The sequence below is a fragment of the Amycolatopsis camponoti genome, assembly GCF_902497555.1.
In the GTDB taxonomy this organism is placed as follows: Bacteria; Actinomycetota; Actinomycetes; order Mycobacteriales; family Pseudonocardiaceae; genus Amycolatopsis; species Amycolatopsis camponoti.
Map to the genome: position 1 here is coordinate 2782351 of NZ_CABVGP010000002.1, position 222154 is coordinate 3004504.

At 71.2% G+C, this 222154-nt stretch carries 223 protein-coding genes and 3 pseudogenes (2 of these 226 running past the window's edge); 128 read left to right on the plus strand and 98 right to left on the minus strand.

The annotated features are described in order from the left end of the window. On the plus strand, positions 1–424 hold the 3' portion of the coding sequence (locus AA23TX_RS33375; protein ID WP_230862967.1) for a hypothetical protein. 86 nt of this gene lie to the left of the window's left edge; 424 of the gene's 510 nt are visible here — the last part of the coding sequence; its start codon lies beyond the left edge, outside the window; its stop codon occupies positions 422–424. A gap of 74 nt (positions 425–498) precedes the next feature. Here the strand turns inward: AA23TX_RS33375 and AA23TX_RS33380 are convergent, their stop codons facing one another. From AA23TX_RS33380 to AA23TX_RS33395, 4 genes are all read right to left on the minus strand, one after another. After that, entirely contained in the window at positions 499–1275 is a 777-nt protein-coding gene (locus tag AA23TX_RS33380) for a hypothetical protein (protein ID WP_155546694.1), read from the minus strand. A 251-nt stretch (positions 1276–1526) separates the two neighbouring features. Next, entirely contained in the window at positions 1527–5786 is a 4260-nt protein-coding gene (locus AA23TX_RS33385) for a tetratricopeptide repeat protein (protein WP_196425644.1), read from the minus strand. 44 nt (positions 5787–5830) lie between these two features. After that, positions 5831–6163 carry a CU044_2847 family protein gene (locus AA23TX_RS33390; protein WP_155546696.1) on the minus strand — a complete coding sequence of 111 codons (333 nt, stop codon included), beginning with the start codon at positions 6161–6163 and terminating at the stop codon, positions 5831–5833. 162 nt (positions 6164–6325) lie between these two features. Continuing rightward, entirely contained in the window at positions 6326–6946 is a 621-nt protein-coding gene (locus tag AA23TX_RS33395) for a maleylpyruvate isomerase N-terminal domain-containing protein (RefSeq protein WP_230862848.1), read from the minus strand. Between the two features lie 44 nt (positions 6947–6990). Between AA23TX_RS33395 and AA23TX_RS33400 the strand changes: the two genes are divergently transcribed. Then, positions 6991–7548 (plus strand): TetR/AcrR family transcriptional regulator, encoded by a 558-nt coding sequence (locus AA23TX_RS33400; RefSeq protein ID WP_155546697.1) that lies wholly within the window; start codon positions 6991–6993, stop codon positions 7546–7548. 32 nt (positions 7549–7580) lie between these two features. Here AA23TX_RS33400 and AA23TX_RS33405 read toward each other — a convergent pair whose 3' ends face one another. The 3 genes from AA23TX_RS33405 to AA23TX_RS33415 form a co-directional block, all read right to left on the minus strand. Beyond that, complete coding sequence (locus AA23TX_RS33405) at positions 7581–8327, minus strand: GAF and ANTAR domain-containing protein (RefSeq protein ID WP_155546698.1); 747 nt, start codon at positions 8325–8327, stop codon at positions 7581–7583. A gap of 158 nt (positions 8328–8485) precedes the next feature. Continuing rightward, positions 8486–9160, minus strand: a complete 675-nt coding sequence (locus tag AA23TX_RS33410) for a class F sortase (RefSeq protein WP_155546699.1) — start codon at positions 9158–9160, stop codon at positions 8486–8488. Further along, a complete protein-coding gene (locus AA23TX_RS33415) occupies positions 9157–9981 on the minus strand; it encodes a DUF4397 domain-containing protein (RefSeq protein WP_155546700.1) in 825 nt (274 codons plus the stop codon). The genes AA23TX_RS33410 and AA23TX_RS33415 overlap by 4 nt, the downstream gene beginning before the upstream one ends. 178 nt (positions 9982–10159) lie before the next feature. Between AA23TX_RS33415 and AA23TX_RS33420 the strand changes: the two genes are divergently transcribed. Genes AA23TX_RS33420 through AA23TX_RS33430 form a run of 3 tightly spaced genes read left to right on the plus strand, consistent with a single transcriptional unit; the run spans position 10160 to position 12178 of the window. Then, positions 10160–10819, plus strand: a complete 660-nt coding sequence (locus tag AA23TX_RS33420) for an RNA polymerase sigma factor (protein ID WP_230862849.1) — start codon at positions 10160–10162, stop codon at positions 10817–10819. Continuing rightward, positions 10776–11507: an anti-sigma factor domain-containing protein gene (locus tag AA23TX_RS33425; protein ID WP_155546701.1), complete on the plus strand. Its 732-nt coding sequence runs from the start codon at positions 10776–10778 to the stop codon at positions 11505–11507. The genes AA23TX_RS33420 and AA23TX_RS33425 overlap by 44 nt, the downstream gene beginning before the upstream one ends. A 50-nt stretch (positions 11508–11557) precedes the next feature. Further along, the gene (locus AA23TX_RS33430) at positions 11558–12178 is read left to right on the plus strand and encodes a hypothetical protein (RefSeq protein WP_155546702.1); all 621 of its coding nucleotides are present in this window, start codon (positions 11558–11560) and stop codon (positions 12176–12178) included. Between the two features lie 129 nt (positions 12179–12307). On the opposite strand, the gene AA23TX_RS33435 is transcribed toward AA23TX_RS33430, so the two are convergent. The 5 genes from AA23TX_RS33435 to AA23TX_RS33455 are packed head-to-tail and all read right to left on the minus strand — an operon-like array spanning position 12308 to position 17470. Continuing rightward, positions 12308–13771 carry an amidohydrolase family protein gene (locus AA23TX_RS33435; RefSeq protein WP_155546703.1) on the minus strand — a complete coding sequence of 488 codons (1464 nt, stop codon included), beginning with the start codon at positions 13769–13771 and terminating at the stop codon, positions 12308–12310. A gap of 31 nt (positions 13772–13802) precedes the next feature. Then, a complete protein-coding gene (locus tag AA23TX_RS33440; protein ID WP_155546704.1) occupies positions 13803–14801 on the minus strand; it encodes a fumarylacetoacetate hydrolase family protein in 999 nt (332 codons plus the stop codon). A 15-nt stretch (positions 14802–14816) separates the two neighbouring features. After that, positions 14817–15686, minus strand: a complete 870-nt coding sequence (locus tag AA23TX_RS33445; RefSeq protein ID WP_155546705.1) for a pirin family protein — start codon at positions 15684–15686, stop codon at positions 14817–14819. Next, the gene (locus AA23TX_RS33450; protein ID WP_155546706.1) at positions 15686–16531 is read right to left on the minus strand and encodes a fumarylacetoacetate hydrolase family protein; all 846 of its coding nucleotides are present in this window, start codon (positions 16529–16531) and stop codon (positions 15686–15688) included. Before AA23TX_RS33450 ends, AA23TX_RS33445 begins: the two co-directional genes overlap by 1 nt. 6 nt (positions 16532–16537) lie before the next feature. Then, a complete protein-coding gene (locus AA23TX_RS33455) occupies positions 16538–17470 on the minus strand; it encodes a VOC family protein (protein ID WP_155546707.1) in 933 nt (310 codons plus the stop codon). A gap of 117 nt (positions 17471–17587) precedes the next feature. On the opposite strand from AA23TX_RS33455, the gene AA23TX_RS33460 reads away from it, so the two are divergent. Beyond that, positions 17588–18301 (plus strand): GntR family transcriptional regulator, encoded by a 714-nt coding sequence (locus AA23TX_RS33460; protein WP_155546708.1) that lies wholly within the window; start codon positions 17588–17590, stop codon positions 18299–18301. A 215-nt stretch (positions 18302–18516) separates the two neighbouring features. Here AA23TX_RS33460 and AA23TX_RS33465 read toward each other — a convergent pair whose 3' ends face one another. Beyond that, complete coding sequence (locus tag AA23TX_RS33465; RefSeq protein WP_230862850.1) at positions 18517–19581, minus strand: acyl-CoA dehydrogenase family protein; 1065 nt, start codon at positions 19579–19581, stop codon at positions 18517–18519. Between the two features lie 123 nt (positions 19582–19704). Between AA23TX_RS33465 and AA23TX_RS33470 the strand changes: the two genes are divergently transcribed. Beyond that, positions 19705–20634 carry an AraC family transcriptional regulator gene (locus AA23TX_RS33470; protein WP_155547476.1) on the plus strand — a complete coding sequence of 310 codons (930 nt, stop codon included), beginning with the start codon at positions 19705–19707 and terminating at the stop codon, positions 20632–20634. Positions 20635–20682: 48 nt separating this feature from the next. Here AA23TX_RS33470 and AA23TX_RS33475 read toward each other — a convergent pair whose 3' ends face one another. After that, positions 20683–21495, minus strand: coding sequence for an SDR family NAD(P)-dependent oxidoreductase (locus AA23TX_RS33475; RefSeq protein ID WP_155546709.1), 813 nt, complete (start codon positions 21493–21495; stop codon positions 20683–20685). Between the two features lie 54 nt (positions 21496–21549). Continuing rightward, positions 21550–22449 carry a LysR family transcriptional regulator gene (locus AA23TX_RS33480; protein ID WP_155546710.1) on the minus strand — a complete coding sequence of 300 codons (900 nt, stop codon included), beginning with the start codon at positions 22447–22449 and terminating at the stop codon, positions 21550–21552. A gap of 91 nt (positions 22450–22540) precedes the next feature. Here AA23TX_RS33480 and AA23TX_RS33485 point away from each other — a divergent pair, with 91 nt between their 5' ends. Further along, positions 22541–23293 carry an alpha/beta fold hydrolase gene (locus AA23TX_RS33485; protein ID WP_155546711.1) on the plus strand — a complete coding sequence of 251 codons (753 nt, stop codon included), beginning with the start codon at positions 22541–22543 and terminating at the stop codon, positions 23291–23293. A 34-nt stretch (positions 23294–23327) separates the two neighbouring features. Here the strand turns inward: AA23TX_RS33485 and AA23TX_RS33490 are convergent, their stop codons facing one another. From AA23TX_RS33490 to AA23TX_RS33505, 4 genes are read right to left on the minus strand one after another with little or no spacing between them, the layout of a single operon-like run. Beyond that, positions 23328–24797, minus strand: coding sequence for an aldehyde dehydrogenase family protein (locus AA23TX_RS33490; protein ID WP_155546712.1), 1470 nt, complete (start codon positions 24795–24797; stop codon positions 23328–23330). 46 nt (positions 24798–24843) lie between these two features. Continuing rightward, positions 24844–25521: a DJ-1/PfpI family protein gene (locus AA23TX_RS33495; RefSeq protein WP_155546713.1), complete on the minus strand. Its 678-nt coding sequence runs from the start codon at positions 25519–25521 to the stop codon at positions 24844–24846. Next, positions 25518–26516 carry a C-terminal binding protein gene (locus tag AA23TX_RS33500; protein ID WP_196425645.1) on the minus strand — a complete coding sequence of 333 codons (999 nt, stop codon included), beginning with the start codon at positions 26514–26516 and terminating at the stop codon, positions 25518–25520. Before AA23TX_RS33500 ends, AA23TX_RS33495 begins: the two co-directional genes overlap by 4 nt. Next, positions 26513–27964 carry an MFS transporter gene (locus AA23TX_RS33505; protein WP_155546715.1) on the minus strand — a complete coding sequence of 484 codons (1452 nt, stop codon included), beginning with the start codon at positions 27962–27964 and terminating at the stop codon, positions 26513–26515. Before AA23TX_RS33505 ends, AA23TX_RS33500 begins: the two co-directional genes overlap by 4 nt. A 110-nt stretch (positions 27965–28074) precedes the next feature. Between AA23TX_RS33505 and AA23TX_RS33510 the strand changes: the two genes are divergently transcribed. Further along, positions 28075–28755 carry a GntR family transcriptional regulator gene (locus AA23TX_RS33510; RefSeq protein WP_155546716.1) on the plus strand — a complete coding sequence of 227 codons (681 nt, stop codon included), beginning with the start codon at positions 28075–28077 and terminating at the stop codon, positions 28753–28755. A gap of 73 nt (positions 28756–28828) precedes the next feature. On the opposite strand, the gene AA23TX_RS33515 is transcribed toward AA23TX_RS33510, so the two are convergent. After that, positions 28829–29593 (minus strand): HpcH/HpaI aldolase family protein, encoded by a 765-nt coding sequence (locus tag AA23TX_RS33515; protein ID WP_196425646.1) that lies wholly within the window; start codon positions 29591–29593, stop codon positions 28829–28831. Positions 29594–29859: 266 nt separating this feature from the next. Continuing rightward, positions 29860–30459, minus strand: a complete 600-nt coding sequence (locus tag AA23TX_RS33520; protein ID WP_155546718.1) for a TetR/AcrR family transcriptional regulator — start codon at positions 30457–30459, stop codon at positions 29860–29862. A gap of 99 nt (positions 30460–30558) precedes the next feature. On the opposite strand from AA23TX_RS33520, the gene AA23TX_RS33525 reads away from it, so the two are divergent. From AA23TX_RS33525 to AA23TX_RS33540, 4 genes are all read left to right on the plus strand, one after another. Continuing rightward, positions 30559–31083, plus strand: a complete 525-nt coding sequence (locus AA23TX_RS33525; protein ID WP_230862851.1) for a cupin domain-containing protein — start codon at positions 30559–30561, stop codon at positions 31081–31083. Further along, the gene (locus AA23TX_RS33530; RefSeq protein ID WP_196425647.1) at positions 31080–31865 is read left to right on the plus strand and encodes a dienelactone hydrolase family protein; all 786 of its coding nucleotides are present in this window, start codon (positions 31080–31082) and stop codon (positions 31863–31865) included. The genes AA23TX_RS33525 and AA23TX_RS33530 overlap by 4 nt, the downstream gene beginning before the upstream one ends. Before the next feature lie 210 nt (positions 31866–32075). Next, a complete protein-coding gene (locus AA23TX_RS33535) occupies positions 32076–32738 on the plus strand; it encodes an HAD-IA family hydrolase (RefSeq protein ID WP_230862852.1) in 663 nt (220 codons plus the stop codon). 96 nt (positions 32739–32834) lie between these two features. Beyond that, positions 32835–33443 carry an NAD(P)-dependent oxidoreductase gene (locus AA23TX_RS33540; RefSeq protein WP_155546720.1) on the plus strand — a complete coding sequence of 203 codons (609 nt, stop codon included), beginning with the start codon at positions 32835–32837 and terminating at the stop codon, positions 33441–33443. Here AA23TX_RS33540 and AA23TX_RS33545 read toward each other — a convergent pair whose 3' ends face one another. After that, positions 33444–34355 (minus strand): LysR family transcriptional regulator, encoded by a 912-nt coding sequence (locus AA23TX_RS33545; protein ID WP_155546721.1) that lies wholly within the window; start codon positions 34353–34355, stop codon positions 33444–33446. Between the two features lie 54 nt (positions 34356–34409). Here AA23TX_RS33545 and AA23TX_RS33550 point away from each other — a divergent pair, with 54 nt between their 5' ends. The 3 genes from AA23TX_RS33550 to AA23TX_RS33560 all read left to right on the plus strand — a co-directional run bounded on the left by AA23TX_RS33550 (position 34410) and on the right by AA23TX_RS33560 (position 37233). Further along, positions 34410–35189 carry an inositol monophosphatase family protein gene (locus AA23TX_RS33550; protein WP_155546722.1) on the plus strand — a complete coding sequence of 260 codons (780 nt, stop codon included), beginning with the start codon at positions 34410–34412 and terminating at the stop codon, positions 35187–35189. A 327-nt stretch (positions 35190–35516) separates the two neighbouring features. Continuing rightward, positions 35517–36278, plus strand: a complete 762-nt coding sequence (locus AA23TX_RS33555) for an MOSC domain-containing protein (RefSeq protein ID WP_196425648.1) — start codon at positions 35517–35519, stop codon at positions 36276–36278. Beyond that, positions 36271–37233 carry a PDR/VanB family oxidoreductase gene (locus AA23TX_RS33560; protein ID WP_196425649.1) on the plus strand — a complete coding sequence of 321 codons (963 nt, stop codon included), beginning with the start codon at positions 36271–36273 and terminating at the stop codon, positions 37231–37233. Before AA23TX_RS33555 ends, AA23TX_RS33560 begins: the two co-directional genes overlap by 8 nt. Positions 37234–37249: 16 nt before the next feature. Here the strand turns inward: AA23TX_RS33560 and AA23TX_RS33565 are convergent, their stop codons facing one another. Next, entirely contained in the window at positions 37250–37873 is a 624-nt protein-coding gene (locus AA23TX_RS33565) for a TetR/AcrR family transcriptional regulator (RefSeq protein ID WP_439328785.1), read from the minus strand. Between the two features lie 48 nt (positions 37874–37921). Here AA23TX_RS33565 and AA23TX_RS33570 point away from each other — a divergent pair, with 48 nt between their 5' ends. Then, entirely contained in the window at positions 37922–38872 is a 951-nt protein-coding gene (locus tag AA23TX_RS33570; RefSeq protein WP_155546725.1) for an NADP-dependent oxidoreductase, read from the plus strand. An 80-nt stretch (positions 38873–38952) separates the two neighbouring features. Here AA23TX_RS33570 and AA23TX_RS33575 read toward each other — a convergent pair whose 3' ends face one another. Then, positions 38953–39573, minus strand: a complete 621-nt coding sequence (locus AA23TX_RS33575) for a DedA family protein (RefSeq protein ID WP_155546726.1) — start codon at positions 39571–39573, stop codon at positions 38953–38955. Positions 39574–39885: 312 nt separating this feature from the next. Here AA23TX_RS33575 and AA23TX_RS33580 point away from each other — a divergent pair, with 312 nt between their 5' ends. Continuing rightward, entirely contained in the window at positions 39886–41586 is a 1701-nt protein-coding gene (locus tag AA23TX_RS33580) for an AMP-binding protein (protein WP_155546727.1), read from the plus strand. Between the two features lie 200 nt (positions 41587–41786). On the opposite strand, the gene AA23TX_RS33585 is transcribed toward AA23TX_RS33580, so the two are convergent. Then, positions 41787–42398 carry a hypothetical protein gene (locus tag AA23TX_RS33585; RefSeq protein WP_196425650.1) on the minus strand — a complete coding sequence of 204 codons (612 nt, stop codon included), beginning with the start codon at positions 42396–42398 and terminating at the stop codon, positions 41787–41789. A gap of 665 nt (positions 42399–43063) precedes the next feature. Between AA23TX_RS33585 and AA23TX_RS33590 the strand changes: the two genes are divergently transcribed. The 3 genes from AA23TX_RS33590 (at position 43064) to AA23TX_RS33600 (ending at position 44649) form a co-directional block, all read left to right on the plus strand. Next, on the plus strand, positions 43064–43477 hold the full coding sequence (locus AA23TX_RS33590) for a DUF2267 domain-containing protein (RefSeq protein WP_155546728.1): 414 nt from the start codon (positions 43064–43066) through the stop codon (positions 43475–43477). Between the two features lie 77 nt (positions 43478–43554). After that, positions 43555–43926, plus strand: coding sequence for an Hsp20/alpha crystallin family protein (locus AA23TX_RS33595; protein ID WP_230862853.1), 372 nt, complete (start codon positions 43555–43557; stop codon positions 43924–43926). Between the two features lie 3 nt (positions 43927–43929). Next, complete coding sequence (locus AA23TX_RS33600; RefSeq protein WP_155546730.1) at positions 43930–44649, plus strand: type 1 glutamine amidotransferase domain-containing protein; 720 nt, start codon at positions 43930–43932, stop codon at positions 44647–44649. Between the two features lie 487 nt (positions 44650–45136). On the opposite strand, the gene AA23TX_RS33605 is transcribed toward AA23TX_RS33600, so the two are convergent. Next, on the minus strand, positions 45137–46450 hold the full coding sequence (locus tag AA23TX_RS33605; RefSeq protein ID WP_155546731.1) for a DUF4474 domain-containing protein: 1314 nt from the start codon (positions 46448–46450) through the stop codon (positions 45137–45139). After that, positions 46447–46755, minus strand: coding sequence for a hypothetical protein (locus AA23TX_RS33610; protein ID WP_155546732.1), 309 nt, complete (start codon positions 46753–46755; stop codon positions 46447–46449). Before AA23TX_RS33610 ends, AA23TX_RS33605 begins: the two co-directional genes overlap by 4 nt. 314 nt (positions 46756–47069) lie before the next feature. Between AA23TX_RS33610 and AA23TX_RS33615 the strand changes: the two genes are divergently transcribed. After that, complete coding sequence (locus AA23TX_RS33615) at positions 47070–48086, plus strand: DUF3592 domain-containing protein (RefSeq protein WP_155546733.1); 1017 nt, start codon at positions 47070–47072, stop codon at positions 48084–48086. 180 nt (positions 48087–48266) lie between these two features. Here the strand turns inward: AA23TX_RS33615 and AA23TX_RS33620 are convergent, their stop codons facing one another. Beyond that, the gene (locus AA23TX_RS33620; RefSeq protein ID WP_230862854.1) at positions 48267–48827 is read right to left on the minus strand and encodes an Ltp family lipoprotein; all 561 of its coding nucleotides are present in this window, start codon (positions 48825–48827) and stop codon (positions 48267–48269) included. A 12-nt stretch (positions 48828–48839) separates the two neighbouring features. Then, on the minus strand, positions 48840–49055 hold the full coding sequence (locus AA23TX_RS50440) for an SH2 domain-containing protein (protein WP_230862855.1): 216 nt from the start codon (positions 49053–49055) through the stop codon (positions 48840–48842). A gap of 37 nt (positions 49056–49092) precedes the next feature. Between AA23TX_RS50440 and AA23TX_RS50445 the strand changes: the two genes are divergently transcribed. Genes AA23TX_RS50445 through AA23TX_RS50455 form a run of 3 tightly spaced genes read left to right on the plus strand, consistent with a single transcriptional unit; the run spans position 49093 to position 49903 of the window. Further along, complete coding sequence (locus tag AA23TX_RS50445) at positions 49093–49359, plus strand: hypothetical protein (RefSeq protein ID WP_230862856.1); 267 nt, start codon at positions 49093–49095, stop codon at positions 49357–49359. Then, on the plus strand, positions 49317–49499 hold the full coding sequence (locus tag AA23TX_RS50450) for an aminotransferase class III-fold pyridoxal phosphate-dependent enzyme (RefSeq protein ID WP_230862857.1): 183 nt from the start codon (positions 49317–49319) through the stop codon (positions 49497–49499). Before AA23TX_RS50445 ends, AA23TX_RS50450 begins: the two co-directional genes overlap by 43 nt. Continuing rightward, positions 49496–49903 carry a hypothetical protein gene (locus AA23TX_RS50455; RefSeq protein ID WP_230862858.1) on the plus strand — a complete coding sequence of 136 codons (408 nt, stop codon included), beginning with the start codon at positions 49496–49498 and terminating at the stop codon, positions 49901–49903. Before AA23TX_RS50450 ends, AA23TX_RS50455 begins: the two co-directional genes overlap by 4 nt. Before the next feature lie 43 nt (positions 49904–49946). Here AA23TX_RS50455 and AA23TX_RS33630 read toward each other — a convergent pair whose 3' ends face one another. Genes AA23TX_RS33630 through AA23TX_RS49765 form a run of 4 tightly spaced genes read right to left on the minus strand, consistent with a single transcriptional unit; the run spans position 49947 to position 52047 of the window. Beyond that, a complete protein-coding gene (locus AA23TX_RS33630; RefSeq protein ID WP_230862859.1) occupies positions 49947–50324 on the minus strand; it encodes an STAS domain-containing protein in 378 nt (125 codons plus the stop codon). 47 nt (positions 50325–50371) lie between these two features. Next, on the minus strand, positions 50372–51115 hold the full coding sequence (locus AA23TX_RS33635) for an ATP-binding protein (protein WP_230862860.1): 744 nt from the start codon (positions 51113–51115) through the stop codon (positions 50372–50374). Positions 51116–51124: 9 nt separating this feature from the next. After that, positions 51125–51907, minus strand: coding sequence for an ATP-binding protein (locus AA23TX_RS33640; RefSeq protein ID WP_155546736.1), 783 nt, complete (start codon positions 51905–51907; stop codon positions 51125–51127). Then, positions 51904–52047 carry a hypothetical protein gene (locus AA23TX_RS49765; RefSeq protein ID WP_196425651.1) on the minus strand — a complete coding sequence of 48 codons (144 nt, stop codon included), beginning with the start codon at positions 52045–52047 and terminating at the stop codon, positions 51904–51906. The genes AA23TX_RS33640 and AA23TX_RS49765 overlap by 4 nt, the downstream gene beginning before the upstream one ends. A gap of 635 nt (positions 52048–52682) precedes the next feature. Here AA23TX_RS49765 and AA23TX_RS33650 point away from each other — a divergent pair. The 4 genes from AA23TX_RS33650 to AA23TX_RS33670 all read left to right on the plus strand — a co-directional run bounded on the left by AA23TX_RS33650 (position 52683) and on the right by AA23TX_RS33670 (position 55323). Beyond that, positions 52683–53330, plus strand: coding sequence for a GAF and ANTAR domain-containing protein (locus AA23TX_RS33650; RefSeq protein WP_230862861.1), 648 nt, complete (start codon positions 52683–52685; stop codon positions 53328–53330). 45 nt (positions 53331–53375) lie between these two features. Continuing rightward, on the plus strand, positions 53376–54116 hold the full coding sequence (locus tag AA23TX_RS33655) for a GAF and ANTAR domain-containing protein (RefSeq protein WP_155546738.1): 741 nt from the start codon (positions 53376–53378) through the stop codon (positions 54114–54116). Between the two features lie 231 nt (positions 54117–54347). Continuing rightward, positions 54348–54602 carry a hypothetical protein gene (locus AA23TX_RS33660; RefSeq protein ID WP_196425652.1) on the plus strand — a complete coding sequence of 85 codons (255 nt, stop codon included), beginning with the start codon at positions 54348–54350 and terminating at the stop codon, positions 54600–54602. A gap of 427 nt (positions 54603–55029) precedes the next feature. Then, positions 55030–55323 carry a putative quinol monooxygenase gene (locus AA23TX_RS33670; RefSeq protein ID WP_230862862.1) on the plus strand — a complete coding sequence of 98 codons (294 nt, stop codon included), beginning with the start codon at positions 55030–55032 and terminating at the stop codon, positions 55321–55323. Positions 55324–55435: 112 nt separating this feature from the next. Here the strand turns inward: AA23TX_RS33670 and AA23TX_RS33675 are convergent, their stop codons facing one another. Continuing rightward, positions 55436–56017 carry a TetR family transcriptional regulator gene (locus tag AA23TX_RS33675; protein WP_155546740.1) on the minus strand — a complete coding sequence of 194 codons (582 nt, stop codon included), beginning with the start codon at positions 56015–56017 and terminating at the stop codon, positions 55436–55438. A 277-nt stretch (positions 56018–56294) separates the two neighbouring features. Between AA23TX_RS33675 and AA23TX_RS51045 the strand changes: the two are divergent. Continuing rightward, positions 56295–57239 (plus strand): annotated as a pseudogene (locus AA23TX_RS51045) (IS110 family RNA-guided transposase); the annotation flags it as partial. 105 nt (positions 57240–57344) lie between these two features. Here AA23TX_RS51045 and AA23TX_RS33685 read toward each other — a convergent pair. Further along, the gene (locus AA23TX_RS33685) at positions 57345–58235 is read right to left on the minus strand and encodes an alpha/beta hydrolase (protein WP_155546741.1); all 891 of its coding nucleotides are present in this window, start codon (positions 58233–58235) and stop codon (positions 57345–57347) included. A 129-nt stretch (positions 58236–58364) separates the two neighbouring features. Here AA23TX_RS33685 and AA23TX_RS33690 point away from each other — a divergent pair, with 129 nt between their 5' ends. From AA23TX_RS33690 to AA23TX_RS33700, 3 genes are read left to right on the plus strand one after another with little or no spacing between them, the layout of a single operon-like run. Beyond that, positions 58365–60197: a flavin-containing monooxygenase gene (locus AA23TX_RS33690; protein ID WP_155546742.1), complete on the plus strand. Its 1833-nt coding sequence runs from the start codon at positions 58365–58367 to the stop codon at positions 60195–60197. After that, the gene (locus AA23TX_RS33695; RefSeq protein WP_155546743.1) at positions 60194–61168 is read left to right on the plus strand and encodes an NADP-dependent oxidoreductase; all 975 of its coding nucleotides are present in this window, start codon (positions 60194–60196) and stop codon (positions 61166–61168) included. Before AA23TX_RS33690 ends, AA23TX_RS33695 begins: the two co-directional genes overlap by 4 nt. Further along, positions 61165–62652 (plus strand): long-chain-fatty-acid--CoA ligase, encoded by a 1488-nt coding sequence (locus AA23TX_RS33700; RefSeq protein ID WP_155546744.1) that lies wholly within the window; start codon positions 61165–61167, stop codon positions 62650–62652. Before AA23TX_RS33695 ends, AA23TX_RS33700 begins: the two co-directional genes overlap by 4 nt. Positions 62653–62732: 80 nt before the next feature. On the opposite strand, the gene AA23TX_RS33705 is transcribed toward AA23TX_RS33700, so the two are convergent. After that, positions 62733–63320, minus strand: a complete 588-nt coding sequence (locus tag AA23TX_RS33705) for a TetR/AcrR family transcriptional regulator (protein WP_155546745.1) — start codon at positions 63318–63320, stop codon at positions 62733–62735. 107 nt (positions 63321–63427) lie between these two features. Between AA23TX_RS33705 and AA23TX_RS33710 the strand changes: the two genes are divergently transcribed. The 4 genes from AA23TX_RS33710 to AA23TX_RS33725 are packed head-to-tail and all read left to right on the plus strand — an operon-like array spanning position 63428 to position 65969. Then, positions 63428–63856, plus strand: coding sequence for an ester cyclase (locus tag AA23TX_RS33710; RefSeq protein WP_155546746.1), 429 nt, complete (start codon positions 63428–63430; stop codon positions 63854–63856). Next, entirely contained in the window at positions 63853–64323 is a 471-nt protein-coding gene (locus AA23TX_RS33715) for a DUF1772 domain-containing protein (RefSeq protein ID WP_155546747.1), read from the plus strand. Before AA23TX_RS33710 ends, AA23TX_RS33715 begins: the two co-directional genes overlap by 4 nt. Before the next feature lie 27 nt (positions 64324–64350). Beyond that, positions 64351–64668 carry an NIPSNAP family protein gene (locus AA23TX_RS33720; protein WP_155546748.1) on the plus strand — a complete coding sequence of 106 codons (318 nt, stop codon included), beginning with the start codon at positions 64351–64353 and terminating at the stop codon, positions 64666–64668. A 26-nt stretch (positions 64669–64694) separates the two neighbouring features. Then, a complete protein-coding gene (locus AA23TX_RS33725; RefSeq protein ID WP_155546749.1) occupies positions 64695–65969 on the plus strand; it encodes an alpha/beta hydrolase family protein in 1275 nt (424 codons plus the stop codon). 9 nt (positions 65970–65978) lie between these two features. Here the strand turns inward: AA23TX_RS33725 and AA23TX_RS33730 are convergent, their stop codons facing one another. Next, a complete protein-coding gene (locus AA23TX_RS33730; protein WP_155546750.1) occupies positions 65979–66533 on the minus strand; it encodes a TetR/AcrR family transcriptional regulator in 555 nt (184 codons plus the stop codon). A 111-nt stretch (positions 66534–66644) separates the two neighbouring features. On the opposite strand from AA23TX_RS33730, the gene AA23TX_RS33735 reads away from it, so the two are divergent. Together AA23TX_RS33735 and AA23TX_RS33740 are read left to right on the plus strand one after the other, a co-directional pair. Then, positions 66645–67658 carry an NADP-dependent oxidoreductase gene (locus tag AA23TX_RS33735; protein ID WP_196425653.1) on the plus strand — a complete coding sequence of 338 codons (1014 nt, stop codon included), beginning with the start codon at positions 66645–66647 and terminating at the stop codon, positions 67656–67658. Then, a complete protein-coding gene (locus tag AA23TX_RS33740) occupies positions 67655–68137 on the plus strand; it encodes a nuclear transport factor 2 family protein (RefSeq protein WP_155546751.1) in 483 nt (160 codons plus the stop codon). The genes AA23TX_RS33735 and AA23TX_RS33740 overlap by 4 nt, the downstream gene beginning before the upstream one ends. Before the next feature lie 15 nt (positions 68138–68152). On the opposite strand, the gene AA23TX_RS33745 is transcribed toward AA23TX_RS33740, so the two are convergent. Next, a complete protein-coding gene (locus AA23TX_RS33745; RefSeq protein WP_155546752.1) occupies positions 68153–69298 on the minus strand; it encodes a serine hydrolase domain-containing protein in 1146 nt (381 codons plus the stop codon). 55 nt (positions 69299–69353) lie between these two features. On the opposite strand from AA23TX_RS33745, the gene AA23TX_RS33750 reads away from it, so the two are divergent. Further along, a complete protein-coding gene (locus AA23TX_RS33750) occupies positions 69354–69722 on the plus strand; it encodes a MerR family transcriptional regulator (protein ID WP_155546753.1) in 369 nt (122 codons plus the stop codon). Positions 69723–69759: 37 nt separating this feature from the next. Here AA23TX_RS33750 and AA23TX_RS33755 read toward each other — a convergent pair whose 3' ends face one another. Beyond that, positions 69760–70704 carry an SDR family oxidoreductase gene (locus tag AA23TX_RS33755; protein ID WP_155546754.1) on the minus strand — a complete coding sequence of 315 codons (945 nt, stop codon included), beginning with the start codon at positions 70702–70704 and terminating at the stop codon, positions 69760–69762. A gap of 185 nt (positions 70705–70889) precedes the next feature. Here AA23TX_RS33755 and AA23TX_RS33760 point away from each other — a divergent pair. Together AA23TX_RS33760 and AA23TX_RS33765 are read left to right on the plus strand one after the other, a co-directional pair. Then, positions 70890–71728, plus strand: a pseudogene (locus AA23TX_RS33760) (helix-turn-helix transcriptional regulator). A 170-nt stretch (positions 71729–71898) separates the two neighbouring features. Beyond that, on the plus strand, positions 71899–72744 hold the full coding sequence (locus tag AA23TX_RS33765) for an alpha/beta fold hydrolase (RefSeq protein ID WP_155546755.1): 846 nt from the start codon (positions 71899–71901) through the stop codon (positions 72742–72744). Positions 72745–72746: 2 nt separating this feature from the next. Here AA23TX_RS33765 and AA23TX_RS33770 read toward each other — a convergent pair whose 3' ends face one another. Continuing rightward, the gene (locus AA23TX_RS33770; RefSeq protein ID WP_155546756.1) at positions 72747–73523 is read right to left on the minus strand and encodes an SDR family NAD(P)-dependent oxidoreductase; all 777 of its coding nucleotides are present in this window, start codon (positions 73521–73523) and stop codon (positions 72747–72749) included. 105 nt (positions 73524–73628) lie between these two features. Between AA23TX_RS33770 and AA23TX_RS33775 the strand changes: the two genes are divergently transcribed. Continuing rightward, the gene (locus tag AA23TX_RS33775; RefSeq protein ID WP_155546757.1) at positions 73629–74837 is read left to right on the plus strand and encodes a PucR family transcriptional regulator; all 1209 of its coding nucleotides are present in this window, start codon (positions 73629–73631) and stop codon (positions 74835–74837) included. A 65-nt stretch (positions 74838–74902) separates the two neighbouring features. Here AA23TX_RS33775 and AA23TX_RS33780 read toward each other — a convergent pair whose 3' ends face one another. Together AA23TX_RS33780 and AA23TX_RS33785 are read right to left on the minus strand one after the other, a co-directional pair. Beyond that, positions 74903–80158 carry an RHS repeat-associated core domain-containing protein gene (locus AA23TX_RS33780; RefSeq protein ID WP_155546758.1) on the minus strand — a complete coding sequence of 1752 codons (5256 nt, stop codon included), beginning with the start codon at positions 80156–80158 and terminating at the stop codon, positions 74903–74905. A gap of 125 nt (positions 80159–80283) precedes the next feature. Then, positions 80284–81126 (minus strand): TIGR03620 family F420-dependent LLM class oxidoreductase, encoded by an 843-nt coding sequence (locus AA23TX_RS33785; protein ID WP_155546759.1) that lies wholly within the window; start codon positions 81124–81126, stop codon positions 80284–80286. A gap of 100 nt (positions 81127–81226) precedes the next feature. Between AA23TX_RS33785 and AA23TX_RS33790 the strand changes: the two genes are divergently transcribed. From AA23TX_RS33790 to AA23TX_RS33805, 3 genes and pseudogenes are all read left to right on the plus strand, one after another. Continuing rightward, complete coding sequence (locus AA23TX_RS33790; RefSeq protein ID WP_155546760.1) at positions 81227–82105, plus strand: LysR family transcriptional regulator; 879 nt, start codon at positions 81227–81229, stop codon at positions 82103–82105. Positions 82106–82292: 187 nt separating this feature from the next. Continuing rightward, positions 82293–82619: pseudogene (locus AA23TX_RS51050) on the plus strand (TetR-like C-terminal domain-containing protein); the annotation flags it as partial. 218 nt (positions 82620–82837) lie between these two features. Next, positions 82838–84847, plus strand: a complete 2010-nt coding sequence (locus tag AA23TX_RS33805; RefSeq protein WP_230862865.1) for an AAA family ATPase — start codon at positions 82838–82840, stop codon at positions 84845–84847. A 9-nt stretch (positions 84848–84856) separates the two neighbouring features. Here the strand turns inward: AA23TX_RS33805 and AA23TX_RS33810 are convergent, their stop codons facing one another. Continuing rightward, entirely contained in the window at positions 84857–85360 is a 504-nt protein-coding gene (locus AA23TX_RS33810; protein WP_155546762.1) for a MarR family winged helix-turn-helix transcriptional regulator, read from the minus strand. A 247-nt stretch (positions 85361–85607) separates the two neighbouring features. Here AA23TX_RS33810 and AA23TX_RS33815 point away from each other — a divergent pair, with 247 nt between their 5' ends. Then, the gene (locus tag AA23TX_RS33815; protein WP_155546763.1) at positions 85608–86552 is read left to right on the plus strand and encodes an NADP-dependent oxidoreductase; all 945 of its coding nucleotides are present in this window, start codon (positions 85608–85610) and stop codon (positions 86550–86552) included. A 17-nt stretch (positions 86553–86569) separates the two neighbouring features. Beyond that, positions 86570–87520: an alpha/beta hydrolase gene (locus AA23TX_RS33820; RefSeq protein WP_155546764.1), complete on the plus strand. Its 951-nt coding sequence runs from the start codon at positions 86570–86572 to the stop codon at positions 87518–87520. A 78-nt stretch (positions 87521–87598) separates the two neighbouring features. On the opposite strand, the gene AA23TX_RS33825 is transcribed toward AA23TX_RS33820, so the two are convergent. Next, positions 87599–88543 carry an LLM class F420-dependent oxidoreductase gene (locus AA23TX_RS33825; protein ID WP_155546765.1) on the minus strand — a complete coding sequence of 315 codons (945 nt, stop codon included), beginning with the start codon at positions 88541–88543 and terminating at the stop codon, positions 87599–87601. Positions 88544–88624: 81 nt separating this feature from the next. On the opposite strand from AA23TX_RS33825, the gene AA23TX_RS33830 reads away from it, so the two are divergent. After that, positions 88625–89185 carry a dihydrofolate reductase family protein gene (locus AA23TX_RS33830; protein WP_155546766.1) on the plus strand — a complete coding sequence of 187 codons (561 nt, stop codon included), beginning with the start codon at positions 88625–88627 and terminating at the stop codon, positions 89183–89185. Positions 89186–89190: 5 nt separating this feature from the next. After that, positions 89191–90132 (plus strand): RNA polymerase subunit sigma-70, encoded by a 942-nt coding sequence (locus AA23TX_RS33835; RefSeq protein ID WP_230862866.1) that lies wholly within the window; start codon positions 89191–89193, stop codon positions 90130–90132. Positions 90133–90159: 27 nt separating this feature from the next. Here AA23TX_RS33835 and AA23TX_RS33840 read toward each other — a convergent pair whose 3' ends face one another. Then, the gene (locus tag AA23TX_RS33840) at positions 90160–91086 is read right to left on the minus strand and encodes an AraC family transcriptional regulator (protein WP_155546768.1); all 927 of its coding nucleotides are present in this window, start codon (positions 91084–91086) and stop codon (positions 90160–90162) included. Positions 91087–91206: 120 nt separating this feature from the next. On the opposite strand from AA23TX_RS33840, the gene AA23TX_RS33845 reads away from it, so the two are divergent. Genes AA23TX_RS33845 through AA23TX_RS33855 form a run of 3 tightly spaced genes read left to right on the plus strand, consistent with a single transcriptional unit; the run spans position 91207 to position 93444 of the window. Continuing rightward, positions 91207–92052 carry an NAD(P)H-binding protein gene (locus tag AA23TX_RS33845; RefSeq protein WP_196425654.1) on the plus strand — a complete coding sequence of 282 codons (846 nt, stop codon included), beginning with the start codon at positions 91207–91209 and terminating at the stop codon, positions 92050–92052. 9 nt (positions 92053–92061) lie between these two features. Beyond that, positions 92062–92643 carry a hypothetical protein gene (locus AA23TX_RS33850; protein ID WP_155546770.1) on the plus strand — a complete coding sequence of 194 codons (582 nt, stop codon included), beginning with the start codon at positions 92062–92064 and terminating at the stop codon, positions 92641–92643. Positions 92644–92685: 42 nt separating this feature from the next. Beyond that, a complete protein-coding gene (locus tag AA23TX_RS33855) occupies positions 92686–93444 on the plus strand; it encodes a PIG-L deacetylase family protein (protein ID WP_155546771.1) in 759 nt (252 codons plus the stop codon). Between the two features lie 7 nt (positions 93445–93451). Here AA23TX_RS33855 and AA23TX_RS33860 read toward each other — a convergent pair whose 3' ends face one another. Next, a complete protein-coding gene (locus AA23TX_RS33860; protein ID WP_155546772.1) occupies positions 93452–93658 on the minus strand; it encodes a hypothetical protein in 207 nt (68 codons plus the stop codon). Between AA23TX_RS33860 and AA23TX_RS33865 the strand changes: the two genes are divergently transcribed. Further along, entirely contained in the window at positions 93651–94244 is a 594-nt protein-coding gene (locus AA23TX_RS33865; RefSeq protein WP_155546773.1) for an LLM class oxidoreductase, read from the plus strand. The two genes, AA23TX_RS33860 and AA23TX_RS33865, sit on opposite strands and share 8 nt — an antisense overlap. Here the strand turns inward: AA23TX_RS33865 and AA23TX_RS33870 are convergent. Further along, the gene (locus AA23TX_RS33870; protein WP_155546774.1) at positions 94241–95083 is read right to left on the minus strand and encodes a helix-turn-helix transcriptional regulator; all 843 of its coding nucleotides are present in this window, start codon (positions 95081–95083) and stop codon (positions 94241–94243) included. The genes AA23TX_RS33865 and AA23TX_RS33870 overlap by 4 nt on opposite strands. Before the next feature lie 102 nt (positions 95084–95185). On the opposite strand from AA23TX_RS33870, the gene AA23TX_RS33875 reads away from it, so the two are divergent. Together AA23TX_RS33875 and AA23TX_RS33880 are read left to right on the plus strand one after the other, a co-directional pair. After that, positions 95186–96181 carry an alpha/beta hydrolase family protein gene (locus tag AA23TX_RS33875; protein ID WP_230862867.1) on the plus strand — a complete coding sequence of 332 codons (996 nt, stop codon included), beginning with the start codon at positions 95186–95188 and terminating at the stop codon, positions 96179–96181. A 39-nt stretch (positions 96182–96220) separates the two neighbouring features. Beyond that, positions 96221–96700, plus strand: coding sequence for a MarR family winged helix-turn-helix transcriptional regulator (locus AA23TX_RS33880; RefSeq protein ID WP_155546775.1), 480 nt, complete (start codon positions 96221–96223; stop codon positions 96698–96700). Positions 96701–96719: 19 nt separating this feature from the next. Here AA23TX_RS33880 and AA23TX_RS33885 read toward each other — a convergent pair whose 3' ends face one another. Together AA23TX_RS33885 and AA23TX_RS33890 are read right to left on the minus strand one after the other, a co-directional pair. Continuing rightward, a complete protein-coding gene (locus AA23TX_RS33885; protein ID WP_155546776.1) occupies positions 96720–97943 on the minus strand; it encodes an FAD-dependent oxidoreductase in 1224 nt (407 codons plus the stop codon). Positions 97944–97954: 11 nt separating this feature from the next. After that, entirely contained in the window at positions 97955–98434 is a 480-nt protein-coding gene (locus tag AA23TX_RS33890) for a MarR family winged helix-turn-helix transcriptional regulator (protein ID WP_230862868.1), read from the minus strand. 64 nt (positions 98435–98498) lie between these two features. Between AA23TX_RS33890 and AA23TX_RS33895 the strand changes: the two genes are divergently transcribed. Beyond that, a complete protein-coding gene (locus AA23TX_RS33895; protein WP_196425656.1) occupies positions 98499–99158 on the plus strand; it encodes a DUF3159 domain-containing protein in 660 nt (219 codons plus the stop codon). On the opposite strand, the gene AA23TX_RS33900 is transcribed toward AA23TX_RS33895, so the two are convergent. From AA23TX_RS33900 to AA23TX_RS33910, 3 genes are all read right to left on the minus strand, one after another. After that, a complete protein-coding gene (locus AA23TX_RS33900; protein WP_230862869.1) occupies positions 99127–100809 on the minus strand; it encodes an MFS transporter in 1683 nt (560 codons plus the stop codon). The genes AA23TX_RS33895 and AA23TX_RS33900 overlap by 32 nt on opposite strands. Positions 100810–100856: 47 nt before the next feature. Further along, a complete protein-coding gene (locus tag AA23TX_RS33905; RefSeq protein WP_155546778.1) occupies positions 100857–101339 on the minus strand; it encodes a MarR family winged helix-turn-helix transcriptional regulator in 483 nt (160 codons plus the stop codon). Positions 101340–101471: 132 nt separating this feature from the next. Continuing rightward, positions 101472–102083, minus strand: a complete 612-nt coding sequence (locus AA23TX_RS33910) for a TetR/AcrR family transcriptional regulator (RefSeq protein ID WP_155546779.1) — start codon at positions 102081–102083, stop codon at positions 101472–101474. A gap of 111 nt (positions 102084–102194) precedes the next feature. On the opposite strand from AA23TX_RS33910, the gene AA23TX_RS33915 reads away from it, so the two are divergent. The 15 genes from AA23TX_RS33915 (at position 102195) to AA23TX_RS33985 (ending at position 116593) form a co-directional block, all read left to right on the plus strand. Beyond that, the gene (locus AA23TX_RS33915; protein WP_155546780.1) at positions 102195–102773 is read left to right on the plus strand and encodes an NADPH-dependent F420 reductase; all 579 of its coding nucleotides are present in this window, start codon (positions 102195–102197) and stop codon (positions 102771–102773) included. Next, positions 102770–103771: a zinc-binding alcohol dehydrogenase family protein gene (locus AA23TX_RS33920; protein WP_155546781.1), complete on the plus strand. Its 1002-nt coding sequence runs from the start codon at positions 102770–102772 to the stop codon at positions 103769–103771. Before AA23TX_RS33915 ends, AA23TX_RS33920 begins: the two co-directional genes overlap by 4 nt. A gap of 28 nt (positions 103772–103799) precedes the next feature. After that, positions 103800–104261 (plus strand): nitroreductase/quinone reductase family protein, encoded by a 462-nt coding sequence (locus AA23TX_RS33925; protein ID WP_155546782.1) that lies wholly within the window; start codon positions 103800–103802, stop codon positions 104259–104261. 131 nt (positions 104262–104392) lie between these two features. Next, positions 104393–105712: an MSMEG_0569 family flavin-dependent oxidoreductase gene (locus tag AA23TX_RS33930; RefSeq protein ID WP_155546783.1), complete on the plus strand. Its 1320-nt coding sequence runs from the start codon at positions 104393–104395 to the stop codon at positions 105710–105712. Continuing rightward, positions 105712–106548 carry an amidohydrolase family protein gene (locus AA23TX_RS33935; RefSeq protein WP_155546784.1) on the plus strand — a complete coding sequence of 279 codons (837 nt, stop codon included), beginning with the start codon at positions 105712–105714 and terminating at the stop codon, positions 106546–106548. The genes AA23TX_RS33930 and AA23TX_RS33935 overlap by 1 nt, the downstream gene beginning before the upstream one ends. Positions 106549–106552: 4 nt before the next feature. After that, the gene (locus AA23TX_RS33940) at positions 106553–107065 is read left to right on the plus strand and encodes an MSMEG_0572/Sll0783 family nitrogen starvation response protein (RefSeq protein WP_003073383.1); all 513 of its coding nucleotides are present in this window, start codon (positions 106553–106555) and stop codon (positions 107063–107065) included. 10 nt (positions 107066–107075) lie between these two features. Continuing rightward, positions 107076–108146 (plus strand): MSMEG_0568 family radical SAM protein, encoded by a 1071-nt coding sequence (locus tag AA23TX_RS33945; protein ID WP_155546785.1) that lies wholly within the window; start codon positions 107076–107078, stop codon positions 108144–108146. 1 nt (position 108147) lies between these two features. Continuing rightward, entirely contained in the window at positions 108148–109518 is a 1371-nt protein-coding gene (locus tag AA23TX_RS33950; RefSeq protein WP_155546786.1) for an MSMEG_0567/sll0787 family protein, read from the plus strand. Next, on the plus strand, positions 109515–110345 hold the full coding sequence (locus AA23TX_RS33955) for a carbon-nitrogen hydrolase family protein (protein ID WP_155546787.1): 831 nt from the start codon (positions 109515–109517) through the stop codon (positions 110343–110345). The genes AA23TX_RS33950 and AA23TX_RS33955 overlap by 4 nt, the downstream gene beginning before the upstream one ends. Next, positions 110346–111176, plus strand: a complete 831-nt coding sequence (locus AA23TX_RS33960) for a carbon-nitrogen hydrolase family protein (protein WP_155546788.1) — start codon at positions 110346–110348, stop codon at positions 111174–111176. Continuing rightward, positions 111176–112222, plus strand: a complete 1047-nt coding sequence (locus AA23TX_RS33965; RefSeq protein WP_155546789.1) for an MSMEG_0565 family glycosyltransferase — start codon at positions 111176–111178, stop codon at positions 112220–112222. The genes AA23TX_RS33960 and AA23TX_RS33965 overlap by 1 nt, the downstream gene beginning before the upstream one ends. Positions 112223–112361: 139 nt before the next feature. Further along, positions 112362–112937: a TetR/AcrR family transcriptional regulator gene (locus AA23TX_RS33970; RefSeq protein WP_155546790.1), complete on the plus strand. Its 576-nt coding sequence runs from the start codon at positions 112362–112364 to the stop codon at positions 112935–112937. After that, entirely contained in the window at positions 112934–114364 is a 1431-nt protein-coding gene (locus tag AA23TX_RS33975) for an amidase (RefSeq protein ID WP_155546791.1), read from the plus strand. Before AA23TX_RS33970 ends, AA23TX_RS33975 begins: the two co-directional genes overlap by 4 nt. 13 nt (positions 114365–114377) lie before the next feature. Beyond that, the gene (locus tag AA23TX_RS33980; protein ID WP_196425657.1) at positions 114378–115292 is read left to right on the plus strand and encodes an alpha/beta fold hydrolase; all 915 of its coding nucleotides are present in this window, start codon (positions 114378–114380) and stop codon (positions 115290–115292) included. Then, positions 115289–116593 carry an MFS transporter gene (locus AA23TX_RS33985; RefSeq protein WP_155546793.1) on the plus strand — a complete coding sequence of 435 codons (1305 nt, stop codon included), beginning with the start codon at positions 115289–115291 and terminating at the stop codon, positions 116591–116593. The genes AA23TX_RS33980 and AA23TX_RS33985 overlap by 4 nt, the downstream gene beginning before the upstream one ends. Before the next feature lie 173 nt (positions 116594–116766). On the opposite strand, the gene dmpG is transcribed toward AA23TX_RS33985, so the two are convergent. From dmpG to AA23TX_RS34000, 3 genes are read right to left on the minus strand one after another with little or no spacing between them, the layout of a single operon-like run. Further along, positions 116767–117768 (minus strand): 4-hydroxy-2-oxovalerate aldolase, encoded by a 1002-nt coding sequence (gene dmpG / locus AA23TX_RS33990; protein WP_155546794.1) that lies wholly within the window; start codon positions 117766–117768, stop codon positions 116767–116769. Beyond that, complete coding sequence (locus AA23TX_RS33995; protein ID WP_155546795.1) at positions 117765–118700, minus strand: acetaldehyde dehydrogenase (acetylating); 936 nt, start codon at positions 118698–118700, stop codon at positions 117765–117767. Before AA23TX_RS33995 ends, dmpG begins: the two co-directional genes overlap by 4 nt. Further along, positions 118697–119488 (minus strand): 2-keto-4-pentenoate hydratase, encoded by a 792-nt coding sequence (locus AA23TX_RS34000; protein WP_155546796.1) that lies wholly within the window; start codon positions 119486–119488, stop codon positions 118697–118699. Before AA23TX_RS34000 ends, AA23TX_RS33995 begins: the two co-directional genes overlap by 4 nt. A gap of 75 nt (positions 119489–119563) precedes the next feature. Between AA23TX_RS34000 and AA23TX_RS34005 the strand changes: the two genes are divergently transcribed. Beyond that, positions 119564–120325 carry an IclR family transcriptional regulator gene (locus AA23TX_RS34005; RefSeq protein WP_230862870.1) on the plus strand — a complete coding sequence of 254 codons (762 nt, stop codon included), beginning with the start codon at positions 119564–119566 and terminating at the stop codon, positions 120323–120325. A 162-nt stretch (positions 120326–120487) separates the two neighbouring features. Here the strand turns inward: AA23TX_RS34005 and AA23TX_RS34010 are convergent, their stop codons facing one another. Then, positions 120488–121054, minus strand: coding sequence for a PadR family transcriptional regulator (locus AA23TX_RS34010; protein WP_230862871.1), 567 nt, complete (start codon positions 121052–121054; stop codon positions 120488–120490). 115 nt (positions 121055–121169) lie between these two features. Between AA23TX_RS34010 and AA23TX_RS34015 the strand changes: the two genes are divergently transcribed. From AA23TX_RS34015 to AA23TX_RS34035, 5 genes are read left to right on the plus strand one after another with little or no spacing between them, the layout of a single operon-like run. Further along, complete coding sequence (locus AA23TX_RS34015; RefSeq protein WP_155546797.1) at positions 121170–122723, plus strand: class I adenylate-forming enzyme family protein; 1554 nt, start codon at positions 121170–121172, stop codon at positions 122721–122723. Between the two features lie 5 nt (positions 122724–122728). Further along, the gene (locus tag AA23TX_RS34020; protein WP_155546798.1) at positions 122729–125167 is read left to right on the plus strand and encodes a xanthine dehydrogenase family protein molybdopterin-binding subunit; all 2439 of its coding nucleotides are present in this window, start codon (positions 122729–122731) and stop codon (positions 125165–125167) included. A 2-nt stretch (positions 125168–125169) separates the two neighbouring features. After that, positions 125170–125949 (plus strand): enoyl-CoA hydratase/isomerase family protein, encoded by a 780-nt coding sequence (locus tag AA23TX_RS34025; RefSeq protein ID WP_155546799.1) that lies wholly within the window; start codon positions 125170–125172, stop codon positions 125947–125949. Between the two features lie 9 nt (positions 125950–125958). After that, positions 125959–126849, plus strand: a complete 891-nt coding sequence (locus tag AA23TX_RS34030) for an FAD binding domain-containing protein (RefSeq protein WP_155546800.1) — start codon at positions 125959–125961, stop codon at positions 126847–126849. After that, positions 126846–128069, plus strand: a complete 1224-nt coding sequence (locus tag AA23TX_RS34035) for a xanthine dehydrogenase family Fe-S subunit (RefSeq protein ID WP_155546801.1) — start codon at positions 126846–126848, stop codon at positions 128067–128069. Before AA23TX_RS34030 ends, AA23TX_RS34035 begins: the two co-directional genes overlap by 4 nt. A 125-nt stretch (positions 128070–128194) precedes the next feature. Here AA23TX_RS34035 and AA23TX_RS50480 read toward each other — a convergent pair whose 3' ends face one another. Then, positions 128195–128347 carry a hypothetical protein gene (locus tag AA23TX_RS50480; RefSeq protein WP_230862872.1) on the minus strand — a complete coding sequence of 51 codons (153 nt, stop codon included), beginning with the start codon at positions 128345–128347 and terminating at the stop codon, positions 128195–128197. Positions 128348–128526: 179 nt separating this feature from the next. Here AA23TX_RS50480 and AA23TX_RS34040 point away from each other — a divergent pair, with 179 nt between their 5' ends. Both AA23TX_RS34040 and AA23TX_RS34045 read left to right on the plus strand, forming a co-directional pair. Beyond that, positions 128527–129426 (plus strand): MFS transporter, encoded by a 900-nt coding sequence (locus AA23TX_RS34040; protein ID WP_230862968.1) that lies wholly within the window; start codon positions 128527–128529, stop codon positions 129424–129426. Between the two features lie 146 nt (positions 129427–129572). Further along, on the plus strand, positions 129573–129992 hold the full coding sequence (locus AA23TX_RS34045) for an STAS domain-containing protein (RefSeq protein WP_155546802.1): 420 nt from the start codon (positions 129573–129575) through the stop codon (positions 129990–129992). A gap of 118 nt (positions 129993–130110) precedes the next feature. Here AA23TX_RS34045 and AA23TX_RS34050 read toward each other — a convergent pair whose 3' ends face one another. The 11 genes from AA23TX_RS34050 to AA23TX_RS34100 all read right to left on the minus strand — a co-directional run bounded on the left by AA23TX_RS34050 (position 130111) and on the right by AA23TX_RS34100 (position 140817). Then, the gene (locus AA23TX_RS34050) at positions 130111–131040 is read right to left on the minus strand and encodes a PrsW family intramembrane metalloprotease (protein ID WP_155546803.1); all 930 of its coding nucleotides are present in this window, start codon (positions 131038–131040) and stop codon (positions 130111–130113) included. After that, positions 131037–131576 carry an STAS domain-containing protein gene (locus AA23TX_RS34055; RefSeq protein WP_155546804.1) on the minus strand — a complete coding sequence of 180 codons (540 nt, stop codon included), beginning with the start codon at positions 131574–131576 and terminating at the stop codon, positions 131037–131039. Before AA23TX_RS34055 ends, AA23TX_RS34050 begins: the two co-directional genes overlap by 4 nt. A gap of 16 nt (positions 131577–131592) precedes the next feature. Further along, complete coding sequence (locus AA23TX_RS34060) at positions 131593–133248, minus strand: FAD-dependent oxidoreductase (protein WP_155546805.1); 1656 nt, start codon at positions 133246–133248, stop codon at positions 131593–131595. Next, positions 133245–133508, minus strand: coding sequence for a ubiquitin carboxyl-terminal hydrolase 14 (locus tag AA23TX_RS34065; protein WP_155546806.1), 264 nt, complete (start codon positions 133506–133508; stop codon positions 133245–133247). The genes AA23TX_RS34060 and AA23TX_RS34065 overlap by 4 nt, the downstream gene beginning before the upstream one ends. Next, positions 133505–133951 (minus strand): thioredoxin, encoded by a 447-nt coding sequence (gene trxA, locus AA23TX_RS34070; RefSeq protein ID WP_155546807.1) that lies wholly within the window; start codon positions 133949–133951, stop codon positions 133505–133507. Before trxA ends, AA23TX_RS34065 begins: the two co-directional genes overlap by 4 nt. A gap of 88 nt (positions 133952–134039) precedes the next feature. Next, entirely contained in the window at positions 134040–136670 is a 2631-nt protein-coding gene (gene clpB, locus AA23TX_RS34075; RefSeq protein WP_155546808.1) for an ATP-dependent chaperone ClpB, read from the minus strand. After that, positions 136661–136957 carry a chaperone modulator CbpM gene (locus tag AA23TX_RS34080; protein ID WP_155546809.1) on the minus strand — a complete coding sequence of 99 codons (297 nt, stop codon included), beginning with the start codon at positions 136955–136957 and terminating at the stop codon, positions 136661–136663. Before AA23TX_RS34080 ends, clpB begins: the two co-directional genes overlap by 10 nt. Further along, positions 136957–137871 carry a DnaJ C-terminal domain-containing protein gene (locus tag AA23TX_RS34085; protein ID WP_155546810.1) on the minus strand — a complete coding sequence of 305 codons (915 nt, stop codon included), beginning with the start codon at positions 137869–137871 and terminating at the stop codon, positions 136957–136959. Before AA23TX_RS34085 ends, AA23TX_RS34080 begins: the two co-directional genes overlap by 1 nt. A 6-nt stretch (positions 137872–137877) precedes the next feature. Further along, positions 137878–138435 (minus strand): nucleotide exchange factor GrpE, encoded by a 558-nt coding sequence (locus tag AA23TX_RS34090; RefSeq protein WP_155546811.1) that lies wholly within the window; start codon positions 138433–138435, stop codon positions 137878–137880. A gap of 7 nt (positions 138436–138442) precedes the next feature. Further along, on the minus strand, positions 138443–140308 hold the full coding sequence (dnaK, locus tag AA23TX_RS34095) for a molecular chaperone DnaK (RefSeq protein ID WP_155546812.1): 1866 nt from the start codon (positions 140306–140308) through the stop codon (positions 138443–138445). Further along, on the minus strand, positions 140308–140817 hold the full coding sequence (locus tag AA23TX_RS34100) for a YflT domain-containing protein (protein WP_155546813.1): 510 nt from the start codon (positions 140815–140817) through the stop codon (positions 140308–140310). Before AA23TX_RS34100 ends, dnaK begins: the two co-directional genes overlap by 1 nt. A 366-nt stretch (positions 140818–141183) precedes the next feature. Between AA23TX_RS34100 and AA23TX_RS34105 the strand changes: the two genes are divergently transcribed. Beyond that, positions 141184–142884 (plus strand): PucR family transcriptional regulator, encoded by a 1701-nt coding sequence (locus AA23TX_RS34105; protein WP_155546814.1) that lies wholly within the window; start codon positions 141184–141186, stop codon positions 142882–142884. Between the two features lie 71 nt (positions 142885–142955). Next, positions 142956–144074: a hypothetical protein gene (locus AA23TX_RS34110; RefSeq protein WP_155546815.1), complete on the plus strand. Its 1119-nt coding sequence runs from the start codon at positions 142956–142958 to the stop codon at positions 144072–144074. Between the two features lie 4 nt (positions 144075–144078). Here AA23TX_RS34110 and AA23TX_RS34115 read toward each other — a convergent pair whose 3' ends face one another. Beyond that, on the minus strand, positions 144079–144447 hold the full coding sequence (locus AA23TX_RS34115; protein WP_155546816.1) for an STAS domain-containing protein: 369 nt from the start codon (positions 144445–144447) through the stop codon (positions 144079–144081). A 143-nt stretch (positions 144448–144590) separates the two neighbouring features. On the opposite strand from AA23TX_RS34115, the gene AA23TX_RS34120 reads away from it, so the two are divergent. After that, positions 144591–145598, plus strand: a complete 1008-nt coding sequence (locus AA23TX_RS34120) for an AraC family transcriptional regulator (protein WP_196425658.1) — start codon at positions 144591–144593, stop codon at positions 145596–145598. 47 nt (positions 145599–145645) lie between these two features. On the opposite strand, the gene AA23TX_RS34125 is transcribed toward AA23TX_RS34120, so the two are convergent. After that, a complete protein-coding gene (locus AA23TX_RS34125) occupies positions 145646–146647 on the minus strand; it encodes a R2-like ligand-binding oxidase (RefSeq protein ID WP_155546818.1) in 1002 nt (333 codons plus the stop codon). A gap of 112 nt (positions 146648–146759) precedes the next feature. Continuing rightward, positions 146760–148037, minus strand: a complete 1278-nt coding sequence (locus tag AA23TX_RS34130) for a sensor histidine kinase (protein WP_155546819.1) — start codon at positions 148035–148037, stop codon at positions 146760–146762. Between the two features lie 74 nt (positions 148038–148111). On the opposite strand from AA23TX_RS34130, the gene AA23TX_RS34135 reads away from it, so the two are divergent. The 14 genes from AA23TX_RS34135 to AA23TX_RS34200 all read left to right on the plus strand — a co-directional run bounded on the left by AA23TX_RS34135 (position 148112) and on the right by AA23TX_RS34200 (position 163244). After that, positions 148112–148783: a response regulator transcription factor gene (locus tag AA23TX_RS34135; protein WP_155546820.1), complete on the plus strand. Its 672-nt coding sequence runs from the start codon at positions 148112–148114 to the stop codon at positions 148781–148783. A gap of 206 nt (positions 148784–148989) precedes the next feature. Then, positions 148990–149421 (plus strand): hypothetical protein, encoded by a 432-nt coding sequence (locus AA23TX_RS34140; protein ID WP_155546821.1) that lies wholly within the window; start codon positions 148990–148992, stop codon positions 149419–149421. Further along, positions 149418–150236 (plus strand): MlaE family ABC transporter permease, encoded by an 819-nt coding sequence (locus AA23TX_RS34145; RefSeq protein WP_230862873.1) that lies wholly within the window; start codon positions 149418–149420, stop codon positions 150234–150236. Before AA23TX_RS34140 ends, AA23TX_RS34145 begins: the two co-directional genes overlap by 4 nt. Before the next feature lie 10 nt (positions 150237–150246). Beyond that, the gene (locus AA23TX_RS34150; RefSeq protein ID WP_230862874.1) at positions 150247–151086 is read left to right on the plus strand and encodes an ABC transporter permease; all 840 of its coding nucleotides are present in this window, start codon (positions 150247–150249) and stop codon (positions 151084–151086) included. Between the two features lie 12 nt (positions 151087–151098). Then, positions 151099–151905 (plus strand): ABC transporter ATP-binding protein, encoded by an 807-nt coding sequence (locus tag AA23TX_RS34155; protein WP_155546822.1) that lies wholly within the window; start codon positions 151099–151101, stop codon positions 151903–151905. A gap of 4 nt (positions 151906–151909) precedes the next feature. Next, a complete protein-coding gene (locus AA23TX_RS34160) occupies positions 151910–153139 on the plus strand; it encodes an MlaD family protein (protein ID WP_230862875.1) in 1230 nt (409 codons plus the stop codon). Then, a complete protein-coding gene (locus AA23TX_RS34165) occupies positions 153136–154497 on the plus strand; it encodes an MlaD family protein (RefSeq protein WP_230862876.1) in 1362 nt (453 codons plus the stop codon). Before AA23TX_RS34160 ends, AA23TX_RS34165 begins: the two co-directional genes overlap by 4 nt. Next, positions 154497–155783, plus strand: coding sequence for an MlaD family protein (locus AA23TX_RS34170; protein WP_155546823.1), 1287 nt, complete (start codon positions 154497–154499; stop codon positions 155781–155783). The genes AA23TX_RS34165 and AA23TX_RS34170 overlap by 1 nt, the downstream gene beginning before the upstream one ends. Further along, entirely contained in the window at positions 155780–157114 is a 1335-nt protein-coding gene (locus tag AA23TX_RS34175; protein ID WP_155546824.1) for an MlaD family protein, read from the plus strand. Before AA23TX_RS34170 ends, AA23TX_RS34175 begins: the two co-directional genes overlap by 4 nt. Beyond that, positions 157111–158373, plus strand: coding sequence for an MlaD family protein (locus tag AA23TX_RS34180; protein ID WP_155546825.1), 1263 nt, complete (start codon positions 157111–157113; stop codon positions 158371–158373). The genes AA23TX_RS34175 and AA23TX_RS34180 overlap by 4 nt, the downstream gene beginning before the upstream one ends. Positions 158374–158384: 11 nt before the next feature. Next, the gene (locus AA23TX_RS34185; protein WP_155546826.1) at positions 158385–159683 is read left to right on the plus strand and encodes an MlaD family protein; all 1299 of its coding nucleotides are present in this window, start codon (positions 158385–158387) and stop codon (positions 159681–159683) included. Next, the gene (locus tag AA23TX_RS34190; protein WP_230862877.1) at positions 159680–161941 is read left to right on the plus strand and encodes an MMPL family transporter; all 2262 of its coding nucleotides are present in this window, start codon (positions 159680–159682) and stop codon (positions 161939–161941) included. The genes AA23TX_RS34185 and AA23TX_RS34190 overlap by 4 nt, the downstream gene beginning before the upstream one ends. Then, positions 161938–163038, plus strand: a complete 1101-nt coding sequence (locus AA23TX_RS34195) for a peptidylprolyl isomerase (RefSeq protein WP_155546828.1) — start codon at positions 161938–161940, stop codon at positions 163036–163038. Before AA23TX_RS34190 ends, AA23TX_RS34195 begins: the two co-directional genes overlap by 4 nt. Positions 163039–163046: 8 nt before the next feature. Beyond that, positions 163047–163244 carry a hypothetical protein gene (locus AA23TX_RS34200; RefSeq protein WP_155546829.1) on the plus strand — a complete coding sequence of 66 codons (198 nt, stop codon included), beginning with the start codon at positions 163047–163049 and terminating at the stop codon, positions 163242–163244. Between the two features lie 186 nt (positions 163245–163430). On the opposite strand, the gene AA23TX_RS34205 is transcribed toward AA23TX_RS34200, so the two are convergent. Further along, positions 163431–164582, minus strand: coding sequence for a LuxR C-terminal-related transcriptional regulator (locus AA23TX_RS34205; protein WP_230862878.1), 1152 nt, complete (start codon positions 164580–164582; stop codon positions 163431–163433). A gap of 78 nt (positions 164583–164660) precedes the next feature. Next, the gene (locus AA23TX_RS34210; protein WP_196425659.1) at positions 164661–165605 is read right to left on the minus strand and encodes a 3-carboxyethylcatechol 2,3-dioxygenase; all 945 of its coding nucleotides are present in this window, start codon (positions 165603–165605) and stop codon (positions 164661–164663) included. A gap of 150 nt (positions 165606–165755) precedes the next feature. Between AA23TX_RS34210 and AA23TX_RS34215 the strand changes: the two genes are divergently transcribed. Then, on the plus strand, positions 165756–166832 hold the full coding sequence (locus tag AA23TX_RS34215; protein WP_230862879.1) for a lytic transglycosylase domain-containing protein: 1077 nt from the start codon (positions 165756–165758) through the stop codon (positions 166830–166832). A 102-nt stretch (positions 166833–166934) separates the two neighbouring features. Here the strand turns inward: AA23TX_RS34215 and AA23TX_RS34220 are convergent, their stop codons facing one another. The 8 genes from AA23TX_RS34220 to AA23TX_RS34255 all read right to left on the minus strand — a co-directional run bounded on the left by AA23TX_RS34220 (position 166935) and on the right by AA23TX_RS34255 (position 173902). Next, entirely contained in the window at positions 166935–167921 is a 987-nt protein-coding gene (locus tag AA23TX_RS34220; RefSeq protein WP_230862880.1) for a dihydrodipicolinate synthase family protein, read from the minus strand. 96 nt (positions 167922–168017) lie between these two features. After that, positions 168018–168893: a VOC family protein gene (locus AA23TX_RS34225; protein ID WP_155546832.1), complete on the minus strand. Its 876-nt coding sequence runs from the start codon at positions 168891–168893 to the stop codon at positions 168018–168020. A gap of 7 nt (positions 168894–168900) precedes the next feature. Then, positions 168901–169377: a cupin domain-containing protein gene (locus AA23TX_RS34230; protein ID WP_155546833.1), complete on the minus strand. Its 477-nt coding sequence runs from the start codon at positions 169375–169377 to the stop codon at positions 168901–168903. A 10-nt stretch (positions 169378–169387) separates the two neighbouring features. Further along, positions 169388–170152: an SDR family oxidoreductase gene (locus tag AA23TX_RS34235; protein WP_155546834.1), complete on the minus strand. Its 765-nt coding sequence runs from the start codon at positions 170150–170152 to the stop codon at positions 169388–169390. Beyond that, entirely contained in the window at positions 170149–171627 is a 1479-nt protein-coding gene (locus tag AA23TX_RS34240) for a 4-hydroxyphenylacetate 3-hydroxylase family protein (RefSeq protein WP_155546835.1), read from the minus strand. The genes AA23TX_RS34235 and AA23TX_RS34240 overlap by 4 nt, the downstream gene beginning before the upstream one ends. Next, positions 171627–172484 carry an alpha/beta fold hydrolase gene (locus AA23TX_RS34245; RefSeq protein WP_155546836.1) on the minus strand — a complete coding sequence of 286 codons (858 nt, stop codon included), beginning with the start codon at positions 172482–172484 and terminating at the stop codon, positions 171627–171629. Before AA23TX_RS34245 ends, AA23TX_RS34240 begins: the two co-directional genes overlap by 1 nt. Before the next feature lie 152 nt (positions 172485–172636). Then, positions 172637–173266, minus strand: a complete 630-nt coding sequence (locus tag AA23TX_RS34250; RefSeq protein ID WP_230862881.1) for a GntR family transcriptional regulator — start codon at positions 173264–173266, stop codon at positions 172637–172639. 237 nt (positions 173267–173503) lie between these two features. Further along, positions 173504–173902, minus strand: coding sequence for an SCP2 sterol-binding domain-containing protein (locus AA23TX_RS34255; protein WP_155546838.1), 399 nt, complete (start codon positions 173900–173902; stop codon positions 173504–173506). A gap of 168 nt (positions 173903–174070) precedes the next feature. Between AA23TX_RS34255 and AA23TX_RS34260 the strand changes: the two genes are divergently transcribed. The 8 genes from AA23TX_RS34260 to AA23TX_RS34295 all read left to right on the plus strand — a co-directional run bounded on the left by AA23TX_RS34260 (position 174071) and on the right by AA23TX_RS34295 (position 180637). Then, a complete protein-coding gene (locus AA23TX_RS34260) occupies positions 174071–175465 on the plus strand; it encodes an aromatic ring-hydroxylating dioxygenase subunit alpha (RefSeq protein ID WP_155546839.1) in 1395 nt (464 codons plus the stop codon). A 5-nt stretch (positions 175466–175470) separates the two neighbouring features. Beyond that, on the plus strand, positions 175471–175989 hold the full coding sequence (locus tag AA23TX_RS34265; protein ID WP_155546840.1) for an aromatic-ring-hydroxylating dioxygenase subunit beta: 519 nt from the start codon (positions 175471–175473) through the stop codon (positions 175987–175989). 13 nt (positions 175990–176002) lie between these two features. Then, positions 176003–176275: a dihydrodiol dehydrogenase gene (locus AA23TX_RS34270; protein WP_155546841.1), complete on the plus strand. Its 273-nt coding sequence runs from the start codon at positions 176003–176005 to the stop codon at positions 176273–176275. 5 nt (positions 176276–176280) lie between these two features. After that, entirely contained in the window at positions 176281–177096 is an 816-nt protein-coding gene (hcaB, locus tag AA23TX_RS34275; protein WP_155546842.1) for a 3-(cis-5,6-dihydroxycyclohexa-1,3-dien-1-yl)propanoate dehydrogenase, read from the plus strand. 87 nt (positions 177097–177183) lie between these two features. Next, entirely contained in the window at positions 177184–177441 is a 258-nt protein-coding gene (locus AA23TX_RS34280; RefSeq protein ID WP_155546843.1) for a rubredoxin, read from the plus strand. After that, positions 177438–179225 carry an electron transfer flavoprotein gene (locus tag AA23TX_RS34285; RefSeq protein WP_155546844.1) on the plus strand — a complete coding sequence of 596 codons (1788 nt, stop codon included), beginning with the start codon at positions 177438–177440 and terminating at the stop codon, positions 179223–179225. Before AA23TX_RS34280 ends, AA23TX_RS34285 begins: the two co-directional genes overlap by 4 nt. Before the next feature lie 24 nt (positions 179226–179249). Continuing rightward, positions 179250–179801: a flavin reductase family protein gene (locus AA23TX_RS34290; protein ID WP_230862882.1), complete on the plus strand. Its 552-nt coding sequence runs from the start codon at positions 179250–179252 to the stop codon at positions 179799–179801. A 44-nt stretch (positions 179802–179845) separates the two neighbouring features. Then, the gene (locus tag AA23TX_RS34295) at positions 179846–180637 is read left to right on the plus strand and encodes a 2-keto-4-pentenoate hydratase (RefSeq protein WP_155546845.1); all 792 of its coding nucleotides are present in this window, start codon (positions 179846–179848) and stop codon (positions 180635–180637) included. A 52-nt stretch (positions 180638–180689) separates the two neighbouring features. On the opposite strand, the gene AA23TX_RS34300 is transcribed toward AA23TX_RS34295, so the two are convergent. After that, complete coding sequence (locus AA23TX_RS34300) at positions 180690–181439, minus strand: SDR family oxidoreductase (protein ID WP_196425660.1); 750 nt, start codon at positions 181437–181439, stop codon at positions 180690–180692. A 128-nt stretch (positions 181440–181567) separates the two neighbouring features. On the opposite strand from AA23TX_RS34300, the gene AA23TX_RS34305 reads away from it, so the two are divergent. Continuing rightward, positions 181568–183016 carry an amino acid adenylation domain-containing protein gene (locus AA23TX_RS34305; RefSeq protein WP_155546847.1) on the plus strand — a complete coding sequence of 483 codons (1449 nt, stop codon included), beginning with the start codon at positions 181568–181570 and terminating at the stop codon, positions 183014–183016. A gap of 16 nt (positions 183017–183032) precedes the next feature. Here the strand turns inward: AA23TX_RS34305 and AA23TX_RS34310 are convergent, their stop codons facing one another. Together AA23TX_RS34310 and AA23TX_RS34315 are read right to left on the minus strand one after the other, a co-directional pair. Continuing rightward, entirely contained in the window at positions 183033–184322 is a 1290-nt protein-coding gene (locus tag AA23TX_RS34310) for an MFS transporter (protein WP_230862884.1), read from the minus strand. Between the two features lie 125 nt (positions 184323–184447). Next, positions 184448–185359, minus strand: coding sequence for a LysR family transcriptional regulator (locus tag AA23TX_RS34315; RefSeq protein ID WP_155546848.1), 912 nt, complete (start codon positions 185357–185359; stop codon positions 184448–184450). 84 nt (positions 185360–185443) lie between these two features. Here AA23TX_RS34315 and AA23TX_RS34320 point away from each other — a divergent pair, with 84 nt between their 5' ends. Genes AA23TX_RS34320 through AA23TX_RS34345 form a run of 6 tightly spaced genes read left to right on the plus strand, consistent with a single transcriptional unit; the run spans position 185444 to position 191403 of the window. After that, on the plus strand, positions 185444–186406 hold the full coding sequence (locus AA23TX_RS34320; RefSeq protein WP_155546849.1) for a cyclase family protein: 963 nt from the start codon (positions 185444–185446) through the stop codon (positions 186404–186406). Positions 186407–186433: 27 nt separating this feature from the next. Next, positions 186434–187558, plus strand: coding sequence for an FAD-dependent oxidoreductase (locus AA23TX_RS34325; protein ID WP_155546850.1), 1125 nt, complete (start codon positions 186434–186436; stop codon positions 187556–187558). 16 nt (positions 187559–187574) lie between these two features. Next, complete coding sequence (locus AA23TX_RS34330) at positions 187575–188513, plus strand: VOC family protein (protein WP_155546851.1); 939 nt, start codon at positions 187575–187577, stop codon at positions 188511–188513. A 7-nt stretch (positions 188514–188520) separates the two neighbouring features. Then, positions 188521–189480 (plus strand): fumarylacetoacetate hydrolase family protein, encoded by a 960-nt coding sequence (locus AA23TX_RS34335; protein ID WP_155546852.1) that lies wholly within the window; start codon positions 188521–188523, stop codon positions 189478–189480. Then, on the plus strand, positions 189477–190241 hold the full coding sequence (locus tag AA23TX_RS34340; protein WP_230862885.1) for an SDR family NAD(P)-dependent oxidoreductase: 765 nt from the start codon (positions 189477–189479) through the stop codon (positions 190239–190241). Before AA23TX_RS34335 ends, AA23TX_RS34340 begins: the two co-directional genes overlap by 4 nt. A gap of 16 nt (positions 190242–190257) precedes the next feature. Continuing rightward, complete coding sequence (locus AA23TX_RS34345) at positions 190258–191403, plus strand: alpha/beta hydrolase family protein (RefSeq protein ID WP_155546853.1); 1146 nt, start codon at positions 190258–190260, stop codon at positions 191401–191403. A 22-nt stretch (positions 191404–191425) separates the two neighbouring features. On the opposite strand, the gene AA23TX_RS34350 is transcribed toward AA23TX_RS34345, so the two are convergent. Then, the gene (locus AA23TX_RS34350; RefSeq protein ID WP_155546854.1) at positions 191426–192178 is read right to left on the minus strand and encodes an IclR family transcriptional regulator; all 753 of its coding nucleotides are present in this window, start codon (positions 192176–192178) and stop codon (positions 191426–191428) included. A 95-nt stretch (positions 192179–192273) separates the two neighbouring features. Between AA23TX_RS34350 and AA23TX_RS34355 the strand changes: the two genes are divergently transcribed. Together AA23TX_RS34355 and AA23TX_RS34360 are read left to right on the plus strand one after the other, a co-directional pair. Beyond that, positions 192274–193233, plus strand: coding sequence for a PDR/VanB family oxidoreductase (locus AA23TX_RS34355; RefSeq protein ID WP_155546855.1), 960 nt, complete (start codon positions 192274–192276; stop codon positions 193231–193233). A 17-nt stretch (positions 193234–193250) separates the two neighbouring features. After that, positions 193251–194471: a cytochrome P450 gene (locus tag AA23TX_RS34360; RefSeq protein ID WP_155546856.1), complete on the plus strand. Its 1221-nt coding sequence runs from the start codon at positions 193251–193253 to the stop codon at positions 194469–194471. On the opposite strand, the gene AA23TX_RS34365 is transcribed toward AA23TX_RS34360, so the two are convergent. Genes AA23TX_RS34365 through AA23TX_RS34380 form a run of 4 tightly spaced genes read right to left on the minus strand, consistent with a single transcriptional unit; the run spans position 194463 to position 198900 of the window. Beyond that, the gene (locus tag AA23TX_RS34365; protein ID WP_155546857.1) at positions 194463–195830 is read right to left on the minus strand and encodes a UDP-glucose dehydrogenase family protein; all 1368 of its coding nucleotides are present in this window, start codon (positions 195828–195830) and stop codon (positions 194463–194465) included. The two genes, AA23TX_RS34360 and AA23TX_RS34365, sit on opposite strands and share 9 nt — an antisense overlap. A 9-nt stretch (positions 195831–195839) precedes the next feature. Beyond that, on the minus strand, positions 195840–196709 hold the full coding sequence (locus AA23TX_RS34370; RefSeq protein WP_155546858.1) for a glycosyltransferase family 2 protein: 870 nt from the start codon (positions 196707–196709) through the stop codon (positions 195840–195842). After that, positions 196706–197731, minus strand: coding sequence for a glycosyltransferase (locus AA23TX_RS34375; RefSeq protein ID WP_155546859.1), 1026 nt, complete (start codon positions 197729–197731; stop codon positions 196706–196708). The genes AA23TX_RS34370 and AA23TX_RS34375 overlap by 4 nt, the downstream gene beginning before the upstream one ends. Continuing rightward, on the minus strand, positions 197728–198900 hold the full coding sequence (locus tag AA23TX_RS34380) for a glycosyltransferase (protein WP_230862886.1): 1173 nt from the start codon (positions 198898–198900) through the stop codon (positions 197728–197730). The genes AA23TX_RS34375 and AA23TX_RS34380 overlap by 4 nt, the downstream gene beginning before the upstream one ends. 400 nt (positions 198901–199300) lie before the next feature. Here AA23TX_RS34380 and AA23TX_RS34385 point away from each other — a divergent pair, with 400 nt between their 5' ends. The 3 genes from AA23TX_RS34385 to AA23TX_RS34395 are packed head-to-tail and all read left to right on the plus strand — an operon-like array spanning position 199301 to position 202541. Continuing rightward, positions 199301–200263, plus strand: a complete 963-nt coding sequence (locus AA23TX_RS34385; RefSeq protein ID WP_230862887.1) for a glycosyltransferase family protein — start codon at positions 199301–199303, stop codon at positions 200261–200263. After that, the gene (locus AA23TX_RS34390) at positions 200260–201249 is read left to right on the plus strand and encodes a glycosyltransferase family protein (protein ID WP_155546862.1); all 990 of its coding nucleotides are present in this window, start codon (positions 200260–200262) and stop codon (positions 201247–201249) included. Before AA23TX_RS34385 ends, AA23TX_RS34390 begins: the two co-directional genes overlap by 4 nt. Continuing rightward, positions 201243–202541 carry a glycosyltransferase gene (locus tag AA23TX_RS34395; protein ID WP_155546863.1) on the plus strand — a complete coding sequence of 433 codons (1299 nt, stop codon included), beginning with the start codon at positions 201243–201245 and terminating at the stop codon, positions 202539–202541. The genes AA23TX_RS34390 and AA23TX_RS34395 overlap by 7 nt, the downstream gene beginning before the upstream one ends. A gap of 6 nt (positions 202542–202547) precedes the next feature. Here the strand turns inward: AA23TX_RS34395 and AA23TX_RS49775 are convergent, their stop codons facing one another. From AA23TX_RS49775 to AA23TX_RS34405, 3 genes are all read right to left on the minus strand, one after another. After that, positions 202548–203327: an FkbM family methyltransferase gene (locus tag AA23TX_RS49775; protein WP_196425661.1), complete on the minus strand. Its 780-nt coding sequence runs from the start codon at positions 203325–203327 to the stop codon at positions 202548–202550. Between the two features lie 41 nt (positions 203328–203368). Continuing rightward, a complete protein-coding gene (locus AA23TX_RS49780) occupies positions 203369–203719 on the minus strand; it encodes a hypothetical protein (protein ID WP_196425662.1) in 351 nt (116 codons plus the stop codon). A gap of 86 nt (positions 203720–203805) precedes the next feature. Next, positions 203806–204981, minus strand: coding sequence for an MFS transporter (locus AA23TX_RS34405; protein ID WP_155546865.1), 1176 nt, complete (start codon positions 204979–204981; stop codon positions 203806–203808). Between the two features lie 89 nt (positions 204982–205070). On the opposite strand from AA23TX_RS34405, the gene AA23TX_RS34410 reads away from it, so the two are divergent. Then, complete coding sequence (locus AA23TX_RS34410) at positions 205071–205637, plus strand: TetR/AcrR family transcriptional regulator (RefSeq protein ID WP_155546866.1); 567 nt, start codon at positions 205071–205073, stop codon at positions 205635–205637. Between the two features lie 9 nt (positions 205638–205646). On the opposite strand, the gene AA23TX_RS34415 is transcribed toward AA23TX_RS34410, so the two are convergent. From AA23TX_RS34415 to AA23TX_RS34435, 5 genes are read right to left on the minus strand one after another with little or no spacing between them, the layout of a single operon-like run. Beyond that, positions 205647–206552 (minus strand): acetamidase/formamidase family protein, encoded by a 906-nt coding sequence (locus tag AA23TX_RS34415; protein ID WP_155546867.1) that lies wholly within the window; start codon positions 206550–206552, stop codon positions 205647–205649. A gap of 10 nt (positions 206553–206562) precedes the next feature. Further along, positions 206563–206877 carry an NIPSNAP family protein gene (locus tag AA23TX_RS34420; protein WP_155546868.1) on the minus strand — a complete coding sequence of 105 codons (315 nt, stop codon included), beginning with the start codon at positions 206875–206877 and terminating at the stop codon, positions 206563–206565. A gap of 22 nt (positions 206878–206899) precedes the next feature. Continuing rightward, positions 206900–207394, minus strand: a complete 495-nt coding sequence (locus AA23TX_RS34425) for a nuclear transport factor 2 family protein (protein WP_155546869.1) — start codon at positions 207392–207394, stop codon at positions 206900–206902. Then, the gene (locus tag AA23TX_RS34430) at positions 207391–209145 is read right to left on the minus strand and encodes a CocE/NonD family hydrolase (protein ID WP_155546870.1); all 1755 of its coding nucleotides are present in this window, start codon (positions 209143–209145) and stop codon (positions 207391–207393) included. The genes AA23TX_RS34425 and AA23TX_RS34430 overlap by 4 nt, the downstream gene beginning before the upstream one ends. After that, entirely contained in the window at positions 209142–210251 is a 1110-nt protein-coding gene (locus AA23TX_RS34435) for an FAD-dependent monooxygenase (RefSeq protein WP_155546871.1), read from the minus strand. Before AA23TX_RS34435 ends, AA23TX_RS34430 begins: the two co-directional genes overlap by 4 nt. A gap of 101 nt (positions 210252–210352) precedes the next feature. Here AA23TX_RS34435 and AA23TX_RS34440 point away from each other — a divergent pair, with 101 nt between their 5' ends. The 9 genes from AA23TX_RS34440 (at position 210353) to AA23TX_RS34480 (ending at position 220129) form a co-directional block, all read left to right on the plus strand. Continuing rightward, the gene (locus AA23TX_RS34440) at positions 210353–211255 is read left to right on the plus strand and encodes a LysR family transcriptional regulator (RefSeq protein ID WP_155546872.1); all 903 of its coding nucleotides are present in this window, start codon (positions 210353–210355) and stop codon (positions 211253–211255) included. Between the two features lie 206 nt (positions 211256–211461). Next, on the plus strand, positions 211462–212385 hold the full coding sequence (locus AA23TX_RS34445; protein ID WP_155546873.1) for an ABC transporter permease: 924 nt from the start codon (positions 211462–211464) through the stop codon (positions 212383–212385). Next, positions 212385–213380: an ABC transporter permease gene (locus AA23TX_RS34450; protein ID WP_155546874.1), complete on the plus strand. Its 996-nt coding sequence runs from the start codon at positions 212385–212387 to the stop codon at positions 213378–213380. The genes AA23TX_RS34445 and AA23TX_RS34450 overlap by 1 nt, the downstream gene beginning before the upstream one ends. A gap of 10 nt (positions 213381–213390) precedes the next feature. Further along, entirely contained in the window at positions 213391–215064 is a 1674-nt protein-coding gene (locus AA23TX_RS34455; protein WP_155546875.1) for an ABC transporter substrate-binding protein, read from the plus strand. Then, complete coding sequence (locus AA23TX_RS34460) at positions 215061–216770, plus strand: ABC transporter ATP-binding protein (protein ID WP_155546876.1); 1710 nt, start codon at positions 215061–215063, stop codon at positions 216768–216770. The genes AA23TX_RS34455 and AA23TX_RS34460 overlap by 4 nt, the downstream gene beginning before the upstream one ends. Positions 216771–217012: 242 nt before the next feature. After that, entirely contained in the window at positions 217013–217498 is a 486-nt protein-coding gene (locus AA23TX_RS34465; protein ID WP_155546877.1) for a GNAT family N-acetyltransferase, read from the plus strand. Further along, positions 217495–218418 carry an amino acid ABC transporter permease gene (locus tag AA23TX_RS34470; protein WP_155546878.1) on the plus strand — a complete coding sequence of 308 codons (924 nt, stop codon included), beginning with the start codon at positions 217495–217497 and terminating at the stop codon, positions 218416–218418. The genes AA23TX_RS34465 and AA23TX_RS34470 overlap by 4 nt, the downstream gene beginning before the upstream one ends. Next, the gene (locus AA23TX_RS34475; RefSeq protein WP_155546879.1) at positions 218415–219182 is read left to right on the plus strand and encodes an amino acid ABC transporter ATP-binding protein; all 768 of its coding nucleotides are present in this window, start codon (positions 218415–218417) and stop codon (positions 219180–219182) included. Before AA23TX_RS34470 ends, AA23TX_RS34475 begins: the two co-directional genes overlap by 4 nt. Positions 219183–219190: 8 nt before the next feature. Beyond that, the gene (locus AA23TX_RS34480) at positions 219191–220129 is read left to right on the plus strand and encodes an ABC transporter substrate-binding protein (RefSeq protein ID WP_155546880.1); all 939 of its coding nucleotides are present in this window, start codon (positions 219191–219193) and stop codon (positions 220127–220129) included. Between the two features lie 9 nt (positions 220130–220138). Here the strand turns inward: AA23TX_RS34480 and AA23TX_RS34485 are convergent, their stop codons facing one another. Beyond that, on the minus strand, positions 220139–222154 hold the 3' portion of the coding sequence (locus AA23TX_RS34485) for a helix-turn-helix transcriptional regulator (RefSeq protein WP_155546881.1). 936 nt of this gene lie beyond the right edge of the window; only the last 2016 of its 2952 coding nucleotides appear in the window; its start codon lies off the right edge, out of view — the gene reads right to left on this strand; it ends in the stop codon at positions 220139–220141.

Sequence of the window (222154 nt, forward strand, 5' to 3'; positions counted from 1 at the left end):
TCAGCTCGTCTTCGGGCTGTCCTGGTTGATCGCGACCATCGTGGTCCCGGTGGCCAGGCACCAATCGCTGTCGTTCTTGGCCTGGGTCGTCGGGGTGGGAGGTGTCGCGTCCCTCTGGGTGCCGGTCGTCGTCAGGTTGCGGGGGCGGCGCGGTGTCGAGTACGTCGTGACCGACCGGCGGATCGTGCTGGCCGATCGCTTCTCGGGGAGGACGCGCGCATCGGCGTATCTGGGCACGTTGCCGCCGCCGGTGGTCCGGATCCGGCGAGACGGCAGCGGAACCATCGTCTTCGGCAGGTTCTCGCGTGCCCGTGTGATGCCCCCTCCTTCGTTGGGGCCCCTGGTGTTGACGGGACTGGTCGCCGTGCCGGAGGCCGGGCGTGTTCGCGATCTGATCGCGTGGGCGCAGGCCGGGCAGGCCTGACCTCACCCGGCATCCGCCCATCGGCGTGAGCGTGCGTCGTGGCAGGATGACGGGCACCTTCCGCGCCGCACCGGTCAACGAGCTGAAATCCGCCGAGTTTCGATCACCTTGGTGTTGTAGTAGGCACCGTTCACGACCGTCGTCTCGACAAGGACCTCGAAATGTTTCATCTTTTTCAGCCTGCGGAGGAGCTTCCGGTCTCCGAGTTTCTCCGCTGCGGCTGCGGTGCCATGTTCCCAGCAGCCCGCCACGATGACGATTTCCGACGTATCCGGAGCCAAGGGGTTCGGCGTCCGGATGATCAAGGCGTGGTCTCTGACCGGATAGCCTGACTCCTCGTACTGCGGCGCCAGCGTTCGGCCTGATCTCAGGTCGTTCACGACGTGCGCCTCGTGGTCCGGATCTTCGGCGAAAGCGTAGGAGACTACTCCGTCCAGCTTCGCCAGCATGGTCCTCGTCACGTCGTTAGCCACCGGCCCGCCGATCAGGACGAGGTCGGAACTCAGTTCACGCGGGGTCAATTGCTTCGACTCGGTGATCTTCCCGGCGAAGCCCAGCTTGCGGAGCTGGGCTTCGATTTCAACGAGGGCCTGGATGTCACCCATGCCGACCACGCCGGCTCTGGCCCACCGTTGCCGCGGTCCGAAGTCGTGGGCTCCCAGGACGATCAGCGGGTGGCGGCCACCCAGCGCCCGCCAGAATCTGCGCGCACGGACCAGCTTCAGGCGTCGTCTCGCGGTCGTCGTCGACCAGACCAGCACGCCCCCGATGGCTGCCGCGATCAGATTGCTGGAGATGTCGGGGAAGGCTTGGACCAGCCAGCCACCGATTCCTCCGACAGCCGGCTCCATTCACAACACCCCCATCGACACGAGTCCGCTTACCCAGTCGCACTCAGCCTAGGTCCTGTTACTGCCTGCTTAGCTGCTCGGTCAGCACCGCGCGGAGCTTGCCCGGGACACAGCAGCTGCACCCGCCGCCATCAGCCACAGTTCGGCCGCGTCGGTTATAGCACGCTCTGCGGCCTGAGCGGGTGTCGGTATAGCAGGTCGAGTAGATGGTCAACATACTGAAAGTGGTGCACCAGCGAGGTGCCCAGTGGCTATTCGTTATGCCCATAGATTTCCAAAACAGTAGTGAGTGCAGTAGCCGCGTCTTCGCCGATAGCTCCTCGAACTGCCTCGTCAAATCTTTGTGCCCCTACCACATCGCGCAGGGACTGAAGTCGGCGAAGATCAAAAACCTGTTCGTGCAGATTCAGCTGAACGCGCACGTGGGCGGCGTGCGCGTGATGCGCGACAGCACCGATATGGTCGTTCATTGCTTCAGCGAGAGTTCCAAGCTGACTGGTTGTGATGGCCATGCCGGGGCGGTCGCCGAGCTCTTCGTCGATGGTAAGTGCGTCGGTGTAGCGGCGTTCGGCTTCGGTGTAGTCACCCCGGGCTTGGGCAAGGATGCCGAGTTGGTAGTAGGTGATGGCCATGCCGGCGCGGTCGCCGAGCTCCTCCAGGATGGTGAGTGCGACGGTGTAGCGGCGTTCGGCTTCGGTGTAGTCACCGCGGGCCCGGGCAAGGATGCCGAGCTGCCCGTAGCTGCGGGCCATGTCGGCGCGGTTGCCGAGCTCCTCGTTGATGGTGAGTGCGTCGGTGTAGCGGCGTTCGGCTTCGGTGTAGTCACCCCGGTCCTGGGCGAGGGTGCCGAGTTGGTGGTAGGTGCTGGCCATGCCGGCGCGGTCGCCGAGCTCCTTTTTGATGGTGAGGGAGTTGGTGTAGCGGCGTTCTGCTTCGGTGTAGTCACCCCGGGCTTGGGCGAGGGTGCCGAGTTGGTGGTAGGTGATGGCCATGCCGGGGCGGTCGCCGAACTCCTTTTTGATGGTGAGGGAGTCGGTGTAGCGGCGTTCTGCTTCGGTGTAGTCACCCCGGGCCTGGGCCAGCATGCCTAGCTGCCCGTAGCTACTGGCCATCCTGGCGCGGTCGCCGAGCTCCTCCAGGATGGTGAGTGCGTCGGTGTAGCGGCGTTCGGCTTCGGTGTAGTCACCCCGGGCTTGGGCGAGGATGCCGAGTTGGTGTTGCCACGGTACTTGCTGATCTACTGTCCGTGCCAGGACAGCGAGTGTGTGATGGATAAGTGCCAGTTCGTGATCCCAGCCGCCCACAGCATGAAGTCGGCGAGCGATGGTCCAACTAATTGCTTCTGCCTCGTCTAGTTGGTCGCCTGCGATGAGGTGGTGGCGCGCTTCCAGAGCGTCGTGCAGATCCGCCTCGCGGTCCTGAGGCCAGACCCTGATGCGCCAGTTCCAGTATTCCGCGGCCTTGCGGTGCGCTTGCCGCAGCTCGTCGTCGCGGCAGCGGCGTTCGAGAGCGGAGGCGGTCCAGCGATGCACGAACACCACCCCGGCCTCAGAATCCACGGTCAACAGACTGGTCGCCGCCAATGCCGCTACGAGGTCGCCAAGGTCGTATGAAGATGACCGTGGTGGCATCGGCACAGCCGCGAGCTCGTCGAGATCGGATTGAACCTGGGCCAGCACGTGCGCCGGCAGCTTGCCGATATCAAACTCGGCCAACGGGATATGTTGCTGCTCAAGCACATCCGAGATGTGTTGCTGTGCGCCTTCATATTCCGGTACATGTGCGGCGTCCTCGTCGACGTCGCCGATCTGGAACAGCAGCGCATCAAGGCCGAACGGTTCCCGGTAGACGGATGCGCCGAGCAGCAGCTCGCGTGCACCGGGGTGCTTCTCGAGCGTGCGCAGGAGTGCGTCGAGCAGAACGTCATCGGCGATCAGCGTCACCGTCTGCGCCAGCGCAGCGTCGAGCGTGTCGGCAGTCACGGCAGCTTGAGCCTTGGGGTGGGCCTGCAGCGCCTTGCTCAGGCGTGCGGTGACGTCGTGGTAACGGGCGTGGCCGTGGTTGAGGAGGGCGTCGAGGTATTCGAGGCTGCGGGGATGCCCGCCGACCAGTCGCCACACCTTCTCGAGGTCGTCATCGTCCAGCCGGTCCAGTGCCGGCAGCGACCAGATCAGCTTGAATGTCTCGGCCATCGACATCGGCCCGACCAGCGAAGACCGCAGATGCCGGTGCGCGTCGCCGGGCAGGCTGAACTCATAGCGGGACGTGACCAGCAACCGGCTCTCACCCGGATCCGTAGCCCAGCGCGCCAGCAGATTTGCTAGCGCGTCGTCGCCAAGCCGGCGGTTGGTGAGGTTGTCTTCGAAGTTGTCGAGCACCAGCAGGACCGGGACCTGACTGAACACTTCTTCGCATAAGGCGAGGAACCGGTCTTGCCACGCCTCGCTGACCTGGCTGGCATAGCCGACAATGCGCAGCAGCTGTTCGTAGCCGCCCTGTGTCGCCAGATGACGGCGAAGCGCGCCGGTCACCGCGGCGAGCACGTCATCCACTGACACTTCGCCCGTACAAACGGCGACCACCGGAAACTGCAGATGTTGTAGAAGTTCCGCGGCCAAGGTCGTCTTCCCGACGCCGCCGATACCGTGCAGGACGACACCGCTGACCGCACGCCCCGCAAGAGCGGCCGGCAGAGCTCGCTGCTCGCGACGACGGCCGACGAACTCGCCGTGACCACGCCACAGCAACCCACCCACCGACCTGCTCCTCGGCCACGACACCCGTTCCTGCTCTGCCGGATCAAACACCCTCATCGAGCCGGAACCCGCCAGAACAGTGACGACGCTCCATTCGTCCAGCGCCGCCAGGATGCTCTCTCGCGGATGCTCCGAGGCCGCCAGGTACAGCTGGACGATCCGGCGGGCATCGGCGACCGCGGCGACCACGTCCGGGACCGACGACTGCGCGAGTTCCTGATAGACGCGGGCGAACAGCGCGGTGGCGTACCAGTCGGTCACCGAGGTTTCGGTCCCGATGATGGCGCTCGCGCCGTGCTCGATCAGGTTTGCCGCCAGCGACGGCGCTCCTTCCTCGCCGGGAACGTCGGTGTAGCAAGCGGCCAGGCAGATCACCGGCGGCATCATCCCCGGCGGGACCGCCTCCTCCACCAACTCCTCTCCAGTCACCGCCCGCGCTGCGCCGTCGTCGTCTTCGAGCACGAGGACACCGGGGCCACCATGGCATGACAGGTGCAGAACGTGCGCTGGTGCCTCGTCCAGGGCGGCGCGGATTGCCGCGGTCGTCGCGAACGGCACCACCCGCACGTCCGCGTCACCGGCGCGGGCGCCGCGGACCGCGGCGACCACGTTGCGGAGTTCGCGTTCGTAGTCCAGCAGCGCACCGCCGCCGCGTTCCGGGGCGGAGATCGCGACCAGGATCCGCAGCGGCCCCGGAATCTTGCGGACCTTCGGTGCCTGCACCTGACGGAACACGGTGACCAGCGGACACAAGGCCAGCGGTCGCGACGTCACCGGGTCTGGCAGCGACTCCCACGGCAGTCCAGGCCATCCCGGCGCGTCGATGCCGAGACGGACCGGCACATGTTCGGTTGTGGCGCGCCGCAGCATCCGCGCCAGCGCGTCCGCGATCGGCGCGGGCAGGAACGATTCCGCCAGCAACTGCCCGGCCCGCCGCAGCGACACTGCTCCTATCGACTCGGCACGTTCCGCGTCGGGCGCGATCGTGCGGTCCACGGCGCCGGCGCCGGCGCCGGCGCGGGCCCGGGCGCGGTGCGCGTCGCCCAGCACGGCAGCAAGGCCCTCGCTGACCCCGCGATGGGGTGCCGTGATGGCGATGTTCGGGCCGGTCAGTCGGACCTCGGTCTCCGACATCGACAGCACCAGATCGACGGCCTCGCCCAGATCCGGCGCGCCGTCGACCACGACGTCAACGACGCCGGCCAGGAGGTTCTCGATGTCTTCAGTGCGGGCCACCCACACCGAATGCTCCAGCCAGCCGTCCGCCGCGTTGTAGCGGGCCGACACGACCCCGACCACCCGATCGTCGGAGATCCGCCGGACTGGGGCGCCGCTCATGCCTTTCATGACGTCTTTCGCCGACAACCGTCCCAGCGGGACTTGCCGGTCCCGGGTCGTCCCGCCCGCCCAGTGTCCGGGTGCGTCGAGGTGCCGGTACTCGTGTTCGGGGTCGTCTACCTCGACGACCCCGGTGACCACGACGGGATCGTTGAGTTCCGTCCAGTCGGTCGCGAACCACCCGGTCACCGACCCGGGTAACGGCTGTGACGCCCGCAGTACGGCTAGATCGTGCAGCGGATCGGTCCGGATGACCTGCGCTGTGGTGGGTTCGATCGCGCCGTTGAGCGCGTCGATGCTGACCGTGTCGTGTTCGGCGCCGCGGCCGAGATCGTTCAGGACGTGCCACGCCGTGACCAACACACTCGGCGACACCTGGAAACAGGTACCTACCGAGGCACCCTCGTCATTGAGCACCCGCCCCAGATAGGCACGTATGCGCGAGTCCGGCGGCATCAGGGTTACTTCGCAGCGTCGGGCTCGTAGGTCAGCTTCACCTTCAACGTTGCGTCCACAGAGCCGCCCGCAACGATCACATTGCCCTTGGCCGAAAACCCGAGCCCGAACTCGACCTCCAGCTTTGTTGGCCGCGCCGACTCCGCCGTCAGCTTGCCCAGCACCTCGACCGTCGACGCCGCCGCACCCACGATCACCTCATGCGCGCGACCGAACGCATCCAGCGCCTTCGCGCCAGCGTCTCCGAGCTTTGACGTCGGTTCCGTCCCCGCCACCGGCACCGTCGCTACCAGTACTTCGACCCCACCGAAACGCATCGGCACAACCTGACCAGCCACCGTGGCTCCTCCCTCGGGCTACCACAAACAGTCGCTTCTTCCGTCCGCACTGTTACGCAGGGTGCTGATCAACACCAGTGCCGTGGGCAGATCGCGTCCGCTCTTCGGCACGAGCGGGCATATCGGCTACTGGCAGACGACCGGTGCTTCACAGGTGCGCGGTTACGCGTCCGGCTCCCAGGCTGCGAGCTGCTCCACCGGCTCGATGTCGCCGGTGATTTCCAGGCTGTCGAGCGGGACGTGCTCGTAGAAGCAGAGGACCAGTTCGCTTGCTGTTCCTCGCATCGCCGCGTCGCCCGGTTCCGCGTCGGCGGCGAGGTCGCCGCGGCGGACGCCGTCGGCGTCGAGGGTCAGGCGCCAGGAGCGGCCCTCGGTGGTGTGCAGGTCGATGGTCGCCGGGGTGAACGGCCAGGGGACAGTCGTCGCCGAGACGGTGGTCAGGAACTCGTCGACGCCCTCGACCGCGACGTCGGTCGGCAGCGGCTGCGCGGCCCCCCGGGTGAGCTGGGCGTCGTAGGTGTGGACGGCGATCTCCTGGAGCTGGTGCCGGGCCACGGCCCCGCTGGTCTGCGGGGCCTGCGAGCGGGGCCACCACGTCCAGCAGCCGCGATCCGGGCCGGCGGCGCGCAGCGCGCCGAGCGTGAGTTCGGTCGACTCGGCGAGCCAGGCGTCCAGGGCTTCGAGGTCGCGGGGCGCGCTCGGGGCGGCCTTCGGGTCCGTCTTCGCCGGGGGCTCGGCGCCCTGTCGGTGGCCGGTGAGGGTGAGCCGATCCTGCTGTTGCACGGTTTTCCGCAGAGCCGGGCGTCCTGGACCGGTGGGAGAGTTCGATGGCACGCCAGCGGGACGAGCGGATCGACCAGGCCGTGCTGGCCGCCGTCACCACGCTCTTGCGCGAGGTCGGCTACCCGGGCCTGACCATGGAGGCCATCGCCCAGCGCGCGGGCACCACCAAGCCCGCCGTCCGCCGCCGGTGGAAAAGTCAGAAACACGTCGTCGTCGCCGCGCTGGCCGAGGAGCGCGCCGGGGTCGTGGAGGTCGACACCGGGTGCACCTGCTGTGACCTTTTCGGACATCTCGAGGCGCTCCGGCTCGGGATGGCCGACCTGGCCGACGATCCGGAACTGCGGGAGACCTTTCTCGCCGTCGTCTGGGAGCCTCGCCGGGAGGCGTGCGTCGAGTCCTTGAAGAAGGGTGAGGCGCGTGGGGAGATCCGCCCCGGACTCGACGTCGTCCTCATCGACCTCTTCGCCGCTCCGGTCGTGTTCCGCGTGCTCTTCGGGCATCGGAAACTCGACCAGGAGTTCGTGCGGGACGTCATAGGCGGCGTCCTGTCCGGAGTGGGCACGGCCGACGGCGGCCGCCTCTGTGCGCACATCGGTCCTTGATGGACATCAGCGGTTCGTCGCGCCCGACCTGGTCAGTGCCGGCTCGGGGAAGCCGTGGTCTCGGCGACGAACTTTTCGGCGACGTCGCGCAGTTTGACGTTCTGGTCCTGTGACGCCTTGACGAGCAGGTCGAACGCGTCGTCGGACGGGATGCTGTGCAGGGCCATGAGGATGCCCTTGGCCTGGTCGATCACCGCGCGGGAGTTGAGCGCGGCGCGTAGTTGTCCCATGGTCTCGCGGGCGGTGTGGTGCCGGAGGGTGCTGCGCAGCGCGGATTCGGCGGCGGCGGTGTAGAGGCCCAGCAGCGCGGCGTCGAGCGCGCCGAAGCTGTTGCCGCCGGTGTCGTAGAGGTTGAGTGAACCGTGGTAGTGGTGGTCGACGAACAGTGGGGCGGACAGGTAGGCGACGACTGAGTGTTCGTTCGCGGCCGCGGTGAATTCGGGCCATTGTGCTGCGGCTTCGGTCACCCTGACGCGTTGGAGTTCGCCGGTGCGGGCGGCCTCCAGGCACGGGCCTCGCCCGGCGTCGTACTGAGCCTGGTCGACGTGGTGCGCGCTGTCACCGGTCGCTGTCGCGGTGTACGGGGCGCCGTCGCGCAGCAGGGTGATGCTGGCGATTTCCGCGTCCGGCACCGCATGCATGACCTGCCGGCACACTCGCTGCAGAACGACCAGCAGTTCCTCTTCTTCGGCGATGGTGCCGGTCAGGCGATCCAGCGCGTCGGTCACGTCGTCCACTCTTCGTGCGGCGTCCCGCTCGGACAGCAGGTTGTCTTCCATGTCGTGCTCCCTCGCGGCGGGCTCGGCGTCTCCGACCACAGTAAGCGTCGCCTGGCGGCCCAGGCAGGGTGGGCGTTGATGCCGGGCCTCCGCTCACCGCGGCGGTCCTGCCGCACCGGACTCGGGAACGCGACTCGGCCACCTTGATCGCCGGGGTGTTATCGGGGAATCGCCGTGACCACAATGTTGTCCAGGTAGTTCCTCGTCTTTCGGTCGAACGTGCCACCGCAGGTGAACAACGTGACGCGAGGGCTGCCCTCGGTGTCGAAGTAGGTCCGCAGGTCGATGTCTTCCTTGGGAATCTGCTCGCGCGCGGTGACGACGTAAGTGCGTGTCTTGCCGTCGTCGCCAATGAGTTGCAGTGACGATCCGGGCCGCACTCGGTGCAACTGGAAGAAGGCGCCGGGGCCGGATTCCGCGCTGTCGACGTGGCCGCCGATGACCAGCGACCCGGTATTCGCGTCGAGTCCGGGGCCGTACCGGTACCAGCCGACGGCGCCTACGTCGCGGGGCGCGTCGAAGGCGCCGGTCTCGTCCACTCCCGCGGGCAGCACCGTCGCCGTCACGCCGATTTCCGGCAGCTTAAGCACCGTCGGGTTGATGACCCGCGTCGGCGTCGGCAACTCGGCGGCACTGGTCGGCGGTGCGGTGGTTTCCGGGGTGACCGAGGGCGGCGCCGTGGTGGCGAGGGCGACGACTTCTCGCTGTGGTTGTGAGGTCGACGCAACGGTGCCGGCCACCGCGAGGACGACTCCGGCGGCGACGAACGTCGCACCGAGGTGGCGGTGCGCCCCGGCGAACCGGGACGCACCGCCATGCGCGGGTCCGCTCATCGCGACGTCGGGTCCGGACGCCGGCGGACCAGCAGGGCGGTGCCGAGGAGCGCCAGCAGCACACCACCCGCGGCCAGGAGGGACCAGCCGCCGGCGACCTCGTCGGTAGCCAGACCGCCCGAGCCGGTCGGCATCGACGAGGGTGCGGAACCCAGGTTCTTGATCGTCTGGGCGGCGAGAGCGAGGGTTTTGGCGTCCGCGGAACCGATCGCATAGACGATCGTGGCCGTTCCGGCGGCCAGGTCGAGGTCCTTCGGCCCGAGCACGACGGTGGCGGTGCCGGCCAGGGTCACGTCGGCGTTGACGACGCCGGCGGGAAGGTCGGCCATGACTTCGTTCGGGTTCGTCAGCCCGGTGAACACCGGCTTTCCCGCGGCGCGCACGTCCACGGCCGGCGCGGCGGCGGTGTGCCGGACGACCACCCGGGCTTTGCCCGGCGCGGTCCGGCCGGTGTCGTTGACGAACGCGGTCAGCGCGGGCTTCGCCGCAGTGTCCAGGTGAGCGACGAGGCTGAGGTTCTTCCCGCCGGGGACGGCGAGGGTCTTGTTCTCCAGCAGCGCGCTGGAGACGGGCTCGCCGGGCTTGGTCAGCGCGACGTCGTAACTGCCCGCGGCCAGAGACAGCGGGCCGGCCACGCTCGCCGGTTGGAAGTTGTCGAGGGTCTTCTTCCCGTTGACGTAGACGTCGACCGGCTGGCCGGGGATGCCGTGGACGACCGAGACCATGGATTCCGTGGCCGCGCCGGCGGGAACCTGTGCCGAGAAAGTGGCCAGGACCCCGGCGGAGACGACCAGGGCGAGCGAACGCAGTGATCTGGGCATCGACTGCTCCTTCGGATCGGTGGCTCGTGCATCCGGTGGTTCGCCGCGGAGCGGGCGAACGGATGCGACGCGGAAGAAACAGCCGGTCGCCGGGGGTGAATCCGCCGGGGCCGCCGCGGGCGTACTGCTGTTCGCCGGGATCTGCCGGCCCGGGGACCGGAACTCGAGGTGCACGAGGATGCTGCTGGTGGAAGGTGTTGCGTCGACCGGGAGTGCGGTTACTGTGGCGCCCGTGTCCGATGACGCCGAGATGGCCGGCGAGCTCGCCCGCCGGTTCGCCGACGGGGAGCCGGATGCCTTGCGGGCCGTGTTCGACCGGCACGGCCCGGCGGTGCAGCGGCTGGTGCGCGCCAGCTTGCGTGACCAGGCCGACGTCGATGATGTCGTCCAGGCCACCTTCGTCTCCGCGTGGAACGGGCGGCACAGCTACGACCCGGACAAGGCCGGCCTGCTGGCCTGGCTGCTGGGCATCACCCGGCGTCGCATCGTGGACCTGCTGCGCGCCCGGGGCCGCCGGCAGCGCGACAGTGCCGCTGCCGCCGCGACGGCCCCGGCCGAGGCGCCCTCGGCGGAGTCCCCGGAGCGGATCGTCGACCGGTTGATCGTCGCGGACGGTTTGCGCCGGTTGCCGGACGCGCAGCGCGAGGTGCTCGAACTGGCCTTCTATGCTGACTTGACCCACACCCAGATCGCCGAGCGGACGGGCCTGCCGCTCGGGACGGTGAAGAGCCACCTGCGCCGCGGCATGCAGAAGTTGCGCTCCGATCTCGACAGCGCGCCGGAGGAGGTGCCCGATGACGCATCCCGATCGCGATCACCTCGTCCTGCTCGCCCTTGACGATCAGGAACCCGGCGCGGCGGACACCGCTCACCTCGACAGCTGCGCCGACTGCCGTGAAGAGCTCGAATCGCTGCGAGCGGTAGCGGGCCTCGGCCGTGAGGCGGCGGCGGAGACGGCTCTACCACCGGTGGCGGAGGCGGTGTGGGAGCGGATCGCGGCCGAGACCGGTCAGCCGTCGCTCGGGGCCGCGCGCGAGACGGCGGAATCGGCACACGATGCCGATCGTCGGGATGTCCTGCGGCCTCGCTTCAGCCGGGCCGTACGGTACGGCGTGGTCGCGGCGGCCGCCGCCGCGGTGGCCGCCGTGGTGACGGTGGCTCTCACGGGCGGTGGCCCGGATGAGGGCCGGGTGATCGCGCAGGCGCAGCTGAACCGGCAGGTGGCCGCGCCCGCCGAGGCAGCCGGTCAGGTCCGGATCATCGACAGCGGCGGCGGCTCGCTGCGACTCAAGCTCGAGCTGACCGGCATGCCGGCGCCGGCGGGCCTGTACGAGATCTGGCTCTACGACGGCAAGACCACCATGATTCCGCTCGGGGTCGTCGCCGGCACAGATGCCGACGTCGCCATCCCCCACACCCTGACGCTGCAAGCCTTCCCGATCGTCGACGTATCGGCGCAGCAGCTCGGGCAGCAGGAGCACGGCACCAGCATGGTTCAGGGAACCCTCCGCGTCGAAGGGCCGTAGCCGAGCGAGAGCGAAAGCCACCGCGAATTCTCGTCCGTGGTGCATCCGGCATGGCCGCTGTCGCCGTACCAACTGCGTCCGGAAGCATCGAGAATGGAGCTGTTATGCGTCTTCGCGTGGTCGGAGTATCGATTGCCGCAGCGGCGATCATGACTGGCGCCGTGGCAGCGCCGGCTCAGGCCGCTCAGCCGGCCGGCACCACGGCAGCGTTTCATGCCGCCTCGCACCACCACGGGTTCCACTTCGGGAAAGGCCGCACCGACCTGACGCTGGACCCGGCGGCCGCCGGCGCGCTCACCTCGCTCGGGGTGCGGGTTTCCCCGGTCCTCGCCAAGGTCAGCCACCCCGGCGGCAAGACCGTGTTCGGATTCACGATCGTCGGAAACCCCAAGGACGGCACCATCGAGCACGTCGGCGGGCTGCTGCTGCGCGCGGGCGGGACCTGCCTGTACCTGACCAGTTACACGATCGACCTCAACCGCGGCGTGCTGAGCGGGCGGGTCGACTTCGGCACCCGGGCCGACTTGTTCACCGTCGGCGCCGCGACACCCGATGGCGTCACGCTGGCGTTGACCGCCCCGGCGGCGGCGCTGCTGAACAAGACCTTCAAGGTCAGTGCCTTCACCGCCGGCCTGGTCATCGGGTACGGCAATCCCATGATCCGCAAGTAGCACCGGTTCTCGGCCGGGGGAGTGGCCTCGCCACTTCCCCGGCGATCTGGCCAGGAGATCACGATGGCTTCTTCGAACCTGCACGCTTGTCTCAGCCCATAGTCACGCCCGTTTCCCGGCCGACCGGCGTCAGCTGTAGGCGAACAGGTTCTGCTGGACGTCCGCTGCGCGGAACAGGTGATCGCGGGACCGCTCGAGCTCACCGCGCAGGCGGACGAGGTCGGCTTCGAGCAGGGATCCCTGCCACTTGCGGATCTTGCCGGCGACGATGACGGTCTCGACGTTGCTCCGGTCCATGAGCGACACCACGGCTCCAGGCACACTGTTGAGCGGGGTGACGTTGAGTGCGGTGGCGTCGAGCAGGACGATGTCGGCTTCTTTGCCCGGCGTCAGTGAGCCGGTCTTGTGGTCGAGACGCAGGTGTTCGGCGCCGTTGATGGTGGCGAACCGCAGGACATCCCGGACGGTGAACAGCTGCGGAGTGCCCGGTGCGGGCGCCGGGTAGTGGCCGGGCGGGGTGAAGCCTCCCTGGGCGAGGACGCTCTCGTTGACCAGCATGCGCTGCATGGTCATCGTGGAGCGCATGAGCGTGAAGGGGTCGGGTGCCATGGTGGTCTCGACGTCGGAGCTGAGAGAAGGTTCCAAGCCCAGTTGCTGCAGCTTCAGCAGCGGAGGGGTGCCGTGGCGCATGGTCATCTCGATCGGTGTGGACACCGAGACGTGGACACCGGCGTCGCGGACGCGCTCCCACGCGAAGTCCGACATGCCCGTCATGTGGATGAGGAGCACGTCCGGACCGAAGCCGATGTCTTTTCCGGTCCCGCCGCGGCCGTGGGCGAGGTCGTCGAGGAGCGGTCGCATGCCGAACGCACCCACGGCGTGGGCGGCGATCTGCAGGTCCAGCTCGCGGGCGATGCCCCAGGCGTTCGAATACAGCTCCTCGCCGAGGTAGAACTCGCCACCCATGACCATGGTCACCAGCTGGTCGTCGGAGGAGAACCACTGCTTGCGGACGCGGTAGGCGTCCTGGGGGTAGCGGGCTTCGGCGCGGCCGTCGCCTTCGAAATAGCCGAAGGCCGCGCGACGGCCGGCGTCGGCCAAGGCTTCGATCGCGGCGTCGGTGTGCTCGGGGGAGTGGTGGATCTGGGAGACGTCGAGCACGGTGGTGACGCCGGCGTCGAGCTGAGCGAGCCCACCGAAAAGCGTGGTGATGTAGACGTCCTCGGGCCGGTACACCGGCGCGAACCGCTGCAGGACGTGGCCGACATACGTGGGGTCCGCGCTCGGCGTGCCGGATCCGTCGTCGACCAGCAGGCCGTTGGCGAGGAACGAACGCAGCGCGGTTTCGAACAAGTGGTGGTGGGTGTCGATGAAGCCGGGCATGACGATGCGCCCGCGTGCGTCGACGACGTCCACCCCGGGTGCCTCGATCGCGGGAGCGATGGCGGCGATCTTGTCACCGTCGACCAGGACGTCGGCGATCTCGAAGTCGCCCACCTCCGGGTCCATGGACATGACGGCTCCGCCGCGGATGAGGTAGCGCCGACCCGGACGGCCGGTGTCGACCGGGGCGGTGGCGGGGTTCTCGGGCATGGCTGTACTCCTTCATGACTGGTTCGATGGGTTAGGAAGACGCGGGGGCGGCGCGCGGCGCCCCGGTGTAGCTGGGCAGCCCGGCGCCGGGCGGCGGGACCTGCCGGGCACCGACCGGGTTGCGCAGCACGCCGACGCCGGACGCTTCCAGCTCCACGACGTCACCGGCCTGGATCCAGCGGTCCAGTTCGAGACCGCAGCCGCCACCCACGGTGCCGAGCGCGAAGAACTCGCCAGGATGCACGGGTTCATCGAGGGAGGCCCAAGCCAGCACCTCGGCGAAGGAGAACTGCCGGTCGGCCGTGGTTCCGCTCGCCCAGGTTTCGCCGTTGACCCGGGCCGCCAGCCCGATCGACCATTCGTCGACTTCGTCCATGGTGAGCACGCTCGGCCCCATCGCGGTGCAGAAGTGCTTTCCCTTGGACGGCCCGATGGTCAGGCTCATCTCGAAGAACTGGATGTCCCGTGCGCTCACGTCGTTGAAGATCGTCACGCCGGCGATCAGGCGGCCCGCCTCGTCGGGAGTGAGGTTGACCCCGCCGCCCGAAGTGAAGAAGCCCAGCTCGAGTTCGAAGTCGAGTTGTCCGGTGTAGGACGGCCACAGCAGCGGATCACCAGGTCCGACGACCGTCTCGGCGTTGCCCTGGTAGCAGATCGGCATGGCGGTGAAGGCCGGTGGAACCGGTAGCCCGGATCCTGCCGCGTGGTCGGTGTAGGTCAGGTAGTCGCGGATGCGGCGCGGGCGGGGGACCGGTGCCAGCAACCGCACGTCGTCGAGGGGGAAGACCGCCGGTGTCCCGTCCGGCGCGCTCAGCTCGGGTCCGCGCTCGTCGGCGAGGAGCAGTGCGTGCGCGCCGAGGTCGAGCCCGCGAGCACCTTCTCCGAAGAAGGCCACCATCTCGGTGGGAAGGCGTGGTGCATCGCCCCGTGTGGCGCCCCGCAGCGCGCGGTCGGGGTCGACGACGACGTCGCCGTGCTGGATGCCCACCCGCGGCAGCTCGCCGGGGGCGACGTAGGTGACCAGGCGCATGGTTCCCCCGTTCGGTCAGCGGTACTGGAGGCGGGCTTGGCGGGGGACGTCACCGAAGTCGCCGCGGTGGAAATCACGGAAGGCCTGGGCGATCTCGTCCTCGGTGTTCATCACGAACGGGCCGCCGACGGCGACGGGCTCGCCGATCGGTTCTCCGCTGCAGGCCATGACGACGACAGGTGTGTCTCCCCGTGCCTCCACGGCGATCGATGAGACGAGCGCATGTGGGGCGGGGTCGGACCAGGCGATCTGACCGGCTTCGACAGCGTGTCCGGCGATCGACGCTCGGCCGGAGAGGACGTAGAGGAACGCGCGGTCGCGGCCGGGCAGGAGGTGGTCGAGCCGGTGACCCGGTTCCAGCGTGAGAATCGCGCCGGAAATGGGCCACTCGGTGACAGCGGGTCCGCTGAGCTCGCCCACCTGGCCCGAGATCACGTCGATCCGAGTCCCGTCCTGCTCGATGACAGGGCGTTGTCCGGCGAGCAGGTCCTGGTAGCGCGGACCGGTCAGCTTCCGGTCGGCGGGAAGGTTCACCCACAGCTGCAGGGTGTGTGCCCGTTCGTCGCGGAAGGCGAGCTCGCGGTGGATGATGCCGTGGCCCGCGGTCATCCACTGCACGTCGCCGGTGGTCAGCGCGCCGCTGTTACCGGCGCTGTCTCCGTGCTCGAGGACGCCGTCGACGACCAGGGTCACGGTTTCCACGCCGCGGTGCGGGTGCCATTCGAAGCCGGGAGAAGAGAACCAGTCTTCGCTCAGGACGAGGAAGGGATCGGTCAGCTCCGGACGGGCTGGGCCCATGACGAGGTACCGGTCGTCCACTTGGGCGTCCGGCCCCAGGTGCGTCTTGCTTTCGATCCGCGCGAGAGCGCGTTGCGGGATGGTCATCAGCGCGCCACGAAACGCTGCCGCAGCTCGCCGATTCCCTCGACCCAGCTGCGGAGCTCGTCTCCGGGCCGCAGGTACCGCTCGGGTTTCCGGCCCATGCCCACGCCGGCCGGCGTGCCGGTGAAGATCACGTCGCCGGGATAGAGGGTGACGACCGACGACAGGTGTGCGATCAGCTCCGGGACGGAGAAGATCATGTCGGCCGTTCGGGCCTTCTGCACTTCCTCGCCGTTGACCGTGCACCCGATCTCCAGGTCGTCGGGGTCGGGCAGCTCGTCCGGCGTCACGAGGACCGGGCCGGTGGGGGAGAAACCGGCGTGGGACTTGGCCAGGCTGAACTGCGGGACCGGGCCGCGCAGCTGCGACCGGCGCTCCGAAAGGTCTTGGCCCACGGTCAGCCCGGCCACGTGGCTCCAGGCGTGCTCGAGGTCGACGTCGCGGGCCGTCCGGGAGATCACCGCGACGAGCTCCACCTCCCAATCGACGGCCGCGGTCGGCAGGCGCACCACGCTGACCGGCCCGGAGAAGGAACTCGCGAACTTGGTGAAGACCGTCGGCTCCTCCGGGAGCTGGGTGATACCGCCCTCGGCGGCGTGGTCTGCGTAGTTGAGACCGATCGCGAAGACCTGCCGGGGTGCCGGCGCCGGCGAGCCGAGCGACGCCGGGTCCAGCTCGGCCGCGTCAAGGTGGTCGTCCTGTCCGGCTGCCCACTGCTTGAAGTCGTCGAAGACCTCGTACACGGCTTGCGGATCCGCGGCGAATCGGCCCTCGCTGGCACTGGCGACGTCGATGGCACGGTCGGCGATGAGGAGCTTCAGGCGTCCTCCGACATTGGCGATACGCATGGTCGATCAGGCTTTCTCGTGCGAGTCGGTCATCAGTTCCGCGAGGTCCTCGGGTTTCAGGAACGACGGCGGGGGCGGCGGTCCCCAGGCGTACAGGCTCTTCTCGCCGGCGATGACGCCGGGCTTCCAAAGCTGGTCGTCGACGATGCAGTCGAGGTCGGAGTAGTACTCGGAGAAGTTGCCGGCCGGGTCGCGCAGGTACCAGAAGAAGTTCGAGCCGATGTGGTGCCGGCCCAGCCCCCAGGTGTGCCGCTCCGGGTGACCTTCCAGCATCGCGGTCGCACCCCGGCCGACCTCGTCGACGTCGTCGACCTCCCACGATGTGTGGTGCAGGAAATTGACGGGCGCCTGCTGGACGAGGACGTTGTGGTGGTCGGTGGAGCAGCGCAGGAACGACGCGAGTCCGGGGGCCTCGTCGCTGACCTTGAAGCCGAGGCCTTCGGTGAAGAACCGCTGGGTCGCGGCCTGGTCGGCGGATCCGAAGACCACATGACCCAGCTTCCGGGGCCGGACCGGCTCCTGCCGCTCGACGCCGGGTGCCCGCACGTCGGGTCTGGTGACCGCGCCGGGCGTGTTGTACAGGGGAGCGGGCGTCGGCTTCTGCTGCAGCCGAGGCGCTATCGACACCACGACCTCGAGGCCGGTGACCGGGTCGGCGGCGCGGAGGGCGTCGCCTTCGCGCCGGGCATCGACCTCGAGCCGGTTCAACGACGCCTTGACGCGCTCCAGGTCGTCCGGGTCGTCGACGCCGACGCCGAGGGTCAGCAGCCGTCGGCGCGGGCTGTGCCTGATGTGCAGTTGGTCGCCTCCGTCCGTGGTGGCGAACCGGTGCCCGTTGCCCTCGCCGGAGGGAGTGAGCCCGAACTCCCGGTAGTAGCCGGCGGTTTCCTCGACGTTCGGCACGCCGACGGTGATATCGGTCAAGCGGTGCAGCCCCATCGATGGCCTCCTTGCTCAGCTGGGTGACGACCTCCGAGATTTCATACTCCACCGCAAACTCTCGATCGTCAACAAGAGAATCGATTCTGTGGGGTAGAGTGTGGTATCGTTGCCGGCATGGTGAAGCGTGCGGGTGGAGAGAGCCTGGCCGTGGCCGTGTACGAGCAGGTGCGGTCCGCGATCCTCAACAGCGGCGAACTCCTCCCGGGGCAGCGGCTGAAGCCCGCAGACCTCAGCGGCCGCTATGGCGTGAGCCTCAGCGTCGTCCGTGAGGCGCTCGGAATGCTGGCCGCCAAGGGGCTCGTGCGCATCGACCGCAACCGCGGCTTCCACGTCACCCCGCTGACCGAGGAGACGCTGGCCGACTTGACCGAGGCGCGGCTGATCAACGAAGGCGCGGCGGTGCGGCTGTCAGTGCAACGGGGCGACGTCAGCTGGGAGTCCGAAGTCCTGGCCGCGCACCACCGGCTGGCCAGCCAGCCGCTGTTCCTGCCCGGCGACCCGCCACCACGCAACGAGGAGTGGGCTCAGGCGCACATCGACTTCCACCACGCCCTGATCAAGGCCTGCGGCAACCCGATCCTGCTCGACATCTGCGCGCGGTTGACCGACACCGCCGAGCTCTACCGGGCATGGTCCGCCGCCGGAACCCGGCAGGTGCACCGCGACGTCGCCGCCGAGCACCGGGGCCTGCTCGAGGCCGCGCTCGCGCGCGACGCCGACCTGGCCGTAGCGCGGTTCGAAGCGCACGTGACCCGGACCGGCCAGGTCCTCGCCAGCTCCGGTCTGCTCGCGGCCGACGGCGAACCCGCAAGCGGTGCGGCGAGCTGATCCAGGTCCACGACGTCGTCCATCGGGCAGCGGCGATTGCGCGCCGCATCACGGGTGCGGAACGCCTCGACGCTTCTGGACGTCGACACCTGCCCCAGCGTGGCGCCCGGTGTTCCCGTATGCCGCGGTCGAGAACCAGAGCCTCGATGCCGGTGTCACGCTACAGCGCTGTTGGCTCCGCTTGCCGCCGCAGCCTAGGTCGTCGTTGCAGAGCTTCAGGTGGCGTCGCTCAGCAATCGGCCGAAGCCTTCGACAGCGAGGTATGGGTTGAGTTGCGGGTGACGGCCGGCCACCGCCACGTCGCGCCAAAAGCGCTGCAGCGCGTTGCTCGTGGCGAAGCCGCTCGCGCCGTGGAGGTCGAGCATGCGCTCGATCGCCGCGCGGCAATCCGTTGCGGCGTCGGCCCGCTCCTGCTGCATGCGGCTGTTTTCGAGGGGCGTGACGGCCGGCTCCGCGTCGATCCGCGCCGCCAGGGCCTGCATCGTCCGCTCGGCGCGCTGCGCCAAGGTCGTCGCCTCCGCCAGCCAGTGCCGGGCGCCCGGCGAGTCGCTCATTCGCGTGTACGACGTCATGAACGGCTTGCGGGGTGAGGCGAACATCGAGCCGATGACGTCCAGTGCGCCGAACGTCGCGCCCACGACCGTCGCGAGCACACTGAGCCCCCACAAGTTGATGGCTTTGGGGTCGGGTGGGTAGTGCACCCGATGGCCCGACGCCACCTGATCAAGGGGAACCAGGATGTCGTCGGCCACGAGTGAATGGCTGCCGGTACCGCGCATGCCGGCCATGTCCCACGTGTGATCGACGCTCAGCTCGGCCGTCGGGACGAGGACGAGCGCGAACTCACCGTCGACGATCGTGCCGAGGCTGGCCCACGTGGCGTCCTCGCATCCGGAGACGGCCGCCCACCGGCCGCTGACACGCACGCCATCCGGGCCGCTCTCGCCGCGACCGGTCGGCGCGCCGACCCCGCAGAACAGAGCGTCGGGATCCGCGAACAGTTCGTCGAGGGTGTGGTCGGGGAAGTCGCCGAACGTGATCATGTTCTTGCTGACCAGGCAGGTGCTCACGATCCAGGCGGTGGACGGGCAATCCCGGGCCATCGCGGCGATCACGTCCGCGACGGTGGTGGCCGTCGCCCAGGAGCCGCCGTGCGTGGCGGGCGTACGGAGGGCGAACGCGCCGACCGCCTTCGCGGCCTTCAGGCTGGTCGAAGCCAGCCGACCGCGTTGTTCGGTTTCCGCAGCGTTGGCGGCGAGGATTTCGATCACGATGTCCACCGAAGCGCGGTCGGTGGCACGCTGCCATAAGCGCACGGTCCGGATTCATAAGAATTCGGACGGCATCGGAGCCCGCTGCGCCTGTCGTCGCCGCGACGGCGAGCTACGATCGTCTTCGTGGACATGATCAGCGAGGTGATCAGCGCACTCCACGCAGGGAGGCCGTCCGCGGCGCGGGTCAGCCAGTCCGGAGAGTGGGGCTTCCGGCTTCCGGATATCGAGGGCATGGGCTTTCACGTGGTGCTCGGCGGCGAAGGCTGGTTGACCACAGGCGGCGGTCCGCCGGTGAGGCTGCGACCCGGAGATGTGGTGCTCGTGCCGTACGGCGCGGAGCACGGGCTCAGCCATTCGGCCGCGGCCCGGCTCGGGAGCCTGCCGATGATGCGGCAACCGCTCTGGACCAGGCCCGCCGAGGGATCCGCGCACATCGACTTGATCCTCGGGTGCTACCACGTCGGGCACACCCGGACCCACCGGTTGCTTCGAGACCTCCCGCCGGTCGTCGCCGTTTCGCCGGACTTCGAGCGGCACCCGGAGCTGCGGGCGCTGATGGAATTGCTCTCGGCGGACGTGTCCGAAGGCGCGTCGGGCATGGCGACGGCTCGGGCCGCGCTGGTCGACCTGACGCTCGCCCACGCGCTGCGCCACGGATGGCAGCAGTCCCGTGACACGGAGTGGCCCGATGTCACGGATCCGGGCATCGCCGCGGCGATCGACCAAATGCACGCCAATCCGCAGCAGCCGTGGACGTTGAAAAGTCTCAGTGAAATCGCGGGCATGTCGCGCACCGCGTTCAAGCAACAGTTCACCGCTCTGGTCGGTACGCCGCCGATCACCTATCTCATCGATTGGCGCCTGACGCGCGGCGCGCGTGCACTGCGCGATTCAACGGCGCCGCTGGCGGTGATCGCGCGTCAGGTGGGCTACTCGAGCGAGTATGCCTTCGGAAACGCGTTCCGGCGCAAATTCGGCGTGTCGCCGGGCCGATTCCGCCAGCAGGTGACTCGCGAACTGACGCCGGTAGGTGAATCGGCCGTCCCGACCCGGACTTGACCGCGGTCGGGGCGTCCGATGACCTGCTTTTCAAGAGGGGCCACAGAACTACCGGGCGGTGACGCGGCGAGGATCGAAGACACGCGCCATCGTCGAGGCAGCTCGCCGGTGGCTCAGGAGCCGGCTCGCGAGCACGCCGAGGCGGTTCGCGCGGCCGTCGATCACGACCGGGCCCGGGTCGCGGCTCTCCAGGTGGTTCAGTGCGGTGGTCACGACGTCGTCGGGCCGGCGGAGTTTTCCGGCGGTCAGCACCGCCGCGTCCGGGCCCATGCTCGACGTGAAGTCGGTGGCGGTGGCGCCGGGGCAGACGGCGAACACAGTGACGCCCGTGCCGCGCAGTTCGGTCCACAGCGATTCCGTGAAGCTGAGGGAAAACGCTTTCGTGGCGCCGTAGACCGCCATCCGGGGTGCGGGCAGGTAGGCGGACACGCTGGCGAGGTTGATGACGAAGCCGTGGCGGGCGTTCACCATGCCGGGGAGGAAGGCGGCGGTCAGCCGCATCGGTGCCAGGGCACCCACGGCGACCTCGGCGGAGAGCCGGGCGGGTTCTGATTCGAGGAACGGGGCGAACGATCCGGACGCGGCGTTGTTGATCAGGCCGGTGACGTGGATGCCCTGCCCGGTGACCGTTTGGTGCAGTTCATCGGCGGCGTCGGGCCGGGCGAGATCCGCCGGGACCACGTCGACGCGGGCGTCGGCAGTGCGGCGGAGTTCCTCCGCCAGCGAGGTCAGCCGGTCGGCGCGGCGGGCGACGAGCACGAGGTTCGCGCCGCGGGCGGCCAGTGTCCGGGCGAACGCGGCTCCGATACCGGAGCTCGCTCCCGTGAGCAGCACGGTCTGGGCGCGGTAGTCAACGGTCATGCCCCCAGCGAACCGGCGGCCGGCGCGCGCGTCCAAGACCTGTTCCGCACCTGGTCATGCACGAGCGGCATCGCGGACGAGCAGCCTCTCCGCGGAGCGGATGAACTCCGCGACGAGCGGGTCGGTTTCCCCGGCACGGCTGGCGACGACGACCCGGCTCGGCTCGGCCCCGTCGACGGGAACGGCGACCAGGTCGGGACGCAGGGTGAAGCGCCGGTCATCGGCGGGGACGACCGCGATGGCGGTGCCCTCGGCGATGGCCTCGAGTTTGTCGTCGTAGGTGTCGGCGAGGGTGGGACCCAACGGGGCCGCGCCATTGCCTTCGCGGGGTTCGAGACGCCAGAAGCCGGTCCAGTCCTCGCCCATGCCGGTGCAGCCGACGAGCGGCTCCGATCGGACGTCCGCGACGTCGATGGACTCCTTGCCCGCGAAGCGGTGGGCGGTCGACACCAGCGCGACCAGAGGCTCGGTGTAGAGCGCTGTCACGGCGAGGTCGTCTTCGGGGATCGGCAGTGGTGCGCGGATGACCAGCGCGTCGATCTGCCGGGCCACCAGCGCACCGGCCTCCCGTGAGCTGAGATGACGGGTGCGGACGTGGGCGCCGGGACAACGGTTTCGCAGGTCGCGGACGGCGGGGGTGATGACGAGGTCGTCGGCGTACCCGACGGTGATGGTCCGGGCCGGCGCCGCCGCGCGCGCGGCGAGCACGGACTGCTCGGCGTGGTGCACCAGTTGCTGTGCCTGGGGCAGGAACGCCGCGCCGGCGGCGGTGAGCCGGCTGCCCTGGCTGGTGCGTTCCAAGAGACGAACCCCGAGTGCGTTTTCCAGCCGCTGGATCTGGCGGCTCAGGGACGGCTGGGCGACCCGCAACTGCTCGGCCGCACGGGCGAAGTTCAGCTGCTCGGCCACCACCAGAAAGTACCGGACCAGCCGGAGGTCCAGGTCGGGGAGCATGTCCGCAGGCTACTCCGTCATGCCGTCCCGGTATGGCGACGTGCGAACGAGGTCTTGGACCCACGGCACGGTGTGGTGGTGTCTTGGGGACATGACCATAGCTTTCGTCAACGGCGTTCCGGTGACCCCCGCGGTGTGGACGCCTCTGATCGACGAGTTGCCCGAGGCCCGGCAGCGAGAGGCGGTCCTGCTCGCACCGCCGGGCTTCGGTGCACCCCTCCCCGCGGATTTCGCGGCCACGTTCGACGACTACCGGGATTGGCTCATCGATGAGCTCTCGCGGTTCGACGCGCCGGTCGACCTCGTCGGCCACAGCTTGGCGGGCGGGTATGTGCTGGAGGTGGCGATGAGCCGTCCCGACCTGATCCGCAGCTGGGTCAGCGACACCGTCGCCGGTTACGAGCCGGACTACACCTGGCACGACCTCGCGAAACTGTGGCAGACACCCGGCGAGGGGGAACGCCACGTCGACGAACTCTTCTCGGGGGATGCAGGTGACCGGGCGGCGCGCATGGTCGGCTGGGGCATTCCGGAGCCGACCGCCGGCGAGATCGCGCTCGACCAGGGCGAGGAGATGAGCAGAGCGATTCTCGCGCTGTACCGGTCCGTGCCCCAGCGGGTGCTGGTCGAGCGAGGCCGCGATTTGTCCGCGGCGGCAACGAGGCCCGGGTTGGTCCCCATCGCCTTGCAGGACGACACCGTGGGCAGTCCCGCCCTCCGCCACCGAGCCGCCGAACGGGCCGCCGCCCGCACCGCGGACCTTGATGGGCTCGGCCACTGGTGGATGCTCGACGACCCGGCGCGGGCGGCCGCCATGCTGATCGACTTCTGGGACAGCCTGTGAACTCCGGGGGAGTGCGGCGCTCGCCGGGGTGAGTTCAGCTGATCTCTCCGCGGACGTCGGTGTCGGCGCCGTCCTGGACGGCGTGGACGACATAGCTGACCGACGTGGGACGCGTCATGGCGTCCAACGCGTACACGCCACCGGAGGCACCCATGCCGCTGACGCCGGCGGGCTCGATGAGCCGGCCCAGGTCGCCCAGCTGCCACCCGCCCAGCCACAGCACGCCAGTGGGGATGGAGCAGGCCAGCTTCCGGTGGTCCGCGTCGGCCGTGTAAACCGTGGCCGCCAGGCCGAACTCGGTGCGCTTGGCCTCCTCGACCCCGGCCTCGAACGACGGCACGACTTGCACGGCGGCGACGGGACCGAACGTCTCGGCGCACATCAACTCCATCTCGGGGCGCACGTCGACCACCACGGTCGGCGGGTAGAACCAGCCCGGTCCCTCGGGGACCTCGCCGCCGACGAGCACCCGGGCACCGGCGGCGACCGCGGCCTCGACCTGCCGGTGGACCAGCTGCCGCTGGTCCCCGTCGACCATGGGGCCGATCTGGGTCCCGGGGTCGGCCGGATCCCCGACAACCTGCCGGCGGGTGGCCGCCACGAGCGCGTCGACGAAGGGTTCGGCCACGTCCTGGTGGACGTAGATCCGCTCCATGGCCGTACAGATCTGGCCGCTGTTGAGGTAGGAGCCGACGGCCACCTCCTCGGCGACGGCGTGCACGTCGACGTCGGAATCGACCACGACCGGGTCCTTCCCGCCCAGCTCCAGCAGCGCCCGGTTGAAGTTCGCTGCGGCCGCCGTCGCCACCGAGCGGCCTGTGCGCACCGAGCCGGTGAAGTGCACGAGGTCGATGCCGGGGTGCCCGGCCAGCGGAGCGCCGGAGTGCCCGTCACCGAGGAGGAGGTTCACCGCGCCGGCGGGCAGGCCCGCCTGGTCGACCAGCTCGAAAAACCCGACGGCGGAGATCGACGCCTTCTCCGACGGCTTCACGACCACCGTGTTCCCGGCGGCCAGTGCCTGCCCCAGCGTCATGAGGATCGTCGTGACGGTGAAGTTCCACGGGACGATCAGCGCAACGACACCCACGGGGAACCGCTGGACGTCCGTCGCGACCCCGTCGACGACCTTGACCCGGTGGGCGAACCGGTAGCTCTCGGCGTGGTGGAGGGCGTCGGTGAAGGCGGTCAGGCCGGCATGGATGAACTGCGCGGCGATCTGGCGCGGCTTGCCCATCTCCTCGGTCTCCATGGCCGCCAGGTCGTCGACGTTCTTCTCGACGAGAGCCGCGAGGTGCCGCAGCCGGGCCAGGCGGTCCGGCAGGTTCAGTGCCGCCCATGCCGGCTGGGCGCGCTCAGCGGCCCGGACCGCGGTGTCGGCGTCCTCGGCGGTGCCGGCGGGCAGCACCGCGACCGGGGTCTCGTGGTACGGGTTGAGCCGCGTGATGGTGTCGGCCCCGGACGAGTCGACCCACCGCCCGTCGATGTGGTTCTGCAGCGTTCGCATGGTCGTGCCCTTCTCTCGTGACGTGTGGCGAACCGACCGGTGGAGATCAGGTCAGGGCGGTCGTGGGCACGACGCCGCCGATCTTGCCGAGCTTCTCGCCGAACCGGGCTCGGAGCGCCTCGACGACCTCGGCGGGCGCGGTGCTGGGGTGCCCGGAGCCGAACGGCGGAGCCGGGTTGTACTCGATGTAGAGCTGGATCATCTGGGCGTAGGTGGGGTCCTCGATGTCCGCCATCAGCTCCAGCGCGAAGTCGACGCAGGCCGTGACCCCACCACCGCTCCAGAACTTCCCGTCACGGACCGTCCGCGCGGGGTCCGGGATCGCGCCGTACTGTGCGAGCTGGTCCAGGAACGCCCAATGGGTGGCGCTGCGGCGGCCCCGCAGCAGACCGGCCTGGCCGAGGATCAGTGAGCCGGTGCATATGGAGGTCACGTAGCGCGCGTCCTCGCCGAGCCGCCGGAGCTGCTGGAGCATGCCGGGTGTGGTCGCCGCGCTCATGTCCGCGGTGCCGCCGACGAACAGCAGGTCGCAGCGCTCGATGTCGCTGAGCTTCTCGACGTCCCGCAGCGGGAGGCCGAGAGCGCCCGTGAGGTCGCCGCCGTGCTCGCTGGCGAGCCGGAGGTTCGCCCCTGGCAGGTGCGCGAACACCTCGTAGGCGCCGAGGAAGTCCAGCTGCGCGCACCGCGGCCAGAGCGCGAACACGATGTCGAAGGTCTTGGTCATTTCGATGCTCCTGTGGATCGCTGCGCCCGGGCCGCGGCGCTCGGCAGCCGGTTCACCGGTGAGCGCGGTGCCTCGCCGCGCAGGATGCGGGCCGACTCCTCGACCACCTTCCGCTTCAATTCGGCGAGCGACTCCTCGCTCCAGTGCGCCGCGTGCGGGGTGAGGATGGCCGACTCGCAGCTCAGCAGGGGGTTTCCCGGGTCGACCGGCTCGGCGTCGAAGACGTCGATGCCGGCGCCGAAGAGATGCCCCGAGCGCAGCGCGTCGGCGAGCGCGACCTCGTCGACGAGGCCGCCGCGCGAGACGTTCACCAGCACCGCGCCCGGCTTCATCCGGGCAAGGGCGGCGCGGTCGATGACGTTGCGGGTGGACTCGAGCAGCGGGACGTGCAGTGACAGGACGTCCGACCGGGCGAGCAGCTCCTCGCTGCCGACCAGCTCGATGTCCAGCGACTCGACGTCCGCCTGTCCGACCGCCGGGTCGTGCCCGATGACCGTGTAGCCCAGAGAGCCGGCGATCTCGGCTACCCGCCGACCGATGCGGCCGAGCCCGTACAGGCCGAAGGTCTGCACGTCGGGCCGGTGCACCCCCGGCACGGCCCAGTCCGCCCAGCCCGTGGCGCGCATCCCGGCGTCGAGAGCGGGGAGGCGCCGCTGCACGGCGAGAGTGAGCGCGATGGCGTGGACGGCCACCTCGCGGTAGTTCGCGTCCGGCACGTTGCTCACCCAGATGCCGCGCCCGGTGGCCGCGTCCAGGTCGACGGTGTCGAACCCGATGCCGCACCGGCCGATCGCCTGGCACCGCTCGAGTCCCTCGATGACCGTGCGGCTGATCTCCTCGACGACGACGATGAGCGCGTCCGCGTCCGCGGCACCGGCGAGGATGGCCTCCTCGCTCGACCCGTCGATGACCTGGAAGTCGACGTCGAGGCCGTCGTAGGCGCTCAGGTCTTCGTCGCTGAACTCGATCAGCTTGCTGGTGCAGACGACCTTCACCGTGCACCGCCAACGGCGGTCGGGGTAGCGGCGTAGCCCTTGAGGGCCGGGGTCTCGGCGAGCTCCTCGGCGCTGAAGAGGGGCCGGCCGAGGAAGATGCCGGCGAGCGTCATGAGCTGGGCGGCCGCGAGGATGCCCGCGACGATCCACGGTTCCCCGCCCAGCTGGCCGACGAGGAAGGCCGCGAGGAGCGGCGTCGGGCCGGCGATGAGCGCGCCTTGCAGCTCGCGGGACGAGAACAGCCCTGAGGAGCGGTACTCGGCCCGGAACAGGGCCGGCATGAGCACGGTGTGGGCGGCCGCCACGCCGGCCCACCCGAAGGCGTTGAGGGCCACGCTCGCGATGATGATCGGCACGATCGCACCGGCCTTGAGGATCGCGACGTACGGGACGGCCAGCAGCAGCGCGCCCGCGATGCCGATGAACATGACGCGGCGGACGCCGATGGTGTCACCGAGCCGGCCGAACACCAGCAGCGCCAGGAACCCGCTCCCGAAGACCGCGCAGGACATCAGCAACGCGTAGCTGCCCGGCAGGCGAAGCGCGCCGCTGATGTAGCTGATGGCGAAGGCACTGGTGATGTAGCTGGTGACGTTGAGGCCGGAGGGTACGAGGAAGCCGGCCACCCAGTTGCGGGGACTGGCTTTGACGGCTTTCGCCATCGCGACGAGTGGGTTGCGGTGCGCCTGGGCGAGCTCGCCGCGCTGCCGTTCGTGCTGGACCTCTTCGAACTCCGGGGACTCCAGCATCGACCGCCGCAGGACGAGTCCGATGCCGGTGAAGACCGCGCTGAGCAGGAACGGGATGCGCCAGCCGAAGCTGAGGAAGTCCTCGGCGGAGAACACGGCGCTGGTCACCGCGAAGAGGACCGAGGCGGTCAGCACGCCGAAAGTCGCGCCGGCCATCGCCAGCGAGGACAGGTAGGACTTGCGCCCGGGCGTCGCGCTCTCGTTGGCGATGATGATCGCCCCCGCCATCTCGGCGCCGGCACCGAACCCCTGCGTCACCCGCATGAGCAGCAACAGGAGGGGTGCCCAGATGCCGATGGCCGCGGACGAGGGGAGCAGGCCGACGATCGTCGTGGAGGAACCGACGAGGATCAGCGAGAAGATCAGCACCGGCCGGCGGCCGAAGCGGTCGGACGCGGCGCCGAGCACGATGCCGCCCACCGGACGCGCGACGAACCCGACAGCGAACGCGGCGAAGGTCGCGAGCAGGGCCACTTGCGCGGACTGACCGCTGAAGAAGACCTTCGAGATGACCAGGCCCGCGGCAACGGTGTAGAGGCCGTAGTCGTACCACTCGATCGCGGTCCCGACACCCGCGGCGACCGCGGTACGGGTGCCGGAGCGCGCCGGTCGCCGCGGGACGGCGACCGCCTCCGCTTCGGTGGCGGGTGAACTCGGCGCCGTCTGGGGTGACGGGGTCATCGATGGCTCGCTGGTCATCGGAGTTCCTCTCTCGTCGGCGGTGACGTCGGCTCGGGCTTGCTGAAAAGCTACGGGCTCGTTTGCGTTCTGTCGACAGTCCACAGAATATTTTCCGGTAAGGTTCGGCCATGACCGCGACGGACCCCGCAGCCGAGTTCGAACGCATCCAGGTGGGCTCACTGGTCGATGAGGCGCGGCGACAGATCCGGCGCAACATCCTCACCGGTCACCTGCGCCCGGGAGAGCGTCTCCGGGACTCGGTGCTGGCCGAGGAGATGGGCGTGAGCCGGTCGCCGGTCCGCGAGGCCCTACGTCTGCTCGAGCAGGCGGGACTCGTCGAGAAGACGAACAACCGCTCGTACCGGATACCGGCGTTCGCCCCCGAGGACGTCCATGAGCTGGCCGCGCTGCGGGCGGCCGACGAGATCCTCGCCATCCGCACCATCGTGACCAAGCGGCTGCCGCTGGACTCCCTCGCCGCCGCCATCGAAACCATGGCCGCGGCCGGGAACGATCCGACGAAGGGACTCGCCGCGGATGCCGCCTTCCACGCCGAGGTCGTACGCCTGTCCGGCCTGCCTCGGCTGGTCGAGCGCTATGAGGTGCTCATCGACCAGATCCGGCTCGTGCTGCGAGCGAACGAGATCGAGACCTGGCAGCGGACTCCCTCGATCGCGGCAGCCCACCAGCGGCTCCTCGACCTGATGCGGGCCGCCGTCGAGGGCGGCGACGTCGCCGAGCTCGTCCGCGTGTGGGAGGACCACGTCCTGCGCGGAATGGCGGCACCGCAGGTGCTCGACCCGCTCTGAGGCCGCCCGTGGCGTCGGGGGAGCGGGGGCAGGCACCTGGTCCCCCGCTCCTCGCCGATTTACGGCAAGATCCTCAGACCGCGCTCCGGCTTCGGATCCGCCCGATCGCCTCGATGTCGGCCGCGGCACCCGCGCCCACGTAGCCGATGTCCGTGCTGAACAGGACGAAGTCCGCCCCGTGGTCCACCATCCGCTGCGCCACCTCGGCGGTGAAGACATACGCGCCGTAGTGCTTCCCCAGCCGCTTGGCGCTGTCGCCGATGGTCTCGAAGGCGTGCCACACCTGCGGGGCGTCGATCCCCGCCGCCACATCGGCACCCATGCTCAGTGCCATGTCCGACGGTCCCATGACCGCTCCGTCGATTCCTTCCACGGCGAGGATCGCGTCGATGTTCGACAGCGCGAGCGGCGTCTCGATCATCACCAGGGTCAGCACGTCCTCATTGGCCGCCGCGGGCGTGGCGTGCAGTCGCGGCGCCCCCCACGAGCGGGCACCGAGCGGGGGGAACCGAGTGTTGTCCCGCACCATCTCCGCCTGCTCCGGCGTGTTGACCATCGGCGCCACGATCCCCCGGGCGCCCAGGTCCAGGGCGCGCTGGATGCCTATGGGGTCGTTCTCCCCGATGCGCACGAACGGGGTGGTCCCGCCGAGCTCCAGCGCGTACAGCAGCGCCGGGATGCTGTCCTCGGTCACGTACGCGTGCTGCTGCTCGATGATGACCCAGTCGAACCCGGCATCGGCCATGGCGTGCGCGGTGGAGATGGCCGGGATGCCCAGCATGGCGCCGAAGGCGGGCTCGTGGTCGCGCCACCGCCGGCGGACGATGTTCTCGGTCATACGCACCTCTCGTCGATTCGCGCAGGTGGCGGGGACTCTCGGTCCGCCTCCGCGGGGACGGGTCCGTCCCCCGGGCATCGACCCTACGGTTTGGTCTGATTTCTGTCGACAGTATTCATTTTTGTCGATGCCTGGCGAGGTCGCCGGTGCGGAATGCGGTCCGTCCGCGCGTCGTCCGCCTGCCCGTGATTTCGTGCTGGCGCACAAAGTCGCGAGCCGCGCCGCGGGTACTGCGCGAGGATTGCCGGGGAGGGTGCGTGCGACGGTCAGCCGCACCCGAGCGTGAGGACCTCGTCGAACGCGGCGCTTGACTCGCTGACGAGGTCGGCGGCGGTACGGGCACGACGTCGGGCCGTCTCGTAGCAGGCGAGCGCGATCTGCCCGGCGAACACGGCGATGGTCTGCGCGGTGCCGCGGCTTCGCAGCACCTCGGTGAGGTTCGACGCGAGCTGCTGGGTCTTGAGTGCTTCACGTGCGCGCAGCTCGAGGTGCTTTTCGACCAGGTCGGTGTGGTGCTGGTACGCGTCGAGGTCGTCCGTCACCTGAGCGAACAGGCGCAGGACGATCGGGCGCAGCTGTTCAATGGCCTCCCGGTGGTCGCTCGCGGCGCCGACGGTGTCGTCTGCGCCCGCCGAGGCGATCGTGTCGAGCAGCGCCTGCTCCTTGGCGAAGACGACCTCCGTCTTGTCGCCGAAGTAGCGGAAGAACGTCGTGCGGCCCACCTCGGCGCGAGCGGCGATGTCGGTCACCGACACCGCGTCGTACCCGTGCCTCGCGAAGAGCTCGTCGGCGGCATCGATGATGCGCTGCCGTGCGCGCAACTGCTTGCGCTGGATGAGGGAGTCAGGCGCCTGTTCCGGTGTCACCGAACCAGCATACGCGCATCCGGATCCCAGGCTCATTTGGAACGCGGTGTGCTACGGTACTGAGTACCAACACGAACTCCGCTGCGAAAGGACACGATCGTGATCGAAGAAAAGGACACTGCCGCTGCCGTGGCGCCTCATGGGGTGCCGTTCCTGGCCGGGAGGGACACGGCCCCGGCGTACTGGGCGTTCGGTGTTCTCTGGGTCGTCTTGGCGGATTCCGAGCAGACCGGGGGAGCGTTCTCGGTGATGGAGCAGTGGATGCCGTCGGATGGCGGCCCGCCGCCGCACGTCCACCCGATCGACGAATGGTTCAACATCCTCGAAGGCTCCATCGAGTTCCGCGTCGAGGACGAGCCGCCGATGCGGGCGACGGCGGGTGACTCGGTGTGGATTCCGCGGGGAACGGTGCACAGTTTCACGACGAAGAGCGCCGCGCACGTGTTCAACGGCTACACGCCGGCCGGTTTCGAGCAGGTCATCATGGGGCTGGGCACTCCTGCGGAGCGCCGCGAACTGCCGCCGGAGGATCTCGGGTTCGAGCCTCGTGCCGCGGCGCAGTTGATGGACAACTTCTGGTCGGCGAGCGCCGACACCGGCTGGGCCAAGAAGTGGATCCAGTGAGCGAGCGGACGGTGTCGCCGGAACTGGACGCTCTGCTCGACAGCGTCGCGGCGACGGTTCCCGTCCGGACGGAGACGGCCCGGTTCGGGACGGCGGGAACCGAGTACGAGGGTTTCTTCGCTCGTCCGGCCGGCAACCCATCGCTCGCGCGCCCTGGCGTGCTGGTGCTGCACGATTGGTTCGGCCGCAGCGACCACGTGCGGGTGCGGGCGCGGATGCTGGCCCGGCTCGGATACGTCGCTCTGGCCGGAGACGTCTACGGAGCGGCGGTGTCGGTGGAGGGCCCGGAGCAGGCGATGGCCCTGGCGTCCACCTACACCGGCGACCCGGCGTTGTTCCGGGAGCGGGTCGCCGCGAACCTCGCGGCGTTGCGGGCGGACCCGCAGGTCGACGCGTCCCGAGTTGCCGTCATCGGCTACTGCTTCGGCGGAACGGGGGCGCTCGAACTCGCTCGGTCCGGCGCCGAGGTCTCGGCGATCGTGACGTTCCACGGGAACTTGGAGACCCGGGCGCCGGCGCGTCCCGGCAGCATCGTCTCGCCGATCCTCGTCCTGACCGGGGCGGACGACCCGGTCGTGCCTTCGCCCGTGCTCGCGGCCTTCGAGGAGGAGATGAGGGCGGCCGGCGCGCCGGATTGGCAGGTCGTGACGTACTCCGGTGCGATGCATGCCTTCGCCGTCCCTGGTACTGATCTGCCCGAGCACGGGGCCGCGTTCCACCCGTCGGCGAACCGCCGCTCCTGGGTTGCCATGGCGGACTTCCTCGAAGGGGCGTTCACCTAGCCGGACGTCGTCCCGGGTCGAGGTGACTGGTGGCGGCCTGGCGTGCGGACAGGTGAAGGCCTCCGGCGGTGAAGTGGACCTGTTCGGGAACCGCTTCACCGATTGGAGGCCTTCATGTCCCCACCCTGACCCACGCACCCGGTTGCCACTCGCGTGCCTGATCTTTCACGTAACCTCTTCGCATACCGCGACAGAACAGGATCCGTAGCTGTGACCCACCCGTTCAGCGTCAACGCCGACGGCTTCCTGTTCGACATGGACGGAACGTTGGTCGACTCGACCACCGTGGTCGAAGCCGTCTGGACGCGGTTCGCCGGCCGGCACGGACTCGACGCGGAGACCGTCATCCGCTTTTCCCATGGGCGTCCCTCGATGGACAGCCTCGCCGAGTTCCTGCGCGGCCACAGCATCGAAGCGCGTGAAGCCATCGCCGCGGACCTCGCCCGGCAAGAACTCGATGACACCGACGGCATCGTCGAGATCGTCGGCGCCGGTGCGCTCATCACGGCGCTCCAGCAGGTGCGAGCACCGGTGGCCGTCGTGACCAGCGCGCCACGGGACCTCGCCCTGCTCAGGCTGAAGGCAGCCGCCGTTCCGGTACCGGACGTGCTCGTCTCCGCCGACGACATCGCGCGCGGAAAGCCTGATCCCGAAGGCTTTCTCAAAGCCGCCGACCTCCTGGGCGTCTCGGTCGCCCAGTGTGTTGCGTTCGAGGATTCCGAGGCCGGCGTGCTCGCCGCATGCGCGTCGGGCGCCACGACGATCGTGGTCGGCACGCACACCTCCGCGGCCACAACGGGTCTTGTCCGCATCCCGCACTATGCCGACATCGCTCTCACCACCGATGGCGACCAGTTTTTCCTGCATGCCTGACAGCCGCTGGGCCGCGACGCCGATTGCATGACGGTAAATAATCCCTTAACTGACATGCACTTGCTGTTAAATCGCGGGCTCCGTAATGTTTCCGGCATGAACCTCACCGTCCTCGCCGCGTCCGGCCGAACCGGACTCGCCATCACTCGAGAAGCCTTGCAGCGTGGCCACACCGTCACGGCGATCGCGCGTGACCCCGCGCGCATCGCCCTTCCCGAATCACCCGAGCTGCGCAAGGTCGCGGGCGATGTGACCGATCCCGGCAGCATCGCCGCCGTCGTCGGCGCGGATTCCGTCGTCCTTTCCGGACTGGGGACGGAACAAGCGGGAATCCTCCTCGCCGGCGCCAAAGCGCTCGTCGCCGCCGGACCGCGGCGCATCGTCTGGCTCGGCGCCTACGGCACGGGCAAGTCCGCGGAGGTGGCCGGGGAAGGGGCCGCGGTGCTCGGAAAGCTGCTGGGCGACCGGCTGCCGGACAAGATCGACGCCGACAACACCATTCTGGCCGCCGGGGGAACGGTTTTCCACGCCGGCCTCCTCGACGAAGGTCCGGAGAGTGCCCACCGGCGCACGGTCGGGCTGGACGCCGCGCCGCCCTTCGACCTCACCGCGAAAGTCAGCCGGGAAACCGTCGCGGCCGCGATGCTCGACGAAGCCGAGACGCCGCGTTTTCCCGGCGCGGTCGCGTTGCCGCTGGCCGGCTAGTCAAGCCGCGACGGCCTCCTCGATGGCTTCCTCGATGGCCGCGCGCACCTGGTCGCGAAGCCAGGAGTGCGCGGGATCCGAACTGTAGCGCTGATGCCAGTTGCAGATGATCGCCGCGGGTTCGGACTCGACCGGGAGCGGCCGCGTGATCAGGCCGAACGCCTCGACGAGCGGACGGCTGAGGATCGCTGTGCTCGTGACCAGTACATCGCTGCTGCTCGCGATCTGCAGCGCCACGGCGAGGGTGGCGACCGCGGCCACCACCCTGCGGTCGAGGCCTTCGGCCGCGAGCAGATCGTCGATCGGTGCCCTGAGACGACCGCGCCGGGAGACCAGCACGTGCGGTTGTTCCGCGTACGCCCGGAAGTCGAGGCCGTCGGCGCAGGGATGCCCCGGTCGCATCGCCACGACGAGCGGGTCGTGCCCGAGCGCCGCGGACTCTATCTCGGGCGATTCCGGCCGGCCACCGCCGAGTTCCATGTCGACGCGGCCCTGCCGGAGGTCGTCGGTGTCGGCCGAATTCTCCGCCAGCACACGCAATTGCACGCCGGGGGCCTGCCTTTGCACCCGTCCGACCAGGGCCGGGACCAGTAACGCGGCCAGCGTGTCGTGGCACTGGATCGTGAAGGTGCGTTCCAGGGTGGCGAGGTTCGGCTTGCGGGCCGGCAGGAGCACCTCGTGGGCCATCCTGACCAGGCCGTGAACGTCCTCCCGGATCGCCGTCGCATACGGGGTCGGCACCATCGCGTGCCCGGCACGCACCAGGATGTCGTCCCCGGTCACCTTGCGCAGCCTGCCGAGCGTACGGCTCACCGCCGGCGATGAGAGGTGCAGCCGCTCGGCCGCGCCCATCACGCTGCCCTCCTCGAGCAGCGCGTCGAGCACCGTGAGCATATTCAGATCTACCTGCATGACAGTAAATAGTAATGGAAAACCAATGCGTCCAACGCAATTGAAGGAGTACCCATGACCACCGAACTGCTTCCCGCCGCCACTGCCGCTGTCCGTCGCGCGGGCGAACGGCTGCTGACGCGCTACTCCACCGAGACACGTCAGTCCGGTCGCGCCGAACTCCTCGCGGCCGCCTACGACAACGACGCCGCGGTGGTCGACGTGCTGCGGCCGGCGCTGGCCGAGATCCGCCCGCAGGCGAGCTGGCTGAACGACGAGCACGGCTTCGGTCCCTTGGACGAGGGCGAGTGGTGGCTCATCGACCCGGTCGGCGGCAATGTCAACACGGTGCACGGAATGACCGACTGGAACGTCGGGGTGAGCCTCGTTCGCGATGGACGCCCCGTGCTGTCGGTGCTCTACGTTCCTTTGCTGGATCAGATGTTCACGGCCACGGAGGGTGGAGGGACGTTTCTCAACGGCGTACGGCTGCGGGTTTCCGACAAGAAGTCGCTGGACGGCGCCCTGGCCGGCACCGGGCAGTCGAAGCCGAACCAGGACCCCGAGATCGCGGAGCGGATGGGGGCCTCGTTCACCGCGATGATGAAGTCGACCATCTACGTCCGGATCTCGGTGCCGGCGACCCACCAGCTCGCCCAGGTCGCCGCGGGCCGGATGGATCTGCACTGGAACTTCGAGAACGTCCGCTCGCAGGTCGCCGGTGTGCTGCTGGTCCAGGAGGCCGGCGGTGTCGTCACCGACTTCGACGGCAAGCCGTGGACCCTCACCAGCACCGGCTACCTCGCGGCTGCCCCGGGCGTGCACGCCGCGGCGTTGGAGGTCCTCACCGCCTGACCGAAGGGCGCTGAGTGCGAGCCTGCTGCACCAACCCAGGGTGTCCGGTGCCTCGGCAGCCGCTGCCGAGGCACCGGAGGCCCAGCGTGACGGCCAGGGCCGACGACGATCTGCGCGGATCCGGCCCGGGACACGCAGGCCAGCACGCTCCCCTTCGGTTCGACCGTTTCGGTGCGAAGACCGGGCGGATTCCGGAAAAGTGAATCGTGGGTTGCCGAAAGTGCACTTGTCGTCCACTCCGGATGTCCTTAGCCTCGGCCCTGACGCGATCGCCAGTAGCATCGAGACAGCGGGGTGGGCGCCTCCATGGTGAAGGAACGAGGCTCGGTGAAGGCGCTGTTCTGCTATCCGGTGAAAGGGCTCAGTGCGCAGCCGCTGGGCCGTGTCGAACTCCGGCCCGGCGCGGGAATTCCGAACGACCGGATGTTCGCCTTCGCCCGTCCGGACGGCAGGTATCGGCCGGGAACTCGTGACGGACTGCCGAAGCAGGAGTTCTTCGCCCTGGTCTCGGACTGTCGCCTGGCCGGACTCGACACGCATCTCGACCCGGAGACCGATGTCCTCACCGCACGAGTCGCGGGGCACGAGGTGCTGAAGACCGACTTGACCACTGAGGACGGTCGCGACACCGCGGTGCGTTTCTTCACCCGCGTCCTCGATATGCCTTCGGGTGCCGCGCCGTTGTTCGCGCGGGAAGCAGGTAGGCGTTTCACCGACGCTGCCGCGGCTGGGGACGGACCGATGAACTGGCTCTCGTTGGTCAACCTGGCCTCGGTCCGTGACCTGGAGCTCCGTACCGGCACCGTGGTCGATCCGATGCGCTTCCGGGCCAACATTCTCGTCGACGGCCTACGCGCGTGGTCCGAGCTGGACCTGACCGGCCGGGAGTTCGATCTGGGGGACGTGCGCGTGAGGGCCGTGCACCGGACCAAGCGCTGTGCCGCGACCGAAGTCGATCCCGTGACCGGTCGTCGCGACTTGCCGGTGGTGTCCATGATCGACAGGACGTATGGGCATCGGCTCATGGGAATATACCTGGAAGTTCTCGGCGCCGGTGTCCTGGAGAAGGGCGACGAGATCGTTGTCTGAACTGCGGCTGAGGGTAACGGAGACCACCGACCTCACACCCACCGTCCGTCGTTTCGCCCTGCAGGACCCCGAGGGGCTCACGCTACCGCCGTATGAGCCGGGCGCGCACATCGTGGTGACCACCCCGGCCGGTCACAGGCGCAGTTACAGCCTGGTCGATCCAGGTGGTGCCCGGCCGCGAGAGTATGTCGTGTGCGTGCGCCGCGACGGCGGCGGCCGAGGCGGTTCGGTGAGTGTGCACGATGACGTGGCCGTGGACACCGATCTCGTGGTATCCATGCCGGCCAACAGGTTTCCGCTCCGACCTTCTCCCCGGTACCTGTTCGTCGCCGGAGGCATCGGCATCACGCCGCTGCGGGCGATGGTGCGCCGATTGCGGGCCGAGGGCAAGACCGGTGTGCGGCTTCTCTATCTGACGCAGTGCGCTGAGGAAACGGCATTCCTCGAGGAGTTCGACGGCCCGGAGGACACTGTGCACCACAGTGACGACGGTGGCCTTCTCGACTTGTGGCCGTACTTTGCCGTTCCGGACGACGATGTGCGCATCTACTGCTGCGGGCCCGCTCCACTCATGCGGACCGTGCAGGCGCTGACGGCACATTGGCGGATGAGCCGGATCCACATGGAGGAGTTCGCGGCCCCGCACAGCGGGATTTCCGTGCCCTTCACGGCGGTCTGGGCTCCCGACGGCCGCCGGGTGGACGTTCCCGCGCACCTGTCGCTACTCGCCGCCCTGCGCCGGGCCGGCGTTCCGGTCACCTCGTCTTGTGAGGCCGGCGTTTGCGGCACCTGCCGCCTCGAGGTCCTCGAAGGTGAGGTCGACCACCGCGACTCCGTGTTGACCGAACGAGAGAAGCTCTCAAGCATGCTGGCCTGTGTGTCGCGCGCCAAGTCCACCGAGATCGCAGTTGCGCCGCATCTGGTGGTGTCTCAGTATTCTTCTGCCGATGACTGAAGTCTGCGGCGTGCGGTCAGCGTCTGGAGAGGGGTAGCCGGGCGGCCGGTGGAAGTGGCGTCGGGACGGGGTCGGCCTGGAACGACTGCATCATCAGGGCCGTGAGGCGGCGTGATGCTGCCACCCGCATCTGGGGTGTCTCGGCTCGGATGCCTTCGTTGGCCATCAACGCCAGGGCGATGTCCTCCAGCACGAAATCCGCACGCAGGCGGCCTGCTTCCTTCGCGCGCCGGACCAGTTCGAGCAGCTGACGCAGCGTGCGGTCGCGATTCGCGGCGGATTCGAGCGCGTTGGGAAGCTGCGAGGTGAACGCACGGGCGAAGCCCCGGTCGAGGGCGTGCAATTCCATGAGCTTCTCGATCACCGACCGGAACCCGCTCCACGGGTCGCCCGCCTCCAGGCCTTCGTCCACGATCGCCGAGCAGGTGGCCATCTGCTCGGCGAAGGCCTCGGTCAGCAGCGCTTCCTTGGTGGGGAAGTGCCGGTAGACCGTCGCGGCGCCGACCTCGGCGCGCCGAGCGATCTCTCGGATCGGCACGTCCAGGCCGTCGGCGGCGAAGGCGGCGCGGGCGACCACAAGGATGCGCTCGCGGTTGTCGCGAGCGTCCGAACGGAGGTGCGCTCTCACTTGGGTCGTCACCGCTCTCATATTAGCTAAACGGACGGGGTGCTTCGTTACGGTCGTCGTATGAGAGCAGTCCAGTTCACCGAGTACGGTCCGCCCGGCGTTGTCCATGTCGCCGACGTGGAGGCGCCGCACGCCGGTCCGGGCGAGATCCGCGTCGCTGTGCGGGTCTCCGGAGTCGCGTCCGGGGAAGTCCGCATCCGCTCCGGGGCGCTGCGCGAGGTGGTGCCTGTGACATTCCCCTTCCGGACCGGGTTCGACGCCGCAGGTGTGGTGGACGAGGTCGGCGCCGGCGTCACCGGGGTGGGCGTCGGCGACGAGGTGTTCGGCATGACCACCACAGCCATGCGCGGCGCCAACGCGGATTTCGCGATCCTGGCCGCTTGGGCACCCAAACCGGCCGCGTGGAGCTGGGAGGAAGCGGGCGGCGCGGCCGGCAGCGTCGAGACGGCCACCCGGGTACTCGACCGGCTCGCGGTCAGGGCCGGGCACACCGTGCTCATCCAGGGCGCGGCCGGCGCGGTGGGCACGATCGCCGTCCAGCTCGCGGTCGGCCGCGGCGCCACCGTCATCGGCACCGCGAGCGAGCACAACCACGACATCCTGCGTGCTCTCGGTGCGGAGCCGACGACGTACGGGGCGGGGCTGGCCGAACGAGTACGCGTGCTGGCCCCCGCTGGGGTGGATGCGGTGTTCGACTGCGCCGGAGGGTCGTTGCCGGACCTCATCGCCATCGCCGGTGACCCGGCGCGTGTGGTGACGATCGCCGACCTCACCGCGGCGGCCTACGGCGTGCACCTCTCGCACGGAGCACCGTCTGACAACACGGGCGCGGCGGTGGGAGCCGGCGCCGACCCGCTCGCGGTGCACGGCCTCGCGATCGCGGTCACGCTCGCCGGCGAGGGCCGGCTGCGGGTGCCGGTCGCCGCGGCGTTCCCGCTCGCCGAGGCCGCGGCCGCGCACGAACTGAGCGAAAGCCGCCATGCCCCCGGAAAGATTGTCCTGGTGAGCTGATCGGACGCGTGTCGAGTCTGGCGAAGAACTCCTGTTTGGACAGTCGCGAACGCAATCCCTTGCCCATGGTGTCGTCGCCGTCAGTCGACGACTGTTTCCGTCGCGACGGCGCTTCGGCGACGTCGGATGTAGCGGACGGCTTCGATCGCACCGGTCACCACGAACGCGAGCCCGACACCGACGGCGATCCCGAGCAGGGTGTCCTCCTGGAACACCACGCCACCGAGGTAGCCGGTGAGCGCGGTGTAAGCACTCCACGTGGCGGTGGCGAATCCGACGAACAACGCGTACTTGCCCAGCGGGTAGCCGACGATGCCGGTGGACAAGGTGGCCAGGTAGCGGCCGACCGGGATGAACCGCGTGGTCACGAGGATGAAGCCGCCGCGTGCCTCGAGTTCGCGAGCGAACCAGTCGTGCGCCGCGCGTCGTTTCGTCCCGGGTGGCAGTCGCCGGAGCACTCGCAGCCCGAGCAGTCGTCCGGCCACGTAAGGGATGAGGTCGCCGAGGAAGGCGCCGAAGGCCGTGGCGGCGATGACGAGCACGATGTCGGTCTGCCCGCCGGCGGCGTAGACACCGGCGACGATCACGACGGCCTCGCTGGGGATCAGCGGGAGGAAGGAGTCCAAGCAGGACACCGCGATGAGCACGGCGTACAGCCATGGGGAGGTGATGAGCGATTCGGCCAGCTCCAGCCAGTCCATCACGGGCTGCCGCTCTTCGTCACGAGGTGCAGATGGATTGTCACGAGGAATCCCTTCCGGAGCGGTCGTCTGTACATCATCGAAGTGCGGACCGCGTAACACCCGCTGCCGCGACGTTAAAGAACGGTTCAAGCATCGGCAATGACAAGTTTGTCAACATGTGTTTGAGCCTCAGGCAATCGGGAGTGCGCGCCGGACAAGCCGATTATCACAAGTGAAAGAATTTTGTACCAATATTGCACTGGTGTGAATCGGCTGCGGTTCCTACTGTCGACCCGGCACCCGCATCCCGCTCACCGAGGAGGAGACATCGTGAACGCGACTGGCGCGTACCGGCAGAGCAGGGACCAGCTGCTGCACCTGCGTGGCGAGCACGACCGCGCGGTAGCCGAGTTCCGATGGCCGGAACTCGGTCCGCGGTTCAACTGGGCAGTGGACTGGTTCGACGTCATCGCGGCCGGCAACGACCATCCGGCTCTCGTCGTCGTGGAGGAGGACGGGTCCGCGACCGAACGAACCTTCGCCGAGATGTCCCGTGCCTCCGATCGCCTGTCGTCGTGGCTGGCGGCCCGAGGTATCCACAAGGGACACTCGGTGCTGCTGATGCTCGGCAACCAGGTCGAGCTGTGGGAAGCGATGCTGGCCATCATGAAGCTGGGAGCGGTGATCGTGCCGACCACGACGGCGGTGGGGCCGGCCGACATCGATGACCGGATCGCCCGCGGCGACGTCCGGCACGTGATCTGCAACGCCGCGGACACGGGCAAGTTCGACCAGGTGCCCGGCGACTACACACGGATCAGCGTCGGTGCGGCCGAGGGCTGGTCCGACCTGCGGGCGGCCGCGCACCTGCAGCACGCCCCCGTCCCGCACCCGGGCACCACGCCGGACGATCCGTTGCTGTTGTACTTCACCTCCGGTACGACGTCGCGACCCAAGCTGGTCGAACACACGCAGGTTTCCTACCCGGTCGGTCATCTGTCCACGATGTACTTCCTGGGCCTGCGGCCCGGCGACGTGCACCTGAACATCTCGTCACCAGGATGGGCCAAGCACGCGTGGTCCTGCTTCTTCGCGCCGTGGATCGCCGAAGCGACCGTCGTCGTCTACAACTACCGCCGCTTCGACGCCACGGCGTTGCTGGATCAGCTGCGTCGCCGGAAGGTCAGCTCGTTCTGTGCTCCACCGACTGTCTGGCGCATGCTGATCAATGCCGAGCTCGACGAGCGCCCGGAGGCGCTGCGTGAGACGGTCGCCGCCGGGGAGCCGCTCAACCCCGAAGTGATCGACCAGGTCCGTCGCGCATGGGGCCTGACCGTACGCGACGGATTCGGCCAGACCGAGACCACCGCCCAGGTCGGCAACACGCCGGGGAGCGCGGTCCGGCTCGGCTCGATGGGGCGGCCGCTGCCGGGAATTCCCGTCGTCCTCGTCGACCCGGTGACCGGTCGCCTGGTCACCGAATCGGGCGAAGGAGAACTGTGCCTCGATCTCTCGGCACGGCCGCTACCGCTCATGACCGGCTACCGGGATGACGCCGAACGCAACGCCGAAGCGATGCGCGGTGGCTACTACCACACGGGCGACGTGGCGAGGCGCGACACCGACGGCTACATCACTTACGTCGGCCGCACCGACGACGTGTTCAAAGCGAGTGACTACAAGATCAGCCCGTTCGAACTCGAGTCGACGCTGATCGAGCATCCGGCGGTCGCCGAGGCCGCGGTGGTTCCGGCACCGGATCCTGTCCGGCTGGCTGTGCCCAAGGCGTACGTCGCGCTGGCACCCGGCCATGAACCGACGAAAGAGACGGCGTTGTCGATACTGCGGTACGCCCGGGAACACCTCGCCCCCTACCAGCGCGTACGGCGACTCGAGTTCTACGACCTGCCCAAGACCATCTCCGGCAAGATCCGGCGCGTCGAGCTCCGGGCACGCGAGGAAGACCTGGCGGACAGCCCGCAGGCGAGCGCCGAATGGCGGGACGACCAGTTCCCGGGTCTCAAGAGCTGAATCCACGGCACGCCGATGTGCGGGCCCTGGCCTGACCCTGCACCGGGACCGGACCAGGGAGATTCCTTCCAGGTCCCCGTCCGGTGTGCCGTCGCGTCGAGCACCCGTCCCGCCACTTCGACGGCCGCCTTCTCCCGGGGTGAAAGCGCAGCATCCACAGTTGACGCCCCCACCGCGGTCGACGCCAGGACGGAGAAACTTCACTCTGCCAGGCCCGCTGCCTCATCGGCGGCTTCGTCGACTGCCTTGCCCGCTTTGGCGGCCAGGTCGGCCAGGTCGGGCAGGTCCGGGTTCAGCTCCCTGGCCCTGGCGGCGAGCCGCTCCACCAGCGCCGCCGAGTTCTGTGCCAGCCGCACCGCGTCGGCCATCCGGTCGTCCGCGGCCAGCGCTTCGATGTGCCAGGCCAGCCCGGCGAGCGTCTCGTCGTCGGTGTCCGGGGACAGGTAGCCGGACAGTCCCGGCGGATACCGTGTGCCAGCGCGCAGTTCGGACAGCGCGGTCACCACCGAGGGCTCGGCGCTGACCGTGTCCAGCAGGTCGATCAGCGCGAACAGCCTGGCCACGATCTTCGGCCGGCCGGGGAAGCGGTCCAGCCACCGCACCAGCTCGGCGTCGCCACCGAGGTGCTGCACGATCCGGGTCATCTGCGCGGCGAGCGCGGTGGGCAGCTCCGCGTGGAACATGGCGATGAGGGCCACCTGGTCGGCCAGCTCGGCCTGGCCGTCCTCGTCCAACTCGTCGGCGACGAACCTCTTGACCAGCTTCGTGGTGAGAACGAAACCCGGTTTCGGCAGCTGCTCGTGGTCGGTCATGGGCCTTCCAGGTTCGGGACGGCGTCCGCTGTGGACGATGTGTGGGCGGCCCCCGGATTTTCCTCCTCGACTCAGTGGATTCCAGTCGTCACCACAATTCACCGGCCGGCAGCAGCCGCCGGGGGCCTAGCCGGGGACGAGGAGCGGTTCCGGCCCCGCCAGGCGTCCCCGCGGGTCCCGTCCGCTCCTTCTGGTCTCACCAGCCTGTCTCGACAATGCATCGGATCGCACCGGCGCCGTACCGACCTGGCAGGTCCAAAACCAGCACGGCGAACGGGCCTGCCAGACGCATCGGACGGCGCCGCGGACCAGACCGTCCACGGTGGTACTGACCTGGACCACGGCACTCTTCACAACTCGCTCGGCCATGCGAGACCAGCGTCCGCCGCCACGAACCAGCACGCTTCGACCTCCCGAGGCCAAAAAAGGTCGCTTCCGGCAAGGTAGTCCTTCGGGTACTCCGCGTGCTCGAGGTGGCCGAGGACGTCTTCTCGCGATGGCACTGTCCGTCCTGGCTTGGCGGCGATCCACGCGCGCCGGCGAGAAGCCACCGGTGTAATTCACCGATCGCGGCACACCGGTCGGCCTGGCAGGGTGAATCGGCCCGGCAAATTCCGTCCCCGGTGTCTGAGACGCCGCCCGCCCGCGGCTGCCATGCTCGGCCCATGGATTACCACCAGTTCGTCGACGAAGTGGCCGAGCGGGCCGACGTCTCGCGAGAACAGGCCGAGGCGCTGACCCGGGCCACCCTGTGGACGCTGGGCGAACGCATCACCGGCGGGGAGGCTCGCCATATCGCCGGGCAACTCCCCGTGGAGCTGCAGACCCGCCTGATCGCGGCCGAGGAGGAAGCCGAGGGATTCAGCCTCGACGAGTTCATCCGCCGGACCGCGGAACGGGCCGGCGTGGACCGGGGCACCGCGGACATCGGCACGGCAGCGGTCTTCGCCACGCTGCGCGACACGATCAGCGGTGACGACGTCCGCCACATGATGAGCCAGCTGCCGCTGGAGTTCAGGGAAGTGGCACCCGGCCCTCGTCTCTCGGACGTTCGAGTAACAGGAGGAGACCTACCATGACTCTGCCCGTCAGGCGTTCTGCCGACCAGACGGATCGATGGAACCCCTTACGCGAATTCGAAGATTTTTATCACCAGGTGGACCGGCTCGCGCAGTCGGCGCTGGGCACCGCACGGGACGGCGGGCCGTGGCTGCCGGCCGGAGACGTCTCGGAGACCGACGACGCCTACCTGGTCGAGATCGAACTGCCCGGCGTCCGGCGGGAGGACGTCGACGTCGAGCTTTACGGCAACGAGTTGGTCATCACCGGTGAGCTGAAAGAGCGGGAGCGCAAGGGTTTGCTCCGCCGCCGCACCCGCAAGGTCGGCGAGTTCGAGTACCGCGTGACGCTGCCCGGCGACATCCGCGCCGAGGGCATCGAGGCATCACTCGACAGCGGCGTGCTCACCGTACGCGTCCCGAAGGTGGACGCCGCCAAGCCCAACAAGATCAAGATCACCGGTGGTTGACCGATGACCCGAATCCTGATGGTGCTCTCCGGCAGCGACCACTGGACGCTCAAGGACGGTACCCGGCACCCTACCGGTTACTGGGCCGAGGAGTTCGTCGTACCGCACAACGGGTTCCGCACCCAGGGTGTCGAGGTGATCGTCGCCACCCCGGGCGGGGTGGCACCGACGGTGGACCAGCGGAGCCTGAACCCGGAGATGGCGGGCGGCGAGAGGAAAGCCACCGCGTTCCGCGACTACCTCGACGCGATCGCCACCGAACTGGCCCAGCCGATGGTGCTGGAGCACGCAGTGGGGCACGTCGCCGACTACGACGCCATCTACATTCCCGGCGGGCACGGGCCGATGGAGGATCTGGCCGGCTTCCAGCCGCTGGGCGAGCTCCTCGTCCGGTTCTTCGACACGGGCCGCGTCGTCACGGCGGTCTGCCACGGTCCGGCGGCACTGCTCTCGGCCAACCGGCGCAACGGCGACTGGCTGTTCGAGGGCAGGCGAATGACGGGGTACACCAACGAGGAGGAGCGCTTGGTCGGCCTCGCCGACCGCGCGCCGTGGCTGCTGGAGGACCGGCTGCGGGAGCGTGGCGCGGACTTCAAGACGGGCGCGCCGTGGGAGCCGCACGTCGTGGTGGACGCCAACCTGCTCACCGGCCAGAACCCGGCGTCGTCCCAGGCGGCCACCGACCGGACGTTGAGTGAATTGCGCGTATACAACGCACTGTGACGGCAATATCGACTGAAATCGCGCCGAGCCCGGCGCCGGCTACTACGAACACCTCGGTTACTCGAGTTGTGTTCCTCGGGGTGCGGGCACTGCTTGCGTCCGGCCGCCAGTTCGACGGTGCGACCGAACTGGGCTGCATCGCCGAAACCAGCGTGCTGCTGGTGCCCGGAAAAGGACTTGGACCCCACCCGGTCCGTCTGGGCTGAGGGAATGACCGACTCGAGGCGGGGTTCCGGCGAAACGCCGGAGGAGCTGGCAAGCGCGTTGCAGGACCAGGCCAGGAGCGCGGCCACGGCGGCGTTGCGCACGGGCCTGGAGGACATCGAAGATCGGCACGGCCAGCACGTCGCCGATGAGGTCGCCGCGCTGGTCGACGTCGACGGTGTGTTCGCCGGCCTGAACGACCCCGGTCCCGGCTCGCCGGGGACGGTCGCCGGAGGACGGCGACGAGCCGTACGAGTTCACGCCGGTGGGCTCGCTGTAGGGGTCACTTCCGCCAGTCGTAGCTCAGCGTGGGCGGCTGGTCGGACCCCTTCGTGACGGTGAGGTGGTCGCCGGGGTGGGCGGCGGCGTACCGGACCATCTCGTCGTACATGCGGTCGCGCATCCCGACGTCCCGCACCTCGATCGTGGCGCGCTGGGCCAGCGGGAGCTGGTCGGCTTTCACGTCCGGGTCGTTGCGGATCGCCAGGTTCCAGAAGTGCTTCTTGTCGGTGCCGTCGGCGCCCTGGCCGTCGTTGGTGAAGTAGACCTGGCCGGTGTCCTTGTTGTAGATCGTCTGGGTCACCTTGATCTGGTCGTCACCCTGGGCGGCGTTGAAGTGCCCGTTGTTGTTCGGCGAATCGCTGGTGTAGAAGCCGACTTCCCCGCCGAACGCGTGGTTCGCGTACTTGCCCTTCCACAACTCCAGCCGGTACGTCTTCCCGGTCTCGGGGTCGGTGAACTCCATGTTGTCGCCGTCGTCGCCGGTTTCGTCGAGCTCCATCCCGAACGCCTCCCCGAACTTGTCGTAGAGGTCTTTCCAGCCCAGGTAGCTCTGCACCGAATGCTCGCCGGTGGTGAAGAAGCCGCCTTCCTCGTTGTACCGGAAGCCGAGGTAGTCGTAGATCTTCTGTGCGACCTCGGGATTCTGCATGATCTTGTTCCAGTCCTGGTGAAGCAGCGCTTCCCGTAGTTCCGGGTACTTCTTCAGCAGCGCGAGGAGTCCGGGTACTTCGCGGAGCAGGATCGCGCCGATCTCGGCGAGGTTCCGCTTCTCGGAGCCCGCGAGCTCCCAGACCTGACCCGTCTTGAACCTCAGCTTCTGGCCCTCGATGAGCAGGATCGCGTCGTAGGTGGTGGTCACCCGCTCCAGGTCGGCCAGCAGGACGAGGGCCTGGGCCTTGACGGCCTTGTCCTGCGCCCAGGCGACGGCGAGGTCGACCTGGCGGATCCCGAAGCCGTGCCACCCGTGGTCGAGCTTCTTCTGGAGGCCCTGGGCGTCGGCGCGCTTGCTCCGGGCGTCCTGCTGGGCCTTCGCAAGCGCGTCGCGGATCGTCTCGAACGACTTGGCCGAATCCTCGAGGTCCTGGGCCTGGTCGTCGCGGTTCTTCTTGAACGCTTCCAGCGATGCGAGCGCCGCTTCGCCGGCGCCACCGTGCCAGCCCTCGCTCAGCTGGACACGCACGCTCTCCAGCAGGGCCTTGGTGTCCTCGACCATTTCCTTGGCGTCCCGGCACGCCCGGGCGCGGTCGTCCAGCTCGGTGGGGCTGCCCTTCTCCACCTGGTCGGCGAGCGCGTAGATCTTGTCGAAGACGCTCACCGGTCGATCCTCGCGAAGGTGCTGTCCAGGGCCTTCAGGAAGGCGTCACGAGCCCCGGAATCGGTGCTGTGATAGCTCTTCGCGGCCGTCTGGATGCTCTCGACCAGGTATTCGACCTGCTGCTGCGCGGCGTCCAGGTCGTCCTTGCGCGTCGCCAGCCAGACGTCGTAGTCCCCGGCGAAGCCGGCGGCGCGCGCTGTGCTCCCGACGTTCGGCGATCCGCCGATGGACAACGTCGGCGACGCGCCCGCACCGAGCTTGGCCGCCGCGGCGTTGATGTCCGCGACGTCGACCTCGAAACCCACCGGACCTCCCTCTCCGCCGTCCGAGTGACAGGCCTCGTCGGCAATGTAACAGTTTGCCGCAGGTCGGAAGCCGGGGTGCCGTTTTCCGTTCCCCGGTCAGTGGCCAGAACCGGACACGTGCACGTTGCATCATTCGCGCCCTTCGCGCAGAGAAGCGACGACGTGCGAATGGTTTCCAGGAATTGCGACGAATTGGCATTTGGCCGACTGTCGGGCTTGCTCACTTGCACGCCTGGCGTGGCCGTCCGGTTGCCTCGCCGTCCTGTGCCGTTTCTCGCAGCATCGGTACTGCTCAAGGCTTCTAAGCTCGGCTGATGGACCCCTTCGGCGGTTTCGTCCAGCGGCGGTGGTTGTGGTTCGCCCTCCCGGCGGCGGTGGTGGCCGTCTTCGCCTTTTCTCCGGATGTGGTGGCGGCTTTCGGGCTGGTTCCCGCCGTCGCCGTCCTGGTTGCGGTGGGGTCGGGCGGCGCGATCTGGCGCCTGCGGGTGTCGGCCCGGAATCGCGCTGCCGCGAGCGAGGACGGTTTCGGGGGCTGGCTGCCGCTGCCGACCGACCACGACCACGACCGCCGGATCGACTTCACGGCCGAAACCGGGCGGCTGCGCCGGGTGGCGCGTCGCGCGGCGGCGTTCGTCCTCGTCTGGATGGCGCTGGCCGGGGCCGGGGCCGGGGATCTGGTCCTGCTCGACAAGGTGGCCGACGAGCTCCTCGCCACCGGCGCGCGGACCACCGGCGAGGTGGTTTCCGTGCAGACGTTCACCCGGGGCGGGATGACGTTCGAGGTGCGCTTCGAGTCGCGGACCGCGAAGATCGACCGCGACTCGAAGAACTCCTACACCGTCGGCGAGCGGGTCACCGTGATCTACGACCGGGACGATCCGGATCGCGTGCGCACCCTGGTGGAAGAGAACAAGAGCCAGTTCCTCGTGAACCTCGGCTACGTCCTGCTCGTGGCCGGCTCGCTCGGGACGTTGTTCGCCGTCTTGGCCGCGGTGGGCTGGCGGGGCCGGGCCCGCGCGGTCGCGGCCACCGGGTGGCGGAACGCGACGGTCGACATCGTGCGCGTCTTCGCGCGCAACAGCCGCTCTTTGAGGAGGCCCCCGCCGGAGATCCACGTCCGCTTCCGCGAGGGCACCGGCATCGTGCTGAAGGCGATGTCTTCGACGCACGGGGCCAATGCGCTGGCGGACTTCACCGACCGGCTCGCGTGGGTGGGCGGCTGGGGACGGCACATGGTCGTCCTCTTCCCGAACGGCCCGCGCCGCCCGGGTCCGTACGCGGTTCCGGCTTTCGCGCTGAACCTGCGCACCGAGGGCGGGGGCCGCCGGTGATCGGCGGGCGGCGAACCGGTCAGCCGCGGCGTTCGTCTTCCTGTTCTTCGGCGCGGGCACTAGGTACTCGCTGGCGGCGCAAGCCCCCATGAAGTAGTTCCAGCTCCGCCGGGAGAGTGTTGATCTTCGTGCCGACAGCGGGCCGGTAGATCGTAGGCGGTGGGCAGGACGGCCAGTCGGTCACTTGCAGGCGTCGGTCCGGCTTGGCCCGTACGCGGCCTCCGTCTTCGTGAAGCCTTCGCCGGTGCTCGACGACAGCTGCTGCTTCAACCCCGAGCACGAGAACGAGGTGGAGGACAGGTAGTTTTCCGCCGACTTGACCGCCTGCTCCTTCCAGTCGACGCCCAAGCTGTCCACCGCTTGAGTTGCGACGTCCTTCGGGTATCCGTCGCCGGCCGACGAGGACAGCTGCCGGATCAGGCCGTTGCGCGAGAACGCGGCGAAGCCGAGATAGTTCTGGGCGGAGGTGCGGGCCAGCGCGACCTGCGGAGGGAACTTCTGCTCCGTCGTGGTCGGCGAGGCGACCGATACCGACGCAGGCGGCTCCGCGGCGGTGGCCGCCGCCTCCGTGGTCGCGCTGAACGGGGCGACGCCGCCGGTCGGGATGTCAGCCTTCTTCGGCGCCGCCACGATCGCGGCGATCACCAGCACCGCGAACACGCCGAGTGGAGCCAAGACGACCGTCCGGCCGCGCCGGCGGCGCTTCGGCGGCTGCGGCTGGAGGTATACGGGCATGGCCATGTGGATCTTCCTTCACGCAAAGACGGTGTTCGACGAGGAGTCGCGAAGAAGATGCAGGCCGTCGGCACGGGTCACGCTCTCGAGTACCTCGCCGCCGAGGCGGTTCTCGAGGCCGTGCCGCACGGCGAGCGGCTGCTGTGGAGCAACACGGGGACCGAGGCGGTGCAGGTCGCGCTGCGCCTCGCCCGGGCCGCGACCGGGCGGCGCCGCGTCCTCGAGTTTCGCCAAGAGCTACCACGGCTGGCACGACAGCGTGCACGCCGGCATGTCCGAAGAGGACGGCGATCGGCCCGCGTCACCGGGCGGCCGAGGGCAGTCGCCGAGCGTGCTGGACGACCTGGTCATCGCGCGCTTCAACGACGTGCCGATGGTCGAGCGCCTCCTGGGCGAGGCTGTCGAACGCGACCTCGCGGCGCTGCTCGTCGACCCGGTGATGAGCAACGCCGTGTCCAGGCGCCCGAGCCGGAGTTCCTGTCCGCGGTGCGCAACATGTGTGACCGCCACGGTGCTGTCCTCGTCTTCGACGAGGTGATCGCCGGATTCCGGATCGCGCGCGGCGGCGCGGCCGAGAAGTACGGCGTGCGCCCCGATCTGTCCGTCTTCGGAAAGGCGATGGCCGGAGGCTTCACCCAGAGTGCCGTCGTCGCCGGGCGGATCTGGTTGATCAGGTGACAGCCGGCGTCGTCCACGCCGGAACCTTCGACGCCAACCCGATCGCGCTCGCCGCCGTCGACGCCACCATGCACGCCCTGGCCGACCCGGCGGTCCACGAGGCGCTCGAGGAGACCTCGTCCGAGTTCGAAACCCTCGTCGGCGGTGTTCTCCGTTCGGTTCCGGGGTGCGGCAGCTTCAACCGAGTCGGTTCGCTCCTCCGGTACGTCTCCGCGGACGGGGCGACCGGACTCCGGGGCACCGGCGGGCTCTGGACGGTGATCCTGGAAGGGATGCTGCGGCAGGGCTTCCTGTTCATGCCCTCCGGCAAGGTCTTCCTCAGCACAGCGCACACCACCGCGGACATCGAGGCGACGGCCGGGGCGCTCGGGCAAGTACTGCTCGACCACCACCGGGTGTGCTGACGTGAGTGCCACGTCGCCCGACGCGCGACCCGGCCAGTGCGATTCAGCTGCCGGTGGCGTCGGACAGCGTCGGGTAGACCGCCAGCACCTCGTCCAACGCGGTGAGGGAGAGACTTCGCAAGCTCGGGCCGGTCGCGACCACCCGCAGCAGGGTGTGCTCCCCGGCGGCGTGCTGGGCGACGAGCAGGACGTGCAGGCCGGCGGAGGCCAGGAAGTCCACCGCGGTCAGGTCGATGACCACCCTGGCCGGCCTTCGGGCCATGACCTCGGTGACGGCTTCGGACAATCGTGCCGCGGTGCGGATGTCCACGGTCCCCTCGACGGTCAGTACCTGCGCTCCCTCGATCGCGCGGACCGACACGACCAGGTCCTCGCGCGGGCCGGCCAGGGGTTCGTCGGGATCAGGACCGAGAAGGGGCACACCGGTCATTCTGCGCGCACACCGGTGGACGCAGAAGGCCCGGAGCTTCAGCTGCCGTGGGAGACCGCGAGGGTCGCCCAGACGACTTTCCCGCCTGACCAGCGGCGGCTGCTGCCCCACGTCTCCGCGGCGTCGGCGACGATGCGCAGGCCGATACCGGGGTCGCGCAGGTGGGTTCGCTCGAGGAAGGTCGCGGGTCGGGGATTCTCGTCGGTGACGGCGATGGTGAACCGGTCCTGGTGGAGGTCGAGGCGCAGCTCGGGCGACGACGCGGTGTGCCGGAGCGCGTTGCCGAGGAGCTCGTTCACGATCAGGACCGCGTCGTAGAACAGCTCCGGCACGCCCCAGTTCGTCGTCTGGTCGCGAAGGAACGCGCCGGCCAGCCTCGTCGCGTCCCCGGTGCGAGGGAATTTCCGGTGGGCCCACCGGCGAGCGGGGACCTTCTGGTGGCTTTCCGCGACGTCGACGTCGACGTGGACCGCGACGAACCGGTCGAGGCCTTGGCGGCGGAAGGCCCGCAGGTGGGTCCCCTGTCGCGTGACCAGGGTCAGCGGAATGCCGGGCCAGTTCGCCATCCGGCGGGCAACCAGCGGAAACACGGCGATGGGGGACAATTCGCCGATGGTCAGCCCGTCGATGTCGGCGATCAGCGCGGGCGGTCCGTCAGCGGCCACTTCCAGCAGGCCGTCACGCAGGAAGCCGTACCCGGAGAGGTCGAGCTCCCCGCTGGCGGTCACCACAGCGCTCGCCAGCCGGGGTGAGAAGGCCAGGGTGATACCGCCGGCGATCACGATGAGGGTTCAACGTTCTTCGCCGACGCCACGGGACTCGGCGGCATCGCGGTGTCGAGGTCGGCGCGGCATCAGGACGGCCCAGACGACCTTGCCGCCGGCCCAGGACCGGCTGCACCCCCAGACACGCGTGTTCTCGGCAACCAGCCGGAGTCCGAGACCGTGCTCCCTGGGGCGCTCGAGCAGTACGGCCTCGTGCGGGTCGTCGTCGGCCACCGAGATGACGAAGGTGTCCCGGCGCAGCTCCAGCCGCAGCCGGGGGTGCGACGTGGTGTGCCGGACCGTGTTTTCCACCAGCTCGGTCGCGACCAGGCGCGCGTCGTCCACGTGCTCCTGCACCTTCCACTGCTCGCAGACACGGCCGACGAACGCCCGTGCGACCGAAGATGCCTGTGGCGACGCAGCCAGCAGCTGGAGGGCCCGTCGGCGGGGTGGTCGGTCGCGTGCCCGCTCGGCCGCGGGGACGTCGGCGTGGATCGGGACGAACCGGTCCGCTGCCTGCTTCGCCAGCCGCGCCACGTGGTCCGGGTGGTCGGTCACCACCGCGAACGGGATCCCCGGCCAAGCGTCGATCCGCGCCGCGATCGCGGTGAACACCGTCATCAAGGTGGTGTCGCCGATGTCGAGGCCCCGGATGTCGGCGATGACGCTCACCGGCGCGTCCGTGGCCACCTTGAGCACGCCGTCACGCAGCTGCGCGTAGTTGGCCGAAGTCAGACTGCCGGTCACGGTCGCCACAGTCGACTCCGCCCGGTAGTCCGGCACCAGGTGCAGGCCGTTTTCACTGATCATGAACTCGCCTCGATCTCGGGAGGCGGCACGGGGCAGCTGCCGACCGGGGTGCCGCAGAGGGAGGGTTCGGCGGCTTCCAGCCCGAGTGCGGCGAGCAGGGACGCGCGGTCACCGGCGTCGCTCGCGAACGATGCCACCACCCGGGCTCCGCGATGGCGCTGCTCGCGGGAAAGTCCGGTGGTGCTGGTCTCCTCGGGCGATGCCGCGGCGTGCCTCATCGACTTGAGAGCTGCCGTACGCCCGCCGGTTGCCCGTGCATCACGACGATCATCGGATCCTCCGCCGGTAGCTGACCTCTCTTGGTCGTACCGCCGGGGTCCGGAGCGGGACGCATATCGACAGCCGGCACGGAGGCCGGCGCGGTCGATTCACAGAGTGTAGCCCAGAAGGCACGGGGTGATCGGAGTAGAACCAGTTCGTTCGCCTCGCTCGTTCGCCGCTGCTCGACCTCAGCCCACAGTTCTGCCGGTGCTGGAAGGCCGTCGGGAAATCTCAACCACCGGATCGAGTACCACCTATTTCCGGATTTGCCTTCGCGCCGTGCTTCGACTGGTTTTGCCCCGGCACGTGGCGACCACGCGCGGTAGGGTTCCGGGGAACGCACCCGCGGTGGCGGAGCTGATCCGGACCCTGTCTTTTCCGAGTCGGTGTGGTGTGAGAACACCGACTCGGAGGAGAACCAATGCGGCGGCGGGTGTCCCGTGGCTGAGATCGACGTCCTGCGGGCGAGCGTGCCGGCCGCGCTCGCCGGCGGTCAGTCCGGCAGCGGGTCGACATGGTCGGCCAGGTGTGCCGCGCGTGCGTCCGGTTGCTCCCCGTGGACGGCGCCGCGGTGTCGGTGATGGCCGACGCCGGTCAACGGGAGGTCGTCTACACCAGCGACGCGGTGAGTGCGGCGTTGGCCGAACTGCAGTTCGCCCTCGGGGAAGGGCCGTGTTTCGAGGCCTACACCCACGGCGGCCCGGTTCTGGTCGCCGATCTCGCCGCCGGGCTGCCCGCCGCGTGGCCGGTGTTCGCCGCGCAGGCCGCCGACTTCCCGGTGGCGGCGTTGTTCACCTTCCCACTGCAGATCGGGGTCGTGCGAGTGGCAACCTTGGACACCTACCGGGCGACCCCGGGCTCGCTGGCCGGCGACGAGCTCGCGACCGCCCTGCAGGTCGCGGACCTCGCCGCGCTGGCCCTGTCCGGGCTGCTCGGCGGGGACCGGTGGCTCGACGGCGACGGGCGGTGGATGGAGGGAGCCGGGATGCGGCACCGGGAGGTGCACCAGGCCACCGGCATGCTGATCGCGCAGCTGGACCTGTCGGCCGCGGAGGCGCTGGCCCGGATGCGCGCGTATGCGTTCGGGCACAGCCGCGCGCTGCGCGACGTCGCCGCCGACATCGTCGCCGGGCGGCTCGAAGTGGACCGGGAGCCCTGGTGAGGACCACGATGAAGACACACGACGAACACTCAGGAGGTGGTGGGCATGGCCGACCGTGAACGACAGGTGACCCGGACGTTCGTCGCGCTGGCCGACACCCTCGTCGACGACTACGACGTCGCCGACCTGCTGCACACGCTGGTGCGGCGCTGCGTGGAGCTACTCGACGTCGCCGCGGCCGGCCTCACGCTGGTCGACGAGCGCGGGAGCCTGCAAGTGCTCGCTTCCTCCACCGAGCAGGCCCGGCTGCTGGAGCTCTTCCAGCTCAGCATCGACGAGGGCCCGTGCGTGGAATGCTTCGCGACCCGGGCGCCGGTCCTGGTCGCCGACGTCGCCGCGGAGGCGACGCGGTGGCCGCGGTTCGCGGCGGAGGCGTCCCGGCAGGGGTTCGCGTCGGTGCACGCGCTGCCGATGCGGCTGCGCAAGCAGGCCGTGGGCGCGCTGAACCTGTTCGGCACCCGGCCGGGTGAGCTCGCGACCGACGATGTCGACCTGGCGCAGGGGCTGGCCGACACGGCGACCATCGGCATCCTCCAGGAGCGGGCGATCCGGCGCGGGGAGACGATGTCCGAGCAACTGCAGACCGCCTTGAACAGCCGCGTGACCATCGAGCAGGCGAAGGGCGTCCTCGCCGTGACCGGCCGGCTCAGCATGGACGACGCCTTCACCGCGTTGCGTGGCTACGCCCGCAGTCACAACCTCCTGCTCGGCGATGTCGCCCGAGGGCTCGCGGAGCGGAAGCTCGACCCCGCACTCGTGCTGACCCGCCACGTCCGAAAGACCTGACCGGGATCATCGCCGGGTCGTGAGGTAGGGCGCTGGGTCGGCGTTCGATCTCGTCGAGGTAGTCCTCGGCGCTTCAGCCGACCTCACGGCACGGGCAACCACTCGGCGGCCGAACCATCCGGTCAGCGCTGCCGGTCCGGGAGACCGGCGCGTACGGTGGGTTACCCGCCCTGGACCCCGGCGAGTGCCCGTCAACCGCCGACCGAACCGGGGTGCGCCGTGGAATCACCGTTGGACGATCTGGACGACGAGTACCCGGTGGGCTGGGTTCTCACCTACCGGCGCCGACGGACGCCCGGTGCGCCGTTCGGCGGATTCGCGGCCGGGGTGGTCCTAGGACCGCCGGTGCGGGACGCGTGCACCGGCCTCGAATCCATCCCGCTCGCCTCGCTCGGCGACGGCCCGACGGTCTGGGTGGCGGACCGGGACGTGATCGGCATCCAGCCCCGCCGGGTCCCGGACAGCGGGGCGGCCGCACCCCGCTGAGGTATGTCCACTCAGGACACCTCGGGTTCCGGATCGGTGGTGCGGGTAGTCCGGTGAGCGGTGCTGGAAGGACCGGATCGCCGGGTTCCGGATCGTGCCGTCCCGGATTTCCCCGGCGCGGACCGTCTCGTTTCGTCCCATGTGGACGGTCCGGAAAGGACCATCCGCGGGTGGGGCAGCAAGGTCTCGCTGATCTGGTGAACTCCTCCCAGCCGCCCGGCGGCGGGGGGCGCAAGGACCGCGTGTCACCGCCACGCTGTCAGGCAACGGCGCCGCGGCAAGTGAAGCGACTCACGATCGCAGTGATGTCACGCCGCGACATCATGGTGTAGAGTTCCGGATGACCAGTCGATCCGGGATGCGGAGACCGTCGCCACGACGCTCGTCGAGGCTCCCGGAACGCCGAAGCCTCCCAGAATTTGGAGCGATGACCATGATCCTCGAAATCGCCGAGATGAGCGTGAAGTCGGGCAGCGAGAAGGAATTCGCGGAAGCGCACGCCGCGGCCAGCGAGGCGTACGGAGCAGCCGAGGGAATGCTCTCGGCACGCCTCACCCAGGGGGTCGAGACCCCGACGAAGTTCGTGCTTCTCGTGGAATGGACCGATATCGAGGCACACGAGCGTTACCGCGACACCGAGCAGTACGGTCATTGGCGCGCGGCGATCAGCCCGTACGTCGCTGGGCCCGCTGCCGTCCAGCACACCCGCGTCGTCGCCTGACCCGAGCGGACCGGCCGGTCCGTGGGAACGATCATTCGTGATGGGCCGGTTCCCGTGGATCGCCCACCGGCGTCGTCCGGCGCCGGTGGGGTCGAGGCCATGGCCGGATCGATCAGCGGTGCTGTGTGGCCGGCCAGGGCACGATGGCGGAGAGCAGGGACATGACGGTTTCGGTGATGGTCGTCAGGTCGGTGTTGTCGTTGCTTTCCAGCCACTTCCGGTAGGCCGTGCGAAAGATCTGGCTTCCCGTCCCGGCCGCGAGTTCTGCGATGTCCGGGTCGATTCCGCGCTCGCAGAGTACCCGGCGGAACCCGTCGGCCATCTGGTGTTGCTTGATCAGGTCGCGTTCCAGCAGCCGGGGGTTCGCTGCGATCATCTGGGCCCGCCGGTGCTGGATGTCTCGTGATCCGAGTTTTTCCCAGTCGTAACCGGCCAAGGTCCGGGTCACTGCCTCGAGCGGATTCGTGAGGTCGGGCATCTGCCGGAGCTCCTGGACGAGCGCCTCGTCGAGGACGTGCGCGTCAGCGAAGAGAATTTCTTCCTTGTCCGGGAAGTACCGGAAGAAGGTCCGGGCGGTGACGCGGGCGCGTTTCGCGATCTGGACCGCGGTGGTTTCCTCGAAACCTTGCTCTTCGAACAGCTCCATGGCGGCCTGTTTCATCCGCTCTCCGCTGCCTTCTTCCCACCGGGGCATGGCGCCAGGATACCTGTCTGTCTCGTCGGGGCAGTGCGTGAGCCGCTGACAGTGACAATGGGGGTGACGGGGTCGCCCGTCCGAGTTGACCCTTCGGCTGACCGACCTTCGGTGTCCTTGCTGAGATCTGTCGCTCGGCGCGGGTGACCCCGTCGTGCACGTCACCTGCGTGAGCGGCGTGACCTCATAGGAGCCTGGCCAGAGGCCCCGTCACTGTCTTGTCCGCCCGCTGGTGGGTGCCGTGCCACCACCGGATGAGGGAGATGGCATGTCCACGATGACAAATCCCGGCGCTCACGTCACGGTCGGCGTCGACACCCACCTCGAGACCCATGTTGCGGTGGCCCTCGACCAGGTCGGGCGGGTGCTCGCGCAGCAGTCCTTCCCCGCCGATCCGCCCGGGTATCGATCACTGCTGCGCTGGAGCCGCGCACTGGGCCATGTCCACGCCTTCGGCATCGAAGGCACCGGCTGCTACGGCGCCGGGCTGGCCCGCGCAGCCCGGCAGGCCGGGCACCGGGTGATCGAGGTCGACCGCCCGGACCGGCGGAGCCGGCGAGCCCGCGGCAAGTCCGACCCGGTCGATGCCGAAGCAGCAGCACGCGCCGTGCTGGCCGGCACCGCGACCGGAGTCCCGAAGAACCGAGACGGCGACGTCGAGTCCATCCGCGCGCTCCGGGTCGCGCGACGAGGAGCAGTACGGATCCGGATCCAGGTCGCCAACCAACTGCACGCCCTGGTGATCAGCGCCCCCGAGCCGTTACGCGAGAACCTGCGTCGGCTCTCCACCCGTGACCTGGTCACCGCCGCCGCCGCGCTGCGCCCCGGCCCCGCCCTCGATCCGACCGCGGCCACGAAACACGCCGTGAAAATCCTTGCCCGACGCCACCAGGACGTCGACCACGACATCGCCGTCCTGGACGACCTGCTCCGGCAGCTCGTGCCGCGGGCCTGTCCAGGACTTCTCGAACTGTTCGGCGTCGGAACCGACACCGCCGGCGCGTTGCTGGTGACCGCAGGCGACAACCCCGACCGGCTCCACAGCGATCCCGCCTTCGCCAACCTCTGCGGGGTGGCACCGCTTCCCGCCAACAGCGGCAAGACCACCGGTCGCCACCGACTCAACCGCGGCGGCGACCGGCAGGCGAACGCAGCTCTTTACCGCATCGTCCTCTGCCGATTGCGTTACGACCCGGTCACCCGCGACTACGTCGAACGACGCACCACGGAAGGACTGACCAAACCCGAAATCATCCGCTGCCTCAAACGCTACGTCGCTCGCGAAAGTCCGACACGCCCTCCTGGCTTGACGATCCATAGGAGCATCTCAGCGGAGGTGCTGGGACAGGAACAGTGCCGCGCGGTCGATGGCCTGGCCGGCTTCGTCGAGGATGCCGGCGAAGGATTGGAAGACGTGGGGAACCTCGGCGGTGACGTCGAGGACGGCGTCCACGCCGGCGTCGATCGCTCGGGCCGCCAGGCGTGCCGAGTCGTCGAGGAGGACTTCGTTGGTGCCGGCTTGCAGCAGCATCGCCGGGAAGCCGGTGAGGTCCGCGGACAGAGCGGGGCTCAGGTGCGGGTGCCGCGGATCCTGGCCGGCGCAGTACATGCCGGCCAGTGGTCCGAGCATCTCCCGGGTGAAGATCGGGTCGGTTTCCCCCTTGGTGTCCATGCTCTCGCCGCTGAGGGTCAGGTCGAAGCAGCCGGAGAAGGCGACGACCGCGGCGGGGGCGGGCAGGCCGGATTCCCGTGCCCGCAGCGCGGTCGTGACGGCCAGTGAGCCGCCGGCCGAGTCGCCGACCAGCGCGATGCGTGCGGGGTCTTCGCCGTTCTTCAGCAGGGCGTGGTAGGCGTTCGCGCCGTCGTCGACCGCCGCCGGGTACGGGTTCTCCGGAGCCAGCCGATAGTCCACGGACAGGGCCCGTGCCCCCGTACGGCTCACGAGGGCGCTGGTCAGCGGCAGCGCCGTCTCCGGCGAGCCGAGGCTCCAGGCGCCGCCGTGGAAGTACAGGATCGTTCCCGGGCGGGCGCGTTCGGTGGGCTCGACGAGGAGGGCGCGGCGGTCGCCGAGCGTCGTCTCGGAGGTGCGGATCCCGTCCGAAACGGCCATCTGGGCTTGCGTCGCGGCGTAGCCGGCGCGCATCTCTTCCAGGTTCCGCGGTGCGGGCCGGGGCTGTCGCAGGATCGCGTCGACCTGCGCACGTTGTGCCTTGCTCATGTGCTGACCTGCCTTTTCGCGTCGAGGTGGCGGATGTCACGCCGCGACATCAAACTAGCACGATGTCACGTCGCGACATCAAGTGCTACGGTGATGTCACGCCGAGACAACGCGAGGAGAGGGACCGCCATGAACGGCACCACGGGCAGTGGCCGGAGGGTTTCCACCGAATTCGATCCCGCGCGGCTGCGGCGGAAGTACCGCCAGGAGCGGGAGAAGCGGCTGCGGCCGGACGGCACCAAGCAGTACCTGGACGTCAGCGGGGACTACGAGAAGTTCGCGGCCGATCCGTATCTGGAGTCGAGCCCCGGAGGTCAGCCTCGTGAAGCTCGGTTCGCCGAGGTGGAAGCCCTTGTTCTCGGCGGGGGCTGGGCCGGCCTGACGATGGCGGCGCGGCTGGACGAGGCCGGGGTGCGTGACTTCTTGATCGTGGACCAGGCCGGTGACTTCGGTGGCGTCTGGTACTGGAACCGGTATCCGGGTGTGCGCTGCGACATGGAGTCCTACGTCTACATGCCGTTGCTCGAAGAGATCGGGACGGTGCCGAGCGAGAAGTACGCCGGTGGCCCGGAGATGCTCGAGCACGCGCGGGCGATCGGACGTCACTACGACCTCTACTCGCGGGCCTTGCTCGGGACGACGTTCACCCAGGTCGTCTGGAACGAGCAGCTGTCCCGGTGGGTGGTCTCCACCGATCGGGGGGATGTGCTGCACGCGCGGTTCGTGATGGTCGGGACGGGCCCGTTGAACCGGCCCAAGCTGCCGGGCATCAAGGGGATCGAGAGCTTCCGGGGGAAGGCCTTCCACTCCAGCCGGTGGGACTACCGGGTCACCGGCGGCGACTGGAACGGCGGCCTGGACAAGCTGGCGGACCAGCGGGTCGCGCTGATCGGCACCGGCGCGAGCAGCGTCCAGATCCTGCCGCGCCTGGCCCCGAGCGCGAAGCAGGTGTACGTCTTCCAGCGCACCCCGGCGATCGTCAACGCCCGCGACAACCGGCCGACCGATCCGGACTGGTACCGCGATCTGGAGCCCGGTTGGCAGCGCAAGCGCATGGACAACTTCGTCGAGCTCATGTCGGGCCGGCCCGTGGCGGACCTGGTCGACGACGAGGCCACCCGGATGGCCCGGCGGGTCGCGGTGGCGGCGGCCTCCGGCGGCCCGGGCGGAGCGCCGGACTTCGCCGCGATGCAGGCCGTCGACTTCGAAAAGATGGAGGAGATCCGGGCGCGGGTGACCGAGATCGTCCGTGATCCGGGTACGGCGACATCGCTGCAGCCCTGGTACGACTATTTCTGCAAGCGCCCGCTGTTCAGCGACGACTACTACCCGGCCTTCAACAACGACAACGTCACCCTGGTCGACACCGACGGCCGCGGGGTGGACCACATCACCGAACACGGAGTCGTGGTCGACGGCGTCGAGTACCAGGTCGATCTGATCATCTATTCCACGGGGTTCGACTCCGGCGCCTACACCTACGAAGCGGGCGGGTACCAGCTGATCGGGCGGGACGGGGTGTCACTGGCCGAGCACTGGCGGCACGGGATGCGCAGCCTGCACGGCATGATGACCAGCCGCTTCCCGAACTTCTTCCTCCTCGGCGGCATCGAGCAGGCCGCCATCTCGATCAACTTCCCGCACGTCACCTCCCGCCAGGCCGAGCACGTCGCGGCGCTGACGGCCCGTTTCCTGCGGGCCGGCGTCGCCGTCGCCGAGGTCACGGCCGAGGCCGAGCAGCGCTGGGCCGACGAGCTGGCCCGGGTGCACGTCGACCGCACGCGGTACGACGCGGAATGCACCCCGAGCTATTACAACAACGAGGGCAGGCTCGACGACCCGAAACCGACCGTGCTGGGCGGCCAGTACGGCCCTGGGCCCCTCGGTTACCTCGCAGTGGTGCGGGAGTGGGCCGCCACGGGCGTGGATCGCGACGTCACCATCACCAAGGCCGCGCTGTGAAGCGCCTCCAATATCACCGGTACGGCGGCCCGGAAGTCCTGCGGCTGGAGGACTTCGAGCCGGCCCGGCCGGGTCGCGGCGAAATTCTGGTGCGGGTGAAGGCCGCGGCCGCCAACGCGATGGACTGGAAGATGCGCAACGGCGAGATGCGCCTCATGACCGGCCGCAGCTTCCCGCGAGGGATCGGCAACGACTTCTCCGGTGTCGTGGCGGCCGTCGGTGCGGGCGTGACCCGGGTGCGGGTCGGCGACGCGGTGCTCGGCGGGACGAGCCTGAAGGGGGCGGGCGCGTTCGCCGAGATGGTCATCGCCGACGAGAAGGCGGTGGTCCGCAAGCCGGCCGAGCTCTCCTTCGAACAGGCCGCGGCCCTCCCGGTCGTCGGGATCACCGCGTTCCAGGCGGTCCTCGGCCGGGGCAAGCTGCGAGCCGGGCAGGCGGTCTTCGTCAACGGCTGCCTCGGCGGCGTGGGCCGGGCGGCGGCCCAGATCGCGTTGATGTCCGGCGCGTCGGTGGGAGGCAGCTGCCGGGCCACCGCCGTGGACGAGGCGCGCGAACTCGGCATCACCCCGGTCGTCGAGTTCGGTTTCGACCCGGCGCGGCTCGAAGGACGATTCGACCTGGTCCTCGACACCCCCGGCACGCTCTCGGCCACAGCCGCGCGGACGCTGCTGAAGCCCGGTGGCCGCATCCTCGACATCGTCCCCACGCCGTCGAAGCTCGTGAGGAGTGCCCTGCCGGGACCGTATCGCCTGATGATGGGCCGGCCCAGCCCCGAGGACCTCGACGAGGTGGCACATCTGGCCGCGCGGGGACAGCTGCGGATTCCGATCGCCCGGACCGTGTCGCTCGCCGCCGCGATCCCGGCGCTCAGCGAACTCGAACGCCACGGCACTCCCAAGGGCGGCAAGCTGATCATCACCGCCGCCGACGTCGACGAGCCGCGCCCGCGCGCCGACGGAGGTCCGCAGTGAACCTCGCCGGCACCCTCGTGCGCAGCGCGGACGCATTCCCCGGAGACCCCGCGGTCCGCCTGCACGACACCGTCCTCACCTACGCCGACCTCGACCGCCGCAGCGCCGCCGTCGCCGCCATGCTCGACGCCCGCGGGGTGCGGCCGGGCGACCGGATCGCCGTGATGCTGCCCAATGTGCCCGAGTTCGCCGTCGTGTACTACGCGATCCTGCGCGCCGGCGCCGTCGTCGTACCGATGAATCCGCTGTTGAAGGAACGAGAGGTCACCTACTACCTCGGCGACTCGCAGGCGCGGATGATCTTCGCGGGGGAGGGGTGCGCCGGCGCGGCCCTGGCCGGCATCGACCGCGCAGTCGTCGAGGACGGCTTCGGCACCGCCCTGCCGGTGCCTGCGGAGCGCGGCGTCCGCGACCGGAAGCCGTCCGACACCGCGGTCATCCTCTACACCTCCGGCACCACCGGCCGGCCCAAGGGCGCGGAGCTGACCCACGCCAACCTGGCCACCAACGCCGAGGCCGCGGCCGGCGACCTGTTCCGGCTCGGGCCGGACGACGTCGTCTTCGGCGGGCTCCCGCTGTTCCATTCTTTCGGCCAGACCTGCGGCCTCAACGCCGCGGTGGGCGCCGGCGCCTGCTTGACCCTCGTCCCGCGGTTCACCCCCGATTCGGTGCTCGGCGTGCTCGCCCAGCACCGGGTGACGGTCTTCGAAGGCGTGCCGGCCATGTACGTGGCCCTGCTCGCCGCCGCCGACGCCGCGGCCGGCACGCCCCGCTTCGACGCGCTGCGGGTCTGCGTCTCCGGCGGGGCCGCGCTGCCGGTGGAGGTGCTGCACGCGTTCGAGAAGAAGTTCGAGTGCACGATCCTGGAGGGTTACGGCCTGTCCGAAACCTCCCCGGTCGCCGCGTTCAACCACCCCGATCGCCGACGCAAGCCCGGCTCCATCGGCACCCCGATCCGCGGCGTGCGGATCCGCGTGGTCGACGACACCGGCGCCGACGTGCCGGACGGCGAAGTCGGCGAGATCGCCATCCGCGGCCACAACGTGATGAAGCGTTACTGGCGCCGTCCGGACGCGACCGCCGAGGCGATCCCGGACGGCTGGTTCCGCACCGGCGACCTGGCCCGGAGGGACGACGAGGGATACCTGTTCATCGTCGATCGCAAGAAGGAGCTCATCATCCGCGGCGGGTACAACGTCTATCCGCGCGAGATCGAGGAGGTCCTCTACGAGCATCCCGCCGTGCTCGAGGCCGCGGTGGTCGGCATCGCCGACCCCGCGCTCGGCGAGGAGGTCGGCGCGGCCGTCGTGCTCCGGCCGGGAGCCACCGCCACGGCCGAGATCCTGCAGGCCTACGTCAAGAGCCAGGTCGCGCCGTACAAGTACCCCCGCCGCATCTGGCTCCTCGCCGCGCTGCCGAAGGGCCCGACCGGCAAGATCCTCAAGCGCGAGATCAGCCCACCGCCGCTCGGGCAAGTCGAGTAGCCGGGGAAGATCTCCCCTGCCCGGGGCTCCGCAAGCGCACACGGCGGGGCGAGGGTCGTCCGCAACCCCGTTGCGGAAGATCAGCCGGCCGAGGACCCGGCATCGCGGAACTGTGCGACCAGCAGCTCGACGCGGTCGGCGTCATACCCCGGGCGCAGCCGGCCGTTGCGCCCGAGCATGACCAGTCCGTGCAGTGCCGCCCAGAGGGCCTCGGTGAGGGTGTCGACGTCGCGCTCGGCGACGGCGGCGACGGCATCGCGCAGCTCGCCGAAGGCTTCGGCCAGCGGCGCGGGGGTGCTCTCCCCGCTGAAGCGCAGCCGGGTGGCCCGGGTGAACATCGCGTCGTAGAGGGCGGGGTTCTTCATGGCGAAGCCGTGGAACGCGGTGGCGACCCGGCCGACGTCGTCGCCGGGCGCGGCGCCGCCGTGGCGGGCCTCGTGCAGCTCCTCGGCGAGTTCGCCGAAGCCCTCCAGCGCGACGGCTTCGACGATGTCTCCCATCGATCCGAAATGCTTGTACAGCACCGGCTGGCTGCACTCGATCTCGGTCGACAACCTGCGGGTGGTGACCGCATCCCAGCCCTCACCCTCCGCCAGGGTGCGCGCCGTCGCCGTGATGAGGCGGCGACGGGCGGGGTGTTCGCGCCCGCGGCGGTCTTGGGTGGCCATGCCTGACTGTAGCACCGCTAGCTTTCCTAGCAGTGCTATTGACGCGGTCGGCCCGAGGGGTTAGCGTTGCTAGAACTAGCAGTGCTAACCACTACGAGGAGAGCGACATGACCGCACCTGGACGCCGGCTCGCCGAGCTGTTCGCCGAGATGACCAACACCCACGACCCGGACCTGGTGGACCGGTTCATCGCCGAGGACTACGTCAACCACAACGACTTCGTCGCCGGCGGCCGCGAGGCCAACCGCCAGTTCTGGACGGCGTTCTTCACCGGACTGCCCGACGTGGCCGTCACGATGGAGGACCTGATCGTCTCCGGTGACCGCGTCGTGGGCCGCTTCACCTACCGCGGCACCCACACCGGGGACCTGCTGGGCATCCCGGCCAGCGGCGCATCCGTCGAAATGCGCAGTATCGACATCTGGCGCGTGCAGGACGGCATGTTCGTCGAACACTGGGACCAGCTGAACCTGATGCAAATGTTCCAGCAGATCGGCGCCCTGCCGCCGCTCGGCGCCGCCGGAGCCCAGGCATGACACTGCTCTCGCACCTCGCCGCGCTCTTGGCGATCTTGAGCACGGGGATCGTCTACGGCACCGACGCTTTCTGCGCGCTCGTCCAACGATCCGCACTCGCGCACGTCGACGACACCACCCTCACCGCGATCATGGGCAACGTGCACCGGTTCGGCGACCGGCGGATGCCCGTTCCCGGAATCCTCGGCGTCATCGCGGCCGCCGTCGCATCCGTGCTCGCCGCGGTGGCCGGCCACCCGGCCGCGGCGGTGACCGCGGGAGCGGCTTTCCTGCTGCTGGTGGTCTGGGTGCTGCTGTACCTGCGCATCAGCGCACCCATCAACCGGCGGCTCACCGCGGCCGCCGACGCCCACGAAACTCCCGCCGACGTCCGCACCTGGCAACGAAACTGGGACCGCATCATCGTCCCCAGGGCCGTCCTGCAGGGCCTGGCCGTCCTCGCCCTGGGCGTAAGCCTCATCAGCTGACACCGGACCGAAAGGAATCCGACGATCGTGTACCAGCTCAGGTTTTACACCCTCCGCACGGCCGAAGCGCTCCAGGACTACGCGACCGTGCACTGGCCGCGACACATCCCGAGCCTGCGCGCGTTCGGCGTCACCACGCACGGGATCTGGACCGACCACGACGCCGATACGCACCGCCTGGTCGCCCTGATCGCGTACCCCGACGGCGCCGATCCCGGCGAAGTCACCGCCGCGTACATGGCCAGCCCCGAGTTCGCGGCCGACATGCGGGGCTTCGACATCGGCAACATCGTCGACGTCGAGGAAGTGCTGCTCGACCCCGCCGCTCTGTCGCCGCTGTCCTGACCACCCCGAACCGAAGAAGGTGCACGATGAGTAGCTCCCCTCGGGTTGCCTGCCCGCCGTTCCACGTCCAGACCGCCGCTCGGGGGCTGAAGAACGGGTATCCGTACTTCGACCACCACGATGCCGTTTCCCTGCTCTGGGCGAACAAATGGCGCCCCAACGCCGCCGCCGGCATCTATCCCTTCTTCGACGGGAACGTCGAAGACTTCGACCCGATCTTCGCCGAGCTGGTCCGCGTCTCGGGCGACGACACCGCCATCCTGTCGCGACCGGACGAGTACGGGGCACCGTTCCTTCCCGTGGCCGAAGATCTGGTCGCCCAGGCCGAGAAGCACCTGTCCGCCGGACGTCAGGAACAGGCTCGCGAGCTCTTCCTGCGCGCCGCTGCCGTCTGCCGGATCTCCCGCTTCCCGATCATTCGCTCGGCGCACGGTGAGAAGGCGTGGTCACTGGGCAAGGCCGCGTACGAGAAAGGCGGCCGGCTTCTCGATCCGCCCGTCATCCCGGTGAGCATCCCCTTCGCCCATGCGGACCCCACTGCGGGGGACGCGACCACGGACATCCGCGCCTACCTGCGCGTTCCGCAGGGGCCCCCGCCTCCTGGTGGCCGGCCGGTCCTGCTGTTCATCTGCGGACTGGACGCCTACAAGACGGACAACACGCCACGCACCCAGGCCCACGTCGAGCGAGGCTTCGTGACGGTGTCGTTCGAGATTCCGGGAACCGGCGACTGCCCCGCCGCCGCTCATGACCCGCAGTCGACGGACCGCCTCATGAGCAGCGTCCTCGACTGGGTCGACGCCAACGCCGGCACCTACGCCACGGACACCGGCAAGATCTGCGCGCGAGGCATCAGCACGGGCGGCTACAACGCCTTCCGGCTCGCCCACACCCACGCGGAGCGAATGCTCGCAGTGGTCAGTCAGGGCGGGGGAGCGCACTACCTGTACCACCCGGACTGGATCGATCACCAAGACCAGATGGAATACCCCTTCGCGCTGGTCGAGGCTCTGGCCTGGAAACACGGGTTCCGTGGGGAGAACGCGGTCGCGGACTACCGGGCGCGAGGATCGAAGTTCAGCCTGCTGGACAGCGGGATCCTGGACCGGCCGTCCAGCCTCCTGCTCTGCCTCAACGGCATGGAGGACTCGATCTTCCCGATCGAGGACGGCGTCCTGGTGGCTCTGTCCGGGGGGCGCAAGGAGATCCACGCGCGCAGCGGGCTGCGCCACATGGGCAATCCCGGCGGCGAGGAGATCGTTTACGACTGGCTCGACCGGCAGGTGGCGAACCACGCGTAGCGCCGGGCGTCAGCCGGCCCGATCGGTCAGGATCGCGCCCATCACGAGGTCGAAGAGCCGCTTGGCGCGCGCTTCGTGCCCGGGTTGGTCGCCGAGCCAGGCGAACGCCGAAACCAGGGCGAAGAGATCTTCACCATCGATATCGGGCCGCGCCACGTCCGCGGCCTGGGCGCTGCCGAGGATCCGGGCACCAGCCGCACGCAGGGCGACGCAGGAAGCGTGAAGCGCGGATTCGGGCTCCTCGATCGCCTTCACCATCGACGTCACCACCCCGTGGTTGTCCGTGGTGAAACCGACGAACTCACGCACCCACGTCATCAGCGCCTCTCGAGGCGAGCCGGCGGCCTCGACCTCGGCCGCCCGGGCCGTCAACTCGTCGAAGCTCGTCCGGAGCAGGGCCTCCAGCAACGCCTCCCGGGTCGGGAAGTGCCGCAGCAGCGTCGCCAGCCCGACCCCGGCCCGGCGCGCGATGTCCCGCATCGACGCCTCGACACCCTGCTCGGCGAAGACGGCGCCGGCGACGACGAGCAGGCGGTCGCGGTTGGCTTGGGCATCCGCCCGCATGGGCCCTCCCTTGACTAAGTGGACCACTGAACCATATATTCGGATCAGTGGTCCGGAAAAACGGATCCCTGGTTCACTTAGCTTACCGCGCGAGAGACGAAGGAGAGTGTCGTGCCGGCACACACCATGAAAGCGATCCGGCTGCACGAGTTCGGCGGGCCCGAGGTACTGCGGTACGAGGACGTGCCGGTCCCCGAAGCGGGGCCGGGCGAGGTGCTCATCCGCGTGCACGCGGCCGGGCTGAACCCGCCCGACTGGTACGCGAGGGAAGGCATGCCCGACGTGCCCGCCGAGCTGAAGCCGCCGATGGAACTCCCCTTGATCCCGGGCACCGACGTCTCGGGGGTCGTGGCAGCCGTCGGTGCGGGTGTCGACGGCTTCGCGGCCGGTGACGAGGTGTTCGGGCTGCTGCGCTTCCCCGCGGTGCTCCAAAGCGACGCCTACGCCGAGTACGTCACCGCCCCGGCGTCCGACCTCGCCCGCAAACCGGCCGCCGTCGACCACGTGCACGCCGCCGCCCTGGCCATGTCGGGGCTGACGGCGTGGCAGTTCCTGATCGAGCTCGGGCACGACCACCCCTCGCCGTTCCAGAAGGCCCAGCACCGCCCGATGGCCCTCGACAGCGGGAAGACGGTGCTCGTCAACGGCGCGGCCGGCGGCGTGGGACACCTCGCCCTCCAGCTGGCCAAGTGGCAGGGCGCCCGCGTCATCGCCGTGGCCTCGGGCGCCCACCAGGACTTCCTGCGCGAACTCGGCGCCGACGAAGTCATCGACTACACCCAAGACCGGCCCGAAGACGTCGCCCGCGACCTCGACCTCGTCCTGGACAACGTCGGAGGTCCGCACAGCCGGCGCTTTCTGCGCACCCTCAAGCGCGGTGGGGCTCTCTACCCGGTGTACTTCGGCGAGTTCGACGACGAGGAGAACGCGAAGCTCGGGGTCACGGTCACCGCTACCCAGGTCCGCGCGAACGGCGCGCAGCTCGCCGAACTCGGGCGGCTGCACGAAGAAGGCACGATCCGCGTGGCGATCGACAGCACCTTCTCCCTCGAGGACGCCCAAGCAGCGCACAAGCGAGCTGCCGAGGGACACCTGCGGGGCAAGATCGTGCTGACGGTCGCATGAGCGCGAAAGCCGCCGCCGGCTGGGGAAGCCGCTACCTCCCCGCGATCCGTCCGGGGTCGGTGGCTCTCGACCCGGCGGAGCAGTTCGCCGTCCACCAGGCACTGGCCCGCTACGCCTTCGCCCTCGACCAGCAGGACTTGGCGGCCCTGGAAGCCGTCCTGACCGAAGACGCCACGTGGACGTTCGAGATCGCCGGCGAGAACGACCTCGGACCCGTCGTCGGACGACCGGCGATCCTCGAGTTCGCACGGGACGCGATGGGCGCCGAGACCGACCAGCGACGGCACAACCTGGTCAACGTGGTCGTGCACAGCGCGGACGCCGGCACCGCGCTGGTGCACGCCTATCTCCTGCTCACCTCGAACGCGGGCGGAAGTTCGGGCGTGATCGCCACCGGCTTCTACACCTTCCGGCTCGATCACGCCGGCGGCGAGTGGCGGATCGCCGAGCTGTTCCTCGGCACGGACAACGCCTGGTAGCGGTCGGGGAGCGGATCAAGACCGGGCGTCGAGGGCGTCGTAGATCGCGGTGGTGTAGGCCGCGGCGCGCGGTGAGCCGAGGACGTCGGCGCCCATGTTGTTCATGACGTAGCTGATCGTGACGTGCCGATCGAGATCCAGGATGATCATCGAACCGCCCCAGCCACCCCAGAAGGCGATGCGCCCTTCCGGGATCCACGGGAGCGTCCGCCGATCGGGCAGCGCGAACCCGAGGCCCCACTTCACATGCAGGCCGTTGACGAGATCCGTACCGTCGGACTGCTGGTCGAAGATGAGTTCGGTGGTGCCGGGCTTGAGCAGGCGGCCGTGGGCGGCAGCGCCGGAGCGCGCGAGGGGAGCCAGGATTTCGGCCACCGACGCCGCGTTGCCGTGCCCGTTGGCCGCGCCCAGTTCGGCCGCGCGCCACGCCGGGCTGTTGGCCGCGGCCGCGCTCACGGCGGGGCCGGTGAAAGTCTTGTACGCGACGGTATCCCGGGCCAAGGCCGACGGGTCGAAATCGATCGCGGGCGGGAGGACGTCGGCAACCCGGTCCACATCGGACGCACGCAACCCGAGCTGGAAGTCGGCGCCCAAGGGTGCGCAGATGTGCTGGTGCACGAATTCGCGCAAGGACTGACCGGTCAGGCGATGCACCAGCTCCCCGATCAGGTGGCCGTAGTTCAGCAGGTGGTAGCCGGACGCCGAACCGGGGCGCCACCAGGGCGCTTGAGCGGCCATGCGCGCCGCGGCCGCACGCGGGTCGTACAGATCCTCGAGCCGTGCGGGATGGTCGAGGCCGGAGACGCCGGAGGTGTGGGACAGCAGGTGCCGTACCTCGACCTGTGCCTTGCCGTGCGCGGCGAATTCGGGCCAGTAGCGGGCGACCGGCGCGGAGACGTCCAGTTCGCCCGCGTCGACGAGCAGGAAGGCGGCCAGGCTGGTCACGGTCTTCGTGATCGACCACACGTTGGTGATCGTGTCGCGCTGCCACGGCCGGGTGCGCGCCGCATCGCGATGACCGCCCCACAGGTCCACCACCCGATCACCGTCCACGTCGACGACCAGGGACAGGCCGCACTCGGTTCCGCGACGAAGGTGTTCCGCCACGACATCGCGGACGGGTTCGAAGGCCGGGCTGACGGTTCCGTTCGGTTCACTCATGCGGCCAGCCTCGAACCTTGACACCAGCGTCAAGGTCAAGAGGTAGCGTTGTGAGGTGCGTATCGGTGAAGTGGCCGCGCGAGCAGACGCCTCGACGCGCCAAGTGCGGTTCTACGAAGCGAAGGGGTTGATCACCTCGACGCGCGGATCGAACAACTACCGCGACTACGACGAGACGGCCCTGGGCCGCGTCCGGCAAATCCGTGAACTGCTGAACGCGGGCCTTTCCACGGAGGTGATCCGCGCGGTCCTGCCGTGCCTCGCCTCACCACGCGATCCGATCGTCTTCGAAGGCGTCACGGCGGAGACGGTGGCGGCGCTCGAACGCGAGCGGGTCAGGATGAGCACGCGCATCGACGTCCTGGCCCGCAACCGGGACGCGATCGCCGCCTACCTGAGCGAGCTTCGGAAGCACGCCGGCTGAATCGGCGGTGGCCGGCGGTTATCGGGGTGGGGGAAGGTCAGGCGGTCGGGAAAGTGGTCTTCGTCAGCTCCTCGGAGACCCGCCAGAGGCGTTCGGCGTCGTCGCTGCTGCGCAGTGGCGGGTAGAGCCGCTGCTCGGCCGGAGGACCGCCGAGGTTGCCGGGTCCGCTGGGGCCGTAGAGGGTGGCGGGTTTGGCGTCGGGGCCGGTCGCCGCCAGGAGGGCGGGCAGCTTGGCGGTCTCGACAGTGCCGATCAGGATGCCGCGGGCCGAGAGCGTGCGGATCAGGCGGACCTGGGGCGTGTCCTGGTTCCGGCCGATTTCGGGACGGGCGGCCAGCAGGCTGGTGGGAGCGACTCCGGGGTGGGAGAGGTTACTGCTGACGCCCCACCCCATGGCCTTGCTGCGCCGGTCCAGCTCCAGACCGAACAGCCCGAACGCGATCTTCGACTGGCTGTAGGCACGCATCCCGTGGTAGCCGCGTTCCCAGTTCAGGTCGTCCCAGTTGATGGTGCCGCGGCGGGCGGCGATGCTGATCTGCGAGGTCACCCGGGCGTGGCCGGCGCGCAGCAGCGGCAGGACGTGGCCGACCAGCGCGAAGTGGCCCAGGTGGTTGGTGCCGAACTGCAGCTCGAACCCGTCCGCCGTGCTCTGGCGCCGCGGCGGCTGCATCACCCCGGCGTTGTTGATCAGGAGGTGGATCGGGTGGCCCTCCTCGCGCAGCGTGTCGCCCAGGGCGGCGACGGATTCGAGCGAGGACAGGTCGAGGCTGCGCAACGAGACCTTCGCGCCCGGGACGGCCCGCATGATCGTGGTGATCGCGGCCTCGCCCTTGCGCGGGTTGCGGACGGGCATGATCACCTCCGCGCCGGCGGCGGCCAGGCGGGTGGCCATGCCCAGGCCCATGCCGTCGCTCGCGCCGGTGATCACGGCGCGCTTTCCGGACAGGGTGGGGATGGTGATGTCGATCTGCTTGCGTGGCATGGGGTTCTGCTCCTTCGAGGTTCGGGCCGTGGCACCGATCCTCGGCGGGCCGCCCGGGCGTATCCAGGACTTCCCGATCACCGGCTCGCCAGGCCGCCGCTCCGTTCCGATGGGGGGATCGGCAGGCCGTGGCTACCTCGGCCGGCAGGCGGTAGAAACGAGGCAGGTCGGAGAGGAGGAGTGTCGTGATCGATCGCACCGGGCTTGCGGAGTTCCTCCGCAACCGCCGGGAGGCGCTGCAGCCCGAGGACGTCGGTCTGCCGCGCGGTTCGCGGCGCCGGACCAACGGACTACGGCGCGAGGAGGTCGCGTCGCTGTGTCACATGTCGGTCGACTACTACTCCCGCTTGGAGCGTGAACGTGGTCCGCAGCCGTCGCCCATGATGCTTGCCTCGATCGCCCAGGGGCTGCACATGTCGCTCGACGAGCGCGACCACCTCTTCCGCCTCGCCGGGCACAACCCGCCGACCAGGGGAGCGCCGGCCGAGCACATCAGCCCCGGCCTCCTGCGGGTGCTCGACCGGCTGGACGACACCCCCGCCGAGATCGTCACCGAGCTCGGCGAGACGCTGCGGCAGAGCCCGATGGGGGTCGCCCTCACGGCGACACGACGCGCTACACCGGGCCTGCGCGCAGCTCGGGGTACCGATGGTTCACCGACCCCGATGCCCGGCGGATATACGCACCGGAAGAGCACGCGTTCCTCACCCGGATGTACACCTCGGGACTGCGCGAGCTCGTCACCGTCCGCGGTCCCGGTTCCCGGGCCGCGCACCTGGCCGACCTGCTCCTGGAGTGCAGCGGGGAGTTCCGGCGCGTGTGGGAGGACCACGAGATCGGGATCCGCCCCCACGATGTCAAGCACTTCGACCACCCCGAGGTCGGCGCGTTGGAGCTGACTTGCCAGCGGCTGGTCGACCCGGGCCAGGCCCACTCGCTGATGGTCTACACCGCCACACCCGGCAGCGAGAGCTACGAAAAGCTGCAGGTGCTGTCCGTCATCGGAGCACAGACGCTCCGCTGAGCGTGGACGCCGCGGCCGATCACGACCGGTCGGCGGCCCGCGGCGCGCGAACCGTTCCGACAAAACGTGGAATCCGGCGGTCGGCGGCTCCGTCAGTCTTCGGTGGTCCGGCGGCACGCGCCCGGGGACGATCGGCGTGGCACTTCCTTCGGCGCGGCAGGAGAACGGTCATGGGTACGTTCACGACGAACGACGGTGTGGAGCTGACCTACCGGGACAGCGGCCCGGGCGAGGACGGATCGGCGCCGTTGGTCATGTTGCACGGCTGGGGCCAGACCCAGGCCATGTTCCGGCACCAGTTCGAGCTGCTCGCGCCGCGGCGAAGGGTGGTGACGCTCGATCAGCGCGGCCACGGGCTGTCGGCCAAGCCGCACCACGGCTACCGGATCGCGCGGCTGGCGCGCGACGCCGAGCAGCTGCTCGACCACCTCGGCCTCGACCGGGCCGACGTGCTGGGCTGGTCGATGGGCGTGTCGGTGTGGTGGAGCTTCGTCGACCAGAACGGTACCGGCCGGATCCGGCGGTTCGTCGCGGTCGACCAGCCGGCCGCCGTCGCCGCGGTGCCGTGGATGAGCGCGGGGGAGCAGGCCGATTCGGGCGCGATCTTCGACGTCGGCGCGCTGGTCGCGCTCGGCGAGTCGCTGCACGGCCCGCAGGGGGGAACGGCCGGGCGGGACTTCGTGCGGAGCATGTTCTCCGGTGAGCCGGATCCGGCGGTGTGGGCTTTCGTCGAGCAGGAAATCCGGTCCACTCCCGCCTACGCCGGCGTGCCGCTGCTGTGGGACCACTGCGCGCAGGACTGGCGGGACGTGCTGCCGAGGCTGGACGTGCCGACCCTGGTGCTGGCCTGCGACGGGAGCCACGTCTCGGTCGGGTCGCAGCGCTTCATCGCCGAGCAGGTTCCCGACGCCGAACTGCACGTCTTCTCCGACGACGTCGCGAGCTCGCACTTCCCGTTCCTGGAGAACCCGAAGGCGTTCAACACCGTGGTCGAGGAGTTTCTCGACCGCCCGTGACCTCAGCAGGCTCGCGCGCTGAGGCCGCCGTCGACGGGCAAGCAGACGCCGTTGACGTAGGCGGCTTCGTCGGAGGCCAGGAACACGGCGGCGTTGGCCACGTCCCACGGGGTGCCCATGCGCCCGGTCGGGCTGGCGGCGTCCCGCCGGGCCCGCGCCCCGGGGTCGGCGTCGAGCTGGCGTCCGACCAGCGGGGTGTCGATGAGGCCGGGCAGGACGGCGTTGACGCGGATGCCGTCGCGGGCGTGGGTGAGGGCGAGGGCGACGGTGAGCTGGTTGACCGCGGCCTTGGCCGCCATGTAGGCGGGGTAGTCGTAGCCGGTGTGGCGGATCGCGGCCAGCGACGACACGTTCACGACCGCGCCGCCGCCGGCCGCGCGCAGCCGGGGCAGAGTGTGCTTGCAGGTGAGGAAGACTCCGGTGAGGTTGAGTGCGAGCGCCCGGTCCCAGGCCTGCCGCGTCAGCCCGGCCAGGCCGCCGGTCACGGCGACGCCGACGTTGTTGTGCAGGATCGTCGGCGCGCCGAGCTCGGCGGCGGTCTCGAGGGCGCGGACGACGTCGTCCTCGTCGGTCACGTCAGCCGGAACGCCGAGGGCGGTGCCGCCCTCGGCGGTGATCAGCCCGGCGGTCCGCGCGGCGCTTCCGGTGTCGATGTCGATCGCGGCGACCCTCGCCCCGGCTCGGGCGTAGGCGAGCGCCGCGGCCTGGCCGTTGCTCAGGCCGGCACCGCTGGAGCCCGCGCCGAAGACGAGGGCGACCCGGCCGTCGAGGCGACCCATGAGAACTCCCTTCACCTGTTGTCCTCATCTTCGGCGGGCGGTGGCGCGCCGGAAACCGCGTCCCGTCGTACATTCGGTGCTCGTGGTTCCACAGATTGTCGGACGGTGCGGGTGACGGACGAGGACGAGCTGCAGGTGCTGATCGACGACCTGGCCGAGGAGCTGGGCCGGTCGGTGATCATCGACGACCCGCTGGTCCGGATCCTGTGCGCCAGCCGGCACTTCGGCGACGAGGACGAGCTTCGCGTGCGTGCCGTCCTGCAACGCGATGCCGGTCCGGAGGCCAGTTCGCACGTGCTCGCCCAGGGTGTCGCCCGCTGGACCGGGCCGGGCATCGTGCCGGGCCGGGCGGACCTGGGCATGCGCGATCGGCTGTGCGTGCCGCTGCGCGAGCGCGGCGAGCTGCTCGGGCTGCTCATGGTCATCGACGCCGAGCACACGCTCACCCCGCGCGAGCTGGCGAAGATCCAGGACCGGTCCAGGACGGCCGCTGCCGTCATGCGCCGGCGCGCCCTCGCTCACTCCGCGGACCGGACGGCGGAAGCGCACTTCCTGCTGCGGCTGGTGCACCCGGACGCCGGTATCCGGGCGGAGGCGCTGGCCGGCGGTCCGGCCGAGGACGGCCCGGTGGTCGCCGTCTCACTGCGGGTGCGAGATCGCGAGCTACCGGACGCCGAATCGGACGTCGCGTTGCACATCGTCCTCGAGTCGGCCGCGCTCCGGCAGCGCCACCGGGTGCGCACCGCGGTGCGCGACGGCCACGGCACGGCGCTCTTTTCCGGTGCGGCCACCGCGGACGTCGGAGGCGTCGTCGAGCGGATGGCGGCCGGGGCCGGCCGGCTGCTCGACGTGCCCGGGGCGGTCCTCGCCGGGATCGGTGCCCCGGCGGCCGGCCTGGGTGAGGCATGGCGGTCGTACCGGCAGGCCGAGGTGGCGGTCCGGGGCGCCGGCCGCGTCCCCGGCGCGGGTGCGGTGGTGCGGTGGGCGGACCTCGGTCCGTACGCCATGGTCTTGCAACTGCCCGCCGGGCAGCCGGGGCTGCTGCCGGCGGCGTTCACCCGGCTCGCCGAGCACGAGAAGGCCGACCGCCTGCTCGAGACGCTCCGGGCGTTCCTCGAGGCGGGCGGCTCGATCCGCCGGACGGCGGACGCCCTGCACCTGCACCGCACGTCGTTGTACTACCGCCTGGACCAGATCCGCGCGATCACGGGCCTCGACCTGGACGACGGCGGCGACCGGCTGCAGTTGCACCTGTCCCTGCTGCTCACCGCCCTGGAAGCGCCGGAGCATCGTCAGACCCCGCTCGGTCGGTAGCTCGGCCGTGTCGGCCCGCTTTGCCGTCGTCGGCGGCGGCGCACCGGTGGTCCTGCCGCAGCCGCTCAGCCTCGCCCTTGCCGCTTGCCCCAGAAGTACTCGTTGGCCAGGTTCTTCTTGATCTGGTCGGAGAGTCCGGCGTAACGCGGGTCGTTGTTCAGGACGTTCTCGATGTCCTGGACCGCGTTCTGGGTCTGCGTCTTCTTCGGGTGGTCGGCGGGCAGGTTGTTGACGTCGTTCTGGAAGTCCTCCCAGCTGTGTTTCGTCTTGTTCGCGTTGCCGGGGATGTCGTTGAGGGTGTACGAGGTCCGCGGCGGGTCGTTGAGGTTGAACTTGTTCTCGTGGTGCAGCACGTTGTGGTACTCGATGACCGACTGGTTGGTGTTGCTGCCGTTGTACCCGAGCTGGTCCTGCTTGATGTGGCCCATCTCGTGGTACAGCGTCTTGTCCGGCTGGCCGGCACCGAGGTTGATCGTGCCGGACTGGTGGTTGTACCCGCCGCCGCCCTGGAGGTCGAGAGCGTCGTGGGCCTTGTTGTGCCCGAACTCCCCGGCGACGGTGTCCGCGTCGTAGCCCATGTAGTGGCCGACCGTCTTGCCGTGGTCGGCCGGGCCGAAACCGTGTGCCACGTCGGGCGGCAGGTCTTCGATCTTGGTGTTCAGCTTGACGTTCGGGTCGTCCGGGATCTTCAGGGTCTTCTGCGGCCCGTCGATGCCCAGCTCGTTCTGGTAATCGTCGTACTTGTCCCCGAACGGCCGGTTGTCGTTCGCCGGCCGGTTGTTCCCAGGGTGATCGGGGCCCGCGGGCTCGTAGTCGATGGGCGTGTGCTGGTTCTGGTTGCCACCGGAGTGCGATTGACCGCCGCCGGTGTGGTCGCCGCCGGGCGTACCCGTGCCGTGGCCGGGCGGAGGCGGGGGCGGCGGAGGTGGCGGCGCGCCGGTGGCCCCGTGCCCAGGGGGAGGCGGGGGCGGAGGTGGCGGCGCGCCGGTGTTCCCGTGCCCAGGGGGAGGCGGCGGTGGCGGTGGCGGCGGCGCGCCGGTGTTCCCGTGCCCCGGGGGCGGGGGCGGCGGAGGTGGTGGCGGCGCGCCGGTGGCCCCGTGCCCTGGGGGCGGCGGGGGAGGCGGTGGCGGTGGTGGCGGTTGCGGGGACGGGTTGGAATTCTGGACGTGGGTGGCGTCGTTGCCGGCGTTGGCGTGCGGCGGCGGCGCCGGGTGCGGTGCGGGCGTGTCGGTGTCGTCGGCCAGCTTGCTGCTGGTGCAGCCGAGGCCGAGCGGGTCGGCCTCGGACAACGGGTTGGGCACGTAGGCGATCGGGTTCGGCGCCGGGCTGAGCCCCAGCGGGTCCTGGCTGAGGTAGCGGCCGGTGCCCGGGTCGTAGTAGCGGAAGACGTTGTAGTGCAAGCCGGTCTCGTCGTCGGCGTACTGGCCGGGGAACCGCAGCGGCGTCGACACGCTGCCCGGGCGACCGGGCGTCACGCGGCCCCACAGCGACGTGGTGGCGTGCCAGGCCACGACCCCGTGGGCGTCGACCATGTCGACGGGCGTGCCGATCTGGTCGGTGACGAACGAGAAGAACCGCACCCCGGTGCCGAGGTGCTCGGTCTGCGTGACCGGGCGCGTGCTGCCGGGGTAGTGGTCCCAGGTGAGCACGAGCTCGCGGCCGTCGGCGCCGCGGTGCACCTGCTCCACGAGCAGCTGGCCGCTCCAGGTGAACGTGACCTCTTCGGCCACGCTGCCGTCGGGCGCCAGGCGCTGCTTCGCGGTGCGGCGGCCGAACGGGTCGTAGCGGTAGCGCCACTCGGCGCCCTGGGGCGTCCGGACGCCGAGGAGGCGGTCGAGCGGACCCCAGTGGTAGGTCCAGGTGCCGCTCGGGCCGCTGCGGGTGGTCAGGCGGCCCTGGGCGTCGTAGCCGAACCGGACCGGGCCCGCGGCGGCCAGCGTGTTGCCGGTGTAGTCGCGCGGTCCGAGCTCGGCGGCCGGCAGCTGCGCGTGGACGATGTTGCCTGCCGCGTCGTAGCGGTAGCTCTCGGTTCCGCTTCGCGCGGCGACGTCGGTGACGCGACCGGCCGGGTCGAGCCGGAACCGCACCGGCCCGGAGAGGGCGTCGTCGACGCCGACGAGGCGGCCGTCGGGCTGGTAGAGGTAGCCGCGCTGCTGGATCACGCGGGCGGTGTCGCGCGCGGTCACGGTCTGCCGCGTCAGCTGGTGCTCGGCGTCGAACGCCTGGGTCAGCGTGGCGCCGGTGCCGGTGGTGCGCTCGATCTCCCGGCCGGCCTCGTCGTGACGGAACGAGACCACCTGCCCGGCGACGAGCAGCGACGCCGGGGTGCCGTCGGCGTCGTAGGTCCACGCACTGTCCACTCCGGACGGAGTGTGGCGCCGGACGCTCGCCTCGTCGTAGGAGTACGCGATCGCGCGGCCGTCGACGGTTTCCCGCACGACGTGGCCGAACTCGTCACGCTCGATCTCCACCACGCTGTCGCCTTCGGTGGCGCGCACGAGGAAACCGACCGGGTCGTAGGTGTAGGTGGTCACGCCCGCGGCGGTGTGGCGCTCGACCACGTTGCCCAGGGCGTCGTAGGTGAACGTCGTGGCCGCGCCGAGGCCGTCGACCGACTTCACGAGCTGGCCGGCGCCGTCGTACTCGAAGCGCAGCACGCGGCCGTCGAAGTCGGTCTCGGAGACCGGGCGCCCGGCGGCGTCGTAGGTGTAGGACCAGGTCAGGCCCGCGGGGTTCGTCACGCGCGTCAGGCGCAGCTCGGTGTCGTACTCGTACGCGGTCCGGGCTCCGGTGGCGTCGATCTTCGCGACGGTGAGGTCGAACGGACCGTACTCGTAGCGTTCGCCGCCGTGCTCGACGACGTTGCCCTCGGGGTCGTAGCGCCACTTGTCCTGCCGGCCCGTCGGCCCGATCCGGAGGGCGCGGCGGCCCTCGACGGTCCAGTCGAGCCGGGTCCGGGCCCCGGAGGCGTCGGTGACCACGCGCGGACGGCCGAACAGGTCCCGCTCCACCGGGTCTTCGACCGGGGCCGGCGCGACCTCCGCGCGCCACTGCCGGTCCTGCCGGAACTCGACGTCCGCCGTGGAGCGCACCGCGAGCAGGTCGGGTGCGGTCCCGGCCGGGTACACCCGCCGGTGGGTCCGGGCGCCGCTGGTGACCGTGAGCGTCAGTGAACCGTCCGCTCCGGACTCGACTCCGGCGCGGGTCCCGTCCGGCCGCACGATCGTCGTGAGCAGGCCCTCCGCGGTGTACTCGAACGCCGTGGTGCGGCCGAGCGCGTCGGTGCGGGACAGGAGGCGGTCGTAGCGGTCCCAAGTGGACACCGTCGTCTCGCCGAGCGGGCCGACCTCGCGCACGACCTGGTCGGCTTCGTTGACGTGGAATTCCGTGCGGTGGCCGAGAGAGTCGGTGTAGGTGGTGACGCGGTTTTCGCGGTCGTAGGCGAACTGGCCGTCGTAGAACCCACGGTCGCCGACGGTCCGCACGCAGCGGCCTTCGGCGTCGTAGACGTAGCGGTACCAGACGCCGTTGCGGTCCTGCCAGCCGGTGATCCGGCCGTCCGCGTCGTAGTCGTAGGTCTCGGCCAGGCCCGAGGAGTTGATCACGCGGGTCAAGCGGCCGAGTTCGTCGTAGCCGAAGGTGCGGGCGAGCACGGTGAGGTTCTTCTTCGGGTCGACCACCCGGATCGCCGTGATCCGCCCGGCGGCCGAGTCGAGCTCGACCAGGTAGCCACTCGTGTGCCTCAGGAGCTTCGGTGCGCCGGACCGGTCGTACTCCACGTCGACCCGGTCGCGTCCGGCGCCGATCATCGCCGACACCGGAAGAGTCTCGCCGCCCCGGCCCGGAAGCCGGCCGAACCGCAACTCCGTGCCCCGCAGGGGATCCGTGACCGAGTACGTGCCGTCTTCGTCGACGCTCAGCGGGCGGCGCGGACCCTCCGCCGGCTGTACCGGGGAACCGACCGCGGGGAGCGGGTAGACGAGGATCGTGCCGTCGGCGCAGTAGAAGGTCGCGGTGCGCTCGTCGAACTCGAGGCGCTGGTCCACGGTGGACGTCCAGACCGGACCGAACCACTGCCCCGCGCGGTAGGTCGAGAGGTGCAGCCGCTCCAGCACGAGCGGGTCGGGCAGGCGCAGGTCCACCTGCTCCAGCACGACGGCCCCGCGCACCACGTCGACCGGGTCGGACTTGCAGACCAGGTTGTCCTTGCCGACCGCGGTGTCGCGCGGGTTGTCCGGCTTGGGGGAGGGCGGCGGCGTGTTCGCCGGCCCCTTGGTCCCGGCACCGCCGCCTCCGGGCGGGTCGCCCTTCGCGAGTGGCGGCGGGGTGCCGTGGTCGCCCGGCGTCTTCACGGAGTCGTCGCCACCGGTCTTGCCGGGCGGCGGCGTGTGGTCCTTCGGGGTGCTGTGGTCGCCCGAGGCCGACGTGCTGTCGTCGCCGCCCTTGGCCGCCGGTGGCGGTGTGTGGTCCTTGGGGGTGCCGCCGCCGTCGCCACCGGGGGTTTTCCCCGGTGGCGCCTTCGGGGTTCCGGTGATGTCGCCGACCTTGGGCGGCGGGGCGGTCTTGCCGACCTTGATGTTCTTGAGCGCTTTGCCCGCGTCCTCGAACAGCGTTCCGGCCCTCTTCAGCAGCGGCACCAGGGCCTTCAACGCCTTGACGAGCTTGGTGACCAGGTCGGTGATCTTCGACGCGGTTTTCGCGACCGCGGTGATCACCTGCGGGACGACCCAGGTCAGGCCGATGCCGAGGGTGAAGATGACCTGCAGCGCCCAGCTGATCAGGTGACCGACGAGTTCGGAGATGATGTCACGCACCAGGGTGCGGACCGCGGCCACGACCTCACCGGCGGTTTTGACGCCGCTGGAAGCACCTTCGCAGCCCTGCTGCGCGGCTTGCAGGGTGGTGGCGACGTCCTGTCCGCGCTGCCGGTAGGTGTCCGAGGCTGGTCCGGACCACGACTGCAGATCGGCCTTGATGGCGTCGGTCAGGTCCGAGGAGACGCTGCCGAGCTCTTTGGCGACGTTGGCCCAGGTCTCGGACTGGGCGGCGATTTCGTCGGCGTTGCCGGTGAGCGCGTTGAGGGCGTCCTTGAGCGGGCCGACGTGCTCCATCAACCAGCTGACCCCGGCGGCGAGGATCGCGCCGAACGGGTCCATGGCCATCGACAGGGCGTCGAGCGCCGTGCCGACCGCGCCCATCGCCACCGAGGCCCAGTCGCCGCTCTTGATGGCGGCCGAGAGATCGTTGGCGGATTCCAGGAGCGAGATGCCGGAGTAGGCCTTCGTCGAGTCCTGGGTCTGCGCGATCAACGGGTTGCTCACGTCGGCACGCTAGCAGGGGGGCCACTGCCGTGTGCCCGAACTGCGGCGTTGTCCGAATAGTCGGTTCGCCGGAACCAGGCGTTCGTGCCCAGCGGGCCCGCAGCCGCACGCCGGCAGGCGTTGAGCTAGGCCCGAAGCACCTCGAGTTCGCGCGCTGCTGCGGCGATTGCGCGCAGGACACCGATGGGGTCTTCGCCCGCCGCGTGCAGGCCCACGTGGTTCGCCCCGGCCGTGATTTCCGTGTGGATGCCGGCCGCGATGGCCGGCGCTTCGCCGTGGAACACGAGTACGTCGATCAACCGGTCGCTGAACGGGTCGGTGAGATCGTCGTCGGTGTAGCCGATGCGCCGGAGGTTGTTGGCGTAGTTGGCGATGCCGAGGATCTGGCGCAGCCCGGCCCGGCCGGTCTCCCGGGCCCGGTCGGCGTCGGCGTCCAGCACCACGCCGTGGCCGGGCACCACCAGCTTGGTGGGGCCGAGGGCTTCCCGGGCGCGGCGGGTGTGTTCGGGCGTCACCTGGAGCGTGAGGGTGCCCGCGGCGCGCTCGGCGGCCAGCCGGAGCATCTTGGGGCCGAGGGCGGCCAGCAGCACGCGGTCGGCGGGGACACCGGCCGCGGTCAGGGTGTCCAGGTAGCCGGCGACCTTCGCCACCGGTGACGTGTAGCCGGCGTTGATTTCGCGGTGGCCGGCGCCGATGCCGATGAGCAGCCGGTCCGGGTGCCCGGCCGCGATGCGGTGGTAGGAGTCCGCGACGGTTTCCGCGTCGGCCTGCCACACGTTGAGCACGCTGGTGCCCACCACGATCCGGTTCGTGGCGTCCAGCAGCCGCTCCGCCGAAAGGAGATCAGCGGTCGGCGACGCCGCCAGCCAGATCGCGCCGTAGCCGGCTTCCTCCAGCGCGACGGCGTCCGTCGCGGTCGCCTCGGCAGCGGTCAGGTAGGCGCCGAGGGGCCCGAGTTCGATGGTCATGATCACGACTACAGCACCGGCCGGCCACGTCCACCAGCAGCAACCGCTACGTGCTGCGATAAGCTGAACTTATCGTAGGTCCGGTCCGAGGCGGGGAATCATGGAGTTGCGGGCGCTGCGCTGTTTCGTCGCCGTCGCCGACGAGCTGCACTTCGGCCGGGCCGCCGAGCGGCTGCACATCGCGCAGCCCGCGGTCAGCCAGCAGATCGCCCGGCTGGAGCGGGAACTCGGGGTCCGGCTGTTCGACCGGTCGCCGCGCCGGGTCCGGCTCACCGAGGCCGGGCAGCGGGTGCTCGACGCGGCACGCACCACGCTCGCCGCGGCCGGCCAGGTGAAGATCGCGGCGAAGCAGGTCCCGACGACGGTGCGCATCGGCACCGCCGCGGGCATGACCGCCCGTCTGGAACGCGGTATCGACGCCCTGCGCGAGCGGGCGCCGGAGTTCGACGTGGTGCTGGTCGACCTGCCGGTCGAAGCCCGGATCAACGCTCTCCGGCAGGGTGACCTCGACCTGGCGCTGACCCGCGGCGTGGGCTCCGTACCCGGGCTGACGGTACTGCCGGCCTGGGAGGAGAACCTGCTGGCGGTGGTGTCCGGACGGCACCCGGCCGCGGACGGCGCTCCCGTCGGCTTGGCCGAGCTGGCCGGCGACACGCTGCGCTTACCCGCCCGGGAGCACGACCCGTCGTTGTACGACGCCGTGGTCCTGGCGCTGCGCGACACCGGCCTGTGCCCGCCGACCGGCCGGCCGGTCGGCACGCTCCAGGACACGATCGTCGAAGTCGGCTCGGATCCGCGGAGCTGGACGGTGCTGTCCGCCGACCAGGTCGCCGAGATCCACTCGACTCGTGTCCGGGCGATCCCGCTCGAACCGGCGATCACGATCGCCGGTGGCGTCATCGTCGCCGCGGATGCGGGTAACGCAGCCGAATGCGCGGTGGCGGCCTTCCGCGACGAAGTGGTCCCGCACCGTCCATAGTGGACACCGGCAACACCCTGTGGCGGCACGCTTCGCCGCCGCCGGTCACCGCAAGAGGTCCGGCCGGCTTCCAGGTGTTCTGTGGAGCCGGTCGAGAGCAAGACAGTGACACCGCCCTGGACGCCGGCCCCGGCGCGCCGGGGTCGGCAAAGCCGCGCTGTACCGGCGGTGGCGGTCGAAGCAAGCGATGCTCGCGGGCCTGATCCGGGACAAGGTCGCCGGCTCGCTGCCGCCCACCCCGGACACCGGTGCGCTGCGGACCGACCTGCGCGAGCTGTTCGCCACCTTCCGCGCTCAGCCGGCCGATCCGCGCATCACCCGGATCGGAGCCGGGCTGTTGGCCGAAGCCGAGCACGACGCGACGCTCGCCGAGGTGCTGCGGACCGGAGTGGCCGAGCCGCGCCGGGCGGCGGCCCGGGCGATCCCGCAGGCCGCGATCGACCGCGGCGAGCTCCCGCCCGGCCGGGAAGTCGAGCTGGGCACCGACCTGCTGATCGCACCGCCGGCCTTCCGGATGCTCGTGCTCGAGGTACCGATCGATGACCGGTACCTGGAAACGCTGACGCGGGCGGTCGAGGCGGCCCTGGAGGCAGCGTTCTCAGGAGCGACGAGCGGACTCCGCCCCACCTGCCGCGAGGGAACCGCGCCCCCGGGCGGTTGCGGGAGAAAACCGGCGTATCCGGCTGCGTCTGCCATGCTGACCGGCGTCGGAGCCGGCGAGAGGAACAGTGAGTGGGTACGACGGGTCTGGCGGCTCGCCTGGCCGAGGCGCGGACCGGTGCGCTGGTGGGCCGGGAGCCGGAACGGGCGGTGCTCGACCGGATGCTGTCGGGAGCGCCGGACGCTCCCGTGGTGGCCTACGTGCACGGTCCCGGCGGGATCGGCAAGTCGTCGCTGCTGCGCTACGCCGCCCGGCAGGCGGCGCTCGCCGGGCGGCGGGTGGTGCCGGTGGACGCCCGTTACCTCGACGCCGATCCGCGTCGCCTCGCGGAGGCCGCCGCCCCGGCGTGCGCCGATCCCGGCACCGTCCTGCTCCTCGACACCTTCGAGCAGTGCCAACCGCTCGAGGGGTGGCTGCGCGAGACTTTCCTGCCACGGCTGGCCGAGGGCGCGCTGGTCGTCCTGGCGAGCCGGGTCGCGCCCGATGCCGAGTGGTCGCTGGATCCCGGCTGGGCGCCGCTCTTCGCCGCACTGGCCGTGCGGCCGCTCGATGCCGTCCAGTCCGCCGCGTTGCTCGCCGCCCGCGGTGTCCCGGCCGAGCAGCGCGGCGCCTTCGTCACCTTCGCCGGAGGCAGCCCGCTCGCGCTGTCCCTCGCCGCCTCCGTGCCCGCCGAGGGGCCGGGCACGCCGTGGGAACCCGCCGGGGACGTGCTGACGACCCTGGTCGACCGGCTGGTCGGCGACGTCCCGACCACGGCGCACCAACGCGCCCTCGAAGTCGTCGCGCAGGCGTACGTCACCCGGGAGCCGGTGCTGCGAGCGGTACTGGGTGAGGCGGAAGCCGCGCCGATGTTCGCCTGGCTGCGGCAGCAGCCCTACATCGAGGCGACGCCCGAAGGGCTGTACCCGCACGACGCCGTGCGGGCCACGCTCGAGGCCGACCTGCGCTGGCGGGACCCCGAACGCCACGACGACGTCCGCGTCCGCGTCTCGGTGGCCTGCCTGCAGGCGGTCCGCGGCGCCGCCGAAGACGACGTGCTGCTGCGGGTGGCGGAGTGGATGTTCCTCTTCCGCGACCGGAGCGGCCCGGAGGACCCGTACGACTGGGGAGCGCACCGGCACGTCGAAGACCGTCCGCTGCGCCCCGAGGACGTGCCCGACGTGGTGCGGATGGCGGAGGAGGCCGAGGGCGCGGCTTCCGCGGCCGCGGCCGCGCACTGGGTGCGTCGCCAGCCGGAAGGCTTTCGCGTCTACCGGTACACGGGCACGGCCGAGCCCGTGGGGTTCATGGCCATCCTGCGGCTCGACACCCCGCTGCCCCGGGACCTCGCCGCGGACCCGGTGATCGCGGCGCTGTGGGAACACGTGGCGGCGGCCGCTCCGCTGCGGCGGGGCGAGCACGCGGGCGTCCGCCGCTTCGCGGTGCAGCCCGGCCACCACCAGCGGCCCTCACCCCTGCTGGACCTGATCAGCAGGCGCACCATCGCGGAAGAGATGCGGACTCGCGGCCGGGCGGTGACCTTCACCGTCTTCGAGGACGCCGGGCGCTGGCGGGACTACCTGGCCGAAGCCGGGCTGCGAGAGGTCGCGGCCGTGGACGTCGGCGGGCGGCGGCAGCACCTCTTCGGCCGGGACTGGCGGCGGCAGACCGTCGAGGAGTGGGTCGAGCACCGGGCTCGCACTTTGGCCGCGCCCGTGGCCACGTGGCCGGCTCCGTCCGCGGGGGCCCGGATGGCCCGCGCCGAGTTCGAGCACGGCGTCGGCGAGGCGCTGCGCACCTGGCACATCCCGGCCGCATTCGCGACCAGTGTCCTGGTGCGCTCGCACCTGGTGCCGGCCGGATCGGGCGACCCGGTGGCGGACCTGCGCGGCGCCATCACGGCCGCCCTCGACGCGCTGCCGGTCGACCCCGCGGGGGTCAAGGCGCGCGAAATCCTCGTCGCCACCTACATTTCCGCTTTCCGCACCCACAAGGCGGCCGCGCGGCGGCTCGGGCTGCCGTACGGCACCTACCGGCGTCACCTCGCCCTGGCCAAGGACCGGCTCACGGAGCAGCTGCTGGGCTCCTCACCGGGGGAGTGAGGGACGCGCTCACGCGCCGCCTTTGCGGCGGCGCGGCGCGGCCGACCGGGGCGGCGTCGAGCGCATGTGGTCGCGCACCGGGGCCAGCAGACCGGCGAGGGCCTGGACGTCGGCGCGCGAGAGCGGCTCGAACAGGAGGCCGCTGACCACCTCGACGTGGCCCGGCAGCACCTTCGCCAGCAGCGCTCGCCCGGCGTCGGTGATGGTGACGGTGACGCTCCGCTCGTCCTCGGGGGACGGGGCGCGTACGACCAGGCCCGCTTTCTCGAGCAGGCCGGCCTGGTAGGTCAGGCCGCTGCGGCTGTAGACGACGCCGTCGGCCAGGTCGGTCATGCGGTGGCTGCCCGTCGGTGAGTCGCCGAGGCGGGCGAGCAGTTGGAACTGCACGTAGCTGAGGTCGCCCGCCTCGCGCAGCTGCTGCTCGACCGCGTGCCGCAGCAGGCTGGTCACCTCGATGAGGTCGAAGTAGGCACCGAGCTGCACGGGGTCGAGGGAAGGCGGTGAGTCGGGCATGCCCGGAGTCTACTGCTTCGAATTCGAATGAGTGTGCCCGGCGACGTGGCGGGCAGTCGTGAGCAGCGGTGAGCACCGCGGAAGGTGGAGCCCGGGCCGGGGTGTGCAGCAGGGTCGCGGGCAGGAGGGCGGTGTCGCCGCCCACTGGTCCCGGTGAGAGCCGGCTCACTTGATTCGAATTCAAAGCAAGCGTACTGTCCGTGTCAGTTGCTTCGAATTCGAAGCAGGTGGACGAAGGAGAGTTCCGATGAAGGCAGTGCGCTTCCACGAGTACGGAGACCCCGCTGTGCTGCGCTACGAGGACGTCGACCAGCCGGTCCCCGCGGCCGGGCAGGTGCGGGTCCGGGTGGCCGCGACGTCGTTCAACTCCGTCGACGGAAACATCCGCGGTGGGTTCATGCAGGGCCCGATCCCGGTGCGGCTGCCGCACACGCCGGGTCTCGACGTCGCGGGCACGGTCGACGCGCTGGGGGAGGGCGTAGCGGGTTTCGCGGTGGGTGACCGGGTCGTGGGGTTCCTGCCGATGGACAAGCCCGGCGCCGCCGCGGAGTACGTCCTCGCGCCGGCCGAAATCCTCGCGGCGGCCCCTTCGAGTGTCCCGCTGGCCGAGGCCGCCGCGTTGCCGGTGGTGGCCCTGACCGCCTATCAAGCGCTGTTCGACCACGGCAACCTGCGGGCCGGGCAGCGGGTGCTGGTCAACGGCGCCGGTGGAGCGGTCGGTGGTTACGCGGTGCAGCTGGCCAAGCAGGCCGGGGCGTACGTGATCGCCACGGCGAGCCCACGCAGCGCCGACGCGGTGAAGGCGACCGGGGTCGACGAGGTCGTCGACCACACCACCACGAACGTGGCCGACGCGGTGACCGACCCGGTCGACGTCGTGCTCAACCTCGCGCCGGTGGCTCCCGAGCAGCTGGCCGCGCTGGTCACGCTCGTCCGCCCGGGCGGGGTCGTGGTGAACACGACTGTGTGGATGCCCGCACCGTCCGATGAGGACCGCGGTGTCCGCGGCATCGACCTGTTCGTCCGCAGCGACGCCGGCCAGCTCGCGAAGCTGGTCGCCCAGGTCGACCGCGGCGAACTGCGCGTCGACGTCGCCGACCGCGTCCCGCTGGCCGACCTGGCCGCTTTGCACGCCCGCGCCGCCGACGGCGCCGTGCACGGCAAGGTCATCGTCCTCGCGCCCACCGCCTGACCCCGGAAGGCAAGACCATGGCACTCAGCTTGGACCCCGAAATCGCCGCGGCACTGGCCCCGATGGCCGGCGCGATGGCCGACCTGACGCCACCGGCGGTGGGTGACGTCGCGGCGCAGCGCGCCCGGTGGGAGCCGATCATCGGCGCCGCGAGCACCGCTCAGCCGATCCCCGTCGACGTCAAGACCACGGACCACTTCGCGACCACGGGCGACGGCGCGCAGATCGCCCTGCGCTGGTACGTCAAGGAAGGGGCGGCACCCGGGCCGGCCGTGGTGTTCTTCCACGGCGGCGGCTACGTCTTCGGCCACATCGACCTGTTCGACGGCCCCGTCGCCCGCTACGTTTCCGCCGGCGGCGTGCCGATGCTCTCGGTCGACTACCGCCGCGCCCCCGAACACCCGTTCCCGACGCCGGTCGAGGACGCCTACACGGCGCTGAACTGGCTGCACGAGCACGCCGCCGAACTGGGTGTCGACCCCCGGCGGATCGGCGTGATGGGCGACAGCGCCGGCGGCGGCCTGGCCGCGGCCGTGTCGATCCTCGCCCGGGAACGCGGCGGTCCGGAAATCGCCCGGCAGATCCTGATCATGCCGATGCTCGACGACCGCACCCCCGCCCCGGACGAGCACATCGCGCCCTACCTGCTGTGGTCCTACGACGACAGCCGCACCGCGTGGCCGGCCCTGCTCGGTGACGCCGCCGGCGGACCCGGCGTGCCGCCCACCGCGGCCCCCGCCCGGCTCGAAGACGCGACCGGCCTGCCCCCGGCCTACATCGAGGTCGGCCAGCTCGACCTGTTCCGCGACGAAGACACCGCCTACGCGACGAAACTCGCCCGCGCCGGCGTGCCGGTGGAGTTCCACCTCCACCCCGGTGCGCCCCACGAGTTCGACTCGATCGCGTTCGGCTCCGACGTCGCCCGGCGCGCCATCGCCGACCGCGTCCGCGTGCTCAAGTCCCTCTGAGCCGCCGGCGAGCGTCGACGGCCCTGGTGTCGTGCGGCGGATGGCATCACCCGCCGCACGGCGCCGGAACAGCTCGGGTCAGGTGGCGATGAACTCGGTGGCGAAAGTGCGCAGGGTGTCGGCGTCCAGCGCATCTCGGAACCCGACGATCAGCTCGTCCACGCCCGCGTCGCGGTAGACCTCCAGCCGCTTGCGGATCGTGTCGACGGTGCCGATCAGGCCGTAGTCGGCCAGCTCGCCCGGGAACACCTGCGGCGCCCACGGCGGGACCGCGGCACGGGCTTCTTCGTCGGTGTCGGCGATGATGCAGTAGCTCGTCGAGGTCTTGGTGATCCGCGAGAAGTCACGGCCGACGGTCTCGCAGTGCCGGGCGAGGACCTGGAACTTGCGGTGGACCTCGTCGGGGGATTCCTGCACGTTGCACAGGTCGCCGTACAGCGCGACCAGCCGCAGCGTCACCTTCTCCCCGCCGCCGGCGATCATCACCGGCGGGTGCGGCAGCTGGACCCCGGTCGGCGAGCTGACCGCGCCGGCGGTGCTGAAGTAGTCGCCGTCGAAGGTGGCCGGATTTCCCGTCCACAGGGCGTGGATGATCTTCAGCGCCTCCTCCAGGCGCCGGAGGCGCTCACCGGCGCCGGGGAAGTCGTAGCCGAACGCCTTGTACTCCTCTTCGTACCAGCCGGCGCCGATCCCGAAGGTCAGCCGCCCGCCGGAGACGACGTCGAGGGTGGAGGCCATCTTGGCCAGCAGGGCGGGGTTGCGGTAACCGTTACCGGTGACCAGCTGGCCGAGCCGGGCCGTGCCGACTTCGCGGGCCAGCGCGGCCAGCGTGGTCCAGGCCTCGAACACGTAGGACCCGGACGGGCCGAAGGGGATGAAGTGGTCCGGTGCCCAGATGGTGGCGAAGCCGGACTCGTCGGCGACCTTGGCCAGCTCCAGGAGCTTGGCGAACGCGGCGACCGGGTCGGTGTAGCCGGCGAACTCGTGGGTCGTGCCGGTGGGCAGGTAGTAGCTGAGTTTCATGGCAGGTCAGACCACCGGCGATCCCCGAAGGAATCGACACCGGACCGATTCCTTTCCGGACCCGGCGAAGTCCAACCTGCCATGACGACGGACTCTTCGCGGCGCCTGGTGCTCAGCACCCTGTCGTCGCTCAACGGCGTGATCGGCGAACCGATGGCCTGGGCCGGACCTCACTTCGGCCCGGGCAGCGCGACAGCGTCGCTGACGGCGCTGCGGCGAAGCTCGGCGATGCTGATGGGCCGTCGGACCTACGACCTCTTCTCCCGGCAGTGGCCGGACACCCCCGGCGACTACGCCGCCCACCTCAACGCCATGCCGAAGTACGTGTTCTCCCGGACGCTGCGGGATCCGAGCTGGACCAACACCACCGTGCTCGGCGGCGACGTCGCCGACACCGTCGCGCGGATGAAGCGCGAGCCCGGCGGGGATCTGGTCGTCTACGGGCACGGCCGGTTCGGGCGGACGCTCACCGCGGCCGGACTGGTCGACGAGCTGACCTTGACCGTCGTGCCCGTGATCGTCCCGGACGGCGAGGCGTTTTCCCGTCCCGGCGACGCACCGAGCACGTGGGAACTGCTCGACGCGGGGCCGGGCGCCGATCCGGGTCTGGTGTCGCTGCGCTACCGGCCGCGACGAGGATGACGGACATGGCGGAGTCGTGGGACGACCTCGAGAGCTACCGGCCGGAACTGGTGGCCTTGTGCTACCGCATGACGGGCTCGGCGCACGAGGCCGAAGACCTGGTGCAGGAGACCTACCTGCGGGCGTGGCGCGCCCGCGCGTCGTTCGAGGCACGCTCGGCGGTGCGCACGTGGTTGTACCGGATCGCCATGAACGTGTGCCTCACGGCGCTGAACGGGCGGGGCCGCCGGGTCCTGCCGGCCGGGCTCGGTACCCCGGGCGAGGACCCGGACGTCCCGTTGCCCGCGGCCCAGGCCCTGTGGCTCACCCCCTGGTTCGGCGACCCGGCGCACGTGGCCGAGCAGCGCGGGATGCTGCGGCTCGCCCTCGTCGCCAGCGCGCAGCACCTGCCGCCGCGGCAGCGCGCGGCGTTCCTGCTGCGCGAGGTGCTGGCCATGCCGGCCACCGAGATCGCCGAGGTGCTCGGCACGAGCGTGCCCGCGGTCAAGAGCGCCCTCCAGCGTGCCCGGTCCCGGCTCGACGAGCTGGCGCCGTCGCCGGAGGAGATCACCGAGCCGGACTCGCCCGCGGCGCGCGACATCCTGAACTCCTACATCTCCGCTTTCGAGACCGCCGACATGGTGGCCCTGACCCGGTTGCTGCGCGACGACGCGACCCTCGAGGTGATCCCGTCGGGGTTGTCGCTGTCCGGAAAGCGTTCCTGCGTACCGTTTCTGGCCGAGTACGTGCTCACCGCACCCGGGCTCTACCGGATGTTTCCCACGGTCGCGAACGACCAGCCGGCCGCCGTGGCCTACTACCGCGCGCGGCCCGACGCGCCGTTCCGGCCGTTCGGGCTGGCTGTGTTGACCAGCGACACCACGCACCTGGTCTCGATCACGACCTTCCTCGACCCGGAACTGGTCGCCGCGGCGGGCTTCCCGGACGATCCCGGCCGGATGCCGTGACCGCGAGGCGGCGCGCGCCCGGGAAGATCATCCGCCGGGCTCGGCCCGGTAGCTGCCGGGGGTGGTCGCGTATTCCCGTGCGAATGCCTTGGCGAAGGCGAACGGGGAGCCGTAGCCGACGGCGTCCGCGACGCGGGCCAGCGTGTGGTCGGTGGTGCGCAGCAGCTGGGCCGCGGTGGTCATCCGCCAGCGCGTGAAGTACGTCAGCGGAGGTTCGCCCACCACGGAGGTGAACCTGCGGGCGAACGCCGCCCGTGACAGCCCGGCGACGGCGGCGAGCTGCTGCACCGTCCAGGCTCGGCGGGGGTCGGCGTGCATGGCCGCCAGCACCGGGGAGATTTCGGGGTCGCTCAACGCGGCCGACCAGCTCGTCGTGCTGTTCTCTGCGCCGGCCATCCAGGCGCGGATCAGGTAGACCAGCAGAGCGTCCACAAGGGACGGTGCCACGGCGGCGGCCCCGGGTGGCGCCTCGTGCAGCTCGGCGCCGAGCAGGTCCACCATCGCCCGCAGCCCCGGATTCCGGCCGGGCGCGGCCGGCAGGTGGACGACCTCCGGCAGGTCTCGCAACAGTGGATGCGGGCGGCGGCGCATCAGCTTGTACGCGCCGCACACGATCGTCGACCGAGCCCCGGATCCGGGCAGCGTGAACCGCCCGAACGAGCCGCCCGGCCGGTCCCGAACCGGGGCGAACGCGGTCAGGGGCGCGTCCGGCGCGGAGACGATCGCGTGTGGAGCACCGCGGCCGAGCAGGACGACGTCCCCGGGGCCCAGCTGAACCTCCGCGAAAGCCGTCCCGTCCAAGGGAACCAGCCGGCAGCTGCCCTGGAGGACGACGTGGAAGGCGGCGCCCAGGACCTGGTCGAAGCGCAGCCCCCACGGCGCGTGCACTTCGGTGAGGGCGGCGACCGGCCGCCCGACCCGCATCGCCGTCAGGATGTCGGCCAGCACGTCCACGCCGGCAGTCTACGGTGTCGAGACGCTGAGACAAAGAAGTGCGACTTTCGACCATTTCCCGTCTCTTCAGCTCGCCATAGCGTGGTGCCATCATCCACTGATCGTGAACGGGAGACGATGATGAAGACGGTATGGGTCGAAGGGGCCACCGGAAAGGCGGGCAAGCGCGTGACCGCCGCGCTCGCCGCGGCGGGTCTTGCGGTGCGGGCGGCGAGCCGGCATCCGGGAGTGCCCACCGCGAACGTCACCCCGGTGCCGTTCGACTGGGCCGACGAGTCCACCTGGGCCGGTTCGGTCGCCGGCGCGGACGCGCTGTTCCTGAAGGGACTCGACGTCCTGGACGACGCGGCCTCGGTGATCGCGCGGCTCATCGCCACGGCCCCGCGGGCGGAGCACGTGGTCCTGATGTCCGCCTTCGGGGTCGACAAGGCGCCGGCGGCCGCTCCGCGCGCCCGGGTCGAACAGGCGGTGCGGGAGTCCGGCCGGAACTGGACGATCCTGCGTCCCAACTGGCTGATGCAGAACTTCGACGAGGACGACGCGGTGTACGCCAGGGCGATCCGCGACGACGACGAGCTGTACGCGGGAAGCGGCACCCACCGTGCGGCTTTCGTCGACACTCGCGACGTCGCCGACGCGGCCGTCGCGGTGCTGACCACCGACGGCCATCACCGCCGCGGCTACGACCTCACCGGGCCCCGGTCGCTGACGTTCGCGGAGGTGGCCGAAACCCTGTCGGCCGCGTCGGGGCGAGCGATCCGCCACGTCGACGCCGATCTCGAGACGCACCGGGCGCATTTCGCCCGTTCCGGTCGCCCGGACGCGTGGGTCGAGCACATGATGGAGCTGTTCGCCTTCGTGCGCGCCGACGTCTTCGACGGCGTCACCGGCGATGTCCGGCGGCTCACCGGCCATGCCCCGCGTTCGCTGGAGGACTACGCGCGATCAGCGTGTTCGTGTCCGTAAGCTGGGGTGATGGAGGGGGATTCCCGGGGGTTGGGGCGGGCGGAGCTGGCTCGCGAGCTGGAGCGCGTCGGGGCGGTGGCACTGCGGACGACGGCGTGCTGTCTGGCCTGGATTCCCGCTCTTGCGTTCTTGCTTTTTTCCCACAGCATCGGTGACGGTCCTCGGAACGATGCGACGGATATCTTGGCGTTCTGCGTGATTGCTGTGTCGTTGTTCTTCACGCCGGGGGCGATATTGTGGTGGCTGCGCTATGAGTCGGTCCGGCGCACCGGCTGGCGAGCTGCGACGGTCACGGCAGTGTTCGTGGACCTGCCGGGTTGCCTCGGGGCTCTCGCTTCTGCGGGGCGGACCAATGCCAGAAGGCTCGACTACGTCGTCCACTACCTCGACGGCCGTGGTGCTCGGCTGCGGGGTGGTGCCAGCTTGTGGCATCACCCCCCGCTGGTGGCCTTCGATGGCGCGCAACCCGCGTGGGTCGGTGGTTCGGGTCGCTTGATCGTCGTCCTGTTCGCCAGCAGTCGCTGGGGCCCCTCCCGTCCGCGTGCGGTACCCGCGAAGTTCATCGGCGTCCTTCCCGCACGCTCGGAGTAGCCGAAGGTCTCCCGGAAGACGTCCGGTGCCGGAAGCGGCAGGATGGCCGGCATGACCTTGCCTGCGCTCCCCGAGGAGTCCTTCCGCCGCGTGCTCTGCGTCGTCGCGCACCCGGACGACATGGAGTACGGCACCTCCGCGGCCGTCGCCCGCTGGACGGCGCGCGGCATCGACGTCGGCTACCTGCTGCTCACCCGCGGCGAGGCCGGCATGCCCAACCCGCCCGAGGAGACGGCCCGCCTGCGCGTCGCCGAGCAGCGGGCCGCCTGTGACGTCGTCGGCGTCGAGCACCTGACGGTCCTGGAACACCCGGACGGGGTGCTCGTCTACGGGCTGGACCTGCGCCGGGACATCTGCCGGGAGATCCGCCGGTTCCAGCCCGACGTCGTGTTCGGCACCGGGTTCGACGTCGAAACGCCGTACGGCTTCGACCAGGCCGACCACCGCGCGGCCGGGCTCGCGACGCTCGACGCGATCCGCGACGCGGGCAACCGGTGGGTCTTCCCGGAGCAGGTCGAGGACGAGAACCTGGAACCGCACTCCGCGCGCTGGTACCTCACTCCCGGCATGACGGACGCGACCCACGGCGTCGACGTCACCGGCGAGCCGCTGCGCCGCGGCGTCGCCTCGCTCGAGGCGCACGCCGCGTACCTGGCCGCGCTGCCGGACCACCCCGCCCCCTCGGACTTCATCCCGCGGTTCGCCGCGATGGGCGGCAAGGCCATGGGGGTCGAGCACGCCGTCCTGTTCCGCGCCCACGACCTGCAAGCCCCACCCGAGGTGACGCCGGACGGGTCGTGAGCCGGCCTCATACCGCGAATGGCTTCGAGACGTCCACGGGCTTGCCCACGCGCGCCCTCAGGTCCGGGTAGCCGTCGTAGCGGAAGGTGCGCTGGGAGATCAGCCACTGACCGTCGACCTTCCGGAGTTCGTCGATGTACATGCCGATCGTGACGACCGCGGAATGCGTGGTCTGGTTCCTGCCGCCGGGCTCGCCGTAGGTCGGCGTGGGCAACAGCTCGGTCGTCCCGGCCGGGCTCGCTCCGTCGACCCGGGCCGGCCTGCGTGCCGGGCTTCAGGTGATCCGGTCTTTGCTGGCCGGTGAAGAGGTCGACTTCGACGACGTGCGGTCACGGCTGCGCGACCAGGTGGCCGTGCCGCTGCACCCGGCGGCGAGCGGGCCGCGGAACCCGCGGCTGGCCGGCGAGGTCGCGGACGGCGCGATCCTGCTGTCCGGTGTGGCTTCGGAGCAGCGCAGGTGGCGGACGGCGGATCCGTGCTTGTCACCGTTTCTGGCGGCGGCGGGGGTACGGGTGCGCGTGCCCGAGCGCCCGCCGCGGCTGCGCCCGGACCTGCTGCACGCCGAGTCCTGGGCGTCCGCGGTCCGGGCCTGCGAGTCCTTTGTGGACGACGAGACCGCCGAGCTGTTCGCCCGGCGGTTCTGCCTGTACGGCACGGCGGACGAACTGGCGGCGCGGCTGACCGAGCTGACCCGGTCCGGCGTTTCGGCGGTGCTGCTGCAGCACGGCGGTTCGTACGACCTGCCGCGGCAGCTGGTCGCCGACTTCGCCGGCCGGGTCCGGCCCGTTCTCCGGCGTTAACCGGCAGCGAACTGCTGGGTGCCGATCACGCGTAGCAGCTCGAGCTTTTCGGCGGCGTCGGTGCCCTGCAGGGGCAGGAGGATCCGCATCCGGAGGCCGGTCTCGGGTGTCACGAGCAACTGGCAACGCAGCCGGATCAGCCCGACCGTGGGGTGCTGGACCGCTTTCAGGTCGGCGTGCCGGACGGCGACCTCATGCCGGTTCCACAGCGTCCGGAACTCCTCGCTGTGGGTCGAGAGGTCGGAGATCAGCTGGGTGATCCGAGGGTCCCCGGCTCGGCGGGAGCAGGTGGCGCGGAGGTCGCTGACGTGAGCCGCCGACAGGCGGGCCCGGTCCGCCTCCGGAACGTGGTCACGTGCTGCCCCGGGGGTGAACCAGCGTCGGTAGATGTTGCGGTCACGACCGGGGCGGAACTCGCCGTCGCCGGCCAGCGCGTCGTTGAGCGGGTTGGTGTAGAGCACATCGCCGAGGTCGTTGTAGACGCACGTCGGCAGGGCGTCGAGGTGTGCGGCGAGCTGGCGCAGTCCCGGGTCGATGTGGTCACCGACCTGGCGCGGCGGGGTGGGCACGCCGGCGAGGCGGAAGAGGTGGTCCTTCTCGTCGGGGGTGCACCGCAGCGCGCGAGCGAGGGCGGTCACGACCGACTCCGACGGGTCGGAGCCGCGGGCCTGCTCCAGCCGCGCGTAGAAGTCGCTCGAGATGCCCGCGAGCACGGCGACTTCTTCGCGGCGCAAGCCGGGTGTGCGGCGACGCGAGGTTTCCGGCAGGCCGATGTCCGACGGGGTGAGCGCCGCCCGTCGTCGGCGCAGGAATTCGGCGAGTCCGGGACGGTCGATCACGTCGTCAGTATGCGCGCACGGGTGCGGCCGCATCCAGGACGAGGTTGGTCCTGGACAGGCCAGTCCTGCCCCGGCCAGGACGATCGGCCGCACAGTGGGGCCATGACCGACCACTACATCCGACTCGCTCGGCGCATCCCGGTTCCCGACGCGGTTCCGGTCGTCTCCGTCAACCCCGTCACCCTGCCGGCGCCCGGCCGCGGCATCCCGCTGGAGCTGCGGGTCACCGCGCCCCTGAGGGGCGATGCCGTGGCGATCGTGCTGCTGTCCCACGGGGGCGGCAGCTCGCACTACCTGCAGTCCAAGGACGGCTTCTCGCCGCTGGTCGACTTCTACGCGAGTCACGGGTTCGCCGTCATCCAGCCCACCCACCTCAGTTCTCCCGGCGGCGGCCTCGGCCTCGACCGGGATGCCGTCGGCCACCCGCTCTTCTGGCGATCGCGGATCGACGACTTCGAGCTCATCCTCGACAACCTGGACGCGATCGAGGCCCAAGCACCGGTCGTCCACGGACGGCTCGACCCGGCGCGCGTCGCCGCCGTCGGTTACTCCGCGGGCGGCAACACGGTCAGCGCGCTGCTCGGCGCGCGGGCTCTCGATCCGGTCAGCGGAGCCTTCCTCGACTTTCGTGAGTCCCGCGTCGGTGCCGGTGTGCTGCTCGCCTCGACCGGCAGCGCCGAGGGCATGACCGACACCATGCGCGAGCGGTACCCCGAGCTGGAAACCGACTTCTCGCGGTTGACCACGAGGACCCTGGTCGTCCACGGCGATGAGGACGTGAACCCCGTCGCCACCACCCGCGGCGCCGACTGGCACGCCGAGCCCTACCACCTCAGTCCCGGTGCCGACGCCCTGCTGGTCCTTCCCGGCGCCAAGCACTACCTCGGCGGCATCATGGGCTACAGCCTCGCCGAAACCGACGACGAAGACCCCGAACGGCTCGCGGTCACCCAGCGCATGACCTGGGCCTACCTGCGATCGGCCCTCTACAACGGCGACCCCGCATGGCAGCGTGCCACCGAAGCGATCCGCGGCGACCCGGCACTCGGAAGTGTGTACCTGAAGCAGCCGCTGCTTCCGCCATTTCGTGTCGAGTGAAACCGTATCGTCCGATCTGGCCTGCAGTAGGGTGGCGGGATGAGTGGCAAGTCCAGAACCGCGACCGCCCGTGCGACGGACCGTCCGGGTGATGTGTCCCCGTTCGCACTGGGGCTGCTGCTGCGCCGGGCCCACACGCGGGTGGCGGGTGCGATGGCCGCGGCGATGCGGCCCCACGGGCTGGAGCTGCGGCACTTCGCCGTGTTGATCCTGCTGGTGGACCGCGGGCCGACGACCCAGCGGGACCTGGTGGAGGCGACCGGCTCGGACAAGGCGGGGATCATGCGGGTCGTCGACGACCTGGAGGAGAAGGGGTTCGCGGTCCGCAAGCCCGTGCCGGGGGATCGGCGGGTGCGTTCCGTCGAGATCACCCCGGCCGGGCTGAAGGCCTTCGACACCGTTCACCGAGATGCCCTGGAGCCGGCCGAGGGACTGGTCTCGCACCTGCGGCCCGGGGAGGCGGCGAAGCTGGTGGACCTGCTCACCCGGTTCACCTATCCGCCCGCGGACCAGGCGTAGGCGCCGGGACGGCTCGCCGTCAACGGACGGGAAACATGCGCTGCTTGACCGGTGGCACGGCTTCGGCGAGGCGCAGCACGGTGCGGAACACCGACCGCGGCAGCCGGGACGTCGTCGCGGCACCACGGGCGTTGCGCGTGGACAGCGCCAGCGCCGCGTTCGCGTAGCCGCGCATCTCCCGCTCGTATCCGGCGATCCGGGCGACGGGTGCCGTGTCCGCGGAGAGGTGACGCCGGAGGGTGTCGGCGTCCCGTAGCGCGGTGTTCGCGCCGATCCCGGCCATCGGGGTCATGGCGTGGATCGCGTCGCCCAGCAGCGTGACGGCGGTCGGCTGCCAGTCCGGCAGCTCGGGCATCGTCTTCAGCGGGATCGCCGCGACCGTCGCGAGGTCGGTTTCCGCGATGATCCTCCGCACGGGAGCCGCCCAGGTCCCGGTCCGGTCCCGGACCAGGTCGAGCAACCGGGCGGGTCCGGCCGTCCCGAGGTCGTCCGGGTAGGTCGAGCGGTGCGCGGCCCACGCCCACACGATGACGCGCTCCGCCGCGCCGGCGTCCCAGGTGGACAGGAACATCCAGCCCGGCCGGGCGGGCACGATGTTGGTGACCGCGCCGTCGACGAGGGCGGCCGGGAGGGTGCCGGCGAGGTCCCGGGTGAGCCGGACCCGGCCGGCGATGTTGACGATGCCGAGGTCGCGGCGCCGGAGCCCGGGCAGCCGCTGCGCACGGACGCGCGAGTTGGCCCCGTCGGCACCGACGAGCAGGTCCGCCGCGACGGTGTGGCCGTCGGCGGCGTGGACGAGGACGCCGTCCTTTGTGTACTCGAAGCGGTCGAACGCGCTGCCCCAGCGGATGACGTCGTCGCGGCCGGTATTGGCGGTGTTGAGCCCGGCGAGCAGCGCGTCACGCAGGGCGTCGCGGTTCACGGCGCGCCGGCGGGTGACGGGATCGGTGTTGGCCGAGGTGTGCGTGTGGTCGCGTTCGGCGAGCACCCGCAGATCCTGGTCGTGAAAGCGCACGATGTCCGGCGCGGTGGACGACGTCTCCGTCAGCTGCGTCCGGCTCCGCTCCGGGAGGCAGGCGTGCAGGGCGCGCAGGCCGTCGGCGCCGAGGTGGATGCCGTAGCTCGCCGGCTTGGCGTCCGGGGACGCGTGGCGTTCGAGCACCACGACGTCCACGCCGGCGCGGCGCAGCCCGTGGGCCAGGCACAGGCCGCCGAGCCCGGCGCCGGCGATGACGACTCGCATGGAGCTTCTCCTCAAGGGATCGTGGCTTCGCCGGGAAAGGCGAGCCGGGTCAGCAGGTCCAGCAGCAGCGCGGCCTCGCCGGAGCCGAGGTGGCCGAGCAGGTGCTCGGCGACGGGCTCGGCGTGCTGGTGGGCGGTGTCGAACACGGCCGTTCCGGCCGCGGTCGGGGTGATCGTGTGCACCCGGCGGTCGCCGGGGCGGGGGGTCCGGGTGACCAGCCCGGCGTGCTCGAGGTCGTCGACGACGCGGACCATCGTGGCCTTGTCGCTGCCGACGGCGCCGACGAGCGCCTGCTGGCTCATCGGCCCTCCGGTGTGGAGGGAGACGAGCACGATGAAGTGCCGGAACTCCAGGCCGAGTGGGCGAAGCACGCCCAAGAGCTGCGCGGCGGCGCGGTCGTGGGCGCGGCGCAGCAGCAGTCCCAGTGCGAACGGTGACCCGTCGCCCGGCCGGTCGGTCGCTCTCGCGAGCCGGGAAGCCACTCTTGTCACGACCGAGAACGTATCATCTGAAACGGAGTTGCACAAGAAGGTTTCATGTGAAACGGTCTCGGGTGTGAACACGACTCAGGAAGTACGCGTCCCGTCCGAATCCCGCGTCCCGCCGCGCAAACGACGTGGGGAGGGCATCGTGGTGACCGCCGCGCCGACGGTCGCCTTCGTGGCCGCCAACGCGCTCGGCGACCTCACCGCCGCCCTGGTGACCGCCGGCGTCACGGCGATCGCGGCATTCGGCTGGCGGCTGTACCGGCGGCAGCCGGTGCGGCAGGCCGTGCTGGGGCTACTGCTGGTCGCGGCGTGCGCGGCGGTGGCCACCGTCACCGGCGAGGCGCGCGGCTTCTTCCTCATCCCCGCGCTGATCCCGTTCGCCGTCATCGCGGTGTGCGTGACGACTGTCCTCATCGGACGCCCGCTGACCGGGCTCGTCCTCAACCGCGTCGCCGGCGGGCCCGCGGACTGGAGGTGCGTTCCCCGGCTGCGGCGGATCCACACCGTCTCGACCCTCACGTGCGCGGCGGTCAACGTCGTCAACGGCGCGCTCCAGGTGGTCTACTACCGCGACGACCAGCCGCTGGTCCTCGGCATCGTGCACATCGCGACCGGCCCCGTTTTCGCGGTCATCGTCGCGATCACCATCGCTTTCGTCCGCCGCGCGAAGGCCGGCCCGGCAGCGCCCGCTCCGCTCAGCGCCGTTCGCCCGCCTCGGGTTCGATGAACACGTCCTGGGTCCGCCGTCCGCCCAGCATCGTGAACGCGATGAGCGCGGCCACCGCGGCGGCGATGCCGCACACCAGGTAGCCGAGGGAATAGGCGTGGGAGAGCGCGTGGAAAGCGACGTCCTTGAGGGGGTTGAACGGGATCGGCGTGCCGTCGGGCCCGGGTACCTGCGCCGGGACGCCGTTCTGCCCGAGCGGGCCGGACTTCACCGCGTGGACGGCCGCTTCGACCTGGGGGCGCTGGGCTGGGGGCACGTGCTGCGGCGAGGCGTAGAACGCGTCCAGCGCGGACTGGAGCGAAGGGGACGAGGCGATCTGCGCGTTGATCGCGTTCGCGGCGTTCGTCAGCGCGATCGCGCCCACGATGGCGGGCCCGAGCGTCAGGCCGCCGTCGCGCAACATGCTCGTCGCGCCGCTGGCCATGCCGGCTTTGGACGTCGGGACGCTGTTCACGGCGACGACGGTGATCGAGGTGACGGCCAGCTTGAAGCCGGCGCCGACGACCAGCAGCGGAACCGCGACCGCCGCGATGGAGAGGTTCGTGGCCGGAATGGCGGCGAGCACGAAGTCGCCGATCCCGATCAGCGCCATCCCGGTGCCGAGTACGACGCCGGGGCTGAAGCGCTCGACCACCCGGGTGCTGACCGGGAACAGCACCACGCCCATCACGTTCAGGCAGAAGAAGCCGATGGACGTCACGAGCGGGGTGTACTCCTGGATGGCCGACAGCCGGATGCTCGTCGCGTACGCGGTGCCCAAGTAGGCGAACATGCCGACGACGGTCACCACCGCGGAGACCGTGAACATCCGGTTGCCGAACAGTTCCAGGCGGATCAGCGGCCGGTCCACCCGGCGCTCGATGACGACGAACAGCGCCATGAACACGACGGCCACGACGAACCCGCCGATCACCGGAAGACTGCCCCAGCCGTCTTCGGCTCCCTGGATCACCGCGTACAGCAGCGCGAACAGGGACACCGCGATGGTGATCTGGCCCGGCCAGTCCAGCGACCGGCCCAGCGGTGCGGACGAATTCTGCGCGCCCACCAAGGTGATCACGCAGCTGACCACGGCCAGGACCGCCATGGCGAGGAACGCGTAGCGCCAGCTCGCGTACTCGCCGCCCGAATGCTCGATCCTGGCCAGCAGGCCGGCCAGCACCGGTGAGACGAACCCGGCGCCGGTGAGGGCGGCGGCCCAGATGGAGATGGACTGCGCGCGTTGCCGGACGTTCTGCGTACCCGCGGCGAGCATCGCGATCGACGTCGGGAAGATCGCCGCGGCGCCGATGCCGGAAACCACCTGACCGGTGATGAGCACGCCGGTGCCGCCGCTGGGCGTGAAGAAGCCGAGCAGCCCGCCCACGGCCATCAGCGCGGCGCCGATGGCCAGCAGGCGCTTGCGTCCGAAGAGGTCACCGACCACGCCGAAGGACAGTTCCAGCAGGGTCACCGGCACCAGGAAGGCGTCGGAGATCCAGGTCAGCGTCGTCGACGAAGTGTGCAGGTCCTGGTTGATGAACCCGTTGATGACGGCGGGGATGGACAGGCCGATCTGCGCGACCGCGACGGCGGCCGCCGCGGCCACCAAGGTGCCGCGCCGCAGCTCCGCGGGCGCTGACGGGCCGGATGACGCGACAGTCTCACTCACGATTGTGAAGCAAACCACACCGAAAACCAGATGTACAGGTTTCCTGACTATTGCGTGGAGGCCGGCCCCGGCTCCACCCGCTCCTCGCGCAGCGCGCGCCGGCACAGCTCCAGCGAGTGGTGCAGTTCGCTCGCCTGATCGTCGGATAGCAACGAGACCATGCGGTCCTGCAACGCGGCCACCTGGGGCCGCAGGCGATCGAGCAGCCGCTGGCCGGCGGGCGTCAGGGCGATGACGAGGCGGCGGCGGTCGGCGGGGTCGCGGTGGCGCTCGATCAGCCCGCCGTTCAGCAGCGTCGTCACCATGTCGGCCATGCTCTGGTCGGTGACGAAGGAGTGCCGGGCCAGGCGCGCGGCGGTGAGGTCCGGATGGCGTTCGAGGACGGTCAGGGCGGTGTACTGCAACGTCGTGATGTCCGCCGGCCGGACGAGGGTGTCGAGCTCGGCGCGCACGGACAGCTCGACCTGCTTCATCAGGTACAGCAGAGTCGACGGCGGCTCACCCGAACCGACCTGAGTGTTACCCGTCATGGTCAACCAGGACCTCCCTGATGACCATCGTAGGCGTCGCCCCGGGCGCGCCCGGGCCGACGCGGATCTCACGAAGTCCTGGTCGGCTCGGGGGGCACCGCAACCGGGGACGAAGCCGCGACACGACAGTGGTCACAGCTTCTTGAGCCGGCGCCGGTTGACTGTCAGCACCTCGTCCGACAGGTCCGGGGCGGCGTCGGCGATCGCGCGGGAGAGGATCAGTGCGCCGACCATCTGGCTGAACAGCGCTATCGCGCGCTCGCGGGCTTCGGCGGGAGTGAGGGCGGTGCCGGACTGGCGGGCGCGGTCGAGCAGCATGTCGGTGATGGTGGCGAAGTAACCGTCGAGTCCGCGCCGGTATTCGGCCTGGGCGGCGGCGCCGTGGCGGCCGGCGTCGGCGACGAGCGCGGCCGAGGCGCAGCCGATCTCGGGGTGGTCGCGGTGCTCGGCGTTGACGTACTCGTCGACCATGTCGTCCAGGGCCGCGCGCGCCGAGCGGGGATGCGCTTCGCGGATGGCGTCGAGCGCGCCGAGTGAGTCGGTGAAGCCCTGGTGGAGGACTTCGAGGGCGAGGTCGTCCTTCGAAGCGAAGTGGTTGTAGAACCCGCCGTGCGTCATGCCGGCCGACTTCATCAGCTCTTCGATGCCGATGCCGTCGAAGCCGCGCAGCCGGAACCCGGCACCGGCCGCGTCGACGATCTTCCCGCGGTTGAGCTGCTTCTGCTCCTGCGTGATGCGAGGCACCCTTCGATGATAGTCAACATCAAAGCGAGTGTCCACGGTTGACAGTCAATGATGACGGAGGCAATCATAACTATTGATGTCGATCGACATCAAAGATCGGAGGGAACGGTCGTGAACTTCGGAACCATCGGCGCCGGGACGGTCGCGCAGGCCATCGCCGGCCACCTCGTGGCGGCCGGCCACAAGGTGACGCTCAGCAACAGCCGCGGCCCGGACACACTGCTCGACGTCGTGACCCGGCTGGGGCCGCTCGCGAGCGCGGGCACGGCCGCCGAAGCGGCCGCCGCCGACATGGTCTTCCTCGCCGTGATGTGGCCGCAGGTCGGTGACGCGCTGGCCGGGCTGCCCGCGTGGGACGGCCGCATCCTGGTCGACACCACCAACACCTTCGCCGAGCTCGAGGTCGGGACGGCGGGCGAGTTCGTCGCGCAACGCGCGCCGGGCGCGCGCGTGGTCAAGGCCTTCAACACCCTCTACGCCCAGTACATCGCCGCCGATCCCCGGCACGCGGAAGGACGGCAGCTGCTGTTCTACGCCGGTGACGACGCGGCCGCCAAAGCGGACTTCCACGCAGTCGCCGACGCCATCGGATTCGCGCCGGTCGACGCCGGGACGCTGCGCGAAGGTGGCCGCCTCATGCAGATCGGCGGCCCGCTCTCGGCGCTGCACGCCCTGAAGCAGGCACAGTGAAGGCACTCGCCTACGAGAAAGCGCACGCGCTCGACGCGTTCGCCATCGACCTGGTCGAGGTCGACGAACCTCGGCTACGCGACCGTGACCTGCTGGTCGAGGTCCACGCGATCGGCATCAACCCCGGTGAAGCCGCGATCCGGCGGACCCGCGGCGCCGAGCCCGGCGGGCGGGTCGTCCTCGGCTGGGAGTTCGCCGGAGTGGTCGTCGAGGCCGGGTCCGTGGCCACCGGCTTCGCGATCGGGGACCGGGTGCTGGGCACCGGCGACATCACCCGCGACGGCAGCTGGGCCGAGCGCGTGGCGGTCGACCACCGGGTGGTCGCCAAGATCCCGGACCGGCTCGCGTTCACCGACGCCGCATCGCTGCCCGTCGGGGTTCTCACGGCCTGGGAATCGCTGTTCCGCGACGAGGACACGCTGCTGCCCGGTGTCGGGCGCGTGCTCGTCATCGGCGGAGCCGGCGGCGTCGGGTCGATGGCCACGCAGCTGCTCAAGGCCACGACGCCGGCCTTCGTGATCAGCACGGCCTCGCGGCCCGAGTCGCGGAAGTGGGCGGCGGAGATGGGCGCCGACCTGGTCGTCGACCACCGCGGCGACCTGGCCGGCCAGCTCCGCACGGCGGGGATCGACCACGTCGACCTGGTGTTCTCGACGGCGGGCACCAGCGGCCACCTGGGGGCGATCGTCGAGGTGCTGCGCCCCTTCGGTCACCTGGCCGCCGTCGACCTCGCGGGCCCCTTCGACACGGCGGCCTTCACCGGCAAGTCGCTGTCGCTGCACAGCGAGATGGTGTTCAGCAAGATCGTGGCCGGCGGTGACGTCGCCAGCCAGGGCCGCATCCTCTCCCGGGCGGCGGACGACGTCGCGGCGGGCCTGCTGCGCCCGATCGTCACCACCACGCTCGACGGGCTGACCGCCGAGACCATGAAGACGGCGCACACCCTCGTCGAGAGCGGCCGGACCATCGGGAAGACCGTGGTCCGGGTAACCGCCTGAATCCCCCCAACGAAAGGAATTTCCCGAGATGACAACGGATCTGCTCGACGGTGAGTACGTCCCCGGTGCCGACGCCACCACCCGCGACCAGGTCGAGCTCTACGAGCGCACCGACGGCCGCGAAGGCGCGACGATGGGGGGTGGCCCCGTGGTCGTGGTGACCATGCGCGGCGCCCGGTCGGGCAAACTGCGCAAGGTCGCCCTGATGCGCATCGAGCGTGACGGCGTCTACGCCATCGGCGCGGCGGCCGGCGGCCAGGCTCGCCATCCGAGCTGGTTCCACAACCTCGTGGCGCACCCGACGGTGCAGCTGCAGGACGGTCCCCGACGCCGGCTGATGACCGCCCGGGTGGCCGAAGGCGCGGAGCGGGAGAGCTGGCTGGCCTACACCGACGAGCTCTACCCGTTTTTCGCGGGCCTTCGCGCCCAGGCCGTCGAGGCCGGCGACCGCGAGGTGCCGTTGATCCTGCTCGAACCCGCCGAGAGCTGACCGGACCGGTCACGGGCGCCCGGGCGGTGTTAAACGCACGTCGGGAGAAGCGTTACTCCGACGCCGTCTGGTAACACGTCGGTGTTCCGGGTGAAACGGCCCGGAAATGGCCGGCCGGTGCACTGAGCGGCATGAACTTCGAGCTCGACGGCCGGCACGAGCCGGTGATCGTGGTCGGCGGCGGCCAGGCGGGACTGTCGATGTCCCACTGCCTGGCCTCCGCCGGGGTCGCGCACCTGGTGCTCGAACGTGAGCGCGCGGGGCACGAATGGCGGAGCCGCCGCTGGGACAGTTTCTGCCTGGTCACGCCGAACTGGCAGTGCCGCCTGCCCGGGTTCCCCTATGCGGGTGATGATCCGGACGGGTTCATGGTCCGAGACGAGATCGTCGGCTACCTCGAGGCGTATGTGAAGGAGTCCGACGTCCCGCTGCACGAGGGCGTCGAAGCGACGCGGCTGCGGCAGCTGCCCGGTGGCGGGTTCCGGCTCGCCACCACGGCCGGCGAGCTGACCGCCGACCACGTCGTGCTGGCCACCGGGCCCTACCAGGTGCCGCTGAAGCCGAGGCTGGCCGAGCGGCTGCCCGAGCACGTCGTCCAGCTGCACTCGGCCGAGTACCGCAACCCGGCGCAGTTGCCGGACGGCGAGGTGCTGGTCGTCGGCACCGGGCAGTCCGGCTGTCAGATCGCCGAGGACCTGCACCTGGCCGGGCGCCAGGTGCACCTCGCCGTCGGGTCGGCGCCGCGGGTGGCCCGGCGCTACCGCGGCCGCGACGTCGTCGCGTGGCTCGACGAGATGGGGTACTACGCCCGGGGCATCGACGAGTTCGCCGACGCGGACGCCGTCCGGTTCCGCGCCAACCACTACGTCACCGGCCGCGACGGCGGCCACGACATCGACCTGCGCGCGTTCGCCACGCAGGGCATGCAGCTCTACGGCCGGCTCAATGACGTCCGAAGTGGACAGTTGAGCTTCGCCGACGACCTGCGCCGCAACCTGGACGCCGCCGACGCGGTCTCCGAGGGCATCAAGGACTCGATCGACGCCTTCATCGCGCAACGCGGGATCTCGGCGCCGGGGGAGAAGCGCTACCAGCCGGTGTGGGAACCGCCGGACGGGCCTCGCACCCTCGACGTGGAAGCGCTTTCGGCCGTCGTCTGGAGCACCGGGTTCGGCCGCGACCACCGCTGGATCGACGTCCCGGTGTTCGACGGCCGGGGCTACCCGACCCACCACCGCGGCGTCACCAGCTGCCCCGGCCTGTACTTCCTCGGCCTGCCGTGGCAGCACACCTGGGGCTCGGGGCGGTTCTGCGGCGTCGCCGCGGACGCGGAGTACCTGACCCGGCGGATCACCGGCGGCGGGCGCGGGGACGTCCGGTGGCTCTCCGGCACGCCGGTGAGCACCTACCCGGCCGACGACGACTGGGTCGCGCCGAGGACGGTGGCGTGATGCGGTGGACGAACGACGCCCACCGGCACCTGGGCGTGCTGCCGGCGTATCCGTTCTACGGTGGCCCGCCGGTCGCCCCGGCGATCGGTGCCCGCGCGACGATCGGCGAACTCCTGTCCGACTTGGACCGCGAAGGCACCGAACGCGCGCTGGTGATCCCCAACTACGGCGTCCCGGACCCGGCGATCGCGTTCTCCTTCAACGAACTCTGCGTCGAAGCGGCGGGCAAGGACGACCGGATCAGCGCCGCACTGTGGGTGTCTCCGAGAGCCGAAGACGCCGACCGGACCGACGAGGCGTTGAAGCTGGCGGCCGAGGACGGTGTGCGAGCGCTCAAGCTCAGCTTCCTGCTGGGTGGCAAGGCCTCCGACCCCGCGTGCAAGCCGCAGCTGGACAAGATCTTCGCCACCGCGCGGGAGCACGACCTCGTCGTGCACGTCCACACCTCGCCGGGTGCGGCGTCGGACATCGACGAGGTCGGCAAGCTCGTCGACGCCTACGCCGGCGACGTCAAGCTGCACCTCGTCCACTTCGGCGGCGGGATGAGCGGGCACATCAAGCTCGTCGGCGGCCGCTTCTTCGACTGGATCGCCGCCGGGAAGCAGGTCTACACGGACCTGTCCTGGGCGATCGGCTTCACCCCCCGCTGGCTCGTCGAAGAGATCTCACGCCGGGGCCTCGGCCACGACCGCGTGCTGTTCGCCTCCGACGAGCCGTGGGGCGATCACGAGGGCGAACTCGCCAAGCTGGCCGCCGCGGCCGGCGACGGCGAGCTCGCCGACCTGGTTTTCCGCGGCACGTTCGATGTGCTGTACGGACCGAAGAAAGGGAAATAGACCGATGGCAGAGCTGACCGAGACCGAGAAGACCAGCCTCGACGAGATCCCGCACCCGTCGCTGCCGCAGGGCTCCAACCTGTACGGCGGGACCAAGGTCTTCCCGGACTACCAGGCCGAACCCGGCCAGAGCTACTTCACTCTCGTGCACGGCATCGCGCACGAGTCGTCGGTGAGCTTCGTCGCGATCCTGCAGGCGACCCGCGCGCTGCGGAAGGGCTTCGAAGCCGCGATCTACTTCTACGGCCCGGGTTCGCTGAACTGCCTGGCCACCCGCGGCTTCCCGACCACCGGCAACGCCGCGTTCCCGGGTGAGCTGAACATCAACGACCAGCTCAAGACGTTCATCAGCGAGGGCGGCAAGGCGTACTGCTGCCGCTTCGGGTTGTCGCTGCACGGCGCCCGCGAGGAGGACCTCATCGAGGGCGTCATCCCGACGCACCCCCTCGACGTCCAGGACGCGCTGATCCACTACGCGCGCAAGGGCGCGATCATCAACTCCACCTACATGTTCTAGGGAGCGGTCTGTGCGCGTCGGCATCGAAGAAGACCTGGAAACCCGCGCCGACATCGCCGTCCGCGGAGTGCGTGTGGACGCACCTGTGCAGCGCAGCAAAGGCGCCGGGCCGAGCGACGACGGCCACCTGGTGGTCGACGGTGCCAACGCCACGCTGCCGCTGAACCCCGACAGCCCGTACGCCGTCCGCGACGGCCGGATCTTCCGCGAGACGGTCGATCTCGGCCTGAGCGTCGCGCCGGTCGGCCGGCCGCGGTTCTACGATCTGTCCACAGCGGACGGTGTGCCGTACCGGAAGATCGCTCTGCTGCACGGGAAGGACGTTCTCGCGACGACCGTCGTGCAGACGTGCATCCGGTACACCGAGGACCAGCGCTGCCGGTTCTGCACCATCGAGGAGTCGCTGCGGGCGGGGTCCACAGTGGCCGCGAAGACCCCGCAGCAGCTCGCGGAAGTCGCCGAGGCGGCGGTGCGGCTCGACGGCGTCCGGCAGATGGTGATGACGACCGGCACGACGTCCGGGCCCGACCGCGGCGCGCGGCACCTCGTGCGGTGCGTCCGGGCGGTGCTCGACGCCGTGCCGGGGCTGCCGATCCAGGTGCAGATCGAGCCGCCGGGCGATCTCGGTGTACTGCAGGACCTGCGCGACGCCGGGGCGACGTCGATCGGCATCCACGTCGAGTCGCTGGACGACGACGTCCGGCGGCGCTGGATGCCGGGCAAGTCGACCGTGCCGCTGGCGGAGTACGAAGCCGCGTGGGCGGAAGCGGTCCGCGTCTTCGGCCGCAACCGCGTCTCGACGTACTTGCTGATCGGACTCGGCGAGGATCCGGACTCCCTTGTGGATGGTGCCGGACGGCTGATCGACCTGGGCGTCTACCCGTTCGCCGTGCCGATGCGGCCGATGGTCGGCACGCTGGCCCGGCGGGACGGCGCGACCGCGCCTTCGCCCGCGCTGGTCGCCGACGTCACCGGCCGGATCGCCGCGCTGCTGCGGGCGGCCGGGATGACCGGCGCCGACCAGGGCGCGGGCTGCGCCGCGTGCGGTGCCTGCGGCCTGCTCAGCGCGGCGGGTGGCTGACGTGGACCACGACATCCTCGCGTTGCTGGGTGACGTCCGCAGTGTCGCGGCCCGCCCGGCGTTCTCCATCGGCGAAGCCGGCCACAGTGGACTGACCGCGTACCGCGCGTTGCGCCACGACGCTTTCGTGGCGCGGCAGGGACTCTTCGCCGGACACGACCTCGACGACCACGACACCGACCCGCGCACCCTGGTCCTGGTCGCCCGGGACAACCACAACACGGTGCTGGGTGGCGTTCGCCTCGGCCCGGCGACCGACGGATCCGACATCGGGTGGTGGCAGGGTGGCCGCCTGGTCGTCGCGCCCGGCTCGCCGGCCGGGATCGGCTCCGCGCTGGTGCGCGCGGCCTGCGCCCGGGCCGAAGCCGAAGGCGCGCTGCGGTTCGAGGCGACCGTCCAGACGCGCACCGAGCGGATGTTCACCCGGCTCGGCTGGCAGCGGGTGCGGCCGGTGGTCGTGGCCGGCCACGACCACGTGCTGATGCGGTGGCCGATCGGCCGGATCGCCGCGCTGGCCCGCTCGACCAAGGCCGCGCTCGGCCCGCTGCTGCAAGGACTGACCGGCGCACCCGGCTTCATCGGCGACGACGGTGTGCCGCTACCCGGCACCGACGTCGTCGCGGCCTGCGACGCGATCATCCCGTCGATGGTCGAGCGCGACCCGGAATGGGCGGGCTGGTGCTCGGTCCTGGTGAACCTCAACGACCTGGCCGCGATGGGCGCCACCCCGACCGGGCTGCTCGACGCGCTCGGTGCGCGTGACGCGTCGTTCGCCGCCAGAGTCCTGAGTGGACTGCGGAAGGCGAGCGAGGCGTACGGCGTGCCGGTGCTCGGCGGGCACACGCAATTCGGCGTCCCGGCCTCGCTTTCGGTGACGGCGCTGGGCCGGACCGCCGACCCGGTGCCCGGTGGTGGCGGCAAGCCGGGGCAGCGCGTCTGGCTCACCGCCGACCTCGGCGGCGGCTGGCGGCCGGGCTACACCGGACGCCAGTGGGACTCGACCAGTTCCCGCCGCACGCCCGAGCTGCGGGAACTGCTCGGCTCGGTCGCGAAGGCCCGGCCGCCGGCGGCCAAGGACGTCTCGATGGCCGGGATCGCGGGCACCCTCGGCATGCTCGCCGAGGCGTCCGGCTGCGGCGCCGTGCTGGACGTCGAGCGCGTGCCGCGGCCGCGCGGAGCATCCACAGGGGACTGGCTGACCTGCTTCCCGGGCTTCGCGATGCTGACCACGGGCGCACCCGCGCCCGCGGGCTCGGCGGTCACCGCGGACTGCGGCGAACTGGTCGCGGGCACCGGCGTCACACTGCGCTGGCCCGACGGCGAATCGACGCCCGCCATCGACGGCGGCGTCACCGGATTGGGGAACTCATGACGACGCTGAGGATGGCCGCGGTCGCCGCGCCGTTCGACCGTGACCTCGAGGGCGACTTCGCCCGCATCGAGAAGCTGATCGGCGAGGCGAAGGCCGAGGGGGTCCGGCTGCTGGCCCTGCCCGAAGCGGCGCTCGGGGGCTACCTCGCCAACCTCGACGGCGGTGCCGAGGGGCCACCCGCGCTGGCCGCCGACGGCCCGGAGATCGGGCGGCTGGCCGCCCTGGCCGGTGACCTCGTCGTCACGGCGGGGTACTGCGAACTCGCCGACGGCCGCCGCTACAACTCCGCGGTCTGCGTGACCGGCGACGGCGTCCTGGGCCACCACCGCAAGGTGCACCAGCCCCTGGCCGAAAACGCCAGCTACGGCGCCGGCCGCGGGTTCGCCGCGTTCGACACGCCGGTCGGGCGGCTGGGCATGATGATCTGCTACGACAAGGCTTTCCCCGAGTCGGCGCGGGCGCTCGCCCTCGACGGCGCCGAGGTCGTCGTCTGCATGAGCGCCTGGCCCGGCAGCCGGACCAACGCGGCTCCCGACCTGGCCCAGGACCGCTGGAAGCGGCGGTTCGACCTGTTCGACCGGGCCCGCGCGCTGGAGAACCAGATCGTCTGGGTCTCGGCCAACCAGTCCGGCACCTTCGGCGACCTCCGGTTCGTCGCGGGCGCGAAGATCGTCGACCCCGGCGGTGAGGTCGTCGCCGACACCGGGGTCGCCGAAGGCATGGCGATCGCCGAGTTCGACGTCCAGGCCGCGCTGGCCACGGCGCGGCGGTCGATGGGACACCTGGCGGACAGACGGCCCGACGCCTACCCGGTTAGTGTCCCGTGAATGGGGCAGATCCGGATCGCCGCCGTCGCCGCGCACTTCGGCCGCGACCTCGACTTCGACCTGCAGCGCATCGCGACGCTGATCGACCACGCGCGCTCGTCGGGCGCGGCGTTGCTGGTGCTGCCGGACGCGGCGCTCGGCGGGTACCTCGCCGACCTGCGCCACCCGGACCCGGAAGCGCTCCCGCCGGCCCTCGACCCCGACGGGCCGGAGCTGAAGGCCGTCCGGTCGCTGGCCGCGGAGATGGTGGTCTGCGTCGGCTACTGCGAAGCGGACGGGCCACGCCGCTACAACTCCGCGGTGTGCGTCACCGGCGACGGCGTGCTCGGCCGGCACCGCAAGGTGCACCAGCCGCCGGGGGAGAGCATCGCCTACGAGGCGGGTGACCGGTTCGCCGCGTTCGACACGCCGGTCGGGCGGCTGGGCATGCTGATCGACTACGACAAGACGTTCCCCGAGTCGGCCCGGTCCCTCGCCGTCGACGGCGCCGACATCGTCGCCTGCCTGAGCGCGTGGCCGACCAGCATCACCAACCGGGCGCCGCGGATGGCGCAGGACCGCCAGTCACGGCTGTTCGACCTCTACGACCAGGCGCGGGCGGCGGAGAACCAGGTCGTGCTCGTCTCGTCCAACCAGACGGGCGCGATGGGCGGGATGCGGTTCCTCGGCCAGGCCAAGGTCGTCGGGCCGGGCGGGGAGATCCTCGCCCGGACCTGGTCGAAGGCCGGCATCGCGGTCGCCGAGCTGGACGTCGGGCAGGAGCTCGCGAACGCCCGCCGGGTCCTGCACCACCTGGGGGAACGGAAACCGTCGGTGTACCGGGAGGCCTGATGCGCATCGCCCTGCTGAGCTACTCGACCAAGCCGCGCGGCGGCGTCGTGCACACGCTCGCCCTGGCCGAGGCACTGGCGGCGCTCGGTGAGGACGTCACCGTGTGGACGCTCGGGCGAGGCGGCGACGCGGGGTTCTTCCGGCCGGTGGACCCCGCGGTGCGGCAGGCGATCGTCCCCTTCCCGGACGTCCCCGGCGAGAGCGTCGGCGAGCGGATCCTGCGCTCGATCGCGGTGCTGCGGGCCGCGTTCACCCCGGACGCGCACGACATCGTGCACGCGCAGGACTGCATCAGCGCGAACGCCGTCGACCGGTGCGTCCGCACGATCCACCACCTCGACACCTTCACGACGCCGGAGCTGGCGGCCTGCCACGAACGCGCGATCGTCCGGCCGTACGCGCACATCTGCGTGTCGGCGTCCGTCGCCGCCGAGGTGCGCGACGGCTGGGGCATCGAGGCCGCGGTGATTCCCAACGGCGTCGACTACGACCGCTTCGCGACCGCGCCGCGTACCTCTTCGCGGGGGCGATACGTCCTGGCGGTGGGTGGGATCGAGCCGCGGAAGGGCTCGCTGGACCTGCTGGAGGCGTATGCGTTGCTGGCCGAGCCGGACCTCCGGCTGCTCATCGCCGGCGGCGAGACGCTGTTCGACTACCGCGACTACCGGACGCGCTGGGAGAAGCGCGCCGCCGAGCTGGGCGTCTCGCCGGTCGTGCTGGGCGCGGTGGCGCACGACGAGCTGCCGTCGCTGACGGCTTCGGCGGCGGTGTTCGCCTTTCCCTCCACCAAGGAGGGTTTCGGGCTGGCCGCGATGGAGGCTCTGGCGGCCGGGGTGCCGGTGGTGACGCGCGATCTGCCGGTGCTGCGGGAGGTCTTCGGCGGCGCCGCGCGGTTCGCCACCGACCCACCCGGCTTCGCCCGGGAACTGCGGGCCGCGCTCGAGGGCGCCGACCCGGCGCCCGGGCGGGCACTGGCCCGGGGCTACCGGTGGACCGCGGCCGCCGAGGCCCACCGGGACTTCTACCGGAGCCTGCGCGCCCGGTGACCCCGATCGGCCTCGGCCGAGGGCGGCGCGGGGTGGCTGCGGGCCGACGGTGGCGATCCGTCCGATGACCGGCCCTTGCGCGGACGACTGCGGAGACTTAGCCTCATTAAACTACAACTTGTAGCGCAATGGAGGCGGGATGCCTGGTCGTCACCGAGACCCCGAGCTGGAGAAGCGGCTCACGGCCGCGGCGTGGGCCCTGCTGCAGAGCCGGGGTTACGACGCGCTGAAGCTGACCGAGGTCGCCGCGCAGGCCCAGGCCCACCGCACCGATGTCTACCGGCGGTGGTCGAGCAAGGCGCAGCTCGTCGTCGACGTGCTGGCCGAACACCTGCCGCCGGTCTCCGGTCACGACACCGGATCGCTTCGTTCCGACCTGCGGGCCATCGTCGAGGACTTCGCGGCTTCCTGGTCCTCGTCCTGGATCGACGGGCTCATGGGGCTCGTCGCCGACCTGCACCGCGAACCCGACGCCGAACTCGCCTTCCGGAAGATGGCCGAGGGCCGAGGCGAGCCGCTGCGCACCGCCCTCACCCGGGCGGTGGGACGAGGTGAGCTCGGCGATCTTCCCGACCTGTCCCTCGCCGGAGATCTGATCGAGGGCCCGCTGATGCACCGCCGGATGCTGGGCCGGCAACCGCTGACGCCGGACTACCTCGACGCCGTCGCCGCCTTGGCCCACGGAGTGCTGACCGGGCCCGCGGTGGCTCGGTGAGCGGCGGACTCCACGAGCTTTCCGCCGTGGCACAACTGGCCGCCCTGCGCACGGGCGACGTCAGCTCGCGCGAGCTGACGGAACACTACCTGGGACGCATCGAGAAGCTCGACGGCGAACTCGGCGCCTTCGCCACCGTCACGCCGGACCTCGCCCTGGAAGAGGCCGCCGGCGCGGATCGGCGCATCGCCCGGGGGGAGTGGTCGCCCCTGCTGGGACTTCCCTCGGGCATCAAGGACCTGTACCCGGCGGCGGGCGTGCGGACGACCTTCGGGTCGGCCGCCTTGGCGGAGTTCCGCCCGCCCGCCGACAGCTGGACGGCCGGGCTGCTGCGGCAAGCCGGTGCCGTGCTCGTCGGGAAGACCACCACCGCGGAGTTCGGCGCCACCTGCTACACCGACAACGACGTGACCGGGCGGCCGGCCGTCACCCCGTACGACCTGACGCGCTACGCGAGCGGTTCCAGCGGAGGCGCGGCCGCCGCGGTCGCCGCCGGGCTGCTGCCGCTGGCCCACGCGGGCGACGGGGCCGGGTCGACCCGCACGCCCGCGGCGACCTGCCACCTCGTCGGCGTCAAGCCCAGCCGCGGGCTGGTCAGCTCGTCGGTGCCGCCGACTTCGCCGACCAGCACGACGATCGAAGGCCCGATCGCCCGGACGGTCGAGGACGCCGCGCTGCTGCTGGACGTGCTGGCGCACCCTTGGAGCGGAGACCCGGACGGCTGGCGGGCCGACGGCAGCTTCGCCGACGCCGTCGGGCGGCCACCGGCGCGCCGGCGCATCGCCGTGTGGACGGACCCGGGCTTCGGTGACGTCCGCCGGCATCCGGAGGTGGTCCGTGCCGTGGAGCGCACGGCTGGCCTGCTTCAGGAGCTGGGGCACGAGGTGCGGGAGGTGAAGATCCCGGCCGCCTGCGACGATCCGGTACGCCTGGCGCTGCGCACGCACTTCGCCGCTTCCGTGCACGCGGCCGTGCGGTCGCTGGTTCCGCCCGGCCGCCGGGGCCTCCTCCGGCCGTACACCCGGTACTTGTGGGCCGAAGGGGAAGCGCTTTCCGGCGCTGCTCTCTTCGCGGCGCACCGGGTACTGGCGCAGTACGCAAGCGCTTTCGAGACGGCGCTGGCGAGCTTCGACGTCGCACTGACGCCGGTGACGAACGGGCCGCCGGTTCCCCTCGGGTACTTCGAGGCCGGCGGGGTGACGGGGATCGCCGACACGATGCTGGCCTGGTCGGCCCCGACGCCGTGGGCCAACTGGACCGGCCGGCCCGCGGTGTCCCTGCCGTCGCACCTCGACGGCGACGGCCTGCCGTACGGCGTGCAGCTCGTCGGACGCCGGCGTGACGACGCTTCGCTGCTCGCCCTCGCCGCCCAGCTCGAACGCTCGGCTCCGTGGAACGACGTCCATCCGTCCTGCTGGGATGATTGAGAGGCCACGCCTGATGAAAACGCACACGCACCGTCCAGGGAGCCCGGGCCACCTCGATCCCGGCGCGGGGCTGACCGAGGCGTTCGTCGCGCTGCCCGACGGGCGACGGCTGCGGTCCGTCACCGCCGGCGAGGGCGACGGACCGCTGGTCGTGTTCGAAGCCGGCATGAGCGCGCCGGCCGCGTCGTGGGTGCACACCCAGCGCGAGATCGGCGCCCGCACCCGCACGGTGGCCTACGACCGGGCCGGGTACGGCGGAAGCGATCCGGACCCGCGGGACCGGACGGTCGAGCGGCTCGCCGACGACCTCGCCGGCCTCCTCGACGGCCTCGGGGAGAGCCGGCCGGTGGTCCTGGTCGGGCACAGCTGGGGCGGACCCGTCATCCGGCTGTTCGCCGAACGCCGTCCGCACCGGGTCGCCGGCCTCGTCTTCGTCGACGCGACCGTCGCCGAGCTCGTGAGCGGCCGCGGCGCCCGGATCCTGTCCTGGTCGTTCGGCGCGCTGGCGGTGCTCGCGCGCCTGGGCGGACGGAACCTGGTCGCGAAGCTGACCCTGCCGCGGTTCTCCGGCGCCATCGCCGAGTCCGATGTGGACGTCATCCTTCGCGACTACGCATGTGCCCGGGCGATGCGCGCCGGACGCCGCGAGGCGGCCCAGGTGGTCCCGGCGCTGGCGACGATGCGCCGTCTCCAGGCCGCCGGAACCCCGGCTGTGCCCACGATCTGCCTGCAGGCCGGGCGGCTCGACCGCGGGATGTCCCGGACCCGCCCCCGGTTCAACCGGGTCGCGGCCGAGCTGATGGCCGCCGTGCCGGACGGGCGCGTGGTCGTCGTCGAAGACACCGGGCACCTCATCCCGCAGGAGAACCCCGCGGTCGTGCGCGAGGCGATCCTGGAGATCGTCGACGCCGTGGCAGGCCGGCGGTGATCCCCGAAGCGGTGGTGCCGCGGACCGAGGCGGCGGCCGGCCGGACGTCCAGAGGGCACGGTCGCCTCATCGGGGCCTTGGTCGGCACGAACGCCGCCGGGTACATCAGCATCGCGGTGCCGATGAACCTGTTGCTGGTCACCCACCTCACCGCGATCGCCGGCGCCGGGGCGACGTCCGCGTTCAGCCTGGTGACCGGCATCGGCGGCCTCGTGGGCCTGCTGGCGAACCCGCTCGGCGGACGCATCAGCGACCGCACGGCCGCCCGGTTCGGCCGGCGCCGCACGTGGATCCTCACCGGCGGCCTCGGCGCGGCGGTCCTGCTGACGACCATGGGCTGGACGACCGAGGTCTGGCAGGTCGCGGTGGGCTGGGCGCTCATCACGACGCTGGTCATGTTCCAGCTCGCCGCGAGTGCCGCGCTGGCCGCCGACCAGGTGGCCCCGGAGCGGCGAGGGGCGGTGTCGGGAGTGGTGGCGTTCGTGGCCCTGGCCGGTCCGGCCGTGGGTTTCGCCGTGGTGAGCGCGCTGCCCGCCGTCTCCCGGCTGCAGTGGGGTGTGGTCGGCGGGCTGAGCGCGGCGGGCGTGCTGATGGCCGTCCTGCTCGTGCGTGATCCCCGGCACCGGGCACCGGCGGGCGAACCGCGGCTGAGCGTGGCGGTCATCCTGCGTTCCTACTGGGTCAGCCCGCGCGAGCACCCCGCGTTCGGCTGGGCGTGGGCGGTGCGCTTCCTCATCACCGCGGCGTGGGCCGCCAACAGCTATCTGGCCTTCGTGTTCACGCAGCGGTTCGCCGTCCCGGCCGCGGCGGTACCGGGGATGATCTTCCTGCTGACCTTGATCGGGATCGCCTGTGTCGCGGTCACGGCCTGGCTGACCGGCTGGCTCTCCGACCGGATCCGGCGGCAGAAGCCGTTCGTGCTCGCCGGCGGCCTGGTGCTCGCCGCCGGACTGGTCCTGGTGGCGCTCGCGCCGAGCATCCCGGTGGTGTACCTGGGCACCGCGGTCATGTCGCTGGGCTACGGCACTTTCCTGGCCACCGACTTCGCGCTCTGCCTGCGCATGCTGCCCGACCCCGAATCGGCGGGCAAGGACTTCGCGGTGCTCAACATCGCGAGCACGCTGCCGGTCGCGGTCGTGCCGTTCGTGGCGCCGGCCCTCCTCGCGGCGGGTGGGTTCTTCGCCATGTTCGCCTGCCTGGCCGTGCTCGGCGCGGCCGGGGCGGTGTGCGTGCTCCGCGTTCCGGACATCGGTCAAGAGGGGCAACCGCGCTTCGCGGCGATCACGGCGAAGCGCGGCTGACGCCGGCCGGTCATCCCGCCGGAGCGGGATGACCGGCCGGGCGGCGCGTGCCGGACCTCCGTCCGGATCTGCCGCGCGCCGAGGCCCCGCGAGTCTCTTGTGGACGGTGACGCGGCCGAGCAGCACGGCGGTTCGGAAGACTTGCCTCGGCGGCCGCGTGCGTTCTACGGGGCCTAACCCGCGAGGTCGAGGGCGATGTCGGTGATCATGTCCTCCTGGCCGCCGACCATGCCGCGCCGGCCGACCTCGACGAGGATCGCGCGGGTGTCCAGGCCGTACCGCACCGCGGCCGCCTCGGCGTGGCGCAGGAAGCTCGAGTACACGCCCGCGTAGCCCAGGCTCAGCGTCTCGCGGTCGACCCGGACTTCGCGGTCCTGCAACGGGCGCACCAGGTCGTCGGCCGCGTCCATCAGGGGGAACAGCTCGCAGCCGTGGTCCCAGCCCATCAGGTCGGCCACCGCGATGAACGCTTCGAGGGGGCAGTTGCCCGCTCCGGCGCCCTGCCCGGCCAGGGAGGCGTCGACCCGGACCACGCCGTTCTCGACCGCGACGACGCTGTTGGCGACGCCCAGAGCGAGGTTGTGGTGGGCGTGGATACCGATCTGCGTCTCCGGTTCGAGGACGTCCCGGTAGGCGCGGACCCGGTCCCGGACTCCGTCCATGGTGAGACGGCCGCCGGAGTCGGTGACGTAGACGCAGGCAGCGCCGTAGGACTCCATCAGCTTGGCCTGCTTCGCCAGCTCCTCCGGTCCGGCCATGTGCGACATCATCAGGAACCCGGCCACGTCCATGCCCAGATCGCGGGCCGCGCCGATGTGCTGGGCGGAGATGTCGGCCTCGGTGCAGTGGGTGGCGACCCGGACCGAGCGGACGCCGAGACGATGAGCCTCCCGAAGGTCGTGCAGGGTGCCGATGCCGGGCAGCAGCAACGTGGTGGGGATGGCGCGGCGGGTGACGTCGCAGACCGCTTCGATCCACTCCCAGTCGGTGTGCGCGCCGACGCCGTAGTTGATGCTGGAGCCGGAAAGCCCGTCGCCGTGGGCGATCTCGATCGCGGCCACGCCCGCGGCGTCGAGGGCGCCGGCGATCGTGCGGGCCTGCTCGACGGTGTAGCGGTGCCGGATGGCGTGCATGCCGTCCCGCAGGGTGACGTCCTGGATGTACAGGTCGGTCATCGGAGGGCCTCCTGGTGCGTGGCCATGCGTTCGGCGGTCCGCAGCGCGGCCGAGGTCATGATGTCGAGGTTCCCGGCGTAGGCGGGCAGGTAGTGCGCGGCGCCCTCGACTTCGAGGAACACCGAGACCTTGACCGCGTCGCCGGCCGGGACCAGCCGGTGCAGGGGGTCGTCGGCCGTGACGGTCTCGAACTGGACCTTCTGCTTGAGCCGGTAGCCCGGAACGTAGGCCTGCACCCGCCCGACCATCTCTTCGATCGACGCGGTGACGGCCTCGGTGCCTACAGCGTCCACATCGGACACCAAGCAGTGCACGGTGTCGCGCATGATCAGCGGCGGTTCGGCCGGGTTGAGGACGATGATCGCCTTGCCGCGCGCGGCGCCGCCGACCTTTTCGATCGCGGACGCGGTGGTTTCGGTGAACTCGTCGATGTTGGCCCGGGTCCCCGGCCCCGCCGAGCGGGAGGAGATGGAGGCGATGATTTCGCCGTAGTGCACCGGCGTCACCGCGCCGACCGCGGCCACGATGGGGATGGTGGCCTGGCCGCCGCAGGTGACCATGTTGACGTTGGGGGCGTCGAGGTGCTCGCCGAGGTTGACCGGCGGGACGACGTAGGGCCCGATCGCGGCCGGGGTGAGGTCGATGACGGTGCGGCCGAGGCCGCGCAGCACCTCGTCGTGGCGGCGGTGCGCGCCGGCGGAAGTGGCGTCGAAGACGTACCGGACGTCGGCGAACTCGTCGAGCCGGACGAGGCCTTCGACGCCTTCGTGCGTGGTGGCGACCTTGAGGCGGCGGGCCCGGGCGAGGCCGTCGGAGTCCGGGTCGATCCCGGCCACGGCCGCGATGTCGAGCCGCTCGGACAGGCGCAGCACCTTGATCATCAGGTCGGTGCCGATGTTGCCCGAGCCGATGATGGCGACCTTCACGCTCATGCGGATTCCCCTTCGAAGCGGATCGTGACGTCGCCGAGCCCGGAGATCCGGGCGGTGAAGACGTCGCCGGGGGAGGCGGGCACCATCGGCCCGAGTGCGCCGGTGAGGACGACGTCGCCGGCGCGCAGCGGTTCGCCGCGGCGGGCGAGTGTCGTGGCGAGCCAGGCGGCGGCGGTGAGCGGGTCGCCCAGGCAGTCGCGGCCGGTGCCCTCCGACACGAGCTCGGTGCCGCGGTACAGCTGCATTTCGACGTCGACGGGTTCGACGTCGTCGAGGGTCTCGCGGATGTCGCCGAGGACGAACATGCCCGAGGAAGCGTTGTCGGCGACCGTGTCGACGATGGTGATGTCCCAGCCGGCGATCCGGCTGTCCACGATCTCCAACGCGGGGGCGAGGAACGCCGTCGCCGCGCGGACGTCGGCGACCGAGCAGTCCGGGCCGGGCAGGTCGGCGCCGAGGATCAGGGCGATCTCCGCTTCCACCTTGGGCTGGAGCAGCCGGCCGGCGGGGACGGTGCCGTCGTGGTCGAGGGCCGTGTCGGAGAACAGTGCGCCGAAGTCGGGCTGGTCGACGCCCAGCTGGCGCTGGACGGCCGGGGAGGTCAGGCCGATCTTGCGGCCGACCAGGCGGTGCCCGGCCGCGAGCCGGCGCTGTGTGTGCAGCCGCTGGACTTCGTAGGCGGCGTCGAGGTCGCCGTCGGCGAAGAGATCGCGGATCGGCGGACACGGCGTGGCCGTGGCGGCCGCGACCGCCAGCACCTCCGCGGCCTTGGGGACGGCCTCGTTCATCAGGGACCTCCGGAGCAGGCGATTGTGACCCGCCAGGTATAGGCCCCGGCTCGGCGATGTGCCAAAGTTCGTTCCGTGACGCGGAACAGCGAGACCGGCAACATGCTCGACAAGGCTGCTGCCGTCCTGGCTGTCTACCGTCCGAACGGCGGCTCGTTCCGCCTGACGGAACTCGCCGCCCGGGCGGGGCTGACCAAGACCACGGCGTTCCGCCTGGTCGGCGACCTCGTCCGCCTCGGCTTCCTGGAGCGCGCGGGGGAGCGGTACCGGCTGGGCGGCACGCTGTTCGAGCTGGGTTCGCTCGTGCCCCGCCGTCAGGACCTCCGCGAGGCGGCCCTGCCGTTCCTGCAGGACCTCTTCGAGAGCACCCGCCAGACCGTCCACTTCGGAATCCGTGACGATCGCGAAGTGGTGTACCTCGAACGCATCCACGGCCACGACGCGGTCCCGCTGCCGTCCCGGATCGGCGGCAGGCTCCCGCTCACCTGCACGGCGATCGGCAAGGCGCTGCTCGCGTTCTCCGAGCCCGAGCTGGCGGACGTCATCCTCGCGGATCCGCTGCCGCAGCTGACGTCGTTCTCGATCACCGACCCGGTCCGGCTGCGCACGGCACTGGAGCAAACCCAGGTGTCCGGCCTGGCTTACGAGGAGCAGGAAGCCGCGACCGGCGTGAGCTGCATCGCGGCGCCGGTGTTCAGCGGAGCCGTCGCCGTCGCGGCGCTGTCGGTGGCGGTCCCGCGCGAACAGTTCCGGCCCGCCCATCTGGCCCCGGCGGTCCGGACGGCCGCGCTGGGGTTGTCACGGACCCTGCGCCAGGCCACCGAGCCGAACCGCTAGACGAGGCACTGCCCGCACGGTCAGGGCCGTTCGGCAACCGCGGCCCGGCTCCCGAGTCCCAGACGGTCGTGAGTGAGAAACAGGGTTAGAACACTGTTTCTCACTCACGACCACGCCCCAGCAGTCCGAGCCGAACCGCTAGGCGAGGCACGGCCCGCGCGGTCAGGGCTGGTGCCAGCCGGCCTCGAACTCTCCGCGGTCGGCGCGCTCGACCACGCCGCGCCAGAACTCGAGGGCGGCGTACTCCATGCCCAGCCCGAGTTCCAGGGTGATCATCCGGCCGGCCACCTCTTCGATGTGACCGAAGCGGCGCTGCATCTCCTCGTACTCGGCGATCCGGCGTTCGTGCTGCTGGACCTGCCCCTTCGCGAGCTGCGCCACGTCCTCCGGGCCGGCCAGCTCGCTGAAGAAGAGCTTGATCTCCGCCACGTCGCGCAGCTCGAAGTGCTCGTTGACCGGCTCGGCCATCCAGCCGCGCAGTGCCTTCCGGCCGGCTTCGGTGATCGAGAACGTCTTGCGCCGGCGCCCCGAGTCCTCCTCGTCGAGCTCCAGCAGGCCGGCCTCCTCGAGCCGCTTGGGCTCCGAGTACAGCTGCGCGTGCGGGAAGTTCCAGAAGTACCCCACTGACCGGCCGATCGCGCGCTTCAGGTCGTAGGACGTGGACGGACCGCGCAGCGCGATCATGCCGAGCACCACGTACGACGTCGTCGACAACCGAACCGTTGACATGCTCCGAACCATATCGTAGGTTCGCAACCATCCGAAACAGATGGTCGATATCAGACCGTCGGTTACGGACGGTAGTTCCGCTCGGCACGATCGCTGTCGCGATGGAGGGACGGTCATGGATCTGGGTACGGTTCTGCGCTGGACGGCGGAGCGTCATCCCCGGCGCCGCGCGGTGGGCGGCAAAAGCCCCATGACCTACGCCGAATGGGACGCCCACACCGACCGCCTGGCCCGGGCGCTGGCCGCCCTCGGCGTCCGGCCCGGCGAGCGCGTGGTGCTCTCGTTGGCCGGTGGCGAACCGCTGGCCAGCCTGCACCTGGCCGCGCAGAAGCTCGGCGCCGTCTCGGTGCCGCTGTCCTTCCGGTTCGCGCCGCCCGAACTCGCCTACTGCGTCGCCGACGCCGAGCCCGCCCTGGTGATCACCGACGCCTCGACCGCGGCCCTCGCGGACGAGGCGCTGGCCGAGCTGCCCCCGGTGTCCCGGATCGCCTCCGGCACCCCGCACGAGGACACCATCGAACGCCTGGCGCTGCGGCAGCCGAGCGGCTCGCCGGACGTCCGGGTGTCCGATCAGGACATCAGCGTGATGCTCTACACCTCGGGTACCACCGGGAAACCGAAGGGCGTGCCGCGCACGCACTCCGCCGAGCACCACGCGGCGATCGCGCACCTGATCCAAAGTGGACAGTCCCGCTTCGACGCCACCCTCGGCGTGATGCCGCTGTTCCACACCATGGGGCTGCGCACCCTGCTGGCCACCCTGGTCGGCGCGGGAACCTGGGTGCCGCAGGTGAAGTTCGACGCGGACGAGGCCCTGGACCTGATCACCGCGGAGGGGATCGGTTCGCTCTACCTGGTGCCGACGATCTACTGGTCGCTGGTGCGCACCGGCCGGCTCGCCGAGGCGCGGACCGTGCGCAAGCTGGCCTACGCGGGCTCGTCGATGACCCCGGCACTGGCCGAGCAGCTCGCCGGCGCGCTGGCACCGGAATCCTTCGTCAACCACTTCGGCAGCACCGAGATCTACACCTTCACCATCGGCCCGGACGTGGTCGCGAAGCCGGGGTCGGCGGGCCGCGCCGGCATCTTCTCCCGGGTCCGGCTGGTCGACCCGGATCCCGCCGCTCCGCCGGACGCCGAGGTGGGGCCGGGGGAGCAGGGGCAGATCGCCGTTTCGATGGCAGGCCCCGAGGCGTTCGCCGGGTACTGGCACCGGCCCGACGCCGACGCCAAGTCCATCCGCGACGGCTGGTACTTCCCCGGCGACCTGGCGATCGCCGACGAGGACGGGGACCTCTGGGTCGCCGGCCGGGTCGACGACATGATCAACTCCGGCGGCGAGAACATCTACCCGGAAGAGATCGAAGACGCGCTGATCCGCTGCGCGGCGGTGCGCGAGCTGGTCGTCGTCGGCATGGCCGACGACCGGTGGGGCCAGGCCGCCACCGCGTTCTTCGTCCCGGGTGAAGGCATGACCCCGGAGCACGCGACGGAGGTGCTGGAGGCCTTCGTCCGCGAGCAGTCCGGGCTGCCGTCCTTGAAGCGCCCCAAGCGGTTCGTCGCCGTCGAGGCCATCCCCAAGTCCGGGGTGGGCAAGATCCTCCGCCGCGAACTGAGCTCCGGTAACTACCGCGCGCTGTCCGACAGCGCCGCAGAAGCAGGCAGGTGAGCCGCATGACCGCAGTCTCCGACAAGCCGGCCAGGAGGACGGCGCGGATCGAGGACCCCGCGCTGCTCACCGGCCGCGGCCGGTTCCTCGACGACCTGGACCCGCTGCCGGGCACGCTGACCGCGGCCGTGGTGCGCAGCCCGCACCCGCACGCCCGGATCCGCGGCGTCGACCTCGAACGGGCCCGGCGGCACCCCGGGGTCGCCGCGGTGATCGGCCCCGACGAGGTCACGGCGGCCCTGCGCCCGTTCCCGCTGGCGCTCAAGGTCCCCATGCCGTACTACCCGACGGCGACGGACAAGGTGCGCTTCGTCGGCGAACCGGTCGCGGTCGTGGTCGCGAACGACCGGTACCTGGCCGAGGACGCCGCGGAACTCGTCGAGATCGACTACGAGCCGCTGCCGCCGGTGGTCGACGTCGAGAAGGCGCTCCTGCCCGACGCGCCGCGGCTGCACGAGGACGCGGACGGCAACGTCGCGACCGACCGGACCTTCACCTTCGGCGACGTGGACGAGGTGTTCGCCAAGGCGGATCACGTCGTGAAGGGCAAATACCACTTCCCGCGCTACTCCTCGACCCCGATGGAGTGCTACTCGGTCGTCGCCGAGTGGCAGGACGAAGGGGACGGCCCGGCCATCCAGGCCTGGGCGAACTTCCACGGCCCGTTCTCGATGGTGGCGGTGCTGGCCGGGGCCTTCGGCCTGCCCACGTCGCGGATCCGGCTGATGATCCCGGCCGACAACGGCGGCAGCTTCGGCATCAAGGCGGGCATCTACCCCTACGTCGCGCTGATGGCGCTGGCCAGCAAGCACGCGGGCCGGCCGGTGCGGTGGACCGAAGACCGCATCGAGCACCTGCTGGCCAGCTCCGCCGGATCCGACCGGGCCATGTGGTTCGAGGCCGCCGTCTCGGCCGACGGCACGGTGCAGGGGCTGCGGACCGACCTGGTGGACAACGTGGGTGCCTACCTGCGGCCGCCGGAACCCAGCACGCTCTACCGCTGCTTCGGCAACATCACCGGCGCGTACAAGATCGACGCCGTCCAGATCCGCTCGCGGGCCGTGGTCACGAACAAGACGCCCACCGGGCTCAACCGCGGCTTCGGCGGCCAGCAGCTGTACTTCGGCCTGGAACGGCTGATGGACAAGGTCGCCGAGACCTGCGGCCTGGACCCGGTCGAACTGCGCCGGCGGAACTTCGTGCGGCACGAGGACTTCCCGTACGCCACCCCGAGCGGCGGCATCTACGACTCCGGCGACTACCACCGCGCGCTGGACATGGTCGTGAAGAACGCGGACTACCAGGCCCTGCGGGAAGAGCAGCGGGAAGCGCGGGCGCGGGGCGAGTACTTCGGCCTCGGCGTGGCCACCATCGTCGACCCGTCCGCGACCAACATCGGCTACGTCGGCCTGGCCACCCCGGCCGAGCAGCGGGCGTCCGGGCGCGGCAAGTCCGGGTCCACCGAGCACGTCCGGATCAGCGTGGACCCCAGCGGGCTGGTCTCGGTGCTGCTGGGCACCGTGCCGCAGGGCCAGGGCCACGCCACCGTCGCGCAGCAGGTGGTCGCCGACCAGCTCGGGCTGCCGCTCGACCAGGTGCGCCCGATCGTCGAGATGGACACCGCCACCACGCCGTGGACGATCAGCTCGGGCAGCTACTCCTCGCGCTTCGCGCCGCTGCTGACCAGCGCGCTGGTCGAGGCCGCGGAAAAGCTCGCGGAGACGATCAAGATCGCCGGTGCCACCCTGCTCGGCGTCGCGGCCGAGGAAGTGGAACTCCACGAGGGCCGGATCCGGCTGCGAGCCGAGCCGAGCCGGGCGGTCTCGTTCAAGCACGCGGCCGGGCTGGTGCACTGGGACCCCGGCTCGCTGCCGGAAGGGACCTCCGCGCGGCTGTACGAGGAGGCCGCGTTCACCCCGCCGCAGTCGAAGGCGGCGAGCCGCTCGGACCAGATCAACTCGAGCCTGTGCTACGGCTTCGTCGCCGAACTGGCCGTCGTCCGGATCGACGCGGAGACCCGCGAGCTCAAGCTCGAGCGGGTGGTCACCGTGCACGACGCCGGCACGATCCTCAACCCGACCCTGCTCGAAGGCCAGGTGCACGGCGCGCTCGCGCACGCACTGGGCGGCGCGCTCTTCGAGGAGATGCGCTACACCGACGCCGGGCAGCCCACCGCCACCTTCATGGACTACCTGTGCCCGACCAGCGCCGAAACCACCTTCGAGCTGAACAGCGACCACCTGGAAACGCCGTCGCCGCTGACCCGGCTCGGCGCGAAGGGCTGCGGCGAAGGCAGCTGCATGAGCCTGCCGGTCGCGATCGCCAACGCGGTCGCGGACGCGCTCGCCCCGGCCGGTGTCGACATCACCAGCCTGCCCCTGCACGGAAACGTGCTCCACGAGCTGCTGACCGGCAGCGCTTCGGAAACCGAAAGGAACCACTGACGATGGCACTCACCGGAGGCGAGATCAGGCTCGACCGCGGCCACGACGGCCGGGTCGCCTACCTGACCCTCGATCACGGCAAGTACAACATCATCACCTGGGAGACCCGTCAGGTGATGGCCGACCGGTTCGCCGAGATCGACGCCGACAACGAGATCAAGGTCGTCGTCGTCCAGGCCGAGGGGGAGCACTTCTCCTCCGGCGGCGACATCGCCGGGTTCATGGAGGTCGACCCGATCGACTTCACCGACCTGGGCCAGAACGTCACCGCCCCGGCGCGCAGCCCCAAGCCGGTGATCACCGCCGTCGACGGCTACTGCTTCGGCGTCGGGCTCGAACTCGCGCTGTCCACCGACATCCGGGTGGCGACGAAGCGCGCCGAGTTCGCGCTGCCGGAGATGCGGCTGGGCATGATCCCCGGCTCCGGTGGCACGCAGCGCCTCGCCCGGCTGATCGGTCTTTCCCGGGCGAAGTACCACGTGATGACCGCGTCGCGGATCAACGCGCAGCAGGCGGGCGACTGGGGCCTGGTGGCGAACGTGGTCGAGGACCGCGCCGCCCTGGACGCCGAGGTGGAGCGGATCGTGGGCGTGCTGCTCGGGTTCTCCCCGCTGGCCGCCCGCACCGCCAAGGAGGTGCTCGACAAGGGCATCGACGCGCCGTTGTACTCCGGCATCGAGCTGGAGCGCAAGGCGTACTCGATGCTGCGCTCCAGCAACGACTTCGCCGAGGGCGTCGCCGCGTTCCACGAGAAGCGCGCGCCGAAGTTCCAGGGGCGGTGAGCTGAAACCATGAAGGCCGCACCCTTCGCCTACGTCCGGCCGTCGAGTCTGCCCGACGCGATCGCCGAACTCGCGAGCACGGGCGGCGGCGGCAAGGTCATCGCGGGTGGGCAGTCACTGGTCCCGGTCTTGGCCATGCGGCTCGCCCGCCCGGAAACCTTGGTGGACATCACTTCCGTGCCGGAGCTCGACCGGATCGGCACCGCGGGCGGGTACCTGGAGATCGGCGCCACGGTGCGCCAGCGCCGGGTCGAGCGGGACCCGGTCAGTGCCGCGGTTCCCCTGTTGGGCATGGCCCTGCCGTGGGTCGGGCACCGGGAGCTGCGCAGCCGGGGCACCGTGTGCGGGAGCCTCGCGCACGCCGACCCGGCCGCCGAGCTGCCGGCCGTGGCGTGCTGCCTGAACGCCGAGCTGACCGTGACCGGCCCCGGCGGCGCCCGCCGGGTGCCGGCGCGGGCGTTCTTCTCCGGCGCGATGACCACCGCGCTCGGGGCCGACGACATCCTGACCGCGGTGCGATTCCCGGTCGCCGGGAAGGGCGAGGGTTTCGGGTTCGCCGAGATCGCGCGCCGGCACGGCGACTTCGCGCTCGCCGGGGTCGTCGCCCGGGTCCGGGTGCGCGGTGCGGAGACCGACGCGGAGCTGACCGGGTTCGGCGTGTCCGACCGGCCGGTCACCCGCTCGGTCAGTGGTGAGCTGGGCGCCGCGCTGAGCGGCGGCGACGTGAGCCGAGCCCTGGCCGGCCCGCTCACCGCGGTGGCGGAGGAACTGGTCGACACCGACGGCGACGCCCACGCGTCCCGCGACTACCGCCGCCGGCTGTTCCGCACGCTGGCGGTCCGGGAACTGACCAAGGCATACGAGCGCGCTCGCCGGAGCGCCGGTGAGGTGGACTCATGACGACCGAAGTGGTGGCGCAGAACGGAAAACCCCGGGCCGTCAAGGCCGCGGCGGACGATCTCGTCGAGGTCAGGATGACGGTGAACGGCACCCCCGCCGTGCTCAGCCTGCCCGCGCGGGTGACGCTCGCCGACGCGCTGCGCGACCACCTCGGGCTCACCGGCACGCACGTGGGCTGCGAGCACGGCGTGTGCGGGATGTGCACGGTGCTCGTGGACGGCGAGGCGGCCCGGGCCTGCCTGCTGTTCGCGGTCCAGCTCGACGGGGCGGAGATCGTCACCGTGGAGGGCCTCGGCCGGCCGGACGACCTGCACCCGCTGCAGGAGGCCTTCGGCCGCAACCACGCGCTGCAGTGCGGTTTCTGCACGCCGGGCTTCCTGATGAGCTCCTACGACCTGCTCAGCAACCAGCCCGAGGTGACCGAGGAGGAACTGCCCGAGCAGCTGTCCGGGGTCATCTGCCGCTGCACGGGCTACCGCAACATCCTCACCGCGGTCAAGGAAACCCAGGAGGCGCACCCCGACGGCATCCCCGCCCCGGGCAACTGCGCGCACCGCGCGCTCGTCGGCCGGGCCACCGGACAGGCGGGCGGCAGCACCGACGGCCGCGAGGCCGCCGAGGTCACCGAAGACACCCGCCGGATCGACATCGTGCTGCCGGACGGGGACCCGACGATCGCCGTCGACATCAGGACCGAGATCGGCGTGTCAGTGGACGCGGTGTGGCGCGTGTTCGACGACGTCGCGCTGCTGGCCCGCTGCCTGCCCGGCGCGGAGCTCACCGAAGACCTGGGCGAGGACCACTACGCCGGCCGCGCGCGCGTCTCGGTGGGCCCGATCAAGCTCGCGTTCAAGGGCGTCGCGCACGTCGTCGAGCACGACCGCGCCGGTCAGCGCCTGCGCGTGCTCGCGCAGGGGCAGGACACCGGCGGCGCGCAGACCCAGGCCGACATCGTGCTGCGCACCGAGGCCACGGCCACCGGCACCGCGATGCGGGCCGAGGCGAAGGTGTACCTCACCGGCCGCATCGCCCAGTTCGGCCGGGCGCTGGCCGGAGACGTGAGCCGCCGCATGTTCGAGCAGTTCGCGGACGCCCTGCGCGAAGCCGCGACGTCCGGGCAGGCGCCCAGCGGCCCGGTCAAGGCGCCGAGCGCGCTGAAACTCCTGTTCGTCCCTCTGATCGACCGGATCCGGGCCGTCCTGCGCCGGAAGTCCCGCTGATCCCTATCCCGTAAGGGGAAAATCTTGGCACCCGATATCGCACCACGGTCAAAGTCGCCTCGTGCCGCGGTATTCGCTTCCGTCGCCGGCTGGTCCTTCGACCTGTTCGACCTGTTCCTGCTGCTCTACGTGGCCGGGCCGATCAGCAAGACCATCTTCCCGAGCAGCAGCCCGACCCTGGGCATCGCCGCGGTGTTCGGCTCGTTCGCGGTCACCGTCGTGATGCGCCCGGCGGGTGCCGCGATCTTCGGTGAGCTGGCGGATCGCAAGGGCCGCAAGTCGACGATGGTGCTGGTGATGGGCGGCGTCGGCGTCACCACGGCCGCGATGGGCCTGGTCCCGTCCCACGCCGCGGTGGGCGTGCTCGCCCCGATCCTGTTCCTCGCGCTGCGGATCGCGCAAGGGACTGTTCGTCGGCGGCGTCACCGCGACCACGCACACTCTCGGCACGGAGAGCATCGGCGCGCGCCGGCGTGGCTTGATGAGCGGGCTGATCGGGGCCGGGGGAGCGGGCCTCGGTGCCGCGCTGGCCAGCCTGGCCTACATCGTGGTCTCGGCGATCTTCACCGGCCCCGCGTTCGACCAGTGGGGCTGGCGGGTGCTGTTCTTCTGCGGGCTGCTCAGTGCGCTGCTGAGCCTGTTCGTGCTGCGCAAGGTCGAGGAATCCCCGGAGTTCGAGGGGAAACGGCAGGCTCCGGTGCCGTTCCGGGAGCTGGTCCGGGGCCGCGGCAAGAAGATCCTCGCGCTGAACATCGCGGTGGCCGCCGGTGGTGGCGCGCAGTACTACCTGACGTCCGGCTACCTGCCCACCCTGCTCGGCGAGGTGGTCGGGGTCCCGGCCGGCGCGCGCGGCATCATCCTGCTGGTGAGCAGCGTCGTGGTGATCGGGGCCGCGATCGGCGCGGGCGAGCTGAGCGAACGGCTCGGCCGCCGCCGGACCATGCTCGGGTTCGGCCTGGTCAACCTGGTCGCGCTGCCGTCGCTGACCTGGGGGATCGCCTCCGTGGGCGGCGGGCACGGCGTGGTGGTGGCCCTGCTGTGCGCGGTCATGGTGATGCTGTCCAACGCCGCGTACGCGCCGCTGATGATCTTCCTCAACGAGCGGTACCCGACCGGGCTGCGGGCCAGGGGCACCGCGGTGAGCTGGAACCTCGGCTTCATGCTGGGCGGGCTGATGCCGACCCTGGTGAGCCTGCTCAGCCCGGAGCTGTCGGACGTGCCCTCGCGGCTCGCGCTCTTCCTGGTGGGCGCGACCCTGGTGTTCGTCGTCGCGATCTGGGCCGCCCCGGAAACCCGGGGCGCGCTCGATCGCGAGCGCCACGCCCGGACCGTCACCGACGAAACCACCCCCGCGTGAGGGCGCTCGGCCGACTGACCCCGCGGGACTGACCGGCACCCCGATCTTCACGCCGTCAGGACCAGGAGCGATTCCGCCCGGCTCGGCAGAATGCGAATTCGTCCTACTCCGAAAGGACGTTCGCCGAGCTGGAGGGGAACCGCGCGATGGCCGAGCCGAGAGAGCACTCCGACCCGACGCGTCGGGATGCCTGTCTCCCGGTGTGCGTGCGCCGGGGACTGTGGGTGTGCACCTGCCAGGTCCGCCGGGACGTCACCGTGCTGGCGGTGGGCGGTGAGGTGGACGTGGCCGGCCTCGCCGACCTGCGTACCGCGTTCGGGGGCGTGCTGGCCACGGGCAACCGGCTCGTGGTCGTGGACCTGGGCCGGGTCGGCTTCTTCAGTGCGGGCGGTGTCGGCGTCCTGGAGCACACGCGGCTCACGCTTCGGGACGCCGGAATCCCGATGCGTCTGGCCCGCCCGTCACGGGCCGTGCTGCGCCCGCTCACCGTGCTCGGCCTGGTCGGCCGGTTCGACATCCACACCGGCATCGGCCGGGCCGTCACGGCACCGACCGGCGGTGAATAAGTGCCGAGGCCCGCATGTCATGAACGACTCGTTCATGTCGTCTGACGAGGTGAACGAGTCGTTCATGACATGGGGAAGCCGGTCGGCCGCACGATCGCGACTTTGCCGGGGCCCCGGGTCAGTACCTTCGGGTGGCCGGCGTGCGCATGGCCGGGACTCGGTAGGCCCACTGCGGTGCCCGGCGTTCCCGCCGTGAGCGCCGGATCAGGACCAGCAGCCACAGCACTCCGAGCAGCGCGATCACGCCCTGGCCCACCCAGGTCGTCACGGTGTACACCGTCGTCACGTCCTCGGGCGGCGCCACGAGGACGCGCGGGTCGTACACCGCCACCTCCCCGGTCAGCAGCAGGGTGACCACCAGCGCGATGGTCGACATGGAGTCCCACAGCGCGTGCAGCAGCGCGACGCCGAGGAAGGCCAGCCCCAGGCGCAGGCTCAGCACGAAGTGCTCGCGCGTGCTCCACGCGAACAGCAGCCCGCCCAGGATGGCGGTCCACAGCCCGTGCCCGACCGGCGCGAGCAGCCCGCGCAGCAGCTCGGTCGTGACCAGGTCGGTCAGCGACAGGCCCTGCGCGGTGAACAACGACGTGAGCGCGTAGCCCGCGGATTCGAAGGCGGCGAAGCCGAAGCCGACGGTCGCGCCGAGGATGAGCCCGTCCCGCATGGACTTCACGGCCAGCCCGCGCGTCAGCAGGGCGAGCGCGACCAGCTTGACCGCCTCCTCGATGAGCCCGACCCACACGTACAGCCACACCGACGGGTACAGCAGGTAGGCCTCCAGCACCGAAGCACCGAGGACGCCCAGCACCCCGCCGACGAGGAAGTTCCGGAACACCAGCTCGGCGGTGATCTCCCCGGAGTCGCGGCGCTCGAACGCCCACGCCACGAACGTCACCGGCACCAGGAAGCTGCCGAGCAGCACGAGCGTCGGCAGCAGGTTGGGGTTGCCGGTCGCGTACGTCACGATGACCGAGAGCACCCACAGCAGCAGGCCGATCACGAAGATCCGGGCCCACGTCCGTCGCTGGGGGCGGCCGACGGTGGTCATCGGCGCCTCCCGAACCGCTCGCCGCGGCCGGTGGCGCCGGTGTCGACGAACGCGCGGAAACGGGCGGGGGAGCCGGGTTCGGCGACCCCGTCGAAGCCCTGCGGGCAGTGCAGTGTCGCCCACTGCCGCAGGCCGCCTTCGAAGGCGGCCCGGTACTGCGCGAAGACTTCGGCGAGGGCCTCGTCGTCCAGCTCGTACAGCACGGGCGGGGTCAGCCCGATCAGCTCCAGCGTGCCGCCGTCCGCCGTCAGCCGGTCGCCGAAGCGGTGCAGCAGAACGAGGAGGTCGTCTCCGGGCCGCTCGACCCGGGACAGGTCGACGACGAACTGGCGGGCGCCCGCGTGGACCAGCCCGGCCAGGTATCCCGCGACCGTCCGCAACGCCGCCGCGTCCATCCAGCCGGCGATCGCGACGACCGTGTAGCGCCCCGGATGCAGGGTCGAGCTGATGGTGAGTTCGCGCGGGGGTGCCGCGCGGCTGAGCAGGTGATCCAGTTCGGTGAGCGCGATGGGCGGATGGGAAAGCCTGGTGGTCATGGGGATCCTCCGGTTGTCAGCGTTCTTGCGCGAGGTGCTCGTGCACCAGCCGGACGGCCATGGCGCCCTCGCCCACCGCCGAGGCCACCCGCTTCACCGAGCCGTGCCGGACGTCGCCGACGGCGAACACGCCGGGGCTGCTCGTCTCCAGCGGCAGCGGCGCCCGCGATGACCCGGCGCCCACGTCCGCGCCCGTGAGCACGAACCCGTCTTCGTCGAGCGCGACGTGGCCGGACAGCCAGCGTGTGTGGGGAGCGGCCCCGATGAAGACGAACAACGCGCGGGCGTCGAGCCGGCTTCGCTCGTGGGTGCGGTTGTCCTCGACCTCGACGCCCGACATCGTCTTGCCGTCCTCGACGACCTCGCGGACCTCGGTGTGCAGGTGGACCCGGATCCGCGGGTGCCGCCGGACCTGGTCGACCAGGTAGCGCGACATGTCCGCGCCGAGATCGCCGCCGCGCACCAGCAGGTGCACCACGGGCGAGGTGTCCGCCAGGAACACCGCGGCCTGTCCCGCGGAGTTGCCGCCGCCGACCACGGCGACCGGGTCGGCCAGGCACTGCCGGGCTTCCTGCGGGGTCGCGGCGTAGTAGAGGCACGTGCCTTCGAGGTACTCGAGTTTCGGGAGCGGCAGGCGCCGGTACCGGGCTCCGGTCGCGATGATCACCGTGCGCGTGACGATTTCGGTGCCGTCGTCGAAGCCCACCGCGTACAGCCCGCCGCGCGGGGCGAGCGTGCGGGCCTCGCCCGGGACGGCGACCCGGACCCCGAACTTGGCCGCCTGGAGCACCGAGCGTTCGGCCAGCTCCGCCCCCGAGATCCCGGACGGGAAGCCGAGGTAGTTTTCGATCCGCGAGGTGGTGCCGGCCTGCCCGCCCGCCGCGACGGCGTCGAACGCCGACGTCACGAGCCCTTCCGAGGCGGCGTAGACGACCGCCGCGAGCCCGCCGGGCCCGGCGCCGACCACGAGCATGTCGCGCACGCCGGCCGAGGGTTCCTGGTGCCGCAGCCCGACCGCGCGGGCCAGTTCGGCGTTGCCGGGGTTGCGCAGCACGCCGTCGCCGGGCAGCACCACCACCGGGGTCTGGTCGACGGTGACGCCGAGCCGGCGCAGCAGCGCCTCGGCCCCGCGGTCCTCATCGAGGTCGTCCAGCCGGTACGGCAGGCGGTTGCGGGCCACGAACTCCAGCAGCCGCCGGGTGTCCGGCGAGTAGCACGAGCCGACGATCCGCAGTCCGTCGCCGGAGCCGATGATGAGCGCCCGGCGGATGAGGTAGGCCCGCAGGATCAGGTCGCCGAGGACCGGGTCGCCGGTCACCAGCCGCTGCAGCTCGCCGACCGGGAGGACGAGCACCTCGCCGGGTTCGGCGGCGACGGCGCCGAAGAACGACGGCTGCCCTTCGAGCAGGCCCAGTTCGCCGAGGAACCGCCCGGGACCGTGGACGCGCACGGTCCTGGTCTCGTCCCCTTCGCGGTGCTGGATGGCGACCTTGCCGCTCAGGACGACGTACCAGCTCGTCGACTGTTCCCCTTGCGCGTAAAGCACTTCACCCGGCCGCACCGCCCGGCGCTCGCCCGCGGCGGAGAGCGTGTCGAGCTGCTCGCGGGTCAGCCGGGGGAACGCGCCGTGCGGATCCGGGGTCTCGACGAGGTCTTCCGCCGAGAGCGTCATACGAACACCTCGTGCACGTAGCACCAGCGCCAGTTCTCGCCGGGCTCGAACGAGCGGACGATGGGGTGGCCGATGGCGTGGGCATGCTGTCGCGCGTGCTTCATCGGCGAAGAGTCGCAGCAGCCGACGTGCCCGCAGGTCAGGCACAGCCGCAGGTGCACCCACGGGGTCCCGGCGGCGAGACACTCCTGGCAGCCCTGGGGCGTCCGGGGCACGACCTCGCGGACGAGGGCCAGGTGGGGGTCGGTGACGGTCGTCATGTCTTCGCCTCCTGTACGGAGTTCAGCGCCTGGTCGAGCCAGTCGCGCAGCACGTTCTCCGGGGCCGCGCCCGCCTGCCGCCGGACGACTTCGCCGCCGTGCAGCACCAGGAGCGTCGGCACGGCCATGACGTCGAACCGGCGCGAAATCTCCGGCGCTCGGTCGACGTCGACCTTCACCAGCTTCACCTTCCCGGCCCGCGCCCGGGCGAGCCGGTCCAGCGCCGGGCTCACCGACCGGCAGGGTCCGCACCAGGTGGCCCACAGGTCGACGAGCACCGGGAGCCCGGCCTGCTCGGCGATCTGCGCGAAGTCGCCGTCACCCGCGTCGACCACCCACGGCAGCGGCTGGTGGCAGTTCCCGCACTTCGGCGATCCGTCGGCGGCGACGGGAATCCGGTTGCTCTTCCCGCAGTGCTCGCAGGCGACGACGACGGTCCTCATGCTGCCTCCTTGTCGGACGCGGCAAGCCGCGACAGTGTCTTCGCGTCGGCCGGCATGGTGTCTGATGAATCGGACCTGCAAGCAGTCCTCATGCTGCTGCCTCCTTGTCGGACGCCCGGAAGTCGACGGTCAGGTCGCCGTCGGCCGCGTCGACCACGATCACCAGCCCCTCGGTCAGCTCGCCGCGCAGCAGCGCGCGCCCGATCCGGGTCTCGACCTCGTGGGAGATGTAGCGGCGCAACGGCCGGGCGCCGTACACCGGGTCGAACCCGCGCCCGGCGATGAACTGCCGCGCCGCGGGGGTGAGCTCGACCGTGATGCCCTGCTCGGCCAGCCGGCGGCGCAGCTGGTCGAACTGCAGCTCCACGATCCGCTCGATCTCCGGCAGCCCCAGCGGGGTGAACAGCACGGTGTCGTCGAGGCGGTTGAGGAACTCGGGCCGGAAGTGGTGGCGCAGTTCGGCCAGCACCGCGTCCCGCGCTTCCGCCTTGATCTCGCCGGACGACGTGACGCCGTCGAGCAGGTGCTGCGAGCCGATGTTGGACGTCATGATGATCACCGTGTTGCGGAAGTCGACCAGCCTGCCCTGCGCGTCGGTGATCCGCCCGTCGTCGAGCACCTGCAGCAGCGTGTTGAACACGTCCGGGTGCGCCTTCTCGATCTCGTCGAACAGCACGACCGCGTACGGCTTGCGCCGCACCGCTTCGGTGAGCTGGCCGCCCTCGTCGTAGCCGACGTACCCCGGGGGCGCGCCGAGCAGCCGGGAGACCGTGTGCCGCTCCTGGTACTCGCTCATGTCGAGCCGGACCATGTTGTCCTCGCTGTCGAACAGCGCCGCGGCCAGGGTCTTCGCCAGCTCCGTCTTGCCGACCCCGGTCGGGCCGAGGAAGAGGAACGACCCGATCGGCTTGCGCGGGTCGCGGATGCCGGAGCGGGCGCGGATGATCGCGTCGGCGACCAGCCGGACGGCCTCGTCCTGCCCGACGACCCGTTCGTGCAGGATCTCGTCGAGCCGCAGCAGCTTTTCGCGTTCGCCTTCCTGCAGCCGCGACACCGGGATGCCGGTCCACTGCGACACGATCTCGGCGATCTCGTCCTCGGTGACGACCTCGCGCAGGAGCCGCTTCTCGCCCTGCTTCCGGGTCAGCCGTTCCTCCTCCGCTTCGAGCTGGCGCTCGAGTTCGCGGATCTCGCCGTAGCGCAGCTCGGCGGCGCGGTTGAGGTCGTAGTTCCGTTCCGCCTCTTCGGCTTCATGACGTACCCGCTCGAGTTCGGACCGCAGCTCCTGCACGCGCCGGATCGCCTGGCGTTCGGCGTCCCACTGCGCCTTCTTGGCGTCGGTTTCGGCCCGCAGGTCGGCCAGCTCCTTGCGGAGCTCCGCCAGCCGCGCCTGGCTCGCCTTGTCGGTTTCCTTGGCCAGTGCGGCTTCCTCGATCTCCAGCCGCGTCAGCCGCCGGGTGAGCTCGTCGAGCTCGGCCGGCATCGAGTCGATTTCCGTGCGCAGCCGCGCGCACGCTTCGTCGACGAGGTCGATCGCCTTGTCCGGCAGGAACCGGTCGCTGATGTAACGCTGCGACAGCACGGCCGCGGCCACGAGCGCGGCGTCCTGGATCTTGACACCGTGGAACACCTCGAGCCGTTCCCGCAGTCCGCGCAGGATGGAGATGGTGTCCTCGAGGGCCGGTTCGGGCACGACGACCGGCTGGAACCGCCGCTCCAGCGCGGCGTCCTTCTCGATGTGCTTGCGGTACTCGTCCAGCGTGGTCGCGCCGATCATGTGCAGTTCGCCGCGGGCGAGCATCGGCTTGAGCATGTTGCCGGCGTCCATCGCGCCTTCGGTGGCGCCCGCGCCGACGATCGTGTGGAGCTCGTCGACGAACAGGATGATCCGGCCCTCGGCCGCCTTGACCTCGCCGAGCACGGCCTTGAGCCGTTCCTCGAACTCCCCGCGGTACTTGGCCCCGGCCACCAGCGCGCTCATGTCGAGCGAGAAGATCGTGCGGTCCCGCAGGCCCTCCGGCACGTCGCCGCGCACGATCCGCTGCGCGAGCCCTTCCACGATCGCGGTCTTGCCGACACCGGGATCACCGACGAGCACGGGGTTGTTCTTCGTCTTGCGCGAGAGGATCTGGACGACGCGGCGGATCTCGGTGTCGCGCCCGATCACCGGGTCGAGCTTGCCGGCACGTCCGTCGGCGACCAGGTCACGGCCGTACTTCTCCAGTGCCTCGTAGGCACCCTCGGGCGTCGCCGACGTGACGCGCTGGTTGCCGCGGACCTTCGTCAGCGCGGTCAGGAACGCGTCGCGGGTGACGCCGTGGTCGTGCAGGATCCGCCCGGCCGCCGACTTCGTCCCCTCCTCGGCCAGCGCCAGGACCAGGTGCTCGACGGAGACGTACTCGTCCTTGAGCCGCCGGGCTTCCCGCTCCGCCGTGTCGAGCACCCCGGCCAGCCGCCGGGTGAGGTACACCTGCCCGGGCGACGCGCCGGGCCCGGTCACCTTCGGCCGGCGCACGACCTCCGCCTCGACCGCGGCGCGCAGCGCGTCGACGTCCGCGCCGGTCTGCGCGAGCAGCCGCGGCACGAGGCCCTCGGGCTGGTCGATCAGCGCGAGCAGCAGGTGCTCGCCGTCGGTTTCGGTGTGGCCGGAGCGTCCGGCGATGCTTTGGGCTTCTTGCAGGGCTTCCTGCGACTTCTGGGTCAGCTTGTTCATGTCCATCGCCGACGGCTCCTGACTTGTCCTTCGAGGACGTCGATGCGGTCGAGCAGGTCGAGCACCAGCCCGAGCGCCGCGTAGTTGAGGGGCAGGGCGGCGCGCAACCGCTGGATCCGGGCCAGCCTGGCCACTGTGGACAGGGGAAAGCACGGCCGCCCGTTCGCGTCCGGGGTCGTCTCCACCAGGCCGAGGGCCGCGAACCGGCGGAGCAGCTCGGGGTGCAGTCCGGTGCGCGCCGCCACGGTCTCGAGGTCGAGCCGCGCCGGGCGGACGAGCACATACTGCGCCATCAGGTCCTCCTGGGGTCGAAGTCGGACACCGCGGCGAGCTCTTCGAACAGCTCGCGTTCACGCTTGTTCGGGCGCTTCGGCACCATGATCTTGACCTCGGCGTAGAGGTCGCCGGGCTTGCCCTTCCGGTTCGGCATGCCCTCGCCGCGCAGCCGCAGGCGCCGCCCGCTGGACGACCCGGCGACGACGCGCGCCTTCACCTCGCCGCCGGGAGTGGTGACCGGGACGGTGGCCCCGAGCGCGGCCTCCGACGCCGTCACCGGGAGCTCGACGTGGATGTCGCGCCCTTCGAGCCGGTACCGGCGGTCCGGCCGGATGCGGACGACGAGGAACAGGTCGCCGGGGGCCGCGTTGCCCGAGCCCTGGCCGCCCTGGCCGGCCAGCCGGATGCGCTGGCCGTCGAGCACGCCCGGCGGGATCGTGACGTCGTATTCGCGGTCACCGCCGATGTTCAGGTGCCGCCGCCCGCCGCGATAGGCCTCCTCGACGGTCAGCTCGAGCTCGGCCTCCTGGTCCGCGCCCGGGACCGGGCCACCGCGCCCCCGGCTGCCGGTGAAGAAGCCGCCGAGGAGGTCCTCGATGTCGATGCCTTCGAACCCCTCGAAGCCCCCGCCACCGCTGGTGGTGCTGCTGCGCACGCGGCGGCCGCGCGGTCCGGCACCGGCGCCGACGCGCTGCTCCCAGTCGTCGGGCACCTGCCGGAAGTCGTCGCCGAACCGGTCGTACTTGCGCCGTTGCTCCGGGTCGGACAGCACCTGGTAGGCCTCGCTCACCTCCTTGAACCGCTCTTCGGCCTTCGGGTCCTTGTTGACGTCCGGGTGGTTCTCGCGGGCGAGTTTCCGGTACGCCCGCTGGATTTCCTCGGTGCCGGCATCCCGGCCGACCCCGAGCGCGGCGTAGAAGTCCCGTGCCACGAACGCTCACCCCCGCGGCTTCGCCACGGTGACCGCGGTCGGCCGCAGCTGCCCGCCGCCGGTCCCGTACCCGGGCCGGACGACGCGGGTCACCGTGTTCGGCTCGGCGTCCGGGTCGTCGACGACGGCGACCACCTCGTGGCGGGCCGGGTCGAACGGGACGGCGCTCTCGTCGTCGCGCCCGTACCCGAGCCCGGCGAGCAGCTGGACGGCCTGGTCGCGGATCGCCAGCACCCCCTGCACGACGGCGGTGGGATCCGCTCCGGCGTGCGCGAGCGCCAGTTCGAGGTTGTCGATGATCGGGAGGAACGCCGCGGCGACCCGGGCCCGTTCGGCCCCGCGCTCGGCGCGCAGCTCCGCCGCGTGCCGCTTGCGCTGGTTGTCCGCGTCGGCCATCGCCCGGCGCCAGCGGTCCTCGAAGTCGGCGACCTTCGCCTCCAGCTCCCGGATCCGCTCTTGCCCCACCGCCGGAACGGGCGCGTCCTGGGGGCCGGACTCGGCGCCCGTCCCGGCGGCGTCCGCGGAGGCTGTCCCCTGCTCCGCGGATTTCCCTGTGGTGGCCATGGTTCCCTCACGCCCGGTCGAAGTCGGCGTCGATCACGTCGTCGTCCTCGGCCCGTGCCTGCTCCGGCGGCGGACCGCCGTTCCCGCCCGGCCGGGCCGCGCTGAGCCCGGCCAGCACCTGCTGCAGTTCCGAGGTCAGCTCGCGCACCCGGTCCAGCGGTGCTTCCGACTGGACGGCTTCGCGCGCGTCGGTCACCAGCATCTCCGCGCGGGCCTTCTCGTGCGCCGGCGTCTGGTCCGTGATCGCCTTCTCGACCTGGTAGGCGGCCGTGTCCAGCAGGTTGCGCGCCTCGACCTCCTCGCGGAGGCGCTCGTCTTCGGCGCGGTTGCGCTCGGCCTCGCTGATCATCCGTTCGATGTCGGACTGGTCGAGGTTCGAGCTTTCGGTGATCGTGATGCCCTGCTCGGCACCGGTGTCCTTGTCGCGGGCGGTGACGTTGACGATGCCGTTCGCGTCGACGTCGAACGTCACCTCGACCTGCGGCTCGCCGCGCGGCGCCGGCCGGATGTCCTTGAGCTGGAACCGCCCGAGCACCCGGTTGTCGGCCGCGCGCTCGCGTTCGCCCTGCAGCACCACGACGTCGACGGCGGGCTGGTTGTCCTCCGCGGTGGAGAACACCTCCGTGCGCCGCGCCGGGATGGTCGTGTTCCGCTCGATGATCTTCGTCATCACCCCGCCGCGGGTCTCCACGCCCAGCGACAGCGGCGTGACGTCGAGCAGCAGGACGTCCTTGACCTCGCCCGTGAGCACCCCGGCCTGCACGGCGGCGCCGAGCGCGACGACCTCGTCCGGGTTGACGCTCATGTTCGGGTCCTTGCCGTTGGTGAGCCGGCGGACCAGGCTCTGCACGGCGGGGATCCGGGTCGAACCGCCGACGAGGATGACCTCGTCGATGTCGTTCGCGCTCACCTTGGCGTCGGACATCGCCTGGCGCACCGGGCCGAGGCAGCGCTCGACCAGGTCCGCGGTGATCTGTTCGAACTCCGAGCGCCGGATGGTGGCGGTCAGGTGCTTGGGCCCGCCCGCGTCGGCGGTGATGAACGGCAGGTTGACGCTCGTCTGGCTGACCGAGGACAGCTCGACCTTGGCCTTCTCCGCCGCTTCGAACAGCCGCTGCAGGGCCTGGGCGTCCTGCCGCAGGTCGATGCCGTTGTCCGAGCGGAACTTGTCGGCGAGGAAGTCCACGATCCGGCGGTCGAAGTCGTCGCCGCCGAGGTGGCTGTCACCCGCGGTGGACCGCACCTCGACCACGCCGTCGCCGACGTCGAGCAGGCTGACGTCGAACGTGCCGCCGCCGAGGTCGAAGACCAGCACGGTCTCCTGCTGCTGGGAGTCCAGCCCGTAGGCCAGCGCGGCCGCGGTCGGCTCGTTGATGATCCGCAGGACGTTCAGCCCGGCGATCTTCCCGGCGTCCTTGGTGGCCTGCCGCTGCGCGTCGTTGAAGTACGCGGGCACGGTGACCACGGCCTCGGTCACCCGCTCGCCGAGGTTCTTGCCCGCGTCGTCGGCCAGCTTGCGCAGCACCAGCGCGCTGATCTCCTCCGGCGAGTAGAGCTTGCCGCGGATGTCGAAGCGGACGACGCCGCCCTCTCCCTCGACGACGTCGAACCCGACCGCCTTGGCCTCGTCGGACACCTCGTCGAACTTGCGGCCGATGAACCGCTTCGCCGAGTAGATGGTGCCCTTCGGGTTGAGGATCGCCTGCCGGCGGGCGAGCTGCCCGACCAGCCGTTCGCCGCTGTCGGTGAACCCGACGACCGAGGGGGTCGTCCGGGCGCCCTCGGTGTTGGCGATGACCCTCGGCTCACCCCCTTCCCAGACGGCGATCACCGAGTTGGTGGTGCCGAGGTCGATCCCGACCGCCTTGGCCATCACGCACCTCCGGAGGTGGGGGGCAGCTGCGCCAGCAGCGCGCGGGCCTCGTCGGCGACTTCGGCGTCGGCGACGACCTCGTAGCGGGCGGGCGCCATCGCGCGGACCGACGCGAAGTCCCGGCGGCCGCGCTGCAGTGCGTGCACGACCAGCCCGAAGACCGCTCCGACGATCGCGCCGAAGACGAGCCCGTAGAGCGAGAGCGTCAGCGTGGCGAGGACCGGGTTGAACCAGTTGAACAGGCCGAAGAGCCAGCCGATGAGGAGCCCGGTCAGCGCGCCGGAGCCGGCTCCGCGCAGGGCGGCGCCGCCGTGGTCGAGGCGGCCGATGATCTGCTCGACCAGCTGCACGTCGCGGCCGATGATGGCGGTCCGCTGCACCGGGAACCCCCGGTCGGAAAGGTGGTCGACGGCGCGCTCCGCGTCGCGGTAGTCGTCGTACGAAGCGATGGGGACACGTTCGGTGGCGTGGCGTGGGGCGGGCGCGGTCGCGCCCGGCTGTGCGGTCATGGGTCGCCTCCTAGGCGTTCGCGTGTTCTTCGGCCCGAGGTTGCCCGGCTCGGCGACGGGATCCGGAGGGGCAGGACGCCGCGCTCGAAGCCGCCCGACAGCGGGGCGGTGCCCGTTCCCGATCACGGAAGGGGTCGAAGCGCGTCAATGCCATGATCTTGTGCCGTCCGGTGCGGATCATCCTGCTGGGACGGTCCGACCCGAACCGATTTCGCGTTCGTTTCCGATCCCCCTTACCGTCGCGAATTCGCCCACCGCCTCGCGTCAGCCCCACGGGACGAATTTCCGGGAACCACTTCGACCCGGCGGAACAGATCGGCACGGCGTAGGGTGCGAAACGCCAGGTCTGCGGCGAGGAGGCCGGAAATGACGACCGAGGACGAGGGGTTCTCGCTAGTCCGCCAAGCCACGTCGGACAGCGGGTGGCGTGCCCAGCTGTCGGATCTTCACGGCCTTTTCGCCATTTCGACGATGATGTTCGACGGCCGCGAAGCGGCGGACATCCTGCGGCTCGCCGCCACCTCGGTGCCGACGCTGAGCGGCTGCGAGACCGAGGCCGCGTTCCTCGTCGACGAGGACGGCTCGAGCACCCTGCAGGACGACACGCGCGAGGTGCATCCCGACCTCGGCGCGGAAGTCGGCGGGATGGCCGGGCGAGGCGGGCGGATCGACCTCGCCGACGGCCGGTGGCGCTGGTGCTACGCGCTGCGCGAGCCGGACAGCCCAGGCGGGCTGACGGCCAACCTCGTGGTCGGCGCCGAGCACACCCCGCCGCGTGACGAGCTCTTCCTGCTCGGCTCGCTCGGCCAGCAGGCCGCCGCGGCGCTGGCCAACTCCGCGCTGCTCGAACGGGAGCGGCGGCAGTCGGTCGCGCTGCAGGCGGTGAACGACCGGCTGTCCGCGTCGGTCGAGCGGCTCGAGCAGCAGACGCAGGTGCACGAGACGCTCACCGCCAGCTCGGTGTCCGGCGCCGGCGAGCCGGGCATCGCCGATGCACTGCATGAGCTGACCGCGCTGCCGGTGGCGGTCGAGGACCGGTTCGGCAACCTGCGCGCGTGGGGCGGCCCCGGCCGGCCGGACCCGTACCCGAAGATCGGCGTCCGCCGGCGGGAGGAACTGCTGCGGCGGGCCGCGACGCAGCCCCGCCCGATCCGCGTGAAGGACCGCCTGGTCTGCCTGGTGCGGCCGCGGCACGAGGTGCTCGGCGTGCTTGCCCTCATCGACCCGGCGCACACCGCCGGCGCGGACGAGGTGTTCGCCCTCGAGTACGGCTCGACGATCCTGGCGCTGGAGCTCTCGCACCAGCGCAGCCTGGCCGAGGTCGAGCTGCGCCTGCGCCGTGACCTCGTGGACGACCTCATCGCCGGAACCGACGACGGGAGCGCGTACGCCCGCGCCGAGGCGATCGGGCACGATCTGCGGCGCACGCACCACGTGGTCGTGCTGCGGTGGTCGGGCGACGTCGCCGAGGACGTGGTCGCCGAGGCCACGGGGCGCGCCACGACGACGCTGGGGCTCACTTCGCTCATGTCACGCCACGCCGGGGCGGTCGTGCTGCTGGTCGGCGGGCCCACGGACGGCACCGCGCTGCACGATTCCCTGTCGGAACGCCTCGGCGCGGAGGGCGCGATCGGCATCGGCGGCCCGTGCGACACCCCCGGGCGGTTTCCCAAGTCCTATGCGGAAGCGGTGCGGGCCCTCGAGATCCGGCGCACCTCACACACCCCGAACGGCGTGACGACGTTCGACCAGCTCGGCATCTACCGCATCCTCGACACCGGGCAGAACCACGGCGACGTCCTGGAATTCGTCCACGAATGGCTCGGAAAACTGCTCGACTACGACAGCGCGCACCACGCCGAGCTGGTCGCGACGCTCGCGCAGTACCTCGAATGCGGCGGCAGCTACGGGGACACCGCCGCCGCGCTGACGATCCACCGGAGCACGCTGCGGTACCGGCTCGGCCGGATCCGGGAGATCACCGAGATCGACCTCGGCGACGTGAACAGCAGGCTGAACCTGCACGTCGCCACCCGGCTGTGGCAGGTGCTGCGCGGATCGGAATGACCGGCCGTTTGCCCGTGGTCAAACCGGGCACCCGGAGATCTTGTCCCTCGAGATCGAGGAAAGGCCGGAGCATGACCGCTCAGCGCGCGCCCGAGGCCCTCGTGGTGGGCCTGGTGACCGACGACGGATTCCCCCGGCAGCTGGCCGGGAGAATCGTGGACGGCCTGCCCGCCCGCCTGGCCCGCGACCTCGGCGAGGAGACGAGCTGGCAGGTCGAGCACGAGACGCAGGCCCTGCCGCTGGACGAGCACGGCAACATCCCGATGCTGGACCTGGCGCAGGAGCGCCGGGCGGAGCACGAATGGGACCTGCTGGTGCTGATCACGGACCTGCCGCGGCGGGCCGGCACGGTTCCGATCGCCTCGGACTACAACGTCGACCACGGCGTGGCGATGGTGTCGTTGCCCGCGCTCGGTGCGTTGCGGCTGCGTGGCCGGGTGTCCCGGCTGATCGTGCACCTGGTCCGGCACCTGGTGGAGCACCGCTCGGAGAAGGCGGCCGATCCGCCGCGGCGGATGGTCGACCGGCTGCGGGACCTGGTCGCGCCGACGCGGCACATCCGCGGCCGCGGCGCCGCCGACCAGCACCTGGCCTTGGTGGGCGTCCGCGGCCGCCTGCGGCTGCTCGCCGGGATGATCCGGGACAACCGCCCGTGGCGGCTGGTGCCCAACCTCGCCGGGGCGACCGCGGCCGCGGCGGCCACCGCCGCGTACGGCATCGTCACCACCTCGTTCTGGAAGCTGGCCGAAGCCCTGCCCGCGCTGCGGCTGGCCGGGATCACGGTCCTGGCGATCGTGGTGATGTCGGGCTGGCTGATGGTGCACAACCACCTGTGGGACTCGCCGTCCGGGCACCTCGAACGGCGGAAAGCGCTGCTGTACAACGCTTCGACCGCGCTGACGCTGTCGATCGGCGTGGCCTGCATGTACGCCATCCTCTTCGTGCTGTCGTTGCTGGCGTCGATCGTGCTGATCGAAGGCACCTACTTCGCGGAGGTCCTCGGTCATCCGGCCGGTCCGGCCTCGTACCTCAAGCTGGTGTGGCTGGCGACTTCGGTGGGGATCGTCGCCGGCGCGGTGGGCTCGAGCCTCGAAGACGAGGAACGCGTCCGCCGGGCGACCTACAGCCGGCGCGAGCGGGAACGGCAGCAGCGCAACCGCGAACGCGCGGAGGAAGCCGAAAGCGACTGAGCGGTCACCGCGCTCGGAGGGCCTCGCCGGCCGTGCCGTACAGGGTGACCAGGGACCGCACCCCGGCCACGGTCAGGGCCGAGCCGACGGCCTGTTCCGAGCCGACCAGGCGCAGGCCGACGCCGACGCGGCGGAGCTCCGTCGCGATCTGCACGACGATCTGGAGGGCCACCGCACCGAAGGTGCCCGGTTCCGTCAGGTCGAGGATCAGCAGGTCGAGGGCGTGCGCTCGCTGCCCGTCGATGACGGCCATCAGCTCGATCCCGGTCCGCGCGTGGAACCCACCGCGGGCACGCACCAGCCGGGCTCCCGGCCGCAGGTGGTCCAACGGCTCCACCAGCACGGACTGCGTCACCGGTGCAGGCCGGTCCATCAACTGCACGTCTCTCCCCGCGGTAGCTCGCCCCAGCCGCTCCAGTGAAGTGCCCCGCGCGGCTCCGGCACAGCCGATTCACGCGGCACCCTGTCCACTGCCCGCGTTGGCGTGAGCGTGACGAGGCGATTACTCTTCGGCAGGTGACGGGCTTGCCGCAGACGGAGCTGCTGCCCGCGCACCCCGTCGCGCGCGCGAACGACGTCGACGAAGCGCACGAAGCGGTGACGCGGACGTACCTGCCGCACCGGCTCGAGGTGCTGGACCGCGGGACCGACTTGGACATGCGGCTCAACGCGGTCCGGATGGGCGCGGTGACCGCGGGCTACCTGCGCTACGGGAGCGCGGTCCGGCTCGGCACGGTCGACGCCGGCGGCTACCACGTCAACATCCCGGTCACCGGACGGTGCGAGCAGCGCTGCGGCGCGTCGGAACCGGTGTTCGCCGGACCCGGCCGGGCCGCCGTGTTCATGCCCGGCCATCCGGCCGACCTGCGGTGGGGAGCCGGGTGCGCCCAGCTCTGCCTCATGATCGAGCGGCACGAGCTGGAACTGGAGCTGGAGCGCCAGCTCGGGCGGCCGCTGGGGGAGCGGCCGCGCTTCACCACCACGATGGACCTGGACACCCCGGCGGCGCGGTCGTGGCTCGAGGTACTGGCTCTGCTGGAGCGCGAGGCGGACCGGCCGGGCGGGATCACGCACCACCCCGCGGCCGCCGCGCACCTGCAGAGCCTGGTGATCGCCGGTCTGCTGCTGGCCCAGCCCAGCAACTACAGCGATCACCTGCACGCGCCGGCGGCACCGGCCCCGCCCCGGGCGCTGCGCCGGGCCGTCGAGCTGATCGAAGACGAGCCGGGGCTGCCGTGGACGTCGAGCACCTTGGCCCGCGAGGTCTCGATCAGCGTCCGGGCTCTGCAGGAAGGGTTCCAGCGCTGGTTCGGCCTGCCGCCGATGGCTTACCTGCGGGACGTCCGCCTGACCCGGGTGCACGACGAACTCGCGGTGGCCGACCCCGATGGCACGACGATCGCCGGGGTCGCCGCTCGCTGGGGCTTCCTGCACGCCGGCCGGTTCTCGACCGCCTACCGCCGCAAGTTCGGCGGGCTGCCGTCGGAGACCCTGCACGGCCGTCATCCGGCGAAGGGCCGGTGACGCCCGCCGAAACGGGCGGCACCCGGCCACGCGCGCGGGCGGACCGGTCACAGCTGACGCCTGAGTGCGACGACGGTCCCGCGGTCGTCCTCGCCGGGTGCGCGGCCGCCTTCCCGCCCGATCTCGTGCTCCAGGCGGATCGGCGCGTGGTCGCGGCCGATCTCGTCGGGGCGGCGCCCGCGGGCCAGCGCGACCGAGTCGAGGCGGCGGCCGACGTCGCTCAGCGCGGAGGCCATCAGTCCCTGCATGCTGACCCCGAACGGCGCGCCCGGGCCGAACGGCGCCAGCATCTCGCCGATCATCCGGGTGGCGAGCGGCAGCAGTTCCTGCGTGCGCTGCAGGACGATGGCCCAGTTCGCGTCGTCGGCCGCGACGTGCCGGCGGCAGGTGAACGTGCCCCAGGCGACGTGCCGGCGTTCGTCGGCCGCGATGTGCTCGATGATGCGGAGCAGGCCGGGGAAGATGCCGCGGCTGCGGCAGATCCGCGCCGCGGCGGTGTAGCAGGCCAAGGCCAGGCAGCCTTCGACGACGTGGTGGTGCGTCACCGCGGCGCGGATCTGCGCGGCGGGCGAGTGGTCGTCGGTGAGCGCGTACAGCGACCAGGCGAGCTCTTCGAGGAAGTTCTGACGGCGAACATCCCCGCCCTCGGTGAACCACGGCAGGCAGTCGCCCATGCCGACCGCGTCGAGCCACGCGCGGAACGCCTGGGCGTGCTTGGCCTCCTCGAACACGAGCTGCGTCAGGTAGGTCTCGTCGTCCCGCCCGCTTTCGCTGGCCATCGCCGTCACGAACGGCTGCAGGTCCTGGAGCGCCGACTCGCCGATCGAGATGAGGTTGGCCACGAACAGGCAGGTGAGGCGGCGCTCGTCGGGAGTCAAAGCGGCGAAGTCCGCTTCGTCGCGGCTGAGGTCGATGTCGCCGGGGTTCCAGAACGCCGCGTTGCCGTCGTTGAAGAGCTGCCGGGGGACCGGGTCCGGCCGGCGCGCGATGCGGGCGCCGCCGCCGAACCCGAGGTGGCGGCGGGGCTCGATATCGCGGGTGAGGGACATGGCCACTCCAGGTGTCCGGGTGCTCTGGCCGCCAGGATCACCCGGCCGGCGCGATGCGGGAATGGTCCGCGCGCGCCACGGCTGGCCCGTGCGGGCCAATTTCCGCACCCGCTCAGTCCGCCGGGATCGCCACCTCGGCGACCAGCCCGCCGCCCGTGCGGTTCCGGAAAGCGACGCGGCCGCCGAGCGCCTGCACGATCTGTTCGACGATCCAGAGGCCGAGGCCGGCGGTACCGCGGTTCGACCCGGCCGCGGTGAACTTGCCGGTCAGCTTGGCGAGGTGGCCGGCGTCCACCCCGGAGCCCCGGTCGAGCACCCGCAGCAGGAGCCGGCCCTCGGTGACTTCGGCCTCGACGTCGACGGGCTTGCCTTCACCGTGCCGCGCGGCGTTCTCGAGCAGGTTCGTGAGCACGCGGCGCAACCGCTGGGGGTCGGTGGTGACGGTCAGCGCGTCGTCGAGGTGCACCCGCAGCCGCGGCGGCCGGAGTCCGGCCGCGTCCGCGGCGGCCAGCACCAGGGTCCGCAGCTCCACCGGCCGGGACCGGCCGGTGCCGAAGGCCGGACGGCGGCTCGCCGCGACGTCGCCCAGGGCGTCGAGCATGTCGGAGAGGTGGTTCGCGTGCTCGGCGATCAGCCGGCTGCCCGTCTCGCGGTCGGCCGGGGCGAGCGCGCCGTCGGTGGCGAGCCCCCGGGCCAGCGCGCGGAGGGAGATCACGGGCGTGCGGAATTCGTGCAGGAGGATCGCGAGACCGTCCTGCTGGGACTGGTACGACTCGAGGAGCCGCCGCCGCAGATCGCGTTCTTCCTCGGCCGCGGCGTGCCCGGCCAGCGCCTCCACCCGGGCGGCGATCCCGGCTTCCCGCTCGCGCTCGACCAGCCGGGACAGGCTGGCGCCGAGCAGGCCGGTGAGGAGCAGGTAGCCCGCCCACCAGAGACCCTGGAGCCGGCGCTCCGGCCACGTGGTGAAACCCGGGTCGACCAGCAGCGCCACGGCCAGGTAGGCGCCGCCGAGCCCGAGGGCGAGCACCACGGTGGGGCCGAGGGGCAGGCGGATGGCCGCGGCGGTGACGACGAGCACCAGGATCGCCACCGCCGGGCTGGTCGCCGCGCCGGTCATGGCGATCGTGAGCAGGGTGAAGACCGAGTCGAGCGCGGTGAGCAGCCAGGCTCCCGGCGAGGCGGACAGCTCCCAGCGCGGGTTCGCCGCGACGACGACGGCGTAGCCGGAAGCGACGGAGAGGGTCACGACGACCAGCGGAAGGTGCCGCCGGGCGTCGTCGCCGCCGGTGACCAGCAGCAGGACCACCGACAGCGCGACCGCGAGCCGCACGGTCACCATCACCCGGGCGACCGGCAGCCCACCCGGCACGGTTTGCCCGTCGGCCGCCATGCCACCGCCTCCTTGTGACTCGCCGTGATCGCCGTGGCCGGCTTGGTGGCGGAACGTGCTGTCATACTAGGCCGGTGACGGATCGGCGCCTGGTGGTCGTGGTCGTGGACGACCACGAGCTGTTCGCCAGAGGGCTGGCGCTGCTGCTGACGACCAACGCCGGTGACCGCTTCGAGGTGGGCGGCACCACCACGCACGTCGAAGAGGCGCCCGCGCTGGTCGAGTCCTGTGCGGCCGATCTCGCGCTCGTCGACCTGGCCATGCCGCCCCTGGGCGGCGCGGCCGCGATCCGCCAGATCAAGCGGCGCCGGCCGGCCACCCGCGTGCTCGCACTGTCCGGATCGGACGATCTGGAGCTCGCCGAGCAGGCCCTGCGCGCCGGAGCGGACGGCTACCTCACCAAGTCGGCCGACCCGGAGGTCCTCGTCGCGCCGTTGCTGACCGTGGCCGCCGGGTTCCGGGTCCTCGAAGGCGACCTGCTCGACGCACTGCTGACCACGACCCGCAAGCCGCCGGAAACGCTGCTGGACACGCTCGACTCCCAGGACCTGCGGCTGTGGGCGCTGCTCGCCCGCGGCCTGGAGACCCAGGACATCGCCACCCGGATGCTGGTCTCCGAACGCACGGCCAAGCGCATGGTCGCCTCGTTGCTGAACCGGATCGGCGCGGCCAACCGGGTCGAAGCCGCCGGGCTGGCCGGTGCCTACGGCCTGCTCGACCACGACCCGGCGGACCGTCCACAGTAGAGAGTCCCGGTTGGACGGCGTCGCGCCGACAACGTTGACAGCCCGTGGTGGACCGCGGGCCGTCGCTACCCCAACGAGTCATCCTTTTGCCGCCGGGTGGTGATGCGCGTGCCGTTCCGCGCGCCGCATCATTACCGACCATCGCAGTTCCGCGATGCGGTTGACCGGAAGCACGGTCACGCCCGGAGAAGGAGTTGGGTGGAATGGTGAGCCGATCAGGAGCCGGGCCGGTCGCCCGGGCCGGCACCCGCGTGACGATGTCCGGGGGAATCGACACCAAAGCGTGCGGACGCGGTATTTGGCGTGGTTTCGCGGTTTTGGTGATCGGCGCCTTGTTGCAGCCGGTCGCCGCGGCGGTCGCCCCTCCGGTCGGCGCGATCTTCCTGCTGATCACCGCCGTCGCGGCCTTCGGCTTCGCCGGTTTCCGCACGGGTGACACGCACCGCCCGATCCTCCAGGGGGCCGTGACCGCCCTCGGGAGCTACGTTTTGGTGCTGCCCTTGAGTTTTCTCACCTCGGCGTTGGTCGGGCCGCAGCAGGTGCCGGCCACCGCGGCGGTCGCCGTCGCCGTCGGCGGGCTGGCCGGCTTCACCGGCCACGTCGTCCGCGCTCGCGGGGAGCGAGGCGAAAAGGCGTGACCGCAACGAAACCCGCACCCTCGCGCCGGTGGAGCGCCGGGGCGCAGCGGCCGTTGGTCGAGGCCGGGGAGATCGTCCACCTGCTCGGCCGCGTGCTCTGGCTCGCGATCCGCCACCCGTTCGGGTACTGGGGTGAAGTCCGCGACCTGATGTTCGAGACGCTTCGCCGGTGCTGGCTGCCGGTCATCATTTCCACGACCGCGCTCGGCTTCGCCGGCCCCGGCATGCAGGGCGGCAGCCTCTACAGCGTGCTCGGCATCCCCGACCGCCTCGGCTCCTTCCTGCTGATGGCCAGCGTCCGCGAGTTCGCGCCGTGGATCGACGCGATGATCGTCGCCGGGGTGATGGGCACGGCCATCGCCGCCGACCTCGGCGCGCGGCGGATCCGCGAGGAGATCGACGCCATGGAGGTCCTCGGCGTCGATCCGGTCCGGACCCTCGTGCTGCCGCGGATCATCGCGGTCACCTTGATGACCGGCCTGCTGGAAGTGTTCGCGCTGGTGTGCGGCGTGATAGGCGGCTACATCGCGGCGGTGCCGATCTTCGGCGCGACCGGTGCGGCCTTCATCGGGAACTTCTGGTCCAACGCGACCACCACGGACATGTGGGGCAGCATCGTGAAGACCCTCGCGTTCGGCCTGATCCTGTCGGTCGTCTGCTGCTACAAGGGGTTGAACGCGCAAGGCGGCCCGATCGGCGTCGGCCGCGCGGTCAACCAGGCGGTGGTCATCTCGTTCGCCTCGATCTGGATCTTCAACTACGTCTACACGTCCGCGCTCCTCGGGCTGAACCCCGACATGCAGGTCTTCAAGTGAGGGATGCGCAATGACCACACCGACGGGCCGTACGAAGACACCCGACGTCGTCATCACCTTCGGCGGCATGGCGGGGAAACTGCGCGACGCCGTCGCGGCCGGCGGCGACATCATGAAGTTCGCCGGCCGCACCGTGCGCAGCCTGCCGGACCTGCGGCACCACGTCACGGAAGTGTTCGCCCAGGCGGGAATCCTGATCCTGTCGAGCGGCATCATCGTCTGGCTGATGCAGTTCGTCGTCGGCACCATGTGCGCGACCGAGGCCAGCTACACCCTCAAGCAGGTCGGTGCCCCGATCTACTCCGCGGTGTTCAACGACGTCTGCGGCCTGCGCGAGATGTCGGTCTACATGTGGGCCTACATCTTCGCGGCGAAGGTCGGCTGCGGGCTCGTCGCGGAAATCGGGTCGATGCGCATCGCCGAAGAGATCGACGCGCTGGAGGTGCTGGGCATCAAGTCCCGCAGCTACCTCGTGGGCACCCGGATCGCCGCCGCCTGGCTGTGCATGCCCTTCCTGTACATCGTCGGGCTCGGCCTGATGTTCATCTCGATGCACCTGGTGACGGTCTACCAATTGGGCACGGTCTCCAGCGGTGGCTATTCCTTCGTTTTCTGGCTGTTCCAGAACCCCTACGACCTGATGGCCGCCATTTCGAAGATGATCGCGATGGGCACCATCATCATCTTCGTCGGTTGTTACTACGGCTACAACGCTTCCGGCGGGCCGGTCGGCGTCGGGAGAAACACGGCGAAATCGATGATGCTCAACATGGTGCTCATCCACGTCGTCGGGTTGCTCGGCACGTGGTTCTTCTGGGGCTCCTACCCGAACATGCCGATCGGCAACTGACAAGGAGAACTCATGGTCACCGGGATGAACGGGACGGCCGTCGACACGATCGGGCCGGCGGAGCGCGTGCACACGATGGAGGTGCGCGACGTCCACAAGTCCTTCGGCAGCTTCGACGTGCTGAAGGGGCTCAACCTGGAGTTCGCCGACAACGCGATCACCACCATTCTCGGCCCGTCCGGGACCGGGAAGAGCGTGCTCATCAAGCACCTCGTCGGCCTGCTCGAGCCGGACCGGGGCGAGGTGCGGATCTTCGGCCGCGACATCTGGAAGATCAGCGAACGGGAACGCTACGAACTGCGCAAGCGGTTCGGTGTCCTGTTCCAGGACGGCGCGCTGTTCGGGTCGATGAACATCTTCGACAACACGGCTTTCCCGCTGCGCAAGCACACCGACATGGGCGAGGACGAGATCGAGGCGAAAGTCAACCAGCGGCTCAAGGAAGTCGGTCTCGAACGGTCCTCCTACAAGTACCCCAACGAGGTCTCCGGCGGCATGCGCAAACGGGCCGGCTTCGCGCGGGCGCTGGTGATGAACCCCGACATCGTCTTGTTCGACGAGCCCGACTCGGGGCTCGATCCGGTCCGCACCAGCCTGCTCAACGACCTGATCCTCGACATGCACCAGGAGTACCGCGGGACCTACCTGCTGGTGACGCACGACATCCGCACCGCGCGCAAGGTCAGCGACTACGTCGGGGTCATCTGGAAGGGCCAGGTCGTCCACTACGGACCGACCGAGGAAGCCTTCAACTCCCCGGACCCGTTCGTCCGCCAGTTCCTCTCCGGCGACTCCGCCGGACCGCTGGGAATGGACTGAACCCATGCGCAGAATTCCTCTCCTCGTGCTGGGGGTGGCCGCGGTGGCGGCCGCCGCGCTGCTGATCGCCCCGGGCGACGACGACTACCCGGCGAACGTGGTGCTGCCGTCGGCGACCGGCCTGATCGCCGGCAGCAAGGTCCTCGTGAACGGGTTCGACGCCGGGCAGGTCGACGACGTGTCCATCAAGGACGGACGGGCGCAGGTCACCATGCGGCTGACCAAGGACTTCGCGCCGCTGCACTCCGGTGCCTCGGCGGGCATCGTGTGGAAGGCCGTGCTCGGTGAGCGGCAGCTCGACGTCCGGGACGGCCCGAAGGCGAACCCGGTCATCCCGCCGGGCGGCACGCTCGACGGCAAGGTGTCCGACCCGGTCGAGATGGACAAGGTGCTGGCCGCGCTCGACCCCGCCACTCGCGCCCACCTCAGTTCGCTGGTCCAGGGCCTCGACCGCACCGTCGGGGGCAACGAGACCGACCTCCGCCAGACCGTCCAGAAGGCGGGCCCGACAGTGGAAGCGCTCGGCGGGGTGCTGCGCGCCGTCGGCTCGGACGGACCGGCGATCAAGGCGCTGGCCGGCCAGCTCAACGGCATGGTCACCACGTTGGTGAACCGTGATCAGCAGGTGCGCGCCATCGTTTCCGGGCTGTCCGGCGCCACCGCGGCCGCCGCGCAGCAGCGGGAACAGCTGCGCGCGGCGCTGCGGAAGCTGCCCGGCACCCTGGGGACCGCGGACCGGACGCTGGCCGACGTGCCCGGCACGGTCGACAAAGCGGTGCCGTTGCTGGAGGATCTCCGCCCGGCGACCGACCGCCTGCCCGCCGTGGCCCGGACCCTGCGCCCGGTGCTCGCGGACCTCCGCCCGACCGTGGCGCAGCTGCGGCCCACGCTGGGTTCGCTCGGCACGCTGCTGCAGTTCACCCCGGGCCTGCTCGAGAGCGCCCACGGTGCCCTGCCCGGCACGGACTCGGCGGTGAATTCGCTGACGCCCGCGCTGAGCTTCCTGCGGCCCTACACGCCCGAAGTGGTCGGGTGGTTGTCGAACTGGGGCTCCTCGGCCGCCAACTACGACAGCAACGGCCACTACATGCGCGTCAACATCCCGGCCGGCCTCTCGAGTTTCGACAACAACCCGGGGGTCATGCCGCCCGGGATGGCCAGCGACCCGTTCCCGGCCCCCGGCGCGATCGCCGGGCAGCCGTGGACCGACGCGTTCGGGAGCGGAGTCCGATGAGGACACGGCGGAAGATCCAGGCCGTGCTGGCCACGACCGCGGTGGCGGCGGCCGTGGCGGGCGCCGCGGTCACGAACACCGGCTCCGGCGAGCAGCCGGACAAGCTGACCATCGCCGCGGAGTTCGCCGACGCGAGCCCGCTGGTCGTCGGCAACGACGTGAAGGTCAAGGGCGTCACCGTCGGCGAGGTGGCCGGCATGAGCGTCCACGACGCCAAGGCGATCGTCACCCTCGAAGTCGACGGCATGGCCCTGCCGCTGCACCAGGACGCCCGGGCCACCGTGCGCCCGGTCAGCCTGCTGGGGGAGCGCTACGTCGACCTCGATCGCGGCAGCCCTTCGGCGCCGCTGCTGAACGACGGTGACGTGCTGCCGATCAAGCAGACCGGGCAGGCGACCGACCTCGACCAGGTGCTGAACACCATCGACGACCCGACCGGGCAGTCGCTCGCCGCGCTGGTCACGATGCTGGGCCAGGGCATGCAGGGCAACGGCGCCAACGCGCAGGCTTCGATCAAGGCGCTCGCGTCGTCGATGCAGGACACCGACGGGCTGGTGAAGCTGCTGGGGCAGCAGAACCAGCTGCTCACCGACCTCGTCGACCACGTGGAGCCGGTCGCGGGCGCACTGGCCGCCGACAACGGCAAGACCCTGGGCGACCTGGTCGAGTCGTCGCGTCAGGTCCTCGGTGTCACGGCCGAGAACCAGGAGGGCCTCGACGCCTCGCTCGCCGAACTGCCGGGCACGCTGGCCGCCGCGCGCGACACCCTCTCCGAGCTGACCGGCACGGCCAAGGCCACCACGCCCGTGCTCGAAGGAATGCGGCCGACGACCGACAACCTCTCCGCCGTCAGCGACGAACTGCGCAAGTTCAGCGAGTCGGCGGATCCGGCGCTGACGAGCGCGAAGCCCGTCCTGGAGCGCGCCGAGAAGCTGATGGACGCGGCGCGCCCGGTCGTGGAGGAGCTCCGCAAGGCCGGCCCGGGCTTGCGTGGCACGGTCGCCGGGGCGAACCCACTCACCGCGCAGCTGACCGGCAACATCGAAAACGTCCTGAACTTCTTCCGGTTCTGGGCGATGTCGACCAACGGCTGGGACGGCCTTTCGCACTACTTCCGCGGCCAGGCGATCATCCACCCCGAGGAGATCACCGGGCTGCTGCCGTCCCTGACCGGAACCCCGCCGCCGCCGACGATTCCGGGCAAGCAGGCCACTCCGTCGCCGATTCCCGGGCTCCCCGGAGCGCTCGGCTCGGGCCTGCTCGACACGAAGTCCCTCGTCGCGCCGGACGGCGGCGTGACCGGGCTCAACGAGCGCCAGGAGAGCGGCGTTCTCCAGTTCCTGCTCGGAGGTTCCTGATGGCCAAGCGCCGGTCGCGCAAGTTCCGCTCGGTGTCCACGGGCGTCGTGGTGCTGGTGGTGTTCGCGCTCGCGCTGCAGCTCGCGCTCACCGCGGACAAGGGGTTGCCGGGGGCGACCTACACGCTCGTCGACGCCGACGTCTCGGACGTGGGCGCGCTCCGCCCCGGTGACGACGTGCGTGTCGCCAGCGTCCGCGTCGGCCGCGTCAAGGACATCCGGCTGGTCGCCGGGGCCCCGAGGGTGACGCTGCAGCTCGACGGCACGCGGGAGGTCTACCGAGACGCGTCGGCCGAGGCCAAGACCGTCACGGTGGCGTCGCGGTCGGCGCTGGGACAGAAGTACATCGCGCTGACCCCGGGCAAGCCCGAGGCGGGGAAGCTCGGTCCGGCGGAGGTGATCCCGGCCAAGCGGACGGCGGGCTCGCAGGAGCTGAGTGACCTGCTGGACGTGCTCGACGCGCCGACGCGGACCGCGCTCGGCTCGACCGTCCGGGAAGTGGGCGGCGGCGCCGGTGGGCACGCGCAGGACCTGCAGGACGCGCTCAAGGCCGCGCCGCAGATGCTGCCCGACCTCGCGACCGTGTCGAACGCCCTGTCCGCAAACGATGGCGCCGACCTGACCGCGCTGCTGACCACGGCCGACCGCCTGTCGACCCGGTTCGCGGGGCGCCAGGAACAGCTGTCGGAACTGCTCGGCCGGCTGGACACGACGATGCGAGCCGTCGCGGTGGACGACGGGAAGCCGCTCGACGACGTCGTGCAGCGGGCACCCGGCACGCTGCAGGCCGCGCGAGCCGGTCTCCAGTCGCTGCAGGCCCCGCTCAAGGACCTGCACGCCGGAATGGCCCAGCTCGTGCCCGGGGCGCGTGCGCTCGGCCAGGCGACCCCCGATCTCCGGGGTGTGCTGCGGGAAGCGGTACCGCCGTTGGGGAAGGTGCCGGACGTCGGGAAACAGGCCGAGCCCGCGTTGACCGACTTGACCAAGACCGTCGACGACGCGCGGCCGCTGGCTCCCCGGCTGACGCAGACCTTCGGCAGCGCCGACCAGTTCCTGCGGGTGCTGGCGCCGTACGCCCCGGAAGTCAGCGGGTGGTTCACGAACTGGGCCGCCGCGCTCTCGCACGGCGACGCCAACGGCCACTTCCTGCGGCTGTACCTGCTGTTCAGCGAGGAGTCCGTGCTCGGACAGGGCGGTCTGCGGGACCCGCTGGTCGCCCGCAACCCCTATCCCGCACCGGGTCAGGCGGCCCACGACGCCCGGAAGATCCCAGGAGGCAACCGGTGAAGGCGCTTCGTTCCCGCACCCGGCACCGGCAGCCGGTGTCGGCGTTCAAGCTCGGCATCGTCGTGCTGGTGGTGACCTTGCTGGCCGGTTACGCGTTGCTCGAGAAGGACCGGGTCGCGACGGCGTTGCGGCCGGGCGACATCGTCCGCGTCCAGTTCGCCCAGGACTACCACCTGCAGCCGTTCGTCTCCCAGGTCAAGATCGCCGGGGTCCCGGTGGGCGTGGTGTCCTCGGTGGACCGCTCCGGTGACGGGTCGGCACTGGTCGAGCTGAAGGTGGACGACGGCGTCACGGGCAAGCTCGGTGCCGCACCGAGCGCCGCCCTGCGCCCGACCACCATCCTCGGCGGCAAGTACTACGTGGAGCTCGTCCCGGGCGGCGGCCGGACCCCGTTCGCCGGCACCATCCCGGTCGAGCGGACCAAGACCCCGGTGGAGCTGCAGCAGCTCGCGGACGCCCTGCAGCCGGACGCGGTGAAGGGCATCCGCTCCTCGACGCAGAATCTCGACGACACCCTCCGCGCCGGGGGGAAGTCCGCGATCGAGGACCTGCTCGCCGACGCGCCGGACACGCTCGACGCGACGACGCCGGTCCTGCAGGGCCTGCAGGGTACGGACCCGCGCACCGACCTGCCGAACCTGGTCCACGGGTTCGAGTCGACGGCGCGCGTGCTGACCGAGCAGCCGGGACAGCTCGACTCGATCGTGCAGAACCTGCAACGGGTCACCTCGACGCTCGACCACCGCCGCACCGACATCGCCACCGCGATCGCGGACCTGCCCCGGACCCTGGACAACGCGGACGACGGGCTGACCCACCTCGGCGTCACGCTCGGCAAGCTGCGGGACACCGCGGACCCCGCGCGTCCGGTGGCGCGTGAACTGGACGCGTTCCTGGCGCACGCCGATCCGGTGCTCGCCAGGACCCGGCCGCTGCTGACCGACGTGCGTGGCCTCCTCACCGACGCGCAGCCGCTGGTCGAGCAGCTCGTCCCCACCGCCCAGGGCACGACGAAGGTCTTCGACGACGTCCGCGGGCCGGTGCTGGACCGCGTCAACGGCCCGATCATGAACATGGTGCTCTCGCCCTTCAAGGGCACCGGGATCTACGCCGGCGGCGGCTCGGACCAGCCGTTCTACAAAGAGGTCGGCTACATGTTCGCGACCATGGACCGCGCGTCCTCGCTCACCGACCCGAACGGCGTGGCCGTGGGTCTCCAGCCGGGCCTCGGCGGCGGCAGCATCGCCGGCACCCCGATCAACTTCGAGCAGCTGATGAACACGCTCGCCCACCTGCAGGGCGCCACCCCGGAGAACAGGAGCGGCCGATGAACGCGCACCCGGGCCGGGTCCGGCGGACCTGGCAGCGGATCTCCACCGAACCGCGGCTCAAGCGCAACGTCCTCGCCGTGGCCGCGCTCGTGACCGCGGGACTGGTGGCCGGTGGCTACATCCTGACGATGCAGCAGGTCCGCGTGCCCTGGGACGGCAAGACGCACTTCTCGGTCACCTTCGAGTCCGCGCCGGCGATCAACCCGTCGAGCCGGCAGGAGGTCCGGATCGCGGGCGTGTCCGTCGGCGACATCCGCGCGGCGAGCGTCGACGACCGCGGGCACGCGCGGCTCGAGCTGGCGATCGACCAGGGGCACCAGGTCTACGACAACGCCCGGGTCCTGCTGCGCCCGAAGAGCCCGCTGAACGAGATGTACGTCGAGCTGAACCCCGGTGGCCCACCGGGAAAGCCGCTGCCCGAGGACGGGGTGCTGCCCGTCGCCAACTCGGTGCGGCCGGTGCAGGTCGACGAAGCGCTCGGGCACCTGGACGCCAACACCCGCGAAGCGCTGACCACGCTGCTGTCCGAATCGGACGTCGCGCTGGCCGGAGCGCCGGGCAATCTGCCCAAGGGGCTCGAGGCGACCGATCAGGTGGTGCGGGACCTGCGTCCCGTCGCGACCGCGTTGCAGACCCGCAAGGAGACACTGCAGAAGCTCGTCACCGCGTTGGGGCAGATCGCGTCGGCGACCGGCGACGACGACCAGCGACTGAGCGCGCTGGCCGACTCCTTGCAGAAGACCTTGGCGACGGTGGGGCAGCGCAACGGCGACTTCGACGCCGCTCTCGCGCAGCTGCCGGACTTCACCCACCAGCTCGAGCAGGCCACCGGCAGCATCGGCGCGCTGAGCGCCCAGCTGGACCCGGTCCTGGACAAGCTGCGCGAGGCGAGCGGGACCCTGCCCGGCTCGCTGGAGAAGTTCACCGGCACGGTCGACAAGCTCGGGGAGACCGTCGACACCGCCCGGCCGGTGGTCGACAAGGCCGTTCCCGTGGTGCGCGACCTGCGTCCGTTCGTCGGCGACCTCAACGCCTCGCTCGGCGACCTGCACGACGTGACCGGACGGCTGGGCCCGATCACCACCGCGGTGCTGCCGTACCTGAACGACCTGGCCGCGTTCGTCACGAACTCGCGGTCGATCACGAGCCTGCGCGACGGAACCGGTAGCGCGTACCGCGCCATCGCCCAGCTCTCGCCGGAAAGCGTCACGGGCCTGCTTCCGCTGCTGCCCGCCCTGCAAGCCGCCGCCGCGCGATAGGGGACTGTCCAATGAGGATTCCCAGTAGGCTGGTCCCGCACATCCGGACCCTGGTGCTGGCCGTGTTCATCGCCGCCTGCGCCGGCCTGTTCGGCTACCTGTGGCTGAACTCCGGCGGCCGGCTGCCCGGCATCTCCCAGGCGGGCTACACCGCCGACGTGCAGTTCCGCACCGCGTCGAACCTGGTCTACGACTCGGACATCACCATCGCCGGGGTCAAGGTCGGCAAGGTCGAGGCGCTGCGCACCGAAGGCGACCTCGCGCACGTCACGATGCGGCTCGACCGGAACGCGCCGTTGCACGAGGGAGCGACCGTCCAGGTCCGCAACAAGACCCTGATCGAGGAGACCTACCTCGAGATCACCGACGGCCACGGCCCGGCGCTGCCCAGCGGCACCGTGCTGCCGCCGTCCGCGGGCAAGGAGGCCGTCGAACTCGACGACGTGCTCACCAGCCTCGACCGGCCGACGAAGGAGTCGCTGGGCACGCTGGTCCGCTCGCTCGGCGCCGGGACGAAGGACACCAAGCAGGGAGTTTCCCAGGCCCTGCAGGGACTCGGCGACCTCGGCCGGGAGGGGCACGGGGCGTTGGCGGCGCTGTCTGCCCAGTCCGGGGATCTGCAGCAGCTGACCGGCAACACCGCGAAACTGCTCGCGGCGCTCGACACCCGGCAGGGGCAGATCGCCGACCTGGTGACCGACGCCGACCAGCTCACCCAGGCGACCGCGGGCAGCGACACCGAGCTGCGGGAGGTCCTGCGGCGGCTGCCCGGCCTGATGGACACCGCCAAGAGCGCCAGCGGCGGGCTGAGCCGCCTTTCGCCCGCGCTGGGCCCGGTCGCGGGCGGGCTGAACGCGGCCGCGCCCGACCTCGATGCCGCGTTGCAGGAGCTACCCGCCACGTCGGCCGACCTGCGTGGCTTGCTGCCGTCGTTGAACGGCGTGCTCGACGCGGCGCCCGGCACGCTGCAGCGGGTGCCCGCGGTGGCGGCGGACGCGTCGAAGTTCCTGCCGACGCTGAACGTGGCCTTGGGCGACGTGAACCCGATGCTGTCCTATCTGGTCCCGTACGGCCGCGACGTCGCCGCGTTCTTCACCAACATCGGGCAGGTGACGGCGCGCGGTGACGCCAACGGCAACGCGATCCGGCTGTTCATGGTCTTCAACGAGCAGAGCGTGAAGGGCTTGCCCCTCAACATCGACGTCGGTCCGCTCAAGAAGAACAACCCCTATCCGGCGCCGGGGCAGTCGGCGAACCCGGGGCCGTTCAGCGGGTCCTACCCGCGGGTCGTCCAGGACCCGCCGAAGTGAGGGGCTTCAAGCGGCCGTCCCCGAAGGTCCTGGCGATGACGGCGGTCCTCGTCGTCCTCGCCGGGTTCGTCGGCACCGGCATCGCCAAGACGCGCATCGAGACCGGCGTCAGCTCGTTCCTGCCGGGCGACGATCCCGCGGTGACCCGGTTCGACGAGCTGAGCCGGTCGTTCGGCGGCGACCCCGTCGTCGTGCTGCTCGAGTCGGCGCGACCCGGGTCGCTGCTCGACCAGCCGCACCTGCCGTCGCTGGTCGAGCTGGAAGGCGTGCTGGCGAAGCTGCCCGACGTCGCCGCCGTCTACGGGCCGGGGACCGTCCTGAACCAGGCCGCCGGCCGGGCCCAGGACCTGATGGCCGAGCTGTCCGGCCGCCGCGACCGCCTGCGCACGCAGGCCCAGGCCGAGGCCAAGCAGCGCGGTGCGTCCGACCGGGCGGCCGGCCAGGCCGCCGACGCCGCCGTGGCCGCGTTCGACCAGCGGTACGGCAAGCTGCTCGTCCAAGCCCTGCCGGCGGGCCTGCCGACGCTGAAGAACCAGGCGTTCGTCACCTCGGTCGTCTTCGGTGCGGACGGAAGTCCGCGGCCGCAGTGGCACTTCGTCGTGCCGTCGGTGAACGCGGTCGCGATCCTGGTCCGGCCGCGGCAGAACCTCGACCAGTCCGCCACCGAACGGCTCGTCCGGGGCGTGCGGGACGCGGTCGGCGCGGCCGCCGTCGACGGGGCGAAAGTGACGGTGTCCGGCGTCCCCGCGATCGCCGGCGCCCTCGCCGACGAGGTTCGCGCGGAGCTTCCCCTGCTCGGCGGCGCGGCCTTGGTCGCGGTGGCGCTGTGCTTCCTGCTGGTGCCGTGGCACCGCCGCCGGCACCGGCTGCTGCCGCTGGCCGGTTCGCTGGTGGCCACCGCGGTGACGGTCGGCCTGTTCGGCTGGCTCGGCCGGCCGCTGTCGCTCGGGGTGGTGGCCTTCCTGCCGGTGCTGCTCGGCGTCGGCAGCGACTTCCCGACCTACCTGGCGCGCCGGGCGGACCGGCGGGTGGTGTTCGCGGTCGCCGCCGCCACCGCGGCCGCGTTCGGTGCCTTGGCCTTCGCGCCGTTGCCGTTCGTGCGCGACCTCGGGATCGCGCTCGGGATCGGGGTGCTGGTCGCCTTCGCCGTCGGCCTGCTGTTCCGGCCGGCCGTGGTCGAGCCGGTACCCGTGAAGGTCCACAGTGGACCCACGGCGAGCCTGCCGGTGCGGCTGGGCGTCGGACTCGCGGTGGCCGCGCTGGCGGCCGGCGGCTGGGCGATGCTGCCGGGGCTTCCCCTGCAGAGCGACATCGAGAGCTTCGTGCACGGCCTGCCCGCGTTCGACGACGCGCAGCACGTCGAGCAGGTCATCGGCTCCTCCGGCGAGGTCGACGTCGTCCTGCACGGCCCGGACGTCACCTCGCCGCAGGGGCTGGCCTGGCTGCGTCAAGCCCAGGACGTGACCATCGCCAGGCACGGCGACCGGCTCCGTCCCGTCGTATCGCTGCCGACGCTGCTGAACTTCCTCGGGCCCACGCCGACGAAGGACGAGATCACCGCGGCCGTGCGCCTGTTGCCGCCCTACCTGACCGGGTCGGTGCTGCGGGCCGACGGGCAGGAGTCCGTGCTCTCGTTCGGGGTGCGGCTCGGCGACGTCCAGAGCCTGGCTGCCCTGCGCGACGACCTGCTGAACCAGCTCCCGCCGGCGCCGCCGGGCTACCGCGCCGAGCTGACCGGCCTGCCGATCGTCGCGGCCCGCGGGTACGAGCTGGTCTCCGGCAACCGGTTCTGGACCAACGGCGTCGGCATCGCCGTGGCCGGGCTCGTCCTCGCCGTCGTGCTCGCCCGGCGGAAGGACGCTGGGCGCGCGGTCGCTACCGCCCTGGTGGCGACCGGGACCGGCCTGCTCGCCATCCGGCTGGCCGGGATCTCGCTGACGCCGATCACCATGGCACTCGGGTCCCTCATCGCCGCCGTCGGCTGCGAGTTCGCGGTGCTGCTGGCGGAAGCCGAACGCCGTCGCGATCACGCCTTGCGCAGATCCGTGCTCCTGGTCGGCGCGGTCTCGACCGTCGGCTACCTCGCGCTGGCCCTTTCGCGGCTCGACGCCATCCGGCAGTTCGGCCTGCTGCTCGCCGCGGCCGTCGTCCTGTCGATGGCCGCCGCCCGGCTCGTCGTCCGGCTCGCGCCGGGCCGCCCCGCCTCCGCTCCGGAACCCAGCCCGGCGCCCGAAGCACTCGTAGGAGTCACCTCATGAAGATCACCGCACTGGCCGGCAAGGTCCGGCTGCCCCGAAGCCGCCGTGGGCGGATCGTCACGTTGCTCGTCCTCGTCGCACTGCTCGGCGGGACCGGGCTGGCGTGGTGGTCGGCGCGGGCCGACGACCTGCCCGGCGACGCCGTCTTCGCCTACGGCGGCCAGACCGAGACCGTCACCCAGCTGCAAGAGCGGATCCAGACGTTGAAGGCGCTGTACGGCGTGCAGCCACCGGATGCGCAGGACACCGCCAAGTCCGACGCGTTCCGCCGGGACACCGCGAAGGCGGTCGCCGTCGGGATGGTGCTCGACCACGCGGCGCGCGACCGCGGCATCGTCGTCGCCGACAAGGCGGCCCGTGACGTGCTGACGCGGTTCATCTCCCAGCAGATCGGCGAAGGGCCGGACGCCCGGAGCAAGTTCGTCCAGGCGCTCGGCACCACCGGCACGTCCGAGGACGCGGTGCTGGACGAGATCAAGCGCCAGCTCGCGGTCTCGCAGCTGTTCGACGCGGTCACCAAGGGAAGCTCGGTGGGCGACGGCGAGGTGACGGACGCGTTCGCGCAGCGGAAGGCGCAGCTGGACACGCCGGAACGCCGGCAGCTCACCAACATCGTGGTCAAGACCAAGGAGGACGCCGACCGGGTGCGCACCGACCTCGACGCCGGAACGCCGTTCGAAACCCTGGTGGCCCAGCGGAGTCTGGACGGCGCGACGCGCGACAAGGGCGGCGACCTCGGCCAGGTGACCGCGGCCCAGCTCGAGGACGGTTACGCCAAGGCGGCCTTCGCGGCCCCCGTCGGCGGGCTGTTCGGTCCGGTGCAGACCGCGCACGGCTGGAACGTGGGCCGGGTCCGCCAGGTCCTGCCCCCGCAGCCGGCGGTCTTCGACCAGGTGAAGGACCAGCTCAAGCAGCAGCTGACCCTGGAGAAGGCGCTCGCGACCTGGCGCGAGTGGCTCGGGACGCAGCTCACCGGCGCGAACGTCCGGTACGCCGACGCCTACCGCCCGGCCGACCCGGCCGCGCCGCCGCAGCAGGCGCCGGAGTGGTCGCCGGCGCCGGGCCAGGTGCCCGGGCAGCCCCGGCCATCGCGATGATCGCGGACGTGGCGGCGCTCGCGGTGGCGGGCGCCGCCCTGCTGGCGATCGGCCGGTGGGGCGGCCGCGCGGCGGCCGGGCGGGTCAGCCCGGCCCTGCCGGAACCCGAGCGCTCGCGGCGCATCGGGAAACTGCGGGGGAGCGGACACGCGCTCCAGGTCGTGGGTGTGGTGTTCGTGCTGGCCGCGGTGTGGAGCCTCTGGTGAGGTCGGGAATGCCGCGGCTCGGTCGGGTCCGCAGAAGCAGCGAGTTCTGGTGGGGGCTGGGCGGGTTCGGGGATGCCGCGGCTCGCTTGGGTCCGGCAAGGACAGCGAGTTCTGGTGACGGTCAGGCGGACTCCGGCACGCCGCGGCCCTGCTGAGTCCCGCAAGGACAGCGAGTACCGGTGACGGTCAGGCGGACTCCGGGATCCCCCGCCCCTGCTGAGTCCGGAGGAACAGTGAGACCGCCTCGGCGCGGTTCGCGGCCCCGAGCTTGCGCAGGATCTGCTTGACGTGGGACTTGGCCGTATCCTCGGAAATCGTCAGCCGGGCGGCGATCGCGGCGTTGGTGCGGCCGTCGCCCATGAGGCGCAGTACCTCCAGCTGCCGCGGCGTCAGTGCCGACTCCACAAAGGACCGGACCGGCACCGGTCCCGGCGGCGGAACCACGGGATCGCCGATGACCGGGGTCGCCGGGTGGCTGTCGCTCAGGATCCGGTCCATCGCGTCGGCGATGGTCATCGTGAACCGGCCGACTTCGGTGCGCAGCGAGTGCAGGCGTTCGACCAGCAGGGTCCGCCGGAACGCGATGCCGAGCCCCTGAGCGAAGGTGCCCAGCACTTCGCGGTCGAACTCGTCGACCTGACGCTCCTGGACGTGCCGGTCCGCGTGCACCAGCCCGAGCACGCCGTCGTCGCCGGCCACGGGCGCGACCACATAGGACTCCAGCCGGGCGGCCTCGACCAGGCAGGCGAGCCCCCGTGCTTCGCGCTGTGCGTCCGTGACGAGCAACGCGCGCCGCCGGCGCACGGCTTCGGTCTCGACGACGGTGCGGTCCAGGACCGGGGACTCCGCCCGGCCGATCCGCAGGATCTCCGCGGCCCAGCCGGGGTCGCCCAGCACGACGCAGGACCGGGGCACCCACACCGACTCCCGGATCTCCGAGAACAGCGCGCGGTCGAAGCCGAGCCGGCACACCGCCTCCGGCACGCACTCGGCGAGCCGGGCCACCGAGCGCGCGTCCTGCAGCCGGGTCAGTGCCTCCTGGACCTGGGCGTGCACGCGCACCCGGAGGTCGAGCTGGGCCTGGCGCAGCCGTTCGCGGACGTCGGAGACCTCGATGAACAGATCGAGGACGGCGCCGGCGTGGCCGGCCGTGGCGAGTTCGCCGACGAGCTCGGCCAGCGCCGCTTCCGCGGCCGGGAACTCGTCGGGCACCTCCGGGTCCGGCTCACCGCCGAGCAGGGACCGCGCCCGGGTGGTGACCGCCCGGACCTCGCGCAGGACGGCCTTGGGAACACGGTGCCCACGGCTGTTGCGGGGCGGAGTCAGCGTTGACTTCATGGTTTCCTCTCAAGCCGGGCGGGAACGCGGGGCGCCGGACCCGCTCGCCGAAGCGGGTCCGGCGCCGCGCCCGAAGGATCAGGCGTCGGCGGAAACGGCGGTGGTGACGGCGAAACCCGCCACCCACTCCGGCACCGGCTCGTAGAACCGGTAGTTCATCACGTACTTCCCGCGGGCCGCCATCGCGGCGTACGCGGCGATCCAGGTCCGCACCTCGTGCGAGGAATGCCCGGCCTGCTCGGCGAACCACTCGGTGCTCCAGCCGTCGACGAGCCGGAGCTCGCCCGCCGAAACCACGTCGAGGAATTGCTGGTCCCACTCCGGGTTGATCGGCTGCATCGACGAGGTGCCCGCGGCCAGGTCGAGGCCGGACGCGATCACGCGAGCCTGCCGCCGGGCGCGCTCTTCGGGCGTCGGGTTGCGCCCGTCGATCAGCCGCGCGGCGACCTCCTCGGTCGCGTTTTCCAGCTGGGGTACCGGCGGGTCGTGCGAGAGCCCGCCGGAGCCGAGGAACAGCACGCGCTGCTCGTCGAGGTGCGCGCTCGCGTGGCCGATCGCCGTGCCGAGCTGCCGGACGCGGCCGACGGGACAGAGCGGCGCGGCGACCGAGTTGATGAAGACCGGGATGACGGGAACCCGGTCGAGGCCGCCGAACAGCAGCTGCAGCGGCTGGGCGAACCCGTGGTCGACGTACATCCGTTCGGAGACCGCGACATCGATCCCGGCCGCCAGCACGTCCTTGGCGAGCGTCCGCGCGGACTTGGCCACCGACAGCTCGCCGGCGGGGGTGTCGTAGTCCCCGAGCGCGGTGGCGCGCGTCCCGATGCAGAACGGCGGCATCATGTCGTAGAAGAAACCGTTGTAGTGGTCGGGTGCGAAGAGCACCACGAGGTCGGGGTCGAATGCGGCGATGAAACCCCGCGCGTGTTCGAAAACCTTCTCGACCCGCTCCTCGACGGCTTTCGCCGGATGGTTGAAGCCGATCAGGGGCGAATGGGACAGGGCGCACACGGCAACGGGCATCGACCCACCGTCCTTTTCTTCGTGGTAGTTCTACCGGCTAGAAACATGCTAGAATCTTAGCATACCAGTCCTCGGTTTCAATGACGCGACGGAAAGGGACCTGGCATGGGAGCGCCGATCGGGAATCGCAGCGAAGGCAGTCATCGAGCAGTGCGAAAGAGGAAACGTCACCGGGTCGCCAAGACCGCCTGCACCGCGGTCGCGCTCACGAGTGCGGTCGTGGTCGGCGGCGGGGTGCTGCTGGTCGAGCCCGTGGCCGACGGGCGGCCCTTTCCCGCCGCCGCGTCGACCAGGCCGCCGGCGCCGGTGAAACCGGTCTGGCCGCCCCTGCCGGAGGCCGGGCTCCCGGCGACGCTGCCCGGCGTGCCGGTGCTGCCGCCGCTCGCGGCCCCGGTGGACCACCGGCACGGCGCCGCCACCGGATCCGGTGCGGGCACCGGAATTCCGGCCACGGTGCTCGACGCCTACCGCCGGGCCGAGGCCTCGCTCGGTGAGGCGGACCCGGGGTGTCACCTGAGCTGGCCGCTGCTCGCGGGCATCGGCAAGATCGAGTCGAACCACGCCCGCCACGGCGACGTGGACGCGCGGGGCACGATGGTCCGGCCGGTCTACGGTCCCGCCCTGGACGGTTCGCCGGGCTTCGCCAGGATGGTCGACGCGCAGAGCGGGCAATGGGCGCGTGCCGCCGGCCCGATGCAGTTCATCCCGTCGACCTGGCAGAAATGGGGCACGGACGGATCCGGTGACGGTCAGGTGGACGTGCAGAACGTCTACGATTCCGCGGAGTCGGCGGGCCGGTATCTCTGCGCCGCCGATCGCGATCTGAACACCGGTGCCGGATTGCGAAGTGCCATTCTCAGTTACAACAACTCCGAGGATTACCTGAACAAGGTCACGGCGTGGATGCGAGCCTATTCCGCGGGTTCGTTCGCCGTGCCGGACGCCCCCGGGTATTCCGGCGAAGATCCGACGTACGACGAAAGCGTGGCGCACGCTCCGGTCCGGCCGGCGGTGCTGCCGCGTCCCCCGGCCACGGGTGGTGCACCGGTCGCGCCCGCACCGGCCAAGCCGGCTCCCGCCGTGCCGGTCCACCAGCCTTCGCCGCCGACCACGGCACCGGCACCGGTCGCCGGGTTGCCGGTGAGCGTGCCCGCCCCGCTGGACGGCGTCGTCGCGACCGCCGGGCAGGTGGTGGGCGGGCTGCTCGGCTCGCTCGGCGCGCACTGAATCCCGGTGACGACTGATGGCGCCGCCCCGGCTGGTGGGGGCGGCGCCATCAGTTCCCGCGGGCCCGGGCGTGCCACACACAGACACGGTGCCGGGCGGGTCTCAGGAGTCCTGGCCACGCACTTCGCCGACGAGCGTGCGCCAGCGCCGGCCGTTCTCGCGCGCGCCTTCGGCGTAGGGGCCGGGAACGACGTGGTACGGCGGGCGGGCGGGGCCGGCGGTGACGTAGCCGGCCTCGTCGAAGCGGAGCTTCTCGAGGGTGATGTTGTACTTGGAGAACTCGGGGAAGTTCGTCCGGGCGAGGAACGGTTCGTACGTCCACTCGATGCGGCGGGTGAGGTGCCGCGCCGTGCCGACGTCCCCGCGCCGGATCGCGTCGCGCAGGGCGAGCACGGGCTCCGGGCCGCACAGGGCACTGCTGCTCCAGCAGCCGAGCGCCGTCTCCGGGTGCAGCGTGTGCGCCGCGAGCCAGTCGCTTTCCAACGGCAGCAACCGGAGCCGGCCGCCGACCGCCGCCATGTCCGCGGCGAACTTCGGCGTGATGGCGATGTACTTCGCGCCGATGATCTGGGGGACCTCGGCCAGCGCGGCGTAGGCGGCCGTCGGGATCGGGCCCTTGAACGCCTCGGGGTTGTCGTAGAGGACGATCGCCATGTCCGGGAACAGGCCGGCGACGCCGCGGTAGAACGCGAGCAGCGTGTCGGCGCCGAGTTCGCTCCACATCGGACGGCCGAGGATGACGCCGCGCACGCCGAGATCGCGCAGGAACCGGATCCGGTCGACCGTGTCCCGCGTGTTGGGGGCGGTGGCCCCGACGAACAGCGGGAGGTCCGGGGCGGTGTCCGCGACCGCGTCGGCGACGCACGCGGTGAAGGCCTGCCATTCGGCCAGCGTCAGGGTCGCCATCTCGCCGAGCGTGCCGTTGGTGATGAGGCCGTCCACGCCGTCGGCGACGAGCGCGCGGATCATGCGGTCGGTTTCGCCGAGGTCCACGGTGTCGCGCGCGGTGAGCGCGGACGCGCCGGGCAGCGCCGGGGTGGGCGTGACGGCGATGACGCCGCGCAGGTCGTCGACACCGAACTTCTGCACCACGGGTCTCCTCGCGTTCACAGGGAAAGGCGGTCCGCCCGGCGGGGCAGGTGGGGGGCTGCGCTGCCCGCCGGGCGGACCGGATTTCGGGGGACTTCAGGAAGCGTGGCCGAACGACTCCGGCGGCTGCAGGCCCCACGGGCTGAACGCCTTCGGGAAGTCGTCCCACACCACCGGGTCGTTGCGACGCACCCGCGGCATCTCGGCCGACAGCTCGTAGCGGTTGCCCGCGGCCCAGAAGTAGGTGTAGACGTTGCCGCCCACGCCGTGCCGGCCCGGCCCGACCTCGATCGGCACGCCGTGCCGGCCGAGCTCGTCGGCGGCCAGCTTGAGGTGGTCGAACGACTCCATCCCGAGGGCGTAGTGGTGCAGCGACTTCCCGGCCTCCGGCGTGGAGATGATCGCGATGTCGTGGTGCAGCGTGCTGGCCCGGCACCAGGCCGCGCCGATCACCCCGGGGGCCGGGGCGAAGATGTCGGACACCTGGAAGTCCAGCAGCTCGACCAGGAAGTCGACCAGCGGCTTGGGGTCCTGCGCCTGCACGGTGATGTGGTCGAAGTCCAGTGCGCGGATCCCGCCGCGGTGCGGGGCCTTGGCCGGGTGGACGTACTGCGGCCCGGTCGAGAGCACCGCGAGTTCCATCGCGTGTCCCGACGGCGCCTGGAACCGCAGGGCTTGGACCACACCGGGGTGTTCGTCGGTGCGGGTCTCGGTAGCGACACCGGCCTCGGCCAGGCGCTTCGCGTAGCGGTCGAGGTCGGCGACGTCGTCGACCCGCAGGGCGAACCGCCGGACGCCGGTCCCGCCGGCGGTCAGCACGAGGTCGCAGCCGCCGTCGATGCCGACGGAGAGCCGCACGGCGCCGTCGGCGCGGCCGAGCTCCCGCATGCCCAGTACGTCGGTGTGGAAGCCGATCGCCTCGTCGAGATCGGCCACGGCGAGTTCGGCGTGGGCCACCTGAGAAATACCCATCGGTGGGTCAGCTCCTGTCCATCTTGTCGTAGGGGATGTTCCCGGCGCTTTCCCGCCGGTTGATGCCGAGGGCGTCGAGCTGTCGCGAGTTCTCGACGAGGATCATGCGGACGCGTCCGGTGCCGTCGTTGTAGTGCCGGTGCCACACCCACGGCGGGGTGTAGACGAAGTCCCCGGCCGACCACCGCAGCGTCTCCGGCCCGATTTCGGAGTAGCCACTGCCCTCGAGCACGCAGTGCACGGACTCGTGCAGGTGGCGCTGGAGGTCCGTCGCCGTCCCGGCCGGGATCTCCTGCAGGTAGAACTCCATCGCCTTCGCCGGCACGTCCGCGAGGACGCCGACCCGGCTGGGGTTGCCGGTCACGTCCTCCTCGAGCCACCGGGCACTCGCCGAGCGGGTGACCAGGTGCTCGGGCATCGACCGCTCGGGGTCGTAGTCCTTCATTTCGTGGAGCTTGTGCATCCACTGGTCGAAATTCGTCACGGTTCTCCCGTCAGGTCGAGGTCATCCCGCCGTCGACGACGTGGGTCTGCCCGGTCTGGAACCCGGCGAACTCCGAGCAGAGGTGGTTCACCAGGTCGGCGATCTCCTCGGGACGTCCCCACCGGCCGACGGGCAGCTCGGTCGCGAGCTGCCGCCGCTCCAGTTCTTCGGTCGGCACGCCCGCGGCGGCCGCGCGCGCCGCGGCGAGCGAACGCCGCCGCGGCGTGTCGATGTGCGCGGGGGCGATGACGTGCGAGGTGACGCCGTGCGGCGCCACCTCGGCGGCCAGCGACCGCGCCAGTGCCGCCACGCCGGCCCGCATCACGTTGGACAGGTGCAGCAGGGGCAACGGCTTGACCACGCCGACCGAGGTGACGTAGATCAGCCGCCCCCACCCGCTCGCCGACATCTCCGGTAATACCGCGTTGGTCAGCGAGATCGCGCTGTCCAGCACGAGCCGGTAGGCCGAATCCCAGTCCCGCGCCGAGAGCTCGGTCGCCTTCGCCGCGCGGGTGCCGCCGGTGTTGGACACCAGGATGTCGATGCCGCCGAGCGTTTCGCGCGCGGCGCGGGCCGCCGCGGCCGCGGCACCGGGCTGGGTGAAGTCCGCGACCGCCCAGCCCGCCGCACCGATCTTGCGGGCGACCTCACCGGTGTGTGGTCCGGTTCCGGTGATGAACACCTCGGCCCCGTCCGCGCGCAGCGACGTCGCGATCGCCGTGCCGAGCCCGCTCGACCCGGCGGTCACCAGTGCCCGCCGCCCGTGCACCGTCATGCCGCCGCACCCTCCCCGGTACCGCCGGGCAGGAGACCGGAGTCCTTGATCGAGGTGGCCAGCAGCCCGTCGATCAGGCCCAGCGGCTCGGTCCAGTCGTACTGGTTGAACTGGGTGTTGATCCGGAGGAACAGGGGATCGCCCGCGTAGAACCGCTCGTAGAGCTCGTGCCGGCCACCGAAGGCGGACACCGCGAGATCGGCGGCGACCTTGTAGATCGCGATGCGGTCCAGGCTGTTCGTGTCGGGACCGCGGTAGAACCGGGCGATGTCCTCGGCGATCGGCGAATCGAACGCGCTCACGTCGGCCGGCTGGTAGAGCAGGCCGCCGGCGAGGATCTGCTGCAGGATCTCGCGGACGCGCGGGTACCAGCGGTTCGCGGAGTTGCGCACCGCGTACAGCGGCCGGACGTCGGGGAACAGGATGCCGTCGTCGTTGGGTCGCGCGCCGGCTTCGGCGGCGAGGACGGCGGCCCTGGTCAGCTCGATGTAGGTGGTGATCTCCCCGAGCGCGTCGCGGACCTGGGGGAACTGGTCGGTCTTGACGGTCTCGGTCGCCCGCTTGGCGATGCCCGCGACGAACTGGAGCTTGGCCAGCAGCCGGACCGAGGTCTGGACGCCGGTGAAGGCGTTGGAGTTGATCGCCCAGATGTTGTTGACCCGCTCGAAGTCCTGGTTGATGAAGACCCGTTCCCAGGGCACGAGCACGTCGTCGAACACGACCACGGCGTCCATCTCGTCGAACCGGCTGGAGAGCGGGTGGTCGAAACCGTTCCCGCCGCCGAACGGTTCGCGGCAGATCAGCCGGACCCCCGGGGCGTCGGCCGGGATGGCGAACGCGATGGCGTACGGCTTCTCCTCGGCCCCGTACTTCCGGAGCGAGAACGGCCAGACGAGGATCTCGTCGGAGTAGGGCGCGGCCGTGGCGAGCATCTTCGCGCCGCTCACGATGATGCCGTCCGGGGTTTCGCGCTTGACCCCGAGGTAGGTGAAGGGATCGGGCTGCTGCGACGGCGGCTTCGACCGGTCGACCGGAGGGTCCGCCAAGGCGTGGGACAGGAAGAGGTCGTTGTCCCGCACGTACTTGTAGTACGCGCGCACCCGGTCGGCTCCTTCGCCGAAGAACTCGGCGTTGGCGTTCCACGCCACCAGCATCGCGCTGACGAAGTCCGTGCTGCGCCCCATCATGCCGAGGGTGGAGTCCGCCCACTGCTTGTGCATGACGCTGCGGAGCTCGAGGTCTTCGGCCGTGCGGGGCATCAGGAACTGCACGCCTGCCTTGCCGGCGCCGTCTTCGGGCGAGAAGAGCATGCTGTCGCTTTTGGACTGCAGGTCGTAGAGGCGGGCGATCTCGGCCGCGGCGCCGGACGTCGCCTTGTGCCCGGCCACGTCGGTGATCTTCTCGGCCCCGACCCACAGCTCGGGGCTGTGGGTGCGCAGCCGGTCGAGGTACGCGGCGCCGTTTCGTGCGGTCATCACTTTCCTTTCAAGAACCTGATGTGGGTCTCGTTGAACTGGTCGGGCTTCTCCCACTGAGGCCAGTGGCCCGCGCCCTCGATGACTTCGAGGCGGCTTCCGGGGATCAGTTCCTCCAGCAGCGCGGCTTCTTCGACCGAAGCCGTCGGGTCGTGGTCGGTCCACAGCAGCAGGGTCGGCGCGACGATGCGGCCGCACCACTGCGACGACCAGACGTACGGCCGGCGGTGTTCCCAGTCCTGCACCGCGAGGATGTTGCGCATCGCGGTTTCGAACCCCGGCTGCGTGTAGATCCCCAGCCGCAGGTCGACGAGTTCGTCGGTGACGAGGCTCTTGTCGTGGAAGAGCCATTCGACCCGGGTGCGCACGCTCTGCCGGCTCGCCTCGCGGACCGCCTTCATGCTCGATTCCTTAAGCCCGGCCATCACTTCCGGCTTGTTCGTGATGTTGCCCGGGGTGTTGAGCACCAGCCGCTCGACCCGGCCGGGGTGGTGCGCCGCGGTCCACGCCGCCACCCAGCCACCGAGCGATTCACCGGAGAGGTGGGCCTTTTCGATGCCCAGCGCGTCCAGGACCGCGATCAGGTGGTCGCTGAGGTAATCGATCGTGTAAGGCCGGTCGGGCTTGGCCGAGTGCCCGTGCCCCGCCATGTCGTAGAGGACGATCCGGAATTCTTTCGCCAGGTCGCGGAGGTTGCGGGAATACGCCTCCAGGTGCCCGCCCGTGCCGTGCACCATGACCAGCGCCGGGCCGGTACCCGCTTCCACCACCCGGGTGGCGACGCCGGCCGCGTCCACGGTCCGCTGGCGCAGCTCGACGCCCGCCCAATCGCCCCAGATGCTTACGTGCTGCTCCACAGCGTTCCTTTCCTGTCGCGACGTTCCGCCATGGTGGCATACTAGAATCTCAGAGGCAACCCGCGTTGGCGTGAAGGTGCGATCGGGCGAGGGTGAAAAAGAAAAAACGGGTGTCATGGCCGCAGCCGTGACACCCGTTCGGGTAGGGGTGGCTACACCTCGACGAACTTCCAGAATCGCGAAACGTGCTCCTCCATGAGCTTGCCGGCGCGTTCCGCGTCCCGCTGCTCGATCGCTTCCGCGATCTCGGTGTGCTCGCTCTGCGCCTGCGTCAGGTCCGTGCTCAGCCGGTTCTTCTGGAGGTAGAAGTCGTTGAGGTCCCAGGTGTCCATCGCCAGGTCGGCCAGGCGCTGGTTGCCGCTCGCGGCCAGTACGGCGGAGTGGAAGTCGCGGTTGGCTCCGGCGAACGCGGGTGCGTCGTTCCGCTTGGCCGGGCCGGTGCCGCGCACCAGCATGTCGTCGATCTCGGCCAGCTGGGCGTCGGTGGCGGTGAGCGCGGCGAGCCGGGCTCCCGCTCCCTCGAGGATGCCCGCCACCGCGAAGTGGTCGCGCACCTTGCGTTCGTCCGGGATCGCCACCTGGCATCCGACCTGCGGAATGACCGAGATGAACCCGGCGGCGGCCAGGCGCATCACCGCGTCCATCACCGGCCTGCGGCTCACGCCGAACTCCGTCGCGAGGTCGTAGGTGCTGAGGATTTCGCCGAACTGGTGCCGGCCCTCGAGCAGCTGGGTGAGGAGTGCTTGGTAGATCTGGTCCGTTTTGGTGACTGACGCGATCATGGGCATGGACTATCCGGCCCTTCGGTGCGGGAAGGTCGGTGCTGGCGTACTGTCGATCACGCCGAGATTCTAGCGTGTCAGTGGCACGCAGGGTGCGTTTACGCGGTAACCCGGGTGCGCGTGGCGCGCTCTTTGGGCCAGGTGGAGCAAGGCCGGCACCGCCTGGTGGCCGTGCCGAAGCCGGAGCGGACTTCCGCTCCGGCTTCGGGCGGGCCGGGCTGCCGACCACGGCGTCGGTCAGTCCACCGACCAGTCGGTGTCGTCGATCTGGCCGAACATCTTCATAGCGGCTTCGAGGCCGGGCAGGTTGGCCAGCGCCACCGACATGGAACCGCGGAACTTGACCTTCCGGGTGACCATCGCCTTGGCGGCGGGCAGTTCGCCTTCGCCGAGGCGCTGCCAGGTCTCCACCTTGGCGGTCAGCAGGAAGTCCGGCTTCACGCCTTCGGCCGGGGCTCCGGCGCGCACGACCTCGCCGGAGTCGACCTCGATCTGGCCCGCGCGGCTCTCGTCCTCCGCGAGCCGGTATTCGACGACCATGCTCAGCTTCTTGAGGCCCTCGCGCGTCGCCTCCGTGGTGTTCCAGAGCTCGGCGTAGGACTTCATCCACTCCGGCGACAGGACGGGTGTTCCCATGGTGCGCTCTCCTTCGGTTCGCCTCCGCGGCGGACGACTGGGGGTTTGACAACGAGGCCAAAGATACTAGTATCTTAGAAACTCAGTCAAGCTCTTACCGCGGTCCTGAACCATTGCGGGCCCGCGCTTTCGGGAGGAGACAAAGATGTCCGACGCCAAGGCGGTCACATGTTGAGGGACGAACTCCGGCAGATCCTCGAGAAGGGTTTGCGCGATGTGGAGGCCGACTGGACGGTTCCGGCCGCGATCATCAACGACCCCGAGATGCACGATGCCGAACGCGAGCGCGTATTCGGCAAGTCCTGGGTTTTCCTCGCCCACGAAAGCGAAATCCCGGAGCGCGGCGACTACGTCGTCCGCTACATCTCGGAAGATCAATTCATCGTCTGCCGCGACGAGGACGGCGAGATCCGCGGTCACCTCAACAGCTGCCGCCACCGCGGTATGCAGGTGTGTCGCGCCGAAATGGGGAACACGTCGCACTTCCGGTGCCCGTACCACGGCTGGACCTACAACAACAAGGGCAGCCTGGTGGGCGTGCCGGCCGGGCGGGAGGCGTACGGCAACAAGCTGGACAAGTCCCTGTGGCAGCTGAAGCCGGTGCCGAAACTGGGCACCTACAAGGGCTTGATCTTCGGCTGCCTCGATCCGGAGGCCCAATCGCTCGACGACTACCTCGGCGACATGAAGTTCTACCTCGACCTCGTGCTGGACCGCAGCGACGCCGGCCTGCAGGTCGTCGGCGCCCCGCAGCGCTGGGTCGTCGACGCCAACTGGAAGCTCGGCGCCGACAACTTCATCGGCGACGCCTACCACACGATGATGACGCACCGGTCCATGGTGGAGCTCGGGCTCGCCCCGCCGGACCCCAAGTTCGCGCTCTACGGCGAGCACGTGCACACCGAGAACGGCCACGGCCTCGGCATCATCGGCCCGCCGCCGGGCATCCCGCTGCCCGAGTTCCTCGGCATGCCGGAGAACATCGTCGAACAGCTGCAGCGCCGGCTTTCGCCGGAGCAGGTCGAGGTGTTCCGGCCGGTGGCGTTCATCCACGGCACCGTGTTCCCGAACCTGTCCATCGGCAACTTCCTGATGTCGAAGGACCACGTCTCCCCGCCGACGTCCTTCCTGACGCTGCGGCTGTGGCACCCGCTCGGCCCGGACAAGATGGAGATCATGTCCTTCTTCCTGGTCGAGAAGGAAGCACCGGACTGGTACAAGGAAGAGAGCTACCAGGCTTACGTGCGCACGTTCGGCATCTCCGGTGCCTTCGAGCAGGACGACGCCGAGAACTGGCGCAGCATCACGCGGGTGCTGGGCGCCCAGTACGCCAAGACGATGGAGCTCAACTACCAGATGGGCCGCGGCGTCTACGAGCCCGACCCCGACTGGCCCGGTCCCGGCAAGGCGTTCCCGATGGACTACGCCGAAGCCAACCAGCGCAACTTCATGGAGTACTGGATGCAGCTGATGGTCACCGACCCGCCGCCGCACACCGGTAACGGCAACGGCAAGGTGCCCGACGCCGCCGCGGCCGAAGCGCTCACGCGGGCGGAGGCGTAGCGACCATGACCACAGCAACGGAAATCACCGACGCCACCATCCGCGAAGTCACCGGCTGGCTCTTCACCGAAGCCGAGCTGCTCGACGGCGGTAAGTACCGCGAGTGGCTGGAACTGGTGGCCGAGGACCTGTCCTACGTCGTGCCGCTGCGGGTCACGCGCGAGCGTGAGGCCGAGACGGACATCGTCGAGGGGATGACCCTGATGGACGACGACTGGGACTCGATGGAAATGCGGGTCCTGCGGCTGGAGACCGAATACGCGTGGGCGGAGGACCCGCCGTCGCGGTCGCGGCACTTCGTCACCAACATCCGGGTCGAGGCCGGCGAGGTGGAGAACGAGGTCACCGTCAAGTCGAACCTGCTGCTCTACCGCACCCGCGGTGACGTCGCGACGTTCGACATCCTCTCCGGCGAGCGCCACGACGTGCTCCGCCGGGTGGCCGGCGGCTACCGGCTCGCCAAGCGGGTGGTCGTGCTCGACCAGACCACCGTCATGACGCACAACCTCGCCCTGATCATGTGACGGAGGCAGTTCGGTGACCATCATCCACAACGAAGGCCGGCACCCGATCATCCAGATCGCCAACGAGTTCACGGTGATCCAGGTCAGCTACACCAGCACCGGCCAGCGCGAACGCCTGCTCGTCAGCTCGCCACGGCTCGGGTTCCAGACCCTGCTCGACCCGCTGCAGCTGGAAAGCCTGACCTGGCAGGGCCCGGAAATGTATTCGAAGCTGCTCGACACCCCGTACGGCCCCGGCGCGGAGCTCAACGCGCGCCCGCTGTCGGCTCTGCTCGGAAAGGACTGATTCCCATGGGCTTCCTCGACGGGAAGGTCGCACTGGTCACCGGTGGGGGATCGGGTATCGGCCGGGCGGTGGTCGATCTCTACGTGCGAGAGGGCGCGAAGGTCGGGATCCTCGAGATCTCGCCGGAAAAAGCGCGCGACCTGAAGGAAAAGCTGCCCCCGGACGCCGTGGTCGTCACGCAAGGCGACGCGACTTCCATGTGGGACAACGAACGTGCCGTCGCGGACGTGACGGCCGCGTTCGGCTCGCTGACCACGCTGGTCTGCGCGGTCGGGGTGTTCGACTACTTCACCGAGATCCCGCAGCTGCCGAAGGACAAGATCGGTGAGGCGTTCGACCAGCTCTTCGCCGTCAACGTCAAGAGCAACCTGCTGACCGTGAAGGCGGCGCTGGACCAGCTGATCGAGAACCGGGGTCAGATCATCCTGACCATTTCCAACGCCGGGTTCTACCCCGGCGGCGGCGGTCCGCTCTACGTGTCGTCGAAGTTCGCCGTCCGCGGTCTGGTGACCGAGCTGGCGTACGAGCTTTCGCCGCACGTGCGGGTCAACGGGGTGGCGCCCGGCGGCACGATCACGGACCTGCGGGGGATTCCCGCGCTGGCCAACGAAGGTCAGTCGCTCAAGGACGTCCCGGACATCGAAGGCCTGATCAAGGGGATCAACCCGCTGGGCGTCGTCGCCCAGCCGGAAGACCACTCCTGGGCCTACGCGTTCCTCGCCGCGAAGGAACGCGCGCCCGCGGTCACCGGCACGATCATCCACAGCGATGGCGGGCTCGGCGTGCGCGGGATGACGCGCATGGCGGGGCTCGAACCCTGATCCGCCCGCCGCACCCAGCGAGGAGACGGCCTCGGAAACCCCGAGTTCCGGGGCCGTCTCCTTTTCCACCCTCGAAAGGAGACGTCGATGAAGACGTTGGTGGCCACCGAAGAAACCCAGGCCGATCCCGCCACCGCGCTGTGGATCTGTGACGTCTGCCAGGACGTGTACGACCCCCGCCTCGGCGACCCCGAAGGCGGGATCGAGCCCGGCACGGCGTTCGCCGACATCCCGGACGACTGGGTCTGCCCGGTGTGCGGGGCGCGCAAGAAGGAGTTCCGGATGCTCGCGGTGGGCGACGAGTACGACGTCGAGGACGACGCCTACGCGGGAGCGCAGGGGTGAGCACGCCGGGCCGCGTTCTCGTCTGCCTCAAGCAGGTCCCGGTGCCCGGGCGGGGCGTCTTCGACGAACGCACGAAACGGATCCGCCGGGACGACGACCAGGTCGTCACCAACCCACCGGACCTGCACGCGCTGGCGCAGGCGCTGGCCGTGCGGGCGGAGACCGGCTGGGAGGTGGTGGCCGTGACGATGGGGCCGCCCGCCGCGGCCGCGACCCTGCTCGACGCGCTGCGCCGCGGGGCCGACCGCGCCGTGCACCTGGCCGACCGGCGGTTCGCCGGTGCCGACACCCTGGCGACGGCCCGCGCTCTCGCCCGGCTCGTCGAGCGGGAGCGCCCGGACCTGGTGCTCACCGGCCGGTGGACGCTGGACGGCGGCACCGCGCAGGTCGGCCCGCAGGTCGCGGAGCTGGCCGGGCTCCCGCAGCTGACCCAGGCCACGAACCTGCGGGCCGGCGACGGCGTCCTCGCCGCGGACGTCGAGACCGACGTCGGCCGGGAAACCTGGACCGTCGCCCTGCCCGCGGTGGTCGCCGTCGGGCGGGGTACCGAACCGCCGTGGGTGACCGAGGCCGACGCGTCGGCCGTCGAAACGCTCACCGCCGAAGACCTCGGCGGCGGACCGCGCGACTTCGGCACCCGGGGTTCGCCGACCTTCGTGGCCGAGATCCGGCACGAAGCCCGCGAACGCCGGGCCGAGTACGTCGGGGTCGGCTTCGACACCGCGGAACTGCTGAAGGTGGCCTTCGCGCCGCTCGAGCCCGAGGCCGAAGTCGTCGTGTCCGGCCCGACGCGCGAGATCTGGACCGTCGCCGAGCCGCTGCCCGGCGGTGGCCTCCACCCGACGAGTCTCGAAGCGCTGGCCTGCGCCCGCTCGGTCGCCGGCGACCTGCGGGCCACGATCGTGGCGGTGCTGCCGTGCGACCAGCCGCACGATCTCCCGCGCGTGCTCTACGCGCACGGGGCCGACCGGGTGCTGGTGCTGCGCGGCACCGAGCCGGCGGACTACCGCACGGACGCGGTCACCGACGCACTGAGCACGGCGATCGCCACGCATGCTCCGTTTGCGGTCATCGCGCCGTTCAGCGCCCGGGGCCGCGACTACGCCCCGCGCGTCGCCGCGCGGCTCGGACTCGGCCTGACCGGGGACTTCACCGCACTGGAGGTCCGTGACGCGGACACCGACGAGCCCGACCTGCGGTGGCTCAAACCGGCCCTGTCGGCCGACGTGGTCGCGCCGGTGATCGCGCACTCCACCCCGTCGATGGGCACGCTGCGACCGGGGTCCTTCCCGGTGCGAGCCGTGCGCGACCAGCGGGAGCCGGAGGTCGAGTTCGCGGACGGCACCGCGACCGGCGACGGCGGGTACACGGCGGTCGAGCGCCGGGTCGAGCTGCCGGACGCTCCGAGGCTCGCCGCGGCGCGGCTGGTCATCGGGCTCGGGCCGGGCCTGGGCACCGGCGCCCGCCGCGTCGCCGAACGCGTCGCCGCGACCCCGGGGATCGCGCTCGTCGCGACGGCGGCCGCGGTCGCCGCGGGGGAGGCGCCCCCGCAGCTCGAGATCGGGCCGCTCGCCCGCAGCATCGCGCCCGCGGTCTACCTCGGGTTCGGGCGCCACGACCTCGGCACGCTCCAGGCGGTCAAGGCCGCCGGCCGGATCGTCGTCGTCGACCCGGGTGCCTGGCTCGACGCCTTCACCGGTCTCGTCGACACCGTCGTCACCGCGAACGTCGAGGGTGTCCTGCTGGACCTGCTCTTGGCGACGGCCGGCGCGGTCGCCGGCTGAGCAGTGGAATCCCCAGGAGGACCCATGAGTACCGCCGCGCCGGCGGCGAGCGTCGACCCTCGGCGGTTTCGCGACGCCATGGGCCGGTTCGCCACCGGCATCACGATCATCAGCACGCCCACCCCGGCGGGACCGCACTACATGACGGCCAACGGCTTCATGTCGGTGTCCCTCGAGCCCGCCCTCGTCGTGGTGTCCATCGCCCAGCGCGCCAAGATGCACGACCTGCTCCCGGCCAGTGGCGTTTACGGCGTCAGCGTCCTCGCCGCGGACCAGGAGCCCGTCAGCCGGCACTTCAGCGGCCGGCCGGACCCGGACCTGCTCCCGCGGTTCGACGACCACGCCGGGGTCCCCGTCGTGGCCGGGGCGCTGGCGCAGGTGACCGCGGAGATCGTCGAGGCCCACCCCGCCGGCGACCACACGTTGTTCGTCGGCCGGGTGCGCCACCTCGCCGACGCCGCGGGCGAGCCGCTGGTGTTCCACGCCGGCCGCTACCGCCACCTGCTCAGCCCCGCGGCGGACCCGGAGTACTCGGACGCCTGGTCCGGCTTCTGCCTCGACCCGTTCAGCGCTTGAATCCGGAGGTAACCCATGCCCGCCCGTCCCATCCGGTGGCTGCCGTGAGCACCGCCGTCCGCGAAGCCGCGGACCTGTTGCGGACCGCCGCCGGCAGCGGCAAGCCGTGCCTGCCGATCCGCGATCTGTTCACCTTCGGCGACATCGAGTCCGCCTATGCGGTGCAACGGCTGAACACCGAGCGCGCGCTGGCCGAGGGACGGCGCCCGGCCGGCCGCAAGATCGGCCTGACCTCGCCGGCCGTCCAGCGCCAGCTGGGTGTCGCCCAGCCCGATTTCGGCGCGCTGTTCGCCGACATGACCGTGGCCGACGGCGGCACCGTGCCCGCCGGACGGCTCCTGCAGCCGAAGGTCGAGGCGGAGGTCGCGCTCGTGCTGGCCGACGACCTGCCGGGTCCGGACTGCACCGCGGCGGACGTGGTGCGCGCGACCGGTTTCGCGGTGGCCGCGTTGGAGATCGTGGACAGCCGGATCACCGACTGGGACATCTCCATCGTCGACACGGTCGCGGACAACGCGTCGTCCGGCCTGTTCGTGCTGGGCGGCACGCGGGTGCCGCTCGACCGCGTGGACCTGCGGACGGTGCGGATGACGTTGTCCCGCAACGGTTCGGCGGTCTCGGAGGGCACCGGCGCCGACTGTCTCGGGAGCCCGCTCGCCGCCGCGCGGTGGCTGGCGTCCACGCTGGCCCGCCGGGGAGATCCCTTGCGGGCGGGGGATGTCGTGCTGACCGGCGCGCTCGGGCCGATGGTCACCGTCGCACCGGGCGACGTCTTCCACGGCGAGATCTCCGGCCTCGGCTCGGTACGGGTCGGCTTCGCGGCCGAAGGGCAATGATGCACACCGAGGCCCTCGTGGTCGGCGGCCTGCTGACTCCGCTCGCCACGGGTCAGCCGTCGGCGGCCAGTGCGGCCGCCTCGGGACTGTCGAGCCACTCGGTGTAGCTCGGCCCGAGGATGGTCGCGCCCGCCTGGGGCAGGAGGCCGTCCTCGGCGATGCCGGTCACGGTGTGCTGGTCGATCCGCAGCTCCAGGCGCAGGTCGAAGTGGTCGACGAAAGCACGGGCGAGGTCGAGCACCTCGGCCGGGGCGGGGCCCGCGATGTCGGGGGTGCGGCCCTGCGCCGGACGCTCGGCGACCTCCACGAGCGCCGCGGCCACCGCCGTCGCCGCCACGGTCTGCACGCGCAGGTCGAACACCGTGGCGTGGCCGCCGTCGCGGGTCCGGCCCACGAGCTGGCCGGGGAACTCGTGGAAATGGGTCGCACGCACGATCGTGGCGGGGACCGGCCCCGAACCCGCCGCGCGCTCGTGCTCCACCTTCGCCCGGAAGTAGCCGAAACCGGTGTCGTCGATCCCCACGACCGACAGGGTCACGATGTGCCGCACCCCGCGCTCGGCGCCGACGCGCTGCAGGGTGGCCGCGGCACTGGTGAAGAACCTGCGGGCCGCCTGCTCGTCCAGGGACGCTGAGTTGCTGACGTCGATCACGACGTCGACGCCTTCCAGCTCGGCGCTCAGCCCGTCTTCGTCCAGGAGATCGACGCCGGCCAGCGCCACCACCGCGTGGCCGCGCCTTCGAGCCGCCTCGATGACGTGCGGGCCGACCAGCTCGTCCGCTCCGGCCACGGCGATGCGCACACTTTCCCCCTGCCCCCGGCTTGCCGGACCGACCCTAGGCAGCGCCGCCGGAGGACGCAACCAACGGTCCACGCTGCGGGAGCGCGGCCGGTCGCGCACGATGGGTCCAGGACCGTCTGGGGGGACTGATGGAACGCTTGCTCGATCTCTTCGCGGCGCAAGTCGCCGCGACTCCCGATGCCACCGCTCTCGTTTTCGCGGGCGGGCGCATGTCCTTCACGCAGCTCGATCGCGAAGCCAACCGGGTCGCCCAGTACGTCGCCGGGCGGGGCCTGGGGACCGAGGACCTGGTGGGGCTGCGGATGGACCGCGGGTTCGACATGGCGGTCGGCGCGCTCGGCGTCCTCAAGTCCGGTGCGGCCTGCCTGCCGCTCGATCCGGTGTACCCGTCCGACCTCGTGGCCTGGATGGCCGCGGACGCGGGCGTCTCGCTCGTGCTCACCAACACCACCGAGGTCACCGGCGACGTGCGGATCGCCGACGCCGTGGCCGGACAGCCCGGCCACGCCCCGGAAGTCGAGCTCCGGCCCGAAAACCTCGCCTACGTCATGTACACCTCGGGCTCGTCGGGCAAGCCCAAGCCGGTGGGCGTCGAGCACCGCCACCTCGAGCACGTCTTCGCCGCGTGGGACGAGCTGTTCCGGCTGCGCGAGGAGCCGCTGACCTTCGTCTCCGTCATCGGGATCGGCGTCGATCTCTTCTTCGCCGACCTGCTGCGCTCGGTCTTCGCGGGCGGGACGATGGTCATCGCGACCCGCGAGGCGGTGGCCGATCCGGTCGAGCTGCTCGCCGAATTCCGCCGCCACGGCGGTGACGCGACCGAACTGGTTCCCGCCCAGGCGAAAGCCCTCGGCCGCGCGGGCGAGCTGCCCGTCATGCGACTGATGTCGGTCGGCTCGGAGGGGTGGCCGGCCGCCGACTTCCGCGAGCTCGCCAAGCGGCTGGACCCGGGTTCGGTGGTGGTCAACGCCTACGGCCTCACCGAGACCACCGTCGACTCCCTCCTGCTGCACCCGGACGTCGACGTGCTCGGCGACACCGCGATCGTGCCGCTCGGCCCGCCGATACCCCGCGTCCACGCCTACGTTCTCGACGCCCGGCTCCGACCGGTCGAGCCGGGCGGGATCGGCGAGCTCTACATCGGCGGCGCGGGCGTGGCCCGCGGGTACCGCGACCGGCCCGCGTTGACCGCGTCGCTGTTCGTCGCCGACCCGTTCGTCGCGGGTGCGCGGATGTACCGCACCGGCGACGTCGTGCGGACCCGCGCCGACGGCAACCACGACTACCTCGGCCGCGGCTCCGACCAGGTCGAGCAGCGGGACCCGCGGGTGGAGCTCGGCGCGATCGAGGACGCGCTGCTGCGGGAGCCGGAGGTCGTCCGCGCCGCCGCCGCGCTGCGCGACGGGCGAGTGATCGGCTACGTCGTGGGCCCCGCCGACGCCGGCCCCTTGCGGTCCGCGCTCGCCGGGCGGCTGCCCGCGCACATGGTCCCGTTCCGGGTGCTCGTCCTCGACCGGATGCCGTTGCTGCCCAACGGAAAGCTGAACCGCCGCGCGCTGCCCGCGCCCGAGGGGTGACGACCGGGGACCGCCGCTACCGAGCCGCTGCTGTTCGGGGCGCGTCGTCCCGTCCGTCGAGTGGCTGGTTGCCGCGTCGCAACGCGAGGGCGATCAGCGCGCCGACGACGGCGGAGGCGAGGCCGAGAACGGCCAGCGCGTCCTGGAGGCCACCGGTGCCGGAGCCGATGCCCGCGAGCGCCAGCGGGGCCGCGAACTCGCCGATGAACAGAGCGCCGGTCCACAGCCCGGTTCCCCGGCCGCGCTGGTCGAACGAAAGCCGGCTCACCGCCCAGGTGACGAGCGTCGGCAGGAGCATCCCGGTGCCGAACCCGGTGAGGACCGCGCCGGCCGTGATGATCGCCGGTGCGGTCGTGGCGAACACCACCAGCAGGCCCACCGCGGAAAGGCCGAACTCGAAGGGCAGCAGGGTCCGGGGAGTCTTCGCCGACAGGCGACCGAAGGCGATCGCTCCGGCGGCGGTACCGAGGGACATGACCGCGGAGATCAGACCGATGGTCCCGGTCGAGGTGACGCCCACGCCGGTGAGCACAAAGGACAGTTCGACGATCAGGGCGTAGAAGACGATGCCGCCGAACAGGGTGACCAGGCAGGGTGCGGCCAGCTGCCGCCACGGGAGTTTCGGCAGGTGCCGGGCCGAGGCCGGCTCGCCCCGGCGCGACGGCTGCCAGAGCTTCAGCGTCATCGGGATCGCCAGCGGCGCCGCCACGGCGTAGAGCCAGAACGGCGTCCGCCAGCCCGACGCTCCCAGCGCGCCACCGAGGCCGAGGAACACGGTGGCGGACAACGTCGCGACCAGAGTCTGCAGGCCGAGGTAGCGCGCCCGGCGCGGGCCGGACCAGTAGTCGCCGATCAGCGTGGTGCAGCAGGTCATGATCGCGCCCTCGCACAACCCGACGAGCACCCGGCTGGCGAGGATGGTGCCCAGCGAGGTCAGGTAAAGCGGGGCGGTTCCGAAAACGGCGTAGGCCAGCATCGCCAGGATCAGCAACCGCTTCCGGTCGATCTTGTCCACGACGATCCCGGCGAAGGGCGCGGTGAGGCCGATCAGCAGGGCCGGCGCGGTCAGGACGATCGGTACGAGAACGTCCGCGCCCGGGGTGCCGGTGAACGCCCGGGTCATCTGCGGCAGCACGGGTGCGATGAGCACCGCGCCGAGCACCGACAGGCAACTGCCGGCCAGCAGGAGGATCAGCTGGAGAACTCCGGGAGTCCGCTCCGTGGTCGTACCGTGCTCGGCCGGCGAGGACATCACGGGGACGGCACCGGCGTCCGGCGGCACGTTCAAGGCAGGGCTTTCGGACATGTCGGCACCCAGATTCGTCGTTGGTCCAGGAGAGGGAACGCTGCTGACGAAGTGTGGGTTCGTCCACGCCGGAGCGGAAATCACATTTCGTGAAGCGCGTCATCGACGCCGTGGATGAAACCAGGTCAGGTGGAGATCCGTGCTGCCGCCGTCGCGACGAGGGCGCGGAGGTAGCGGTGCTCGGGGTCGTCGTCGTGGATCGGGTGCCACCACATCGCTTCGAGCAACGGGCTCACCTCGAACGGGCACGGCAACGCCCGGACGCCGAGCGCGGCCGGGATCCGATCGGCCAGGCGCCGCTGCAGCAGTGCGACGCGACGAGAGCCGGCGATCAAGCCGGGAACGGCCAGGAACGACTCGGTGACGATCCGCACGTGCGGCTCGATGCCCAGCATGCGCATCTGCCGGGCGGCCGGCGTCGAGGCGGTCGGACCGTGGTAGGTGACCACCCACGGCATCGTTTCGAGCTGTCCGGTCGTCAGGGTGTCCCCGACCTCGGCGTTGTCGGCGGCGACGAGGCACACCCACTCGTCGGTGTAGAGGTCCTGGTGCCGCAAGCCGTGGACGAATCCGTGGGGCAACAGCAGCAGGTCGAGGCCGGCCAGTACCTGTTCGGCGGAGTCGACCACCTGCGGGGTGTTCGCCAGCATCCGCAACTGCGCGCCGGGCGCCTCCGCGGCGAACAGCTCGGCGAGGGCCGGCCCGAGCACCGCGGCACCGTAATCGCTGACCACGAAAGAGAATTCGCGGGCCGTGGCCGCGGGATCGAAGTCGGCCGCCGCGGTGAAGACGCGGTCCACCCCGGTCAGGGCGACCCGGACGCGCTCCTTCAGCTGAACCGCCAGCGGCGTGAGACGGGACGTGTTGCCGACCCGGGTGAGCAGCTCGTCGTGGAAGTGCCGGCGCAGCCTCGCGAGCTGGGCGGAGACCGCCGGCTGGCTCAAACCGACCTGCTCGGCCGCGCGGGTGACGCTGCGCTGCTGCAGGAGCGCGTCCAGCGTGACCAGCAGGTTCAGGTCCAGCGTCGCGAGATTCATCGCGCCAGGGTATCCATCGCGCTGATGTGGCGCATCAGCTGATTCGTCTTCCCGGATGCTTCGCCGGGCCCCACAGTGAACGGCGTGGAACGAAACGATCCCGAAGGCGCGATCGCAGCCGCGGCGAAACGATGCTCGAACCGGGGCCGCTGGGGCCCGGACGACGTGCTCGGCACGCTGAATCACCTGGACGCGGCCAAGCGCGTGGCAGGCGCCGCGCTGGTTCGCCGCGGCGTGAGCTTTTCCCTGGCCCAGAGCTTCGACGCGAACGGGCCGCAGAAGGGCTGGCGACGGCGCACGAACCCGGTGCACACCATGCTCGACACCGGTGTGGAGGCCGAACGCGGGACCCAGGGCTTCCCGCACGGGCTCGGCGGCGCCGACGACGTGGTGTTCATGCCGCTGCAGGCGTCGACGCAGTGGGACGGTCTCGGCCACATCTTCGACCACGGCACCGCCTACAACGGCCGCCGCGCCGGCGACGTCGTGACCAGCGAAGGCGACCAGGTCACCGGCATCGAAACCACCGCCGGGCTCATCGCGGGCCGCGGTGTGCTGCTCGACGTCGGCCGGGTGTGCGGCACCGGCGGCGAGCTGCCCGACGGGTTCGCGATCACCGTCGAGCACCTCGAAGCCACGATCGCCGCTCACGGCGACACGGCCCGGGTCGGCCGCGGCGACCTGGTCCTCGTCCGGACCGGCCGGCTCAGCCGGGCGCGGCGCGAAGGCTGGGGTGACTACGCGGGCGGGGACTCGCCCGGCCTGTCCTTCACCACTGCGGAGTGGCTGCACGGCACCGACATCGCCGGGATCGCCACCGACACCTGGGGCGTGGAGGTGCGGCCCAACGAGTTCGACGTCGCCTTCCAGCCGCTGCACCAGGTCGCCATCCCGCACATCGGCCTGTTCCTCGGCGAGATGTGGGACCTGGACGCCCTCGCCGCGGACTGCGCGGCCGACGGCGTCCACGACTTCTGGCTGTGCGCCGCCCCGCTGCCGGTCACCGGCGCCGTGGGCGCGCCGGTCGCCCCCATCGCCGTCAAGTAACCGTCCACTGAGGACAAAGGAGTCGTCGTGCCAGCCGTGAACAACGTCCTCGTCGTCGGCGGAGGACTGGCCGGAACCGCCACCGCCATCCAGCTCGCCGCCCGCGGGGTCGCGGTCGACCTGATCGACGTCATGACCGAGGTGGCCGTCCTCGGTTCGGGGATCACCCTGCAGGGCAACGCGCTGCGTGAACTGCGCGGCCTCGGCGTGTGGGAGCGGGTGCGGCGAGAGGGTTACAGCTTCGACAGCGTCGGGCTGCGCGCACCGGACGGCACCCTGCTGGTCGAGCTGCCGGACTTCCGCACCGGCGGACCGGATCTGCCGGCCACGATCGGGATGTCGCGTCCCGCCCTCGCCCGAATCCTGGTGCACCGCGCGAGTGAGGCCGGTGCCAAGGTGCGGTTCGGGCTCGCCGTCGCCGCGCTGCGCGGCGACCACACCGGGGTCGACGTCACGTTCTCCGACGGTTCGGCCGGCCGGTACGACCTCGTCGTCGGCGCCGACGGCATCCGCTCGACGGTCCGGCGCCTGCTCGGCGTCGAGCTGGACACGCGGCCGACCGGGATGGGGATCTGGCGGGTCTTCGGCCCGCGCCCGGCGTCGGTGACGCGGACCGATCTCTGCTACGGCGGCCCGTGCTACATCGCCGGGTACTGCCCGACCGGGGAGAACTCGCTCTACGCCTACCTCGTCGAGGACGCGCGGAACCGCGGCGTGCTCAGCGCGGAGGAGCGCCTCGAGACGATGCGGGACCTCGCTTCGGCCTACCACGGGCCGTGGGACGAGATCCGCGCCGCGCTCGACGACCCGGAGCGCATCCACTACACGTGGTTCGAGACCCACGTCCTCCCACCGCCCTGGCACCGCGGCCGGGTCGTGCTGATCGGCGACGCCGTGCACTCCTGCCCGCCCACCCTCGCCCAGGGCGGCGCCCAGGCCCTGGAGGACGCGGCGGTCCTGACCGAGCTGCTCACCCGGCACTCCACTTTGGACGAACAGCTGTGGACCGCGTTCACCGACCGCCGCCACGCTCGCGCCAAGGCCGTGGTGGACGCGTCCAACCAGCTGGGGCAGTGGCTGCTCGACCGGGAGCAGGGCGACGTCCCCGGGCTCATGCACCGGATCGCCGAACTCGTCTCCCAGCCCGCCTGATTCCCGGAGGACACCCGTGACCGATCGCCTGATCACCCACCTGCGGCACGTCGACCTCGCCGTGCCCGACTTCGCCCGGCAGCGGGACTTCTTCACCGGAGCCTGGGGCCTGAGCACCGAACACACCGACTCCGGCATCGCGTTCCTCGCCGCGGAGGGCTCGCCCGAGCACTACGTCGTCCGGCTGCGCCAGGCCGAGGACAAGCGGATCGACCTGATCGCCTTCGGTGCCGCCACCCCGGCCGACGTCGACACCCTCGCCGCGCGCCTGGCCACCTCCGGCGTCACCCTCGTGCACGAGCCGAAGACCCTGCCGACCCCCGGCGGCGGCTACGGCTTCCGGTTCTTCGACAACGAGGGCCGCACGATCGAAGTCAGCGCCGACGTCGCGATCCGCACGCACCGCAAGATCGAAGCCGGCGAATCCGTCCCGGTGCGGCTGTCGCACGTGGTCGTCAACTCCGCCGATCCGGCGGGAACCCGGGCCTTCTACGAACGCCACCTCGGGTTCCGGCTGTCGGACACGCTGATGCACCCGCGCATGGGGGAGATGATGTGGTTCCTGCGGATCAACGCCTGGCACCACAGCCTCGCGATCGCCCGCGGCCCGCACCCGTCGCTGCACCACGCGTCCTTCGAGCTGCGCGGGCTGGACGAGTACCTGCGCGGCACCGGCCGGCTGCTGCGGGCCGGGGTGGAGAAGATCTGGGGCCCCGGACGGCACCTGGCCGGGAACAACACCTTCAGCTACTTCCTCGACCCGCACGGGAACACGGTCGAGTACACCACCGAGCTGGAGGAGGTCGACGAGGACACCTGGCACCCCCACCTCTACGACTTCAGCCGGCCGGAGGTCTCGGACCAGTGGGGGACCGCCAACGCGATGAACGAGTTCGTCGCGCGGAAGTCCTTCAACGACCCGGACAAAGGCCTGTTCGTCGCCCCGCCCGTGTGAGGAAGCCATGCGATTCGCCACCTACGAAAGCGACGGCGCCGTGCACTCCGGTGTCGTCGCCGACGACGGCCTGCACCCGCTGCCGGACACCACCACCACCGTGCTCGACGTCGTGCGCCTCGGCCTGCCCGCCGCGCTCGACGCGGGCGCGGCGGCCCTGCGCGGGCCCGCGGTGGCGCTGACCGAGGTGCGGCTGCTGCCGCCGCTGGCCCCGCCGACCGTCCGGGACTTCGTCGCCTTCGAAGAACACGTCGAAGGGGTCGTCGCGAGCGTGTCCGGCGGGGCGGGCGTGCCGCCGGAGTGGTACGAGGCACCGACTTTCTACTTCACCAACCCCTACGCCCTGCTCGGGGCCCACGACGACGTCGCGATTCCCCCCGGCAGCGCGCAGTTCGACTTCGAGCTGGAGGTCGCCGCGGTCGTCGGCCGCGACGGCACGTCCCTGACCCCCGAGCGGGCGCGCGAGGCGATCTTCGGTTACACGATCCTCAACGACTGGTCCGCCCGCGATCTGCAGCGCCGGGAGATGAAGGTCCAGCTCGGCCCGGCCAAGGGCAAGGACTCGGCCACGACGCTCGGGCCGTGGCTCGTCACAGCCGACGAGCTGGCGGACCGGCACGACGAAGACGGGTTCCTCGCCCTCGAGATGAGCGTCGCCGTCAACGGCAGGCCGGTCGGGCGCGACCTGCTGGCCAACATGGGCTGGCCGTTCGCCGACCTCGTCTCCTACGCCTCGCGCGGCACCTGGGTCCGCGCCGGCGACGTCCTCGGCTCGGGCACCTGCGGCAACGGCGGCTGCCTCGCCGAGCTGTGGGGGCGCGGCCGGGACGTTCCGCCGCTGGCCCCCGGCGACGTCGTCGAGATGACGGTCGAGGGCCTGGGAACGATCCGCAACACCGTGGTCGCCGGCGCGCGGCTGCCGCCGGTGCGCCCGGCTCGGCCCCGGTCACGCAGGCGGACGCGGTGACCGGCCGGGTGGCCGGCAAGGTCGTGGTGGTCACCGGTGGCGGCCGCGGCCAGGGCGCCGCGGAGGCACGTCTGCTCGCCGCCGAAGGCGCCGAGGTCTTCGCCGTGGACCTCGGCGGGGAACCCGAGGAAGACCTCGCCGGAGCCGGCTACCGGCAGCTGGACGTGACCGATGCCGGCGGCTGGCGCGACCTGGTGGCCGACGTCGCGCGGCGGCACGGGCGGGTCGACGGGCTCGTGGCGAACGCCGGGATCACCTGGCGAGCCCGGCTCGGCGACCTCGACCCGGCCGACCTGGCCCGGGTCCACGACGTCAACGTCGGCGGGACGGTCCGCGCGATCCAGGCGGTGTCGGGGCTCATGTCCGACGGCGGCTCGATCGTCGTGGTCGGCTCGGCGGCCGCCGTGACCGGGCACTTCCCGGTCGCGTACACCGCGAGCAAGTGGGCTCTGCGCGGCCTGGCCAAGACGGCGTGCCTGGAGCTGGGGCCGCGCGGGATCCGGGTGAACACCGTCCACCCCGGCTACGTCGAAACCCCGATGACCGCTTCCGCCGCGGCCGGTTTCCGCGCGGCGAACATCCGCGAGACCCCGCTGGGCCGGACCGGCACGCCCGACGAGGTCGCGCCGCTCGTCGCGTTCCTGCTCAGCGACGAGGCCTCGTTCATCTCCGGCGCGGAGATCCCCGTGGACGGCGGGATGACCGCCCACGGCGGCGTGAAATCGATCAGTGACGCGGTGCGGCCGCCGGTCACGCCCTGAACCCGAGAGGACGAACGTGTTCGAGTACTTCCCCGAGAACTACCCGTGGAGCCTGGGGGTCGTCGCGACCCTCAACAGCGGCGGGCTCATCGACGAGGTCGACCGCGCCTGCCGGCCCATCCGCGAAGCCGCCACCCGCGGCGAAGACGCCGGCACCCCGGACTTCCTGCGCGCCTGGACCGCGCTGACCGACCAGCTCGTCGGGCAGGCCGAGGAGGCCGAGAAGGAAGGCCACCGGCGCACCGCCGGACAGCTGTACGCCCGCGCCACCAACTACCTCGCCCAGGCCGAACGCCTGCAGAGCGCCTCGGCCGAAGGCCGGCTCGACAGCTACCGCCGGGTGCTCGAACTGCAGCAGAAAGCCTTCGACCTCAAGGATCCCGGCCTCGGCCGCGTCGAAATCCCGTACGAGGGCACCACGCTTCCCGCCTACTTCAGCGCCGCGGGCGAGAACGCCCCGGTGATGATCATGTGGAACGGGCTCGACTCGACCAAGGAGCACATGTACGCCTCCGGGCACTGGGCCGAGCTGGCCGCCCGCGGCATCTCGTGCCTGATGGTCGACTGCCCCGGCTCCGGCGAGGCGCTGCGGGTCCAGGGCCTCACGGCCCGGGTCGACACCGAGGCGTGGGCGAGCGCTTGCGTGGACTACCTCGAGACCCGCGACGACGTCGACCGCACCCGGATCGGGCTGGTGGGCTGGTCGCTCGGCGGCTACTACGCGCCGCGCGCCGCCGCGTTCGAGAAGCGGCTCGCCCTGGTGGTCGCGTGGGGAGCCAACCACGACTGGGGTGCCGTGCAGCGGCGGCGCCTGGAGCGCGAGGGCGAGCGCCCGGTCCCGCACTACTGGGAGCACGTGTTGTGGGTCTGGGGCCACGAGCACCTCGACGAGTTCATCTCCTTCGCCGACCGGATCCACCTCGACGGCGTCGTCGGCGAGATCACCGTGCCGTTCCTCATCTGCCACGGCGAACGCGACCGGCAGATCCCCCTGGACTACGCGCACCGCTCGTACGAGCAGGCCGTGCACAGCCCGGACCGGAAGCTGCGCGTGTTCACCGCCGCGGAAGGGGCCAGCGAGCACATCGGGCTCGATCACCTCGGCCACGTCAGCACCTTTATCGCCGACTGGGTGAGCGACGTGTTCGCCTCGACGCGGTGATCGACAGCCGGACCGTCCCGGGTCAGCGGCGACCGGACAGGGTCCGGGTGACGCCACGCGCGGCGGCCAGCAGGGCGGCGAGGCCGGCGGGGGCGTGCTCGTCGTTGGGCACGATGATGGACAGCGCGGCGACGACTTCGGTGAGCGCGTTGCGAACCGGGACGGCGATGCCGGTCGCGTCGTCGTGGACGTGCCCGGGGAGGAAGGCGTAGCCCTGCCGCCGCACGGCTGCCCACGCCTCGTCCAGCCGGTCCGGCGTCGTGATCGTCGCTGCCGTGTACCGCCGCATCGGGCGCCGCAGCACCCGCTGCCGGACCTCGGGTGGCGCGTAGGCCAGCAGCACGTGCCCGCACGAGGAGATGTGCGCGGGCAGCCGGCCGGCGATCTGCGTGTAGTTGATCACCGCGTCCCGGGCCGAGAGCCGTTCGACGAACAGCACGTCGTCGTCATCGAGGACGCCGAGCTGGGCGTGGTGCCCGACGACGGCGTGCAGGTCCTCCAGGTAGGGCATCGCCGCCTCACGCAGGGACGAGGTGGGGGACGCGCGCGCGGCGAGCTCCCACAGGCGGACGCCGACCCGGACCTCGCGGCCGGGACCACGGGCGAGCAGGCCGTGGGCGGCCAGCTCGGCGATCAGCCTCGACGCGGTGGCCACGTGCAGGCCGGTGCGTCGCGCGATCTCCGTGACGGTCAGCGAAGTCTCGTCGGAAGTGAAGGCGGCGATGATCCGCGCCGCCCGGGCGATGGACGACTCGCCGGTGGGTGCCCGTGCCATGGCCCCGAGTATCACCGCCGCCGGTTCTCTCGTCCATTGAGAGTGCGTTTCGTTTCCGGCACGGGGCCGGAGAAGGTCGTGGAGGAGGAGCGACGATGACCTTGATGACGACCCGGGACGTGGCCGGCCTGCGCGTCCACCGCAAGAGCGTGATCGCGGACGGGGTGGTGACGCTCGAACTGGTCGCCGCCGACGGCGGACGGCTGAAGGACTGGACCCCCGGCTCGCACATCGACCTCGTCCTGCCCACCGGGGTGACCCGGCAGTACTCGCTGTGCGGCGATCGCTGGGATCCCCACCGCTACCGGCTCGGGGTACTGCGCGAACCGGCCGGGCGCGGCGGGTCGGCTTATGTCCACGACGAGCTGGACGTCGGGGACCGGGTCGGCGTGGGCGGTCCGCGGAACAACTTCCCGCTCGTGCCCTCGCCCGAGTACCTGTTCGTCGCCGGTGGCATCGGGATCACGCCCCTGCTCCCGATGGTGCGCCAGGCCGAGCTGCTCGGCGCGCGGTGGCGGCTGCTGTACGGCGGACGGCACCGTCGGTCGATGGCCTTCCTGCCCGAGCTCGAGCCCTACGGTGACCGGGTCCTGGTCCGGCCCCAGGACGAACACGGACTGCTCGACCTGGGGGCGTTCCTCGGCGATCCCCGCCTGGGAGTCAAGATCTACGCGTGTGGCCCGGCGCCCTTGCTGGACGCGATCGAGCGCGTTTGCGCGACGTGGCCGCCGCACGCGGTGCGCACCGAGCGGTTCGTGGGAGACGGCTCCGCCACACCGGTCCGCACGACGCCGTTCGAGGTCGAGCTGGCCCGCAGCGGGGTGAGCGTCACCGTGCCGGCCGGCACGAGCGTGCTCGACGCCGTCGCCGGCGTGGGCGTCGAAGTTCTGTCTTCCTGCCGGCAGGGCACCTGCGGCACCTGCGAAACCACGGTTCTCGCGGGCCTCCCCGAACACCGCGACGCGATCCTCGAGGACCACGAACGGGCCGCGGACGACTGCATGTTCGTGTGCGTGTCCCGCTCGCTGTCCGCCCGCCTCGTCCTCGACCTGTGACCACCGGAGGCTCCCGCATGACCACCCTCGAAACACCGCGCCCGGTCAACGACGGCGACCCGTTCAGCCACGCCGTGCTGGAGAACCCGCTTCCGCTGCACGCCGAACTCCGCGACGCCGGACCGGTCGTCCACCTGCCCCGGTACGACGTCTACGCCGTCGCCCGCCACGAGCAGGTGCACGCGGCGCTCACCGACTGGCAGCGGTTCCAGTCGGCGGCCGGGGTGGGCCTGGCGAACTTCCGCACCGAGAAGCCCTGGCGGTCGCCCAGCCTGTTGCTGGAGGCCGACCCGCCCCGGCACGACGCTCCCCGCCGCGTCCTGAGCAAGGTCCTCGGCCCCCGGGCGCTGCGCCGGCTGCGCGAGCGGTGGACCGCCGACGCCGAAGAACTCGTCGACCAGGTCCTCGACGGTGGCCCGCGGTTCGACGCCGCCACCGCGCTCGCCCACGTCTTCCCGTTGCGCGTCTTCCCGGACGCGGTCGGGCTTCCCCCGGCCGGGCGGGAGAACCTGCTGCCGTACGGGGACCACGCGTTCAACGCCTTCGGCCCGCACAACGACCTCGTCGCCCGAGGCGCACCCCGCGTGCCGGAGCTGCTGGACTGGGTCGGCGGCCAGTGCCGCCGCGAAGTCCTTGCACCGCATGGCTTCGGTGCCGACATCTGGGCCGCGAGCGACCGGGGTGACATCACCCCCGAGCAGGCCCCGCTGATCGTGCGGTCCCTGCTGACCGCCGGGGTCGACACCACCGTGCACGCGCTGTCCGCCGTTCTGTACGCATTCGCCACCCACCCGGATCAGTGGCGCCGGTTGCGGGACAACCCGAGCCTGGCCCGGGTCGCTTTCGACGAAGCCGTGCGCTGGGAGTCACCGGTCCAGACGTTCTTCCGCACGACGACCACCGCCGTGCGCGTCGGGGACGTCCGCATCCCGGAAGGGCGCAAGGTCCTGATGTTCCTCGCCGCGGCCAACCGCGACCCGCGTCGCTGGGAAAACCCGGACGCCTTCGACCTTTCCCGCGATCCGTCCGGGCACGTCGGCTTCGGGATGGGCCTGCACCAGTGCGTCGGGCAGCACGTCGCCCGGCTCGAAGCCGAAGCCCTGCTCACGGCCCTGGCCCGCCGGGTGGAGACGATCGACCTCGACGGCACACCGAAACGCCACCACAACAACACCCTCCGCGCCTGGGAATCGCTGCCCGTGAAGGTGCGTGACTTCGGCTCCGGCCGGTCATCGTGACGCGGTGGCCGACCCGGTGAGGAGGTGTCCGCCGGGCGGCGATTCGGCTCGGGCCGGGCGGCCGACGCCGCTCCAGGTGAAGCCGGCCTGGGCGAGGACGGACGGGTCGAGGAGGTTGCGGGTGTCGACCACGGCCGGGGTGCGCACGCAGGCGGCCAGGCGGGGCCAGTCCAGGCGCCGGAACTCGGGCCACTCGGTGAGGACCACGATCGCGTCCGCGTCGGCCGCGGCCTGGTAGGCGTCGCTCGCCACGGCCAGCGGGAGCCGGTCGTCGGCGGGGGACACCGCCGGGTCGAACGCGACCACGTCGGCCCCGGCCTGGCGCAGCAGCGCGGCGACCGCCAAGGACGGCGAGTCCCGGAGGTCATCGGTGCCCGCCTTGAACGTCAGGCCCAGCAAGGCCAGTTTCACCTTGCTGAGCGACCCCGTACGGCTGCCCGTGACGGCGAGGCGGATCTTGTCGACCATCCGCTTGTGCTGACGGCTGTTGGTGTCGATGGCCGCCCGGACGAGCCGGAACTCGAAGTCGGCGGAGTCGGCCAGCTGCAGCAGCGCGGAAGTGTCCTTCGGCAGGCAGGAACCTCCCCAGCCCGGCCCGGGGGACAGGAACTTCTGGCCGATGCGGCGGTCGTACCCCATGCCTTCGGTGACGTCGACGACGTCGGCTCCGACGCGCTCGCAGAGTTCCGCCACCGCGTTCACGTAGGACAGCTTCATCGCCAGGAAACAGTTGGCGGCGTACTTGATCAGCTCGGCGGACGGGCCGTCGGTCAGCACGGTCGGCGCACCGAGACGCGCGTACAGCGCCGCGACCCGCTCGGCCGCGTCCTGGCGCGCGGACCCGACCACGATCCGGTCCGGGTGCAGGAAGTCGTGCACCGCCGTGCCTTCACGCAGGAACTCCGGGTTGGACACCACCGCGACGTCCTCGCGGTCCAGCAGCTGCGTGATCCGGTCCCCGGTGCCGACGGGCACGGTGGACTTGGTCACCAGGACGCAGTCCGGGGGCAGGAGCGTGCGGATTTCGTCCACCACCGCCTCGAGGACACCGAGATCGGCCAGGCCGCCCGCACCCATGGGCGTCGGGACGCAGAGGAAGACGATCTCGACCGGCCGGGTGCCCTGTTCGAACGCGGCCCCGGCCTCGGTGACCCAGGTGAGCCGGCCCGCGGCGGTGCCGTCGGCGACCAGGTCGGCCAGTTCCGGTTCCAGGATGTCGACCTGACCCTTGCGCAACCGGTCCACCTTGTCCCGGTCCGAGTCGGCGCACACCACGGAGTGGCCGAGCGACGCCAGGCAGGCGCCGGTGGTGAGTCCGACGTACCCGGTTCCGATGACGGCGACGTTTCGAGCGAACATGCTGGATCCTCACTGGACTTGGCGGGTCTCGAGCCGGTCGCCGAACCCGGGGAGCAGACGGAGGGTGCCGAGACCGCGGTCGAACCGGACGGCCCCGGCCCGGTCGAGCTCGGTCAGCCAGCCGGTCATCGGCCAGAAACCGTGGCGACGGTGGAAAAGCCGGGCGTTGGCCACCAGTTCGCGGACGTGCCGCGGCTCGTGCCGGCTGGGTGGGTGGTACTGGTGGTAGACGGTGGCGCCGCCGACCCAGGCCAGCCGGGCGCCGCGCGCGGCGGCCCGCAGGGCGAAGTCGGTGTCTTCGGCGCCGTAGCCCGCGAACTGTTCGCAGAACCCGCCGAAGCGTCGCCAGTCGTCCCGCAGGAGCGCGAAGGACAACGACCAGAACAGCTCGAACCGCTGGTCGTCCAGCAGGATCTCGCCCTCGTCCGGCGCCGGCCTGCCTTCGTGCGGGCGAGCCAGCCGGGCGAGCTCGCGCGGCGCGGGGTACCCGCCGGGTGGGGGCGGCGGCAGGTACGCCACGGGCCCGCACAGCAGTGTCGCCGGGGGAACCCGGCTCGCCGCGGCGGCGTAGCGGGCCAGCGAGCCGGGACCGGGAACGCAGTCGACGTCGAGGAAGATCAGCAGCTCGGCCTCCCGGTCGAGAGCCGCGCGCGCCCCGGCGTTGCGGGCCGCGGCCAGGGGCAGCCCCCGGGGTCCGGGGCGGACGGTGACCAGTTCGAGGGCCGGTGCCGAGGGGCTGGGACGCAGCTGGGGGACATCGGCCATGGTGACGACGACGTGCACTTCGGCGTCGGCGGCGTCGAGAGCGTCTCGTTGCCGTTGGAGGTGGGAGTCCCGCCCGGCCGTGATGGTGACGACGGCGGTGCGCGGGCGCTTCACCGGGACCGCGCCAGGTCGCTCAGTGCGGCCGCGGCACGTTCCGCCCCGTCGCCGGGTGACCACGGCGCCCAGTCGCCGCCGCGGGCCTGCGCCTCGGCCAGCACCCCGGGCCACCGGGGCGGAGCCGGCCAGGACCGTTCGACCACTCCCAGCGAAGCGCGGACCAAGGCCTCCGCGGTGGCTTCCTGCTCGTCGAACGGCCGCGGCTGGGGGATGACGACGGCGGGCCGCCGGGCGGCGGCCACTTCGGCGAGAGCGTTCTGACCGGCGTGCGTGACCACGACACCGGCCTCGGTGAGCAGCGGCCACGGGTCGGCCACCCACCCGTGGTGGTGGAGGTTGGGCGGGTGGTCCTCGCGAGACTCCTCAGGCCGGATCGGGCCCGCGATGTCCCACTGCCATCGCGGGGTCGCCGCCGCGGCGGCGTGCAGCTGGGTCATCGACACCGCCAGACCGCCCGACCCCCACAGCACGAGCGCGCGTCGCACCGCGCCGGCCGGGGACGTGGCCCGTCCGTCGAAGCGGGAGAACGCGCCCACGTGCACGGTTTTGGCCGGCCATGCGGACGGCCAGTCCGGCGCGGGCCGCCGAGGCCACGGCGCGAGGATCGACTCGGCCAGGTCGTAGGCCGTGCGGTGGGCCCGGTCGGTCCGCCGTCCCGGCTGGGCGACGACGACCACCGGCACCCCGTGCAGGCGGCCCAGCAGCGCGATCTCGACCGACACGTCGACCACCAGCAGCCGAACCGCGTGCCGGTGCAGCTCCGCGCTCACCAGGGCCATGCGGTCGCGCAGGCCCGGGTGCCGCCGGGGCGCCCAGTGCAGCGTGCCACCGGCGGTGACGTCGTCCTGAGCGGCATCGACTCCATCGGCGTCGCCGGGCAGCGTGGTCCACCGGCCGGGCCAATCGGCGGGCGCGGGCAGGGTGGAGAGCCCGAGCACGTCCTGGCCGAGGCGTCGGGCGATGGCGGTGGCCCGTTGGAGGTGTCCGGAGCCGTGGTGGTGTACGTAGTAGGCGATCACGTCCGCAGCTCCCGGTAGATCCGCACGTACCCGTCGACCATCCGGTCCACCGAACACGTCGCCTCCGCCCGCCGGCGCGCCGCGGCGCGGTCCAGCGTCACCGCCCGCGTGAGGGCGGTGGCGAGCCCCGTCACGTCGTCGGGGGCGGCGAGGACACCGGTGTGCTCGTCGAGGATTTCGGGCAACGCACCCCGGGCGAACCCGGCGACCGGCGTGCCGCAGGCGAGTGCTTCCGCGACCACCAGTCCGTAGGGCTCCTCCCAGCGCGGGGACACCACGGCGACGCTCGCCGAACCGACCAGCCGGACCAGGTCGAGGTGGGTGAGGTGGCCCAGGTACTCGACCTCACCGCCCAGCAGCGGCTCGATCCGGTGCCGGAAGTACTCGGTGTCCGGTCGCGGCCCGGCCAGCCTGAGCCCGGTACCGGCGGCCAGCGCGGCTTCGATGGCCAGCTCGGGCCCCTTCTCCGGCACCATGCGGCCGAACCAGACGGGCGGCTCGCCCCCGGGGCCGGGAACCCACCGGTCCAGGTCGACCCCGTTGTGCACCACGGAAACCGCCGGCACCAGCGACGACCACTGCCGTGCGGTGTGGGCGCTGACGGCGGCGAAACGGGTGTGGCCGGGGGAGCGGAGCCGGATCGCCGACTCCAGCCAGGGGGTGGGCGGGGTGTGCAGCGTGGTCAGCATCGGGGTGCCCAGGGTCGGCGCCATGGCGATGGGCAGGTAGTGCAGCGAGTTGTTGTGCACCACGTCGCAGTCCGCGGCCGCGGCGAGGTCGAGCATCAGGCCGAGGTAGGCGTGGTGCTCGGCCATGAAGTAGTCGGCGGGCATGCTGACGTCGAGCCGGGCCTGCGCCGACAACCCCGGCAGCACCGGCATCGCCTTGACGCCCAGCGCCGGATCGGACCCGGTCCCGCCGAAGACCGTCACCTCGTGACCCCGTTTCCGCAGCCCGGTGGCCAGCTGCCAGGTGTGCGCCTCCAGACCGCCCGCGAACGGTTCACGGATGGGGTAGCGCGCCGAGGCGACCAGGCCGATCGACAGCACGGGGCCGGGGTGGCTCTCGCGTTCCGGCCGGTCCGCGACGGGGACGGACCGAGCACGGCCGGCCGGTCCCGTCGCCGGGTCCCGCCGGCCCCGATCCACTGTGGGTGTTGCGCGTACCACCGCCTGTGCTCCTTCTGCAGGATTTGCTCGTTCACCACTTCTTGGGCGGCCGGTGCGGGCAGGCAAGCACCCGGTGATCGACGCACACCGGCTTTCCTCCCGCTATTCGATCCGCTCGACAATTACCGGATGCGCACGACAACTCGATCGGAGTGGTTCCCCGCCGCCGGGCCGGTAAACACGGATTCCGTGGATCTTCGCGGAGCACTCTGTGGTGCGGGAACGACCAGGATGGCGGAAGTCCACCGTGGACCGGCAGCCGCGCGTCCCGCTGGTGTTTATCGGCCGGAGGAGTGGATACACACCCCGCGTGAATAGGCCGTTGATGGTTGCCTCGGTTCCGGCGGGCCATTCTTACGTACGCAATATTTCGGACGCACGGGCGACGCCGGAGTTCCGGGTGCTGCCCGATCCGCCGGTGCCCGGGGCAGCCGCCGGCGAGTGGTGGCCCCACCGGTCACTGGAACCCGCGTGGCTGCACGCCCACCACGATCGATTCGACCTGCTGCACCTGCATTTCGGCTACGAGCACCGGTCCACTTCGGAGCTGAGGGCGACCGTCGAAGCCGTGCGCGCGCAGGGGAAGCCGCTCGTGCTGACGGTCCACGATCTGCGCAACCCGCACCAGGCCGATCCCGGCCCGCACCGCGCCGCCCTGGACGTCCTGGTTCCCGCGGCCGACGCGGTGATCACCTTGACCCCCGGCGCGGCCGCCCGGATCGCCGGCGAGTGGGGACGCCGCGCGAAAGTCGTTCCGCACCCCCACGTCGTGGAACCGGCCCGCGCCCGACTTGCTTCCCGTCGTGGTGCCGATGACTCCTTCGTCGTCGGGGTGCACGCGAAGAGCATGCGCGCGAACTGCGACGCCGCGGCCGTCGCCGAACAGCTGGCCCGCACCGTCGCCACCTTGCCCGGGGCCCGGTTGCTGGTCCACGCGCACGACGACGATGGCGGCCGGCGGGCCGCCGGGGAATTGGCACGGCGAGGCGTTCCGGTCACCCTGCGGCCGCGGTTCTCCGACGCCGAGTTGTTCGACTACCTCGAAAGCCTGGACGTCTCCGTGCTCCCGCACCGGTTCGGCACCCACTCGGGGTGGCTGGAAGCCTGCTACGACCTGGGCACCACGGTTCTGGCGCCGGATTGCGGGTTCTTCGACGAGCAGGCGCCGTGCCTGCTGTACCACCGCACCGAGACCGAAGTGGACCGCCGCAGCCTGGATCGAACGCTGCGGCACGCCTACGAGCGTCGCCCGCGGTGGCACGCCGACCCGCGGCGGAGGGCGGCCGAGCGCGACGTGATCGTCGCCGCCCACCTGGCCGTCTACCGCGCGGTGACCGGGGTGGCGGCGGGCGGGCCGCGGTGAGGGTGCACACGTACGCACCCGGCCCGGCCGGCCACGGGGTGGTCCGGCACGCACGCTCGGTGGCCCGGCTGTGCGCCTCCCGCGGGGCGCGGGAGACCGACCACGAACCGGACCTTACCCACGCCCACTTCACCGACGCCTTGTTCGGGCCGACGATCGAAGAAGCGGCCCGGGACTACCGGAGCTGGGCCGCACGCGCGCGACGTCCGCTCGTGGTCACGCTGCACGACGTCCCGGACCCCGCCGGCCGCGGCCGGCGCGACGTGGCGCGGTCCGCCGGCTACGCGGCCGTCGTGGCAGCCAGCGACGCCGTCGTCGTCTCCGCCGAGCACGAAGCCCGCAAGATCACCCGGCTCACCGGTGCGGCGCCCCACCACATCGACCTTCCGCTGCCCGCGGAACCGGGCCACGGCCCGGGCGATGTCCCGGACGGCGTGACGTCGTCGCTGGTCGTGCTCGGCTACCTCTACCCCGGGAAGGGACATCGTGAGGCGATCGAGGTGGCCGAGGTGGTGGGCCGGCGCCGGCCCGGCGGTCCGCCCGGGGTGCTCGCCGCGGGCACCGCGAGCGCCGGCCACCGCGACCTGGAAGACGAGTTGCGCGAGTACGCCGAGGCCCGCCGCGTCCCGTTCGCGATCACCGGTCACCTGAGCGACTCCCGGTTCGCGGCGGTGACGCGGGCGGCAGGAGTGCCGGTGGTCCTCAACAGCGAGGTCAGCGCCAGCGGTTCGTTGTTGTCCTGGCTGTCGTGCCGGCGGCGGCCCATCACGTCGGCGGGTCCGTACAGCCGCGAGATCGGGCGCCGCTACCCCGGCCACCTCCTGCCGGCGGAGACCCGGGCCGAGGTGGCCGACCAGGTCGCCCGGGCGCTCGACGAACCGCACCTGACGCGGCTGCCGTACTACCCGCGCTGGCGTGACGTCGGCGCCGAGCACGTCGCGCTCTACCGATCGGTGCTGGCCCGGAGCCGGGTGCTCTCGTGCTGAGCGACGTCCTGGTCCCGCGCAACCGCTGGGATCTGCTGGCCGGGTATCCACGACAGGTCCCCACGGTGACCGTGATCGTGACGCACTACGAGCAGCACCACCTCCTGAGCCGCATGGCTTCGGCGCTGCGCCGCCAGACCTTGCGCCCGGCCCGGGTCGTGCTCGCCGACGACGGCTCGGCGCGCACCCCCGGCTTCGCCGTACCCGGCGTCGAAACCGTGGTGGTCAGCCAGCCGGACGAGGGTTTCCGCGCCGGAGCCGTCCGGAACCTGGCCGCCCGGCGGAGCGTGGGCGAAGTACTGGTCTTCCTCGACGCGGACACCGTGCCGGAGGCCGGGTACGTCGAGGAGATCGTCCGGCACATCGCCTTGTGTCCCGACGTGCTGGCGGTGGGACGGCGCCGGCACGCCTCCTTCGCCGGGCTGGCCCATGACCGGCAACCAGCTGCCTCGGCCGCACTGGCGGAGCCCGCCTGGTTGCGGGACGCCTACGCCGCTTCGGAAAACCTGCTGCACGCCGACGGCCGCAGCTTCCGGTTCGTGATCGGCGCGGTGCTCGCGTGCCGGCGCGACCTCTTCCACGACCTGGCCGGCTTCGACGAGCGGTTCGTCGGGTACGGCGGGGAGGACTGGGATCTCGCGTACCGGGCGTGGAACGCGGGCGCGGTGCTGGTGCACGAGCGGGCCGCCGTCGCGTGGCACGACGGGCCGGACTGGGCCGGCCGGGGCGGGGAGGCCGAGGTCATGGACCACCAGAGCGCCCGGCTGGCGGCGGTGATCCCCGAGCCGTCCACCCGGGGCGCCCCGATGCCCGGGACGATCCCCGATGTGCTCGTCGACGTGCACGCCGCCGGGCCTTTCGGCGACACCGTGCGCACCGTGCACTCGCTGCTGCGCCAGACCCACCGCGACCTGGGGATCCGGCTGTCCGCCCCGGACGAGCGCCTTCGGGAGACCTACGCGGCGGTGGTGCGCACGGAACCGTGGAGCGGAGACCAGCTCCGCCGGGCCCGGGTCCGCGTCGACGTCCACGAGCCGCTGCCGGCCGCCGCGGTCGAGCGCGCCGTGACGATGATCGCGGAGTCCGACGTCGGCCGGGTCGACCTCGTCCGCGAGGGGCGGCGGCTGGGGGTCGCGTGGTCGACCCGCGCCCTCGGACGCGCGCGCCGCTGGTCCGCGCGCTTCGAGACCGACGACGTCATCGACCGCGCCTTCGGGCGACGCCGGCTCTCCCTCGACGGGGCGGACGACCGGACCACGACGTTGGCCGGCTTCTTCGCCGGCTGGACGTGACGACGCTCAGGCCCGCGCGGCGGTCACGATGTGGTGCCGCAGATCCGGCGACATCATCGCCGGCACCCGCCGGCCGCACTCGAAGCCGTGCCGGGTGAGCAGGCGTTCGACCTCGCGCACCCGGTCGTCGACATCGTGCACTTCCACGACCAGCGCGGCGATTCGCGGCCAGTCCCGCTCGTCGATGCCGTGCAGCACTTCCAGTTCCGCGCCCTCGACGTCCACCTTGACGAGGTCGATCCGCGGTGCTTCCGGCGGCAGGACGCTCGAGAGCCGGACGACCTCGACCTCGACGAGGTCGGTGCTCAGCATCTCGTCGGCCAGTCGCGGGTCGGTCTGGGTCTCCCGCATCTCCGCCACCCAGTGCGCGGGCTTCTCCCACGGCCGGCCGGTCGAATTGGCCGACAGGTGCCGGTACGCGGTCAAGACCGCCCGGCCGTCGCGGCGCCCGAGAGCGGCTTCGACGACACGCACCGACCCGGGGGCGAGGCCGGCCAGGTTGGCCCGCAGCAGGGCGCAGGTCGCGGGAACCGGTTCCACGACGACGAGCCGGGCGTCCGGACACAGCCCGGCGACGCGCAGCGCGAACAACCCGATGTTCGCGCCCGCGTCGACGACCACCGCGTCCGGCCGCAGGGGCGGGAGATCGCGGAGGTAGTCGTCGTGGGTGAAGATCTCGTGGTAGAGGTAGTGCGCCTCGCCCGCCGCCCAGGGACCGGGCCGGGTCAGCACCTCGAGATCGTCGGCGACGCGCACGCGCGCCGGATCGGTTCCTTCGTGCCCCATGGACCCGCACCATGACCTCTCGTGTGGTTTCGGAAGACGCGTCACCTCGTGGCACTTCCCGGAGACCGGGCGGGATCGCGGCCCGTGGCCTGCCGAGCCTCGTAGCGGTCGACCGCGGCCCGGACCGCCGCACGGGCGCCGGGCGCCATCACCACACCGGGGTTTCCGATCCGCAGCAGCGGCGTCCGGTACCAGAAGGAATCGAACAGCCAGTTCACCGCGCGCACCACCGCCAGTTCGGCGCGGGTCACGGCCTGCCATCCCGGTCGAGCGAGCCGGTTGAGCAGAAGGCGTTGGTGCCGCGGCAGATTTCCGATGACGGTTTCGACGTCTTCGCGCACCTGGGGGCTGTCGATCCAGTCCCGTTTCGTCGAGTTGTCGCCGGTGCTCATGGGCGCCTCCGGCTGGCCATGGGGAAGGACATGGACTTCCCATACCCGGCCCGGCCGCGGACAAACGACGGGAGGCACAGGTGTGTTCACCGGAAAAGGGTGAAGCCGGGCACTGGGTGGTCACCGGCCGGAACGGGTTCTTCGGCCGGGGCGAGGCGGGGGTCGAGCTGGCTCCAGGCGATCAGGGCCACGAGGCCGGTCAGGCCGAACACCGCGGCCAGCCCGATGCCGGAAGCCGCCGCGCCCGCCAAGGGTGACGCCACCGTCTGGCCGGCGCCGAGCCCGAGGAACGACCACGTGACCCCGCGCGCGGGCCGGGTGGGGAGCACGCGGGTGGCCCACACGATGCACAGCCCCGTCAGCGCCATGTACGTGACGCCGAACAGCGCGCTGGAAACCAGGGCACCCGGCAGGCCGGGAGCGGGCAGCGCCAGGAGTGCGATGCCCGCCGCGGCGAGCGTCCAGGTGCCCAGGTTGGCCGTCCGCAGGCCGACGCGTTCGGCGACCCGGCCGGCCGAGCCGCCGAGCAGCCCGGCGACGCCGATCGTGAACCAGCACCAGGTCGCGGCGACCGGGCTCAGACCGGCTTCGGTGAGCCGCGAGCTGGAGAACGTCCAGTACGGCGCGCTCGTGACGCCGATGAGGACGGAGTTGAGCACCAGCGGTCCCACCGCGCGGCTCGTGCCGGAGGCGCCGCCGGCGGAACCGGTCCGGGGCAGCGTCCGCCACGCGACGAGCGTCATGGCGGCGCCGAGCACCGCGAACGTGGCCCAGATCGCCGGCCAGCCGAACACCAGCAAGGGCGTGAACGCCGAAGCCGCGAGCCCGAGCCCGGTGCCGGTGTTCGCCCAGGTCTGCGCCTGCGCGCGGAGACGCACGCCGACGGTCTCGCCGATGACCTGCGCGACACCGGGCGACACGAGCCCGGCGCTGCACCCGGCGACGAAGATCCCGGCGCCGAACACCACGACGCCCGGGGCCAGTGCCATCAGCGCCAGCCCCGCGGTGGCCGCGGCCCCGGCCAGCAGGACCGTGCCGCGCGCGGACCGCGCCGACGTCTTCGGCGACACGAGCAGGCCGAGGCCGTAGCCGGCGGTGGACAGGCCGCCGAGCACCCCGATCGCGACCGTCGTCAACCCGAACGTCTCGCTGAACCGCGGCACGAAAAGGCCGTAGGCGTAGCGCGCGAACCCGTAGCAGAGGGCGATCACCCCCGCGCCGATCGCGGCGGTGGGCCACCACCGGGCTGTCCTGTCGTCCATGACTTCCACCAAACAGACAGGTCTGTATGATGTCAAGTGATGCTAGAGTCTCCGCAGGTAGAGCGCGGACTGTTCGGTACGGAGGAGACGTGGCCAAGACACGCCCGGGAGACGCGGGGGCGAAGGTGCTCAAGGCCGCGTCGACGCTGTTCTACCGCGACGGCATCCACGCGGTGGGCGTCGACACGGTGGCGGCCGAAGCGGGCGTGACGAAGGCGGCGCTGTACGGCAACTTCGGCTCGAAGAGCGGGCTGGTCGTCGCGTACCTGCGCGAGCGTGACCGCCGGTGGCAGGGCGAGATCGACGCCGTCACGGCCGGCCACGCGGACCCCCGTGAACGGGTGCTGGCGGTCTTCGACGCGTACGAGGCGTGGCTGTCCGACGACGGCTACCGCGGGTGCGCGTTCCTCAACGCCGCCTCGGAGTTCCCCGACCCCGGGGACCCGGTCCGCGAAGTCGTCCGCCACCACAAGGCGGCCCTGCACGGCTACCTGGCGGCGCAGCTCAAGCGCCTGGGCCCGGTGACCGCGGATGCGGACGAGCTGATGCTCCTGCTCGAAGGCGCGGCCGTCCAGTCGGTGGTCTCCCAGGACGCCCGGCCGTTCCGCGTGGCGAAGCGGCTCGCGGAATCGCTGGTCGCCGCGTCCGGGCGGTGAGACCGGCCGTCAGCGGATCGCGCCGTGCGGGAGGACGGCGTGCACGCCCCACGTCTCGTTGGCGACCTGGGTGATCCGCAGGTCGACGACCGGCGAGGCGAGCGCCAGTGCGGTCGCCCGGTCCAGTCCGTGCAGCCGCTGCAGCCAGGTCACCATCGCGGCCAGCGCGTCGGCCATGGCCTCGTTGAGGTCGGTGCCGAAGCCGAAGGTGACCCGGCCTTCCGGGGTTTCGGCGTGGATGCCCGGGACCGCCGCGTCCGCCGCCAGACTGAGGGTCACCGCGGTGGTCATCGGGCACTCGATCGCCGTTCCGCCGACTTCGCCGTGGCCCTGCGCCGCGTGGCCGTCGCCCAGGTGCAGCAGCGCGCCGGGGACGGTCAGCGGCAGGAACAACGTCGACCCGGCGACGAGGTCCCGGCAGTCGAGGTTGCCGCCGCCGGCCGCCCGCGGCGGGATGGTCGGGTGCGGTCCCGGCTCGGCGGGCGGAACGCCGACGACGCCGAGGAAAGGCGCGACGGCGACGGTGTGCCCGAGGTCGCTGGTGGCGCTCTCGGGTCCGACGTCCCACGTCAGCCAGGCGCCGGGCCCGCCGGCCACCCCGAGCCTGCGGTTGAGCGCGGTGTCCTTCGTCCCCGCGGCGGTCCAGCCCCAGTCGCCGGGCGTGATCGACGTGAAGTGCACGCCCAGGACCATGCCGGGCTCGGCGCCGCGCACCGCGATCGGCCCGGTCAGGCAGTGCCCGCGCCGCTCCGGGAACATCGTGGGGCCCAGCACCCGCCGGTCCAGGTAGCCGGCGGCGTCGAGCGAGCCGACCACGACGAAGTCGCCGGGGTCGACCGTGAGCACCGGCGGAGTGGCCCGGTCGAAAACGTCCACTGTGGTCTCGCGCGTCGCGGGAAGCCGGTACTCCGTCACGAGTTTCCTTTCAGCCGAGCGCCGATCCGGCGGTCGGTACCAGCCGGATCGTGGTCGCCGGGTCGCTCGTCAGCGCCGCGACGGCGGCGGCCAGGGGAGCGCACCGGGGATCTTGGTGGACGGCGTCCAGGATACGTTCGCGGTCGGCGTCGTCTTCGAAGCGCCTGATCCAGACGACGATGTCCTCGTCGCCGGCCACGGTGAACGAGCCCACCACCCGCATTCCCCGTTCCTGGTGCAGCGGGATGACGGTCTCGTCCAGGTAGCCGGCCAGTTCGGCGCCGCGGCCCCGCCGGGCGTGCTCGGTGCGGATCTCGTAGAACATCGGGGTACTCCTCGGGTGACGGTCAAGCGTGACGGGCGGCGGCGAGCGCGTAGACGTCCGGAGAGCCTTCCCACGGCGCGGTGCGCACGACGGCCCAGTGCCCGATGAGCCACTGGCCGTCGAGCTTGCGCAGCTTCAGTTCCCAGTAGCCGCGCATCGTGCAGTGGTCGACGACGCCGGGATCGGCGGGGACGTGGTGGTAGGCGACCATGTGCGCGCGGCAGGTGATCTCGCCGCCGGAGTCGCCGGAGTCGCCGGACCGCCGCACGACGAGGTCGGTGGCGGCGTGGTGGGTGCAGTCGAAACCCTCCAGGGTCGCGCGGGCCAGCTCGACCAGGTCCGCGGCGCTCACGGTCGTCGGTGGCCGGCCGTGGTAGTGGGTCGACAGATCCAGCGTCACCTCTTCGGCGAACAACCGCCGCAGGGCGAGCCAGTCCCGGTCGTCCTGGGCGTGGGCGAGCCCGGCGACGACGTCGGCGACGGCCGCGCGGTCGCGAAGGTCCTGCAGTGCGCTCATGCTCGTGACTCCTCGGAAGGGCGGTCGATCACCGGGAGGATCAGCCGGCTGGGGTGAGCCGGCCCGTGGTGGACGTGGTTGACGGCGACCGCCACGACGTCCTCGCCGTCGGCGGCGATCGCGCCGGTGTTGGTGTTGCGGTCGTAGCGGGGAAAGCTGCTGCTCGAGACCTCGAGCCGGATGCGGTGCCCGGGCCGGAAGACGTTCGCGGTGACGCCGAGGTCGAGGGTGAGCTCGGCGTCCGTGCCCGGCGCCAGGAGTGCGGGTTCGGTGAGCGAGTCGCGGTAGCGGACGCGCTGGATGCCTTCGCAAAGCAGGATCGCCCGGCCGTCGGGGTGCACGTCGACGAGCTTGCCGGTGAAGTCAGTGTCCGGTGTGGACGAACGGATGTGCAGCACCAGCGTGATGTGGCCGGTGACCTCGACGGGGCGGTCGAGCACGGGAGTGGTGAAGCACAAGACGTCCTCGCGCGCTTCGGCCGCGGACTGGTCGGCCGGCCCGGGGTAGGTGCCCGGCGTGGCGGCGAGCACGGTGCCGCCCAGGCTGGGCACCGGATCGCGCGGGTCGTAGCGGATGGTGTCCGTCGCCTCCCCGGCCGGGGCGTCGTGGGTCAGGACGCCGTCGCCGGCGGCGGTGTTGGCCCGGCCGCCGCCGTCGAGGAAGAAGCCGGTGTAGCGGGTGTCCGGCAGCGGCCAGTCCGGCTCGTCCCGCCAGCGGTCGACGCCCATGACGAAGATCCGGACCCGGGGGGAGTCGTCGGGAGCTTCGGTGCGGCCGCGGACCCAGCGGTCGAAGAACCGCAGATGTGCTTCGGTGACACCGGCGGCCTTGATGCTGCCGGCGAGCCCGAACGACCGGTCGGGGTAGGTGCCGAGGTCGGTGCCGTCGGCGTGGGACCAGGGGCCGATGATCAGGCGCTGGCCGTCGCGCGCGGCGGTGCTGCCACCGTGGCGGCGCATCATCGTGTACGACCGCACGGTTTCGTGGACGAACACGTCGTACCACCCTCCGATGTGGAGCGCGGGAACGGTGATGCGGTCGCAGTGGTCGATCGCGGCGACCTCCCGCCAGAAGTCATCGCGGTCCGGGTGGTCGAGTACGTGACCGAGCCAGGGCAGGGAGCGGGTCGCCGCCGCGTGGGCGGTGAGCCGCGGCGACCGCGGTTCGGTGAGGGTGGACAGCAGCGCCGCGGCGTCGGCGGGATCACCGTTCCCGTCGTCGAGTCCACGACGCAGGTTGCGCAGCGCCGAGAGCGTGCCCCAGGTCAGGACCGCGTCCTGGGACAGCGCGCCGCCGGGGGAGCGCCACGGTGCCGCGTACGGGTCGGCCGAGGTCATCACCGGCGCGATCGCCCGCAGGGCCGCGACGCCGTGCGGTGCGGCCTGCCACTGGCTGAACCCCATGTACGACCCGCCCCACATGCCGACCGCGCCGTCGCACCACGGCTGCGCGGCCAGCCAGGTGAGGGTGTCGAGGCTGTCCGGGCCTTCGTGGGTGTGCGGCACGAACGTCCCGGGGGAGCGGGAGGTGCCCCGGACGTCCTGCGCCACCACGGCGTAACCCGCTTCGACGAGGGCGAACACGTCGGGGAGCTTCGGATTGCCGTACAGCCCGGCGTCGTCCTTGCCGTAGGGCGTGCGGACCAGCAACGCGGGAAACGGTCCGGGCCTCTCCGGGAGCCACACGTTGGTGGCGAGCGCGACGCCGTCGCGCATCGGCACCGGCACGTCCACCTCCACCGTGAAGCTCATGCCGTCACCGGATTCCCGGCGGCCGAGGTGAGCATCCAGTGGCTGAACGCGGCGTAGTGCCGCGCGAACTCCTGCGGCGTGGGGGCGTGCTCCACCGCCGCCGAAAGCTCGGCGACGTGGGCGTACCGGGGAATCCGGTCCGCTTCGTAGGCGGCCAGCGCCGCGGGCACGTCCCCGGCCGGGGCGAGCAGGCGGCCGAGCAGCGCGGCGTCCTCGACGCCCAGCGTCGCACCGGCGGTGATGTGCGGCGACATCGCGTGGGCCGCGTCCCCGACGAGCACGACGCGCCCGGAAGCCCAGTGCGGCAACGGCGGCACGAGCATGATCCGGTTGTGCAGGATCAGGTCCTCGGGCGTGGCGCGGATGAGCTCGGCGAGGACCCCGCCGTGCTCGCCCTCGTCGAGGTGCCGGGCCCGGGCCAGCGCCTGCTCCTTGAGGGTGCCGGTCGGCTCCTTCGCGCCGAACTGGTTCACCAGCCAGTAGACGCCGCCGTCGTAGGTGCGCACGTATCCGCCGCGGCAGCGGTCGCCGCCCAGGACGATCCGGTTCCCGGTCAGGCCGAGACCCGGATCCGGAAGCACCGCACGCCAGGCGTGGTGCCCGATGTGCTCTTGCGCCGGCTTCCCCGGCACCAGCTGCGCGCGGACCGCCGAGTGCGCGCCGTCCGCCCCGACGAGCACGTCGGCGGTTTCCTCGCTGCCGTCGGCCAACCGGACCGTGACGTGGTCCGTGTGCTCGTCGTACGCGGCGAACCCGGTGGCGAGGCGGATGTTGTCGCGGCCGACGGCGTCCGCGAGCAGGTCGGTGAGCTTCGCCCGGTGCACCAGCAGGAACCGGTGGTCCTCGACCCCGAACTCCGGGGTCTCGAGCAGCCGCCCGGCCGTGTCGTGGAAGTACATCTCACCGGGCTTGCCGATCGCGCGCACCTGTTCGCCGACGCCGAGGCCGTCGAACACGGCCAGCGCGTTGGCCCACAGCCCCAGGCCCGCCCCGGCCGCGCGGATCTCCGGCGCCCGCTCGTACACCACCACGTCGATTCCCTTGCGGCGCAAGGCGAGACCGCTCGTCAGTCCCACGATCCCGCCACCTGCCACCACAGCTCGCATCGCCGTCCTCCTTCGTCGTCTGGACTCGACGCTAGGGACGCCAGCCGGTTAACTCCAGTGCAACATTGGTACAGACTCATTCCACATGTGATAATCGGCGGGTGGACCACGACCTGAACCTCATCGAGGCGCTGGACGCGCTGCTCACCGAGAGCAGCGTGACGAAGGCGGCGGCGCGCCTGCACACCTCCGCACCGGCGATGAGCCGCACGCTCGCCCGGCTGCGGCGCGCGTTCGACGATCCGCTGCTCGTCCGGGCCGGGCGCGATCTCGTGCCGACGCCCCGGGCACTGGAGCTGCGCGGTGAGGTGCACGCGGTCGCCGCCCGCGCCCGCGCGCTGTTCACCCCGTCGACCGCCGCCGACCCGCGCACGGCGGTGCGCACGTTCGACCTGCAGGTCACCGACATGTTGTCCACGACGTTCATCCCGTCCCTCATCGACGACCTGCGCGGTCAGGCGCCGGGGATCTCCCTGCGGCTGCGGCCGGAAAACCTCGAGGACACCCCGGCGCTGCGCGAAGGCCTCGTGGACCTGGAAATCGGGACGCTGCGCCCGGGTGACCCGGAGATCCGCTCGGAAACGCTCGTCACCGAGACGCTGGTCGGCGCGATCCGGCCGGAGCACCCGCTGGCGAAGGTGAAGACCGTCACGCCGAGGAGGTTCGCCGCGGCCGACCACATCGCCGTCTCGCGCCGGGGCCGGGCGCACGGCCCGATCGACGAGCGCCTCGCCGAGCTGGGCCTGAGCCGCCGGGTGATCGCCGTGCTGCCGAGCTTCGCGGGCGCGCTCTACCTGGCCCGCGAAACCGACGTCGTCTGTGTGACTCCCCCCAGGCTGGGCCGCTCGATGCTGGACACGCTGGGACTGCGGACGTTCCCGATCCCCGTGGCGTTGCCGGACGTGGTGATCGGCATGGCCTGGCACCCGCGCAACCACCACGACCGGACGCACGCACTACTGCGCGAGCGCATCCGCCGGATCATGGCCCTCGCCGCGGCCTGACCTGATGGCGTCCGGGGTGAACGAGTCCTCCCCTCGCGTCCAAAACGTGGAAACAGCGCCGCTGAAACCGGATGATTGTCCCTATTTCGGGCCATTTCCGGCAAGAAGGCCGTGACTTGCCGCCCACATGATGGGACGGTGGAGGAATCACCGGAAAAACTCCATAAGGTCCGATCGTCACTCGATCGGCTGAACCTTGAGGTGCTGTGTCCGCCCCCTCCCTCCCGCCACTCGCGGCGCGCTCGCTGCCCGCCGCCGTCTGGCGCGCCGTCCGGTCCGGGCGGTGGACGTCGCTGTGCGCGCTGCTGGCCGTTCTCATCGTGCTCCTCGCCGCCGGAGCCGACCTCTTCGTGCTCGTGGAGGGGCAGAGCCTCACCCCGGACATCCACACGCTGGGCCCGGCCGGCCTGCCCGCGGGAACGCTCGGCGGGGTGAGCGGCGCGCACTGGTTCGGCGTCGAGCCGCTGACCGGTGTCGACCTCTTCGCGCTCGTCGCCCAGGGCGCCCGGACGTCCCTGCTGGTCGGGCTCGGTGCCACCGTGCTGGCCACCGCGCTCGGCGTCGTGATCGGCGTCAGCGCCGGCTACCTCGGCGGCTGGTGGGACCGGGTGGTCACCTGGACCGCCGACGTCATCCTCGGGTTCCCCTACCTGATCTTCATGATCGCGCTCGGCGCGGTCCTGCCGGTGGACTTCCCGCGGCAGGTCACGCTGATCGTCGTCCTCGGGCTCTTCGGCTGGCCGCGCGTCGCCCGCATCGTGCGGGCGCAGGCCCTGACGCTGGCCAAGCGCGACTTCGTCGCCGCCGCCCGGGTCATCGGCGGTGGCCCCTGGCACGTCTTCACCAAGGAGCTGCTGCCGAACCTGTGGGCGCCGATCATCGTCGTGGCCAGCCTGTCCATCCCGTCCATGATCGGCAGCGAGGCCGCGCTGTCGTTCCTGGGTGTCGGCGTCCTGCCGCCGACACCCAGCTGGGGCCGCACGATCAGCGCGGCCATCGACTTCTTCGAGACGGACCCGATGTACCTGGTCTTCCCCGGGGCGTTGCTGTTCCTGGTCACCCTGGCCTTCAACGTCGTCGGCGACGCGATCCGCGACGCGCTCGACCCGCGGTCCGGGGGTGCCGCCTGATGCGCACCGCCCGCTTCGTCGGCACCCGCTTCGCCGGGATGCTGCTGGTCCTGCTCGTGGTCGCCTTCGTGACGTTCGTGGTCTTCTACGTCCTGCCCGCCGACCCGGCGCGGATGGCCTGCGGCCGCCCGTGCTCGCCGGAGAGCCTCGCGCTGGCGCGGGAGTTCATGGGCTACGACGTGCCGTGGTACCAGCAGTTCTTCGACTTCCTCGGCGGGATCTTCGGCGGCCGCACGTTCGGTACCGGCACGGCCGCGATCCACTGCGCCGCACCGTGTTTCGGCTACGACTTCCAGAACAACGTCGACGTGCTGAGCGAAATCGGCGACCGCGTCGGCGTCAGCTTCTCGGTCGCGCTGGGCGCGGCCGCGATCTGGATCGTCGCCGGCGTCGGGCTCGGCGTGCTCTCCGCGCTGCGCCGCGGCACGGCCGTCGACCGGATCACCATGGCCGCCGCGATGGCCGGGGTGTCCATGCCCGCGTACCTGGCCGGGATGATCGGGATCACGATCTTCGCGTTCGCCCTCGACGTCGTCCCGAAGAACGGGTACGTGCCGCTGACCGAGGATCCCGCGCAGTGGGCCTGGCACCTGGTGCTGCCGTGGTTCGTCCTGGCGTTCCTGCACGCGGCGATCTACGCGCGGCTCACCCGCGGCCAGATGCTGGAAACCCTCGGCGAGGACTACATCCGCACCGCGCGGGCCAAGGGCCTCACCGAGCGGAAGGTGGTGGGGCGCCACGCCTTGCGCAACGTCCTGCTGCCGGTGATCACCGTGTTCGGCGTCGATCTCGGCGGCCTGCTGGCCGGCACGGTGATCACCGAGCGGATCTTCGGCATGGCCGGGGTGGGCCGGCTGCTCGTCGACGCGATCGCGTCGCTCAACCTGCCGGTGCTGCTGGGCGTGACGCTGTTCTCGGCGCTGCTGGTCACGCTGCTCAACTTCCTGGTCGATCTCTGCTACGGCGCGCTCGATCCGCGTGCGCGCCTCGTCTGAAGGGGAAACGATGAAACAGCTGCGGTTCGCCGCGGGGGTGCTGGCCGCCGTCACGCTGCTGACGGCGTGCGGGGCCAACGACACACCGGCCGGGTCGGGCGGTGCCGTCAAGCCGGGCGGGAACCTCGTCCTGCTCAACGACGCGCCGTCGATCACCTGGGACCCGGCGAAGAGCTCGAACCTCGTCGTCACCACCCTGGGCCTGATCCACCGGCGGCTGACGTCGTGGGACGTCGCGCCGGGCAAGGACACCACGATCGTGCCCGACCTGGCCACCGACACCGGGAAGCCCACCGACGGCGGCAAGACGTGGACGTTCACGCTCAAGGACAACCTCAAGTACGCCGACGGCACGCCGATCACGAGCGCGGACGTGAAGTGGGGCCTGGAGCGCTCGTTCGCGCCCGCGTTCTCCGGCGGCCTGGCCTACCACAAGGACCTCCTCTCGCCGGGCCTGGCGTACAAGGGCCCGTTCGACGGCGGCAAGGAGCTGGACACGATCCAGACGCCCGACCCCCAGACGATCGTCTTCCACCTCGCCCGCGCCTACGGTGACTTCAACTGGGTCGCCAGCACCCCGGCGTTCTCGCCGGTGCCCAAGGGCAAGGGCGCCGAGGCGAACTACAACGACCACCCGGTCGCGTCCGGCCCGTACCAGCTGCAGAGCTACGAGCGGGGCAAGTCGGCGAAGCTCGTGCGCAACCCCAACTGGAGCCGGGACGAGGACAAGACGCGCCTCGCCAACCCGGACACCATCGAGTTCCAGCTCGGCCAGGACACGAGCGTCATCTCCAAGCGCCTGGTCGACGACAGCGGTGCCGACCGCACCGCGTTCGGCATGTCGTTCGCCTCGCCCGCCCAGCTGGCGCAGATCCAGGGCAACGCCTCGGCGAAGTCGCGGCTGGTGACGTCGGAATCCGGGGCGCTGGCCTACCTTTCGCTGAACACCCAGCGCGGGAACCTGACCAACCCCAAGGTGCGCCAGGCCTTCCAGTACGCCGTCGACAAGGCCGCGTTCCAGGTGGCCAGCGCGGGCAGCGCCCAGCTGGCCGGTGACGTCGCCACCACGCTGATCACGCCCGGCCTGCAGGGCCGCGAGCAGTACGACCTGTACCCGGCGCCGCCCTCCGGTGACGTCGCGAAGGCCAAGCAGCTGCTGGCCGAGGCGGGCTTCCCGAACGGGCTCGACGGCCTGGTCCTGGCCACCCACAACGAGCGGGGCTTCCCGGAGAAGGCGGCGGCGATCCAGGCCTCGCTGGCCCGGGCGAACATCAAGGTCACGATCAAGCCGCTCGACGAGGACACCTACACGTCCGAAGTGGACACCAAGGGCCTCTCGGACTACGACCTGACGCTCACCTCGTGGCAGCCCGACATCCCGTCGGCCAACGCGAACATCCAGCCGCTGTTCCAGTCCACCGAGATCGGCAACGGGGGGTACAACGAGTCCCGCTACAGCAGCCCCGAGGTCGACAGGCTGATCGGGGAGGCACAGGCCACTGTGGACCCGGCCGAGGCGGGCAGGAAGTGGGCGGCGCTGGACAAGAAGATCCTCGCCGACTCGCCGGTCGTGCCGCTGATCTACACGCGCAACTCGTTCCTGCACGGGTCGCAGGTCGGTGACGTCCAGATCGGGCGGTTCCCCGCCTACGTCGACTACCGCAAGCTGGGGATCGTCCAGTGACCGGAGCCGGGCTCCTGCGGCTGCACGACGTGACGGTCTCGTTCGGGGACGTCGAAGCCGTCCGCGGGGTCGGCTACGAGGTCCGCGCGGGCGAAGTCGTCGCGGTGGTCGGGGAGTCCGGCTCCGGCAAGACGGTCACCGCGATGTCCCTGCTCGGCCTGCTCCCGCCCACGGCGAAGGTGTCCGGACGCGCGGAGCTGGCCGGGCGGGACCTCTACGCGATGACCCCGGCCGAGCTGCGGGCGGTCCGCGGCGGCGACGTCGGCATGGTGTTCCAGGAGCCGATGAGCGCGCTGAACCCCGTGTTCACCATCGGCGACCAGCTCGTCGAGACCATCCGCACGCACCGGACGCTCGCGGCCGCCGCCGCCCGGGAACGGGCGATCGAACTGCTCGGCCTGGTCGGGCTGCCGGACCCGCGTGAGCGGTTCCGGTCCTACCCGCACGAGCTGTCCGGCGGGCAGCTGCAGCGCGTGGTGATCGCGATGGCGGTCGCGAACGAGCCGAAGCTGCTGATCGCCGACGAGCCGACCACCGCACTGGACGTCACTGTGCAGGCGGAGATCCTCGAGCTGCTGCGGGACCTGCGGGCGCGGCTGGGCACGGCGATCCTGCTGATCACGCACGACATGGGCGTGGTCGCCGACCTCGCCGACCGCGTGGTGGTGATGCACGACGGCCGCGTCGTCGAGCAGAACGACGTCCGGTCCGTGTTCGCCGCACCCGCCGAGGACTACACGCGCCGGCTGCTCGGTTCGGTGGTCTCGCTGAGCGCGGCCGCCACGACCGGGCTGGAACGGGCGCTCGCCGCCGACGTCGAGGTGTCGCCGGGGCACGTGGCCGCGCTGGCGCACCCGGCGACCGGCTCGGTACCGGACGTCCCGGCGGAGGCGCCGCTGTTGCGGGTCGAGAACCTTTCGGTCACCTACCGCGGCCGGTTCCGGGCGCACGCCGTCCACGCCGCGGACGGCGTGAGCCTGCACGTCGAGCCGGGGGAGATCCTCGGCCTCGTCGGGGAGTCCGGGTCCGGCAAGAGCACCGTGGCCCGGGCGGTCACCGGCTTGCTCGCCCCCACGGCGGGGTCGGTGCACATCGGCGACGCGGACATCACGCGCGTGCGCGGGCGGGCGGCGAAGGCACTTCGGCGGCGCATCGGTGTCGTGTTCCAGGACCCGTTGTCCTCGCTCAACCCGCGCACGACGGTGGGGGAGAGCGTCGCGACCCCGCTGCGGCTGCACCGGGCGGTCCGGCCGTCCGAAGTGGACAGCCGGGTCGGCGGGCTCCTGGAGTCGGTGCAGCTGTCGCCGTCACTGGGGGGCCGGTACCCGCACGAGCTGTCGGGCGGCCAGCGCCAGCGGGCCTGCATCGCCCGGGCGCTGGCCCTGCGCCCGGACTTGCTCGTCGCCGACGAGCCGACGAGCGCGCTCGACGTCACCATCCAGGCCCGGATCCTCGACCTGCTGCGCGAGCTGCAGCGGGAGTTCGGGTTCGCGTGCTTGTTCATCAGCCACGACCTCGCGGTGGTCGAGCAGCTCGCCGGCCGGGTCGCGGTGATGCACCGCGGCCACGTGGTCGAGCAAGGCCCGGCGAAGGAGGTGCTGACCGCCCCGGCCCACCCGTACACCCGCCGCCTGCTGTCGGCGGCACCGGTCGCGGACCCCGACGCCCAGCGCCGGCGCCGCGAAGCCTGGCGGCAGCTGCGCTGAGCGCGGCCCTGGTCGTCTCGCGCGAGGTCGTGCGTTCGTGGGGGTAGCGCCCGGCGGCGGCGTCCCGGAAGTCTCACCGCCAACGCGTACCTTCCGGCGCCTCGTGCCGAGCCGAGGTCCAGGATCTGGAACCCCGCGACGCCTCGTTGACCGGCCCGGCCCGGGTTCCTAAGGTTTGTGGCGTCAGCGGAAAGCGTCCCGGACGCTTTTCTTTCCCCGTTCTTTCCGGAGCAGGTACCCTCATGCCCGAATCCGTCTGGGTCGCCCAGTCTGATCCGCGGGTCCGGCCATTGCTCGCCGACCTGGCCCGCGAATATTCGACGCGCTACCACCGCGTTCTCACCGATGTTCACTTCGAACTCCGCGAATACCCCGCGGCGCGGTTCGCGCCCCCGGAAGGGGGGCTGCTGCTGCTCGTCGACGGCGGCCAGGCCGTCGCGGGTGGTGCCTTCCAGCGGTACGACGACGAAACCGCCGAGCTCAAGCGGATCTGGACCCACCGCGCACACCGGGGCCGCGGGCTCGCCCGTCGTGTCGTCGCCGAGCTGGAGGCCGAGGCCACCGACCGCGGGTACACCCGGATCCACCTGACGACCGGCCCGAACCAGCCGGAGGCACGTGGACTCTACCTGGCCACCGGGTACACGCCGCACTTCGACGTCGATGCGGTTCCGGCCACGCGCCTGCGGTTCTCCAAAGCGCTCCCGGTCTCCGTGGGGACGAGATGACCAGCGACCTCGGGACCCGGCCGGCGGCCGCCGCCGCGCCGGAAGAGTCGCTCGAGATCGTGCCCGCGCGGCACCCGATGACCTGGGTGGCCGCCGGCGTCGTGGCCGTCCTCGTCGCGATGGCGGGGCACGCCCTGGTGACCAACAAGGCGTTCGACTGGCCGACGTTCGCCCGGTTCGTCTTCCAGAAATCGATCTTGGAAGCGGTCGCGCTGACACTGGAGCTGACGTTGTTCGGCGTGGTCGCCGGATTCCTGCTGGGCACGGTGCTGGCGTTGATGCGGATTTCCCGGAATCCGCTGCTTCGCGCGGTCAGCTGGACCTACACCTGGATCTTCCGGTCGGTCCCGCTCATTCTGCAGCTGCTGTTCTGGTACAACCTCGCGATCCTGTACAACGAGATCTCCTTCGGCGTCCCGTTCGGGCCGTCGTTCGTGTCGGTCGGGACGATGAGCCTCATCCCGCCGTTCCTCGCCGCCGGCCTCGGGCTCGCCCTGCACCAAGGCGCCTACGCGGCGGAGATCGTGCGCGCCGGGTTCCTGGCGGTGGACGCCGGCCAGCGCGAAGCCGCGGCGGCGCTCGGCATCCCGGCCGGCCGGCAGTTCCGCAGGATCGTGCTGCCCCAGGCGATGCGGACGATCGTGCCGACCGCGGCCAACGAGATCGTGGGCCTGCTGAAGGCGACGTCGCAGGTCTACGTGATGGCGCTGCCCGAGCTCTTCTACCAGGTCCAGGTGATCTACACGCGCAGCGGCCGGGTGATCCCGCTGCTGCTCGTGGCCACCGCCTGGTACCTCGCGCTGACCACCGTGCTGTCGATCGCCCAGTACTACGTCGAACGCCACTTCGGCCGCGGCACCCAGCGCACGCTGCCACCGACACCGTTGCAGCGCTTGCGCGGTGCCGGGAGGCGGCGATGACCGCGGAATACATGGTGGACGTCCGGCGGATCCACAAGAGCTTCGGTGCGCTGACCGTCCTCGACGGCGTCGACCTCCAGGTGCGGCGGGGAGAGGTCACCGTTCTCCTGGGACCGTCCGGCTCCGGGAAGTCGACGCTGCTGCGGCTGATCAACCACCTCGAACGCGCCGACCGCGGCTTCATCAGCGTCGGCGGCGAGCTGATGGGCTACCGGCGCGCGGGCGATCGCCTGCACGAGCTCAAGGAACGCGAAATCCTCAAGCAGCGCACGAGGATCGGGTTCGTCTTCCAGAACTTCAACCTGTTCGGGCACCTGACCGTGCTGGAAAACGTCGTCGAGGCACCGATCTCCGCCCAGCGCCGTCCGCGTGGTGAAGTCGAGACCGAGGCGCGCGAGCTGCTCGCCAGGGTCGGGCTCGAGGACAAGGTGTCCGAATACCCGCGTCGGCTGTCCGGGGGACAGCAGCAGCGGGTCGCGATCGCGCGGGCACTGGCACTGGCGCCGGACGTCCTGCTCTTCGACGAACCCACCTCGGCGCTCGACCCCGAGCTGGTCGGTGAGGTCCTGGCCGTGATCCGGGACCTGGCGCGGGCGGGGACGACGATGGTCGTCGTCACCCACGAGCTGGGCTTCGCCCGCGAGGTCGCCGACACCGTCGTGTTCCTCGACGAAGGGCGGGTGGTCGAACAGGGCCCGCCCGCCGAAGTGCTGGACAACCCCCGGCACGCCCGCACCCGGGCCTTCGTCGACAAAGTCCTTTGAGGAGAATGATGAAACTGAGAACGCTCCTGCTCGCTTCGGTGTTCGCGCTCGCCGCGTGCGGCAGCCCGGAAGCCGCGACCACCGCGCCCGCGGACCAGCCGGGCGGGGTGAACATCACCGCGAACCAGAACCGCGTCCGGGCGCAGAAGGTCGACGCGATCGCCGCGCTCGTGCCCGCCGACATCCGCGCCCGCGGCACGCTCGTCGTCGGGACCACCGGCAACGGTACCCCGCCGCTGTCGTTCCGGGCGGACGACGACAAGACGGTCATCGGCGTCGAGCCCGACCTCGCGCAGCTGGTCGCCGACGTGCTCGGCCTGAAGCTCGAACTGCGGGCCTCGTCGTGGGAGAACCTGTTCCTGTCGGTGGAGAACCGGCAGTTCGACGCCGGCTTCTCGAACATCACGGTGACCGAGGAGCGCAAGGACAAGTACGATTTCGCGACCTACCGCAAGGACACCATCGCGTTCGAGGTCAAGAACGAGAAGAACGTCGTGGTGAAGGACGCGAAGGACATCGCGGGGCTGACCGTCGGCGTCGGTGCCGGGACGAACCAGGAGCAGATCCTGCTGCGGTGGGACCAGCAGAACAAGACGGCCGGCCTGGCCCCGGTGAAGTTCCAGTACTACCAGGCGACTTCGGACTACTACCTGGCGCTGCAGTCCGGCCGGATCGACGCCTACGTCGGCCCCAACCCGACCTCGGCCTACCACGTGGCCGTCGAGGGCAAGACGAAGATCGTCGGCACGGTGTCCGGCGGGGGCACGATCCCGGCGGACATCGCGGCCATGACCAAGAAGGACGACGGCCTGGTGGCGTCCCTGCAGCGGGCGCTGGACACGGTGATCAAGAACGGCCAGTACGCCGAGGTGCTCAAACGCTGGAACCTCGGGTCGGAGGCACTGCCGGCCTCCGAGGTCAACCCGCGGGGACTGCCCCGCAAGTGAGCGGGGCCCTCAGCGGCTGATCGTCGCGGCGTAGTCGAACAGCGTCACGCGGTCGCGCAGCTTCGTCTTCGTCATCAGGCTGGCGACGTGCTTCTCCACCGTCTTGGGGGAAATCAGCAGGCGCCGGGCGATGTCGGTGTTGCCGAGCCGGTGCGCGAGGAGGCGGAACACGTCGTACTCGCGCACCGTCACGCCGGCGTCGCGCAGCTCGCGGGGGAGCCGGTGGAGGCCCGGCCGTCGCTGGCGGACGGACTCCCCGGCTCGCCGCAGCAGAGCGCGGCACGCCCCGGCGGTCGCCGGGACGGCGGCATCGTGGAAGTACTCCTCGGCCGCCCTCAGCCACGGGACGGGGTCACCCCACCCGTCGGCGAGGGCGGCCTCGGCCACGAGCCGGGCGCCGAGGTGGCCGGCCATCGGGTAGGGGCGTGCCGCCTCCTGCGCTTCCCGCACCGCGGCTCCCGCCCCGGCGGCATCACCCCGGCGGCCGCGCGCGACCGCCCGGGCCAGCGCGGTGAACTGGCGGTTCCAGCGCAGCCGGCTCGCGGGTGCGGTGTCCGGCTCCTCCTCCCCGGCGAGGACGTCGAGCAGGTTCGCGAGCCCGTGCTGCCCGGACAGCGGTGAGCCGCCGGTGTCGTGGGTGCGGACGAGCTTCAGGTCGCGCCGGGCGCGGTCGCGGTCTTCCTCCAGCAACGCGCAGAACGCCTGGGCCAGGCCCTGGCACAGGGCGAGGTCCGGGTGGTCGCCGCCGGCGGAGCGCAACGCGCCGATGGCTTCCGCCATGGCCGTCCGGTCCGCCTGGTGGGCGGCGAGGACGGCACGGACCGCGTGGGTCTGCCGGACGACGGACGGGAGGTGTGCGGCGGCCGTCGTCACCTCCGCGAGCCGCTGGGCCGCAGCCCGGTAGTCACCCCCGAGCACCAGCCCGTGCAGGACGACCGCCACCTCGGCCGAATGGGCCGCGACGACCGCGCCGCTGTCCTCGGCCTGCCGGCGAACCGGCACGAGGCCGCCGGTGTCGCCGTCGGTCAGCGCGGAGAGCTCCCCGAGCCGCAGCAGGACGTGCGTGCGCCAGAGCGGCATCCGGCGCGCTTCGGTCAGCTGCCGGGCCCGTTCGAGATACCCGCGTGCTCGCGCCGGATCCGGTTCACGCGCCAGAACTCCCAGCACCAGCAACGCCTGGCAGACGGCGATCGGATCGTCGTGCCGCTCGGCCTGCTCCAGCGCGACGGCGGCGAGCCGCCCGGCTTCGGTGGCCCGGCCCGGGAGTTCGAGGAGCAGCAGGGCCTGCACGGCGTCGATCGCCGCGCGGTGCCGGTCGGAAGCGGTGCCGCCGCGGGTGTGCTGGGCGACGGCCACCGCGCCGTGCCGGTCCGGGCCGGCCGGTTCGTGGTCGCCGGGTGCCGCGGGCCGGCGATCCGGGATGCCGTGGCGGGCGCGCACCGCCGTCACCTGGGCGAGGCCGTCGTCGATCCGGCCGGCCAGGCAGGCGGCCCAGGCCAGCCGCGCGTGCAGCGCGACGGCCCGGTCGAACAGCCCGATCTCGGAGAACCGGGCCGCCAGCGAGAACGCGCGGTCGACCTGTCCGGTCTCGCCGAGGGCGTGGACCAGCGACTCCAGGACGGTGCCGCGCAACGGCAGGTCCGGGCTGTCGGTCAGCAGGGCGTCGGCGCGATCGAGCAGCGCGATCGCCGTGCCGGTCGCCGCCGTCTCGAGCGCTCGTTGCCCGGCGGTGGCGAACAGCCGGCCGGCCGTGGCCCGGTCGCCCGCGAGCTGCCGCAGCTCGGCGACCCGGGCGCACCAGTCACCGGGCAGGCCGAGGTACAGGAGCTCGATGGCGTCGGCGGCCAGCCGGGCGAGCTCCGCGCGCCGCGTCGGGCTCAGCTGCGTGAGCACCGCTTCGGCCGTCAGCGGGTGGCCGAAGACGTACCAGCCGAGCGCCGCCGGGTCCGGCTCGACGAGCTGCGCGTCGGCCGCCGCGTCGAGGAACACCGCGACCGTGCGGTCGTCGGCCCCGGCGGCCCGTTG

Excerpts from the sequence above, each read along its gene's own strand:
- AA23TX_RS33420 (WP_230862849.1), top strand. The coding sequence starts at position 10,160 with ATGCTGCTGGTGGAAGGTGTTGCGTCGACCGGGAGTGCGGTTACTGTG.
- AA23TX_RS34455 (WP_155546875.1), top strand. The coding sequence starts at position 213,391 with ATGAAACAGCTGCGGTTCGCCGCGGGGGTGCTGGCCGCCGTCACGCTG.
- AA23TX_RS34265 (WP_155546840.1), top strand. The coding sequence starts at position 175,471 with ATGACCACAGCAACGGAAATCACCGACGCCACCATCCGCGAAGTCACC.
- AA23TX_RS34060 (WP_155546805.1), bottom strand. The coding sequence starts at position 133,248 with ATGACGCTCTCGGCGGAAGACCTCGTCGAGACCCCGGATCCGCACGGC.
- AA23TX_RS34280 (WP_155546843.1), top strand. The coding sequence starts at position 177,184 with ATGAAGACGTTGGTGGCCACCGAAGAAACCCAGGCCGATCCCGCCACC.
- AA23TX_RS34170 (WP_155546823.1), top strand. The coding sequence starts at position 154,497 with ATGGCCAAGCGCCGGTCGCGCAAGTTCCGCTCGGTGTCCACGGGCGTC.
- AA23TX_RS34250 (WP_230862881.1), bottom strand. The coding sequence starts at position 173,266 with ATGATCGCGTCAGTCACCAAAACGGACCAGATCTACCAAGCACTCCTC.
- AA23TX_RS34260 (WP_155546839.1), top strand. The coding sequence starts at position 174,071 with ATGTTGAGGGACGAACTCCGGCAGATCCTCGAGAAGGGTTTGCGCGAT.
- AA23TX_RS34185 (WP_155546826.1), top strand. The coding sequence starts at position 158,385 with ATGAGGATTCCCAGTAGGCTGGTCCCGCACATCCGGACCCTGGTGCTG.
- AA23TX_RS34130 (WP_155546819.1), bottom strand. The coding sequence starts at position 148,037 with ATGGCGGCCGACGGGCAAACCGTGCCGGGTGGGCTGCCGGTCGCCCGG.
- AA23TX_RS33485 (WP_155546711.1), top strand. The coding sequence starts at position 22,541 with ATGACCATAGCTTTCGTCAACGGCGTTCCGGTGACCCCCGCGGTGTGG.
- AA23TX_RS33705 (WP_155546745.1), bottom strand. The coding sequence starts at position 63,320 with ATGGCCACCCAAGACCGCCGCGGGCGCGAACACCCCGCCCGTCGCCGC.
- AA23TX_RS33785 (WP_155546759.1), bottom strand. The coding sequence starts at position 81,126 with ATGACCATCGAACTCGGGCCCCTCGGCGCCTACCTGACCGCTGCCGAG.
- AA23TX_RS34305 (WP_155546847.1), top strand. The coding sequence starts at position 181,568 with ATGGAACGCTTGCTCGATCTCTTCGCGGCGCAAGTCGCCGCGACTCCC.
- AA23TX_RS34405 (WP_155546865.1), bottom strand. The coding sequence starts at position 204,981 with ATGGACGACAGGACAGCCCGGTGGTGGCCCACCGCCGCGATCGGCGCG.
- AA23TX_RS33450 (WP_155546706.1), bottom strand. The coding sequence starts at position 16,531 with ATGCGTATCGCCAATGTCGGAGGACGCCTGAAGCTCCTCATCGCCGAC.
- AA23TX_RS34180 (WP_155546825.1), top strand. The coding sequence starts at position 157,111 with ATGAACGCGCACCCGGGCCGGGTCCGGCGGACCTGGCAGCGGATCTCC.
- AA23TX_RS33675 (WP_155546740.1), bottom strand. The coding sequence starts at position 56,017 with ATGCCCCGGTGGGAAGAAGGCAGCGGAGAGCGGATGAAACAGGCCGCC.
- AA23TX_RS33690 (WP_155546742.1), top strand. The coding sequence starts at position 58,365 with ATGAACGGCACCACGGGCAGTGGCCGGAGGGTTTCCACCGAATTCGAT.
- AA23TX_RS33475 (WP_155546709.1), bottom strand. The coding sequence starts at position 21,495 with ATGACCGTTGACTACCGCGCCCAGACCGTGCTGCTCACGGGAGCGAGC.
- AA23TX_RS33640 (WP_155546736.1), bottom strand. The coding sequence starts at position 51,907 with ATGATCAGTGAAAACGGCCTGCACCTGGTGCCGGACTACCGGGCGGAG.
- AA23TX_RS33995 (WP_155546795.1), bottom strand. The coding sequence starts at position 118,700 with ATGAGCGTGAAGGTCGCCATCATCGGCTCGGGCAACATCGGCACCGAC.
- AA23TX_RS33510 (WP_155546716.1), top strand. The coding sequence starts at position 28,075 with ATGACCGCGACGGACCCCGCAGCCGAGTTCGAACGCATCCAGGTGGGC.
- AA23TX_RS33460 (WP_155546708.1), top strand. The coding sequence starts at position 17,588 with ATGGTGAAGCGTGCGGGTGGAGAGAGCCTGGCCGTGGCCGTGTACGAG.
- AA23TX_RS34115 (WP_155546816.1), bottom strand. The coding sequence starts at position 144,447 with ATGGACCGGCCTGCACCGGTGACGCAGTCCGTGCTGGTGGAGCCGTTG.
- AA23TX_RS33505 (WP_155546715.1), bottom strand. The coding sequence starts at position 27,964 with ATGACCAGCGAGCCATCGATGACCCCGTCACCCCAGACGGCGCCGAGT.
- AA23TX_RS33650 (WP_230862861.1), top strand. The coding sequence starts at position 52,683 with ATGGTCGGCCAGGTGTGCCGCGCGTGCGTCCGGTTGCTCCCCGTGGAC.
- dmpG (WP_155546794.1), bottom strand. The coding sequence starts at position 117,768 with ATGACCGACCTGTACATCCAGGACGTCACCCTGCGGGACGGCATGCAC.
- AA23TX_RS33435 (WP_155546703.1), bottom strand. The coding sequence starts at position 13,771 with ATGCCCGAGAACCCCGCCACCGCCCCGGTCGACACCGGCCGTCCGGGT.
- AA23TX_RS33810 (WP_155546762.1), bottom strand. The coding sequence starts at position 85,360 with ATGCCCGACTCACCGCCTTCCCTCGACCCCGTGCAGCTCGGTGCCTAC.
- AA23TX_RS33980 (WP_196425657.1), top strand. The coding sequence starts at position 114,378 with ATGAAAACGCACACGCACCGTCCAGGGAGCCCGGGCCACCTCGATCCC.
- AA23TX_RS34150 (WP_230862874.1), top strand. The coding sequence starts at position 150,247 with ATGACCACACCGACGGGCCGTACGAAGACACCCGACGTCGTCATCACC.
- AA23TX_RS33790 (WP_155546760.1), top strand. The coding sequence starts at position 81,227 with ATGGAGTTGCGGGCGCTGCGCTGTTTCGTCGCCGTCGCCGACGAGCTG.
- AA23TX_RS33670 (WP_230862862.1), top strand. The coding sequence starts at position 55,030 with ATGACCATGATCCTCGAAATCGCCGAGATGAGCGTGAAGTCGGGCAGC.
- AA23TX_RS33855 (WP_155546771.1), top strand. The coding sequence starts at position 92,686 with ATGGCCGGCATGACCTTGCCTGCGCTCCCCGAGGAGTCCTTCCGCCGC.
- AA23TX_RS34035 (WP_155546801.1), top strand. The coding sequence starts at position 126,846 with ATGACGACCGAAGTGGTGGCGCAGAACGGAAAACCCCGGGCCGTCAAG.
- AA23TX_RS49780 (WP_196425662.1), bottom strand. The coding sequence starts at position 203,719 with ATGAGCACCGGCGACAACTCGACGAAACGGGACTGGATCGACAGCCCC.
- AA23TX_RS34355 (WP_155546855.1), top strand. The coding sequence starts at position 192,274 with ATGACCTTGATGACGACCCGGGACGTGGCCGGCCTGCGCGTCCACCGC.
- AA23TX_RS33620 (WP_230862854.1), bottom strand. The coding sequence starts at position 48,827 with ATGGCCATGCCCGTATACCTCCAGCCGCAGCCGCCGAAGCGCCGCCGG.
- AA23TX_RS33685 (WP_155546741.1), bottom strand. The coding sequence starts at position 58,235 with ATGAGCAAGGCACAACGTGCGCAGGTCGACGCGATCCTGCGACAGCCC.
- AA23TX_RS33845 (WP_196425654.1), top strand. The coding sequence starts at position 91,207 with ATGAAGACGGTATGGGTCGAAGGGGCCACCGGAAAGGCGGGCAAGCGC.
- AA23TX_RS34420 (WP_155546868.1), bottom strand. The coding sequence starts at position 206,877 with ATGTTCTACGAGATCCGCACCGAGCACGCCCGGCGGGGCCGCGGCGCC.
- AA23TX_RS33875 (WP_230862867.1), top strand. The coding sequence starts at position 95,186 with ATGACCGACCACTACATCCGACTCGCTCGGCGCATCCCGGTTCCCGAC.
- AA23TX_RS34195 (WP_155546828.1), top strand. The coding sequence starts at position 161,938 with ATGAAGATCACCGCACTGGCCGGCAAGGTCCGGCTGCCCCGAAGCCGC.
- AA23TX_RS33930 (WP_155546783.1), top strand. The coding sequence starts at position 104,393 with ATGAACTTCGAGCTCGACGGCCGGCACGAGCCGGTGATCGTGGTCGGC.
- AA23TX_RS34125 (WP_155546818.1), bottom strand. The coding sequence starts at position 146,647 with ATGTCCCTCACCCGCGATATCGAGCCCCGCCGCCACCTCGGGTTCGGC.
- AA23TX_RS33575 (WP_155546726.1), bottom strand. The coding sequence starts at position 39,573 with ATGGACTGGCTGGAGCTGGCCGAATCGCTCATCACCTCCCCATGGCTG.
- AA23TX_RS34160 (WP_230862875.1), top strand. The coding sequence starts at position 151,910 with ATGCGCAGAATTCCTCTCCTCGTGCTGGGGGTGGCCGCGGTGGCGGCC.
- AA23TX_RS34425 (WP_155546869.1), bottom strand. The coding sequence starts at position 207,394 with ATGAGCGCACTGCAGGACCTTCGCGACCGCGCGGCCGTCGCCGACGTC.
- AA23TX_RS33940 (WP_003073383.1), top strand. The coding sequence starts at position 106,553 with ATGGCAGAGCTGACCGAGACCGAGAAGACCAGCCTCGACGAGATCCCG.
- AA23TX_RS33765 (WP_155546755.1), top strand. The coding sequence starts at position 71,899 with ATGGGTACGTTCACGACGAACGACGGTGTGGAGCTGACCTACCGGGAC.
- AA23TX_RS33445 (WP_155546705.1), bottom strand. The coding sequence starts at position 15,686 with ATGACCATCCCGCAACGCGCTCTCGCGCGGATCGAAAGCAAGACGCAC.
- AA23TX_RS50450 (WP_230862857.1), top strand. The coding sequence starts at position 49,317 with ATGTGTGACCGCCACGGTGCTGTCCTCGTCTTCGACGAGGTGATCGCC.
- AA23TX_RS33725 (WP_155546749.1), top strand. The coding sequence starts at position 64,695 with ATGAGTAGCTCCCCTCGGGTTGCCTGCCCGCCGTTCCACGTCCAGACC.
- AA23TX_RS33710 (WP_155546746.1), top strand. The coding sequence starts at position 63,428 with ATGACCGCACCTGGACGCCGGCTCGCCGAGCTGTTCGCCGAGATGACC.
- AA23TX_RS33820 (WP_155546764.1), top strand. The coding sequence starts at position 86,570 with ATGGCACTCAGCTTGGACCCCGAAATCGCCGCGGCACTGGCCCCGATG.
- AA23TX_RS50445 (WP_230862856.1), top strand. The coding sequence starts at position 49,093 with ATGTCCGAAGAGGACGGCGATCGGCCCGCGTCACCGGGCGGCCGAGGG.
- AA23TX_RS33745 (WP_155546752.1), bottom strand. The coding sequence starts at position 69,298 with ATGAGTGAACCGAACGGAACCGTCAGCCCGGCCTTCGAACCCGTCCGC.
- AA23TX_RS33480 (WP_155546710.1), bottom strand. The coding sequence starts at position 22,449 with ATGCTCCCCGACCTGGACCTCCGGCTGGTCCGGTACTTTCTGGTGGTG.
- AA23TX_RS33740 (WP_155546751.1), top strand. The coding sequence starts at position 67,655 with ATGAGCGCGAAAGCCGCCGCCGGCTGGGGAAGCCGCTACCTCCCCGCG.
- AA23TX_RS33655 (WP_155546738.1), top strand. The coding sequence starts at position 53,376 with ATGGCCGACCGTGAACGACAGGTGACCCGGACGTTCGTCGCGCTGGCC.
- AA23TX_RS33380 (WP_155546694.1), bottom strand. The coding sequence starts at position 1,275 with ATGGAGCCGGCTGTCGGAGGAATCGGTGGCTGGCTGGTCCAAGCCTTC.
- AA23TX_RS33770 (WP_155546756.1), bottom strand. The coding sequence starts at position 73,523 with ATGGGTCGCCTCGACGGCCGGGTCGCCCTCGTCTTCGGCGCGGGCTCC.
- AA23TX_RS33755 (WP_155546754.1), bottom strand. The coding sequence starts at position 70,704 with ATGCCACGCAAGCAGATCGACATCACCATCCCCACCCTGTCCGGAAAG.
- AA23TX_RS34030 (WP_155546800.1), top strand. The coding sequence starts at position 125,959 with ATGAAGGCCGCACCCTTCGCCTACGTCCGGCCGTCGAGTCTGCCCGAC.
- AA23TX_RS34050 (WP_155546803.1), bottom strand. The coding sequence starts at position 131,040 with ATGACCACCGTCGGCCGCCCCCAGCGACGGACGTGGGCCCGGATCTTC.
- AA23TX_RS33425 (WP_155546701.1), top strand. The coding sequence starts at position 10,776 with ATGACGCATCCCGATCGCGATCACCTCGTCCTGCTCGCCCTTGACGAT.
- AA23TX_RS33470 (WP_155547476.1), top strand. The coding sequence starts at position 19,705 with ATGATCAGCGAGGTGATCAGCGCACTCCACGCAGGGAGGCCGTCCGCG.
- AA23TX_RS33905 (WP_155546778.1), bottom strand. The coding sequence starts at position 101,339 with ATGACGGGTAACACTCAGGTCGGTTCGGGTGAGCCGCCGTCGACTCTG.
- AA23TX_RS34100 (WP_155546813.1), bottom strand. The coding sequence starts at position 140,817 with ATGACCGCACAGCCGGGCGCGACCGCGCCCGCCCCACGCCACGCCACC.
- AA23TX_RS33570 (WP_155546725.1), top strand. The coding sequence starts at position 37,922 with ATGAGAGCAGTCCAGTTCACCGAGTACGGTCCGCCCGGCGTTGTCCAT.
- AA23TX_RS33545 (WP_155546721.1), bottom strand. The coding sequence starts at position 34,355 with ATGCAGGTAGATCTGAATATGCTCACGGTGCTCGACGCGCTGCTCGAG.
- AA23TX_RS34255 (WP_155546838.1), bottom strand. The coding sequence starts at position 173,902 with ATGGGAACACCCGTCCTGTCGCCGGAGTGGATGAAGTCCTACGCCGAG.
- AA23TX_RS33400 (WP_155546697.1), top strand. The coding sequence starts at position 6,991 with ATGGCACGCCAGCGGGACGAGCGGATCGACCAGGCCGTGCTGGCCGCC.
- AA23TX_RS34235 (WP_155546834.1), bottom strand. The coding sequence starts at position 170,152 with ATGACGGTGCACGGGCGGCGGGCACTGGTGACCGCCGGGTCGAGCGGG.
- AA23TX_RS33850 (WP_155546770.1), top strand. The coding sequence starts at position 92,062 with ATGGAGGGGGATTCCCGGGGGTTGGGGCGGGCGGAGCTGGCTCGCGAG.
- AA23TX_RS34480 (WP_155546880.1), top strand. The coding sequence starts at position 219,191 with ATGAAACTGAGAACGCTCCTGCTCGCTTCGGTGTTCGCGCTCGCCGCG.
- AA23TX_RS34065 (WP_155546806.1), bottom strand. The coding sequence starts at position 133,508 with ATGACGACCGTCACCGACCCCCACCTGGCCCTCGTCCGCGAGGTCGTG.
- AA23TX_RS34020 (WP_155546798.1), top strand. The coding sequence starts at position 122,729 with ATGACCGCAGTCTCCGACAAGCCGGCCAGGAGGACGGCGCGGATCGAG.
- AA23TX_RS34475 (WP_155546879.1), top strand. The coding sequence starts at position 218,415 with ATGACCGCGGAATACATGGTGGACGTCCGGCGGATCCACAAGAGCTTC.
- trxA (WP_155546807.1), bottom strand. The coding sequence starts at position 133,951 with ATGAGGACCGTCGTCGTCGCCTGCGAGCACTGCGGGAAGAGCAACCGG.
- AA23TX_RS33935 (WP_155546784.1), top strand. The coding sequence starts at position 105,712 with ATGCGGTGGACGAACGACGCCCACCGGCACCTGGGCGTGCTGCCGGCG.
- AA23TX_RS33600 (WP_155546730.1), top strand. The coding sequence starts at position 43,930 with ATGACCCGAATCCTGATGGTGCTCTCCGGCAGCGACCACTGGACGCTC.
- AA23TX_RS33410 (WP_155546699.1), bottom strand. The coding sequence starts at position 9,160 with ATGAGCGGACCCGCGCATGGCGGTGCGTCCCGGTTCGCCGGGGCGCAC.
- AA23TX_RS34155 (WP_155546822.1), top strand. The coding sequence starts at position 151,099 with ATGGTCACCGGGATGAACGGGACGGCCGTCGACACGATCGGGCCGGCG.
- AA23TX_RS33830 (WP_155546766.1), top strand. The coding sequence starts at position 88,625 with ATGACGACGGACTCTTCGCGGCGCCTGGTGCTCAGCACCCTGTCGTCG.
- AA23TX_RS33455 (WP_155546707.1), bottom strand. The coding sequence starts at position 17,470 with ATGGGGCTGCACCGCTTGACCGATATCACCGTCGGCGTGCCGAACGTC.
- AA23TX_RS34350 (WP_155546854.1), bottom strand. The coding sequence starts at position 192,178 with ATGGCACGGGCACCCACCGGCGAGTCGTCCATCGCCCGGGCGGCGCGG.
- AA23TX_RS34045 (WP_155546802.1), top strand. The coding sequence starts at position 129,573 with ATGGCCGAGCCGAGAGAGCACTCCGACCCGACGCGTCGGGATGCCTGT.
- AA23TX_RS34080 (WP_155546809.1), bottom strand. The coding sequence starts at position 136,957 with ATGGCGCAGTATGTGCTCGTCCGCCCGGCGCGGCTCGACCTCGAGACC.
- AA23TX_RS33490 (WP_155546712.1), bottom strand. The coding sequence starts at position 24,797 with ATGCGAACGCTGCAGAACCACATCGACGGGCGGTGGGTCGACTCGTCC.
- AA23TX_RS33715 (WP_155546747.1), top strand. The coding sequence starts at position 63,853 with ATGACACTGCTCTCGCACCTCGCCGCGCTCTTGGCGATCTTGAGCACG.
- clpB (WP_155546808.1), bottom strand. The coding sequence starts at position 136,670 with ATGGACATGAACAAGCTGACCCAGAAGTCGCAGGAAGCCCTGCAAGAA.
- AA23TX_RS33585 (WP_196425650.1), bottom strand. The coding sequence starts at position 42,398 with ATGACCGACCACGAGCAGCTGCCGAAACCGGGTTTCGTTCTCACCACG.
- AA23TX_RS34435 (WP_155546871.1), bottom strand. The coding sequence starts at position 210,251 with ATGCGAGCTGTGGTGGCAGGTGGCGGGATCGTGGGACTGACGAGCGGT.
- AA23TX_RS34335 (WP_155546852.1), top strand. The coding sequence starts at position 188,521 with ATGCGATTCGCCACCTACGAAAGCGACGGCGCCGTGCACTCCGGTGTC.
- AA23TX_RS34165 (WP_230862876.1), top strand. The coding sequence starts at position 153,136 with ATGAGGACACGGCGGAAGATCCAGGCCGTGCTGGCCACGACCGCGGTG.
- AA23TX_RS34105 (WP_155546814.1), top strand. The coding sequence starts at position 141,184 with ATGACGACCGAGGACGAGGGGTTCTCGCTAGTCCGCCAAGCCACGTCG.
- AA23TX_RS34450 (WP_155546874.1), top strand. The coding sequence starts at position 212,385 with ATGCGCACCGCCCGCTTCGTCGGCACCCGCTTCGCCGGGATGCTGCTG.
- AA23TX_RS34010 (WP_230862871.1), bottom strand. The coding sequence starts at position 121,054 with ATGTCAACGGTTCGGTTGTCGACGACGTCGTACGTGGTGCTCGGCATG.
- AA23TX_RS34210 (WP_196425659.1), bottom strand. The coding sequence starts at position 165,605 with ATGCCCGTTGCCGTGTGCGCCCTGTCCCATTCGCCCCTGATCGGCTTC.
- AA23TX_RS34000 (WP_155546796.1), bottom strand. The coding sequence starts at position 119,488 with ATGAACGAGGCCGTCCCCAAGGCCGCGGAGGTGCTGGCGGTCGCGGCC.
- AA23TX_RS33815 (WP_155546763.1), top strand. The coding sequence starts at position 85,608 with ATGAAGGCAGTGCGCTTCCACGAGTACGGAGACCCCGCTGTGCTGCGC.
- AA23TX_RS33835 (WP_230862866.1), top strand. The coding sequence starts at position 89,191 with ATGGCGGAGTCGTGGGACGACCTCGAGAGCTACCGGCCGGAACTGGTG.
- AA23TX_RS34205 (WP_230862878.1), bottom strand. The coding sequence starts at position 164,582 with ATGAAGTCAACGCTGACTCCGCCCCGCAACAGCCGTGGGCACCGTGTT.
- AA23TX_RS34090 (WP_155546811.1), bottom strand. The coding sequence starts at position 138,435 with ATGGCCACCACAGGGAAATCCGCGGAGCAGGGGACAGCCTCCGCGGAC.
- AA23TX_RS33415 (WP_155546700.1), bottom strand. The coding sequence starts at position 9,981 with ATGCCCAGATCACTGCGTTCGCTCGCCCTGGTCGTCTCCGCCGGGGTC.
- AA23TX_RS33965 (WP_155546789.1), top strand. The coding sequence starts at position 111,176 with ATGCGCATCGCCCTGCTGAGCTACTCGACCAAGCCGCGCGGCGGCGTC.
- AA23TX_RS33550 (WP_155546722.1), top strand. The coding sequence starts at position 34,410 with ATGACCACCGAACTGCTTCCCGCCGCCACTGCCGCTGTCCGTCGCGCG.
- AA23TX_RS34055 (WP_155546804.1), bottom strand. The coding sequence starts at position 131,576 with ATGACCACCAGGCTTTCCCATCCGCCCATCGCGCTCACCGAACTGGAT.
- AA23TX_RS34225 (WP_155546832.1), bottom strand. The coding sequence starts at position 168,893 with ATGGGTATTTCTCAGGTGGCCCACGCCGAACTCGCCGTGGCCGATCTC.
- AA23TX_RS34465 (WP_155546877.1), top strand. The coding sequence starts at position 217,013 with ATGCCCGAATCCGTCTGGGTCGCCCAGTCTGATCCGCGGGTCCGGCCA.
- AA23TX_RS33540 (WP_155546720.1), top strand. The coding sequence starts at position 32,835 with ATGAACCTCACCGTCCTCGCCGCGTCCGGCCGAACCGGACTCGCCATC.
- AA23TX_RS33440 (WP_155546704.1), bottom strand. The coding sequence starts at position 14,801 with ATGCGCCTGGTCACCTACGTCGCCCCCGGCGAGCTGCCGCGGGTGGGC.
- AA23TX_RS33515 (WP_196425646.1), bottom strand. The coding sequence starts at position 29,593 with ATGACCGAGAACATCGTCCGCCGGCGGTGGCGCGACCACGAGCCCGCC.
- AA23TX_RS33615 (WP_155546733.1), top strand. The coding sequence starts at position 47,070 with ATGGACCCCTTCGGCGGTTTCGTCCAGCGGCGGTGGTTGTGGTTCGCC.
- AA23TX_RS34470 (WP_155546878.1), top strand. The coding sequence starts at position 217,495 with ATGACCAGCGACCTCGGGACCCGGCCGGCGGCCGCCGCCGCGCCGGAA.
- AA23TX_RS33730 (WP_155546750.1), bottom strand. The coding sequence starts at position 66,533 with ATGCGGGCGGATGCCCAAGCCAACCGCGACCGCCTGCTCGTCGTCGCC.
- AA23TX_RS49775 (WP_196425661.1), bottom strand. The coding sequence starts at position 203,327 with ATGGGGCACGAAGGAACCGATCCGGCGCGCGTGCGCGTCGCCGACGAT.
- dnaK (WP_155546812.1), bottom strand. The coding sequence starts at position 140,308 with ATGGCCAAGGCGGTCGGGATCGACCTCGGCACCACCAACTCGGTGATC.
- AA23TX_RS34025 (WP_155546799.1), top strand. The coding sequence starts at position 125,170 with ATGGCACTCACCGGAGGCGAGATCAGGCTCGACCGCGGCCACGACGGC.
- AA23TX_RS33970 (WP_155546790.1), top strand. The coding sequence starts at position 112,362 with ATGCCTGGTCGTCACCGAGACCCCGAGCTGGAGAAGCGGCTCACGGCC.
- AA23TX_RS34290 (WP_230862882.1), top strand. The coding sequence starts at position 179,250 with ATGAGTACCGCCGCGCCGGCGGCGAGCGTCGACCCTCGGCGGTTTCGC.
- AA23TX_RS33880 (WP_155546775.1), top strand. The coding sequence starts at position 96,221 with ATGAGTGGCAAGTCCAGAACCGCGACCGCCCGTGCGACGGACCGTCCG.
- hcaB (WP_155546842.1), top strand. The coding sequence starts at position 176,281 with ATGGGCTTCCTCGACGGGAAGGTCGCACTGGTCACCGGTGGGGGATCG.
- AA23TX_RS33955 (WP_155546787.1), top strand. The coding sequence starts at position 109,515 with ATGACGACGCTGAGGATGGCCGCGGTCGCCGCGCCGTTCGACCGTGAC.
- AA23TX_RS33960 (WP_155546788.1), top strand. The coding sequence starts at position 110,346 with ATGGGGCAGATCCGGATCGCCGCCGTCGCCGCGCACTTCGGCCGCGAC.
- AA23TX_RS34110 (WP_155546815.1), top strand. The coding sequence starts at position 142,956 with ATGACCGCTCAGCGCGCGCCCGAGGCCCTCGTGGTGGGCCTGGTGACC.
- AA23TX_RS33430 (WP_155546702.1), top strand. The coding sequence starts at position 11,558 with ATGGCCGCTGTCGCCGTACCAACTGCGTCCGGAAGCATCGAGAATGGA.
- AA23TX_RS34315 (WP_155546848.1), bottom strand. The coding sequence starts at position 185,359 with ATGAATCTCGCGACGCTGGACCTGAACCTGCTGGTCACGCTGGACGCG.
- AA23TX_RS33405 (WP_155546698.1), bottom strand. The coding sequence starts at position 8,327 with ATGGAAGACAACCTGCTGTCCGAGCGGGACGCCGCACGAAGAGTGGAC.
- AA23TX_RS33925 (WP_155546782.1), top strand. The coding sequence starts at position 103,800 with ATGACAACGGATCTGCTCGACGGTGAGTACGTCCCCGGTGCCGACGCC.
- AA23TX_RS34015 (WP_155546797.1), top strand. The coding sequence starts at position 121,170 with ATGGATCTGGGTACGGTTCTGCGCTGGACGGCGGAGCGTCATCCCCGG.
- AA23TX_RS33590 (WP_155546728.1), top strand. The coding sequence starts at position 43,064 with ATGGATTACCACCAGTTCGTCGACGAAGTGGCCGAGCGGGCCGACGTC.
- AA23TX_RS34365 (WP_155546857.1), bottom strand. The coding sequence starts at position 195,830 with ATGTTCGCTCGAAACGTCGCCGTCATCGGAACCGGGTACGTCGGACTC.
- AA23TX_RS34310 (WP_230862884.1), bottom strand. The coding sequence starts at position 184,322 with ATGTCCGAAAGCCCTGCCTTGAACGTGCCGCCGGACGCCGGTGCCGTC.
- AA23TX_RS34430 (WP_155546870.1), bottom strand. The coding sequence starts at position 209,145 with ATGAGCTTCACGGTGGAGGTGGACGTGCCGGTGCCGATGCGCGACGGC.
- AA23TX_RS33825 (WP_155546765.1), bottom strand. The coding sequence starts at position 88,543 with ATGAAACTCAGCTACTACCTGCCCACCGGCACGACCCACGAGTTCGCC.
- AA23TX_RS33495 (WP_155546713.1), bottom strand. The coding sequence starts at position 25,521 with ATGACCAAGACCTTCGACATCGTGTTCGCGCTCTGGCCGCGGTGCGCG.
- AA23TX_RS34360 (WP_155546856.1), top strand. The coding sequence starts at position 193,251 with ATGACCACCCTCGAAACACCGCGCCCGGTCAACGACGGCGACCCGTTC.
- AA23TX_RS33885 (WP_155546776.1), bottom strand. The coding sequence starts at position 97,943 with ATGCGAGTCGTCATCGCCGGCGCCGGGCTCGGCGGCCTGTGCCTGGCC.
- AA23TX_RS34240 (WP_155546835.1), bottom strand. The coding sequence starts at position 171,627 with ATGACCGCACGAAACGGCGCCGCGTACCTCGACCGGCTGCGCACCCAC.